The organism is Pedobacter sp. L105 (assembly GCF_009765875.1).
Taxonomy (GTDB): domain Bacteria; phylum Bacteroidota; class Bacteroidia; order Sphingobacteriales; family Sphingobacteriaceae; genus Pedobacter.
In genome coordinates, this window is the sequence record NZ_LMUP01000001.1 from 1 (window position 1) to 230686 (window position 230686).

The window sequence follows — 230686 nt, forward strand, 5'->3', positions numbered from 1 at the left end:
ATGGTACTGCGGTAACACGTGGGAGAGTAGGTCGGTGCCAAATCTTAAAGAAAGCCTTTCAGGAAACTGAGAGGCTTTTCTGGTTTACAGTCTTTTTTTATTTACGATGAAATCAGTCGGGTCAGTTGATGTTTTGGGTGATAAAAGTTAGAGGAAGTAATTTAATGAACATACATGGGGCTATATCCTCTTCTTCAGTTTAAGAAGGGTAACATAATTCTTGTCTTTTCTCTTTACTTCTATGATCACCTGTTTTCCATCCTCATCACTAAACATTTCTGTAAGCTCTGTTAGGGTATAAGTCTGTGTTTTCTGGAAATTTAAACTAATAATTTCATCATCTGTTTCCAATCCGGCCTGCTCTGCCGGTGAATCCGGTTCTATTCTGCTAATAAAAAAGTGCTCTTGTTTATCCTGCTTAGCATAGATCTCTATACCAGACATATCATGATTAAACTTATTCTTATAATTACTTGTTTTCTTTAAGTAGAGGGCGTTATGGCTATAATCGAATGTAACTAAAAAATGTTTGAGTACGTCAGCACCTAAACTTCCATTTCTTGTTTCTCCTTCCAATTCCGACCGTTGTGAATTAAATATTGGGAAGCCTGAAAGAATGTTTTCAAATGGAAAATTTCCAATTTGCATTGTGCTGATCCTGCCCATTTTACCTCGAATTTGACCATTGATGCCAACGCCTAAATTCGCTGATATAGTAGTATCTGGTAAAGGAAAAGGTTGGTTGTTGATGGATTCCATCATTAAAGGATGACTCGAACCATTGTCTATCAGTAATTCAACGCTCGATTTTCCCTGTGTAGGGATATTCATTTCTGCCATGAAATAGGGTTTAGCATTAATGATCTCAATAGGTATTTTTGTACCTTTTCTTTTCACTTTTGTATCAGGGTTGTAAATTGTGATCTTACAGGCGGTATAATTGACCTTCACCAGAAAGCTACTAAAGAAGTAATAACCAAGTATACCATGAATTTTCATTCCCAGGTAAGAAGACAAATCAAAAATATCAGTTTTAAAGATCGCTGTCGGCATATTTTTTATCGTAGATTTTCCAACTTTTACGGTGATATTCCTAGTTAAAACAGCTTCTATTTCATCAGACATGCTATAACCCTGTACTTTTATAGTTTTGCATTTTCCGCAGTTAAGCGCACTTAAAAAGGTAGTGTCTGTAATGATCATCTGGGCTACACCAGTATCCAAAAGGAAATTATAAGGACCTTTATTATTGATAAAAACAGGTATTACGATTAAATTCCTGATTTTAATAAAATCAATCGACTGCTTTTGGCACCTGCCATCAAATTCAAATTTTTGGGCATACAACGGACTGGAAAGACAGATGATTGAGATCCATAGTCCCGAAACGATTAATGTTAAATTTAATCGTATGCTTTCCCCAATTGGCCAGCGAATGCTCATGATCAGAAGTATATACTCAGTTACTCTTATGGCTGCGATAAGGCAGTTAATTGTAATTAAGACTGGAAGAATATTTGGTTAGGTTTCTTGTATGAAGATACGAAAATTGCAGCATAAGAGGCGAATTTGGTATATATAATTTATGTAGTAATGATATCGTTTTTTTTACTATCTTTGGGCATCAATAAGACATTAAGTGTTTTATACAATTGTATAAACATTCAAAATATTTAGGTGTCTATATCGGTGGTGTCCACCTCTTCCCATTCCGAACAGAGAAGTTAAGCCCACCAGAGCCGATGGTACTGCGGTAACACGTGGGAGAGTAGGTCGGTGCCAAATCTTAAAGAAAGCCTGTAGTGAAAACTGCAGGCTTTTCTTGTATTTGCGCGTAACTTGTGCAGCGACTGTCAATAAAACAAACATCTTAACCTGATCCATTATTACGCGGTGATAGATCAATAATATTGTCTTATTTAAAAAAAATAGTTCTTTTATATTTAATTAAATATTTTCATATTGCGTCAGTTCATAAACGACTTGAAGTAAAATATATATCTCTTAAAACTATAAACTCAATTAGAATAACTTTTCAATTTTATTAATAAAATGAAAATTGGATTGTTAAATGCATATTTTAGATTTCGAATTTTTGATGCAAAAATCTGGTCGATGGCATTTAAATAACTTATTTTAAAGGGTTAAGATATTGTATTCATCATAAGAAATGAAAGAAAAAAGACAGTAATTCATGTTCAAGGAACCGAGATAACAGTTTTTAGACATCAGGAGAAGGATTTTATTTCTCTAACGGATATGGTTAAACGCTTTGATGGTGGCAGTGCTTTAATAAACATATAATTTTATGGTGACCCGATCAATGTCCGGCTTTCTTTAAGGTCGAATTTGGCGACCTTAAAATTGTTTTTCTTTTTGTAAGAATAAAGATACTGTGTTTTGAAAAACGTCCATATTTTTTTATCTGTTCCTGAAGTACTAATTTTTAATACTATATAGTTCAATCAGATCATAGGATCCACCATTCGGGGGTATTTGGTTATTTGTTGAATATGACCTATATGTAAACAATTATAATTTGGCTGTATACTAAAAAGAATATCGCTAATTTTGCACCCTGAAATTGATAAAATGAAATTAGCCATCAATGGTTTTGGTAGGATAGGACGCATATTTTTGCGTGCGGCGCTGGAAAAGAACATCAATGTTGTCGCAATAAATGATTTAGGTGATCCGGCTACACTGGCGCACCTGTTCAAGTATGATACGGTACACAGAGGGTTTAAGGGAGAGGTGAGTTCCGATAAAGATGCACTGATCATTAACGGTAAGAGAATCTTAATTTTTAATGAAGCTCAGCCACAGCTTTTACCATGGGCAAAACTGGGGATCGACCTGGTTTTAGAATCTACAGGTAAATTTACTACCAGAAAAGGTGCAGGTTTACATCTGGAAGCAGGCGCAAAACAGGTACTGATCTCTGCTCCGGCAGATAAGGATATCCCTATGTTTATTCTAGGCGTGAATGATGATAGCATAGATTTAAATGCAACCATTCTTTCCAACGCTTCCTGTACCACCAATAATGTGGCACCAATGGTAAAGATACTGGACGATCACTGGGGAATTCTGGATGGATATATCACTACCGTACATTCCATGACGGGTGATCAGAATTTGCATGATGCACCGCATAAAGATCTGCGCAGGGCAAGAGCTGCTTCGGCATCAATTATTCCTACCAGCACAGGAGCAGCCAAGGCAATTACCAATATTTTTCCTCACCTGCAAGGTAAACTGGGGGGGGCTGGTATTCGGGTACCTGTGCTAAACGGTTCCTTAACTGATTTTACCTGTATTCTGAAAAAGCCTGCTACTATAGCAGAAATTAATGAAGCTTTTAAATCTGCTGCTGCCAATGAGATGAAAGCCGTATTGGAATATACTGAAGATCCAATCGTTTCCGTTGATATCCTGGATAACCCGCATTCCTGTATTTTCGACTCGCAGCTTACTTCAATTGTAGGTGATCTGGTTAAAGTAGTAGGATGGTATGATAACGAATCCGGATACTCAGCAAGACTGGTTGATCTGGTGATAAAATTGCAGGAAAGAAATGATTAGAAGAATCTCTCAGCAGGAGACGTTCCCATTAAGAAGTGCGGAACTCAGAAACAATAAACCTTTTGACCAGTGTGTGCTGCCTACAGATAATACAGAAGGTATTTATCACCTCGGATATTTTCTGGATGATCAGCTGGTTTGCATCGGAACTTTTTTTCCTGAAGATTATCCGGAACAGGGAACCGGAGGTTTTAGATTAAGAGGAATGGCCACGCTTTCCGCTTTTGCCGGAAAAGGTTATGGGGCAGCCCTGATAAATTTTGCAATTGATGAGCTTACATCGGTTCAGGCTTCTTATATTTGGTGCAACGCAAGAAAGGCTGCTGTTGGATTTTACAGCAAATTGGGGTTTGACATTATTTCCGGAGAGTTTGACGTTCCCGGAATAGGACCACATTTTGATATGCGCCGCCAAATAGTAAAAAATAATTAACCTATATAAACAGCGAATCCTTATCAATCCAGTTGGATGTTAATGGGGAAATGCTGTCTGTTTAAATTAAAATAATAGATAAGATGAAAACAATTGACCAGTGTGATTTTAAAGACAAAAAAGCTTTAGTCAGGGTAGATTTTAATGTGCCTCTTGACAAAGATTTCAACATCACAGATGATAAAAGGATGCGTGCAGCATTGCCTACAATCACTAAAATTTTAAATGATGGCGGATCTGTGATTTTAATGTCCCATTTAGGTCGACCTAAAGGTGGTCCGGAAGATAAATTCTCCCTGAAACACATTTTAGGTGATTTATCAAGAATGCTTGATCTGGAAGTGAAATTCGCAGATGACTGCATTGGTGCTGATGCTGCTGAAAAAGCAAAAAACCTGGAGCCAGGACAAGTATTGTTGCTTGAAAATCTTCGTTTTTACAAAGAAGAAGAAAAAGGCGATAAAGACTTTGCTGAAAAACTGTCTAAATTGGGTGATGTTTATGTAAACGATGCTTTTGGTACTGCTCACCGTGCACATGCTTCAACTTCTATTATTGCACAGTTCTTCCCGACTGAAAAATATTTCGGTTACCTGATGGCTGAAGAATTGAAAAATGCAGAGAAAATAAACCACCACGCTGAAAAACCTTTTACAGCAATTATGGGCGGTGCTAAAGTATCTGACAAGATCCTGTTGATTGAAAGCTTATTGGAAAAAGTAGATAACCTGATTATTGGTGGCGGTATGGCTTATACTTTCGCTAAAGCACAAGGTGGCGAAATAGGTACTTCTTTGCTGGAAGCAGACAGAATGGAACTTTGCCTTCAGTTATTGGAAAAAGCAAAAGCTAAAGGTGTAAATATCTTATTACCAGTTGATACAGTAATCGCTGATAAATTTGATAATGATGCACAAAAGAAAAATGTAGATTCAGGACAAATTCCGGCCGACTGGATGGGATTGGATATCGGCCCTAAATCTATTGCTCTTTTTGCTGAGGTGATCAAAACATCAAAAACCTTATTATGGAATGGTCCGATGGGCGTTTTTGAAATGGCTAATTTTGAGCAGGGAACACGTGCAATCGCTGATGCGGTAGTTGCTGCGACCAAAGAAAATGGTGCTTTTTCATTGATCGGTGGTGGTGATTCTGCGGCTGCAATCGCTAAATTTGGTCTGGAAGATGAAGTAAGTTACGTATCTACAGGCGGTGGTGCATTGTTAGAGTACATGGAAGGTAAAGAATTACCTGGTGTAAAAGCAATTAATGACTAGTTCTATTTTTAGCTGTTCTTTAACCCAGATTATCAGGTAGTTGATGAATAGTATATCATAAAGGCGGATTTCCGCCAATTGAAGAGGCCGCTTTTTTAGCGGCCTTTTTGCGTCTGGGGTGGGGAGAAATGGGGAATTTATTATGTTGAAAACTTTTTTGTGGTAGAATGTGGTAAAAAGTGGTAGAAGTATCTATTTTTACACTACATAAAAAGTGTAGATACTAAAATGGTTCAACTGTTAGGAGAATTTGATTGTAAATTGGATACGAAAGGCCGCATGATGGTCCCGTCGAATCTTAAGAAACAATTGCCAAACGTTGAGCAAGAGGGACTTGTGATAAACAGGGGTTTTGAAAAACACCTGGTGATCTACCCTAAAAAAGTATGGGAAGGAATAGTAGAGGAGCTCAGTAAGCTGAACCAGTACGAGAAAAAAACGAGAGAATTTATCAGATTTTTTACCCGTGGTGCAACAGAACTGACGCTTGATGCTTCCGGCCGGGTGAATTTACCTAAATCTTTACTGGAATTTGCCGGTATCGAAGGGGATGTAGTATTGGCTTGTCAGTTTGATAAAATTGAACTCTGGTCTAAAGCTGCATATGATAGTTTATTGGACAGCGAGCCTGAAGATTTTGCAAATCTCGCTGAAGAAGTGATGGGAAATAAAAACAGGGGGGAAGATGGAAAGTAATTATCATATACCAGTACTTTTAAAAGAATGTATCGACGGGTTGAATATCAAACCCGATGGGGTATATGTTGATGTTACTTTTGGTGGTGGCGGACATTCCAGGGAAATTCTTTCTAAACTGGGAAAAGATGGCGTTTTAATCGCTTTTGATCAGGATCCTGATGCACAAAGAAATAAGATCGATGATCCCCGCTTTTTATTTGTCGACCAGAATTTTACTTTCCTTAAAAACAACCTTCGTTTGTTAGGTTATAGACAGGTAGATGGGATACTGGCAGATCTGGGTGTCTCTTCACATCAGTTCAATGAGCCTGAAAGAGGTTTTTCTACAAGATTTGAATCTTCTTTGGATATGCGTATGGATAAACAGGGTAAGCTAACTGCTGCCGATGTTTTAAATACTTATACCGAAGATAAACTGCATAAAATATTCGGGATATATGGCGAGGTAAAAAATGCAAAGTCGCTGGCCAGGGCAGTAGTAACCTACCGTACCGGAAACCCTATTTTAACACTGGCCGATTTTAAAGCGGCAGCAGGTGCACATATTCCTAAAGGAAAAGAGAATAAATACATGGCCCAGGTTTTTCAGGCCCTGCGCATTGAAGTGAACGCAGAAATTGATGTGCTGGAAAGTTTCCTGCTGCAATCTGCGGAAGTGCTGCACACGGGCGGAAGACTGGTAGTAATGTCTTACCATTCGCTGGAAGACAGGCCGGTAAAGAATTTTATTGCCAAAGGCAAGATCAGGGGCGAAGCTGATAAAGATTTCTTCGGGAATACGGAAACACCTTTTAAAGTGATCACCCGCAAGGCTGTAATAGCCGATGAAGAAGAGCTGGAAAGAAACAGCAGGGCAAGAAGTGCAAAATTAAGGATTGGGGAGAAGTTATGAGTAACCAGTTCAGAGAAGAAATAGAAGAAGAAGAGGAGTTTCCTGAAGAGGAAATCCAGCTGAAAAAGCCTAAAAAGGAAAAAGTGTCTGTTAATGACAATCATTTTTTTAAAAAGCTTTTTACAGAAGGGGTAGTTTCCAAGGAAGCCGCTACGGCAATGATGCCTTTTCTTATTTTTTTATCGCTGTTGACGATGTTATACATCGGGAACAGCCATATGGCTGTGAAAAATATCAGGGATATTGATAAGCTGAATAAAGAAGTAAAAGAATTAAGCTGGGAATATAAGTCGCTCAAAGCCGACCTGATGTTCAAAAGCAAGTTAACGGAAGTAGCAAAAAAAGTAGATACACTGGGTATAAAGGAACTGACAGAACCCCCTAAAAAAATTGTCGTGAGCAATAATGAATATTAGAGCTAACATATTATTACGTGTTTATCTGTCCTTCGGACTGATCGTACTGCTTGCCGTGGCGGTATTGGTCAGGTTATGCGATGTACAATTTGTAGAGGGACATAAGTGGCGTGCCATGGCCGATAGTCTCTCTACAAAGTATATCAATGTGGAAGCAGCCCGTGGTAATATTTACTCTGATGATGGTAGTCTGCTGGCTACTTCGATACCGGAATATGAACTGCGTATGGATATGTATGCAGGAGGAATTAGTGACAACAAACTTTTTTACAACAAGGTAGATTCACTGGGAATGAAGCTTTCCCAATTCTTTGGTGATAAAACGCCAAAGGAATATTCGCGTATGCTGCGTACAGCCCGGGAAGATAGTGTAAGGTATTTATTGATCAAACGTAAAGTGAATTACCAGGATTTAAAAATGATCCGCACTTTTCCGCTGTATAATATTGGAAAATATACCGGTGGCCTGATGGCTATCCAGCAAAATAAAAGAATACATCCTTTTAAATCATTGGCCGCAAGGACTATTGGTTATAAAAATGAAAATGTCTCCAATGGCGTAGGCCTTGAAGGTGCCTTTGGAAATTATATCAATGGCGAAAGCGGCAAAAGGCTGGTGCAGCGTATTGCCGGTGGTGTTTGGATGCCTATTATGGAAGCTGATGAAATTGCACCGAAAGAAGGAGCAGATATTATTTCTACCATCGATATTAATATGCAGGATCTGGCGCAGAGCGCATTAGAGAGACAGTTGATTGCCAGTGATGCAGATCATGGTACAGTAATCCTGATGGAAGTGGCTACAGGTGAAGTGAGGGCTGTAGCGAATTATACCCGCGAAAGTGAAGGCGTATACGAGGAGAAATTCAACTACGCTATCGGCGGTAGCCAGGATCCGGGGTCAACCTTTAAGCTGGCTTCTTATATGGCAATGCTGGAAGATAATAAAGTAGATACCAATACGATGGTGGCTACCGGAGACGGGACATTCAAAGTATACAATAAGATCATTAAAGATTCTCATGGTGGCATAGGAACTGTAACCGTAAAAAAAGCATTTGAAGAGTCTTCCAATACAGCAGTAGCTAAATTGGTATATGGCAGTTATAAAGATAATCCTTCAGAGTTCACAGACCATTTGTACCATATGCATTTGAACGAGAGGTTAGACCTGCAGATTCCCGGAGAAACAAAGCCGGTGATTAAAAATCCTTCTTTTAAATCATGGAGCGGATTAACACTGCCTCAGATGGCTTATGGGTATGAAATGCAAATTACCCCTTTGCAGATCCTTGCACTGTATAATGCAGTGGCGAATAACGGAAAATATATCGCGCCGCTCTTCGTGAAAGAGATCAGACGTCTTGGAAATCCGATCGAACAGTTTCATGCCCGGGTTATAGATGAACATATCTGCTCGGATAAAACATTAAGAAAATTACAGGCCATGCTGGAAGGTGTGGTTACTGAAGGTACCGGAAAACTGATGGGTTCCCGTTTTTACAGAGTAGCCGGTAAAACAGGTACAGCACAGGTAGCTGATGGCAATAAAGGATATAAGGCAAAGAAAAGTTACCAGGCCTCTTTCTGCGGGTATTTTCCGGCTGATAAACCTAAGTACTCAATTATGGTTTCTATCAATGGACCAAAAAACGGGTATTATGGTGCTACAGTAGCAGGGCCGGTATTTAAAGAGATTGCCGACCGTATTTATGCCAGTGATATCCAGATGTATAACAATGTAGCCAGCGAACACCTGGTAGGAAATACAAAAGGTCCGGAGGCGAAAGCAGGACAAAGTAAGGCAGTGAAAGAAGTATATAGCGTGCTGGGTATTAAAGCCCTTTATGCTGCTAAATCTGACTATTTTAACAGTATCGATACCAGCAATGGGATTGTATACGAAGAATATAATTCTGTGAAAGGCATGATGCCAAATGTAGTGGGAATGGGGCTGAAAGATGCTTTATACCTGCTGGGCAATGCCGGTTTAAAAACACAGATTGATGGAAGTGGAAAAGTGGCAAGTCAGTCTATTCCCTCCGGAACAAAAATTGGAAAAGGTCTATTGGTACAATTAGCTTTAAGATAAGATGCAGCTGCAGGATGTTTTATATGGAGTAGCGATAACAAATCTGGTGGGTTCTACCAACAGGGAAATTAGTGTGCTAACGTTTGACTCCCGTGCGGTGCAGCAGGATGCTGTATTTTTTGCGGTAAAAGGAACTTTATCTGATGGACATCAGTTTATCGGACAAACGATAACTGCCGGCGCTTCGGTAATCATTTGTGAAGATCTGCCCGAAGAAAGGGATGCTGCTGTAACCTATATAGAAGTCGAAAATACCAATATAGCCCTGGGGATCATGGCTGCCAATTATTATGGAAATCCTTCTGCTTCGCTGAAGTTGGTAGGAATTACAGGTACTAATGGCAAAACTACAATCGCAACGATCTTGTTTAAGTTATTCAGAAGCCTGGGTTTTGATGCCGGTATGATTTCTACCGTGCAGAACCAGATCAATGAAAAAATTATTCCTGCTACACACACTACACCAAATCCACTGGCCTTAAACCTGTTGTTAAGACAAATGGTTGAAGCAGGGTGCGGCTATTGTTTTATGGAAGTGAGTTCCCACTCCATCGTACAGCACAGGATTGAAGGTTTAACTTTTGTTGGCGGTGTGTTTTCTAACATCACCCACGATCACCTGGATTTTCACAAAACATTTGACAATTATATCAAGGCAAAAAAAGCCTTTTTTGATGATTTGCCGAAAACTGCCTTTGCCTTAACCAATGCCGACGATAAGAATGGTATGGTGATGCTTCAGAATACGAAAGCAAACAAAAAAACTTATGCTTTAAAACAGCTGGCCGATTTTAAAGGAAGGATCATAGAGAACCGGTTTAGCGGGCTTAACCTGGAAGTCGATGAAGTAGATGTGTTTTTTAAACTGGTAGGTTCGTTTAATGCATACAACCTGCTGGCTGTATATGGCACTGCTATGCTGCTCGAGCAGGATAAGCTGACTGTACTGACACTATTAAGTAATCTGAGCGGTGCCGAAGGCAGGTTTGACTATGTTAGCAATTCAAAACAGATCATCGGTATAGTAGATTATGCGCATACGCCGGATGCGGTACAGAATGTGCTGAGCACGATTCATGATATCAGGAAAGGGACAGAACAGGTCATTACGGTTTTGGGATGCGGAGGAGACAGGGATAAAACCAAACGCCCTGTGATGGCACAGGTGGCCTGCGACTGGAGCGATAAGGTAATCCTCACCTCTGATAACCCGAGAACGGAAGACCCGAATGAGATCCTGAAAGAGATGGAAGCCGGTGTTTCACCAACCAATAAACGTAAAACATTAACCATAGCCGACCGCAGGGAGGCCATAAAAACAGCTTGTCATTTAGCCAGGCCGGGAGATATTATCCTGATCGCAGGTAAGGGACATGAAAAGTACCAGGAGATCAATGGCATCAGACATCATTTTGATGATAAAGAAGTGTTAACCGAACAATTAAACTTACTCAGCTAATGCTATATTATCTATTTGAATATTTAAATGCGCATTACGAATTTCCTGGGTTAAGGTTGTTCTCTTATATCACTTTCCGGACGGCACTGGCGATCATCATTTCACTGATCATCACTACTGTTTATGGAAACCGGCTGATAAAGGTATTACAAAACCTGCAGGTTGGTGAAACGGTAAGAAATTTGGGCCTGGAAGGACAAATGCAGAAACAAGGTACCCCAACGATGGGCGGTATTATTATTTTGCTGGGTATTCTGATTCCAACATTGCTTCTGGCAAACCTGAGCAATGTGTACGTACAGTTAATGATTGTGACTACCATATGGATGGGTGCTGTAGGGTTTCTGGATGATTATATCAAAGTATTTAAAAAAAATAAGGAAGGACTGGCCGGCAGGTTTAAAATTGTTGGACAGGTAGGACTGGCTTTAATTGTGGGCTGGACGATGTACTTCAATCCGAATATTGTAGTAAGGCAAACTGTTGATGAAACGGGCATACACAAAAGCAATGCACCAATGGTGCTGAGGCAAAAGGGAGAAAAGTATTATTATACCCAGGATGTAAAGTCTACGATTACCAATATTCCTTTTTGGAAGAACAATCAGTTCGACTACGCGAAGGTGATCAAGTTTGGTGATGGTTATGCTAAATATGCAGTTTTTGTCTTCATATTTTTTGTGGTGTTTATCATTACCGCCGTATCCAATAGTGCCAATATTACTGATGGAATTGATGGACTGGCAACAGGGACTTCTGCGATTATAGGAATTACGCTCGGTCTGCTTGCCTATGTTTCCGGTAATACGGTCATGGCAGATTACCTGAACATTTTATATATCCCCAATTCTGGCGAACTGGTGGTATTCTCTGGTGCTTTTGTAGGGGCTTGTGTTGGCTTTTTATGGTACAATTCCTATCCCGCTCAGGTTTTTATGGGTGATACGGGAAGTCTGGCCATAGGTGGTATCATCGCGGCTTTTGCGATCATGATCAGAAAGGAATTATTGATTCCGATATTATGCGGGGTATTCCTGATTGAAATCGTATCAGTGATGATCCAGGTATCTTTTTTTAAATATACAAAAAAACGTTTTGGAGAAGGCAGAAGGGTTTTCCTGATGTCTCCTTTACATCACCATTATCAGAAGAAAGGATACCATGAAGCGAAGATCGTTACCCGCTTCTGGATCATTAGTATTTTATTGGCAATTATTACCATCATCACTTTAAAACTGCGGTAATGGAAAAACAAAGGATCGTTATACTAGGTGCCGGTGAAAGCGGTGTAGGCGCAGCAATGCTGGCGCAAAAACAGGGTTTTGAAGTTTTTGTATCAGATTTTGGTGCTATCGCAGACCGTTACAAGGAGATGCTGGTGGAATTGAATATTGTTTTTGAAGAAAAACAGCATACCGAAGCCCTGATCCTGAATGCAACCGAGGTGATCAAAAGCCCGGGTATTGCCGGGACCGTAGCGATTATCGTTGCACTGAAGAAAAAGAAGATTCCTGTGATTTCAGAAATTGAATTTGCAAAAAGATATACTACAGCAAAAACGATCTGTATTACCGGGTCGAACGGTAAGACCACTACCACTACGCTAACCTATCATATCCTTAAAAAGGCGGGGTTGAATGTTGGCCTGGCCGGTAATATAGGACATAGTTTTGCCGCACAGGTAGCTACGGAAAATTTCGACTGGTATGTGCTGGAGATATCCAGCTTTATGCTGGATGACATGTTTGAGTTCAGGGCAGATGTTGCTGTACTGCTCAACATCACTCCCGATCACCTGGACCGTTACGATTACAAAATGGCAAATTATGCGGCCTCGAAGATGCGCATTACACAAAATCAGACAGCAGCAGATCAGTTTATCTATTGCGCTGATGATGAAGAAACACTGAAGGCATTAAAAGGTGCTAAGATAAACGCTATGCGATATCCATTCTCTATCCGTAAAAAAGTAGAAGAAGGAGCTTATTTAGAAGGCAATACGATACATATCAATATTAATTCAAAAGATCAACTAACCATGTCAATTTCAGAGTTAGCCCTGCAGGGCAAGCATAATATCTACAACTCTATGGCTTCGGGCATAGTCGCTAAAGTATTGGACATCCGCAATGCGACTATCCGCGAGAGTATGGGGGATATTAAAAATATTGAACACCGGTTAGAGCACGTAGCCAAAATTTCTGGCGTAGATTATATTAATGACTCTAAAGCCACTAATGTAAATTCTACCTGGTACGCACTGGAAAGTGTAAACAGTGACGTGATCCTGATTATGGGTGGCGTAGATAAGGGGAATGATTATGATATGCTGAAAGACCTGGTTAAACAGAAAGTGAAAGCTATCGTTTGTCTGGGTAAAAATAATAAACGCATTCATGAAGCATTTGAAAATGATGTAGACATTATTGTCAACACTTTTTCTGCACATGAGGCGGTACAGGTGGCTTACCACCTGGCAACCAAAGGAAATACCGTTTTGTTATCTCCTGCCTGTGCCAGTTTTGACCTGTTTAAAAATTATGAAGACCGTGGTAACCAATTTAAGATGGCTGTAAAAGAATTATAAATATGGGTGCGATACAGACGCTTTTAGAGAAAACAAAAGGAGACCGCTGGATATGGCTGATCATTATCCTGCTTTCTTTAATTTCTATTCTTGCGGTTTATAGTGCAACAGGTACGCTGGCATTTAAACAGGGCAAGACCGTAGAGAAACTATTGCTGACAAAACATTTGATTTTTGTGGTGATGGGGATTGGTATGATCTATATTGCGCATTTACTGGATTACAAATATTACGCGGGGATCTCAAAGATCCTGATGATTATTACCATCCCGCTATTGTTTTATACACTGATATTCGGGGCCAGTTTGAATGATGCGTCGCGCTGGGTGAAGATCCCGATCATTGGTTTAACGTTTCAGACCTCAGATTTAGCCAAGCTTTCGCTCATTACTTTCCTGGCAAGGATGCTGACTAAAAAACAGGAGAATATAAAGGACGTGAAAACTTCATTTATCCCCATAATGGGTTCTGTTTGTATCGTGTTTGTACTGATTGCGCTGGCGAATTTATCTACTGCACTCATGCTTTTTGGCGTGAGTATTTTGCTTTTAATTATCGGCAGGATTAGTATTAAGCAGATCATGATTGTTTGTGCAGGGGGATTTGTATTGCTGATGTTCGTGTTTTTCCTCGGCCCGAGGAGAGAGACCTATAAATCGCGTATTGCTTCCTTTATGCACCCGGAATTGCAGCATTCGGATAAAACCTTTCAGGCAGATCAGTCGAAGATTGCCCTGGCATCAGGCGGTTTTTTTGGGAAAGGCCCGGGAAATAGTACACAACGTAATTTCCTGCCTCACCCTTATTCCGATTTTATCTTTGCGATCATCGTTGAAGAGTACGGCTTGTTCGGGGCTATGATCATTATTGTATTATATCTGGTATTACTTTACCGATGCGTAAGAATTGTCACGCAGGCCCCCAAGGCATTTGGGGCGTTGCTTGCAGCAGGGTTAAGTTTTAGTTTAACCATACAGGCTTTTGCCAACATGGCTGTAGCCGTTGGTTTAGGGCCTGTAACAGGTGTTCCTTTGCCACTGGTGAGCATGGGAGGTACATCAATGATATTTACCAGCATCGCTTTTGGGATCATCCTGAGTGTAAGCAGGGATGTAGAAGAAAATGGGAAGAAACTAACTGGAGATGGCATCAATAAACCAGATAATGTAAATAATAAAGTGATTGTTGGTGAGTTGCCGGCAATGGCATAAACAAAATAAAATGAGCGCAACAAGAGTAATCATTTCAGGAGGCGGGACTGGCGGGCATATTTTTCCGGCCATAGCGATAGCTAATGCGCTTAAGCGTATGGAACCCGGCTGCGAAATATTATTCGTTGGGGCGGCAGGCAGAATGGAAATGGAAAAGGTTCCGGCTGCAGGATATAAAATTGTAGGGTTAAATATCAGTGGCATTCAGCGCGGTTCGATTTTGAAAAACCTGGTGTTGCCTTTTAAACTGGTGGATAGTGTAAGAAAGGCTTTGAAGCTGATCTCAGATTTTAAACCTGATGTAGTAGTTGGTGTGGGTGGTTATGCATCCGGACCGATATTATTTGCTGCTTCATGGAAAAATGTGCCTTACCTAATACAGGAACAAAATTCTTACGCAGGGATCACCAATAAACGACTGGGTAAAAATGCATCAAAGATCTGTGTGGCTTTTGATGGCATGGACGCTTTCTTTCCTGCGGATAAGATCCTGAAAACAGGGAATCCCGTGCGCAAGGAGGTAGTGGATATTTACAATAAACATTTCCATGGTTCAGAACTGTTGAAGCTGGACCCATTGAAGAAGATCATCCTGGTAACGGGAGGTAGTTTAGGCGCCGGAACACTGAATAAAAGTATAGAGAAACATCTGCAGGATTTTATTGATCAGGATGTTCAATTAATTTGGCAGACAGGTAAGTATTATTATAAAGGAATTATAGAACGTTTAGGCAAGGATTTTCATCCGAATATCAGGGTGCTGGAATTTTTAAACCAGATGGACCTGGCCTATGCGGCGGCTGATGTAATTATTTCAAGAGCTGGTGCGGGTACCATTGCAGAGCTTTGCCTGATTAAAAAGCCGGTTATCCTAGTGCCTTCCCCAAATGTTGCGGAAGATCATCAGACAAAAAATGCATTGGCACTGGTGAAAAGGGATGCGGCGATCATGATCAATGACCGGTCTGCGGAGGATACATTGGTAAAAGAAGCATTAAACTTATTAAATGATAAGGTACGCTGTGAAAAGCTGTCCGAAAATATAGGAAAGATGGCATTGCCTGAGGCGGATGACCTGATTGCCAATGAGGTTTTTAAATTAGCTGGAAAAAGAATCATTTAACATGGAACTGGAATTAATCAAACGCGTTTATTTTGTTGGTGCCGGTGGCATCGGGATGAGTGCGCTTGCGCGTTATTTTAAAAAACGCGGTTGCCAGGTTAGCGGTTATGATAAAACCCGGACGATATTAACTACTGCTTTGGAGCAGGAAGGAATTGAGATTACTTATACTGATGATGTAGCTTCTTTAAGTGAGGAGTTCCTGGTAAAAGGAAATGAATCACTGATTGTTTATACGCCTGCGATCCCTAAAAATTCAGCTTTGCTAAATTATTTCAGGGATAATGGATTTGATCTGCAAAAGCGCTCGCAGGTATTGGGCATCATCAGTAAAGGACAGTTTTGTATTGCTGTGGCAGGTACACATGGTAAAACTACAACTTCCTCGATTATTGCACATATTTTAACCGATAGCGGTTTTGGATGTACTGCCTTTTTAGGTGGTATTGCTACGAATTACCAGAGTAATTTTTTGCTGGGCGATAATCATGTGGTGGTGGTAGAAGCGGATGAATATGATCGTTCCTTTTTAACGCTGCACCCGGATATTGCAGTGATCACTTCTATGGATGCAGACCACCTGGATATCTATGGCGATGCTTCCGCATTGGAAGAGTCGTTCCATTTGTTTGCCGAACAGCTGAAAGAAAACGGCACCTTGTTTATCAAACAGGGTTTATCTGTAAAAGGAGGGATTACCTATGGCTCTGGAGCAGGTGCAACAGTGCAGGCGGTAAATATCAGGGTTGAAAATGGTGATTTCGTTTTCGATTATACAGACGGTGATTTTGCCATACAGGGATTGAGACTGACGTTGCCGGGCAAACATAATGTTGAAAATGCTACCGTTGCAATAGCAGCAGCTTTTCAGCTGGGCATAACTCCTGAAAAAGTAAAATCCGCAATTGCCAGTTTTAAAGGCGTAAAGAGGCGTTTTGAATATATCGTTCGTAATGAACAGCATATTTATATTGATGATTATGCGCATCATCCGGAAGAATTGCGTGCCTGCTTTGATGCGGTAAGACAATTGTATCCTGAAAAGAAAATGACGGTTATTTTTCAGCCGCATTTATTTAGCCGCACGCGCGATTTTGCAGATGATTTTGCAGCCGTATTGAGCAGTGTGGATGAATTACTGCTGCTGGATATTTATCCGGCGAGGGAATTACCGATGGAGGGAATTACCTCTGAATTTTTATTAAACAAGATTACCCTGTCTGAAAGCAGGGTATACACTAAGGAAGAAGCCCTGGTTTATATAGCAGGAGAACAACCGGAACTACTGGTTACTGTAGGAGCCGGTGATATAGATACTTTAATTCAACCGTTAAAAAATATATTGGACAATGCTTAAGAGGATCAACTGGAAATCAGTTTTTAAGTGTTTTGCCTGGCTGTTTTGCCTGGGCGGAATAGTTACCCTCATGAGCTTTGTGAATATAAAAAAACGCACAGTTAATTGTACCAATATTAAGATCATGATCCCCGGGGCTGATAATTTTATTGAAAGGGAAGAAATTGATGCGATTCTGAAACAAAATGAAGGCCAGCTGATTGGAAGAAAACTGGAAGGGATTAACCTGCATGGGATAGAAGATAAAATTAAAACCAATCCTTATATCGCCATGGCTACAATTTATGCCGATATGGATGGGGTGATCCACATAGATATTAGTCAGCGCCAGCCATTGATGAGAATTATTAATGTGACCGGACAGGATTTTTATATTGACCGTAACGGGTTGAAAATGCCTGTTTCACCAAATTTCACCGCGAATGTACTGGTGGCCAATGGCAAGATTCCAGAGCACTTTAATGGCAAGGTTGATACACTGACCACTAAGATGGCGGCCGATTTATATAAGACTGCAAAGTTTTTGAAAAAAGATAGCTTATGGGACGCACAAATTGAACAGTTGTTTGTTAATGATAAAGATGATATAGAATTGATCCCCAGGGTAGGCAACCAGCGTATCATTTTGGGGAATGCAGATTCATTGGAAGTAAAAATGGGAAATCTTCGTATTTTCTACAAGCAGGCTATGCCTCAAGTTGGCTGGGATACCTATAAAACAATTAACATAAAATATACCAATCAGGTGATTTGTGAGCGAAGCAAGCCTGATTCCTTACATCATACTTCTGTTGCAGGACATGCGGCCTTTAAACCGACTGTGGCTACGGAGAAAAAGGTGATGGATTCAATTGTGAAAGCTGAAATAGCCTCTGAATTGAAGAATAATCCTCAGGAAGATACAGAAATAGAAACAGTACCGGAGAACAAAACCAGTTCTCCGGTGGTAAAACCTGTGCATAAAGATGTAGTTGTTCCGGTACACAAACCGGAGATTAAAGTTGTACATAAGCCGGACGTTAAAATTGTACATCAACCTGAAATTAAAACCGTGCACAAGCCAGAGGTGAAAGCTACACATTTGCCTGAAGTGAAGTTGGTACATCAACCTGCAGCAAAACCCGCACATCAGCCGGAGGCAAAAAAAGAGGTAAATAAGCCGGTCGTGAAACCCTGGCATAAGCCGGCTGAAAAGAAAACGGCTGCTGTAGAAGAAAAGAAAGAAATACCGGAGAAGAAGAAAAGGCCATTAGAAAAAAGATCCGCGTTAGGTGATGAAGTGCCGGTGAAGAAACCGGAGAATAAGGCTCCGTTGAACAAACCGGAAAATAAGGCCCCTGTGAACAAACCCGGAGTTAAGGCAACGGTAAAGAAACCTGAAATCAAAACAACGGAAAAGAAAACAGACGTTAAAACGACGGCGAAAAAGACAGAAAGTAAAACACCTGGTAAGAAAACAACGAAGTTCCCGGAAATCAGATGGCTGAAGCCGGAACCCAAAAAAGTGGTTAAGCCAAAGGCGGTTAAACCAAAAGCAGCGCAGCCAAAGATGGTGAACCTGCATGATGATAATTGAGATACCAAGAAAAACAAATAGTATATAATTCGACAAAAAGATATAGTTATGGGCAAAGAAAAATCTACCGTTCAATCACCAATAGTAGTTGGGTTAGATATCGGTACCACTAAAATCTGTGTGATAGTTGGTCGCAGAACACAGCATGGAAAAATAGAGGTGTTAGGTATTGGTAAGGCCGAATCTGCGGGCGTAACCCGTGGCGTGGTATCTAACATTCAAAAAACAGTACAGGGTATTTCTCAGGCGGTGGAATTGGCAAGCGGCCAGTCTAATGTAGAGGTGCGTGTAGTAAATGTTGGTATTGCCGGTCAGCATATCAAAAGTTTGCAGCACCGTGGAATCCTGACCAGAAGGGAGCTGAACAACGAGATCAGCAAAAAAGACCTGGATAAGTTAATTGATGATATGTTCAAACTGGTTATGCCCCCGGGAGAAGAGATCATCCATGTACTGCCGCAGGAATTTACAGTAGATAACGAGCCAGGCGTAAAAGACCCTATAGGTATGGCTGGTGTTCGTCTGGAAGCGAATTTTCATATTATTTCAGGACAGGTAACTGCTGTGAAAAACATCATGAGATGCGTAACCAATGCTGGTTTACAGACTCAGGAACTAATTTTGGAGCCATTGGCTTCTTCAGAATCTGTTTTAAGTGAAGAGGAAAAAGAAGCAGGTATCGCTTTGGTAGATATAGGTGGTGGTACTACTGATATCGCTATTTTTCATGAAGGAATTATCCGTCATACAGCGGTGATCCCATTTGGTGGAAATAGTGTAACTGAAGATATCCGTGAGGGTTGTTCAGTGATGAGAAACCAGGCGGAACTGTTAAAAACACGTTTCGGCTCTGCCTTAGCGGAAGAGAATAAAGAAAATGAGATTATTTGTGTTCCGGGCCTTCGCGGCAGGGAGCCTAAGGAGATTTCTGTTAAAAACTTAGCTTATGTGATCCAGGCCCGTATGGAAGAAATCATTGAGCATGTTTATTACGAGATCAAATCTTCAGGTTATGAGAAAAAACTGATCGGTGGTGTAGTAATTACTGGTGGTGGAGCGTTATTAAAACATCTCTCTCAGCTGGTAGAGTATGTAACAGGTTTAGATTGTCGTGTAGGGTACCCAAACGAGCATTTATCTAAATATGAAGATATGCCTAAGACCATTTACGACGATTTGAAAAGTCCGATGTATGCAACCAGTGTAGGCCTGCTGATCAAAGGGATTCAAAAAGCCGAAGAATTGATTGAAGAACTGAAACAGCCGGGAATCTTTGTCGAAAAACCCGCTGCTGTTAAAGATAAAGCGAAAAGAAGCGGTGGTGGATTATTTGATAAATTATTGGCAAAGACCAAAGATTTTATCAAGGATGACATGAACGTGAGTGATGAGGATTATATTAAGCCGTAATATTTTTCCACAAAACACGACTTTTCCACATTATAAACAGTTGTGGATAACTAGTGTGGAAAAAGTGTTAATATTACAAGGAGTGATGAACAGGTAAAACCAATTTTTAAGTAACTGATTCATAAATATATGTATTTTGAAATGTTAAAAGATAAGTCATCAATCATCAAGGTAATTGGTGTTGGTGGCGGTGGTGGTAATGCGGTTAACCATATGTACCGTCAGGGAATAGCAGGTGTGGACTTTATAATTTGTAACACTGATGCGCAGGCATTGGAGTTTAGTCCTATCCCTAATAAAGTGCAGTTAGGCGCAAGTTTAACCGAAGGAATGGGTGCAGGCTCAATTCCTGAAGTTGGAAAAAATTCGGCTATAGAAAATATAGACGATATCAAAGCGATGCTGGGCAGTACCACAAAAATGCTGTTTATTACTGCCGGAATGGGTGGTGGTACCGGTACAGGTGCGAGTCCGATCATTGCCCAGGCAGCGAAAGAACTTGACATTTTAACGGTAGCCATTATCACAACGCCTTTCTCTTTTGAAGGAAAGAGACGTAAGATGCAGGCTGAAGATGGGCTGGATGAGCTGAAAAAATATGTTGATTCATACCTGGTTATTTCTAATGACAGGTTACGTGAGATATTTGGTAACCTTACTTTAGGTTCTGCTTTTGCACAGGCCGATGATATTTTGACCACTGCCGCAAAAGGCATTGCAGAGATCATCACTGTACCTGGTTATATCAACGTGGATTTTAAGGATGTGCGTACGGTAATGAAAGACAGCGGTGTATCTATCATGGGTAGTTTTGCCTGTGAAGGGGAGAACAGGGCTTTGAATGCTGTTGAAGGTGCATTGGCTTCTCCACTGCTGAAAGATAATGAAATTGAAGGTGCAAGATATATATTGCTGAACATCAGTTCTGGTTTACGTGAAGTAACAATGGATGAGGTTGCTATCATTACTGATTATATTCAGGACAAAGCAGGTTTATCTGCAGATCTGATCTGGGGAAACTGTATTGATGAAAACCTGGGTGATAAATTATCGGTAACGATTATTGCAACAGGCTTCCAGACTACAGAGCAGCGTGCACAGGATAAAAAGAACGTAAAGAAAATTTCTTTGCTTACTCCTGAAGAAGCACCGCTGATCAAACCTGTTGAACCTGTAAATTCTTTTATCGAGCCAAAAGCAACCAGCTATTCTGCTGAGCCAACGATGAAGCTGAAAGAGGATATCAAACAATCCGACCTTTTTGGCGACCTGTACGGTAACAATAAAGGCCGTAAGACTGAAGAGCCGGAGAACGGCGTGATCAGACATACTTTGGTAGAAGAAGAAACTCCTTCTGTTGAAAGTAAACAGGAAGCAGCTATAGATTTTGAATTAAAGGTATCTGAAACTGATTTTGTTTTTGAAACACCTAAATCTAATTATAATGAGCCTCCGGTACAGGCTTACCAGGAAGAAGTGGCAGAACCGGGACTGGATGACGATAAAAGCGACGAATCTATTGAAGATCAGTTGAAGAAATCGAAAGAAAGGATCATGAGGTTAAAAGATCTGAGCATGAAGTTGCGTACTACCAATGGATTACAAGAGCTGGAAAATGAGCCTGCTTACAAACGTAAGCAAATGCAATTGCAGCAGGTACCGCATTCTTCTGAGTCGCAGGTGTCGAGATTTACCCTGAGTAATGATGAAGATGGTACAACTGAAATCAGACCTAACAATTCATTTCTACACGATAACGTTGATTAACTGTCAATATATTTGCAAAAAAAGCCTTAGCGAAATATTTGCTAAGGCTTTTTTTGCAAAAAATACGTTTTAAGAATGATTACGGTCAGTTATTTGACCTTGTATTTGAGCCTTAGAAAGCTTAAATTTGCCCGGATAATAAAAAACTAAATACGAATAAATTGGATATTTTTGAAAAGATAGCAAAACATATGGGGCCGTTGGGCCAGCACCAAAAATGGTCTCATGGATATTTTTCTTTCCCAAAATTGGAAGGATCTATTGCTCCGCATATGAATTTTCGGGGTAAAGAGCATTTGGTTTGGAGTTTGAATAATTATTTAGGTTTGGCTAATCACCCGGAAGTAAGGAAAGCAGATGAGCAGGGAGCTGCAGATTTTGGAATGGCCTATCCAATGGGAGCCAGAATGATGTCTGGAAATTCCAAATACCATGAGCAACTGGAACAGGAACTGGCAGAATTTGTGGGAAAGCCGGATGCGTTTCTGCTGAATTTTGGTTATCAGGGTATGGTTTCTATCATAGACTGCCTGGTAGACAGAAATGATGTAGTGGTATATGACGGTGAATCTCATGCCTGCATTATCGATGGACTGCGTTTGCATTTAGGCAAACGTTTTGTTTATAAACACAATGATATAGAAAGTGCACGCAAGCAGCTCGAACGAGCTACTAATCTGGTGAAACAAACCGGTGGCGGGATTCTGGTAATTACTGAAGGTGTTTTTGGTATGTCTGGTGCACAGGGAAAAATAAAAGAGATCATCGATCTGAAAAAAGAATTTAATTTCCGCTTGTTAATCGATGATGCACATGGATTTGGTACAATGGGTAAAACCGGTGCCGGAACACATGAGGAACAGGATAGCATTGAGGGGGTAGATATCTATTTTGCAACCTTTGCAAAGTCGATGGCGGGTATAGGTGCTTTTGTTGCTTCAACAAAAGAAATAACGAACTTCTTCCGCTATAACATGCGTTCTCAGACTTTTGCCAAGGCGTTGCCAATGCCAATGGTGATTGGATTGCTAAAGCGCTTAGAGCTGCTTAAAAACAATCCTGAATTAAGAGAGAAATTATGGAACATTGCTATGATCCTTCAAAAAGGATTAAGGGCACGCGGGTTTGATTTGGGCATAACCAATACGATGGTTACGCCGGTATTCCTGAAAGGGGAGTTACAGCAGGCAACAGCGTTGACGATGGACCTTCGTGAAAACTATGGTATATTTTGTTCAATTGTACTTTATCCGGTTATTCCGAAAGGCTTAATCGAACTGAGGCTGATCCCAACTGCATTACATACTGTTGAAGATGTGGAGCGTACACTGGAAGCTTTTAGCGAAGTGGCAGAAAAATTGAAAAGCGGTTATTATGATGACAACAAATTTACTCCTCAATAGGTAAACCTCTTACCCAATTAAAAAGGCCGTTTAAACATCTTTAAACGGCCTTTTTAATTTTTTATGTATTTTTATCTTTCTTAAAATCAAGAAGATAGCTTTATTTTTGGCCATAATTTGTGAATAACCTTCGTTTTTGTGGAAAAAAACAATGTTTTATCATTTTTAATTCTTATACGAAATTTTCATTTATTAGATTAAAGCACTTACATTAGTAATAGAGTATTAATTTAACCCTAACAATTAACCAAAGGTAAATTTGAGATGAAAAAATTTGATGACTTAAAGAAGCTTGTAACTTCATTAGAAGCTGATGTAGACAAGTTTTACAACAAGGCCAACAGTGCTGCCGGAACGCGGGTCCGTAAAGGAATGCAGGATCTTAAAAACATAGCTCAGTCTATTCGTTTAGAAGTCCAGGAAGCCAAGAACAAAGTTTAAACTACGTTCCTGGCTTACGTGTGTAAAGCGCCCCGGTTAATACCCAGGGCGCTTATTTTATTTAATGATCTGCTCTATCTGGGCAATGATTTGCTGGCTTAAACCTGCTGATGCAGGTACCAGAGGTAAACGAACCTGGTCGCCACAAACTCCAAAATACTTTAGCGCTGCTTTTACGCCTGCGGGATTGCCTTCGGCAAAGATCAGGCGGGTAAATTCGATCAGCTGTAAGTGAATCTTTTGAGCGGCTTTAAAATCACCTTTTAAGCATAACCTGATCATATCAGAGAATTGCAGGGGTAAAGCATTTCCTACTACAGATATAATACCCACAGCTCCCAATGAGATCATAGGCAAGGCTACAGGGTCATCACCTGAGATCAGCATAAAATCTTCTGGTTTATCTCTCATGATCTGGTTAAACTGATCAAAACTCCCCGAAGCTTCTTTCGTTCCGATGATGTTTTTGAAATCCGTTGCCAATCGGCAGGTGGTTTCTGCACTTACATTACTGGCCGTACGGCCAGGTACATTATACAACAATACAGACAAATCTGTAGACTCACTGATTGCTTTGTAATGCTGATATATCCCTTCCTGGGTAGGTTTATTATAATAAGGGCTGGCAGAAAGGATGGCATCATAACCTTCACTTTCAAAACCTTTGATATGTTCTATTACTTCTGCTGTATTGTTACTGGCGATACCAGCAACGAGTGGCAACCTGCCGTTATTTATTTCTGCTGTATAGGCCCAGATCTTCTTCTTTTCTTCCTTGTTTAGTGTTGCCGACTCTCCTGTGGTACCCAATGATACCAGGTATTCTACTTTTCCGTCGATCTGGTAGTTGATCAGTTTTTTTAAACTGTCGTAATCTACCGATCCATCTGCGTTAAATGGTGTAACCAGCGCTACACCTGTTCCATGGAATTTGTTCATTTCTTTTTTTTATTTCAACATCACTAATAAGTCTTCCGCCGAGATCAGCGGAATATCTAATTTTTGGGCTTTCTCTAATTTTGATGGACCCATATTATCGCCGGCAAGGAGATAATTCAGTTTAGCGGAGATACTGCTTATAATTTTTCCGCCATTGTTTTCTATCATTTCTTTCAGTTCTTCCCTGCTATAGTTTTCAAAAACTCCCGAAATTACGAATGTTTTTCCAGTTAATTTGTCACTTTCCAGTGTAATCACTGTATCCTCTGCTTCAAATTGTAATCCATAGGATTTCAGCAGGTTAATTTGATCTAAATGTGCAGGGTGACCGAAGTATTCTATAATGCTTTCTGCGATACGGCCGCCGATCTCATCTATAACCGTTAATTCCTCAGCGGTAGCCTCCATTAACCGATCTATATTTTTGGTTCCTATAGCTAATTTTCTAGCTACGGTTTCCCCTACATAACGAATACCTAATCCAAAGAGTACCTTTTCAAAGGGCATCTGTTTTGACAATTCAATGCCTTTAAGCATGTTTTCAATAGAACGCTCACCAAAGCGGTCTATATTTTTCAGCTCTTCGGCATTATCTTTCAGGGTGTATAGATCACTGATGTGTTTCACCAGGCCTTTCTGGTAAAAAGATTCGATGGTTTCGTCTCCCAATCCGTCAATATTCATCGCCTTGCGGGAGATGAAATGCTGGATCTTACCTACGATCTGCGGGGGGCAAGCCTCATCATTAGGGCAGTAAAAAGCCACTTCGCCCTCTTTGCGGATTAAAGTGGTTCCGCATTCAGGGCAGGTTGTAGGATAGATCACGCGTTCTGCATCTGGTTTTCTCTTTTCCACATTGACATTGATGATCTTTGGAATGATCTCTCCGCCTTTTTCCACAAACACACTATCGCCCACATGGAGGTCCAGCCGCTCAATTTCATTCGCATTATGCAGTGTAGCCCGTTTAACTGTAGTTCCGGCCAGCTGTACTGGTTTTAAGTTTGCAACAGGAGTAACCGCACCGGTACGGCCAACCTGGTAGCTTACCCTTTCCAGGATCGTTTCTACTTCTTCCGCTTTGTATTTGTAGGAGATTGCCCAGCGCGGTGATTTAGCTGTAAAGCCCAATTCCTGCTGCTGGCTGATACTGTTTACTTTGATCACGATCCCATCGATGTCATAACTGAGCTTAAAGCGCTGCTGCTCCCAGTGGTGGATAAAATCCAGCACTTCATCTATGCTATTGCTCAGTTTGGTATGTTCAGAAGTATGAAATCCCCAGGATTTTAATGCCTGCAGGCTTTCATAGTGTGTTTTAAAATATTCTTTTTCTGTATTCAAAGAGTAGAAAAAAGCATCCAATGGTCTTTTTGCCACTTCTTTTGGATCCTGCATTTTTATGGTACCCGAAGCAAAATTGCGGGGGTTGGCATAAGCCACTTCACCTATATCTTCTTTTTCTTTGTTCAGTTTTTCAAAAGCGGCCCTGTGCATAAAGATCTCGCCCCTGATTTCAAAAAGAGGAGGGGTATTAGCCTTTTTAAGATGGTGAGGGATATTGCTGATGGTTTTCACATTGGAAGTCACGTCATCACCTTTAGTGCCGTCCCCGCGGGTAACAGCCCTTGCCAGCTGGTTGTTCTCATAACTCAGGCTGATAGATAAACCATCAAATTTTAATTCACATACATATTCAAAATTATCGCCAATAGACTTTTTGATCCGTTCATCAAAATCACGGAGGTCTTGTTCATTATAGGTATTGCCCAAAGAAAGCATTGGCCATCTGTGCTTAACAGTGACAAAATTCTTTGTGATGTCGCCTCCAACTTTAAGCGTAGGCGAATCCGGATCGGCAAAGTCAGGATGTTCTTTCTCAAGTTTGCTTAATTCTTCGAGTTTTTTGTCAAACTCATAATCGGCAATGGTAGGCATGGCCAGCACGTAATAGTTATAACTGTGCTGGTTGAGTTCGGCAACCAATGCATCCATAGTGTCCTTAACAGATAATTGTGACATAAAGCGAAGGTAATAAATCGGCTGATCTTAGAAGTTATTTTTATTGAGTTCCCTGTTGATCTGATCAAAGATGTGCAGGTAATTGTGCTGCAGCTGCTTCTTAAATTGTTCCAGTTGTTCGTTCAGCAGTTCCTTTTGCGATTCAGTGAAGGGTTCCGACCATAAACGCATACAGATCCTGTTCAGCGAATAGGTAATATTCTCCATCTTTTCATAACTGAAAACATAACGACTGGAGATGAAACTACCCAGGAATAGGTCAAACCGGGGCTGATCAGGCAGTTTTGCCAGTCTCAAAAATCCACTGAGCGAAGGCGAATTTGCCTGGCCCAGCTGGTGGTAAAAATGATCTGCGTTAACCTCGTCTTGGGTTAACAGTAAATGATCAAGTACCAGCTCTAATGCAATATGTGCTAAAAAGAAGGGTTTTACCGGGCCAATATGCAGGACAGGCAGAATGAGCTGTTTTAAAATAGCTGTCTGCTCCTTGAAAAAATCGGAGTTGTGGAACAGGCGGTCTACTTCCAAATGCCTTTTCCAGCCGGTCAATATCGAGTCGTACTCAGGTACATCGCGGTACAGGTACTCATCTTTTTGCGGATTAAGGTTCCATTCCTTGTTCGCATTTTTAATGAGATCGGGCAATACTACGCCCATTACGATATAGTCGTTAGGGTTTTGGCGCTCGAAATAAAAATGGGAAAGGAAGTTCATCGCTCTAAAAGTAGAAATTTTTTAACAAGGCTTTTCTTATCTTTGCCAAAATTATAGAATAATGACCAATTTTGTTGATGAATTAAGATGGAGAGGCATGTTACACGATATCATGCCCAATGCAGAGGATAAATTAAATGAAGGCATGTGCTCCGGATATATTGGCTTTGATCCTACCGCAGACTCTCTACATGTTGGTCACCTTACTCAGATCATGACGTTAATCCACTTTCAGCGTGCAGGGCATAAGCCTTTTGCATTGGTGGGCGGTGCTACCGGAATGGTTGGCGATCCTTCGGGGAAATCTGCCGAACGGAATTTATTGAATGATGAAACGCTGGCGGTTAACCTGACAGGCATAGAAAAACAGTTAAGGCAGTTCTTAAATTTCAGTAATGAAGGGAATGGAGCCGTGATGGTGAATAACTTCGACTGGTTTAAAAATTTCAGCTTTCTGGATTTCATCAGGGATGTAGGTAAACACATCACGGTGAATTATATGATGGCAAAAGACAGTGTCAAAAAACGCCTTGAAGGCGAAACGGGCATGTCCTTTACCGAATTTAGCTATCAGCTGGTGCAGGGATATGATTTCTACTATTTGTGGAAAAACCATAATTGCAGCATACAGATGGGCGGATCAGATCAGTGGGGAAATATTGTTACCGGAACAGAACTGATCAGGAGAAAAGATGCCGGAACAGCTTATGGCATGACTACGCAGCTAATCAAAAAATCTGATGGTACTAAGTTTGGAAAAACAGAAAGCGGTGCGATCTGGCTGAACCCTGAAAAAACATCTCCCTATAAGTTTTACCAATTCTGGCTGAATGCTACAGATGCTGATGCCAAAATATGGATACGCATTTTTACTTTACTGGGTAAGGAAGAACTGGAGAAACTGGAAGAAGAGCATGATGCAGCACCACATTTAAGAATTTTACAGAAAGCACTGGCTACAGATATCACCATCAGAACACACTCTGAAGAAGCATTGGAAACTGCTTTGAAAACCTCTGAGTTTTTATTTGGCAACGGCGCACTGTCCTTTCTGGAAACTTTAAGCCATGAGCATGTGCTGGAAATTTTTGAAGGCGTTGGACAGTTTCCTGTAAGCCGTGCGGAATTGGGCGAAGGCATTGATATTGCTACTTTACTGGCAGAAAAAACCACCGTATTTCCTTCTAAAGGAGAGGTGAAGAAAACAATTCAGGGCGGCGGATTAAGCATTAACAAAGAGAAGGTGACTGAAATTGGTACAATTTATAACACTAGTAACCTGATCAGTGATAAATATATTATTGTACAAAAAGGTAAAAAGAACTATTTCCTGCTGATTGCAGAATAAGATATTTTGATTCGGCTGTTCCTGATGCAGGGACAGCCGGGTTTGAATTTTTCTACCTGCTCCGGATTTATTGTACGAGAAGATTACATCCCCTGATATCGGCATTGTCGAACCTTCCCAGTACTTCAAAAGATCCGCCCGGTAATAAGCGTCCAAGATCCTGTGTAGCGATGAATGAACAGGAATTGATATTGGCCAGATCAATTACATTGATTCCTCCTGTTTGATGAGAATTGAGTAAGGTTAACGGATCGTTTGTATCTCTTAACACGATCTTCATCCAGTTTGGACAATCAAAAACGCCTTCCCCTAAAGAATAAGCCTGTGAGAGCAGTTCTGTCATTCCATATTCGCTATGAATGGCATCTACGCCAAAGCCGCTTTTCAGTACCTGATGAAGTTCCTCTCTTACCATTTCTTTTCTTTTCCCTTTCATGCCGCCTGTTTCCATGACAATAAGTTCGGGGAAATTTAGCTGGTGTTTTTCCAGGAAATCGAGCAGTGCATAAGTCACGCCGATCAGTATTGTTTTCTGCCCTGCTTTTTTCAGGGCCATCAATTTATGATATAACTCTTCATGGTTATGCAGGAAATAACCGCTGTCCGGGTGTTTACTCTGTTTTAACAATGCATCTACCATGTAAATGAGTGATGAACCATCCCTTTCCAGGTAAGATGGCAGTAATGCCAGCAGGCAGGTGTCTTCTATTTTGCCGTAGAAATGTTCAAAAGCAAGATTAAAACTGTCGTCATACACTTTCAGATCGGTTACAAAATGGCGGCTTTGCACCATTCCTGTAGTGCCGGAACTGCTAAAGATGATTTCTTCTGTATCCGTATTGCTTACAATACGATGGGTTTTGAAAAAGCTAATCGGCAGATAAGGAATTTTATCTACTTCATTTATCCCCGCAGAATCTATATTCAGATGATTGATAAACTGCTGATAGGGCTCGCAATTTGCTGCCTGATGTTTAAATATAGCCAGTGCAGTTTCATTGAACTGCTCTTCGTTGCGGATAGAAAAAATGGAAGGAATTGAAATTTTCACACTGCAAAAATACAAATTAATGTTTAGGCATTGGTTTATTTAACAGCACTGCTTTTCTAAATTGATAACCGCAATAGCCACAAATGGCTGCGGTGAGACCACCCAGTATGCTGGAAATAACCAGGATTAACCACCATATATTTAAGCCAAACATTACTGCAATACGTGAAACAAGGATATTGTGGTTGGGCAGGCTTTTGAATAAGGCCATAGTTGTCCATAATACAACGATGGCAAAGAAAGGATGCCAGAAAGAGACTTTTCCGGTTTTCCCCACCAGGCCACAGGTGACAAATGAAATGATCACGATCACCCACCAGGGTAAAACCAGCTGCAATACAAAAGATGCGAACAGTATAATAAGAAAAACCATAGGTTACTTTTCTGAAATTGTTAGGTTAGAAATGACTTTAGCTCTTGTATCGGCAGGAGAGGACATCAGGTAGAGATCATATAATTTACCGCTAGCCCAGGTATCGATCATATTATCATAAAAAGGGCTTCCCGGGTTACCCGATTCACCACCGGGAAATACACCGTGACCTTTTGGTTTTTTACCCAGTTCAATCACCATTCTCCATGAGGGGCCATTGGCTTCACTTAGCGCATCAATTGTTCCTTTTGCACCACCTATCATTAAGGTTTTGGAACCCATTCCCGGGATATTGGCCAGGTGCGGGACATGTGTTTGTTTCACATTTGCCCATTGCCAGTCTTTACCAATAGGGCCATATTTTTTTTCCAGGCTGTCGCAGGTATATTTCAGCGATTCATTTACCAGATCATTCAGTGTTTCTTTTGCAGGCGTATTCACGTTGTCAAACCATTTGGAATCTGGGTCTTTTAAGATCAGCTCAACAGTACGGTCTTGTGACGGATAACGCATAGGGACAGCTGCAATGGTAAAATCATCATTCCATATGTCATAAAACAGGCGTTTGGTCCACAGGTCAAAAATACTGGCGCCAATAGCCTTGGCAAAGAAAGATTTGTTCCATTTGGTAACCAGGCGCAATGCTTCTCTTTGTGTAGCATTTAACTGACCGGTATTTACCCTGGAAATCAGTGCTGGCAGTACATCCTGTGCTAAAATGCTGTATGAATCACTTTGCATGAGCCTGATGCTGTCTGCCGTAGCATTTTTCATCACCTTCAATTTGTCGTTGATCCTTTTGCCCCTGGTGTAGGTGCCGAACTCCCAGTTGATGTAATAAGGATAAGTTTGGTCGGTAGATGATTGGTTGGCCGAGCTGACGAAGTTACGCGGCGGATTTTTTACTGTAGGGTTTTGTGATGGAGGTATCCATCCCTGCCAGTCATTTTTTGGATCTGCACCATCCAGAATGAATTTCCCCTGGTCTTTCCATTTTAGCGGAAACTTTCCATTTGCTGTAATGGCGATATCATTATCCGCCGAAGCGAAAATAAAATTCTGTGCCGGAGCGGTATAGTAAACCAGTGCTTTCCGGTAATCGTTATAATTTTTTCCCCTGTTAAGGTAGTAAAAGGTCATCAGTTCATTGGAACGTTCATGGGCTATCCATCGCAGGGCATCGCCTGTTGGCACATTTGCTGCCATGGACAGTTTTTTGGGCTTTTGGAAGTAGACTACAGGGCCATGGTGGGTATAAATTACCGTATCCGATTCATCGCGTGAGCCTCTTATTTTGATCGTTTCCAGTCGGGCGGAAGTATTTTTCCACTGGTTGTTATACCAATACTGCTTGTGGGTACTGTCCTTGAACCTGATCTGGTAAAAATCCAGCACATCTGCAGCGACATTGGTTACACCCCAGGCAATATGTTCATTGAAGCCTATGATGATACCCGGTGCACCGGGCAGGGAAACTCCATAAGCGTTTAATCCAGGGGCATTTAGTTGTATCTGGTACCAGATAGACGGCAGTGTCAAATTCAAATGCGGGTCGTTGGCCAGAATAGGATAACCGGATAAAGTTTTAGCACCGGATATGGCCCAGTTGTTACTGCCTATTCCATCTTCCAGTTGTTTAGGCTGCACTTTGCCTGTTGTCATTTCGGTAAAAGAAACAGGTGTTTGAGGTATGGGCAGTGGTTTGAAATTCCATTGGGTGCCAACAGGGATGATAGGTTCTTCCCTGAAAGGATAATCAGGAAACAGGTTACTGGTAATTTCGGGACCAAATTTCTTCAGGATATTGGTCATGTAAAATTCATCAGATCCCATGGCCAATACAGCAGACATCTGCTTCAATAACAGGGCACATTTAATGGGCGTCCATTCTTCAGGGCTAAAATCAAGCAATTTATATTCTAAAGGAAATTCTGATCTGGAGAGAGAATGAATGTAAGCATTGATACCGTCAGTATAAGCCATGATCATTTCTCTCGATTTTGGATCTGCCATCATTCCTTTGAGAGAGTTTTCTGCACCATAGACCATACCCATCCGGCGCTGGTACCTATCCAGTTCGACGGCTTTAGCGCCAACTACTTCAGAAAGCCTTCCTGCAGCATATAGTGTCTGAAAGTCCATTTGCCACAGGCGATGCATGGCGGTAACATAACCCTGCGCATAATATACATCATGATCATTTTTAGCAAATACATGCGGTATCATCCGGTCGTCAAAAACTACCTCTACCTTTTCATGCGTTCCTTTTAACACCAGGTTTCTGTTTTTTTGAATACTAACCTTTTCGGCATTTTGCCAAAATCCTGTAAATGGATTTAAGAATTTGAGGAGTGGAGGCAGGTTGCCAAATTTTGTATTTAACGCATATGCCAGTAATACAGGTATGATGACGCATATAAACGCTTTGAATTTGTTCCTCATGTGATAGTATTGTCTTTTTTCAGCGCTGGTACTTGTTTTTTTATTCTACGGCAATTTAAGATAAAAAGAAAAGATTACGAATCTTTGTCTGGATTTTAACAATCATTAACCAGCTTAATATAGCTAAAACTCTGCTCTTCATCAAATCTAATCACCAAAATGGGGGATTTAAAAATCTGAACGGAAAGGGCTGAAAGGGAGTTTTATAGCTAATCACATTATGCGTTAATGGAATTATAATCTGCATAAACCTTGTCATTTGGTATAATATTTAACACTTTAGATCTATCAATCAGATGATCTTAGTATATATCGACATTACAGCACCATTTTTATGGAAGAACAAGGGAACGAAATAAAGGACAACGAAAATATTAAAGAGATAGTAGAAGAAACTATTCAGCATTTAAACAACCCGGTACTTGATTTAAAACCGATTGTTAAAAAATATCTTACACAAGTACAAAGCGTAAAACAGGAGGGTAACCGGTTTTTCTTTTCGGATGGGGAAGCCCGGGTTGAAGTGAGGGTGGTGAGCGATGAAATTATCCGGGTCAGACTGGCACCACACGGTGTTTTTCTGGATGATTTTTCTTATGCTGTTCCGGTAGTGGATCAGAAAGTGAGTATCTTTCACATGGTAGAACTCGAGGATTTTTATACCATCGCTACGAATACGATCACCTGCAGAATCAGGAAAAGTGATTTCCAAGTATCTTTTACGGAAAACCTGACAGAAATAGTGATGAGCGAAGATGCATCTCCGATGCACTGGGAGGAAAATGCAGAATTTGGGGGTTATTATGTTTTTGCGACCAAAAAATGTTTCCCTGAGGAGAACTTCTTCGGATTGGGAGATAAGTCGGGCAATATGAACCTGCGCGGTCGTCATTTCCAGAACTGGAATACCGATGCTTATTCTTTTGCCTGGGATCAGGACCCTTTATACCGGACCATTCCTTTTTATACCGGCGTTCATCAGTCATCCGCTTACGGTATTTTCTTTGATAATACCTTTCGCTCTTATTTTGATTTTGGAAAGGAAGATAACGACAAAACCAGCTTCTGGGCAGATGGTGGTGAACTGCAATATTATTACATCCACGGCCCGCATATGATGGATGTAGTGAAACGTTACCAGTCGCTCACGGGTACACATCCTATGCCGCCTAAATGGGCCATAGGTTATCACCAATGCCGATGGAGTTATTATCCTGAAACCAAAGTAAAAGAGGTGGCCCATGGTTTCCGCTCTAACCAGATCCCTTGTGATGCGATCTATTTTGACATCGATTACATGGACGGTTACCGCTGTTTCACCTGGAACAAGAAGCATTTTCCTGATCCGCGTAAGATGATCAAAGAACTGGCCGATGACGGATTTAAAACGGTAGTAATGATTGATCCGGGAATTAAGGTAGATGATAATTACTGGGTATTCAAAGAAGGTAAAGAAAACAATTACTTCTGCAGAAGAAGTGATGATTATTTTATGGAGGGCCATGTTTGGCCTGGCCGGTGCCAGTTTCCGGATTTTACCAATCCTACAGTTCGTGAATGGTGGGGCGGTTTGTATAAAGAACTGGTAGATATGGGCGTTGCCGGTGTATGGAATGATATGAATGAGCCGGCAGTTTTTGGTGCAGGAACTTTCCCGAACGATGTACGTCATAATTATGATGGTTTTAGGGGTTCGCACCGTAAGGCGCATAATGTTTATGGGATGCAGATGGTGCGTTCTACTTATGACGGACTGAAAAAATTGATGCGCAACAAACGTCCATTTACCATCACCCGCGCCGGGTATGCCGGGATGCAGCGTTATGGCTGTGTATGGACGGGTGACAATGTAGCGAGCTGGGAACATTTAAAAATAGGAAATATACAATGCCAGCGGATGTCTGTTTCGGGTGTTCCATTCTGTGGAACTGATATTGGCGGTTTTAGCGGAGAGCCCGATGGAGAATTGTTTACGCGATGGATTCAGCTGGGAACATTTTCTCCGTTTATGCGTGCACACTCTGCCGGAGATACCATTGAAAGGGAGCCATGGAGTTTTGGAGAACCTTTTACCACTATCAACCGTAAGTTTATTGAGCTGAGGTACAGGCTGATGCCTTACCTGTATTCTGTATTCTGGGAACATCACCGTTATGGTTTTCCTATCCTCAGGCCGTTAGTAATGCTGGAACAGGAAAATGTAGCGAATCACTTCAGACAGGATGAATTTGCTTTCGGAGACAAGATATTGGTGTGTCCGATACTGGAACAGGGAGCTGTTTCGAGGACGGTTTATCTGCCCAAAGGACAATGGTATAATTTCTGGACACATGAATTGCTGGCCGGCGAAGCAGAACATTTGATTGATGCCCCACTGGAAGATATGCCAATATTTATCAGGGCAGGCTCTGTGATCCCGGAATATCCCGTGATGCAATATGTTGGGGAGAAAAATATAGATGAAGTTTTGTTAAATATCTATTACGCTAACTATGAGGTGAATTCGTTTTTATTTGAAGATCACGGAGATACTTTTGCTTACGAGCAGGATATCTATTCTGAGAAAAAGTTCATTGTAAAAGGAACAGATCAGCAGCTGCTGATACAGCAAAAACTGGAAGGCTTATATACACCAAACTACGAATGGTATAATTACCGATTAATTGGCATTCCTTTTGGAGTGAAGAAGGTTACCGTAGATGGTATGGAAATTAAAGACTATACGATAGATGACCATCATTCTTTACGTTTTAAATCCAACAAGAATTTTTCTGAAATACAAATACAGGGTGTCTGATGATCAGACCCTGTTTGCCTCTAGAAATTAAACAATAAATAACCCTTTAATAATGGCCAAATCAAAACAGGGCACTCCCGTTAAGAATAGTATTGCTGAGCGTACAGATGCCCCGGTATGGATCTACAGTCTGTTGACAGACTTTGATATAGCCTTATTTATTTCAGGCAAGCACTTTCGTTTGTATGAAAAAATGGGTGCGCATTTAATAGAATTGAACCAAACGGCCGGAACCTATTTTTCTGTCTGGGCACCCAATGCACAGGATTTATATGTGACGGGTGATTTTAACCAGTGGCATAAGACCAGCCACCGTTTATATAAAAGACTGGATGAATCTGGTATCTGGGAAGGGTTTATCCCTGCTGTAGGAAAAGGAACTGTCTATAAATATTTTATCATCGGATTTGACGGTGCTGTGATTGAGAAAGGAGATCCTTTTGCTACACGTTGGGAACATCCGCCGCAGACGGCCTCTATCGTTTGGGATACCGATTACTCGTGGAAAGATAAGAGCTGGATAAAGAAACGCCCGCAGTTAACGGCACTGAATCAGCCGATGTCAGTTTATGAAGTACACCTGGGTTCCTGGCAGAGAGATCCTTCAGAGCCCGACCGTATCCTTACGTATAAAGAAATTGCCAATAGTCTGGTGCCATATGTTGTGGAAATGGGTTTTACCCATGTAGAGCTGATGCCGATCATGGAATATCCATATTTTCCATCCTGGGGTTATCAGATCACGGGATATTTTGCTGCCAGTTCCAGACATGGCACACCTCAGGAATTGATGTACCTGGTAGAACAGTTTCATCAGCATGATATTGCGGTGATCCTGGATTGGGTACCCTCTCATTTTCCGGGCGATGCACATGGCTTATATAAATTTGATGGAACACATTTGTATGAACATGCGGATATGCGGAAGGGGTTCCATCCCGACTGGAAGTCTTATATTTTTAACTATGACAGGAATGAAGTAAGATCTTTCCTGATTAGTAATGCGATGTACTGGCTGGATCAGTTCCATGCAGATGGCTTGCGGGTGGATGCGGTAGCTTCTATGTTATACTATGATTTCTCCAGAAAAGCAGGGGATGCAGCTACCAATGAATATGGAGGGTCTGAAAACCTGGGGGCTATACAATTCCTGAAAGACCTGAACGATTCGATCTATACCAATTTCAAAGGCGTACAAACTATTGCGGAAGAAAGCAGTACCTATCCGGGGGTTACTCATCCGGTAGCCGATGGCGGCCTGGGTTTTGGAATGAAATGGATGATGGGCTGGATGAACGATACGTTAAAGTATTTCAAGACCGATCCTATAGGCCGTAAGTTTATTCACCACCAGCTTACTTTTAGTATTACCTACGCTTTTACGGAAAATTTCATGCTTCCTTTTTCTCATGACGAGGTAGTGCATGGCAAATCGTCCATGATCTATAAAATGCCGGGAGATGAGTGGCGCAAACATGCTAACCTGCGTTTATTATATGCTTATATGTTTACGCAGCCGGGAACAAAACTCCTTTTTATGGGTAATGAGTTTGCGCAAAACGGGGAATGGAACTTTACAAGATCGCTCGATTGGGACTTGCTGCAATATCCTTCACATAAAGGAATGCAGAGATATGTGAAAGCACTGAATACATTATACCGTACGGAACCTGCTTTATATGATTTTAGCTTTTCTCCGGAAGGATTTGAATGGCTAAGTGCAGATGATACCGATCATTCCATCTTTGCCTATATCCGTAAGGGTCATAAAGCCAGCGATACACTGATTGTGATCTTAAACATGACACCGGTATACCGGGAAAATTACAGGATGGGCCTGCCTATCAAAAGCAACTGGAAAGAAATCTTTAACAGTGATGCGAGTGAGTTCTTTGGCAGCGGCATCTTAAATCCACAGGTTTTCTCACCAGAGAAAATAGGGGCGAATGGCAGGGAATATTCGATAACTATTAATATCGTACCCCTGGGCGCGATTGTCTTAAAACAAGTATAAAAATTTGGTCAAAAAGAAAGGGATGTTCCATCCAGACACATCCCTATTCTAACCAAATATAAACCTGTATGAACGGGTTTTACTTTAAGTTTCCGTAGTATTCAACGAATTTAGCTAAAGCTGAAGAATAGCCCCACTCGTTATCATACCATGAAACCACTTTTACGAAGTTATCATTCAATGCAATACCTGCATTGGCATCAAAAATAGATGCGTGGTCATCACCGATAAAGTCAGAAGAAACAACTTCATCTTCAGTGTAACCTAAAACACCTTTTAATTCACCTTCAGAAGCAGCTTTCATTGCGTCTTTGATCTGTTGGTAAGTAGCAGGTCTTTCTAAACGTACAGTTAAATCAACAACTGATACATCAGAAACCGGTACGCGGAAAGCCATACCTGTTAATTTGCCTTTAAGGGCAGGGATAACTTTAGTTACCGCTTTAGCAGCACCAGTAGCAGAAGGGATGATGTTAGAGAAACCACCACGGCCACCTCTCCAGTCTTTATGAGAAGGACCATCAACAGTTTTCTGCGTAGCAGTAACCGCGTGTACAGTACTCATTAAACCTTCAGCAATACCCCAGTTATCATTTAATACCTTTGCAATCGGTGCAAGGCAGTTCGTAGTACAAGATGCATTGGAAACAACAGTTTGATCTGCTGTTAATTGATCATGATTTACACCCATTACATAAGTAGGGATAGAATCATCTTTAGCCGGAGCAGAAAGAACTACTCTTTTAGCACCTGCTGTAATATGTTTTTCAGCGTCTGCCTGAGTAAGGAATAAACCAGTTGACTCAATTACAGTTTCTACACCTACTTCATTCCATTTTAAATTTGCCGGATCTCTTTCAGCAGTGATGCGGATAGTTTTTCCGTTAACAACAAGATGTCCGTCAACTACTTCGATCGTTCCATCAAAACGACCATGAGTAGAGTCATATTTTAACATATAAGCCATGTAATCCGGCTCAACAAGGTCATTGATAGCAACGATATCTAAACCTCTTTTTAAAGCAGCTCTAAAAACTAATCTGCCGATACGGCCGAAACCGTTTATTCCAATTTTTGTCATTATATTATTATTAATTTGAATAGTAATTAAGTAAATTATATATTGGTTCTTTGGTAATCGTATTTATTTCAAAACCATTTCTTTGTGCCACCAGGCGTAAACGTTCCTGAAAGTTCCCTGCCACAATACCTACAAAATGAACTTCCTTTTCAGGGTGCAATTTAATAGTTGGCAGCATGTAAATATCGACATAACGTTGAAAAGCATTGTCAACCAATTGTTGAATATACTCATGATCTTTGTTTTCAATGTAGAATTCAAGAAAAGAACTCAGAAACTGCTGGGCCATTGTTTTTTTATATACCCTTTCCAGTATTTCCGATCTGTCCAGATCATATTTTGTAGCGAATTTTTTGATCAGATTGGAAGGTAACTTTTCCTGAAGAAAATGTTTCAGGATCAGCTTGCCCAGGTAATTTGCAGAACCTTCATCACCCAGGATATAACCCAGGCCAAAGTTGTTTCTTTCTGCATTGTTGCCGTTAAAATAAGCACAATTGGCGCCGCTGCCTAAAATGCCTACAATGCCGCTTTTGTTATAACAGGCAGCTATGGCTGCACCATGGAGATCATCCTGAACGGTGATCTTACTAAACTTAAAGAACAGGGACAAGGATTGCGCCAGTTCTTCTCTTCTTTCTGCTGAAGTAGCACCTGCAGCAAAAACATGTATTTTCTTAATCTGCTCTGCATGATTGATTAAGATGTTTTTTTTGTTTAATTGCTGTAGTAATGTTTTTTGATCAACAAAGCAGGGGTTGATACCGGGCATACTGCATTCAGCTATAGTTTTACCATCTTTAGCTATTTTCCAAAGTGCTGTTTTCGTACCGCTGTATACTACCGCTATCATATTATATGGATAAAACGTGTGTCATTTCTAAGAGATCACTCTCTAATTTAAAAGTATGCTGACTTAAGGCTTCATCCAGGCTGGTTAGCTGGATCTCATTTCCTCTTAGCCCAACCATTTGTTTAGTGCTGCCTTTCAGCAATTCATTTACCGCTGCGTAACCTAAACGGCTACCCAGGATCCTGTCGAAACTACTGGGGCTTCCTCCGCGTTGTAAGTGCCCTAAAATAGTCACCTTGGTATCGTAGTGGTCAAATTTCTCCTTAACGCTTTTAGCAATGTCATAAGCGCCGCCTTGTTTGTGGCCTTCGGAAACAATTACTATGCTCGAGGATTTTTTTGTTGATGCCCCTGCTTCCAGCTGTTTGATCAGTTCATCAATGCTGGTTGGTTTTTCAGGGAGCAGTACGGCTTCGGCACCACATGCAATTGCGCTTCTTAAGGCAATACATCCCGAATCACGGCCCATCACTTCAACAAAGAATAACCTGTCATGTGAATCTGCTGTATCCCTGATCTTATCTATGGCTTCAATAACGGTATTGATTGCCGTATCATAACCTAAAGTGAAATCAGAACCGTATAAGTCATTGTCAATTGTACCTGGAACGCCAATTACGCTGATCTGGTGTCTTTCTGCAAAACGGCGTGCACCTGTAAAAGTTCCATCTCCTCCAATTACCACCAGGGCATCGATATGGTGCAACTTCAGGTTTTCAAAGGCAAGATCCATACCTTCGTCTGTCTTAAACTCTAAACAACGTGCCGTTTTAAGTATAGTTCCACCCAAGTGGATAATATTGCTCACCGAACGCGCGGTCATAGGAATAATATTATTTGTTATTAAGCCCTGATAACCTTGCAAAACTCCAAACATATTTATACCATTGTATATGCCGGTACGTACAACTGCTCTTATGCATGCGTTCATTCCTGGAGCATCGCCACCAGATGTTAACACAGCTATATTTTTGATATTTGGTCTCATCTTTAAATTGAACGAATATAACGTGTAAAAGTTACACTAAGTAATTTATTTTGATTTTTTTTATGTAAATAGCAAACAAGTATATTAATTTGCTTTTGTTTTTAATAATTTAATGTTGTGATAGAAGTCTTACCGCAGTTCAATTCTACCTTTTCCATTGATTGTATTTTGTTCGGATTTGATGAAGGAGAGCTTAAAGTTCTGCTAATTGAAAGGAACGAAGAACCCTTTAAAGATTGGTGGGCGCTCCCTGGAAATCTGGTGATCGAAAATGAAAGTCTGGATCAGTCAGCCTCGCGCATTTTGCACGAACTGACGGGGCTTGACAATGTTTATATGGAACAATTTCACACTTTTGGTGATATTGGGCGCCACCCTCAGGGACGGATCATATCCGTTGCTTATTACGCTATGCTGAGGCTGGGGGGCGATAAAGCCTTAAAACCTGTGAGCACTTATGCCAAACAGGCCTACTGGATTAACGTAAAAGAATTACCAAAACTGGCCTTTGACCACCAGAAGATTTTTAGTCAGGGATTGGAGAAAATCAAGAGGAGGATCAAGCATCAGCCCATTGCTTTTGAACTGCTGCCGGAAAAATTTACGCTCACTCAATTACAGAATGTGTACGAAGTGATCCTAGGTAAAAAACTGGACAAAAGAAATTTCAGAAAAAAAATGTTAAGCTTTAATGTGCTGAAAGATTTGAACGAAAAACAAAAAGGAGTTTCATTCAGGGCGGCTACGCTATACCGATTTGACAAACGGAAATACGGTAAATTATTTGGGAAAGAGATTACCTTTTAAGGGGCTCTTTCTTTTTGCTTTTAAATAGAAAAATCCCGGACCTTTATCAGGTTCCGGGATTTTTTATAGGATGATTTTTAGCTAATCTTTTTTGTAGCCTGCATATGGTAGTCAACCAGGTCGTCTATAGGTGAGCGGATGATCTTTCCTACACCCATTTCATATCTGTCTGCTACGATGCTTAAAATGTCCCTGAAGCTATATCCTACAGAACCTACACAGTTCAGTGTATATTCTTTATAGTTCGGATAGTGGATCACCAGGTTTTCAAAGAATGCTGTGAATGCATATTCTACAACGGAGAAAGTATAATCTTCATAGGTGTCTTTGAAATCGTATAAGAATTTACTAAAGCCTGCACAAAAACGATTTGGCAGTGGTTTGTTGTAAATGTTATCAAAAATATCTTCGTTAGTCAATGCGAAATTATCATAAAAACTCTCTCTGAGTCCTTTTGGCATATAACCTTTCATGTAGTCGCTCAGGATGCGTTTGCCAATAAAACAACCGCTACCCTCGTCACCCAGAAAATAACCCAAAGAGTCAATATTTAAAGAGATATCGCTTCCGTCATACAGACAAGAGTTTGTACCTGTTCCTAATATAGCAGCAAATCCGGGCTCATCGCCTAAAAGCGCCCTGCAGGAAGCCAGTAAATCGTGACCAATATGGATCTCTGCATTAACGAAAACCTGTGCCATTGCATCTGCTACGATTTTTTTCTTAGCATCTGTAGAACATCCGGCGCCATAATAATACACTCCTGTTAGTTTATCAGCCTCTAAATGATCTGGTAATGATTTCTTTAAAGATCCAACGATATAGTCTGTATCTGAAAAATACGGATTGTAACCTTCGGTGTTAAAATGAATTTTTCTTCCAGCTTCATTAATTAAACACCAATTGGTTTTGGTTGAACCACCATCTGCAATAACTATCATCTTAATTTGTTTTTATTTGGGTAAAAGTAAATATTCCTGAGACTTTCAAATTGTTTTTTTTCATTCGTTTATAATTTGATTTTCTTTTTTATCATTATGAATAACAGGCAATCAAGTTGATTTTTTTTTCATCATTGACTACTCGTTCTTATCTGGTTTTTTTCTTTTTAATTGTTCAGCCGGGTAATTATTTACTGTTTTGGGCTAAAATACGGCTGGTGTTAAATTCGTATTTTAATGCTAAATGACAGGTTTTTAGTTGTTTAAGTGGTTTTATTTGGCATATTGTCAAACTAACACTAAGCTAAAATTACATTAGTTATTTTAAATTCCAAATTTTTATATTTTGACAGAATGGCTAAATGTCATTATATTCTTTAGTATTACCAAACAGTTGGCTTTTAAAATGCTCATATCTAGGTATTAAAGAATATAATATGGCAATTGTAATAATTTCGCCTCTTATCGAAAAAGAATAGAGAAAAATGTAATATTTGTATTCTTTCGTTATAACGCATATGCAAGTAAAAACAGATTTTAGAAGTGATACCGTAACCCTGCCTACGGAAGGAATGCTGACCGCCATGATGGCCGCAAAAGTTGGCGACGATGTATATGGAGAAGATGAAACCGTAACCGCACTGGAAACCAAGCTTTCCGGTCTGTTTAATATGGAGGCTGGCTTGTTCTGCCCTTCGGGAACGATGACCAATCAGATTGCCATCAAATGTTTTACCCAGCCGATGGATGAAGTGATCTGTGACCAAACAGCACATGTTTACCGTTATGAGGGCGGCGGAATTGCCTTTCATTCACAGGCATCTGTAAGGCTGCTTAACGGCCCCAGAGGAATACTGAGGCCGGAGCTCATCGCACCCGAGATCAATGAAGATAATATCCATTATCCCAACTCAAGTCTGGTGGTACTGGAAAATACAGTTAACAAGGGTGGGGGTGCCTGTTATACGCTGGAACAAATAGCACCTATTTATGAATTGTGTAAAAGCAAAGGATTAAAATTACACCTTGACGGCGCAAGAATATTTAATGCATTAACTGCTACCGGCGATCTTCCCGGAAACTACGGCCAGTATTTTGATGGCATCTCAGTGTGTCTTTCTAAAGGACTGGGTGCTCCTGTTGGATCTGTTTTATTAGGTTCTAGTGAAACGATTCATAAAGCAAGGAAAATCCGTAAGGCTTTTGGCGGTGGGATGAGGCAGGCTGGATTTCTTGCTGCTGCGGGAATTTATGCCCTGGACCATCACGTAGTAAGACTTTCAGAAGATCATGCACATGCACAACAACTGGCCGCGGCACTTGAGGAAGTGGCGTATGTAACATCGGTTATGCCGGTGGAAACAAATATAGTAATCTTTAAAGTTGCAGCGGGTTTTACAGCAGCGTCAATAGTTCACAGCCTTAACGAACAAGGGATTTTGTGCGGTACTACCGGGCCGGATACCGTTAGGTTTGTTACCCATTTGAATATTACAGATGAAATGATTCAGCAGGCACTGACTACAATCAGGGAATTGAAACCGGTAAAAAATTCCTAATTTCATCAAATGAACAAAATCTTAGTTGCAAACAGAGGGGAAATCGCCTTGCGGATCATGCGTTCGGCAAAGGAGATGGGAATATTGACGGTAGCTGTATTTTCGGAGGCCGACAGAGAGGCGCTTCATGTACGTTATGCAGATGAGGCTATCTTTATCGGTCCTGCACCGGCTAATCAGTCTTATCTGGTGGGAGAGAAAATCATCGAAGCCTGTCGCGCTACCGGCGCAGATGCTATTCATCCTGGTTATGGCTTCCTGTCAGAAAACCCGGTTTTTGCTCAGCTGGTAAAAGATGCTGGTCTGATCCTGATTGGTCCTACACCAGAAGCAATGGCAATTATGGGCAATAAATTGTCTGCAAAGGCAGCGGCTTTGAAATATCAGATTCCTATGGTACCCGGAACGGAAGAAGCAATTACCGATATTTCTGAAGCAAAACGCAGGGCTGCAGAAGTCGGCTTCCCGATCCTGATTAAAGCCGCGGCAGGCGGTGGTGGCAAGGGAATGCGGGTGGTAGACGATATTTCGGTCTTTGAAGAACAGATGCAACTGGCGGTAAGTGAAGCCCTGTCTGCATTTGGCGATGGTGCCGTATTTATTGAACGTTATGTTTCTTCTCCAAGGCACATTGAAATACAGGTGCTGGGTGATAATCATGGAAATATTGTTCATCTTTTTGAACGTGAATGTTCCATACAGCGGAGGCATCAAAAAGTAATTGAGGAAGCCCCTTCCAGCATTTTAAGTCCTGAGATCAGGGAAAAAATGGGTAAATGTGCTGTTGATGTAGCCAGGTCTGTAAACTACACAGGAGCTGGTACCGTAGAATTTATTTTGGATGAAAACCTGGATTTCTTTTTCCTGGAGATGAATACCCGTTTACAGGTTGAACATCCGGTAACGGAACTGATCACCGGTCTTGACCTGGTAAAAGAACAAATTAAAATTGCCAGTGGCGAAGCATTGAGCTTTAGCCAGGAAGATTTGAAAATTAACGGGCACGCGATAGAATTAAGGGTGTATGCAGAAGATCCGCAGCATAACTTTCTTCCTGACATAGGCGTTTTAAAAACTTACCGCACACCAAAAGGAAACGGGGTAAGGGTAGATGACGGTTTTGAAGAGGGGATGGAGATCCCTGTTTATTATGATCCGATGATTGCCAAGCTGATTACTTATGGTGCCAGCCGTACAGAAGCAATTGCTAGAATGCTGCGTGCCATTGCAGAATATGACATTACAGGCATTCAAACTACCTTGAACTTTGGTAAGTTTGTGATGGAACATGAGGCCTTTATCTCGGGAAATTTCAATACTCATTTTGTGAGTAAATACTTTAATCCGGAAGAACGGGAGAATGGAAATGAAGAAGAGGCGCTGATTGCGGCAATTGTTGCTTTAAATCACCTGAAGAAAAAAAATAACGCTGTCCTGGCAGTTCCGCCAGCAGAAGAATCCAATAACTGGCTTAAAAACCGGAAAAATTATCATTAGAATTATGTTTACAGGAATTATAGAAACATTTGGAACGGTTAAGAGTGTAATAGAAGAAGGCACCAATCTTCATTTCACTATTGAATCTTCTTTAAGTAATGAATTAAAAATTGATCAGAGTGTGGCGCATAACGGCGTTTGTTTAACCGTAGTAGCCCTAACTGATACTACACATACTGTAACGGCTATCCAGGAGACATTGGAGAAATCTAATCTGCAGCATTTAGGAGAAGGTAAATTGGTTAATCTGGAGCGTTGTATGCAGATGAATGGCAGACTTGACGGGCATATCGTGCAGGGCCATGTAGACCAGACAGCGGTATGTGTGAAAAGAGAGGAACTGGATGGTAGCTGGGAATACCGCTTTAAATACGATGGCAGTAAAGGGAATGTAACCGTTGAAAAAGGTTCTGCCTGTGTAAATGGAATCAGCCTTACCGTAGTAAATTCTGCTGAGGATGAATTTTCAGTTTTTATTATTCCTTATACTTTTGAACATACTAATCTTCAGGAAGTGAATGTTGGGGATATGGTAAATCTTGAATTTGATATTATTGGTAAATATGTAGCAAGGTTACTTCAGAAATAACCAAATGGTTATTTCTGAAGGGAAATAATCCTGTCTTTGACATAGACAATAACTTCTTTGTATTTTCCTGTGTCAGGCTTGCTTTGCAGAAACTTTTTGTAATACAAAGTCGCGGTTTTTTTATGGTTCAGCTTAAATTCATTGAGCAGGCCCAGGTTATAGTACACCTCTCCGTTATTTTCAAATTCCAGGCTTTTTTGGTAGGAGCGATCAGCATTGGCTATCTGTGTGGTCTTTTCATATATTTCTCCAAGATCTTTATAATACTTAGACACATAAGGAGAAATAGCTTCCTTTATTGATTGTTTGAAATAATCTGCAGCATTTGGATAATCCTTTAATTCACGATAGCATACTGCTGTATAATAAAGTGTGGATTCATTCTGATCTCCCATTCCCTCAATGATTTTAAAAAACCGGAGTGACTTTTCATATTGTTTGGTGGCCAGATAAGCTTTGCCCATATTGTTTAAAACATAAGTGGAACTGTCGCCTGCAGCTAATAATTTTTCGCCCGTAACCAGCGCCTCGTCTAATTTTTGCAAAGCGATACAAATAGGAAGTTTAGCTTTCAGCAGCAGGATATTTGTGCTGTCGGCTGTTAGGGCCGGCTGTAATACCACATAGGCAGAATCATTTTTCTTGGACAAATTAAGACCGTTTGCCAGGTCAAAGGCAATATCTGGATTTGTGGGGTTGATACTATTGGCCTTTTTCAGGTAAAATATTTTTTCAGGATCAGCAGGATTTGGTACCATGGAAGCGAGCTGTTTATAGACATTAAAATTCATGCTGTCTGTTTTAATGATCTCCTGATAATAGGATTTGGCCTTGTCGTCATCACCTCGGCGGTGACTAATGCCGGCAAGGCTAAATAATACTGATAAGCTGTTTGGCTGTGCCTGGTAAAGTTTAAGATAATAGCTTTCAGCAAGGGGCAGATTTCCTGCCATCATATTGGTATAAGCCAGCTGGGCCATTTCTTTTGGATTTGTCGTTTCACTGCTGTAAATTGTTTGCAAATAGGCCGCTGCTTCTGTGTAGTGCTGGGTTTGATAGAATTCCAGCAACTTTTCCTGATCGGGAATAACATTGGATTGGGCAAGTGCTGTAAGGCTGCAGCTTAGAATGAGAAGAAGATAAATTAGCTTTTTCATAAAGGATTAATCGGATATAACTAAGGTATTAGTTATATCCGATTAATCCTAATTTTTATTTTTTTTCTTGAGGTGAGCCGTCTCTGATTCTTAAGATAAAAAATACTGGCAGGGTAATTGGTTGCTTTGACCTATACACTAACGAGGAATTTAAAAAATAACGATATGGATACTTTAAAGAAGTTTGAACTGATGGAGAAGATTGTAAGGGAATTAGAAGACTTACAACACTCACAAACGGCAATTATTCAAAAAATAGGAAAAATTGAAGTTGATAATATTGAATTGAGCGATAAAAGACTGGAAAAAGATTTACCTGACATGCACCAGAGGGTAGCAGATAACCTGGATACTATTGTGGGTATTCTGGAATACTTTGCTGACAAAACCAGCAATTTCGGTAATAAAAATAATGTTGATGCGCTTAAAGAGCAACAGATCATTAACGAAGCAACTGGTCACTAGTTGTTGTTAAAAAGATAAGAATGAAAGCCCCTTTTGGGGCTTTTTTTATATAGAATGACGGGGTATTTTCAGGTTAAACAGCGTGCCCTTGCCTTCTTCACTTTTTATGGTAATAACACCATCGTTTCTTGCCATAAAATCCCAGCACACCATCAGGCCAATGCCGGTTCCTTTTTCATTCTGTGTTCCCCTGCTGGAAACGTTTTCGCCGTTAAATATTCTTTGTATATTTTTCTGAGCGATGCCTACACCATTATCTCTGATGCTCACACCTACATAATCTTTATCTATATAGGAAGCGGTGATTTTAATGAAACAATCGATATGACAAAATTTGATGGCATTGGAGATCAGGTTCCGGATTACCATTTGCATCATCAGCAGATCTGCGAAAGCTATGATCTCTACGGAAATATCCTCGATGATTTCTATTTTTTTGCTGTTGGCGGATTTTAAATGATAGTTTATCTCCGACAGGATCAATTTTTCCAGGTCAAAGTAATCCCTGTTTATGCCATAACCTTTTAGCTGGCTTCGCGACCAATGTAAGATGTTTTCCAGCAGATCTGTAGTATAGGAGATATCTTTTGTGAGGTTCGGGGATAGAATTTTAAATTCTTCAGCGCTGATGGTGTCATCTGAGGTCATTTTCAATACCTCGGCAAGATTGAGCAGGGGACCTCTCAGGTCATGTGCCATAATGGAAAATATCCTGTCTTTAAGCTGGTTCAGCTTTTGCAGTTCTTCCGCCTGTTGTTTTGATTTTAAAGCCTCTTGCCTTAGGTTGGTCAAATCCTGAAATTTAATGATGGTTACATTTCGGTTCAGCTTATTTTCATTCAAAATGCTAACGTCTGCCTCCAGATCAAACGTTCCATCTGTTGTTTCAACGATCAGCTCAATTTTACCAGATTGGTGCAGGTCGAGGAATTGGATCAATTCATGTTGTCCTGGTAGTATTTCTTTGATGTTTTTCCCAACAATCTCGCCCGACTGGCGTGCACAGGTATATTTTTTAAATGCCGGATTGTAATCAATGATTTTATTTTGATGGTCGAGTACAATGAACCCGTCCTGCATCAGCTCCAGCACTTTTTCCCTCGCTATGGGTAATGTGTCAAAAAGCTCAAACCTGTAAATGGCAATGAATACCAGGGTGGAAGAGATCAGGAAAGCAAAAGGGGTGGCATCTACATTAGCTATTGGCCTTAATCCCAGTAAATAACAGAAGTTAGCTACCCATGGAAGGAGTGCGCCGGTAATGATGATCCTGTTTTGTTTACGGTAAACCGCATCAGATTTGCTGAATTTTTTGATCAGCAGAAAGTTTCCAATGCAAAGCAGGATATAGAAATAAGTAGTAAAAAGGTAGTAAGAGACACCACGAACTATCTTAAGGACAGGGAAGTTTCCACTGGTATCAACACTGAGGCTGTGGTAATGCAAATGATGAAGGTCATTGGTCCATACCAATAAAAGTGTGATGACTGGTACTATAGAAATCAGCAGTTTATTTCCTGTATTCTTAATCCACTTTTCCTTTCCTGCCAGATTGATACAAAATATAAACCAGTTTACAGGTAGGGAAACTATACCCACATATTCAATATTGATCAGAAATTTCATCTGTTCAAGCGTAGTACTGCCCAGTTCAAGTCCGTAGGCTACAGCCCAGATAGAATTGGATAATAACATGACACCTACCCATTTTACTGTGCCGGTTTCATTGTTTAAAATGTAGAGAGAAAGTAAGAGTGTAATGCTTCCGAAAAATATTAAAGTAAGCGCGTAGACGTTAAAGGAGAAATCCATTTGACAATTTGGTACCTGCAGGTTATTGAGCAATTCAAACAAATCTATGAATTATGGGTTAATAAATATTAAGGCATGTAATTTAGTTTGCAATAAAAATAATCCTAATTTTACACGACACGAATAAAACCAAAAATCAATCAATCATGAAAAAAGTAATACTATCAGCTTTATTTATTTGCTTAAATGTAGCCGCCTTTAGTCAGGTGCTACCGAGCTTTCAGTTTGGTATTAAGGGAGGAACAAACCTTTCTAAATTAACCAGCGACAATACGTTAAGCAGTGATAACCGTTCGGGTTACTACGGCGGTTTATATGCAAGGGTAGGAGCAGCCGGAATATATTTTCAGCCGGAGGTTTACCTTGCAGGTAAAAACACAACATTAGAGAGTAATGACGGAGTAAAGGACAAAGTGAAATTTACAAGTCTGGATGTGCCTTTACTGATTGGTACAAAGATCGGTGCGGCAGGAGTAGGTATTAGATTTAATACTGGTCCTGTAGTATCTTTTGTCCTGGATAATAAACAATCTTTTGGCAATGCTACTTCTGAAGTTTTTCACGGTGATTTCAAAAACCAGGCAATTGCATGGCAATTTGGAACAGGTCTGGACATTGGCAGATTGGGAATTGATTTAAGATATGAAGCCGGAATTTCCAAAATTGGTAAAGATGGTTATGATGACAGAAGGTTAGACCTGTTTACCTTAGGTTTGGCCTACAGGATTTTCTAAACATCCTGAACCCTAAAGATCCCCGGTACTTTTAGCGAAGAACCGGGGATTTTTTTTTGCCAGATTTTCCTTTTTTGCTTTTTGCGCATTTTGTAATGACGTTATTACAGTAAGCTTAAAGTCAGGAAATTGTCAGATTAAAATCACTATATTTTAGGTTTAAGGATTTAGCAATAGCGTATGAATTTGTGAATGATCAAGGTATTGAAATGATGCATTTTTCAGAAGTATTTGGCTCTGGATTTGCTGGCATAATTGTCCTTACTAAACCCCTAACCATTATGAGTATTAAAGAATTATTATTAAACGGAAATAGCTTTATCGCATTAATGAGACAATATGCTATTGATATTGCTGACATTAAAATTAAGGACGAAGATGTGCTGACTGACCAATTTTTACAACACCCCCAGTTGTCTAAAGAAAGCATTTGCATCGAAGCTAAAAACAACGAAGGTATTATCAACTTTTTTGGTACACTTCACTATAACCTGCTGAATAAGCTGGCTGTATTTGAAATGCATGGGTTTGAACGAACTTCCCTGCAGGATTTAAGTTAATTGTTTTTTAGAACCTCTTTGATTTCATAATTGAATGCTCCTTTAATGGGGCGTATAGGAGTTTCTTTGGCATCGCTCAGCACTTTTATAAAGCAGGATCCAAAATAAAATATAAAAGAAGAGTAAAATACAAACAGCATGATCAGTACAATTGATCCGGATGCGCCGTAAATATTACCAATATTACTCAAAGGCAACGCGATACGAAGAATGTATTTACCAAGGGTAAAGAGCATACCTGTTAACAAACCACCTCTCATAGAAGATTTCCAGGTTGGCCTTCCACTGGTCAGGTACTTGAATAGTGCGCTAAACCAAATGGTAACAATAGTAATAAACAAGACCTGATTCAGGATCATCAGGAACACCCTGCCGATGGTGGGTGAAGCATTGTTTATAAACGTGCCAATATATGCCTGTATGCTGTCAGTAAGCAAACCTACAGCGAACAGGATACCCGCCAGTAAAATAATTACCATTGCCCTTGCCCTTACCTTTAATTTAAACATAAAAGTGGCATCTTCTTTCATTCCAATAGACCAGATCTGGTCCATAGAGTTTTTAACCACACTAAATAAGGTAGTCGCCACAAAAAGGAAAAAGATAAAACTGAGGATGGTAGCGTACCATTTGTGATCGATTCCCCTGATATTCCTTAGTGTTTGCCTGATCTGTTTGGTACTGCTCTCATCCAGTACGCTGGAGAGCCGTTCAAATATTCTGTTGACCAACATTTTCCGGTCGATAAAAAAACCAAATAACCTGATCAGGATCAATAATATAGGAGGTAAAGCGAAATTGGCGAAAAATGCAGTTGCGCCGGCCAGACGCAGCGGGTCGTTCTTTTGAAACAATGTAAATGCAGCCCGGAGATGCGTTGCAAATAACTTGATTCTTCTGGTGAAATTACTGGACATGCCTCTCTGATTGCCGTTGATCACCGAAAGTACTCAAATTTTTTCATTGTTCATCACCTTGTAAGCTGTCGCAGGTTCCGTTTGCAGGCTGAAGAATAAAAAAAGCCAGCCTTTTAGGGGCTGGCTGATTCATGTTGTTATCAGTTATAAATTACCTCTTAGCTCCTGTTCACGTTCCAACGATTCAAACAAGGCTTTGAAATTTCCTGCACCAAATGACTGTGCACCTTTACGCTGGATGATCTCAAAAAATAAAGTAGGGCGATCCTGAACTGGCTTGGTGAAGATTTGTAGCAAGTAGCCTTCTTCATCATAATCTACCAAAATTCCAAGTTCCTGCAACGGTGCAATATCTTCATCTATTTTTCCTACCCGTTCCAGTAATGTTTCATAATAGGCTCTGGGAGGAGGGCTCAGAAATTCTACACCCCTGGCTTTCATATCCCTTACGGTTGTAATAATATCATGGGTAGCTACCGCGATGTGCTGTACGCCTTCGCCTTCATAAAATTCCAGGTATTCTTCTATCTGTGATTTCTTTTTGCCTTCTGCCGGTTCGTTAATAGGGAATTTAACATATCCGTTTTTATTGCTCATCACTTTACTCATTAAAGCTGAGTATTCTGTGTTGATTTGTTTATCATCAAAAGAAAGGATGTTTTTGAAGCCCATTACTTCTTCATACCAGTTTACGGCATCATCCATTCTGTTCCATCCTACATTTCCCACGCAGTGGTCGATATATAACAGGCCTGTACTTGCCGGCTGATAACCTCCTTCAACAGCTGCATAACCTGGCATAAATGCCCCGGTGTAGTTCTTGCGCTCTACAAATAAATGTATGGTCTCTCCGTAAGTATAGATGCCTGCTGTGCGGACTTCTCCAAATTCATCCGTTAATGTTTTAGGTTCCTGATAAGATTTTGCACCGCGTTTAATCGTCTCTTCATATGATTTATAGGCATCATCAACCCATAATGCCAATATTTTAACACCGTCACCATGTTTTTTGATATGATCCATGATAGGGCTTTCCGATTTCAGGGGAGTAGTTAATACGAGCCTGATCTTACCCTGCTGCAACACATAAGAAGCTCTGTCCCTTAAACCGGTTTCTGGTCCTGCGTAGGCTACTGTGTTGAAGCCAAAAGCGGTTTTATAAAAATGTGCCGATTGTTTGGCATTTCCTACGTATAATTCAACGTGGTCTGTTCCGTTTAATGGAAGAAAGTCAAATACTGGAGTTTCCTGTTCTACGAATTGTGTTTGCATGTTTTGTTTTTTTATTAATATTTTTATAATAGATAGTTATATTATTCAAGGTCGATTTGCCAGCTTTTATGGTAGTTTTCGTCCTCAATTCTGACTGCATCTTCTGTGAGCATCAGCGGGCGAAAAGGATCTATCATCACAGCCAGTTCTTCTGTTTTTTCTTTACCGATTGATTTTTCTACCATCCCGGGATGCGGGCCATGAGGGATTCCTCCCGGATGGAGGGTAATCTGGCCTTTAACTACATTTTTGCGGCTCATAAAGTCGCCGTCTACGTAATACAAAACTTCATCACTGTCTACATTACTGTGGTTGTAGGGAGCCGGAATGGCTAAGGGGTGATAGTCAAATTTTCTGGGTACAAATGAGCAGATCACAAAGTTGTGTCCTTCAAATGTCTGGTGTACAGGGGGTGGCTGATGAAGCCTGCCGGTAATCGGCTCAAAATCATGGATAGAAAAAGCCCATGGATAATGGAAACCATCCCAACCTACAAAATCAAAAGGATGTGTACCATAGGTATAAGGATAGATCAATCCTTGTTTTTTAATGAGTATTTTAAAATCTCCTGCCTGGTCTATCGTTTCCAGATCGGCAGGCCTTCTGATATCCCGCTCACAATAGGGAGAATGTTCCATGAGCTGGCCATACTCGTTTCTGTAGCGTTTTGGGGAACGGATAGGGCTAAAGCTTTCTACAATAAACAGGCGGTTCTGCTCATCGTCAAATTCCAGCTGGTAAATGGTTCCCCGGGGCACTACCAGGTAATCGCCGTAGGCAAAACGAATCTTGCCAAATCCTGTTTTTAACGTGCCGGAGCCCTGATGGACAAAGATAACTTCATCTGCCTGGCTGTTTTTGTAAAAGTAATCCGTCATGGATTTCCTTGGTGCGGCAAGGGAAATGTGCAGGTCGCTGTTCACTAAAACAGGCTTTCTGCTTTTCAGATAATCATCTTCGGGGGCAATGTTAAACCCAATAAGGGAAGTATGCTTGAGATGTTTTTCCCTGGCGATCTTTGGTTCTACCGAGTAAGGTTCGCCAAGCGATTTGACAATGGTTGGGGGGTGACAGTGATAAACAAGCGAATACAAGCTTGAGAATCCTTCTGTAGATACCAATTCCTCTGCGTACAATTCTCCGTTTGGTTTTCGGAAAACAGTGTGCCTTTTAGGCGGAATGGTACCCAAGGTATGATAAATAGGCATATCTATAGGTGTTATTGGTTAGAAAAGGAATGTTCGATAGAAAACGTGAGAACGTTTAATCTACGGTTGCTTTAGAGAAAGCTTAAATGGAATATTGTGCAAAGATGAGCTTGGAAAGCATAGCATACCTGAACGAAGCCAAAACTTGGCTTGCAATACGGTCCTGATATTTTAATATGCTCTTTGTCATTTTCGCTAAAGCAAAATTAAGAATTAAATAACCACAATTCAAAATTATGCCCTACATTCCACTGTGGTTTTATTAAATCATTTTAATTTCTAGCTTTGACAGCTTTAACAGAACTTATATCACCAAATATAATTGACATATGAAACTAGTATCCTACAAAACAGAAGACAGGGAACACCTGGGGGTTTTCGTCAACGGACATATTTACAATTTAAATTCCTGCGACAAGCTGCTGCCGAATGAGATGAATGCTTTTTTACAAGATTCAGAAGTACTGATGGAGCGTGCTTTAGTTATAGATGCCCAGATCAAATCGGGTGCTATTGAACCTAAGGAAGAAGCGTTTTATGAAGTTATTGCTCCTGTACCACACCCTGCTTCCTGTCGCGATGGATATGCCTTTCGTCAGCATGTTGCTTCTGCACGTAAAAACCGAAAGCTGGAAATGATAGCTGAATTTGATCAGTATCCTATTTTTTATTTTACCAATCATAATGCTATCCAGGGTCCCGGAGAAATTGAATGTATGCCAGATCATTTCCAGAAGCTTGATTTTGAGTTGGAAGTGGCAATTGTGATCGGTAAAAAAGGAAGGAATATTACTGCTGCCGAGGCCGACAGTTATATTGCCGGATATATGATCATGAACGATATGAGTGCCAGGACCCTTCAAATGGAGGAAATGTTATTGAATCTTGGGCCTGCTAAAGGAAAAGATTTTTCTACGGTGATAGGCCCGTGGCTGGTTACTCCTGATGAACTGGAAGAATATAAAATCCCTGCAAAAGAGGGGCATATCGGTAATTCTTATCGCCTGACTATGAGTTGTTCTGTAAATGGAAAGCAGGTTTCGGCAGGAAATATGGCTGATATGGACTGGACCTTTGCAGAAATTGTAGAGCGTTGTGCCTATGGGGCTGATATATTACCCGGTGATGTGATCGGCTCCGGAACAGTAGGCACAGGATGTTTCCTGGAGCTCAACGGAACGGGATTGTTGAATGATCCGGCTTTCCAGCCACAATGGTTACAGGATGGGGATGTGATAGAAATGGATATTACAGGCCTTGGTCGCTTAAGTAACACGATAAAAAAAGCCGATACTGATTTTTCAATATTAGCGCTTAAAAAATAATGCTGACGATCAACGTTTCAGATTTGAGCCCAGCGCAATTGCAAAATTATCTGCATTATGCAATTGCGCCCCGGCCTATCTGTCTGGCTACTACCATCGACCAGGCAGGGAATGTAAATTTAAGCCCTTTCAGCTTTTTCAACCTGTTTAGTACCAACCCTCCGGTATGTGTTTTTTCTCCTTCCAGGAGGGTGCGCGATAATACAAGTAAACACACGATAGAGAACATTCTGGAAGTAAAGGAGTGTGTCATCAATATCGTGAACTATGATATGGTGCAGCAGGTGAGCCTGAGCAGTACAGATTATGCAAAGGGGATCAATGAATTTGAAAAGGCGGGTTTTACCATGCTCCCTTCAGAATTGGTGAAGCCGCCCCGGGTTGCGGAAGCACCAGTACAAATGGAATGTGTGGTTACCCAGGTAATCCACATGGGCGACAAGCCTGGTGCCGGGAACCTGGTGCTGGCAGAAATTAAGCGGATCCATATCAACGAAGCTATTCTGGATGAGGAAGGAAAGATTGACCAGGTAAAAATAGACCTGGTAGCCCGTTTGGGTGGCGACTGGTATTGCAGGGTGACTCCTGAAAATTTGTTTAAGGTAGCCAAACCGCTAACTACACTGGGCATAGGGGTAGATGCACTTCCACGGGGAGTAAGAAACTCTTATGTGTTGACTGGTAATGATTTGGGGATGCTTGGGAATATTGAAAAAATCCCTGCAGAAGAAGAAATTGATCTGGTGCGACACCTGCCTTCTGTAAAAGAAGTAATGGATGCAACGATAGGTGATGCGATAAACAGACAGCGGGAACTACATGAACTGGCGAAGGAAATGCTCAGACAGGGCGATTGTATGAATGCTTTAAAGGTTGTATTGCTGGAAAGTTAGATGATACTTACCGTCCGCATTAAGCGGCTGCGGTAATAGTCGTTGAGCGTGGTTATGGTAACGCCATGTTCTTTGCCAGAGGTAGAATGGATAAATTGAATCGTATCTCCGTCAATATTGGTAATAATACCCACATGGCCTACTACCCGTTTCCTTGGATTGGTGCCGGTAAAGATCAGTATATCACCAATTTTTGCATTTTCTAATTTTACAGGCGTACCTGTTTCATTAAATTCGGTGGATGAGCGCGGAACCTTAAATCCGAAATTATGAAATACATAACTTACAAATCCTGAACAATCGAAGCCGACTGAAGGATTGTTACAGGCATAATGATAGGGAATACCGATCAGTGTTTTGGCAAAAGTGATCAACTGTCCGGCCGGGTTTTGAGGGGCCAGATTTGCACTTAACTTTTGCAGTAATTCCTGATATTTGACAGCATTCGTTTGCGATTTGCCTGTACTGGCAAAAAGGGTAATGAAGCAAAATATCAGCAGGCCTTTTTTCATCTAGTGGCCTAAGATATCAAAATATTATTCAACGGGACAAATGTCCCGTTAATATTTTTGTCTATTATTATTCTTTTAGGGAGTAGTTACAGCTACGGGAATGATCTTACCATTAAAAAATTTATGTCCCGTGCGTGCGAAGTCGGCGATATATTTTCCCATTTCAAAAGCCATTACAGGTGATTGATATCCGGGAAATGCTTTTTCCAGCATTTCTGTTTGTGCAGATCCTAAAGCCAGGCAGTTCACTTTAATTCCTGTTTCTGCCAATTCAAAGGCCAGACATTCTGTTAAGGTATGCAATGCGCCTTTACTTGCAGAATAAGCGGCGAGGCCAGGAAATTTGACGCTACCCTGAAAGCCGCCCATACTGCCGATGTTAACGATGTGGCTTCCGCTGTGCATCAATGGCAATAGATTTTTAATCATATTGAAATGTCCTGTTACATTACTTTGAAACATCTCATTCAGATCTGCTGCAGAGGTTTCTGCAATGGATTTATTGATCAGTGTACCTGCATTATTGATCAAGATATCGACGGTTCCCAACCGTTGCTCTAAAAAAGGAACCAGGGCGTTGTAGTCGTCATTTACAATATCAAATTCAACAGGGAGTAATGTACAATCCGGGTTGATTCCTTTGGCAATTTCCAGCAGCTTCCTTAATTTATCCGCTGATCTGGCGATGCACACAACTTTATTTTCAGTTTGGAGTGTAAATTCCAAGGCGGCCTCAAAACCTACGCCGCTGCTGGCTCCTGTTAATACGATGTTCATGTTTAATCTTCTTCTGTGATCAGCTGCGTAACAGGATTGGCAATTACATGCATTCCGTCGCTGATCAATTTTTTATGTTCAGGTTCATTGGAGGCCTTCATCTCCAGATAAATTCTTACTTCTTTTTCCAGCTCGGGATAAGTAGCGGTATAGTGTAATATCTCCAGAATTTCCAGTGCGCAGAGCCAGTCCTGGCGGAAGCTGGTTTTTAAGCTTTCAAATAAAACAGGAAGCTGATCGTGGCTATGATGGCCTTCCCTGATGACCCTTACACTGTTATAGATCTTGTGTAATTTCTCAGTTGCTGCGTCGTAAACTATTTTTTCAGTCTGTTTTTCACTGACATGGGTAATTTCTTCGTAAGCATCTTTATCAGCAGCCCCATTAAATACAGAGACGATCTTTTCCCCGACAGCCATATCATAAGTACCCCATTCAGGCTGAAAAAGTATATTCCCATTGTTTTCTTTAACGGTACAATTCTCAAATACGATCAGGATAATTTTATGATTGTGTTTGAGAATTTTCTTTACCAGGCCTTTTACCTGTATACCGCTCTCAAAAATCAATTCGGCAGTTTTTTCTACTTTAAGAGCATTCGCCTGCAATTCTTCATTGCTGAAATCTTCCAGTGGAACAGGATTGTTTTTTAGTTTACCTACCGGAGATGAAAAACCGTCTTTATGATAAAACTTACCATGTCCTTCCAGCTGCTGACCAGTTATAGCCAAAGCCGAAGGGCCACTTGTTTTAATAAAGGTCAATACATCAGACTGATCAAGACCCATATCACTGAATACACCTGTTACCTGCAAGCCTGAGCTGTAAACAGCAGTTGCCGGATTGTGGGAATTGATTGCTTTGATCACACTTTCAGCTCCTCCTTTTCTAAAGGCCATGGTGTCTGCATATTGTTCCAGTACGTCGATCAGGTTTTGAAAGGTCTCTGTTACAAAAAGCTGTGGTTGGGTTTTTGTGATATCATAAGGCGTATTGATCGTATCAATGGTATAGGGGATCTTTTTTACATGATCCATCATACAGGAAGAACTTTCGCCTATAGAAGAAAGGAGCCCTGCGCCATAAATCTTAGGATCATCGAGGCTTCCAATCAAGCCATATTCTACGGTCCACCAATGCAGACGGCTCAATAAAGCCATTTCTGATGGATCACCCATATTATCTGAGATCTGTTTCAGGGTTTCTTCGGCTTTGGCTATTTCATATTCAGGAACTTCTACGGCCTCTTTTAAAATAGATAGGGCCCGGATAGCTTCGTACAATTCAAAATCTTTAGCAGAAAACATCGCTTTAGCGCCAATTGAACCAATATAACTCAGGTAACTGTTATAGTCAGGATCAGCAATAATAGGTGCGTGCCCTGCAGATTCATGAATAATATCAGGAGCTGGAGTATATTCGATATGATTGATCTGACGGATATCTGCAGCAATAACCAATACGCGGTAGGCCTGGTATTCCATAAAAGCTGCGGGAGGAATAAATCCGTCTACAGTAACGGCACCCCAACCCAGTTTGCCCAGGTTATCGTTCATCGTTTGCAGATCTGGTATATATTCAATGCTTAAACCCGCGCGCTGTAATCCTTTGATGTAGGGGTAATAAGCAACATCTTTCAGGTAGCTGTAATTCTGGCGCATTACATAACGCCATACCGCCTGGTCTACAGGAGTATATTTACTATAGTTCTGATCTACAATAAACTGTCTTAGATGCTTGGGTAACTTAGCTACCTCCGGGTTGTTAAAGTCATTAAAATCGCTCATTTGATCGTTATTTAATATTAGTCTAAGGTAAGACTGTCTTCATCATTTATCAAGGATATAGGTTCCCTTTTACTTTCGGGTGATTTACTTTTTTATCTTGAAAGAGAAGTGCGTCTGGATAAAATAACTGGCTAAGGCCAGCATAATGGTCGTAATGAATTTAGAGATGGTAGGATAAAAATTGAAGGTTTCTACCATGAGTTTAATCAATGCATAGTTCAGAAAAAGATTGGTGGCTACTACGATACCATAACGGAACATCTGAATCCTTCCTTTTAATTCTGATTTTGTAAATACAAGGTATTTATTGAGGGTAAAACCTATAATAAAGGTGAGCGGGGCTTCAATGACCAGCGTAGCTACCGGGGCGGTGATCATTCCCGGGCGGAAAGGTAAGATCATGTCGTGCTGGTGCAAAACATAATTGTAAATTAAAAAATACAGTACAATGCCGCTAACAGTATTTGTTCCGCCGGAAACAATGTACCTGAAGGTATGAAGTGACACCCATTTAGAAAATGGAGGGTAGAAAAAATCTATAAATTGGAGTAAAGCCTTACGCATATAAAATTAGGGTGTACAATAATGGCGGCAATTTAGGGATAGATAATCGTTTCCCGAAATTACGGGTTTTGATTAACGTGCGGCTGGGGCAGGGCCTGAGATGAAATCGATCACCGCACAATATCTGTATCCCGGATGGGTCATAATATTCACACCAACTCTGCTCAGGTTATATCCCGTACCCAGGATAGTTTTCCGATGTCCGAGGTCGGGCACGCCTTTATCCAGTAATAACATACATACATTGGCCAATCCTGTAGAAAAACCAAAGGCCAGGTTTTCTGCCATTGCCCTTCTGGGATAATATTTTGAGATCCTGTCTTTTACTGTTCTGCCATCACTGGAATTATGACCGGCAATATTGTGTCTGCTTAAGTCCTTTGCATGTTGCTGCGCTACAAAAGTGAGTGTTTCATCAGGACTAAAAAGAGGAAGCCGGTTGATATTTCTAAGGTCTTGTTCCAGCCCCCGGTAGTACTTGTCCTTACGGTTTACTTTTAACTCATCGTAATTACTATATTTCTGCATATCTACATTATAGCTGTTTACAAAGTCCTGGAAATAGGTATTGAAAAACCGGGTTCCATCGGTACGGGCGATATTCATGTAAAAGACAATTTCCTTTTCTTCATTGCTTAAATAAGGAACATCTTTAGCCGTATTCGCATTGTTTAGTTCTTCCTGTGTCCAGGCATTATCAGAGGACGAGGATTGAGCATTTGCGGAATGGGCGGTAAAAAAAAACAGCAGAATTGCCAGCGGGATGAATTTCATAGTAGGATTGACATCTTGATCAGGTCTTAATACCTGATCATTTTTAACGATGATAGGACTGCCTGATGATTGAATAGTTTAACGTATCAATTGTTAATAAATTGGCTGATAAACAAAAAAAGACCTGCTAGTTATCTAACAGGTCTCAGTAGTCCTATTTTTTATAATTATTTTAATAGATTTCTCCAGCTTACCCTGCTTGCAATCAGTGACTCCAGGTCGATGATGTCAATTCTCTGCTGCTCCATGCTGTCGCGATGGCGGATAGTTACCGTATTATCTTCTAATGTCTGATGATCAACAGTGATACAGAACGGAGTACCTATTGCATCCTGTCTGCGGTAGCGTTTTCCTATAGAGTCTTTCTCCTCATAAGCAATGTTGTAATCCAGTTTCAGATTATTTACAATTTCCATTGCTTTTTCAGGCAGGCCATCTTTTTTAGTCAGGGGTAAAATTGCCGCTTTGATAGGTGCCAGGCATGGGTGTAAATGAAGTACAGTACGGCTATCTGTTTTTTCGCCCTCACTCAGGTCCTGCTCTTCAAAAGCATTGATCATGGTGAGTAAGAACATACGGTCTAAACCAATTGAAGTTTCAATCACATATGGGATGTAATTACCATAAGGTTTACCCTCTTCATTCAGATCGTTATCAAAATATTGCATTTTCTTACCAGAAAACTCCTGGTGCTGTTTTAAATCAAAATCGGTACGGCTATGTATACCTTCTACTTCTTTAAATCCAAAAGGAAATTCAAATTCGATATCTACAGCAGCGTTGGCATAATGTGCCAGTTTAGCATGGTCATGGAATTTGTATTTTGCAGGATCAGTACCTAAAGCAGTATGCCATTTCAAACGTGCTTCTTTCCAGTAAGCATACCATTTCATTTCTTCACCGGGGCGTACAAAGAACTGCATTTCCATTTGTTCAAATTCACGCATACGCATGATGAACTGACGTGCAATCACCTCATTTCTGAAAGCTTTACCAATCTGTGCAATACCGAAAGGGATTTTCATTCTTCCCGATTTCTGTACGTTCAGGAAATTTACAAAAATACCCTGTGCAGTTTCCGGACGCAGGTATACTTCTTCGGCACCTTCGGCCATAGCACCAAACTGGGTACTGAACATCAGGTTAAACTGACGTACATCTGTCCAGTTTCTTGTTCCACTTACCGGGCAGGCAATTTCATGTTCTTCAATCAGCACTTTTAACTGCGGAAGGTTTTCTGTTTTAAGCGCTTCATCCATATCGGCCTGAAGTTTTGCTGCTTTATCTGTTTTTCCGTCTTTTTCATAACGGGCAATCTTGTCTTCTAATAACTGGTCGGCACGGTAACGTTTCTTCGAATCTTTATTATCGATCATGGGATCGCTGAACCCGTCTACGTGTCCGCTGGCTTTCCATACTTTAGGGTGCATAAAAATCGCAGAGTCGATCCCTACAATGTTATCATGCATTTGAACCATAGACTTCCACCAGTAAGTTTTGATGTTGTTTTTTAATTCTGCACCCAGCTGACCGTAATCGTATACGGCACTTAATCCATCATATATTTCACTGCTTTGAAATACAAAACCATATTCCTTGGCATGAGAGATCACATTTTTAAATAATTCGTCGCTATTCGTTTTGGCCATAATACTGCAAATATAGAAAGTTGGGGTAAATAAGTAAGGACTAATTATTACTTTTGAAAGTGATGTCTCTTAGGGCATTAGAATCGGGTATATAAATGAGTATAGAAGTAGAAGGTTTATCTAAGACGTATGGTCAGCAAAAAGCGGTAGACAATATCAGTTTTAAGGCCGTTCCGGGTAAGATACTTGGGTTTTTAGGGCCCAATGGTGCGGGTAAGTCTACCACTATGCGTATGCTGACAGGTTATCTGCAGCCTACTGCAGGCAAAGCTAGCCTGGGCAAGTTTGATACCCAGCTCCAGAGTTTGGAAATGAGGCGTATTCTTGGATATTTACCCGAGAATACACCTTTATATACAGACATGTATGTGAAAGAATTTCTGAACTTCGTAGCGAATACCTACCAGTTATCACAGGTGGAGAGTAAAGTTAAGGATGTGATTGCCAGGGTAGGTTTGGGAGCAGAGCAGCACAAAAAGATCGTTATGTTGAGTAAAGGATATAAACAGCGGGTGGGATTGGCGCAGGCCATTATCCATGATCCAGAGATACTGATCTTTGATGAGCCCACCACAGGTTTAGATCCGAATCAGCTGACTGATATCCGTGAGCTGATCAAAAGCCTCGGGAAAAACAAGACTATCGTGCTCTCTACACATATTATGCAGGAAGTAGAGGCGCTGTGCGATCAGGTGGTGATCATCAATAAAGGTAAAATCGTAGCTGATTCTTCTTTGGGAGGATTAAAAGAAAAACATCAAACAGATTCACTGGAAGATATATTCAGGTCTTTAACGAATTAGCAGGATATGACATTCCTATATACCCCTGATCTTAAGCTGGTGTATTTTCACCGGGTTAAATTCCCGTTATTTATCTAACTTCGGCTTCATTATCATTTTTCATGTACGCAGTATTTAAACGCGAATTATTCAGTTTATTGAATTCACTAATGGCTTATATCACCATTGGTGTATTCCTATTGGTTTCAGGTTTGCTGTTATGGTTTTTTCCGGATACATCTATTCTGGAATACGGCTATGCCGAATTGAATGGTTTTTTTAGCCTCACTCCATTTTTATTTATGTTTTTAATTCCTGCTATAACGATGCGTTCCTTCGCAGAAGAACGCCGGGAAGGAACTTATATCTTATTAGCCAGCCGTCCGTTAACAGAATGGCAAATCATTTTGGGTAAATACTTCGCCTGTCTTACATTAATTCTATTTGCTTTACTTCCTACCTTATTATATTATTACGCTATTACACAACTGGGAATGCCTAAGGGGAATATAGATGGGGGAGCTGTAGCTGGTTCTTACATCGGTTTACTTTTACTGGGCAGCGCTTTTGCCGCTATCGGCATATTTGCCTCGTCAATTACAAAAAACCAGGTGATTGCTTTTGCAGTGGCGGTTTTTCTATCTTTTATCGCTTACAGTGGTTTTGATGCCCTCAGCAAAATTTTTGCTTTTGATAAACTGGAAGATGTTTTTGCCTGGCTGAGTATTAATGAACATTTTCTATCCATGAGCAGGGGCGTACTCGACACACGCGATCTGGTTTATTTTAGCACATTTATTTTATTATTTCTGGGCAGCACCAGGCTGGTGATAGGAGGTAGGAAATGGTAGCTGTTAAGAGATCCAGGTGGATGGGGCCCTTATTATTTGTTATCCTCCTGGTTATATTTAATGTGGCCGCTCAGTATGCCTACACGCGTTTCGATTTTACCTCAGACAAAAGGTTTACCCTGCATCCAAAATCTAAGGCTGTTTTAGCACATACCAATCAGGAAGTTACTGTTACGGTATTTTTGGAGGGTAATCTGCCTGCTGCTTTCAAACGGCTTCAGCATGCTACCGCAGATCTGCTGAATGATTATAAGGCCAGTTCATCTGCTAAAATTAAAGTAGTATTTACCGATCCTATTGCAGGCCTGGACCAGCAGGCGCAGGATACCGTTTTACGTAACCTCTATGCTATTGGTGTAGAACCAACCAATCTGAATATAAAAAGTGATGCAGGTTTTACGCAAAAAACTGTTTTCCCGATGGCTATCGTACAATCCGGAAATAAACAGATAGCGGTTAAACTGTTGCAGAACCTGGATGCGGGAGGTAACTATGAGCAGAATATCAATAACTCTATTCAGAACCTGGAATATGTATTTACTTCTGCCATTAAAAAAGTAACTACGGGAGAGAACCCCCGGATAGGATTTACCGAAGGTAATGGAGAACCTGCTGATGCCTACCTGAGCGACGCGATAAAGTCGCTTTCTGATAGTTATGAGGTAGGCCGTGTAGATCTTAACCTGATCAGTAAAGTAGGGCTGGATAAACTTAAAGTCCTTTTTATCACCAAACCGCAAAAGGAGTTTTCTGAAGCTGTAAAATACAAGATCAATTACTTTGTGATGAATGGCGGCAGGGTAGTATGGAGCCTAGACCAGGTAAGTGCAGATCTGGATAGCCTTCAGGGTAAGGGCGAGCAGCTGGCTTTTAACAATAAACTGAACCTGGATGATATGCTGTTCATGTATGGCGCAAGGGTAAATTATAACCTGGTAGCAGATTTGAACTGTGCTGAAATTCCCATAGCGATGGGCGGTGGCGGCGGACAGCAGCGGGATATACAAATGGCGCCCTGGATCTATTTCCCGGTATTGGTTCCTGATAATTCCAGTAACCTGGTAAAAAATATTGATGGTATACGTACCGAATTTTTGAGTACAGTAGATACCATAGGTGTGAAGGGAGTTAAAAAAACTACTATCCTGCATACCTCTTCTTATAATATGGTATACAGCACGCCTAAGTTGCTTTCCCTGCAAAGCGTAGCAGAAACACCAGATCAGCGGTCTTTTACCAATCCTCCTAAAAATGCTGCGGTATTACTGGAAGGTTCCTTTCCTTCTGTCTTTTTAAACAGAGGTATTCCGGAGGGCATCACCGAGAAATATACGCTGCCGGAAAGAAGCAAACCTACCAAAATGATTGTGATCGGGGATGGTGATATCTTCAGAAATCAGGTGAGCAGCCGTGATGGATCTGTTTTTCCACTTGGATTTGACCGCTATACACAAAGGAATTTTGGAAATAAAGCCTTGTTATTAAACATTGCAGATTACCTGTCTTCAGATGATAACCTGATCGAATTGCGGAATAAAGAGGTCAAGGTCAGGCTACTGGATAAACAGCTGTTGCGGGCGGAAAAAACAAAATGGCAGTTTATCAATCTGATACTTCCATTGTTACTGTTAGTATCCTTCGCAATTTTTCAACATTATTACCGTAAGTATAAGTATACAAGGTAATTTTTATATTTTTGAGAATTGACAAGATCATATTATGAGATTTATTGTATCCACATCAACACTTTTAAAACATTTACAAACGGTTAATGGTGCATCAAGCAGCAGTACTGTTTTGCCGATACTGGAAAATTTCCTTTTCGAGATCAAAGACGGAAGTTTGACTATATCTGCAACAGATCTGCAGACCAGTATGACTACTTCTTTACCTGTTGAATCTAAAGAAGGCGGAAAAGTAGCTGTACCGGCAAGAATTTTATTAGATACTTTGAAAACACTTCCTGATCAGCCAATTTCTTTTAATATTGATGATTCTTCATTTTCTATTGAGATCAGCGCTGGTGACGGAAAGTATAAACTGAGTGGTGAAAATGGAGATGATTTCCCTAAGATCCCTACCGTTGAAAATGCTTCTTCAGTAAATCTTCCTGCTTCTGTATTAACTGAAGCGATTACCAAAACGATCTTCGCCGTAAGTAACGACGAACTTCGCCCGGCTATGACAGGCGTATATTGTCAGTTATCTGATCAGTATATTACTTTTGTGGCTACAGACGCACATAAACTGGTAAGATACAGACGTATGGATAGCAAAGCAGATAAAACTGCTTCTTTCATTCTGCCTAAAAAAGCACTTACACTATTGAAAGCTGCTTTACCTTCTACTGATATTAACGTATCTGTTGATTATAATGCTACCAGTGCTTTTTTTAAATTTGAAAACATCAACCTGGTTTGCCGTTTGATCGATGAACGCTATCCAGACTATGAGGCCGTTATTCCTGCGAATAACCCTAATAAATTAATTATCGACAGGGCTTTATTCCTGAATACTTTACGCCGTGTGGTTATTTTTGCTAATAAGACTACCCATCAGGTAAGACTTAAGATCAATGGAAGTGAATTGAACATTTCTTCAGAAGATCTTGACTTTGCCAATGAGGCACACGAGCGTTTGAGCTGCCAGTATGAAGGAGAAGATCTTGAAATTGGTTTCAACGCCCGTTTCCTGATTGAGATGTTAAGTAACCTGAGCGGTGAAGAAGTGACTTTAGAGTTATCTACACCAAACCGTGCCGGTTTACTGATCCCTCAAACTAACGACGAGAACGAAGATGTACTGATGCTGGTTATGCCGGTTATGCTGAACAACTACAATTAAAAATAAAATATTTACGATGAACGTCATTATGTACGACTGCACCTGTCTATCATAATGACGTTTTTTTATACCGACCTATGGACATCATCAATCAGATCATACAGTTTATATTACATACCGATGTAGAATTGGTTAAACTGGTGAGCAATTACCAGACCTGGACCTACCTCATTTTGTTCATTGTTATTTTCGCTGAAACAGGATTTGTGGTGACTCCTTTTTTACCCGGAGATTCAATGTTATTTGCTGTTGGTGCCCTGGTTGCAAAAGGAGATACAGGTTTAGATATCTGGCTGATGTTTCTGTTGTTATCTGCAGCTGCGATATTAGGAAATACGTTAAACTATAAACTGGGTGGCTTTTTAGGAGTTAAGGTATTTAAAGAGGGAAATAGAATCCTTAAGCTGGATTATTATAACCAGGCACATGTGTTTTTTGAGAAACACGGTGGGAAAGCTATTATTTTCAGCCGTTATATCCCTATTATACGGACTATAGCACCTTTTGTAGCAGGTGTATCTAAAATGTCATTCGGCAAGTTTACTTTATTTAACGTAATAGGAGGGGTAACCTGGATTGCTATTTTATTGTTCTTAGGATTTTCACTGGGACAGATCCCGGTAGTAAAGAATAATTTTTCGCTGGTGATCATTTTCATTATTGCCGTGACTATTGCACCGGTAATCTTTGCGGCGATTAAATCCAGGTTTGTAAAACCAAAAGACGTTTTATAACTAGTTTTCCCTGCCAATAATTTTTCCTTCTTTATATTTTTTGTCTATTTCTGAACGGAAGTGACGTTCGGAAGTATCTGCTGGTATTTTAACCAACTTTTCCAAAGTTGGTTGTCCTGCATCAACCCAGGCAGAAAACCAGTAAGAGCCAATGGCTAAAATAGCTGCACGCATTTGTCGTTCTACCATATGGTTCAGCAGGACATGGTAATCCCTTGAATATTCAAAGGAATACTGTTTCGTGACCTGCTTGTTCCTTTTGGAATAACTGTACTTTCTGTAGGCTGGGAAATTTTTATTCAATTCCGCTTCCAGTTCCAATACACTATCTGTGAGGGCATGCGTATGGGTAACGATCTTCCAGGCTTCTTGTAGCGGGTCATTTACATAAGTTGCCCTGCCTACCAGGAAATTATACCGATCGGCAAATAACTCAGGAAGACGACTTTCCCAGAAAGCGTGGATACCTTCCTGATGGGTAAGCTGCCCATTGTGATTTTCGGTGGTATGGAGAGGAACATGGGCATCAGCCAGATAATGCCCCAGGTAAGCTGAATGGCGCAAAATGTGAATTGAATCCCGTTGTTTAAAAGCATTCACCAGCTGGTAATAACTGCGCTGGATCTGCCAGGGGAGAATCCCGTTTTTATTTAGTTTTTTGAGTCCGTATTTTTTTAGGGCATCATCCCATTTTCGGGGTATACTATCAATCTCCGGTTCATAACTTTCCACATCAAGATAGTGTCGTGGTGCTTCTGCAGTATCTGCATAACGACGCTTATCGGGTTCGGTTGCATGGTCGGTCAGATAAGAAATATTTGATTTGTAGAACCTGGCCATGCCGGAAGGCAGGGTAAATACTGCCAGATGGTTGATCCGCATATGTGCATAAAACCCCCAGGAGCTGGTTAACAGGGCGAGGGAAACAAAAATGAAAGCTCTTTTCATTTTTGTAAATGTAATACGATTCGCTGTAAGTTGGTAGTTAATCTATTTTTTTCCCCTTCATGGATTGTGAAACGGCCATATCCATCAGGCGTTCGGCGAAAGGACGGGTGAACTCATTTAATTCGTCGGCTTTTTTCAGAATGATATCTTTATTCCCACCATTTAAGGCATCCTTCAGTGCAGTGATATGAAGTTTAGTATGGGTGAGTTCTTCCGGAGTTAATATATTGCCATTCCTCTCTATAAAACGGTCCGCTGTATAAACCAGCTGTTCCCCTTCGCCTTTGGCTTCAATAAACATTCGCTGTTCTACATCGGTTTTGGCATGGGTAATACTGTCTGTCAGCATTTTTTCTACGGTATCATCCGTCAGGCCATAACTTGGTTTAACGGCTATTTCCTGTTTTACACCAGAGCGGAGTTCAATTGCCTGTACGGTTAAGATTCCATCCGCATTCAGGATAAAGTTGATATCCACTTTGGGCAATCCGGCAGGCATGGAAGGAATACCTCTTAATTCAAATTCAGCTAATTTCCTGTTTTCCTGTACCAGATCACGTTCTCCCTGGTAAACAGAGATCTTCATATTTACCTGTCCGTCTATAGAGGTGGTATACTGGCGGCCGGCTTTGGTTGGTACTTTGGCATTCCTGGGAATGATCACATCCATTAATCCGCCCATCGTCTCTATACCAAGGGAAAGCGGGGTTATGTCCAGTAACAGGACGTCTGAGCGGTTTCCTGCCAGAATATCTGCCTGAATGGCTGCTCCTAAAGCTACTACCTCATCCGGATTGATCTGATCATGCGGCTGGCGGCCAAAGAATTGGGCTACTTTTGCTTTTACATAAGGGCTGCGTGTAGATCCGCCCACCAGGATTACTTCATCAATTTCAGCAACCGATAGTTTTGCATCTGCCATGGCCTGTTTACAGGAGTTCAGTGTTTCTGTCACTTTAGCTTCAATCAGCAGTTCAAAAGTTTGTTTGTCCAGTGTGCACCAGATCTCACCTAATTTTTCATTGAAGAGATTTTGGCTGCTTAGCGCTTTCTTGGCTTCTTCGGCTTTTAAACGAAGCTGTTGCATCAATACAGGATCGGCTTTTGCCGCTACACTATCCAGCTTGTTTTTTTCTATCCAATAATGTACAATGGCGCGGTCGAAATCATCACCTCCAAGAAAAGTATTTCCATTGGTAGACAATACTTCGAATATGCCATTTTGAATAGACAGAATAGAAACATCAAATGTTCCACCTCCCAAATCGTATACGGCTATGGTTTTTTCTTCTGTTGGGTCCAGTCCGATACCATAGGCTAAACTGGCGGCTGTAGGTTCGTTCAGTATTCTTAATACATTCAGTCCGGCGAGCCTTCCTGCATCCCTTGTAGCCTGGCGCTGACTATCATTGAAATAGGCCGGGACAGTAATTACCGCTCTGTTTACCGGTGTTTTTAAGGCATGTTCTGCCCTTGCTTTTAATTCTTTCAGAATTTCAGCAGACAGTTCGATAGGGGTGTAGAATTTATTGCCGGCCCGTATTTTGACCAGCGAATCATCATCATCATCAATCAGTTGATAGGAGAAGGTGTCCAGATGTTCAGCTACATCTTTATAAGAACGGCCTAATAACCGCTTTACAGAAAATATTGTATTGGCAGGGTCGCTGATCAGAAATTCCCTCGCTTCATTACCCACTACGATCTCGCCTGCAGTATTAAAATGTATTATAGAAGGGACTAAAATGCCTTTTCCTGTATCGTTGATCACCTTTGGTTTTTTATCGGGGTCGATAAATGCGATCAGGCTATTTGTAGTGCCTAAATCTATGCCTACAATGATCTCTTCTTTCTGTAAAGAACCTGTTGCCAGGTTGATGGATATCTTTGCCATAATCAAAGCAAATTTAGGAATGTTTTAATGCTTTTTTTGTTTTGAAGATTACTATTTTATCCTGCATCAATTATTAACGGAATTTGTGCCAGAGCCTGTTGCATAAATTCAAATTGTGTATTAAGGGATGATTTTAATTTGAATCAAGAGGGATCAGTGGAGAACGTTGCAACTGCTTTTTGCCGGGTACCATTTCGATCTCAAAGCGGTGGAGGTTAAATACCCATAACACAATATCCTGGTAACTGTCTGTTCCTTTTTTCTGGTTATTGATCTTCAGGAATTTATCCAGTGCAGTGTTCATATAAGCCGACATATCGCCGTTATATTTTGCCCAGAAGTCCTGCTCGGCCTGGAAATCTGCCAGTGTAGCCGGGTTGATTTTTTTTATCAGCCTTGCGAAGTCTTCAGGGGATTTGATCCTGATCTCGAAAAGCACATTTCTGAGAATGTTGTAATATCCGGAATAGCGGAAATACAAATCAGGACTGTTAATGCTTACCAGGTATCCGTATAGATTGGCTTCATCTTCACGTGCTATACCCAGTTCATGTGAAATTTCATGGCAGGTAACAAATGGCAGCTCTGTAGATGGAAGACGCATGTTTACGTTGGCTTCGCCTGATGGAGGTGCGTAATAACCTTCAATTCCTATTTTAGTGACCAGCCATTCTGATAATACAGGTTTCACTGCAGGGTTATGGTACCGGAAGAATGGATTGATCAGCGCCAGTTTATCGTATGAAAATTTAGCCCTGCTTTCCAGTTCTTTTATCGTAAATGTTTTTTGCGCATGGTGTGTTGTTACTTGTTCTCCTGCCTTATTTATCTTTTTGATCAGGAAATCGCCCAGCAGGATCAATTCTTCGGTTGTGTATTTTTTATTGCTGATCCCCAGTTGTCTGGAAACAGAGGGGCGGGAGTAATTTAAACCCCATATCAATTTAAACACGATATATACCCATAACAGAAAGCTGGATAGGCGAAAGATGATCAGTTGTTTATTTATCTGCTTGCGGTAAGCTTTTTGGATGACGCTGAAGATTGACCACAGACAATATAGAATGAGGAGTGCATAGAGCAGGTCTCCCAGTCCGAATGGCACTTTGGAACTGATGAAGCGCTGTGCGACAGAAGTATACTGGTAGAGCCCTTCCGAATAAACAGATTCCACTGCCGTACTGCTCAGTCCAAAAAGGAAGATCAGTACAGCTATACTGAACAGGATGCCCAGACGGCGGGTTTTATTACGGGTGAGCGGGCTCATTTAATGGTTAAAAGCTAATCTTTTTCCTGTTTCGTTGGTCATGAATTTACCTTTCTGGTAAGCCAGATTGCCTGATATAAAAGTGTGGGTAATATCTGCTTTGAAAGTTTGTCCTTCAAATGGCGACCAGCCGCATTTATATAAAATATTGGCTTTGGTTACTTTAACCGGATCATTCAGCGCAATCAGTACCAGGTCTGCCCAGTAACCTTCCCTGATAAAACCTCTTCTGTCGATCTGGAAGCAGGTAGCTACGTTATGCGCAGTTTTTTCTACGATCCTTTCCAGAGAGATCTTGCCCTGATGATACATTTCCAGCAGTGCAGGTAGTGCATGCTGCACTAGCGGGCCGCCTGAAGGTGCCTGTAAGTAGGGTTGTGCTTTTTCCTCTATCGTATGTGGTGCGTGATCTGTGGCGATCACGTCAATATGGTTATCCAGTACTCCTTTAAGGATCGCTTCTTTATCTGCTGCTGTTTTAACTGCAGGGTTCCACTTGATCAGGTTTCCTTTTTCAGCATAATCATGATCATCAAACCAAAGGTGATGAACACAGGCTTCGGCAGTGATCCTTTTATCTTTTAATGGCGTAATGGCATCAAACAGGCCTACTTCCTTAGCTGTAGAGATATGTAAGATATGCAGACGCGTATTATATTTTTTTGCCAGGGATACGGCTAATGAAGAGGAGATATAACAGGCTTCGGCCGAGCGGATCAGCGGATGCATGTCTATCGTTATGTTTTCTCCGTATTTTTCTTTGTAGGCCGCCATGTTATTCCGAATGGTCAATTCATCTTCGCAATGTGTAGCTACCAGCATTGGCGCCTGACTGAAGATATTTTCCAGTACCTGTTGATTATCTACCAGCATGTTTCCGGTAGAAGAACCCATGAATACTTTGATACCGCAAACATTTGCCGGATCTGTTTTTAGTACTTCTTCTATATTATCATTGGAGGCCCCCATAAAAAAGGAGTAATTGGCCAGTGACATTTCTGAGGCAATAGCGTATTTGTCGGCCAGCAGCTCCTGTGTTAACGTATTGGGAACAGTATTGGGCATTTCCATAAAAGAGGTGATGCCACCTGCTACAGCAGCCATACTTTCCGTAAAGATGTCTGCTTTGTGGGTTAAACCGGGTTCTCTGAAATGGACCTGATCGTCAATCATACCAGGAAACAAGTGTAATCCTTCTGCATTGATCACCTGATCTGCTGTTTTGCTAATGTTTGGGCTTATTTCGTCAATAAATCCGTCTTTGATAAAAACATCCGCAACGTAAGTTTTGCCTTCATTAACTAAAGTTGCGGCTTTAATGAGAATAGTTTTCATATCTGCAAATCTATAAACTTTTTAATCAAATCGTTTGAAACACACCTTTAATGCAATCTGGAAGATCATTGATGCTCAAAAGGTCTATTTTTTATGCATACAAAATATTGGACTATAATTAAATTTATAGTAATTTAATATTAATCATTTATTTTTTATTGTTCTAAATAATTACAATATTTGCTCTTGTAAATAATTAACGAAGAATGAACAATGAGAGATATCAACATATTACTTCGTCACCTGATAAATCTGAATTCAAATTTATTAGTGAAGGCAAAAATGGAGCGATTAAGAAACTAATACAATACAAGAAAGTTCATGCTGAACTGCCGGATATATATAATTTGTGTTTTGGTAATCTATCTGAAAATGGTAAATCGGTAGATGATAGTGTGAGATCTAATAATGGTGATATGATGAAAATCTTAACAACTGGGGCATTTACAGTGAATGAATTTATTAGCTGTTATCCGGATAAAATTATTTATATCAGAGGAAGCGATCCTGCAAGAACGAGGCTCTATCAAATTGCAATTAATAAATACTTCGATGAAATTATTAAAAATTATGAACTGTACGGGCACGTTTTTAAACCAGCAACAGAGACTTCGGAAGAAGAAGATTATGATGAACCCTTCCAGAAAAACAAAAACTATTACGGCTTTTTAGTGATTAGAAAAATTTAAATTTATAATGATATGAAAACAAATAAAGTTACCCTTGGTCAAAAGACAGTTGTCAAAATTGATCATAGCTTAGACAAATTTAAAGACATGAATTTATTTGAAAAGAAAACAGCAGAGTCTGCTGCGGTTTTGCTAAGAGCGAAACTTACTTTTAGATAGTTATGGTAAGCTTAAGCGTATAATTTCAAGGTTTATGCGCTTAAGCTTTAATTAATTGCAAAAGCTTAAAATGTGTTTTCCCCAATAGCTAATCCAGATTATACTATATTTGCAAAATGTCGAAAACATTCGAAGAGTTTAACCTTAACAGACAGATTTTAAATGCTGTTGCTGATGCAGGGTTTACAGTTGCTACTCCAATACAAGAAAAAGCAATTGCACCGGTTTTATCCGGACAGGATATTTTTGGCATTGCTGAAACCGGTACCGGTAAAACAGCAGCCTATGTGTTGCCTATATTAATGCAGTTAAAATATGCCCAGGGAGATGCTGCGCGTGCTTTAATTCTTGCGCCAACGCGCGAGTTAGCTATGCAGATCGCTGAACATGTAAAAATATTTTCAAAATATACTGACCTGCGTTCTGTAGTGGTATTTGGGGGGATTGGACCGAAAACACAGATTGAGCAGATCAAAGCAGGGGTAGATATTATTATTGCTACACCAGGACGTTTCCTTGATATATATTTATCAGGACACATCAATACCCAATACCTGAAATTCCTGGTGTTGGATGAAGCTGATAAAATGATGGATATGGGCTTTATAGGTTCTATTCACCGTATTTTGGAAGTGGTGCCGCGCAGAAGACAGAATTTGCTTTTCTCTGCCACCATGAGTGAGCTGGTGCATAAAATTGCCGGGGATTTCCTGAAAAACCCTACCATTATTGAGGTGGGAGAGCAGGCTACGCCTGCGCAGACCGTAACCCAGGTTTTATATCAGGTGCCGAACTTTAAAACCAAGATCAATTTGCTCCAGCATTTGCTGAAAAATGATGTTGATTTTAAAAGGCTGATCATTTTTTGCAAAACCAAAACTGTTGCCGATAACATACACAGCTTTATTGTACGCCGTTTTGGCGAAGAAGCCGTTAGGGTAATTCATGCCAATAAAGGGCAAAATACAAGGATCAATTCCATCAATGCTTTTAAAGAAGGAAATTTACGTGTGCTCGTGGCTACAGATGTAGCCTCCAGAGGGATCGATGTTGCTGAGGTAAGCCATGTAATAAACTTTGATGTGCCGATCATCATTGAAGATTATGTTCACCGTATCGGCCGTACGGGCAGGGCATATGCTAAAGGAGATGCATTGACCTTCTGTACCGAAGCAGAAACCTACTACGTCAGGAAGATTGAAAAACTGATGCGTCAAAACATTCCTGTAATTCCTATACCAGAGGAAGTTTTTATTGAAGAAACGCCCTTTGAGGAAAAACAATTCATTGCCAGGGAGATTGACAATCAGAAGAAAAAAGATGATCCTGACTTTAAAGGTGCCTTCCATGAGAAGAAACACGCCGCTGCCATTGCTACGGCGGCTGCCGCTGCTGCAAAGAAAAAAGCGGATAAAACCCCGGCCTGGAAAAAGAGAAAATTCAAAAAAACTTAGTCTTGAAATTAACGCCATTAAATATAGCCACTTCGGCTTGCCTGGTACTGGGAGGGTTTCTTCTGATTAGCCCTGCGCAGCAAATGCCGGTTCAAAAGGGAATTAACGGAATGGTGATTGGCCTTTGTTTTTTAGCTGCAATTATTGCATTCATTTCAGATCTAATTTTCCGGAAGTTTATACCTTTGCTCCGAAATCTATGGGTAGTAGAATGTGCATTTATTGTATTTACCCTGGTTTTAATGGTCATTATGAAGATGACCATTGCTTAATAAATTAAACAAACATATTCTTTAATGAAACCTGCACAAGCTAACAGCTTGCGAAAATGAATAAGCCGATGCAAGCTTCATAACCTTTAAAAAAAAACAATTATTTACTGATGAAAACAGCAGAAATTAAAATAACGGTAGAGTTAGACGATAATAATGTCCCTGAGAATTTATTATGGGAATCTACAGATGCAGAAAAACAGGAAAAAGTACCTGTTAAGTCTATGATGCTTGCTTTGTGGGATCACAATTATAAAAACTCAATGCGTATTGATCTCTGGACTAAAGATATGCCTGTTGATGAGATGAAAAGATTCTTTTATGAAACCCTGCAAACTATGGGCGATAGCTTTTTAAAAGCTACAGGAGAGAAATTAATTGTTGAAGATCTGCGTGACTATTGTGCACATTTTGCAGATAAGATGGGAATAGACCAGGGTAAATAATTTCCTATAATTCATAACCTGATGAGAACGCAAGGTGTAATTGGAGCCGTAGTTATGGCTGTAGGCGGCATGTGTCCTTTGGTACATGTTCCTATCATAGGAAACTGGAACTATTTTGGGATAGATATTTCTTTAGGATCAGTCTATTATGTCATTGTAGTTTTAGCTTTATTGGGTGCTTTTTTAAATAAAACAGATTTGATGCGCGGTTCGGGCTGGACAGCCATCGTTTGGGTGATACTCACTTTAGCTGCGGTATGGTTTAAATCTCACGACTATTTTAGTTTCATTCATTTCAGGAACCTGATCAATCTCGCTTCGCGGGTAGTAAAATATAAATGGGGATGGATGGTCATCATTGCCGGTGCCCTGGCTTTGATTACCGTTAAAAAACCAGCTGTAAAGTCTGAGTTTTCCAGCTTACCCAACTAATCTTCTAGTGCTGCCGGATAATCCGGCGGCATTAAATAGCCATTTATCAGGGGAGTACAATAATATTGGGATTTCAGCTGCAAATTGCTGCTGGTTTCAAAAATAACCAACGATAAAATTATCTTTGTTACGAAATGCAATTAGTAAAAGAAGTCAAATTTTTAATTGGAAAAGAATTGTTGCTCGAGTGGCGTTCAAAGTATGCATTGAATGGGGTAATACTTTATGTAGTATCTACAGTATTTGTCTGTTTTTTATCGTTTAGATCCCTTAAGGGGGTTACCTGGAATGCCCTTTTCTGGATCATCATGTTATTCGCTTCGATCAATACGGTTTCAAAAAGCTTTCTTCAGGAAAGTAAGGGCAGGCAGTTATACATTTACACGATAGCAAGCCCATTGGCACTGATCATTTCAAAGACCATTTACAATATCTTTTTAATGCTGTTGGTTACATTCATCGCATTAGGATTTTATCTGCTGGTATTTGACTATACACCTCAGGATATGGGCTTATATCTGCTGGCTGTGGTGCTGGGAAGTATAAGTTTTTCTACCATTTTTACCATGATCTCTGCTATCGCTTCTAAAGCAGGTAACGGAGGGATGCTGATGGCAATTTTAAGCTTTCCGGTAGTTATCCCGGTAATCATCATGCTGATCAAGCTGTCAAAAAATGCGGTAGACGGACTGGATAGGAGTGTGAGCCTGGATGAAATAGCTACGCTGGTGATTATCAATGTACTGGTGGCTGTATTTTCTCTCTTGTTATTTCCCTATTTATGGCGTGATTAACCTGATTTACAATAATTAACCGAAATATATAAAGCTTTATTACCTTTGAATTCTCAAATTTCAGACTGATCAGCACTACAGATGATCCGTTTAAAAGGCGATCTTAAATCTAAAATAATGTATAAATCCTGGTGGAAAATTTTAGGGTCAGTACTGGTAGTTTACTCTACTATAGCAGGCTTCCTGTTTACAGTACCTCCTTTACCTATTCTGCATCAAAGCATTAGAAATTTATATTTCCATGTGCCGATGTGGTTCAGTATGATCACACTTTTCAGTATTTCCGTATACCACAGCGTTAAATATCTGCGCACCAACAATGAAGAAGATGATTTGAAGTCGGTTCAAAGTATCAACGCCGGGATTGTGTTTGGTATACTAGGCCTGGTTACCGGTTCTGTATGGGCGCGTTTCACCTGGGGACAAGCATGGAGTTTTGATGTAAAGCAGAATTTTGCGGCCATTGCCATGTTATTGTATTTTGCTTACCTGGTATTGAGAAATGCGATTGATGAAGAGCAAAAACGTGCAAAGATCTCTGCTATCTACAATATTTTTGCTTTTCCAATGATGGTCGTGTTACTTTTTGTACTGCCAAGGTTATCAGACTCACTTCATCCGGGTAACGGGGGGAACCCGGGATTTAATGCCTATGACCTGGATAGCCATATGAGAATGGTATTTTACCCTGCATGTGCAGGCTGGATCATGATTGGCGGATGGATCTACAGCATATTATTTAGAGTTGCCTCTTTAGAAAAAAAGAAATTAGTATAAATCAATTTAAGGAATTATGAAAAAAATATTAACCACCCTGTTGCTGCTCCTTGTTAGTGTACAAATATTCGCTCAGGGTGAAGGATCTGCCGTTGCAGATACTTTAGCAGGATCTGATAAAATCTACGTTGTTGTTACCTGTGTCACCCTAATTTTATTAGGATTACTCATTTTCCTGTTCTCTGTAGAGCGAAGAATAAAAAAATTAGAAAAAAAATCTTAATACAAAATCTATTTTTAAAGCCTTTAACAGAGGTTTTTGATCGATTTTATCAAATTGTTGGAGTTACACTAAGTTATTATTTATTTGTATTAATCATTTTTTTTAGTGCAATTTTGCACCCGTAAAAGAATAAATACTCTAACCAAATAAATAATGGCTACTACAGCAAACGAGACAACTTTCTTTACAGATGTCTGTAAGAATTTTGATAACGCAGCACAATTCACTGGGCACCCGGATGGATTACTCTCCCAAATTAAAGCTTGTAACAGTGTGTATCGCTTCCAGTTTCCTATCCGCAGGGGTAATGGATTCGAAGTTATAGATGCATGGCGTGTGGAGCACTCTCACCATATGAGTCCTACAAAAGGAGGGATTCGTTACAGTGAGATGGTAAATGAGGATGAGGTAATGGCACTGGCAGCACTGATGACTTACAAGTGCGCAATTGTAAATGTTCCTTTTGGCGGTGCTAAAGGGGGAATTAAAATCACTCCAAAAAACTACACCGTAGCAGAATTGGAGAACATCACCCGCCGTTACACAACGGAATTAATCAAAAAGAATTTTATTGGCCCTGGTATTGACGTTCCTGCTCCCGATTATGGATCTGGCGAGCGTGAAATGAGCTGGATTGCCGATACGTATATGACCATGAACCCAGGTCAGCTGGATGCCCTTGGTTGTGTTACCGGTAAACCTATTGCCCTGCATGGTATCCGCGGACGTAAGGAAGCTACCGGGCGTGGTGTTGCCTATGCCGTAAGGGAATGTGTGCGGATTACGGAAGATATGGAGAAAATTGGCCTTAAGGCTGGTTTAGGTGATAAAAGGGTTATCGTTCAGGGATTAGGAAATGTGGGTTACCACTCCGCAAAATTCCTGGCTGAATTTGGTGCTACTATTGTTGGTCTTTGTGAATACGAAGGTGCCATTTACAATGAGAACGGGCTGAATGTTGACGAGGTTTTTGCGCACCGCAAGCTAACAGGTTCAATTTTAGGTTTCCCGGGAGCTAAAGAATTTAAAAATCCGATGGAAGGTTTGGAGCAGCCATGTGACATATTGGTTCCTGCAGCACTAGAAAATCAGATCACTGTTCACAACATCAAAAACATCAAGGCGAAAATCATCGCTGAAGGTGCTAATGGTCCTTGTACGCCAGAGGCGGAAGAGATCTTTACAGAAATGGGCGGTATCATCATTCCTGATATGTATTGTAACGCCGGTGGGGTAACGGTATCTTATTTTGAATGGTTAAAAAACCTTTCTCACGTAGCTTTTGGCCGCATGGAAAAACGTTATGCAGAAAACTCTAACGCTAACCTGATCAATACACTGGAAAGCTTAACCGGACAAAGCATACCATCAGAACACAGGTTGATGATCGTTAAAGGTGCTTCTGAACTGGAACTGGTAAACTCCGGACTGGAAGATACGATGATTCATTCTTATCATGAGATCAGGGAAACTTTAGTCACCAAGCCTGGTATACAGACGTTAAGAACGGCTGCATTTGTCGGGTCGATCGATAAAATTGCAGTTTCTTATATGAACTTAGGTATTTGGCCATAGGTCAGATTTTTTGAATATGTTTAAAAGGGGGATCCGTAACGTGAGAACGTTGCGGATTTTTTTTGTAAAAAAAAGGAGCTTCAATATGACATTCAGGTTGAAATGCCGGGCATGCAAATTCCGTATATTGGTTGTCACAGGATGGAATTATCCAAAATCAAGATACCGATGAAAGCAGGTTTTTTTTTATTGTCAGTAGCCCTATTCTTAAATGCATGTTCAGGGAGTCAGAAAATAGCGAGTAACAATGGTTTTGCCGTGCTGCCCAAACCAACTTCTTCAGAAGCTGTTGCTACCTTTGCCGGCGGTTGTTTCTGGGCAATGCAGGAAAGCCTGTTTCAGCTAAAAGGGGTAAACACAGTAATCAGTGGATATGCCGGGGGAAGCACTGTTGATCCAACCTATGCAGAAGTATCGATGCAAAATACAGGGCATGCAGAATCTGTACAGGTATATTATAATCCACAGGTGATTTCCTATGAAGAGCTGCTGCGTGCATTTTTCTTTGCCCATAATCCTACAGAACTGAACAGGCAAGGACCAGATGTAGGGCCTGAATACAGGTCAATTGCTTTTTACCGTAATCCGCAGGAATTGAAATCAATTTATAAAGTAATGTCAAAAATGCAGGCAGAAAAGGATTACAACGGACAATTTGTAACAGAAGCAGAACAATTCGGCGTTTTTTATCCGGCAGAAAGCTCACATCAGGATTATTATGAGCGGAATCCCTGGGATCCCTATATCAGAAGTGTTTCCAGGCCTAAAGTTTTGCATGTAAGGGCAGAAATGCCACAATTGATTAAAGCAGAATACCTTAAATAGTATATGTCCCTGCATTTATGGCAGGTGCCCTGATTTTGTGTAGTTTTTTTGTCAGCCAACTATCAATATTTTGTCATCTAAAGCATTAGGTACCTCCGACTAGGTATAAGGTACTTATATTTTTTATCTTTGCGTATTGTTTTATTTTGTGATGCAGTGCGGCTGCAGCAAAACGAAGCCGCCGCTCAAGGCTATTGAATAGATAAAAAAACAAAATAATATACCGATGAAGAAAAGTGCAATTATTGGCTTGATTACAATTGCGATCTGTGTTTGTTTCCTGGTGAGCTTAAATGCTAAAACCAGTAATTATTCAACCTTTACCGAAGCGGCTAAAGATGCTGGTGAATTTCATGTAATGGGGCACTGGGCAAAAGACAAAGGTACTTTTTATGACGCTTTTAAAGACGCAAACCATTTCTCTTTTTATATGAAAGATGAAAAAGGTGATGTTAAAAAAGTAGTCTACAGTGGAACTAAGCCACAGGATTTTGAGCGTTCAGAAAAACTGGTACTGGTTGGCAGTATGAATGGCGGTACGTTTTATGCATCAAAGATTTTAATGAAATGCCCTTCAAAATACAATAACGACCTGGTAGAGATCAACCAGAACGGACAGGCTCAAAAATACAAATAATCTTAATGGACATTCAATTTACAGGAGAGACCCTCCTCCCCGGCAAAGTTGGGCAGTTTTTTATTGTTTTAGCATTTGCAGCTTCACTGCTTTCAGCTATTTCCTATTACTTCGCCACACAAAATAAAGACCTGTCAGATAAATCCTGGCTTCGGATCGGGCGGATTGCATTCCTGATTAACTTTGCAAGTGTAATTGCTATTGGTTCTACACTGTTCTATTTGATCCTTAATCATTATAACGAATACTATTACGTTTATTCCCACTCTTCCAAATCGCTTCCTGTATATTATATTGTTTCTGCTTTTTGGGAAGGCCAGGAGGGAAGTTTCTGGTTATGGGCTTTTTGGCAGTCACTGCTGGGAACCATACTGATGTGGAAAGCTAAGTCGTGGGAAACCGGTATCTTAACCGTAATTGCTTCTTCACAGGTGTTTCTGACCTCTATGTTACTGGGGATTGAAATTTTCCATTACCGTGTTGGCAGTTCTCCTTTTATCCTGCTAAGGGATGCCGTAAACCTGAAAGAAATGGGGCCGGTAGTATTTGCCGATGCTGCAAATTATAGAAATTACCTCAAATTTATTACCGACGGAAGAGGGTTAAACCCACTGTTACAGAATTACTGGATGGTGATCCACCCGCCAACATTGTTCCTTGGTTTTGCGAGTATGGTTGTACCATTCTCTTATGTAATTACTGCGCTTTGGCAAAAAAGATATAAAGAATGGATTAAACCTGCCCTGCCATGGGTACTGTTTGCGGTAATGGTATTGGGTACAGGGATTATTATGGGTTCCTTCTGGGCCTATGAAGCACTGAACTTTGGTGGTTTCTGGGCTTGGGACCCTGTAGAAAATGCATCATTTATTCCATGGCTAACTTTAATCGGAGCACTGCACGTGATGATCGCTTTCAAAAATACAGGTCATGCTTATTTTACTTCCATTGCCCTGGTACTGATTAGTTTTATCCTGGTATTGTATGCTTCTTTCTTAACCAGAAGTGGTATCCTTGGAGATACATCTGTACATGCTTTTACAGATCTGGGCATGTCTGGTCAGCTGGTGATCTTTAATGTGGTGTTTTTAATCCTTCCGGTAGTCCTGATTATTTTAAGATGGAAAGAATTACCTATTACCAATAAAGACGAAGAAACTTATTCAAGAGAATTCTGGATGTTCATTGGGGCACTGGTAGTTACTGTTTCCTGTATTCAGGTGATCTTTTCAACTTCTGTTCCGGTATTTAATAAATTATTCAGTACCAACTTTGCACCTCCAATTGACCCGGTGAAATATTATAACCAGTGGCAGGCACCGTTTGCTATTCTGGTAACCCTAATATCGGGCTTCTCCCAGTTCCTGAAATATAAACGTACAGATCTTCGTAAGTTTTACAGTGGATTGGTTGCCACTCTGGTTTTCGCGGTGATCCTGACTGCCGCCTTTGTGTATATAACCGATGTATACCATAACCTGATCTATATCCTGCTGTCGTTCAGCTGTATATTTGCGATTATGTCTAATGCCAGGGTACTTTCCCAGGGACTTACAGGTAAACGCAAACTGGTCGGAGCGGCTGTTGCCCACATCGGATTTGCCTTATTACTGATTGGCGCTTTGGTTGCTGCGGCAACGAGTAAGCCTGTTTCCATCAATGCCTCCAACTTTATTCCTGTAAAGGATTTTGAAAAGGCAGATAAACCGGGTGAAAATATAGTGCTTTACAAGAACGAACCTAAAAAGATGGGTAGTTATACGGTCACTTATACCAGTGATACAACCATTGCCCCAAATACATACTACAAGCTGAACTTTAAAGTTTACGACCCTGCAACGGGTAAACTTAAAGAAGATTTCGATTTAAATCCCCGTATTCAGATCAATGAAAAAATGGGACTGATCGCTTCTCCTGATACAAAACATTACCTGACCCATGATATCTATACACACATCACCAGTGCTCCCGACAAAAGGGAATCACATGGAGAGATGGATGCAGAGAGTGACGAAACGAATTACAAAAAACCACGTGTAGTTACCGTAAGTGAAGGTGATACTTTACATACCAGCAGTGGTATCCTTACTGTAAAAGGCCTTAACTTTAAACCTACGGCGAAAAGTTTGGCACTTGCTCCTGGTGATCTTGCTGTTGGGCTTCCACTGGAAGTAGATTTGAATGGTAAGATTTATAAAACAGAACCTATCTTCCTGGTAAAGGGTAACAATACATTTGATTTTGCCCGTAACATTACTGATTTGGGATTGAGACTGAGGTTCACTAAAATATTGCCTGATCAAAAGAAAGTAGAATTGCAGGTGTTTGAAAAACCTCAGCAAGCTAAAGACTGGGTGGTATTTAAATCTATTGAATTTCCATATATCAATATCTACTGGTCTGGTTTAATTGTTATGGTGATCGGCTTCCTGATCTCTATTTTCAGAAGACAAAAAGAAATTAAAGCGGCCTAAATGAACATTGTTTGTATAGGATCAGGAAATGTGGCAACACACCTCGCCATCGCTTTTAAAGCGATGGGGGCTGAAATCGTACAAGTATGGAGTCATGACAGCCGAAATGCGGAGATCCTTGCAGCGCTAACTAAGGCGAAACCTTTTCATCGCTGGGAAGATCTTGACCAATCTGCCGATTGTTATGTAATTGCTGTTAAAGACGATGTTATTGCTTCAGTTGCTTCGCATCTAAAAGATGTAAGAGGTATTGTAGTTCATACATCAGGAGCAACTGCCATGGATGTTCTGGCCGGTACAGGAACTGGTTATGGTGTACTTTATCCCCTCCAAACATTCTCCAGAACAAAGTCTTTAGATTTAACCAGCGTGCCTTTTTGTATTGAAGGTAATAACGAGGGAACGCTGGAGAAAATAGCTGCTATTGCACAATTACTCAGTTCGCATGTTTCTGTGGTGAGTACAGATCAGCGTAAAATCCTGCACCTTGCCGCGGTTTTTGCCTGTAACTTCAGCAATCACCTTTATGAACTTAGCAGCAAACTTCTGGAAGAGCATCAGCTAAAATTTGATCTGCTGAAACCATTGATTATGGAGACCGCAGAAAAAATCAGATATGCTAAGCCGTTTGAAGTGCAAACTGGACCTGCAGTGCGGAACGACCAGCAAACCATCAACAACCATTTAGATTTGTTAAAAGATTCTCCCGAATTACAGCAAATCTATCAAACACTAAGTAACAGCATAAAAAAAACACATCTATTGTAGTTTTTGTGCTTATTTTTGTGAGCAATTATGAATATTTTCCAGCTAAAAGTCAGTTTTGAAGAGAAGGATAAGGAACCGGTAATATTGCCTATTGCAGGCGGAGAATCTGTTCTTGAAATCTGCCTCGATAATGGAATTGATTTGCAGCATAACTGCGGTGGTGTTTGCGGCTGTAGTACCTGCCACATATATGTCACTAAAGGAATGGATAACATTCAGGAAATATCAGATAAAGAAGAAGACTTTATCGACAGGGCTGTTCGCCCGAGGATCATTTCGAGGCTAGGCTGTCAGTGTGTGGCAGAAAGTGGTGATATTGAAGTATTGATTCCCGATCAGTCAGAATTTTTAGGTCACTAATTAACCCGAGTAAATAATACTATGCTGGATAAATTTGCTTTACCCGTTCACTGGCAGGATCATGAAGATATTGCACAGGAGTTATATGAAAAATTTGGTAATGAGTTTAATGAAGCTAAAATCTATCGCATCAGGTTTACTGAATTGGTAGAATGGGTGCTGGCCTTGCCAAACTTTAAAGGTACAAGAGAAGAAAGTAATGAAGGTCACCTGGAACAGATCCAGTCTGCCTGGGTTTACGAATGGAGGGATAATCAGGACTAATGTTACTGCAAAAACTAAAAGATATAACCACCTTCGTCTTTGATGTAGATGGGGTATTAACCAGCGGTGATGTACTTGCAGCTGAATCGGGAGAGCTGTTGCGTACTTTTAATATTAAAGATGGTTATGCCTTACAGCTGGCCGTTAAAAAAGGGTACCATGTCTGCATCATTTCTGGCGGCAGTGGTCAGGCTATGCAGAAACGCTTTGCGGGATTAGGTATACCTGAAGTTTTTTTAGGGGTTTCTGACAAAGTAGTTGTCTTTAATGATTACCTGGAGCGTAACCATCTCAGTGCTGCTGAAGTATTGTATATGGGAGATGACCTGCCCGATTTTAACGTGATGAAGCTGGTAGGAATCCCTACCTGTCCTGCTGATGCTTCCCCCGAAATTAAAGCCATCAGTCAGTATGTTTCTCCTTTTAACGGGGGCAAAACTGCTGTAAGGGACGTGATAGAAAAAGTACTTAAAGTGCAGGGCAGATGGTTTGATCCCAACCCTTCTGCAGCCGATTCCAGCAAATAAGTTACAAAAGACATTTAAACCTTTTGTCTCTTTTTCTCTCTATCTTGTTAAAAAAACAATAGCTATGAAAAAATTATTTGTTATCTGTGGATTGTTATTTAGTGTAATGACATTTGCACACGCACAAGGTGGTGGCCGTATGGCTGGCACTCCAGAAGAAAGAGCAACAAAAATGACTGCTACGCTGACTGATAAATTGACACTGACAGCAGATCAGCAAACTAAGGTTAAAGCAATTCTTTTAGATCAAAATACTCAAATGGCCAAAGCGCGTGAAGCGGCGGGTGATGATAGGTCGGCGATGCGGACTAAAATGATGTCTTTGATGGATGAGAATAATGCAAAGATTAATGCATTGCTTACTGACGATCAGAAAAAAGCATTTTCTGCTTACCAGGATGAAAGAAAAGCAGCCATGCAGAATAGGGGCAATGGCGGAGGCCAGCCCGCAGGAGGCTCTAACTAAAATAATATCAAATAACAGAAGCGGCTTTTGGCCGCTTTTGTTATTTTAGCGCAAAATTAAATACATGTACCAGCAAACCGTTCCGCTTATCCTCGCTTCAAAATCACCCCGCAGACAAGAATTAATGCAATTAATGGAGCTCGACTTTAAAGTTGTACTGAAGGAGGTTGATGAAAGTTATCCTGATCATCTTTCCCCATCTGATATTGCCTGTTATATTGCTGAAAAGAAAGCGAAGGCATTTGTTGAAGAACGATTAAACAGCCTGGTAATCACTGCTGATACCATTGTAGCCTATAATGGGGAAATTTTAGGAAAACCTGGTGATGCAGCGCATGCCAGGGAAATGCTGACTAAACTATCGGGAACCACGCATCAGGTATATACAGGTGTGAGCCTGGCCTACCGGGATAAACTGGAGACTTTTTATGACGTGACAGAGGTTTGTTTCAGAAAGCTGAGTAGTGAAGAGATTGAACATTACATCAATAAATACAATCCATTTGACAAAGCGGGTTCTTACGGCATACAAGACTGGCTTGGATATATAGCTGTAGAAAAAATCACCGGTTCCTATACCAATGTAATGGGCCTGCCTACAGAAAAGCTTTATCATGCATTATCTAACTTCTGATCTTCCCAAATCGTATACAATACACCCATTTTCAGATCATAGGTAGAAAGGCTAATGGCTTTGAGACCCAGATGTTCGATCACGTAATTGGTGATCATAGCAGCAATAACGATCATATCCACCCTAAGGGAAATGAGGTCTGGCATAACTGCTCTTTCTGCATGAGTGGAACTGATCAGCTTTGCCGAAAGTGATCGGTAAGCAGTGAAATCCAATACCGCTGAACTGATATTTTTAATATCAATCCCTTTAAGCAGCATCACTGCAAAAGTTTCAAATGCACCTGCTGAACCAATTAATACTTCTGGTTGAAGATCAAGGCATGCCTGTTTTAAATCGGCCAGTTCTTCATCCAAACGGCCAATAATTGCAGACTGATCATCTTTACTTATAGGATCTGAATGAAAATAAGCCTGCATTAATCTTGCCGCACCAATGTTATAACTTTTCTTCCAGAGCTGGCCTTCAGGATTACAGATGATAAATTCTGTACTGCCGCCGCCAATATCCATGATCAGCGATGGAGCGGTGATGCTGCCTGTTGCTTTTACGCCATTAAAAATATAGGCAGCTTCATCTTCGCCGCTGATCACTTCAATCTTGATTCCGGCCCTGCTGAACGCAGCAGCAACAAAATCAGCACCATTAGTTGCACTGCGTACAGCAGAGGTAGCAATCGCTCTAACGAGCGTCACCCCCTGACGGTCTATTTCCTTCTTAAAATCATTTAAGGTCTTTATACCGCGTTCAAAGGCTTCAGGAATGATCAGGTTCTCATTGATCCTTCCTTCGCCCAATCTTACGGGAATATTGGTTTTGTAGATCACTTCCACGCCATCAGCGGTGATATCTGCTATAATCAAGTGAAAGGTATTTGTACCCAGATCTATAACCGCTGCTTTCATAGAAGGTGTTTATCTTTTGATAAAGATAATTAATTCCTGTAAGCAAACCATTTGATCATTTCCTTAAAACTTGTTTTTTTGCCGTACATCAATATACCAACCCTGTAAATGCGGGAAGCTACCCATACTGTGCCAATAAATCCAAAGATCAGTAAAACCATAGATAAGGCCAGTTGCCAGTCGGGCACACCATAGGGAAGTCTTACCATCATGGCAATAGGGGAGGTAAAAGGAATCATGGATAGCCAAAAAGCAATGCTGCCATAAGGATCATTGGTGATTACACTTAACGACAGTGCATAACCCACCAGGAGCGGCATCATGACCGGCATCATAAACTGCTGCGTTTCTGTTTCACTATCTACCGCTGAACCAATGGCCGCATATAAGGCACTGTAGAAGAAATATCCTCCGATGAAGAAAAATAAAAATACAGAAATGATTTTGGTGAGGTTAAGGTTGGATAAACTTTTTTGTACATAAGCTATCGGGTTACTGCTTTCCTGGTTCATTTTAGTACCCGCTTTTAGCTGAGCGGTAATCATTGTCTTTTGCTGCACAGGCGCCTTATCCACAAACATTTTTGCGGCTATAGTGGAGATAGCTGTGGTTAATACGATCCATAGAATAAATTGGGTAAGGCCAACCAGGGCGATCCCAATGATCTTACCCATCATCAGCTGAAAAGGTTTTACAGAAGAAATCATGACTTCGATAATCCTGCTGGTTTTTTCTTCAATCACACCGCGCATTACCTGAATGCCGTAGATTAAAATGAACATAAACATCAGGATGCCTGAAGCCGTGCCAATGATCATGGTGGCACCGGCACTTGAGTCTTCATCTTTTCCGTTTTCATCGATTTTTTTATTGTCAATGCTGACAGAAGACTTGAGCTTGTCCAGCTTTTCCTGTGCTATACCGCTTTCTTTCAGTTTTTGTGTCCGGATGATATTTTCTATATCCTCCTCAACCCTGTTGTTTAAGGTAAGACCTGCCTGTTTTGCGCCTAAAAGCTGTATTCCGGCTGGTTTATCCAGGCTAAACTCGGGCAGGTACAATATGTAGTCGAAACCACTCTTTCTGATTGAAGGTTTTAAAGTTTCCAGTGTTTCGTTCACATATACATAGGACGTGTTATTGCCGGAAGTCAATTTTTCTGTTAGTGTTTTATTGTTGCTCACTACAGCAATTTTATTGAAGGTGCCTTTTGCACCCTGAATAGAAAAATAAATGATCAATCCGTAGAAGCCGGCAATGATCAGAGGTGTTAAGAGCGTCATCAATATGAATGACTTTTTCTTTACCCTGGAAAGATATTCTCTTTGTATGATGAGTAAGATTTTGCGCATAATGATTAGATTTTTGTTTTCACCTGGTCAATAAATATGTCATTCATGGTTGGAATGACTTCGTCTAAACGATGGATGTTAACTGTGGGCAGCAATGCATATAAAAGCTGGTTTATTGTTTTTCCTGCTCTTAATTTCACTTTTAATACTATTTTTTCTGCCTGTATGTCTCTGTACAATACTTCAAATAATTCCGTAGAAACATCGGTGTCATAAACTCCTTCATATTCTACCCAGTAAGTATTGTTTCTATACTTGTTTTTTATATCCAGTACGGAGCCATCCATTATTTTTTTTGACCGATGGATCAAAGCAATGCTATCGCATAATTCCTCTACAGATTCCATACGGTGCGTGGAGAAAATAAAAGTAGCACCCTGTTTGTTGAGTTCAAGGATCTCGTTTTTGATGACTTCTGCATTTACGGGGTCAAAACCGGAGAAAGGTTCATCCAGGATAATCAGCTCAGGCTGATGCAGAACGGTAGCAACAAATTGAACTTTTTGTTGCATTCCTTTACTCAGATCTTCCACTTTTTTACTCCACCAGCTTCCCATTTCCAGTTTTTCAAACCAGAACTTTACTCTTTTGGTAGCTTCAGGAGTACTCAGACCTTTCAGCTTAGCGAGGTAAAGTACCTGTTCGCCGATTTCCATTTTCTTGTACAGACCACGTTCTTCAGGAAGATATCCGATTTGATTGATGTGCTCTGCGCTTAAACGTTTTCCATTAAAGAGCACTTCTCCGCTGTCTGGTGCGGTGATTTGAGTAATTATTCTGATCAGGGATGTTTTTCCTGCACCGTTAGGCCCCAGCAGGCCAAAAATTTTGCCTTGTTCCACCTCCAGGCTCACATCATCCAGTGCACGGTGCGTGGCATATTGTTTAACAATATTCTTTACGCTTAGCATATTTAGTTGTTTAGTCTTTAGTTAGATGCAAAAAAGAAAAAATGTTACAAAAAAATGAAATGCTTTTTTGTAATCGGCGCAATTATTTGATGTGCATTGGTTAATGCGGCTTTTACGGTGGGTTTTTGGTTATGCTTACCGTGCAGGATGTGTTATCAGAAAATTTGGAACATAAAAAAAGGTCACCTTTGGAGTGACCTTTTAAATTTTATATCGGTTGTTATTCGAAATATTCCTTCATTTTTTCGAAGAAGCTTTTATCGTTCTTACCTGGCTGAGGTTTGAAGTTTGGAGAGTCCCTTAGTTTTTCAAGGATAGCACGTTCTTCGCTGTTCAGTACTTTAGGTGTCCAGATATTCACATGGATGATCTGGTCTCCGCGATGATATGAATTTACCTCTGGTATCCCTTTAGCTTTTAAGCGTAATAGTTTTCCGCTTTGTGTACCCGGCTCAATTTTAATCTTGGCTTTACCATCAATGGTAGGAACTTCAGCACTATAACCTAAAGCAGCATCAACGATGCTCAGGTGCAAATCATAAACCACGTTATTACCTTCGCGTTTCAATGATTCATGAGGGATTTCCTCGATCAATATGATCAGGTCGCCAGGAATGCCGCCATTAGGTGCTGCATTACCTTTTCCGCTCATGCTCAGCTGCATACCATCACTTACTCCTGCCGGAATATTGATCGTAATGGTTTCTTCGCCGCGTACAGTTCCTTCGCCATGACATGAGGTACATTTTGAAGTGATCTGTGAGCCGGAACCATTACAGGTAGGGCAGGTAGAGGTAGTCTGCATCTGGCCCAATATCGTATTGGTTACCCTGCGAACAGAACCGCTTCCACCACATGTTTTACAGGTGCTGATAGATGATTTATCTTTCGCGCCCGAACCATCACAGGTTTTACAAACTACCTGTTTATTTACTTTTATTTTTTTCTCTGCGCCATGAGCGATTTCCTCCAGCGTCAGTTTAACCTTGATACGAAGGTTGGATCCTTTAGCTACACGTCTGCCGCTGCTGCCGCCACGTGACTGCCCGCCGAAAAAGCTTTCGAAAGGACTTCCGCCACCGCCGCCGCCACCAAAAATATCCCCAAACTGGCTGAAGATATCTTCCATGTTCATGCCGCCGCCGCCATATCCGCCACCGCCTCCAGAGGCACCGCCAACACCGGCATGACCATAATGATCATAACGTTGTTTTTTCTCCGGATTGCTCAGGATTTCGTAAGCTTCAGCAGCTTCCTTAAATTTATCCTCCGCAGTGTGATCATCCGGGTTTTTATCCGGATGGTATTTGATGGCCAGTTTTCTATAGGCTTTTTTGATCTCTTCCGGGGAAGAAGTCTTGCCTACGCCAAGGATATCGTAATAATCTCTCTTGCTCATAATTAACTACCTACAACAACTTTTGCAAAGCGTATAACTTTGTCGTTTAAAGTGTATCCTTTCTCTAATTCATCTATCACCTTTCCTTTCAGATCTTCTGTAGGGGCAGGTATTTTAGTGATTGCTTCATGAAGGTCGGTATCAAAAGGAGTGTTGATACTTTCCATTTCTTTTAAGCCTTTTTGGTTCAGAATGCTTTTTAATTTAGTGTGTACCAGCGCAATTCCTTCACGAATGGCTTTAACGTCAGTAGCATTTTCTGTAGCCTTATTTGCACGGTCAAAATCATCAAGGACAGCAAGCATAGAAACAATAACATCTTTACCGGCAGTCTGTAACAGTTCAACACGTTCCTTTTGCGTGCGTCTTTTGAAATTATCAAATTCAGCAAAAAGGCGTAAATATTTATCATTAACAGCAGCATTGTCCAGTCTTAACTGCTCTTCAACAGTAATTTCAGGAACTGGTTCCAGTAATGCTTCTTCAGTTGAAGCAGCTGCGTCATTAGTCTGATCTTTGTTTAACTGCTCTTCAGCAGTATTTTCCGTAGTAGGATTTTCGGTATCGTTCGGTTTCTTCTTGCTAAACATGGGATAGTAGAATTTTTAGGGATAAACTCAAAAGTTTTGCCAATGAAATAATTCAGCCATGCTGTCAGTATTGTTTAAACAACACTGCACAGAATGGCTGAAAAGTAAAATTTTGTCAGGATGATCTAATTTATTGTAGCATCTTCATGTACCACACCGGCTTCGCATTTTATGATGCGGGAAGGCAGGGTACGTATAATATGATAATCGTGGGTAGCCATTAAAACGGCAGTACCATTCTGGCTGATTTGTTTTAGCAACAGCACGATTTCTTCAGAAGTATCGGGATCTAAATTACCTGTAGGTTCATCCGCTAGGATAATATCAGGGTTGTTTAACAGGGAACGGGCAATCACCACGCGCTGCTGTTCGCCTCCGGAAAGTTCATGCGGCATTTTCCTGATCTTAGAACGAAGACCTACTTTTTCCAGCACATCCTTAACGCGTTCCTGGATCAGGTTTTTGTCTTTCCATCCGGTAGCTTTTAACACGAAATCGAGGTTTTTCTCTATTGTACGGTCGGTAAGCAGCTGGAAATCCTGAAAAACAATACCCAGTTTCCTGCGCAGGAAAGGCACATCCCTGTCGGCCAGTTTCTTAAGGTCGAAACCAGCAATTTGTCCCTCGCCATTACCGATATGAAGATCTCCGTATATGATTTTCAGTAAACTGCTTTTTCCCGAGCCGGTCTGGCCGATTAAAAATACAAACTCACCTTTATCAATGTTGAGGTTTACATTGGATAATACCAGGTGTTTCTGTTGAAATACATCTACATTCTTTAAATTTATAACTGCGTTTCCTGTCATGTCTTAAATATCTAATTTTGCAATCTGCCCAAATGGTAGGTCTTTTACCAGGTTCATGATATAAGGCAGCTGATCGCCTAAACCTAATTTATCCAATGATTTATCAGGTCGGTCTACCCTGAAATAAGCCAGCAAAGTAAATTTATCATCTCTTAACTGGACATAATCCGGGATTTTAGCAATGCCTTTTACTTTGATTACATACATTTCGTTCAAAAATAGTGTTTCAAATTGAGAAATAAGAAAGGTTGGTCATTTGTAGGAAAGATTCATTAAACAGGGAACTCTTTTCCTTTTTTATTTTGTAATGGATTTGAGTTTAGTTTGTTTAATTCCACTCGTCATCAACTAATAGTCCACTTATCGTCCACTGAATTGGCCACTGAATTGGCCATTTTAGTGGATGATGAGTGGACGATGAGTGGACCATGCGTGGAGGATAACAAATTAATTACAAAGCGAACTCAAAATAAATTCTCTCTCATCGAGCCTTGTCCAACAGATTTTTACAGATTATTCAAAAAACTGATCGTGTTCACATTGTCCGCATAGTCCCATAACTGAGGATGCTGGCTTTGACCGAAATTAACAATACCTGTATCCAGTTTCAGTGAAGTATGTGTAACCACGCATTGAATGTCATCCTGCATAGCTATCAGTTTCTCATTTAATTCTTCCAGGCTGGTATAAAATTCATAATACAATACGGCAAGAGGAGAGGATAGGCCTTCATCTTCTTTTAACAGCAGAAAACCATTGTCAAAATGTTTGGCTGCATTAACCAGGTATATTGACTTATTGTAGTCGTAATTATTATTGTATTTGAAGTGATTTGCGATCAGCTGGTGTTGCTCTAAGGGTTCAAAAAAGTTTTTAATCTCATAACCTTCCGGAAGGTATACCTTCGAAACATTACGGCATCCCAGACCAAAATAATCGAAAATATCATGACCGAGCAACTGGATTTCTTTTGCACTTTCTTTACCATCTAAAACGGCAATGCTGTTTCTGTTTTTCCTGATAATATTAGGCACTTTGCCAAAGTAATAATCAAAATACCTGGATGAATTATTACTTCCTGTAGCAATGATTGCTTCAAAATCTTTTAGTCTTTCTGTATAAATAATTTTGTCGGCCAGTAAAGGTTCAAACTCAATCAGCTGTTTGGTCAGTGCAGGGAGCAGCTGGGCATCGGAAGAAGAAAGTTTGATCAGCGCACGGTTACCGGTGGCTAAAACACAAATTAAATCATGAAAACCCACCAAGGGGATGTTCCCGGCAAGAATAAGTCCTACAATCTTTGGCGTCTCGCTCACCCTGATCTGTTCAAACCACTGTTCCAAAGCGTTGCGGTTTAGCATTTCCTGCAAAGAAGACAGCGACCTTTTTACTTCCTCCGGCTGGAACCAGGCGTTGTGATTGGGTGCTGATTCGATTAAGTTATTAAATTCATCGTCAGGGTGATTTAAGAAATCACTTAGTTTGTGAAATGCAATAATTAACTTTTCAGCGGTAAGGATTGACATGTTTGGAGTAATTTTAAAGTATAAATGTTATATTTGCGTTGCAAAGGTAACTTTAGCAAATAGATTTATACGAAGAGATGGCTATTAAAATAACAGACGAATGTATTAATTGCGGAGCATGTGAGCCTGAATGCCCGAATAATGCAATTTATGATGCAGGCACAGCCTGGAGATTTTCAGACGGTACTAACCTGAACGGGATCATTGATTTTGGTGACAAAGAAATTGATGCCGGTGCGTCTCAGGAAGCAGTTTCTGATGAGGTATATTATATCGTCTCAGATAAATGTACAGAATGTAAAGGTTTTCATGATGAGCCACAGTGTGCTGCGGTTTGCCCTGTAGATTGCTGCGTGGATGATGAAGATATCCGTGAAACTGAAGAAGAATTATTGAAGAAAAAAGCCTGGTTACATCAGGAAGGTTAGTCCTTAAATTATAAGATAACAAAAAAGGACGCATTTGCGTCCTTTTTTGTTATGTGGTATTTCCTATCAGATTTCAGCTTTATTAGGAATAATCAATACAGGACAGGCAGATTTTCTGGCTACATGTTCGGCTACACTTCCCATTAAGAAGTGATATAAACCACCTCTGCCATAAGTACCGATCACTATCAGATCAGATCCCCATTCATCCGACTGGTCGATTATTCCATGTGCAGCATTGTCCACTACGCTCAGGTAGGTAGTTTTGATGCCATTGCCATGTCTTTTCTCAATTTCTTTCAGCAATATGTGACTGTTTGCATCGCTGTTATCATAAGTCTCCAGGAAAACAGGCGCTAAGGTAAGATCCTGATTCATGGTAGCTGGTACAGGTTCTATGATATTTACCAGTGCCACCTCTGCACCAAAAGTTTTTGCCAGTTCATAACCTGCCTGCGCTGCTTTTTCGGCACAGGTACTGTTGTCTACTGCGATTAAAATCTTACTGAAGTTCATAATTTGTAACCTTAATATATGTTATACCATATTAACAATTTTAGCCGTTAAATGTTTATCATGCGGGTTATTAGTTCGGGATCATTATTTTTACCTACCGATTTTTTACTATGGAACAGAAATTTTCAATTTGCAGGGTAGCTGTGGCCCCTTTAAGGGCAGCTGCATCAGATAAGGCAGAAATTACTACGCAGTTGCTGTTTGGTGATGCTGTTGAAGTACTTGAAAAAGCAGAACCCTGGTGGCGTATCCGAAATGTTTATGACGGTTACGAAGGCTGGATGGATTTTAAGCAATTAATAGACATTACGGAAGAGGAATACCTGAATAATCAGAACTATAGCATTTTAGTACCTGCCCAGTTAAACAATACGGTTACAGGAGCTGATGACAGCCAGTTTTATTTAATGCCTTCCAGTACCCTTCCAAATTATGCTAACGGAATTTGTGAATTGGGAAAAGAAAAATTCCAGGTAAATTTCGACCCATATCATGTATCAGCTATTGCCGGACAAACGGCTGCTGAAACCGCAGAAAAAATCGATAAACTAGCCCGGTTTTTTCTGAATGCACCTTATTTATGGGGTGGAAGGACATTGTTCGGGATCGACTGTTCCGGATTTTCACAGGCTGTTTTTAAACTTGCAGGTATTCGGATCAAAAGAGATGCTGCGCAGCAGGCCGAGCAGGGTGAAACAGTTAATTTTTTACCGGAAGTTCAAACCGGTGACCTCGCCTTTTTTGACAATGCCGAAGGAAGGATTATCCATGTGGGGATCATGCTGAATAATCAGCAGATTATCCATGCTTCCGGAAGGGTAAGGATAGATCCTATCGATGACCAGGGGATTTATAATCCTGAACTGGTAAGGTATTCTCATCGTTTAAGGATTATAAAGAGGTTTTTTTAATAAGTTTAACCGAAAGGCGTATCCTTACAAATAGGTAACTAAATATTTTTTAAAGAAAAATATAAACATCCAAATAATGTATTTATATTTGTGTGGTATAAAGGAGTTGTAATTATGAAAAATATATCGAAAAAAGGAATTAAAGAAATTGGTAAATCATTAGGTGTGAATCTAACTTTTGATCAAACACTTGATAAATATTCTAAGATAGTTCCAGAGAAAATTGAAGAAAACAACAAACTCTTTGCAAATGCAAAGTTTGATTTTTAAATTTCCAATTTTTATGATGGTTTCTTCCTTTTAAACAAGAAACCATCATAATTTATCCCTTTTTCAAATTTAACGGGTAATAATTTTGGTCAACTATTTTGAGACCTTTAATAATAAAGGTTTGACTGATGTCATGGTAAGCATTATTGATTGCCATTTGATATAGTCTTGTCTTTGCATCAGTGTCACCAGTTAAGAAGATCATTTATCCGGGTAGGCTTCGCTGAATATATGTGCTGCAGTACCAATGGTTGCTAAAATTTTGTCTCTATCACCATTTTTCGATGGTGTATTAAAACCTACCTTTTCATTTTCTCCTATTGTACCTAAGGCTAGATTATAAATTTCTTCATTGTTTGGAATAGAATTGAACTTAATCTTTTATTAAGCTGTCCTTTTGTTCCAGAACTGATAAACTTATAATCAAGAGAGTCTAGAGAAATCGAAATATCATCATATTTTTCGTAATTCATAAAGCTAAATTAAGAAAAATAAAATCTATAAAGGAAAATAAATATCTATGTACGATATTGCATCACTGTTGTTATTCCGGAAAATCATGAACTAGGGTTTTCGATAAACGATATGATATTCTAACCAAATAAAAATTATGAGGTAATTTTTAGTGTAAAATTTTTAATAGCTTTATACTACTTTTAAATTTTATTGCTTTTTTTGTTTAGTAATTTATATGTTATGAATAAGATCGGGGCATCCTATGTTTTAATTTGCTGCATTTTACTATCATCCTGTGTGTCAATTACCTATTTTGGGGACAAACTTACACCAACATCTTCTGTTGATATCTTTTATGCTGCGCATGATGTTAAGAAAAATTATAAGGTTATAGGGCATTTGACTGCCGGGAATAATGCAGAACAGGAGCAAGTAAAATCTAAATTATCAGATTATGCTAAAAAGATTGGTGCAGATGCAATTATTATTACAGGGACGGATGCGGCAAGAAATAGTCAGGATGCTGTGGTTAATGCCGATGCATTAAAGTATGAATGATAAATCTGAATAATAAGAATAAAATACAGCATTATTGGGGAGTAAAAACGCACAGGGAGTATTTTAAGCATAAGACTTCCATCTTCTGCAGCAGACTTAAAGTTGGAAAATACATTTTTGAAATAGAATTGATGCCAAGATATTCGGGAAGTTATTCATTGAATCCAGCTAAAGCAGAACTGATGTATTTTCCAGTATTTTATGGAAGGGAAGGAATGAAAAGGATGGGGATCAATTAAATCTCCCAATCCCAAACGATAACCAGCTTGTCGTCTCCGGTAGAGATCAGGTATTCGCCATCACGTGTCCATATGATCTTATTAATAGAGTGGGTATGGCCTTGCGTACCTTTCTCGATACTGACGATCTTGTGCAGTTTCAGATCCTCTGTTCCCCATATTTTAATGCTTTTATCCTGGCTGGCCGTAGCAAAGTAAGGTCTTACGGGATTAAATGCAATACCGTAAATGCTAAACATATGTGCAGGGATGGTATGTTTTAATTGATAATCCGGCATAGACCAGAAATTTAACTGTGCATCCCTTCCTCCGGTGACCAGATATTTGCCACTAGGCTCATACTGAACGGAAGTAACGGGCAATGTATGTTTTTGCAGGGTATGTAGTAAGCCATAATCCTTGAGATTATAGATTTTTACAGTAGTATCTTTACAGGCAAAAGCGACCTGTTGTCCATCCGGACTGATGGCAATAGACCTTACCGTATCTGCCGAAACGGGGATACGGTAAAGTAATGAATGATCTACGAGCGACCAAACGCCTACAGTGCCATCCTCGCTGGCTGTCAGAAATTCCTGTTTGCCGGGGACAGCAACAACATCAAAAACAGGTTTTTCGTGTGCCTGGAAATTTGCGGTTACTAATTGTTTATCAAGATCGAATATACTGATCTCACCACTTCGCAAACCAACAAAAAGCTGGTTGTTGTAGTGTTCAAGACTATAAACAGAAGTTTTTACAGGCATCAATACCTTTACGTAGTTCATCTTATCCAGCGACCACTCTACTACGCCTTTGTCATTACCGGCGGTAAAGAAAATTCCAGGTTTGCCGGAATTGGTTAAGGCATACACAGGATTTTGATGGCCGCTAAGAGATTTTACGTGTTCCAGCATAATGAATATTAACGGTGTCTGCCTTCCAGGTTTATTCCTATGTCCGACAATGTTTTGCCTTTCTCGCGTAATAGCACCAACAGGTGAAAAATCAAGTCGGAACTTTCATTGACAAAATCAAAATCTGTTTCATTCAGGGCGGCAATAACCGTTTCTACACCTTCTTCTCCAACTTTTTGCGCAATCTTATTGATCCCTTTTTTACGCAATTTATTCACGTAAGAATCTTCACTTGGGTTCTCATACCTGTCGTTAATGATTTTTTCCAGTTCAAATATAAAGTTCTGCTTGAAATTGGTATTAAAACAGCTTCTGCTGCCTGTATGGCAGGTTGGGCCAACCGGGCTGGCTTTAATCAGGATGGTATCCTGATCGCAGTCAATATGTGTTTCTTTCACAAACAGGAAGTTGCCGCTTTCTTCCCCTTTAGTCCATAAACGTTTTTTGGAACGTGAATAGAAGGTTACTTTTCCTTCTGTTTGTGTTTTAGTCCATGCTTCCTGGTTCATGTAACCCAGCATCAGCACTTCCAATGTTTGTACATCCTGAATAATTACAGGAACCAAACCATCGGTTTTTTCAAAATCTATATTCATAACCTTACTGGTATGTTGTGTTTTTTTAATTCATTTTTGAGGTGCGGAATAGGAATTTCACCGAAGTGAAAGACCGATGCAGCGAGTGCCGCATCCACACCTGTTGTGGTGAAAACTTCAGTGAAGTGTTCTATTTTTCCAGCTCCTCCGGAAGCAATGACAGGGATATTGATCAGCTGGCTGATCGTTTGCAGTAAATTGCAGTCAAAGCCCTGTTTTGTTCCATCGTGGTCCATTGAAGTCAGCAGAATCTCTCCGGCGCCTAAATCTTCGGCACGTTTGATCCAGTCTTCCGTTTCCAGTTCTGTAATTAAGCGGCCACCATTTAAGTGGACCATGTTTTTGCCTCCCACCAGTTTGGTATCTACAGCTACAACAACAAACTGTCTGCCGAATACCTTAGCAAGATCTGCGATCAGTTCAGGCCTCTTTACAGCTGCGGAATTGATGCTGATCTTATCGGCCCCTGCATTTAACAATGCTTCTGCATCGGCGATCTCAGTGATACCGCCGCCTATGGTAAAAGGGATGTTGAGTTGTCTCGCTACCGACTTTACCATTTCGATCATCGTTTTACGACGCTCATGGGTAGCTGTAATATCCAGGAATACCAGTTCATCGGCACCCTGCTGCGCATATTGCCAGGCCAGTTCTACAGGATCGCCTGCATCTTTCAGGTCTACGAAATTTACACCTTTTACGGTTCGTCCGTCCTTAACGTCCAGACATGGAATGATACGTTTGCTCAGCATGATCTACAGGGAGGTCATTGCTTTTAGGTTCCATTCTTTGATCTCTTCGATGGTGATATGGTTCTCGTAGATTGCTTTTCCAACAACCACTGATCTTACATCTAATTTTGCCAGTTCTTCGATATCTGCCATAGAGCTTACACCGCCTGAAGCGATCAGCTTAATGAAAGGAGAGTGTTCCAGTAATTTCTTGTACAGGTCTATGGCAGCGCCGCCCAGTTTTCCGTCTTTGTTGATATCTGTACACAGGAACCTGAAAAAGCCCAGTTGCAGACATTTATCAACATAGTCCATCAACTTGATTGGCGAGCTTTCCATCCATCCCGAATATTTGATCACTTCATCGAGTACATCAATAGCAATGACGATACGGTTGGCATAATCATATTTTTTACCTACTTCTTTACTCAACTCGGCAAGGAAGTCGGGGTTAGTGATCGCCTGTGTACCTACAATTACACGGTGGATACCTGCGTCAAGCAATTTTGTTACCTGCTCAATGGTACGGATACCTCCTCCATATTGTACACGCATATCCGTTTTATGGATGATCTCAAAAAGTTCAGCCTGATTGCTGAAATCTCCTTTAGCGCCGTTAAGGTCAATAATATGTATGAACTCTGTACCGTTCGACCGATAAGTTTCGATCATGTCAGCGATCGATACTTCATATACTGTTTTCTGGTTGTAGTCGCCTTCTCTTAAGCGAACAACTTTACCATCTAAAATATCTATAGCGGGAATAATGTACATTGTATTATTTTAAGTTTGAAAAATTCAATAAAAGGCGTTCGCCGGCTGCACCTGATTTCTCAGGGTGAAACTGTACACCATAAAAGTTGTCTTTTTGTACCGCTGCCGAATAGGGTAAACCATAGTCGGCAGTTGCGATTCCAAAAGTAGCGTTATATTCAATAAAGTACGAATGCACAAAGTAAAATTGTGTCTGATTTTCAACACCTTCGAATAGGGAATTGTTTTTGATCTCTATATTGTTCCATCCCATGTGCGGGATTTTGATACCCAATTCCTTATCAAATAATTTGGTGTCCAGCGGAATGATATTCGTTAATGCCACATCTCCTTCTTCAGAATGCGCTGTGAGCAGTTGCATACCTACACAAATGCCTAAAATAGGTTTTTTTAAAGCCCTGATGGCTTCTACTAAACCGCTCTGGTTCAGTTTTTCCATCGCCGCACCCGCATGTCCCACACCGGGAATAATAATGTGCGAATACAGCTCAAACTCTTCTTCCGCATTGATCATTCCGTAAGTAATTCCCAGCCTTGATAAGGCAGAGGTAAGGGAAAAGATGTTTCCTGCTCCGTAATTAACGATTCCGACCATGATTATAACAATCCTTTAGTACTAGGTAAAACTAACTTTTCTGCATCTCTTTTTATAGACATTTTGACCGCTTTTGCAAAAGCTTTAAAAATAGCTTCTATCTTATGATGCTCATTGTCGCCTTCAGCTTCGATATTCAGGTTACATTTTGCCGCATCACTAAAAGATTTAAAAAAATGATAGAACATTTCTGTAGGTACATCACCCACTCGTTCTCTTTTAAATTCAGCATCCCAAACAATCCAGTTACGTCCGCCGAAATCAATAGCCACTTGCGCCAGGCAATCGTCCATTGGCAGGCAGAAGCCATACCGCTCGATGCCTAATTTATTGCCCAGGGCTTTGGCAAAAGCTTCGCCCAATGCAATTCCTGTATCTTCAACGGTGTGGTGTTCATCAATATGCAGGTCGCCTTTAGCAAATACTTTCAGGTCTATCCCCCCATGGCGGGCAATCTGATCCAGCATATGGTTAAAGAAATTCAACCCTGTTTCTATTTCGCCTTTTCCGGTACCATCCAGATCAATAGTGATCTCGATATCCGTTTCGTTGGTTTTTCTGATATGGTGAAATTGTCTGCTTCCTGCTTTAAGGAAAGTATAAATATCTACCCAGTTCTGTGTCTGCAGAGCGATAAACTCTGTTAGGGTATCTGCTTTAGCCATCGCTTCATTGGCACCCAGCTGATCGTTGTTTCTTAACCAAATGGCTTTTGCCCCTAAATTTTTAGCCAGCACAACATCATTGAGGCGGTCGCCGATTACAAAAGAATTAGCCAGGTCATATTCCCCGGTTAGGAAATGCTGCAATAAACCTGTATTTGGTTTACGCGTAGGTGCATTTTCATGTGCAAAAGTTTTATCAATAATCACCTCACTAAAAACCACGCCTTCACTGGCAAAAGTGTCCAGTACAAAATTATGCACGGGCCAGAAATTCAGTTCAGGATGCGAGTCTGTTCCCAGTCCGTCCTGATTGGTTACCATCACGAGTTCAAAATCAAGTTCTGCTGCTATTTTGGCCAGGTAGTACAAAGATTTCGGATAGAATTTAAGTTTCGCAAACGAATCTATTTGTTCATCTTCGGGTTCAGTGATCAATGTACCATCGCGGTCTATAAAAAGGATCTTCTTCATTTTAGTTTTTTAACGATTTTAAAGCGGATAATAGTATCTCATTTTCTGCAGGTGTGCCAACGGTAATTCGAAGGCAGCCTTCACATAAGGTAACTTTTGAGCGATCGCGGATAATGATTCCCTGATCTACTAAAGCATTATAAGTTCCAAGGGCATCTTCCACTTCTATTAAAATAAAGTTCGCATCCGACGGATATACCTTTTTGACCATATCAAGCGTCAATAGTTTAGTGCTCAGTAATTCTCTTTCTGCCACAGTAACTTTGATCCACTCATTTACCTGTGTTACATTCTGCAATGCAGCAAGTGCCAGGTCTTGTGTAGACTGACTGATGTTGTAAGGAGCTTTTACCTTATTCATGATATCGATCACGATACTGGAAGCGAAAGCCATTCCTAAACGCAGTCCTGCCAATCCCCATGCTTTAGAGAAAGTCTGCAGGATCACCAGGTGAGGATATTCCGTTAATTCCTGAATGAAAGTACGTTGTTTGGCGAAGTTGATATAAGCCTCGTCAATTACCACCAGACCTTTAAAGTTAGCCAAAACAGTTTCAATATCCGTGCGGACAATGGAATTACCAGTAGGGTTATTTGGCGAACAGATAAAGATCAGTTTAGTGTTTTCATCTATGGCTTCTGCAATTCCTTCCAGGTCCAGCTGGAAGTTGGGTAGCAGGTTTACCTTGCGTACCTCTACATCATTGATATTGGCAGAAACCTCATACATGCCATAAGTTGGCGGCAGAATGATCACGTTGTCTTTTCCCGGGTTACAAAAAGCACGGAAAAGCAAGTCTATTGCTTCATCACTGCCATTGCCTAAAAAGGTATTTTCAATAGGCACCCCTTTAATTTTACTCAGCGCATCTTTCAGGTCCAGTTGTAAAGGATCAGGATAGCGGTTAAAGTTTTCCGGCAGGGGAGAGCCGAAACTATTTTCATTGGCATCTAAATATACGCTCGCCTGACCTTTATATTCATCCCTTGCGGTAGAATAGGGGCGAAGGTTCTTAATATTTTCGCGTTGTAAGTTCTTAATATCCATCTGATGATTTTAAACGAATAGTGATAGCATTCTTGTGGGCCTGCAAACCTTCGGCTGCGGCCAGTATTTCTACAGTTGGTCCAATGGCAGTTAAACCTGCAGGACTGATATGTTGAAAAGTGATCTTTTTGATAAAGGAATCGATAGAAACGCCTGAATAAGCTTTGGCAAATCCACTGGTAGGCAGGGTATGGTTGGTACCTGAAGCATAATCTCCGGCACTTTCCGGAGTAAGATTACCCAGGAATACAGATCCTGCATTACTGATTAGTGGGGTAAGCTCTTCGAACCGGTCTGTTGCAAGGATTAGATGTTCCGGGGCGTAAATATTGCTAAAGTCCATTGCCTGTTCTTTGTTTTCTACCAGTACAGCATAAGAATTGGCAATTGCCTGTGCCGCGATGACTTCTCTTGGCAAAGCTTTCAGCTGGATATCTACTTGTTCTAACGTTTCTGTAATGATCTCCGCGGAAGTAGAAACGAGTATGGCCTGGCTGTCCACTCCATGTTCTGACTGCGCCAGAAGATCTGAAGCAACAAAAGCAGGATTAGCAGTTTCATCAGCAAACACCAACACCTCTGAAGGGCCTGCGGGCATATCAATGGCTGTCATCCCTGAAGCGAGCACCAGTTGTTTAGCCTGTGTTACGTAACGGTTTCCAGGGCCAAAGATCTTGTAGACCTTGGGGAGGCTTTCCGTACCAAAAGCCATAGCGGCAATAGCCTGTGCACCTCCAACCAGGTAGATCTTTTCTATACCCAGTAACAATGCGCAATAAGCCAGGTAACAATTGGTTTTACCATCCTTTTGAGGGGGAGAGCAAACTACAATTTCTTTACATCCTGCCAAAATAGCAGGGATGCCCAGCATCAAAAAAGTGCTCGGCAGAACAGCTGTTCCGCCTGGAATATATAAGCCCACACGTTCTATTGGTCTGGATTCCCGCCAGCAGGAAACGCCTGGCATGGTTTCTACTTTTGCTTCTTTGTACAGTTGTGCGGCATGGAACTTTTTAATATTGGCGTATGCGGTATCTATTGCTTTTTTAGCGTCATCAGGAATCTCCGAGGCTATTGCTTGAATTTCCTGCTGTCCAATAAACAGCTGCTCCAGGTTTACCTTGTCGAAAGCCAGCGCATAGTCGATCAGCGCCTTGTCGCCTTCTTCTTTTACACGGGTGATGATATCTTTTACACGTTCTGTGATCGCAGCGTCATCAGCCAGTTGTCTTAAGCAGAGCTCTTCGATCTGCAATGGAGATAAATCTGTATAACTATAGGTCTTCATCTGTTTACAATTTTATAGGCTTTAAAAATCCACCATAAGCCTTCATTTCTTAAAAGCTCATCATAGTTTTTTTTGCTTTATGATAAAGAGAGGTTAAGAAATGATTTTTTCAATCGGCATCACCACAATTCCTTCTGCACCTGCAGCTTTAAGGCTGTTGATCTTTTCCCAGAAGTCCTGTTCTGCAATAACTGAGTGCACAGCTACCCATCCTTCTTCAAAAAGAGGTACGATGGTAGGGCTTTTAACACCCGGCAGTAAGCTTACCACTTTTTCCAAATTGGTTTTAGCAACATTCAGTACTACGTATTTTGTTGCTTTTGCATGGAGTACCGAACGGATTCTTTGCAGCAGTTCTATCACATCTTCATTCAGTTCTATGCCTTTGCTGCCAATTAATACCGCTTCAGATTTCATCACTTCAGCAAATGGTTTTAATCCATTGCTTTTTAATGTTCCGCCTGTAGAGACAATGTCGCAGATTGCGTCACTTAATCCCAGTCCCGGGCCAATTTCAACTGATCCTGAAATGGTACGTACTACAGCATTTACGTTATTATCTTTCAGGTATTTTTCAAGGATAACGGGGTAAGAAGTTGCGATAGCTTTACCTTCCAGTCCGCTGATGTCAGCTATCTCACTATCGTTAGGAATAGCAATTTTTAAAGTACATTTTCCGAATCCCAGTTTCTGAAGGTAGTTTACATCTGCACTCACTTCAGTGATTACATTTTCGCCTACAATACCCAGATCGGCAATGCCATCCTGAACATATTCAGGAATATCATCATCTCTTAAGAATAAAATTTCTAAAGGAAAGTTTGTTACAGTCGATATCAGGGAGCTTTTGTAGTTTTCGAATGATAAACCACAGTTTTTAAGTATTTCTACAGATTTTTCGTTTAGCCTTCCAGATTTCTGGATAGCAATTTTAAGTGTTTTCAATTGATTGAAATTATTGAATAAAACATGAAAATAATTTGGAAACAAGTTTTGAAGTACAAAACATTACATATCTATCGCCATAACTGGCGATGGTGCAAATGTAAGTGATGGTTCAAGTGTTTGTTCATTATAATTTTTTTTGTCTCTATTCAATAATGCTATGCACACTGAGGTGTGCAAATATATAGATAGAATTCAAAAATCAAAAAATATATGGCATTTTTTTTGAGTAGCCCAGCGAAGATCATATCGCTCACACCACAGATTGTTTAAATTAACACAAGTTTTGAAAAAAGTACTTTGCCTCGTAATACCCCTTTGCCTCTTCCTATCTGCCTGTAACTGGTTTAAAACCACTCCAAAGGTAGGTCAGATTTTATCCGAACATTTTAAAGATAAGTTATATAAGGATTTTGATACTGCCGAATACAATGTAGTTTTTACCCGCCATTTTGACTCACTGCAGGCTTCACTGAGTAATTCTAAAGTAATTGGAATTTATTATGCCAACAAAGACCACAGAACAGATTTAGTTACCCGTTTTTTTATCAATGGGCAATTGGATACACTAAAAGGCTATCTGAGCAGGAGTGCCGAACATGGATTTAACTCCCGGCAATTCGGTACAGCAGCGCTTGAAGAACTGCTGACAAAACTGTCAGCTAATAAATTTCACTCCATTGCAGAGGTTTATCCGGTCATTGCCGACCTGGAGTTGACCAGTGCATCTTCATTGCTCAAATACGATACGTTTATCGGTTATGGAAGTGTGAATCCTAAAAAGATATTGAGCAGATATTATGTCAGTACCACCAGACCTGATAATACCAGCATGGACAAGGTGCTGGAAACGAAAGATCTTGCCCAATTGCTGAACGATATCCAGCCGAAGTCTGAAAATTATAAGGCTTTACAGCATACGCTGGCTACGCTGCAAAAAGACCCTTCGAGAAATGCGGATACCATTAAAACTATTGAAGCTAACCTGGAAAGGTTAAGATGGCAGATTCCTGGGATAAGCCAGGAGTACGTAGAAGTAAATATCCCCGATTTCTCCCTCACCTGGTTTAATAAACAGGATACGGTGATCCACATGAAAGTTTGTGTAGGCGGAAGACGTGAGGAAGGTTATGAAGATAAAATGAAAGTTTACCAGGCAAGCCAGGACCTGGATGACAAGCCTAAAAATCACCAGACACCAATCCTGTTAAGTACGTTTAATGCTATACAGGCCAACCCGGTATGGAATATTCCAGTGAGTATTGCGCAGAGTGAAATTTATAATCAGGCCAGCCGCGATCCCTATTATTTATCCAACAGCAATATGAAGGTATATTATAAGGGACAGCTGATCACAGAGCCGGATACCATCCAGTGGAAAAAATATTCCCGTGCACATTTGCCTTTCCAGTTTAAACAAGGCTCAGGAGCAGGAAATGCACTGGGTAAATTCAAATTTATATTTGATAATGGTTCCAGCATCTACCTGCATGATACCAATAATAAATCGGCTTTTAACCTTTCCAACCGCGCCATCAGCCATGGCTGTGTAAGGGTAGAGAAACCTTTGGAATTTGCAGAAAAGCTGGTAAATGATAAGTATGAATTTGATCAGCTGCGGATGGAAGTAGGCCTTCCTCCTTTAGATACCACCAGAATGGATGTGTTCAAAAAGAAACTGGCCAAAAAAGCAGATACCGTAAATGTATTTCAGCTGAAACCAAAGTGGTTTAACACCAGGAAAAATATATCGGTATTTATCAATTACAGGACAGCGTGGCTGCAAAACGGAGCGATACAATACCGCAGCGATATCTATGGTTTGGATGAAACGTTATATGATGCGATGAAAAAATTCAGATAATATTTCTACCTTTGGTTTTTAATGAATTTCCTCTACCCAGGTTTTCTTTTTTCACTGCTGGCGGTAGCCATTCCTATCCTTATTCATCTATTTAATTTCCGGAAATTCAAGAAGGTATATTTCAGTAATGTATCTTTTTTAAAGGCTGTGCAGGAGCAGCAATCTTCAAGGGAAGAGTTGCGTAACCTGCTGATCCTCTTTAGCCGGATACTGGCAATTGTATTTCTTGTATTCGCTTTTGCAAAACCTTATTTGTCTTCTGGTGCTGAAGGAAATCCTGAATCCGGAAACCTGGTGAATATCTATATCGATAATTCTTATAGTATGGAAGGGGTCAATAAAGATGGAACCCTGTTGGATGAAGCCAAAAGGAAAGCAAAAGAAATTACCAGGGGTTTTTCTCCGAATGACAGGTTTCAGCTAACGACCAATGATTTTGAAGGCCGTCACCAGCGTCTGGCCGACAGGGAAGAGTTATCTGCATTGATAGACGAAGTGAAAATCTCTCCCGTTCAGCGCAGTTTACAGCAGGTCATCAACCGGCAGCACTTAGCAGCACCTGGAAAAAGAAACCTTTATACGTATATCCTTTCCGATTTTCAGCGCCAGTTTACAGGAAGAACAGCTTTGGTTACTGATCCCAATGCCCATCTTTCCCTGATCCGGTTAAGTGCAAATGCACTGCCTAATATTGCTGTGGACAGTATCTGGTCTTTGTCTCCTGTTCATCAGCCCGACGGGCAGGAAAAATTTGTGGTTCAGTTACATAATTATGGAGAAGAAGGAGGAAAAGGTGTTCCCTTAAAATTGCTGATCAACAACCAGCAGAAAGCTTTGTCCAGCCTGGATATACCCGCAGGTAAATCGATCAATGATACACTCAGCTTTAGCGGCCTTTCTGCGGGCTGGCAGAAAGGAATAGTCACCATAAAAGATTTTCCTGTCACTTTTGATAATGTATTAAATTTCACTTTTAAAGTGGGCACGGGAATGAATATCCTGCATATCAGCGGAGATCCTTCAGAAAAACATATCAGTTCACTGTTTGCAGCAGACCACTATTTTAAGCTGCATACGATGCCGGAGTTAAACATCGTTTATTCTGATTTTCCCGCTTACCAGCTCATTATCCTTTCTGGATTAAAATCGCCATCCAGCGGTCTGGCCCAGCAGCTGAAAACCTATATCAAAAATGGAGGCACAGCAGTGATCTTTCCGGATCTGGATGTAAACCCTGTTTTATTTTCTTCTTTTCTCAGGGAACTGTCCCTCCCCTCTGTTCAATCGCTCAACAGGGACACGGTTACAGTGAAAAGTATCGACCTGAAGAGTAACCTTTTTAACGATGTATTTGAAGAAATTCCTTCTAAACTGGACCTGCCCAAAGTAAATCGCTATTTCGTTTACGAAAAAAGCAATAATAGGGAAGATTTGATGGAACTACCAGCAGACAGGCCGTTTTTCAGCCGCTATCGCTCCGGCGCCGGACAGCTTTATTTATCGGCCACTTCACTGAAAGCAGACGACAGTAACCTGCCGCAGCATCCTGTTTTTGTACCTTTATTGTATAAGATCGCTTTTACCAGCGGACAGGAGCAGCCTTTATATTATACGGTGGGGAAAGATAACCTGTTGTCCACCGCACAGCTAAGCCTAAGTCCCAGTCAATCACTGCGACTGGTTTCAGGCAGTCAGGAAGTTATTCCGGAAATCAGACAGGTGCCGGGGAAGACATTACTTTATATTGCCGACCAGATCAGGGCCGCTGGTTTCTATAATTTATTAAAAACAGATTCTTTGCTGGGCGTTGATGCTTTTAATGAAAGCCGGGTTGAATCTGACCGGCATTATACTACTGATAAAGAACTTAAGCAGGTACTGAACAGTAAAAATTTAGCGATTAGCAGTCCACAAGGCAATTTATCACCGCTAACTGTGGAAAATAACCACACGGAGTTATGGAAACTTTGTCTAGTTTTGTGTGCTGTTTTTTTAGCTACAGAAGTCCTATTGATTCGATTTTTTAACAAAAAAAATATATAAAACATGAACCTTCTCCTCACAGGTGTTACCATTGCCGATCCGAACAGCGAGTTTAATCATCAAATATGCGATGTTCGTGTGGCACAGGGAAAGATCGTTGAAATTGGCAGCGCATTAAAACCCATGAAAGATGAAGAACAGGCAGATGGCACAGGTGCTTTTTTAGCGCCCGGGTTTTTCGATCTGAACTGTTCTATCGGCGATCCCGGATTTGAGACCAAAGAAGATATCACAACAGCTACTGCTGCGGCACAGGCAGGTGGGTTTACCGGACTGGCCGTATTGCCGAATACCAAACCGGTAGTACATTCTAAGGCACAGGTAGAATATATTATCAATAAAGCTAAAAATAACCTGGTTGATGTACACCCGGTAGGGGCTATCAGCCATGATCTGGAAGGAAAAGAAATGGCAGAGCTTTTTGATATGCAAAGTGCCGGCGCCGTTGCTTTCTCTGACGGAACGAAGCCCATCACAGACGATGGTTTTATGAGCCGTGCCCTGCAATATGCCAAAGGCATCAACGGTTTGCTGATGGTTTATCCTGAAAACAAATCTATCGCAGGCAAATCGCAGATCAATGAAAGTAAAACCAGTGTGCTTTTAGGGATGAAAGGAATGCCGGGACTGGCAGAAGAAATGCATATCTCCAGGGATATCTTTCTGGCTACTTATCACGAGGCACCTGTACATATCAGTAATATATCTACTGCCGGATCCGTAGCACTGATCAAAAAGGCGAAAAGGGATGGTGTAAAGATCTCTTGTGACGTGGCTGCGCATCACCTCGTTTTAACAGAGGAGTTGCTGAACGATTTCGACAGTAACTATAAAGTGAAACCTCCTTTACGCGGTAAAGCCGATAACAGGGCTTTGCTGGCCGGATTGAAAGACGGAACCATCGATGCAGTATCTTCACAGCACCGTCCGCATGAACCTGAGTTTAAGGATGTAGAATTTGAGATCGCTGCTTATGGCATTATTGCCCTGCAGACCGTTCTTCCTTTATTGGTAAGGGCTGGGCTGGATGCTTCACAAATTGCCGAAAAGCTTTCTGTTAATCCAAGAAAATTGCTTAATTTAAAAGTACCTGTTGTTAAAGTAGGAGAGGCAGCTAATTTTACGCTGTTCAACCTGACTGAAAAATGGGAGTATAACCATAAAAATAACTACTCTAAGTCGCGGAATACCCCTTTGTTAAACAAAACCATGACGGGCAGAGTTAAACTAGTGTATAACAATAATCAATTTCAAGTATATGGATAGTAAAGTAGAAAGCGCTCTGATCGCCTCCTTAGATAAATTCGCAGCAATTTCGGGTAATGATTCCGTTAAACTGGAGCAAGACCTGACTGATGTTTTTAATAAAGACCTGGGTTTCCTGGAAAAAGTAGAAGAGTTTGATGAGGTATTTAATGAATATCCTGCATTTGATGAATTGAGAGAAGTATTCTTTGATTTGCTGATGATCAATTTTTTCGCCAGCGATATCAAAAAACTGGAAGAAGATTACCTGGATACCGATGAGTGGGCAGATATCGAAGAAGATACTATCGACCGCGGTACAGAACTCTTAAACCTGCTGTTGTACATCAACGAATGTCATGATGAGCAGATTAAACCTGAACTGGGAGATTTCTTAAGGGAATTCCTGCTGGTAGAAGAAGATGAGTTCCAGGATGAGTTCCATATCTATGAAGACCTGATCAGTAATCAGCAGTTGGCTGATAGCAGTATCGAAGATATCTGCAGCCATAAAGGTATGATTGACCTGGGAGAAGAAATGGAAGAGCTGTTTGTGCCTTTCATGAGTTTCTTTAACCAGCCCAAAGCTAATGAGCAGGCTTTTAAAGATCTGGAAGAATTTAGTGCCAATAAAGAATTCGACACTGCTGTATATGCATTGATCGCTGTTTTCAACGAGAAGAACTAAGCATTTCATGGAACAACAACTTAAAGAATTAGAGCTTAGACCCAATAAACTGGCTTTTCAGGTTGCAATTGTTTTCTCTATTTATACCCTGGCATTAATTTATTTGTTTAAGGTATTGGGTATTGATGTACAAGTAGAAAATGTAAAACCGTTAACCAAATTTATCAGTTCGCTATTGTCTTACGGGCCATTTGTGATGGCCGTAATTTATGCACAGATGCGGCATAGGGAAGAGTTGGGTGGATATATGAGTTTTGGAAGGGCCTTTTCTACCGGTTTCAGGGTAGGGGCTACGTCGGGTTTATTTATTGGTATACTGATGGTTTTGTATTATAAAGTGCTCGACCGTCCCGCATTGGACCATCTGATTGATGTTTCTGTTAGTGCAGCCGAGAAAATGGATAACCCTGAGCAGGCAGTCAAAGGTGTTCACATGATGGGCCCTTACATGGGGATCTTTATTGCTGGTGCCGCCGCTATCTCTTATACAATTTACGGACTGATCATTAGTCTTATTGGTGCCTTTGTCTTCAAGAAAGTACCGCCCTTAAATTTGGAAGATTAAATATTCCCTGTTAAGATAAATTATACAACGTGCAGGTTTTATCATTTTAATTGATAAAATTTGCACGTTATTGTTAAGCCCATTATACCTGCATGGATATTTCTGTTGTCGTTCCCTTATATAATGAAGAAGAATCACTGCCTGAACTGACCACCTGGATAGCCAGGGTGATGTCGGAACACCGCTTTACGTATGAAATCCTCTTCGTAGATGATGGTAGTACAGACACCTCATGGAGAGTGATCGAGGAGTTAAAAATGGTTTATCCGGCAGTAAAAGGAATTAAATTCAGACGTAATTACGGAAAATCTGCTGCGCTGAATGTAGCTTTTGAGGCGTCGCAGGGCGATGTGATCATCACAATGGATGCCGATCTGCAGGATAGCCCTGATGAAATACCAGAATTGTTCCGCAGGTTGAATGAGGAAAAGCTGGATATTATTTCTGGATGGAAGAAAAAACGCTACGATCCAATTACCAAAACTATCCCTACCAAATTGTTTAATGCAGCTACCCGCAGGATGTCGGGCATTCAGCTGAACGATTTCAATTGTGGTTTAAAAGCTTACCGTAGTGATGTGGTGAAAACCATAGAAGTTTACGGAGAGATGCACCGTTATATTCCGGTAATCGCAAAATGGGCAGGCTTTAAACAAATAGGGGAGCAGGTGGTAGAACACCGTGCCCGGAAGTATGGGGTTACCAAGTTTGGTTTCAGCCGTTTTATCAATGGATTTTTAGATCTGCTTTCTATCTTTTTTGTTGGAAAGTTTGGAAAAAGGCCTATGCACTTTTTTGGTTCTATGGGCGTGCTGAGTTTCCTTTTCGGAACTATTATGGCTTTATGGATCATTGGAGAAAAGCTGTACCATATTTCCATAAACCTGCCTATCAAAAGAGAAATTACGGCACAGCCAGGTTTTTATATTGCCCTGGTAGCTATTATATTGGGTTCACAGCTGTTTCTTACAGGTTTTGTGGCCGAACTGGTTACCAGAAATGCATCAGAACGTAATCAATACCTGATCGAAAAAGAAATACTTTAATCCATGTTCTTCTCTATCATTATTCCTTTATATAACAGACCGCAGGAAATAGACGAACTGCTGGCCACACTGGCCCTGCAAACTTATACCCAGTTTGAAGTATTGGTGATAGAGGACGGATCTGCACAGTCGGCAGAGGAGATTGTAAAAGGATATGCGGAGCAGCTGGATATCAAGTACTTTTATAAGGAGAACGCGGGACAGGGCTTTGCCAGGAATTATGGCTTTGAAAGGGCCAGGGGTAATTATTTCGTTATTTTTGATTCAGATTGCCTCATTCCTGAAGATTACCTGGAGATCGTAAAAGATTATCTGTATGAGCACCACCTTGATGCTTACGGAGGACCGGATGCTGCGCACGATAGTTTTACCCCGGTGCAGAAAGCAATCAGTTATGGCATGACTTCGGTATTTACCACAGGCGGAATCAGGGGAAACAAAAACCATGTGGGTCAGTTTCATCCACGAAGCTTTAATATGGGTGTTTCCCGGGAAGTGTGGGAAAAGGCTGGCGGTTTTAAGATCACCAGGTTGGGCGAAGATATTGAATACAGCATCCGCATTCACGAACATGGTTTTAAGATCGGGCTGATTCCCGGAGCCAGGGTTTTTCATAAAAGAAGGACAAGCCTGATCCAGTTTTATAAACAGATCCACTTTTTTGGACGCGCAAGAATTAATATTTATAAACATTTTCCAGCTGAACTTAAACTGGTACATTTCTTTCCTGCGGTCTTCACCCTGGGCATTATCAGCGTCATCCTGCTGAATATTTTTCATTCAGCACTCGCTGTTGTGGGTAACGTATTCCTTTTGGTATACTTTATGTTGATATTTTTCCATTCCCTAATCCTTAATAAATCATTAAAAGTTGCATTTTTGAGCATTATATCCTCATTTATTCAATTAACGGCCTATGGCTTAGGGTTTATTCAGGATTTTTTCAAAAGAATAGTACTTAAATGACAATGATAAACTTTTTAAAAGAGAGCACTTTTGTAGTAAATGAAGTGATAGGTAAGGCCTGGGAAGTAACCAAACGGAATTATTTTTCCATTGCTACCCTTTGCTTTCTGATGTTCATTACTTCCAATGCTTCAGGGTTGATGGCATTTTTCCTGAAAGATGTCAATAAGGCGCTCAGTGCATTGATGGCTTTCTTTTTTGTACTGCTGTATTTTACCATCAATTTATCCATGCTGAAATATATCTTTCATTTGCTGGATGATGAGGAACACGAGGTGAGCATTGTAAGTACCCTGCCCACACGTCAGCAGATCATCCGCTTTATAGTAGGCTGTTTGTATTTTATGCTGGCCATTGTTGGTGTATATGCAGTGGTGATCCTGGTTGCTTTTCCTTTTATTTATACCGGTATCCGTATGCCTGTGATCACTAACATCGCTATCTCGGTAGGTGTAGTAGCGATCTTTATTACCTGGGTACGGATCTCTTTCTTCCCCTTTTTTATCATCGATAAAAATCAGCCCCCTTTTGGCTCTTTAAAGTTTAGTCTGGCTATTACCAAAGGGAATTTCACTAAAATATTATTGCTGCTGCTGGTGCTGGGAGGTTTTCATGTACTGTACCTTTTCCTCAGTTACCTGCAATGGCCTGTTATTGCATTTTTTGTTAATATCATGAGTTCGTTTCTTATCGTGCCCCTGTCAAGTGTAGCGCTAACCATCGCCTACCGTAAAATGATGAGCGAATATGATGGAGACGCAGAACCGGATATTATTCACAATATAGTTTAAACCAGTTTATGGGATTAAAAGCGGCATTAAGTAAACCCTTTGCTGCCTTTGTTGTAAAAGGAGCAGAGCGATGGAAAAAAAATGCAGTGGCGGCACAACAGGAAACTCTTGAACAGCTGATCCATGCGGCAAAGGATACACTTTTTGGGAAAGACCATCATTTTTCGGAAATCAGGAATTATGAAGATTTTAAGCGGCTGGTTCCGGTAAGAGATTACGAGGAGCTGAGGCCTTATATCGATAAGGTAGTTGCCGGCGAAGAAAATGTGCTATGGAAGGGCAAACCTGCCTATTTTGCTAAAACTTCCGGAACTACATCGGGTGCCAAGTATATTCCAATTTCAAAAGAATCTATGCCTGAACATATCAAGGCAGCACGTAATGCACTGCTCACCTATGTGCATGAAACAGGCAATGCCGACTTTGTGAACGGGAAAATGATCTTTCTGCAGGGAAGTCCTGTGATGACAGAAAAACATGGGATTAAAACAGGCCGTTTATCCGGTATTGTAGCTAACCTGGTTCCTGCTTATCTGCAAAAAAACAGGATGCCTTCTTATGCCACCAATTGTATTGAAGATTGGGAACAAAAGGTAGATGCTATTGTTGAAGAAACGTATCACGAGGATATGACGGTGATTTCTGGTATCCCACCCTGGGTACAGATGTATTTTGATCGCCTGACAGAAAAATCCGGAGGGAAACAGATCAAAGATATCTTTAAAAATTTCCAGCTTTTTGTGTATGGCGGGGTGAATTACGAACCCTACCGGGCGAAGATTGAAGCCAGCATAGGCAGGAAAGTTGATACCATAGAAACCTATCCTGCATCGGAGGGGTTCATCGCTTATCAGGATAGCCAGCAGGATAAAAGTTTGTTGCTGCTGGCCAAAGCAGGTATGTTCTATGAATTTATTCCTGCCGACGAGTACTATAACGAACGTCCTACGCGTTTGAGTTTGGAAGACATAGAACTCGATAAAAATTACGCCTTGATTTTAAATACCAATGCCGGGCTGTGGGGATATAGCATCGGTGATACCGTCAAATTTGTTTCTAAAGATCCATATAAGATTTATGTAACAGGGCGTATCAAACATTTTATCTCGGCTTTTGGAGAACACGTGATCGGCGAAGAAGTAGAGCAGTCGCTTTTATCTGTTGCCAATGAAGAAGGCGTTGGGATCACAGAGTTTACCGTAGCGCCACAGGTTAACCCTGCTGCGGGAGAATTACCTTATCATGAATGGCTGATTGAGTTTTCTAATCCGCCCAAAGACATGGAAGCCTTCAGTAAAAAAGTAGATAAGGCTTTGCAAAAGAAAAATATTTATTACTTTGACCTTATAGAAGGTAAAATTTTGCAGCCGCTGATCATAAAGGCATTGCCGAAAGATGCATTTGTTACGTATATGCGTTCTGAAGGTAAGCTGGGAGGACAGAATAAAGTCCCCCGTTTGTCAAACGACAGAAAGATTGCAGATGGCCTGATTAATTTGACCCATAAGATTTGAAAAATATAACGATACTCGGGTCCACAGGCTCTATTGGTACCCAGGCGCTGGAGGTAATCAGGGCAAATCCTGAATTATACTCCATCATCGCATTAACGGCTCAGTCTAATGCTGCTTTATTGATAAAGCAGGCACTGGAGTTTAAACCTCAGCTGGTTGTGATTGGTGATGAGGCGCAATATCCGGCAGTGAAAGCTGCGCTTGCCGGCAAACCGATAAAAGTGCTGAGTGGTGAAGCTGCTTTATGTGAAGCTGCGGCTTTGCCTGATGCAGATATGGTACTCACTGCGCTAATGGGTTCCGTAGGTTTACAGCCTACCATTGCCGCTATTGAAGCCAAAAAAACTATCGCCCTTGCTAATAAAGAAACACTTGTTGTAGCCGGAGAGCTGGTTACCCGCTTGGCAGCGGCCAATGGTGTGAAAATTATTCCTGTAGATTCAGAACATTCTGCTATCTATCAATGTCTGGTAGGTGAAGAGCTGGATAACATAGAAAAGATATATATCACTGCTTCAGGCGGTCCTTTCAGAGGAAAAGACCGTGATTTTTTGAAGCAGGTAAAAAAGGAGCAGGCGCTGAAACATCCTAACTGGGTAATGGGTGCCAAGATCACAATAGACTCTGCATCCCTGATGAATAAGGGGCTGGAGGTCATTGAGGCCAAATGGCTGTTTAACCTGGATATCAGCCAGATTGATGTAATTGTACACCCGCAATCCATTATTCATTCCATGGTACAGTTTAACGATGGTTCTATGAAAGCCCAAATGGGTTTGCCTGATATGAAATTGCCGATTCATTATGCGATGGCTTTTCCTCAGCGTATAGAAAGCAAGTTTCCACGGTTTAACTTTCTGGATTATCCTGAACTTACTTTTGCCAAGGCAGATATGGAGACTTTCCGCAACCTCGGACTTGCTTATTCAGCTTTGAAAAGTGGTGGGAATATGCCTTGTATCATCAATGCAGCCAATGAAGTGGTGGTTAATGCCTTCCTTAATGATCAGATTGGATTTCTGGAAATGAGTGATGTGATTGAGCAGTGTATGTCTGATCTGACCTTCATTCCCGAGCCAAGTCTCAATAATTATTTAGAAACCGACCTTCATACGCGTATATTTGCTCGTGAACTGGTAACTAAAAAACATTTAACTATCTAATTTTAAAGTAAAACACTTAAATAATATATGAACGGATTGATTATGGTTACCCAGTTATTACTGGGATTATCAATATTAGTAATCTTACACGAATTAGGACATTTTCTGGCAGCACGTGCCTTTGGGATTAAAGTAGAGAAGTTTTATTTATTCTTTGATGCCTGGGGAGTAAAGTTATTTAGTATCAAAAGGGGAGATGTAGAGTATGGTGTAGGATGGCTGCCCCTTGGTGGTTATGTGAAAATTGCAGGAATGATTGATGAGTCGATGGATAAAGAGCAGATGGCTTTGCCTCCTCAGCCATGGGAATTCAGGTCGAAACCAGCATGGCAGCGTTTAATTGTGATGCTTGCCGGTGTATTTGTCAATATTGTTGTGGGTATTTTTATCTTCTGGATGCTGACTTTCAGATTCGGGGAAAGTTATATCGCAAACAGTTCTGTGAAGAATGGAATTAATCCCGGTGTAATCGGAAAACAGATCGGTTTAAAACAAGGCGACCGTGTGATTGCGGTTAACGGGAAAAAGATTATCCGTTTTGAAGAGCTACTGAGCTCTAAAGTATTGTTGGGCAATACTAACCTGACGGTGGTACGTGATGGAAAAACACTCTATGTGAAGGTTCCTGATAACTTGTTAAACAAGGTGGCCGATTTAGGTATAGAAGAGTTTATCAGCCGTGCGCCCTTACTCACTTCTACCATTGATACAGTAGTTAAAGGAAAGAGTGCATTTAAGGTAGGTTTGCAAAAAGGCGACCGAATTGTTGCTGTGAATAATGTTCCTGTGAAATATAATGTTGATGTATCCAAAGAGCTGAAGTCATTGAAAAGCAGAAATTTTATTCTCGATGCCTATCGTGGTGCAGAATTAAAACATTTTCAAGTATCTACAGATAGTGCAGGTACGATAGGAATTGGCTTTAATCCTGATGAGATTAAAGAAGAAACCATCAATTACGGCTTTTTCCAGGCTTTGCCTATCGGTGTGAATCAGGCATGGACTTCTTTTTCTGATAATGGAAAAGGTATCTGGAAAGTGTTGAGCGGAAAGATTAAAGCGGATAAGGCATTTTCAGGACCGGTAGCTATTGCACAGAAGGTTTATGGCGGTGTATGGATCTGGCCGCATTTCTGGGCTTCTACGGCATTGATTTCTATTGCGCTGGCATTTATGAATCTCTTGCCTATTCCTGCACTGGACGGCGGCCACGTAGTGTTCCTTTGTGTGGAGATGGTCAAAGGAAAACCACTGGGAGATAAGTTTATGGAAGTAGCGCAGATTGTAGGCTTTGTGATGCTGCTGAGTTTGATGGTATTTGTATTGGGGAATGATATCTTCAAGGCCTTTATCAAATAGATGAACCATTTCGAATTCTATAATCTTCCGGTATCTTTTACGCCTGATGCAAAGCTGGTAAAACAGCAATTTTATGCACTGAGTAAAAAGTATCATCCTGATTTTTATATCAATGAGCCGGAGGAAAAGCAGGAGGAGGTTTTAGCGTTATCAACTTTAAATAATAAGGCTTACCAGGTATTGAGTGACCCTCAGCTACGGTTGCCTTATATCCTTGAGTTAAAAGGTTTACTAACGGAAGGGGAGGGCTATTCTTTACCGCAGGATTTCCTGATGGAAATGATGGAGCTGAGCGAAGCGCTGATGGAATTACAGTTTGAGCCTGATGTGATCCAGCTGGAATCGATAAAGAAAGATGTTGCTTTGATAGAGGAAGGGATGCAGCAGCACCTGCACAAGCTGACCACTGATTATGATCGGCAGAATGAAGACGAACAAGGGCTTATTTTAGCTTCTATTAAGGATTTGTATTACCGGAAGAAATACCTGTGCAGAATCAATGATAGCGTAGTTAAACTGGAAAGTAACCCTGGTACTTAGGCTTCAGGTGTTTATACAATGTAAAATATAAAGAGAACCGGGCATTACGCTCCGGTTTTTTCTATTTTTGGGCAAAAATAATTTATGAGCACCTTATCCCTTTTTAAAAAAGTAGCTGTTGCAGAAAGTATCTCTTACCTTGCCCTTTTATTTATAGCTGTGCCCCTTAAACATTTTGCCGGCATGCCACTGGCTGTAAGGTATACCGGCTGGGTACACGGAATGTTGTTTGTGTTATACGTGGCCATGGTAATCATGTGCTGGTCGGAGTATAAATGGAAAGTTGGAAAAGCCGCAACGGTGTTTTTCGCCTCGTTATTGCCTTTTGCCCCCTTTATTGTAGAGAAAAGATTAAAGGAAGAGCCTGAAGATCAGGTCAAAGTATCATAAATGTTGTTTTCTTAAAATAAGGTTTGGATATATAGGACCGAATATATAGATTTGCATCCCGCTGAATAAGCAATGCCCGGTTGGCGGAATTGGTAGACGCGCTGGTCTCAAACACCTGTGGGAAACCGTGCCGGTTCGACTCCGGCACCGGGTACGACTCAAAAGCCTTCGATGAAAATCGGAGGCTTTTTTGGTTCTTAGTTATTTGTGTTGATCAGATTTACGATTACTTTGACCATCATTTCTTTTTCTTCTGATTTACTCTCGGCGATCATTTGGGTTAGTGCAACCAGTGCATTGTCTGCCAGGCGTTTTGAGCCGTTGACTCTAACCATTTATCAGATAGTCTTTTAAAATATTATTTGCCCAAATCCGAAATGCTGTTCCTTGTTTTGAATTGACTCTATACCCAACAGATATAATCGCATCGAGATTATAATATTCAATTATTCTTTCAACTTTTCTGTTGTTCTCCATTTTAACTTTTGCATTTTTTGCAACAGTTGCTTTTTTTTGTTAATTCTTCTTCTTCATAATGTTGTTCAAATGCCTTGAAATAGTGGACTTGTTTTTACCAAACAAATCTGATATTTGGTTTAACGTTAGCCAAATTGTGTTAGAATCAATTTTTACATCAATTACTGTTTCACTGTTTTCTGTTTTATAAATAACAATTTGATCATTCTGCATATTGTTCATGTTTAGTAAGTGAAGACAAAATTATATTTATTGTTTATAAAGTAGTAAAATTTGTTTTTTGGTAAATCATGAAATGTTGTTCAATTATCTCAAATAGGCAATCAACATTAAATTTTGTTTGAAGCGGTTTGACTCTAAGCTCAGGGAATAAGGCTCAACAATTTGAATCTGATCATCAATTTCTTAAGTTGATATTCTTTAAAAAGTTTTAATTTAATTCGGATTCGTTTACCCATAAAAATGCCCCAAATAGTTTCAAACTTTTGCACTGCCCCTAGAAAGTTTAGGAAATCTGTTGCGTATTTATTCGACCCTGTTTCAATCGGTACCTTAAAAGTTAAAACAGATAAGACCTACAAACCTATTTGTTTATCATAGTGATAACAGCTGCTTCGTCAAGAGAAGGGTCGGCATCACTTGCAGCTTTAAACCACAATGTTGCAGCTTTTCCTAATGGAACCGGACTTTGAACACTTTCAGCAAGTTTTAAACCATAGATTGCGTCTTTATGCCTTAAGGATGTAGTAAATAAAGGGTCTTTGGAAAAAGTAAGTTCCGCCATCTTTCGAGTGTACCTGATCACCTGCGGACTGGCGGCCGCACTGCTTTCAATTGCTTGTATAACAGTATCTCTATCCATGCCAAGCCTATCCGACAGGGCAAGACCTTCTGCTAAAGCGGCAATCTGTACTGCTCCCATCAAGTTAATAATAAGCTTATAGGCTGTGCCAGTACCTACTGCTCCAAAATATCGGATATTTTCTGATAAATCCTTAAGCACCGGTTTAACAATTTCTAAATGATCGACGTCGGCTCCAACTAATAGAGTTAATTTACCATTAGCAGCCGCATCCGGTAGTCCGGTTACCGGGCAGTCTATGTAGCGAAAACCCTTTTCTTTTGCAATAGTAGAAATACTAGCTACATGCTCAGCAGATAACGTTGAACACTCAATTACGAATGATTCAGGGCGTAACGTTTCAAAAGCCCCAAACTCACCCATCCATACTGCAGACGATGCTTCATCATCTGCTACCATAGAAACTATAAAAGAAGCTTCAGATGCGGCTAATGCTGGAGTTTCCGCCCATATAGCTCCTCTGCTAATTAATTCTTCAGCTTTTGAATAACTACGATTCCAAACTAATACGGTATATCCACATTGTAGTAAACGAGAAGCAATTCCATATCCCATTTTTCCCAAACCTAAAACAGCAATTTTTTTCATGTGCATCTTTATTTGGCTGCAAGTTATAATTAATAACCGGGAGATTCAGCTACAAGCAAATGGACTGACAATCTATGAATCATGATGCGATCTTATTTCCTGAAGTAAGGATTTGCAGGCCCAAATGTGGTGATGAATAACAAGGGGGAACGGGGATTAACTGCCGGCTTTATTTGGGCAAAGGCAGCTGATACCCTTCCTATTGTCTGTAATACGATAAAGTAGTAATATTAATATAAGTATCACCCTCGCAAAGTCAGATTCAGCAGTAGGCGGGGATAACAATTTTGGGATGTCGGTCTCAAAAGCTGAACACGACGATGTTCAGTTGCTTAAAGTAAGACTTAAATCATTAGCTTCTTAGTTAGATCAGATCTGCGGCATAAATATGTATTTCCCATAAAAAAGCCCTCAAAAAGTTAGAAACTTTTTGAGGGCTTTTTTATTACGAGTTCTTTAATCAGATTTTAATTAACGCGGGTTTCATTATAAACCTCAAATTCTGCAATAGAAGGAGGGGTATCATAAGTTTGTATATCAATACGTATTTTACCTCCCGTCAATCTCTTAAACCGATGTAGTTTAATTTTACTCAGATTTTCTCCTTCAAATATTGTTTTCCAGGTATTTCCATCGTTATATTCCAGCTTGTACTTTTTTATATTATGCTTACTTTCCGCAATAACAATGGTATTAAAGCTTTGTGGTGTTCTAAAGTCGATTTCATACCATGGTGATTTAACTTCAGGATTAGATTGCCATGAACTCTGGAAATCATCATCATTGGCAAAATCCATAATATTCATATCATCGCTCCAGCTGGAATTTGCAGGCTGATTTTTAGCCAGGTTTGTGGAAATGATAGGTGCACCTGTAGGATTTAATTTACCCACTGTTCCTTCATTTTTCCATAGTTTACCTACTTCTTTAAGAGCAGCAAGTGCATTGTCGTCAATCAGGCCGTCACGGTTAGGGGCGGCATTCAAGATGAAATTGCATTTTGCATTATTTAAAGGGATCAGGAGGTCGTTAACAATCTTACCAGGTTCTCTTACCGGAGTAGTTGGGAAATTAGTTTTCCAGAACCAGGCAGTGTTAATTGGAATACATGCTAAAGCAGGCATTGTATTGGTCTCTTTTGAAATTCGCTGACCAGCACCCATTTCATAGGTTTTTATGTCTGTATAATACAAACCTTCCCCTGGATATTTGGCTCCATTCAGATCCATCAGGATACAGTTTGGCTGAATTGATTTAACCAGTTTATAAATCTCTTCAAACGGTACCTGGTCATAAGAGATCCTTGACCATGGCGCGTCCCATCCATCAATGATCAATGCCTCGATAGGACCATAGTTTGACAGCAATTCTGTTAGCTGTTGTTTAACCATTGCTATATGTTTTGGCTGGATCTCATTTGGACGTAATTTGTGGTGTGTATCCAGTATAGAATAGTAGAGCATCACTTTTAATCCATTTGCTCGGAATGCGTCAGTGAATTCTTTCACTACGTCGCGTTTTAAAGGGCTGTGCATCACATTGTAATCTGTACTTTTTGTATCCCATATACAAAAACCACTATGGTGTTTTGTAGTTAGACAGCCATAGGTCATATTTGCCGACTTAGCAGCTTTTGCCCATTGGTTACAATCCAGCTTTGTTGGATTAAATGCCGAAGCAGGAGCTTCCGGATCAGGCCAGTCCTGGTTAAAATAAGTAGCGATACCGAAATGAATAAACATGCCGAATCTTAAATCGACAAACGATTGCTGTAACTGGGATAAGGGAAGCTGATTTTTGGAAATGCTTTGAGCATTGATATGGAGGCTTTGTAGTAAACACAAAACAATCGCATAAGTAGTGAGTTTTCTTTTCATTTTTCTAAAATTACTGATTTCGTTTTAATTGGCTGACTGAAATTTATTTCCATAAGGGGTTTTGTGTTAAAATACCTTTTGACGCATCTACGGCCGACTGAGGAATTGGCCATACATAAAATTTAGGATTATTAAAATAACGGGTTTCAATAACAGACTTAGGATATTTGTTGGTATGCCCGTTAGCGGTACTGATGGAAGTGATTCCGGCAGAAGCATCTACCGTGTAGATAGGGCCCTGCATCACCTGCTTACCAATTTTCCATCTCAGTACATCAAAATACCTAAGCCCTTCGCCAGCAAGTTCAATCCTTCTTTCATGTCTGATAAATGTTCGCAGGCTAGCCTGGTCCATAGACAATCCATTTACGGCAAATGTATTAGCTACTGATGGCATATGTGCCCTGGTTCTTATCAGATCCAATGCGGCAATGACATCACCCGTAGGGCCACCTACTTCATTCTGTGCTTCAGCAAAATTTAACAACACTTCGCCGTAACGGAAGCTTTTCCAGTTATTGGTTCCGGATCTTACGTAGTCATAATGGTCTACATTTTTAGCCCATGAAAATCCAGACCTTGAACCCAGGTCGCCTCCGATCCTGTCACCGGCATTGTTAAACGGATCATATTGATTGATATCCGGAAACTGTGGGTAGGCAAAAATGTCTCCGGGACACAATATGCTTTCTCTCAATCTTGGATCTCGGTTATTAAAAGGGTCTGTAGGCACATAACCCGGATCTTTTGTATATGGGTAATACCCGTTTTTACTTTCATAATCGGCTACCAGTTCTGCCGTTGGATCCATGATATTTCTTCCGTTCATGAGTGCCTGTGAACCCAAAATATCTCTTAAACTATTCTGATGAACAGATAGTGTGTAGCCGAAGGATAAAATATCTTCAGATGAATAATCGCCGTCTTTCTGGAAAAACGCGTAGTAATCCGGATACAACTGATACAGGTTCATATCCATTACAACTTTTGCTGCGGCTGCTGCTTCAGCATACTGACCGTTGTATAAATAAACGCGGGCTTTAAGCGCTAGGGCGGCCCCTTTAGTCGCACGTCCCAGGTCTGCACCCGTATAGGCTACAGGTAAAACGGCAGCGGCCTCATCCAGCCATTGTGTTACGCTTTTTAAAATATCTGCTTTCGCGGTTTTAGGGATATCCGCAGCGTTGGGATCAGTGATCAGGCTGTTCACAAAAGGTACATCCCCGTAGAGTGCGGTCATGATAAAATACCGGTATGCCAATACAAATTTTACTTCCCCGCTAAGCCTGGCTTTTAAAGCAGGGTCTAAACCTGGAACTTTGTCAACATTTGTAAAAAAACTGAAAGCCTGCCGCATGGGTTCATAACTCCACTCTTTACTGCTGATCGTTGCATCCTGGGTGCTGTTGCCAAAGCGTCTTGTAGTAGGATCATTGCTAATTCCATTATCGCTCATTCCTTCATAATAGACAAAATTGTCTTGCGGCAGATAGGTATACATCCGTGTAGCAAACATTACCGCATCATCAGGAGTTTGCCAGTAGGTTTCGTCTGTAATCTGGTTTAAGGGAGTCTGGTCAAGAAAGTTCTTCTTGCAGCCGGAGCCGAATAAAACTAATACGGCGCAGAAAACAAAGGTTATTTTTTTTATATGATAGTTCATTTTATCTCTTTTTAAAGGTGAATTACAATCCCGTCTGCAATAGTTAAAATCCGACATTTAATCCTATACTGATGTTCCGCACCTGCGGATAATTAGATCCGTCTCCATAATTGGCTATTTCCGGATCGAGTGATTTAGGGAAGTTTTTACTGGTGATCACAAACAGGTTATCCGCAGCTACAAAAACCCTGCACGAAGAAATACCTATCCTTTTGACCATCAGGTCGCGGAAAGTATAACCTATCTGCACATTTTTAAATCTCATGTAAGATGCTTTAAATAACCACCAGCTTGAAAGCTCTGCATTATTGATAGATTGATCGGTTCTTAAAATAGGATACCTCGCATTTGGATTGGTCGGCGACCAGTAATCCAGTTGCGACTGAAGAATATTACCATCACCATTAAAGAAAAATGGAACCTGTGCGCCTCCCTGTACCCGAAGCAGATTACTCAGTACGCCCTGCATTAGCAACGATATATCAAAACCCTTGTAGGATGCGCCCAAATTAATGCCGTACCTGTAATGTGGTGTAGCCTGGCCTAACAGCACCCTGTCATCCGGTGTGATCTTACCATCTCCATTCACATCTTTAAATTTGATATCCCCGGGCTGATCCCTGGGATCTTGTGTGGCATGACTGGCAATGTCAGCTGCCGACTGGAACAGGCCTTCTGCCTTTAAGCCATACCATACCCATTGCGACTGCCCTACGATCAGTGGATTATCTCCATAAGTTGGACCGGTTCCACCCAGATCCAATATTTTGTTTCTCGCATCGGATAAATTAACCGAGGCGTGGTAACTCACATTGCCGATATGATTTTTGTAGCCCAGGCTAATCTCAAATCCCTGATTTTGCATTTTACCTACATTCTGCTGAGGTGCGCTAATCCCATAAGTGCTGGGAACATTTGGAGAACGCAGGATACCCGTTGTCCTGTCCCTGAAAACATCAATTGTTACATCAAGGTTTTTTAAAACGGTAAAATCAAGTCCGAAATTGGCTGTTGTTTTCACTTCCCAGGTCAAATCAGGATTAGGGGAATTGTTATAATAAGTGGTGGTTGAGCTTGCCTTGTTCAGCACATATTTATCCTGAGCGATAGTATTTGCCCATGGATAAAGTCCGCTCGCATTCTGATTTCCGACCTGCCCATAGGAACCCCTGAACTTTAGAAAATTAACCACATCGGTTAAAGGCTTAAAAAAATCTTCCTGGGAAGCTATCCAGCCGGCAGAAACAGAAGGGAAAAAGCCGTATTTCTGATTTAAAAATACTGATGTTCCATCGTAACGGGCATTGGCTTCAATTAAGTACCTGCCCTTGAAGCTGTAATTCAGGCGGCCAAAGAACGAACGAATAGAATAAGCAGTCGCATTTCCCGAAACATTAGTCAGGGTTGGATCGGATGATCCTGCATCAACCTGATCAAGTGAATTGTTTAAGAATCCATACCGGGTAATACTATTATAATCATAACGGTTTTCTTCCTGTGAATATCCCAGAAGCATCTTCAAATTGTGCTGGCCTAATTTTTTTTCATAATTAAGTGTGAGCAGGGTGGTTGGATGACTCGTTGCGGAGTTTGCTTTAGAAACACTGTTTGGGTTATTGTTATAAACCACAATTTGTTCATCATCATTGTATAAAGGATATTTATTGTTAAAGGCTGACACAAAACTGTTATTGTAATTATAGCCGTATGTTCCATTGATGAACAGGTCGTCTATAATTTTAAACTGGGCAGTGAAATTAGTGTTGATCGTATTGTCCGTTTCGTTCTGAATCCCTCCCTTAGTCATAATGTCATTGGGCTGAGAACCTCCTCTATAACTTCTGTCGTTACCTGCTGCGGTGTAGGGATATTCTGTTACGGGAACAATGTACGACCACTGCAGGGCATTGCCTATCCCATAAGATGGCTGTTCTTTGTCTTCTTTGGTGAGTAAAGAATTAATACCCAGTTTTAGCCTTTTGCTGACCTGAAAATTAATGTTCACTTTGGTGCTGTAACGTTTGTAATCAACATTTTTTATTAATCCTCCCTGATCCAGATAACCTCCTGAAACATAATAATCAATCTTGTCTGTTCCACCTGAAACGCTTAAATTTTGCTGGGTCTGAATAGCCTGGTTATTTAAAATGTAGGGAAGCCAGTTTGTACTTGGCAGTGCTCCTGATTTGTATTTCTGAACGAGATCCGGTGTGTATTTTACCTGGGCACCAGGATTGTCATTTAACTGGGCCTGGTTGTATAAATCAACAAATTGCGGCGCATCTACAAACTTTGGCAACCTTGCGGCTTTCTGAAATCCCACCATTGAACTGTATTGCAGGGTCGGTTTTGTATTCTGACTTCCTTTTTTAGTGGTTACCAACAATACACCACCAGAAGCCCGTGCACCATAAATGGCTGTTGCAGAAGCATCTTTAAGTACGCTGATAGAGGCAATATCTGCAGGGTTCAGGTAATCGATGCTATTGACTGCCATACCATCCACAATATAAAGAACAGGGTTGTTGGATAAAGTACTGTTGCCCCTGATGTCAACAGACGTTGAACCATATCCCGGGTTTGCATCTGTTTGCTGAATATTCAGTCCGCCTGCTTCCCCCTGCAGGATATTCAGTACGGAAGGAACCGCTCTGTTTTCAATATCCTTACTGGAAATTGTTTCAACAGAACTGGTTACACTTGCTTTTTTTTGCGTACCATAACCTACAACAACAACTTCATCCAGCGCGTTATTAACACTTGGAATAAGCTGAACGGTTAAAGTTTTATTATTGCCCACTTTAACCGATTTGGTTTCATAACCGATAAAAGCGACGGAAAGACTATCGTTTTCATTATTAATTTCCAAACTAAACAGACCGTCTTTATCTGTAACGGCACCTTTTCCAGATCCTTTAACACGGACAGTGGCTCCGGGTAAAGGATGGGCATGTTCATCAATCACTGTTCCACGCAAAATCCAGTTAAAAGAAGACCTGAGTTCTTCTTTATTGTTTTCCGATCTCTTAATTACAATCGTATTGGCATTGATCACATAATTCAAATGCTGCCCCTCCAGACATTTTTTCAGTACATCATCAATAGAAGCATTTTGGAATTCCACATTTATATTCTTTGTGTTTTCCAGTGTTTTGGTAACAAATAGAAAATTGTAGCCGGTTTGTTTTTTAATATCTAAAAAAATCTTTTCCAGAGGGACGTTCTTCCCCGATAGCGTGACTTTCTGTGCAAGAGTCTTTGCGCTTAATTGTAAAAGGGCCGCTAATAAAAAGACAAAGGTGAGTTTCACTTTAAGCAATAAATTAGTTTTCAGGCACCATTGTCTAATGCCTGTACTAGGACGGTAAAAATTCATACATTTGATGAGTTTGGTTTAAATACTTGTTAGGATCGCGAATTTTAATGGTGGTAAACCAAACGTCTGCTTCTGCAGATTTGCCGGGAGCGCTGAGAACGCTTCCGGTTTTGTTTTATCACCTAAAGGAGTAAGTTTTAGGTCATAACGATGATCCTCCTTCCCACAACTTTAAAGTGTACGGCGTCTGTTAACTGTAATAGTTTTAATACTTCGTTTATGTTTTTAAACCGCGAAATTTCCCCTCTGAACTGGAGATCTTTGAAATTACCTTTGTATTCTATTTCTACATCGTACCAACGTGATATCTGGCGCATTACGGTATAGATATCTTCGTTCACAAACATAAAATCACCATTTTTCCAGGCAATAGCACCTTCACCTCCGTCAGACGCTGCTGAAACGGCCAGCTTGCCTGTTTGCTGGTTCAGCAGCCCCTGTTGTCCTGGTTTTAGCAATGCCTGCCCATGTGCTGAGGATAGCGATACTGAACCTTGTAGCAATGTAGTACTGCTTTGCTGCTCATCATCGTAAGCCTTAATGTTAAAATGTGTACCCAATACTTTAACTTTCATCTGGTTAGAAGAAACGATAAAAGGAACCTCCGGATTTTTGGCTACTTCAAAGTAAGCTTCTCCTGTTAATTCGACCTGCCTGGTTTTACCACCTTTAAAGGATGAGGGGAATTTTAAGGTAGACTTTGCATTTAGCCATACTTTTGTTCCATCTGAAAGATCAACCTGATACTGGCCTCCATTGGGTGTGCTGACTATATTTTTGCTTAATAAATCTGCTGAATTAGTTTCTTTTTCCTCGTCAACAGACTGGAAAGTCAATTCTCCGTTTCTGGATTTACTAATTAAAATATTTTTTTCATTCGCCAGTTTACCATTTTCTATATGATCTAAAATGATCTGTTTTCCATTAGCCAGGGTTAATGTAGCTTTATTGCTGCCTGGTACGATTGCTTTCTTCGATAAAATAGTCTGATGAGGTATATCGGGCCTGTTATTATATGTAAGAAATATAGCAAACACAATCAGGATAGACGCTGCCAATCCTATTAACTGTAAATGCGATGGATTTTTTTTAATTTTTTGTACAGGAAGATCCTTAAGCTGATCAACTCTTTCCTTGAGTTCATCATTAATCAGCTGAGGGTTACCCATGGTATCTTCATGCCAGCCTTGCTCTTCATTTTGTATCTGATTGAGGTAGGTGTTGTAGATCAATATATCCTCGTCAGTAGGATTACCTTCTGCAATTTTGCCGGCTAAAATTAGAAAATCTTCTTTTTTCATAATATATACACCAAAGGCACTTCATCAGGTGTGATCCCCCAAGGCTTGATGTGTTATTTTGAAAAAAAAATGATTTTATATAAAGAAGAGGAATATATATAAGCGGCCTAAAGATATTTTTAGTTTTTTTAGCGCTAATGTGATCTGATTTTCGACAGTTTTTTCGGAAATAGACATTCTGGAAGCAATTTCTTTATTGCTTAGTTCTTCAAAGCGGCTCATTTGAAATATTTGCCCGCATCTGTCTGGTAATCCTTTGGCAAATTCCTGGATCATCTGTCTTAACTCTTTAACTTCCAGTACATCATTCTCCGTTGGCTCCAGTTTTCCCGAATTAGCAATTTTTATAAAGAAATTTTCTTTGACTTTACCATGCCGGATGAAATTTGCTGCCTTATACTTTACCGCGGTTTTTAGATAAGCGCGAATATTTTGTATCTGGAGATTGCCCCTGGACTGCCAGATCCATACCAATATATCCTGACACAGGTCCATAGCCGCATCATGATCTTTTGTAATATAAAACGCTCCTGTGTAAAGATCTTTCCAGTGTCGGTTGTATATCTCATCAAAAGCAGATTGATCATCATGGTTTAATCTGTCGACCAACTCCATGTCGGAGAAATTCATGTAATCCATTGATATTGGTTAGTAGATTAGCTGCCTGGTTATCTGGCCGTCTAATATAATACTATAAAACCTTTTAGCAATATAATGGAGAGGGAAATATGTCAGTATGTTGTATTGGCAGGGGATAATCAGCTATTAATGATGACAATGATTTTTGTTAATTACATACACAATGGTTGCTAAATGAATTAAACCAAATTATGATCATCCAGTCCAAACAATAATTATTCAATCAATCAAATAGAACGAATTATGAAAAGTTTAAAAGTATTATTATTTGTTATGCTGGCAACGTTTAGCTATACAGCCGTAAATGCACAATATGTACACCACCGCAGACATCACAAACGGCATCATATTGTAAGACACCATATTCATCATTAATCTTTTAAAGATTTGTGATGATTATTGTAAGGGCCGGTTTTTCCGGCCCTTTTAATTTTCTGCAAAATGCTAACAGGCACATTTTGTTTTCAGATCGTTACATCGTAGGAGATTGCTGGTAAATGCTCCAGTATTGAAGTTTATCGTTTGTTTTTTTTGCCAGTATGATTTGCGAATTTGTACTTCCTTCTTTATCTGAAGGCGTAATATACAAGTCGGTTCCCTTCAACCTGATCATGAATATATCTTTACTCACCGTCTCAAATTGGTACTGCTGAATGGCATCACCAGTTTTATAGGGCTGCTCTTCTAGGGATATGCCGCTTCCGGGAGCCGATTTAGCCTGAAAGGTTTTATTTGTCAACAGATTCTGCAGCTGATACGTATTTCCTTCGATATGTTTGAAATCCCAGGTCATACATTTCCAGTTCTCAGGATGATAAAGCACTAAAGGAGTCCCATTTTTATTATTTGCATCCTTTACGCGTAAATACATACCTGTCTTTACATTTTTAACAGCATAAGTACCATTGATTTCCTGAGCAGAAGCTAGCTGATGAGTAGTGAAAATCAGGAGGAAAAAGAGTATATCATATAATTTTCTCATGTTATCAATTGATGTAAATGTATTGTAAATCAAAAATTAAATTTAATTCATTGTTTTTATTTTTGCTAATTTCTGTTCAGAATCCGGTAGGAAATGTGAAAACAACTATATTATTGTTACAGGATTCTAAGAGTTAAATTCTAATTTTGAATGTTCTGAATTAACGAAGCTCATTAAGCTGAATGTTTTATTTCCTGCGGAAGAAATTCATGGCTAATCAGACAAAGAAATTTAAAACTGATTATGGATAGTAAGGCTAAACAGCCCCGGGAACTCAACGTAGAATTGTTAAGGATCATTTTAATGATCATGATTGTGTGCCACCATTTTTTAATGCGTGGGAGAGGACTTCATTTATTGTATACTTCAGGTAGCACGCATATCGATAATCATGCTTTACACGGGCTTTTTATAGATAGTTTCCTGATCATGACAGTCAACTGTTTTATATTTATTTCAGGGTATTACGGGATCAAGTTTCGTGTAAAAACCATTCTCAGTTTATTCATCCAGGCAATTACTTATAGTATTGCAATTGATCTGATCTACGATTTATGTACAGACGGGGATATTTCTATGGAACCCATTTGGAATGGAATTTTATCTATTCCCAACGGGCAATGGTGGTTTATAACAGCTTATTTTTTCCTTTACTTACTCAGTCCGTTTTTGAACCTCCCCAAAAAATACCTGACAAAATTCCAGTTTTTATATATCCTGGGGGTACTTACACTGGTGAATTTTATTGTTGGTTTTACGCTTGATCCTTCTTCGCTAGGTGTGTTGAACGGATATTCGCTATTCAGTTTTATCTGCCTTTATTTTTATGGGCAGGCATTTAATGGATATCTTGATTTTAAAAAAGGAAGACTGTTTTATTTTAGTGTCTATCTGATCTGTTCCCTATTGATCTTCACCTTTTTCTTTGTGGGTTTGAAATATTTCAGCGTAGATCTTGCCTGGACTGCATTTTCCTATAATAACCCGCTGGTTCTCATCTCTGCTATTTCGTTCTTTTTCTTTTTTAAGAGCCTTAAGATTTCCTATACTAAAATTTCTTTTTTTTCCTCTTCTGTGCTGGCAGTATATTTAATACATGAACATCCGGTTTCAGCCGAACTGCTTACCCAAAATTTGAATAGAATTGCGTTAAAATATGAGATTGGCAATGTCTATTTTACGCTATTTTTAATTGCTTTGTTATTGTTCTTATGCTGTACGCTCGTAGAAAAGATTCGGTCGGCCGTAACAGAACCACTTTTGACTTACGTAATCAGCAAGTGCAAATTAGACAGATTGGATCAAAAGGTAAACCTGTAAACGGTTAAGCGATAACCCTCATTTTTTGCTTGTAATATATCAGGATGGCTAAAATAAAACCAATAAACACCATACACATACTAAAAGGAAAGATATAAAGTATACCGAAATGGCTGGCTACTCCTCCAACCAATGGTCCGGTAAGGCCAAGGGAAATGTCAATAAATAGTCCGTAACCACCAAGGGCAGCTCCTTTATTAGAAGCGGGAACTAATTTTACAGCTTCAACACCCAGTGCAGGGAAAACCAGAGAAAAGCCAAGGCCTGCAATTCCAGCACCTACCAATGCGATAGAAGGCGCGTGGGCAAGCCAAAGGATCATTAAGCCCAAAGTTTCCAGGGCCAGGCAAGCTATAGAAGTTCTCATACCTCCATATTGATCTATGGAACGGGCAAAGAATACACGGCCGAGAATAAAGAGAAGGCTAAAAGCCGATAAACATAATACTGCGCCCGACCAGTTTAAGTAAGAATAATATAAAGTAATGAAAGTAGAGATGGTACCAAATCCTAATCCACCCATAGCCAGACAAATTCCATAAGGGGATACCGTTTTGAGTACCTGTAAAAATGGTTGTCTTGGTGCTTTGCTGTTTCCTTTTAGGGCAGTTTTACTTTTTGCATAAAAGAGTCCTATTGCTCCTGCAATTACAATTAAGATGCCGATACTGCCCATACCATAGCTATTATGCAGAATAACACCCAATGGCGCACCCAGGGCTAACGCGCCGTAACTGGCGATTCCGTTAAAAGAAATCGCTTTAGCGGTATGCTGGTCACCAACGGCAAAAATAGCCCAGTTGATTGGACTGGCACCTACCAACCCTTCAGCAAAGCCGGTCATCAGACGGGTTAATATCAATGCCCCTAAGCTTAAGGCCGGATTATCTCTTAGCATAAAAGCGATGATCAACAGCACACCGCTTAACGAAAAACCTATCATACTCATTAATACCGCTGGTTTAGGGCCTTTTTTATCGACAATACTCCCTGCGTATCCGCGTAAAAGAAATGTAGTGATATACTGTACGCTGATCACAATTCCTGCAATCATGGTACTGAAACCTAAATCCTGGTGGATAAAAATAGGTAATACGGCCAGTGGTAAACCTATGGTGAAGTATCCAATAAATGTAAATGTGACGAATCCTATAATTGACAGACGAACCTTTGATGAAGAAGATTCGGTACTTGTTTCTGCTAGCATAACCTTTAAAACCCTATGATGACAGGGCAAAGGTAAAGACATTCAAAGACTTGTAAGATTTAAAAAGAACACTTTACTTTCATCTAACACTAATCGGTGTTTAACCATCAAATTAAATATTTACGCGCTTTGGTTATTTTCTATTTCGGAATTTATCTAATGTATTAGATTGCTGGCGTTTAATTTTGTCCGTATCCTTTTTGCAAATTTCAGGGGAACGCCGGCATAATCAGCAATCTGCTGATCTGAAAAACCAAGTATTGTAATCAATCTGTATACTTCATCTTCCTTAGCTTTCTTTTCGCCTTTTGCTTCTCCTCTTGCTTGTCCTTCTTTTTTTCCTTCCTTTTTTCCTTTTTGAAATCCGGCTATTTCGTAGTATTCAAAAAGAGCATCCTCAATTGTTATCATATTTTTACTATTCTTATTTATTAATAAATTAACTTCATGATCAAATTTAATTCTTATTTCTGAAAAATCAAAGTCTGCATAATAAAAAAGGAACTTCATGATTACCCTTTCTTTGGAAGCAGGTAATTTTTTTTCCAATATTAATTTGACCATTTTTAATTTGTAAGCCAGTAATAGTTCATCACCAGCAAGTCTATTTTTGATTTTCTTTTTTAAAAATGCGGCTTTAGCTATAAGTACAATCAACGCAAAACAATTGGAGTGTTTTAGCAGATCGTCTTCTTTCAGAAGGGCAATTTTACAAATGTTGAACTGATAGTTCATGATCGTTCCCATGAAATCAATATCGAATGTGTTTGCCCGGTTAATTTCATTCTGCTCAGTAAAAATAGCGTAGGCTGTGATTGGTATTTTATATCGCCTATAAAGCCTGTTAAAATAGCCGTACATCCTTTCGCCGAAATCCTTACTATATTTTTCCTGTACCTCCAGATGAAGCAGGATTTGACTTCCGTCCTGCAGATGCAGCCTTACTAATTTGTCCACTATTTTTTGTTCAAATTTCCCATTATCTGAGGGAAACTCCTGGTTGAGTTCTTTATTTAAGAACTCAAAACCTTTGGTCATATCTACAGCCCCGGCTAAATCCGGATTGATAAAGAGCAGGAAATCTTCGAAAAGCTGTTCAAGTGCACCCTTCCATAAAATGTCTTTTTGTTTTCTCATCAGATAAAGTTAATTCTAATAAATTAATAGCTGGTAATTCAATGTTAGATTAATAGCATAATGTGTTCGTCTGACTGGACTATTTTTCGGTCTTTTTTGGTTATTTTAATCCTTTTATATAAAGGACATTTGAATTGTAATTTAAAACCTATAAAAATGAAGAACATTCCATCTCTTACTACAGTCGGTCCACAGGAAGGCCAGGTGCTTTCAGTAGTTGGCGATTCCTATCGCGTAATTATCTCAGGTAAACAAACTAATGGTGCATATGCGGTTATTGATATGCTGGTGCCACCGGGTGCAGGACCAGGGCCTCATTCCCATGCCGGTATCCAGGAATCTTTTTATGTACTGGAAGGGGAAATAGAGGTCAAAACAGAAACAAAAACTTATATAGCAAAAAAAGGTGCCTTTGTAAATATTCCTATGGGTGGAATGGTTCATTGTTTTAAGAACAAAACGGATCAGGTAGCTCAGCTGTTATGTACAGTGGTTCCTTCAGGTTTGGAAGAATTTTTTCAGGAGATTGGGAAACCTATACCAGCAGGTACTTTTCTTCCGCCGCCCGAACTGACCCATGAAGATATAGAACAGCTGAAGAAAATTGCAGAGAAGTATGGACAGAAGTTGTTTCCACCAGACTATCTCGGTTAAAAGTTAAATCAATTTTAAAAAAGAAGCTGATATGTAAATGTAGTACCTGGACCCAGGCAAATCATAGGTTCTTTTCTTAACAATCTCTTTTCAAAAAAGAAGTACAAAATACTGCTGGTAAAACCTACACCATTTTGCCTGGAAAATTTGGCGGACTATGCTGCGGGCGGAATGGATATTGTAATAGATCGTACTTACCCGACGACTCTTTTAAAGAGGCTTATACACAAGTTCCTAAGGGAGGGGTTTTAGGAAAAGCAGTGTTCACCGTACCCGGCTAACAGTGGTAAGCTACTAAAAATGAATGGTAATAAAAAGGGGCTTAACCGCTTTTCTCAATTAGTTAACAACACATGTTAATAACTCGTGTTTATCCACATTGTAGTCAAAAATAAGTCTATATATGATTTATTATTAGCCACTTAACACTAAGTATAAGTTTGTGGTTTTTTGTTTATTGTTTTCTTGATCTTCGCAATCCCAAAAAGGCACACCGCTTTTTTAATGACTAATAATATCAAAATAACTATGCAGAATACTTGTACTACAGTGTGGAATAACTCACTCCAAACTATTAAAGCTAATATCCCGAATCAAAGTTACAGAACTTGGTTTGAACCGATCTCGGCATTAAAATTGGAAGGAAATGTTTTGACTGTACAGGTACCCAGTTTGTTTTTTTATGAATGGCTGGAAGAGCATTATGTGGGCCTTTTACGCAAAACTGTAAAACAGGAACTTGGAGAAGAAGGACGTCTGGAATACAATATTGTTGTGGATAATAAATCTTCTAACAGCGGTTCCCCATACACAACTAAAATGCCTTCCATTGGTAACGCCGGTGCATCGAAAGCATCTCCATCGCCAATGGCTTCAACCATTAATAAGGATCTGAGAAACCCTTTTGTTATACCAGGACTTAAGAAGCTGAATGTTGACCCGCAGCTGAACTCGAATTATACCTTAGAGAATTATGTAGAGGGAGATTGTAACCGTTTGGCACGCTCTGCGGGCTTTGCTGTTGCTGCAAAACCTGGTGCTACATCATTTAATCCTTTAATGATATATGGTGCAGTAGGACTGGGTAAAACGCATTTGGCACAAGCTATAGGAAATGAGATCAGACGTACCCATCCTGAAAAACTCGTGATTTTTGTATCCTGTGAAAAGTTCTGCCAGCAATTTGTTGAATCCCTGAAAAATAATACGATCAATGATTTTGTGAATTTCTATCAGGCAATGGATGTGATCATCATGGATGATATCCACAATTTTGCAGGAAAAGAAAAAACACAGGATATCTTCTTCCATATTTTTAATCATTTACATCAGTCGGGTAAACAAATCATCATCACTTCAGATAAAGCACCGAAAGACCTTTCCGGTTTGGAAGAACGCCTGCTGAGCCGTTTTAAATGGGGCTTATCAGCAGACCTTCAGATTCCGGAACTGGAAACCAGAATCGCGATCCTGAGAAAGAAAATGTATGCCGATGGGATTGAATTACCTGCTGAAGTTGTAGAGTATGTAGCGCATCACATTGATAATAACATCCGTGAACTGGAAGGCGCTATGGTTTCCCTGCTGGCCCAGTCTACCCTAAATAAAAAAGATATTGATCTTGCCCTGGCTAAATCAATGTTGAAAAACTTTATTAAAAATACAACCAGAGAAGTTTCAATGGATTTTATCCAGAAATTGGTTTGTGAATATTTTGATGTTCCTGTAAACCTGGTCAACTCCCCAACACGTAAACGTGAGGTGGTGCAGGCCAGACAAATCTCTATGTATCTGTCTAAAAGCCTTACCAAGTCTTCATTGAAAAGTATTGGTGCTTTTCATGGCGGCAGAGACCACTCCACTGTAATTTATGCTTGTCAGACTGTAGACGACCTGATGGGAACGGATAAAAAGTTTAAAACTTACGTCACAGATATTCAGAAAAAATTAAAGATGAACTAATCCTGAGCATCAATTTATTGGCAATTATTAAACGATGTGTTGTTTAATAATCTATAATCTGCTGGAAAAAGGTTGTTAAGGTTCCTGCAAGGTTAATAAAAACCGATTTAATGAATAAAACATCCCGTTAGTTAAGGCTTTAATGGTAAATAATGTTAAAATTTCATTAAAATTGTTTTTGTTCAATGCAAATTGATTTTTACCTATTACATTTGCTATAGATGATTAAGATAAAATACATATTGCTGATAGTTTGTTTAGCGGGATGCTTTGCAGCTTGTAAGAAAACTGAGAACACTAATGATGGAGCCTCTCAGGCAGCACAGTTAACTGCGGATACAACCGCGATACGTAAATTTATAGTAGCCAATAACATACCTGCTATTAAAGATAAATCCGGTGTTTTTTACCAGATCATCGCACCAGGAACAGGTTCAGTGGTTTATACGGCAAATACTACAATTACAGCAAATTATGCTGGCCGGTTACTTAATGGAACAGTTTTCGATACCAATTTAAGTTCTACAGGTGCGGTCGTAACACCATTTTCATTTACGCTTCCGAATGTAATTGTAGGCTGGCAGGTTGGTATACCTTATATTCAAAATGGTGGGCAGATCCGTCTGATCATACCGTCACTTTACGGTTATGGATCTACAGCAGTAGGTACGATCCCTGCAAATTCAATTCTGGATTTCACAATTACACTGACCAACGTGCAGAATTAATATTCATTACATAGAAAAAAAGGCCGCTCATTGAGTGGCCTTTTTTTGTGGAATAAACTATGGTATCGTTGCATTTGGTTATTTTGCTGTTCATTATAAGCTGGCCTGCGCTTTTATTGAAACAGTTGCTGTATAGTATCAAAAGATAATCCTGTATAGTCGTTCACATATAAGCTGCATGGAGGTAACTCTGCTATGGTATGTGAAGTAAGTACACCTACAACCCGCATTCCTGCATTCAGTGCCGCAGAAATTCCGGAGTAAGAATCTTCAAATACAATACATTGTTCTGGAGCTATACCGAGGTTAATGGCGGAAGTGAGGTATACTTCAGGATCTGGTTTGTGTTTTTTCACGTCTTCACTTGCCAGTATTGAACCCATCTGTTCACGAATAGGAACTTTACCCAGAATCAGGTCCAGATTTGCACGCGGAGCTGAAGTGGCAACGCCTAATTTTACGGCATTGTTTTTTAAGTTTTCTATAAATTCAACAACACCAGTAATAGGTTCAATATTTGGTGCATACAGTTTACGGAAAAGACCTTCTTTTTCTTCTTCCATTTGAAGGAGTTCTTCTCCGGATACCGGCCTGTTTAAAAAGTGGCTGAGAATATAACTGTTACTTTTGCCGAACATATGCTCAGCAAATTCTTCGTCTGTAGGGGAGAGATTACGGACTGAAAAAAATTCGCGGAAAGCTAATGAATGATAAGGATTAGTATGGCATATTACGCCGTCCATGTCAAATATGACTGCAATTTCTTTATTCATCCGGTAAAGTTAATAGGATTTTTACCATCATCACAAGTAAAGCAAGGGTATCTTCTTTATTAAAATTTTATTGTTTTTTAATTAGTTATAAAGTTTTTCTAATTTTAGAACTAATTAGAATAAAGTGTCTATTTGTGATGCCTGAATCAAAATAGTCATATGCTTAAAACCGATCAGCAGGCATTGGTGGAAAATAGGTTAGAAAGTGTAAGCAGCCTTTGTGAAAAATATGGAGGAATGTTGTTTGGTTATCTTTTAGAGGTGTTGAAAGATCGTAAACGTGCTGAGGAGGTTTTGGTAAAGCTTTTTTGCGATTTTTATCAGCAGTTCAATTAGAATGAATGGCAGGGAACAGGCAACTGGTGCCGCCTTCAAAGATTTGCCAGGGAAAAATTAGCAGATTTTGGCAGGGACGTTTAGCCCGGTAAAATCCATGTTGCGGCAGGTCTCGTATGGTATAGTTTAGGCAGTAAGTGTGTTGAACAGTTAACTGATGATCAGAAAAAGGTATTCTATGACGTGTATTATCGTGGAAGAACAATCGCTGTGATTTCAGCAGAATTAAATGAAACGGAAGATTTGATTAGGAAGACTTTAAAAGAGGCTTTCACTATAATGAAAAAAAATGGTGAAAATTAAAGAATACATAGAAAGTGGTATATTGGAATTATATGTATTAGGATTTACTTCTGAAGAGGAAACAAAAGAGTTGTTAACACTTAAAAAGAAGTATTCTGAAATTCAGGAGGCCCTGTGGGATCTGGAAACAGATCTGGAGAATATCTCACAACAGATGTCCATCACCCCGCCTCCCGGCACTTTTGAGAAAATCGAAGCGGGTATCAATTCGCTTGTTAAATCTCCCGGTGCTGAAGATATGCTTATTGCCGAGACCATTATTAATCATAAAACTGTCCCTGAAGACAGACCGATGTTTGAGGTAGAATCCTCATCCAGTCATATGCGTATCCTTAAGATATGGGGCTGGGTATTTGGGGCCGTTTTTCTCCTGGGCGCAATATTTCTGGCTTGTGCTATTTATTTTTATCATAAAAGTAATCAAACAGAACAGCAGATTGAAAGAATGAAGACCAGGCTTAATAATGAGCGTAAGCGCTAAGATCTTTTCTTTCGTTTTCCATCTGATGAGCATAACAATATGTGCAGATGATAATATTAAATTCATTGTAAGCTAATAGCTAATCAAGTGTTTTGTGATGATAAATAAAACGTTTTAATAACAGACGTTTTTATTTAAACATCGTAAAAATGAAAAAAACGTTTACTGCCTTACTGGCACTGTCTACCCTGATATCCGCTTTTACCCAAGAGAAAGTTGATCAAAAATCAACGCGTACAATAACAATTGATTCATTGGGCGCATGCCAGGGTATATCCTGGCAAAAAGGCCGTATATTTTTATATGGCGACAGAGAAGTAGGGATGATCAGGGAATACAGAATGAATAAGGACAGCCTCACCTATCAGTATAGAGAATACTTACTGACAAAAGACGGTAAAGATGTGATCAACCACCCAACAGGCATTGCATACAATGGTTTGAGCCCTACTTTTATCGGTAATTCAATCCGTTTAAGTAAAGAAGGAAATCAGTGGAAAGCCGTCATCTATTGCATTAACTGGAAGGGCCTGTTGAAAACAGGAACGCTTGATGGCAATATGATCAATACAATTGATGATGATGCCTGTATCCAAGGTACCCGGCCGGAGTATGTAAAATATAATGGGAAGTGGTATGTTGCGACAGCCGATTATGGAAATAAGAATAATGAAGTAAGACTTTATGATCCTGAAGCTTTGAGTAAGGCTAAAAAAACAAGTGAGAAAGGAGTGCTGTTTAAAAAATTCAGTTGTACAGCCTGGGTACAAAACCTGCATTGGATAGCAGATAAAGGAATACTGGTATTGATTCAAAATCAGGAAGAAGGGCGTAAATGGAAATTTACGTATGTCGATTTAAAGAAATCCATAACTTCAGGAAAACAGGAAGTGATCAGGGAAATCAACATCGACAAATCGGATGAATTGGAAGGCTTCTCATTCCTCGGTAATTCAACTGATGGCATTGCTGTAACCTCGTCAAGAACAAATAATGTAACCTTTACCAGAACTAGCTGGTAAAGGTCGCGCATCTATTTATTGATATTTAGCCAGCCATTTTGCTTTAATGCCAGCCCTGGCACTGATGAATTCTAAATCAGATTTTTCTGTCAAAACATCAATTTTGACATGGACTTATAAAGTCTATCACTATTTTCAAACACTTGTTTATATGATATTCCCAATTAAAGCGTTGTTAAAGCACCTTTAATTAGTTCCTTTGACACATCATCTGAAATCAAAATTAAATGGATAAATTGCAGCCATGACTACGAAGTTAGATTTAAAAAGAGTGGAAAGAATATCAAAAGCATTAGGTGATCCCTATCGTTTGAAGATTGTAGAGGTGATCAGAAAAGAGCAGGACTGGGTGCAATGTACTGCAATTGTTGAGATGATAGACCTCGCACAGTCAACCGTTTCCCACCATTTAAAACAACTGGTAGATGCTGAGTTGCTGATTGCTGTAAAGGAAGGACGTAATGCAAAATACAAAGTAAATAAAGAAGTGTTTGCAGGTTATATTAATTATTTAAGCCATTTTGAAGCATAAAAGGAGCGCTTTGATTTATTAACATACCTTTATCTTAGTGCCTTTTCCTTTAGAAATTTTATAAGTGCTGCAGGATGATCTGTCTGCAGGCCTTTTAAGCCGGTGGCCAATGCTTTATTCCAGTCGGCAGGGCCTTCACCCTCACTTTGGATATCCGGCCAAACCGGCAGGTGATTCCTTTCGGCAAAGATTACCATTTCCGGGTTGTACTGTTGATATGAACCATCCAGTATATCAGGATGATAATGTGTGAGGAAGTCCTTCATTCCATCTAAATTATGAACTTCATCAGGTAAACTTAACATCAGCGGCATCGCCGGAGCAACTTTTCGCCAGCCAGTATATTGTTCCGGGCTATTGATGTATACCAGCACTTGTTTTTGCATTCCATATTTTTCTATCATTTTATAAGCTGCCAGTGGATCTGCTTCCTTAAAATCAAGATAAATGTGAATGCGGTTTTTACAAAGTTTTAGGATCTGTTCAAAAGAAGGGATACGATAAGTGGTATGGTCAAGGCTATCCCGGCTTTTAACAGAGAGTTTTTCAAGCTGTTCAAAAGTAAGATCTTTAATAGCGCCATCACCGTTGGTCATCCGGTTTACAGTTGAATTGTGCATACTGATCAACTGACCGTCTTTGGTGGTACGAAGATCTATTTCAACATAATCAGCATCATGATCGATAGCCTCCTGGTAAGCTTTTAAGGTATTCTCCGGGTAGATAACATGATCTCCACGATGCGCGATAATAATGAATTTATGCTTTAATGCAGGTGCTGGATTAGGTTTATAACTGCTCCCGAATACCAAAATAAGTGCTGCGGTTACCGGAAACAGTACAAAGGCAGAAACTGAAAATAAACGCATCTATGGTTTTGTTTTTTCTTCCGGTTTAACCCACTTGTTTACCATATTGTATTTGCCTTCAATACTTACTTTGTAAAAAGCAGAAGGCATATCTTTCACTGAAACCAGTGCATGTTCTGCACCTGCGGGTACTTCTGCCAGTAATTGATAATGATCAGGTTTTCCTTCTTTTATCATATTGGTGGAGGCCACATAAATTTTTACTCTTCCTTCTTTATCCATAGCTTTCCAGCTTACATCAATCATGCCCTGAACATAGTTTGCATGAGGTTCGGCTACAGATAACGGGCCCATCATAGAAATACCATCAATCTCCCTTTGCCGGTTCACAGGGATGTCAATATGCATGAAATGTGCGATTGTAGGCATAATATCAACAATACCCGGATAATAATACTGTTCATAAGTATTTAGTTTAGCGGCATTGGTTACCATCCATGTTGAACGCTGCCTAACTGACTGGCCGCCGTGGTTACGTCCTGTTTGTTCATTCCTGCCATGATCGGTTGTGATAAATATCAGCCACTCTTCATTAAAATGCTGTTGACGATATTGGATAGCGGCCCATATTTTACCTACCTGCCCGTCCATCATTTCTATAGCTTTATAGTATTCAGGGCTATCTCCATGCATATGTCCCATATCGTCTGTATACTCCAGATAAACCCACGACAGATCCGGAGCATTTTTTCTGATCCCTGCAGCAGCTTCATCTGCAACTTTTTCATCGATGCGATGCATGAAATCGCGCTGTTTATCATGTTTAAAATTAATAGTATCCAGCTCGTAACCATCAGCATGCTCATCAACATGCAGTTTATTTGTTGCGGCTAAGCCATCACCTACCAGTTTGGTACGGTTGTCCAGCCAGCTGGAATAGACAGCTATCTTTTTATCAGGATACTGATCTTTAAATAATCTGAATAGTGTTGGATAGTTATAATTTGGGTCTTTTATATCATTGTCCCAGACGTTGTGTTTGTTTACCCATGTACCGGTTAACAGGCTATTGTAACCAACAGCAGAAATGGTTGGAGTTTGTGTATAGGTATCTTCATCTCCGCCAACATGCGCCCTCAAATAAGTACCCTGTTTAATGATTATATTGATATTTGGCGTATTTAATTTTTCCAATACATCGGCAGGTATACCATCGGCGATAATAAATAGTGCTTTTTTCGTTTTATTTTGTGCATTAACGATTGAGCTGGCTAATAAAAGCAGGAGCAGCAGTGTACTGGTCTTAAAACAATATTTCATCTGGATTGGAATAGGTAGTGCTAAGCTAAGGTCTAAACCATTTATTGGTGTTAAATAACTGTTATCAATTTATCATTAATTTCTGAAAACCTAACTACCAGCTATTGGGTGTTTATGTATATTTAGATCATCCAATCAATTGAAATGAGAATCATCATCTGCCTTAGTTTTTTCTTTACACTTTTCATAACCGGCCAATGCCAGGGACAGGACATTTTCATTAAGAGTAAGGATAGCCACATTCACTATATGGGACGTGTTGATAAACAGGACAATACTGCCCAGTTATCGTGGCCGGGAACAAACTTAACTATCAATTTTAAGGGTACAGGGGTTAAAGCCCTGTTAAGAGATGAAAGAGGGGATAATTTTTATACTGTTATCGTTGATGGTCAGGTAACCGGTACCATTCATCTCGAGAAAGAGAAAAAATCTTATCATCTTGCTTCAGGACTTTCTGCGGGTGAACATCATTTGCAATTGTTTAAACGTACAGAATGGGACAAAGGGAAGACCTGGTTTTATGGATTTCAGCTGGCACAGGGATCGGTTCTTTTACCTGCACCTATAGAAAAAAAGCATAAAATAGAGTTTTTTGGCAACTCTATCACTTGCGGATATGCAGTGGAAGACAGCTCTGGTAAAGACCGTGGCACCGCCCCTTATGAAAATAATTATATCAGTTATGCAGCCATCACAGCCAGACACTTTGATGCCGAATATTATTGTATTGCCAAAAGTGGAATCGGCGTAATGGTCAGCTGGTTTCCGCTGATCATGCCGGAAATGTATAACCGGCTGGATGCCACAGATGAACATAGCAGATGGAATTTTAAAAATTATACGCCTGATGTAGTGGTGATCAATCTTTTCCAGAATGACTCGTGGATTGTTAAAATTCCCGACAATGAGCAGTTTAAAGCCCGTTTTGGAACAGCCGCCCCAAAACCTGCTTTTATTATCAAAGCTTACCAGAACATGGTGGTGAAGATCAGAAGTGCCTATCCAAAAGCAGAAATTATTTGCGCACTCGGTAGTATGGACGCTACGGCATTGGGGGCACCCTGGATGGGATATATTGAGCAGGCCGTTAAAAATATAGGTGACGATAAAATCCATACCCTTTGTTTCCCTTACAAAAACAGGCCGGGCCATCCAAATGTAAAAGAACAGCAGGATATGGCTGATCTGCTAATTCCTTATATTGAAAAACTAACCGGCTGGAACTAAAATCGACATATGATTAAATAGCTGGCTGATCATTGGGCTTTCTGAAAAATGCTGTATAGCGATCTATAAACCAGTCGGCCGCCAAATTCTGCTGCGATCGATGTGCCAGTATCACTTCTGTAGACACAGGTATACTGACAAGGTCGATATATTTCAATTTCAAATCCGGAAAGTGATCTCTAACAGTTTGTGGTAAGATGGAAACACCCGCACCATTTTCTACCAGTCTTAAAATAGAATGCACATTATTTGCTTCATGTGTAATCTCAGGGACAAATCCCAGCCGCTGGCAGATCTCAATTAGTTTCTCATAATATACAGGTGCATATTCCCGGTTAAAAAAGATAAATGGTTGTTTTGACAGATAATTACTCAAATCTTTCAACTCAATCGAAGGATCTTCACCATCGGGAATAACCAGTAGAAATGGATCATGAAATAAAGTGATCATTTCCAGTTTCTCTGAATTAATAGGCGCTCTCATAATGCCTATATCCAGTTTTCCTTCTTCCAGCGCTTTTACTTGTTTTACGGTAGGGGTTTCAAAAAGTTTAACCGACAAAAAGGGAAAGACCTCACGCATTTCTTTGAGGGTATCCATCAAATGTACATGATAGGTAGAGCTGATATAGCCAATCCTCAATTCACCACTCAGGTTTTCGTGCAGCTGCCTGACCAGCTGTTTGCTTTCATTCAAATGGGAAAATAATTCATCTACCCGCTTTTTGAAATACAACCCGGCAGGGGTAAGGGATACACGTTTATTGTTGCGTTCAAATAACTTTGCCCCCAGTTCCTCTTCCAGTTCACGGATCTGTCTGCTTAATGGTGGTTGTGAAATAAAAAGCTTTAAAGCTGCATTTCTAAAATGCAGTTCCTCAGCTACGGTCTTAAAATAAAGCAAGTGTCTTAATTCCATGATACTTTACAGCTATCAATAATTGATAAAATTGGTATTTTTCAAATATCATGATTATCTATAGCTTTGAAATAATAAATATGTTATTTATGGAAAAGAAAGATCTCAGGAGAAAATCTACGTTAGAAGAAATACGGCAGCGTTTTGATAAAGATGTTGAACGTTTTTCAAATTTGGATACAGGACAGCAAACAACTATTGATGCGCCATTGACTTTGGAGCTGACTACCAGCGCGGCTTTTTGCGTAAAACCGGATGCCGTTAACCTGCTGGATATCGGCTGCGGCGCGGGGAACTATACGTTGAAAATGCTGGAAAAAGTGCCTAACCTCAATTGTACGCTAATTGATTTGAGTTTGCCAATGCTGGAAAAAGCAAAAGAACGCGTTTCTGCGGTTACTACTGGGAAAGTGGAAACTATACAAATGGATATTCTGCAGGCTGACCTGCCGGAAAACCAGTATGATATTGTGCTTGCTGCTGCCGTTTTGCATCATTTAAGAGAGGATCAGGATTGGGAAACAGTATTTCACAAAATATACCGGTCATTAAAACCAGGGGGCAGTTTCTGGATATCGGATTTGATCAGTCATCAGCCAGAAGCACTGGACCAGCTTTTTACAGAACGGTATGGACACTATCTGGAAGGGTTGGGAGGAGTGGAGTACCGGCAACATGTATTAACTTATATTGAAGCTGAAGATTCGCCCCGCTCTGTAACTTATCAGCTGGAACTGATGAAAAAAGCAGGTTTCCGATATACCGATGTTTTACATAAAAATGCCTGTTTTGCGGCTTTTGGAGGAATTAAGTAAGACTCAATGATTTATTGATCCGGGTGAAACAGTATTTGCTGTCAATTGTTTAAGGGGAAATGTGGATTGAATTTCCCCTTAAAATCGAGAAATATGGCAACAAATTCATTAAAAGGCAAATCAGTGGGCACTGCTAAAAAAAAGTGGTCTGCTGAGGTTACGGAGCATAGTGATGCACTGGATCTGAAAGAAAATGTTTTTGAATCTAAAGACCCCAAAAAGATTGCTGAATCTTTAAAAGAATCAGCAGAGAAAAGTACGAGGAAAAAATCCTCACCTTTCCGTTCTGCCATGTCCATGCTTACTTTTTATGTGAACAGGGCGGGGAAAAACCTGGATGCCGATCAAAAGAAAGTACTGGAAGAAGCAAAAGATAAATTGCGTGAAGCTTTTGGCCGCGCGCCTAAAGCTTAAGAAGAGGGAATTGTTTTGATCAGCTTTGCAAGTATTTCTATTGCCTTTTCCAGTTCATTGGTACTGGAAGAGGCAAAACCAAGTCGTGTTGCGTTCAATAATTTGTCGCTCTTTTGATGCAGCAATCCATTAGAAAAATAAAGGTCCTTTTTTAATGCCCTTTGGGCAAGGTCGGGCAGGTTGATTTTAGGATCAAACCTTGTCCACACGGCCATTCCGCCATCGGGTATTTCAAAATCGACGCTATTGCCCAGCTGATCTTTTAACAAGTTGCAGCATACGTCCCGTCGTTGACGGTATACCCGTAAAGATTTCCGCAGGTGCCGCTGGATAACCCCGTTCTGCAGTAGTTCTGCGATAGCGTTTTCAAGCATGATATCGCCCTGTCGGTCGATGATCCTACGTAATCTGGTCAGGTTCTGTATTACATTTGCTGAAGCTACCAGATAGCCTACCCTAAATGCCGGTGAGATAGTTTTGGTGAAAGAGCCGCAGTACAAGACCATGCCAGCAGGGTCGGCACTGGCCAATGGTAAAAGAGGTTTGTTCTGATAATGAAAATCATAGTCATAATCATCTTCGAAAATGATGAAGCCATATTTTTCAGCCAGCCGGAGCAGATGAATGCGGCGATCTGCCCTAAGGGCTACCGTAGTAGGGTAATGATGATGAGAAGTGACATAGACTAATCTTATAGCCTGTTTGAGGCAAATTTTTTCCAGTTCATCCACTTGGATGCCATATTCATCTACAGGAATACGGCTGATGATGGCTCCTGCCTGGACGAAATTTGTGTCTGCTCCTCTCCAGCTTGTTTCCCCTGTTACTACATGATCCCCGGTTTTGAGCAATCCTGTGCAGGTAAGGTATAAACCCATGACTGTACCACGGGTGATCAGGATGTTCTCTGATGTGATCTTTAGTCCTCTCGTTTCACTCAGATACGCGGCCAGTTCTTCTCTTAACCAGGAAGATCCCTGCGGATCATGATAACCTAATTTCACATAAGAATTTCCTGTCAGCAGTTGCGATCGGTAAGCTCTGGTTAATTCTGCTAAGGGGGCTAGCCGTGCATCGGGGAAACCATCATCAAGGTGAAAACCATCATTCAATTTGATCACTTCCAGGTTAAGGTGTGGTGCCGTTTCTATCGTAAAACCGGCAGTTTTCGACACGTTTGATGGGTTCTTCAGTAGATTCTGAGCTTTGATCTCGGGCAGGTGTTTAGCGACAAAAGTTCCACTTCCGGAATGGCTTTCCAGCCAGCCTTGTGCCAATAGTTCATCATAAGCCCTGATCACTGTTTTTCGGTGAAGGCTCAGGTGTTCTGCCAGCTTCCTTGTGCTTGGCAGCTGATGACCTGCCTGCAAAGTTCCGTTTTTAATCAGTTCCATTAATTTACCCGCCATTTGTAAATACACTGGCTCACTGTCAGATTTATCGATAGAAAGTAAAGAGGCTAATAGCTGCATTTATATTGGACTACTGGTTTTATATAAATTGGATGATTATAGTGATCCAATAAAGATACAAATTTGTAAAAAAGAAATGCTATGAAAACATCTTCGCCATTGATTCCAAGTCGTGCTGCTCAACGTGCACATTTGGATGCTGAAACTATTTATCCAATCCTGGATGAAGCTATTGTTTGCACTGTTAGTTTTGTAGCAGACAACAAGCCTTTTTCTATTCCTACTTCCTTTGTCCGTTATGAAAACAAGCTGTATATCCATGGATCGGTGGGCAGTCATTTTATCCGTGAACTGGAAAAAGGTATTCCTGTTTGTATCACTGTAATGCTGATCGATGCCCTGGTTATTGCCAAATCGGCATTTTCCCATTCTGTTAACTACCGTTCTGTAGTGTTGTTTGCTACAGCTGAAAAGATTGAGGGGCAGGAAGAAAAGATGAAAGCATTTGAATGGCTTACCAATAAGATTGTGCCTGAAAGCTGGGATTATCTTCGTCCCGTTACCTTGAGTGAAATTAAAAAAACTACTGTGCTGGCTTTTAAGATAGAAGAAGCATCGGCAAAGGTGCGCACGGGAATGCCTAATGATGGGCCAGAAGATAAGGTATTACCTATCTGGTCTGGCATTATTCCCATACAAATAAAAAATATGGCACCCATAGCAGATGAGGTAAGCCATGATATTCCGCTTCCTAAGCACCTGGGTGGGTTGTAAATTAATAAAGAATAGGTAGATGATGATTACAGTTTTTTCTCATAAAGGTTATTTAGTGCATGTGGCATCTGTTTCTGACCTGTTTTGATAAATCCCTGTTGTTCATAATAAGAACATAACCATCTGTTGTCTGCATTGCAATCCAGCCTTAATAAGTTGATACCGCTTTTCAGCAGGTTATCCTCTACCTGGAGAATGATCTTTTTTCCTAAATCCTGGCCGGAAAATTCTTTAGTTACTACTAATGAATGTATATAAGCAGCCTGCTCGGTTTGTTCGCCCCAGTATAAGATATCTTTATCTGATAGCCTGAACATACCTGCCGTTCTGCCTTCTTCATCATAAACGATTTGAAATTCATCGTGTTCAAATCCATCTTTTACCCATTGAATTTGTTTTTCCGTAGGGTCTAACCAAATGTTCCATTGAGTTAGACCCTTATCACGGATTTTTTTTGCGGCATATTGAAGAAGGGATAAAGCCAGATCAATATCGGCAGCGGAAGCTTGCTTAAATACTAATTTCATAAATCTAAAACGTTTAGTCAAAAGTATGAAATTGATCGTTTAATGCAATCTTTCGCCAGCGCATTCAATTACTTTAATACTGAGCCAAGACCCAGATACTCGCTGTTAGAAGAGCTTTTTCCATCAGGAGAGACAAAAAATAACCATGCATGCATGATATCTCCTTCTTTATGATGAAGTCCCGTATTAATGATCTGCTTTAACTGATCTCTTGTTATACCTACAGGCCAGCATATGGTCTTTTCTTTGGTGCTGTTATAGATCACAACATAAGAAGTGTCTTTGGCTACCAATTTAATTGAAACTGTTTCGGGTATTTCCCAGCTGATTTCGATCATGCCTCCTTCTTTCATGGTGAGGGTGCCAGACCAGACGGGTTCCAGTTTGCCTTTGCTAATAATAATTTTGCGATAATTAATTTCAAAATCTGGAGACTCTCCCGTAACTGCATGTTTTAGGTTATGCTTTACCGCCTGGTTAAATGCGGAAAGTTTGCTTTTCTGATTTTTAAATCCTGTGTTGATCATATCTGTAAAGCGGGATAAAAAGTCTGTTATTAACGGCAATCTGAAATTTTGCGGCGTAATTTTCAGTGTCGATTTTTTACGTTTTCCAGGCTTGCTTCTTATTACATTTTTACCACCTGTTTTAGTCCCCACTATCAGTCCAACCGATCCGGAGAAGCCACCTAACGGCCCGGGATCAAATGTTGCCATAACCTGCTGAATTTTTGTTCCACATAATTTGTCCTACGTAGATACTGTTAGAAATACTATTTCTGTCATCTGAAACAAATGATAGATAGGTTTCTATGATTGTTTCTTCTGTCCATGTAGGTAAATTGATTTTGTGCTGCTCTAGTGGTCTTTGGTTTCCGCTAAGTACCGTCAGGGTTTTAAGTTTTTCCGGAAAGTAAGCCAATAGCATAATCTGATCGGTGTCATTTGCATTTTCGTTTTCCAGATCGGCCTCCCAGCTAAAGGTGAGTACATTGTTTACCAATTGAACCTGTGGGTTTTTCGGTACAGGAAGGTTGCCCATAGAAAACAAGAGTTTTGAATAGTCCACTTTCAGATCCGGGAAGCTGCCTATAATCGCACTGGGGTTGTTTTCGGAGGTAGCTTTATTATTAATGCTCCAGGTTTGCAGTCTCGGAGTTGTTTTAAAGCCCGCATCAATGTACTTTTTTGTGGCTATTAAAATGGGGGAGATTAATTCTGTCCTCATTTGTACTGCCTGCTGCTCCTCGCTCCAATGCGTAACTATTCCTATTGTTCGGCAAACAATCTGCCCGTTTAACGGATAACATACCATGTTTCCTATCCTTCCAATAAAATCACCAAAAGGACTCTTTTTTTTCTTTCTCATACTATTTTTGTTAAGTTAAAAATTAATTTAATACAAGTTAACAACTGATTCGGTGAAAAGCAAGTGAAAAGTTATGGAAAAATTACAGCAAAACATCCACTGTTAAGAGTCTATGGTACAGTTGGTAAGGGGTTGGTAAGGGCATCTGGTCATTTATCCTTAACAGCCTCTTACCAACCCCTTACCAACCCGACCCCAGATGACCTTTTACAAGCCTTTTACGGCAACTGATATTACCTTGCAGGCCGAACCAGGTCATATCAGTTTATTTTTCAATTTATCTTTTAAGCGGTAAAATCAGGGATGGTTAAGTGAGGATTTCTATATATAAGATTAAGATGGTTTTAAACGGATCGAAAATTGCTTTCTGCCTTCCTGACCTATATTTTTTTAATGAATTACCCGTTATTTTAACATAATCCATCACCTATGCGTATTGTAACTTTAGAAGAACATTTAACATTTCCTGAACTGACCGCTTTAATCCCAAAGGAAGCTATGGCTGTTCACACCATTGATCAGTCGCCCATGATTAAAGTGGTGGCGCCTAAACTGGCAGATATCACCGGGGAGCGCCTAAGCTCCATGGATGCCAGCGGGATTACTGTACAGGTACTTTCTGTAGCCGGACCGGGTGCAGATCTGCTCAGTAAAGAGGAGGGACCAGCTTTTGCAAAACAGTATAACGATACAATTGCCGAAAGGATAGCTGTCCATCCGAACCGTTTTACCGCTTTTGCACATTTACCTATGACCGCGCCCGAGGCTGCAGCTGATGAACTGGAAAGAACGGTGAATGCTTATCAATTCCAGGGTGCTTTAATTAATGGAATGACTGATGGAGAGTTTCTGGACCATCCAAAATTTGCGCCAGTCTTACAGCGTGCAGAGCGTTTGGGTGTTCCCATTTATTTACATCCGGGTTTACCGCCTAAAGCCGTTGTAGAAGCCTATTATGAGGGTTTGCCAAAACATGCTGGTCAGCTGTTATCGATAGCCGGCTGGGGTTGGCACTCAGAAACCGCAGTTCATTTACTGCGTTTGATCGTTTCGGGTACTTTAGACCGCTATCCTAAATTAAAAGTGATCATTGGCCATATGGGAGAGATGCTGCCCATGATGATTGGAAGGCTTGATGATAAATTTAAGGTAGCCCAGACAGGAGTTAACGAACGTTATATTAGTGAAACCTTGAAACAACAGGTATTTATTACCACCAGCGGTATATTTACTTTACCCCCTTTAAACGCTGCTATAGATACTTTTGGCATTGACAATATCATGTTTTCAGTTGATTATCCTTTTAGCACGAATGAAGAGGGGAAGGCGTTTCTTGACAGTATTCCTTTGCAGGAAGATCAGGTTGAAAAAATTGCACATGGAAATGCGGATCGTTTATTGAGCCTAAATTTTTAATTCGTAAAGAATAGAATATTCTTATAAGTGATTTAAAGACACGTTAACCTGGTAAACCCAAACTTAAACTTTGGATTTACCAGGTTGACGTGTCTCTGTTTAATTCTAAAGTACCGTCTGTTGGAATAACGGCTTTAATAAACCTATTATATTCATGAAAACTGAAAATTTGTCGATTCCTTCGCTTACAGATAAGTCATGTGAATAAATTGCCCATTGTAATGCCATCTATTGAATCTTTGCAAGATAAATTCATAATTCTGTTAAATAGTTAAAAATTATATATTAATTAAATATTAATTATTTTATTGTATTTTAAGTAAATTAAAAAGAAATAATTGTACTTTGGTGATCGATGAAAACGATAACACTAACTGTAGTCTAAGATGAACTTAGAACATTACTCTTGTTTTTCCGATAATAATTTTTATACCTATGAGTTTTTTAATGAGGGACCAAAAGGGAGAATAAAAAAGGTAATTCGATATACGAAGATCGGGAATAATCCTGTGATATATAACTTAGGGTTTGGAGATGAAGATAACATCACGGGCAAAATTGATGACGAGGCAATTAGTAATAATAATGATAGGAGTATTGTTTTGGCAACAGTAGCCGATACAATTAATGATTTTATCAATCGTCATCCTATTGACTTTCTTTTTGCTAAAGGAAACTCACCTGTAAAAACGAGGCTTTACCAGATATACATCTCATCTATGATAGATGAGATTAAGAGAGATTTTAAGCTCTATGGATTTAGGAACAGGAACTGGAGTAAATTTACAAAAAAATGTTAACTACGATGCCTTCTTGATAGAACCTAAATAAATAGTTAAATTTGATAATAAGAATAAGAAAGGAGAAATTATGTCTGTAATAAAAAAAACTTCTACAAAGATCGGTCATAACCCGGTAACTGTTGTTCCGTATATTAAGAGTTATGCCGATGATCCTTACTTTGTGAAAAAGGCAAATGAGGCAAGAGAAATCATCGCTAAATACGGATTGCCAGGTGAAAAGAAAAATAAATAATAGCTTGGAAAGGAGAAATTATGTCCGAATTTAAAAGAGCCGGGACTATTATAGGCCCCGGAAAGGCAATTATTGTTCCTTATTTTAAGAACTATATTGACGATCCGTATTTTGTGCATAAAGCAGATAAGATGAGAGAACTTGTCGATAAATATGGATTACCAAACGAAGAGGAAACTAACTCATAAAAGACAGGGCGGAGTTGATCCGGTCTTTTTACTGAAAGGCGGTCTGCCCGATTATGCAATGTGCATCGTTATCCCGTTACGCTTATCCCCAAAACCACCCGTTCCTGTATTTTATCTTTTAGCTTTGAGATAGATTGTGTTGCTTTGATCTGTCAAATAGCTGGATTTAAAATGAAAAAGAAACCATCCCTCTCGCTTTACTGGAAATGCCAGCTCATAGGATGGTCTATAGCCTCTCTATATTGGGGTTTTGCTGGTTATGCTCAGGGAGGATTTAATTTTAGGATAGGAATATTGCAGTTTGTATCTGACGTGGCACTTTATATGCTGCTGACACATCTGTACCGGAATTTTGCTTTACGGCATAACTGGCAGCAGTTAAATCTGAATGAACTGCTAAAAAGGATTATTCCTTCAGTTTTTATCTTGGGATTAAGTTATACGGCAGTTACTATAGCTAAAATTTACTTTTTCCGCTCTTATTTATTAAATGGTTTCCATGTACCTTTTTCAATGATCTATAGAATGTTGATCATGGAGATTTTTATTGCGGGAATAAGGCTGATGTCTATTTGGTTGCTGGCCTATCACTTGTACCAATATGCCCGGCGGGAGATCAGGCTAACCAAAGAAAATGCGCAGCTCGTTATCTTAACTAAAGATGCCCAGCTAAGCAATCTTTCTGCACAGCTTAATCCTCATTTCCTTTTCAACTCGCTAAACAATATCAAAGCGCTGGTGATTGAAAATCCCGTATCTTCCAGAAGGGCAATAGACCTGCTATCGGAACTCTTACGCACCTCGCTGTATGGCAGAAAGGATTTGCTCGCTACTGTAAAAGAAGAACTCGATCTGGTAGAAGATTATCTTGAACTGGAAAAACTACGTCTGGAAGAGCGTTTACAGTATAGGATTGAAGCTAACCAAACAATTAAAGGGTTAATGATCCTGCGGCTAAGCATTCAAACACTGGTTGAAAATGCAATTAAACATGGTATCGATCAGCAGAAAGAAGGTGGACTGATTGCTGTAGAATTAACGCAATCGGCTGATCATATACGAATAACAGTGCAGAATCCCGGGCAATTATCTGCTATGATGTTAGGGCAGGGCCTGGGGCTAAAAAATCTAAAAGAAAGACTGGAAATCCAGTTTACAGGAAAGGCTAATTTTGAAATTGTTAATCAGTCAGGAACTACCGTTTTGGCAACTATATTGATTCCGATACAATGAAAAGGATAAAAACATTGATCATTGATGATGAGCGTAATGCACGGGAGGAAATTAAAAGAATGTTAGTTAATTATCCCGACTTTGAGCTGATTGGAGAAGCAAAAAATGCAGATGAAGCAAAAGTGCTGATTGAATTGAGACAGCCAGATCTCTTGTTTCTTGATATACAGATGCCTGTAACCTCCGGTTTTGAACTTTTGGAATCCCTCGAAAAAGTTCCCCAGGTTATTTTTACTACGGCTTTTGATCAGTATGCGGTAAAGGCATTTGAATTTAATGCACTGGATTACTTGATGAAACCTATACGGGAAGAGCGTTTCATGAAGGCAATAGAGCAGTTAAAGGTACAGTTGCCCGATACGATAACTGATCCCCGGATCTTTGTAAAAGATGGCCTCCATTATCATTTTATTACCTGGAAAAAGATTCACCTGATTGAATCGATGGACAATTATGCAAGGCTATTTATAGATCATAAAAAAATATTCATCAAAACATCACTGAATCAGCTGGAAAAGAAATTGGATGAAAACACTTTTTTCAGGATCAACAGAACGCAGATCATCAACCTTGAATATGTTGATCAGATAAAAACCGTCAATGGCAGCAGATTAAAAATAAGCCTGTTAACTGGCGATCTGCTGGATGTATCAGACCGCCAGTCGGCAAGGTTCAGGAAATTAATCCAGCAATAAATAGTATCTAAAGGCAATAAATTATGAACAGAAAACTCTGTATGGCATTCCTATGCCTCATTTTATCTTGTGCTGCAGTCGCACAACAAGTATCAATCAAGCCTCTAATGAAAGAAGAGGGCAATAGCCAATATATTATTCAGGACAGCGTGCTGATAAAAACCTCAGACGGGGCAACGCTGTCAGCTGTAGTGATGCGTAAAAAAGGAATACTTACACCGCAGCCTGTGGCACTTTTATTTTTTATTTATTCCAATTTGGAAAGGAGCCTCACAGAAGCGAAATATGCGGTGGAGCATGGTTATGTAAGCGTTGTTGCAGATACGAGGGGCAAACGCCTGAGTCCTGATGCTGTACTGCCTTATGAACATGAAACTACAGACGTTAATGCAGTGATAGACTGGATTATTAGGCAGCCATGGAGTAATGGTAAGGTGGGCATGTATGGCGGCAGTTATTCTGGTTTTGCGCAATGGGCGGCAACCAAACGCCTGCACCCGGCATTAAAAACCATAGTACCTTATGTAGCCGCGATACCCGGTCTTGGTTTGCCAATGGAAAACAATATCTTTTTAAATGCCAATTACCAGTGGGCTTTTTATGTGACCGATAATAAATATGTGGATGATGTAGTGAACAACGACACCCGGCGATGGGAAACGATGCGTAACCGCTGGTATGAAAGCGGGGCAGCTTACAACAGGATTGATAGTATCGATGGAAAACCCAATCCATTATTACAGCGCTGGCTGCAGCATCCGGATTATGATCGATACTGGCAGGATATGGTACCCTATCAAAAGGAATATGCGCGTATTAATATCCCGGTTTTAACCATTACCGGTTATTATGATGATGGGCAGATATCTGCTATGCATTATTTTAAAGAGCATTTAAAGTATAACCCAAAAGCAGAACACTATCTTATTATTGGCCCTTATGATCATTTTGGAGCACAAAGAGGAGGTAGCGCTGAATTACGAGGTTACAAGGTAGATTCAGTAGCTATTATTCATACCCGTGAAATTACTTTTAAATGGCTGGATTATATCTTAAAAGGGGGGAAGAAACCTGATATCTTAAAAGATAAAGTTAATTACGAAGTGATGGGTGCCAATAAATGGAAACATTCGCCTTCGCTGGAAAAGATGAGCAACCAGACGTTAAAATTATACCTGACCGATAAAAAAATGGGAAAGGATTTTTTACTATCTGCATCCAAGCCTGTAAAAAAAGGAAGAATAGAGCAGACTGTAGATCTTGCCGACAGAAAGACTTTTAACAATGATTATTATCCTGAGCCGATCATCAGGAAAGAACTGGACCGAAGTAATGGTCTCTTTTTTATCAGTAAACCATTTGATCATCCTGTTTCAGTAAATGGTTTATTTGAAGGTGAGCTTAAAGCAACGATCAATAAAAAGGATATGGATATAGGTGTTGTATTATATGAGGTTATGCCTGATGGCGAATATTTTGAGCTGAGCTATTTCCTGGGCCGTGCCAGTTATGCCAGGGATATGAGCATAAGGCAACTGCTGCATCCTGGTATTCCTGAAACCATTCCTTTTTCCAGAAGCCGTCTGGTTAGCCGGCAGCTAAGTAAAGGCAGCCGGCTGATGGTGGTGTTAAATATTAATAAAAACGATTTTGCTCAGATCAACTATGGTACGGGTAAAAGAGTGAGCGAAGAAACAATCAGCGATGCAAAGATCCCCTTAAAGATAGAATGGTCGAATGACAGTTTTGTGAAAATTCCCGTTTGGCAATAGGTTCAAAAAATTTGATAGCTTTTGTGCAAATATTGATGAAAATAAATTAATATCGGCTTATTAGTGAGTGTATTTTTAGGTAAATTCTAGTCTGTATCTAAATAAAGCCTCCATAGATGAAAAACATGATCAAGCCACTTACTTCATTAAGATTTGTCTTTGCGTTATTTGTTTTTTTTAGTCATACGGGGAGTTATTTGCATACTGATAAAGCATATCGCTCTTTTTATGAGCGATATCTTTATGAAGGTTATTTAGGGGTAAGTTTCTTTTTTATACTGAGCGGATTCGTTCTGGCCTATAGCTATAAAGAGAAATTTGTTAGGAAAGAAATCACAAAGAAAGATTTCTGGATAGCCAGAGTTGCCAGGGTTTACCCCTTACATTTGATTACTTTTCCATTATCTATACCCTTGTCGCTTGGCTTTTTACTGAAGGCGAAAACCTCTACTATTATTGCCGTTTCTATAGCACATCTTTTTATGCTGCAATCTTATATGCCTTACCGGGTTTTTTATTTTGATTTTAACGGGGTTGCATGGAGTATCTCGGATGAAATGTTTTTTTATTTGCTCTTCCCGTTCCTGGTCAGTATATTTTATATTTCCAGGCAAAAAAAGCTGATTATTCCATACGTTATGTTATTGGGTGTAGTTCTGATTCTCTGTCCTAAAGATCTTTATTACTCATTGATCTATATCAGTCCTTTTTTTCGTTTGATAGATTTTATATGGGGTATGCTGCTCTTCGGTTTATATACCAAACTAAAGGATCAAAAATGGTCGGGCCTGAAGGCAACCCTGATTGAGATTTCTTCAATCCTGCTATTCATATTATTTTATATCAATCACAACCAAATTGATCAGTTGTACCGGTATTCTGTTTATTACTGGTTACCGATGTTAAACGTAATTGTGGTTTTTTCTTTGAATAAAGGATGGATATCCAGGATATTGTCAAATAGGATTTTTGTTTTATTGGGCGAAATTAGTTTTTCATTTTACATGATCCATGCGCTCACGCTCGGTTATCTCAAACTGATTATAGGTGAAGATGGAATTCAACATCATATCCTGTTATTTATTTTATCCTCATTTTTAACCACTATGGTATTCAGTATTTTATCTTTTTTCTATGTAGAAAGACCATTAAACAAACTGATCAAAAGGCGTTTGGGCAGTAATTTCCCGGCTGCTCCTGCTTAGGATCATGAATTGCTGTCTTCCATGAACCGAATGATACGGTAAAAAGTTTCGTTAACAGGAGTGGGAATGCAGTATGTTTTACCCATTTCTATCACAGTACCTGCAAAGGTATCTACTTCTGTTTTTCGTCCTGCTTCTATGTCTTGTAACATTGATGTTTTCCCAATTGGGGAGAGGGTTTCGACTATTTTAAGGCAGTCGTTAATGTCATTCTCTGTTAAGTCGATTCCGCATTGCTGTGAGATTTGTACAACTTCCCGTGCAGCCATAACCAGCAGTTCTCTTGCGGGGGATGGACTTTGAAATGCCTGATAAGAACTGCGGAGAATGGCAGATGCCTGGTTAATCCCCACGTTAAGCATGAATTTGCTCCACATTGCGCGCTCTATATTAGCAGGATTCATATAGGGTATACCGGTACGGTCAAACAGTTCTTTTAATGCGGTTACATTTACAGAGGATGCGCCGTTGGTTTTTTCTCCGAATACGATCCGTCCCATATTTGCATAAGTAAGGATGGTGCCTTCACGAACGGCATCCATGCCTACGGCATAAGCATGGATCAGGTGTTCCATGCCAATAGTTTTACCAATTAATTCTTCACTGCCAATACCATTTAAAAGGGAAATAATTATCGTATCAGGCCCTACAAAAGATTGTAAATCCTGAATAGCCTGTTGAAGGACAGTGTATTTCACGGTAACAATGATCAGGTCGGCATAAGGGACCTGGCTTCCCGGACTTACATATTGGAAATTATGTTTTTTGCTATTGATAATTAATTCAGTTTTGCCGTAGGCTTCAATCCGTTTGGTATCAGCAATGATCTTTACGTTATCGGGATTAACTTCCTGGAGCTTTGAAGCGTACATGCCTCCCAAAGCTCCAAGACCAAGTATATAAATGTTGTTTATTGTTTTTGCGGACATGTAAAATACTATAATGAATTTCCGCTAAGGTATAACTTAGAGTGAAACACTATTGTTGTTTCCGTGTCTTTTTATTGTTGCTGTTGTTGCTGGATTTGCTGCATCAGTTCCAGGTTACGGCGGTAACTATTGCCCTGTACAATTGGTGCGGCCGGTTGTTCAGGTTCAATTTCCACAATCGGGTCAAGCTGTTCGGTAACGCCATTATCGTAACTTACAATAACCTGCACAGTTAGTTTATGACTGGAAGGGCCTTTGTATACACCTTTTACCGGGGAGCAATCATTAAAACTTCTGCCAAAGGCAAGCCTTACATAAGTTTCATTTGCGATACAGTTATTGGTAGGGTCGAGGCCCAGCCATCCATAAGAAGGAATGTAGGCTTCAACCCAGGCATGTGTAGCTCCTTCACCTCTCATGCCGTTTTTATTTGGGCAGATGTAACCACTTACATATTTCGCGGGAATGTTTGCCATGCGCAGCATTTGTGATAAAATATGCGCAAAATCCTGGCATACGCCCGCTTTTAGCTGCCATATTTCATCTAATTTAGTTTGTACCGTGGTTACTCCCTGGATATAATTAAACTGTTCATAAACATAGTTGCAGTAATTCAGTGCTGTTTGGTAGGGGGTAGATTCCTTTTTCAGCAAACCGTCCATGATGCCTTGCAGTTCAGGTAAACTATTAAAGGCTTCCCACTTTAAATAATCTATGTAAGGAACATGAAAGCGCAGGTTCTGTAAATCTGTCCATTCCAGTTCACTAAAAATCGTGTCTATGGGTAGTGCTTTTGGTGTAGTGGATACCGTCAGTTCAGAATAGATCTCGAGTTCCCTGTGGCGCTCGCTATAAGTGAAAAAACCTACTTTATTACCGTAATAATCAATAAAAGTATCTACTCTGGGGTGTCCGGAAATCTTGAGGTCGTGTTTAAGTACTTTCTGGTATTCATCCTCCTTGGGATATAAAATAATATGGTTTACACTGTCCTTTACTAAGGCTTCATAAGTGTATCTGGTGATATGTTTGATGTTAAATTCAGGCATGACAATGAAAATTAGGACAAAGAAAAACAGTTATGGTTAAAGGCATTCCCAATGCCAAACAGCTCTGATTTGATCTCAGCAAGATAGAGATGGAGGTCGCCCTGTTTCAAACCTTTTATAGAACTGTATTTTACCTTACTCTGCAGGCGTCCGATTAAAAAGGACAGGTTGCCCGCGTTAATATGTCCTCCGCTTTTTAACAGGTCAAAGTACTTGATCAGCTGGTTTAGCGAATAGATTACAGACCTGGGGAACTGGTTGTTCAGTACTACCTGGGCCAATACATTTTCGGCTTCAAAGCCCTGTCGGTATGTGCGGAGATATAATTCATACCCTCCGATAGACAGCAGCAGATGTTTCCAGTAACTGGTATTGGTGAGCAGATCAGGATTATGATCTACCGATCCGAATTTAACATCCAGGATGTTTACCGACTGGATACCGCGTTCCAGGTATTTCCCCAAACGCATAAAGCTGGTTCCCTCATTGCGGGCCATCGTAATTTCGGTAGTGCCATAAAAAAGCATCCCCTGTTTGATCAGGATATCCAATACTGAAATCGGGTCGTCCTTTTTTAGCATGTTGTTCAATTTTGGATCTTTGATGGTATGGTAGTACTCGTTCAGGCACTGCCATACATCTTTGGTAATGTGATCCTGTACGCTTCTGGCATTCTCCCGCACCTGGGTGATCATATTAATTATAGAATGCGGATTGTTTTTGTCCGTTACCATATACTGCAGCACTGTACGGCTGTTGTATTCAATTTTTTCCAGGTGTTCATTGTCTGATCCGCAATAGATACGGATTACCGGGCTCCATGAAAACTCTGCTACGGCATCCTGTGAGGAAGCGTAATTTATTTTAAGCATGCGCAGCATACCGTCCGTTCTTTCAATATAACGGCTTATCCAATATAAACTTTCAGCTACTCTGCTTAACATATTATTCTATCATTTAATTTAAGAAAGTACCCATGTATCTTTACTGCCACCACCCTGTGAGCTATTTACTACTAATGAACCTTCTTTGAGGGCTACGCGGGTTAATCCACCAGGCACAATAGTAATCCCATTAGGGCCACATAGTGCAAATGGCCTGAAATCAACCCTTCGGGGCTGCAAAACGCCCTGCATATAACAAGGTGCCGAGGAAAGACTGATGGTGGGTTGGGCGATAAACTGCCGCGGATCTTTAATGATCTCTAATTTATACTCCTCAATTTCTTCCGGTGTAGCGGCATGTCCCATCAGCATTCCGTAACCTCCGCTGCCATTGGTTTGTTTCACCACCATATTGGTGATGTTGGCGAATACATATTCTCTTTCGTCTTTGTTTTTTAACTGGTAGGTAGGTACGTTTTTCAATATGGGCTCTTCGTTTAAGTAGTATTTGATCATGTCTGGCACATAGACATAAACTGCTTTATCATCGGCTACGCCATTACCTACTGCGTTTACGATCGTTACATTTCCTTTCCGGTAAGCATTCATTAAACCGGCTACTCCCAGCAGACTATTAGGGTTAAATACCAGCGGATCGAGATACTCGTCATCTACCCTGCGGTAAATAACATCTACCTGTTGTAATCCGGCGGTTGTTTTCATAAATACTTTATGGTCTTCAACGATCAGATCGGGACCTTCTACCAGTTCAATGCCCATGAGGCGGGCCAGGGTAGTATGTTCGAAATAGGCGGAGTTAAAACTGCCTGGACTTAGCAGCACAATTGTAGGGTCGGCCACCTGTCTTGGCGATAAGGCCCTCAAATTATTATACAATATATTGGGATATTCCGTTACGCTCCTCACCCTGCACTGCGGCAAAAGATCGGGAAACAAACGTTTGGTGATTTCCCTGTTTTCGAGCATATAACTTACGCCCGATGGGGTGCGTACATTATCTTCAAGGATATAATAGGTCCCATCATTGTCCCTGATCAGGTCTATTCCTGCAATATGGATATAGATATCGTGGGGCACTTTAACATTGACCATTTCACGAAGAAAATGCGGGCAGGAATAAATAATGTCGATGGGGACTATGCCATCCTTGATAATGAACTGGTCGCTATAAACGTCTTTTAAAAAGAGGTTGAGTGCCGTTACCCTTTGTTTAATTCCTTTTTCAATAAATTCCCATTCGGCGGCATTAATAATCCTGGGGATAATATCAAAAGGGAATATCTTTTCAATGCCTTCTCCGCTGTTATAAACAGTAAATGTGATCCCCTGGCTCATAAAAAGAACTTTGGAAAGTTCCTCCTTTTTGTTTAATTCTTCTGTTGATTCCAGGTCCAGGTGGTCCATCACCTTTTTATACTCAATCCTGACCTGTTTTGACTGATCAAACATCTCATCCCAGGTGTTATTTGGCAAGTTATATGATTCTGTGTGTTTGTTTTTAGTCATTGTAGCCAGATAAAGTAAAAATTCATTGAAATATAGTGAAATGCAATCTAAATAAATATGGTTTTTGAATAAAATACAAAGGTTTTTTATCGATTTGAGGTGGATTAATAATTGTTAAATTATAAATGATGAATAATGTAATTAAAATAAAATTTTTATATAGATTGATCAATATATTTGGTTCGATTTTTTTAGTAAAACCGTTAGAATGACATATTGTTTAGGGATAAAAGTTAAAGAAGGATTAGTTGCGATAGCCGATACAAGAATTACTTCAGGCACAGAGACCACGGAGAAAAAGAAAATATATATAGAGCAAAAGGATAAATACTCTTTGTTTATCATGACCAGCGGATTGAGGTCGGTTAGGGATAAAGCAGTCTTATATTTCAAGGAGCGGATAGATGAAGGTATAGAACACAATAAATTGTACAAAGCTGTGAATGATTTCGGCGAACAGGTAAAGCGGGTAGCGAGGGAAGATAGGGAGTCACTGGAGAAAGCAGGTTTTAAGTTTAACCTGAATACGATTATCGGCGGGCAGCTGAAGGATGATGATGAGCACAAGCTGTTTTTATTGTATCCTGAAGGAAACTGGGTAGAGTTAGGTCAGGGTGCTCCCTTTGTGATCATTGGTAATTCTGGGCATGGAAAGGCGATCTTAAACAGGACGCTGACCAACGATTCGAGTATGCACCTGGCCTTAAAAAGCGGTTTTCTTTCTTTTGACTCTACCCGTGCAAGTGCCAATGATGTGGATTTCCCTATAGATGTGGCCCTATACCGCAATAATAGTTTTGATATGGTAGAACACAGGTATACTAAAAAAGACCTGGAGAGTATTTCGGAACAGTGGGCCGAAGAGTTAAAAGCAGCGTTGAATCATATTCCTAATGAATGGATGGAAGCTGCTTTTAGTCAAATTAAAACACCTAATGATGAAGAATTATGAAATTTGAAGTTTCTGCCACTGTAGTTTATGAAGCGCTATCGCCTTCAACACTGATTTTAAATTTACAGCCTTTTAAATCCGATAAGCAAATAGTGATCAGCGAAACGCTGTTTTCCCATCCGGAATTGAAGATGAAGGAGCTGAATGCCATATCCCGGGAGAAAAGGTTTAAGATCATTGAGTTTCCAAATACAGGGGTAGTAACGCTGACTTATAAAGCTACGGTAGAAAACGAGGTGAAGGTGATCCCTGCAGAACAACTTGAAGACGTGCCTATCAGTTTGATGCCTGCGGAAGCACTGTTTTATCTGAACCCAAGCAGATACTGCCAGTCGGACCGCCTATACCGTTTCGCCTTTAATAAATTTGGTAATATTGAACATGCTTATCAGAAAGTGATGGCCATCCGCGATTGGATCTACACCAATGTACAATATGGCGGATATACCACGCCTCAAACTTCAGCTTACGATACAATTACTGAGCAGGTAGGGGTATGCCGCGATTTTGCACATCTGGGTATCGCTTTATGCCGGGCATTAACTATTCCTGCACGGTATTTTACCTGTTATGCTTATTTGCTTAACCCACCAGATTTTCATGCTTGTTTTGAAGCTTATCTGGGCGGGCACTGGGTGGTTGTAGATGCTACAAAGCTGGCACCGATTAACGGTCTGGTTAAGATTGCCTCAGGCGCAGACGCTACAGATACTGCGTTTGCCGGTATTTTTGGTAACTTACAGTTCAGAAGTTTGGTTGTAAATTCCGTTTTATTAGAAGGTGATTTTCAAAGCGTAGACGCTAATACTACTAAACAGGGGTATTCTTACGTTTAAATCTCGTTTTCATTATGGTAATTCCTGTTGCGGCTTTGGTTTTATAAATTTTCTGCTGTTAATGCTGATTGTTAGTGCGGTTATTTTCCGTGATTTTAAATTTATTTAGATTTTTATTAGATTTAGTTAGTCTGATCGACCTAATTATGTGTCTTTATGGTGAATTGACCGAAAAATGAATTAATTTGATTCTTTGTTGAGTGAAATTGCCGCTGGCAGGTTAGTCAGAGTTATGTATTGTCCATTTATTATTTATTTATAACATGAAAAGAAGAGAACTTGTAAAAGGTTTAGCAGCTCTGCCCCTTGCAGGGGGATTAATCGGCAGCGGATTGTCTGTATTTGCAGCAGATAAACCAGCGGCAAAATCAAAATCTTTGGAGCCAACGGAGCCGAAACGTGATTTTTTTAAGGAGCTGGGTGTAACCCCCGTTATTAATGCAGCAGCAACAATGACGTTTTTATCAGGTTCTTTGATGCTGCCAGAAGTAATGGATGCCATTAACTCTACCAGTCATCACTTTGCAAATATGTATGAACTGCAGGATAAAGTAGGCGCAAAGATCGCTGAGATGCTGCATGTTGAAGCGGCTATGGTTACTTCGGGTGCGGCTTGTGCTTTATTGCTTGGAACTGCAGCTTGTATAACCGGTACAGATAAAGAAAAGATCAAAACGATTCCTAATCTTCCTGGTGAGCGTAAAGAAGTGATCATACAGAAATCCCACCGTTACCTATTTGACCAGGCAATCACCACTACAGGAGCTAAACTGATTGAGGTTACAGGTAAAGCAGAAATGGACGCGGCCTTTAACTCTAATACAGTGATGGCTTTATTTTACAATGCCGGTGATGTTAGTTCTGATCCGATAAGTCATGAAGATTTTATAGCGATTGCTAAAAAACATAATGTTCCTTCTTTCATAGACGCAGCAGCAGATGTGCCGCCGGTAGAAAACCTGTTTAAGTTCCAAAAATTAGGCTTTGATCTGGTTACTTTTTCTGGTGGAAAAATGATCAGGGGCCCTCAAAGTGCGGGATTGTTATTTGGACGTAAAGACCTGATCGAGGCAGCTAAGTTAAACCATAGTCCTAATGAGGCGCCAATCGGCAGACCGATGAAGGTGAATAAAGAGGAGATGTTTGGTATGTATGCCGCATTAAAAGCTTACCTGGAAAGGGATCATAAAAAAGAATGGCAGGATTGGCTGGACCGTGCCGCGCATATGTCTAAAATATTTGAAACAGTAGCTTCTGTTAAGGCTGTAACTACCATTAGTAAAGGACCGGCAAACGCATTTCCGGGAATTTCTGTGACCTGGGATGAAACTAAAGTTAAAGTAAGCCCTCCGCAGGTGATAAAAGCACTGAAAGATGGAACGCCAAGTATTGTAGTCAATGGAAATAATAAAGGGTTAAACGTAGGGATTGTATTGTTGCGTCCTGAAGAAGTTGACCTGGTAGCTAACCGGATCAAAGAAGAGCTGAAAAAAGCCGTATAAAAATATAATAAAACCAAATATACTGTGAACAAAATTAATCTTTACAAGATAGCTATGGGTTTAGCTGCCTTATGTCTGGCAGCAACTTTAATCATTGCTTTAACATCCGGTCTTGCTTCTGCAGGACCGGTGTTGATTGCTTTTTTCATCCTGCTGGCCCTGGGATTCAGAGGCTTTGATACTTTAAAAGGCTTCGCTTATACTACCGTGATTTTTGCTGCAGTAACCACAGCCTTGTATTATCCAACTCATTTTGTTGAATTTAACGGATTTAAGTTTGCGGTACTGATCACGCCGCTCATTCAGGTGATCATGTTTGGCATGGGAACTTCCATGAGTATCCGCGATTTTGCTGGTGTAGTTAAAATGCCTAAAGGTGTATTCATCGGTGTTTTCAGCCATTTTTTGATTATGCCATTGCTGGGCTTTACCCTGGCAAGCATCAGCGGCTTTAAACCTGAAATTGCAGCGGGAATTATCCTGATTGGTTGTTCTCCAAATGGAATGGCATCCAATGTAATTTCTTACCTGGCAAAAGCTAACCTGGCTTTATCCATTACTATCACCGCTGTTTCTACGATGCTGGCGCCTTTGCTTACCCCTTTGTTAATGAAAACACTGGCGGGTGCGTTTATACAGATCAATGTAGGCAGTATGATGCTGGATATCACTAAAATGGTAATTATTCCTATTGCAGCAGGATTGCTGGTGAATAAATTGTTACACGGAAAAGCCAAATGGCTGGATACGGTTATGCCATTGGTGTCGATGTGCGGCATTGCTTTTATCATTGTGATCATTACTGCTGCGGGAAGGGACAGTCTGCTGGATATTGGCGTAAAGCTGATCCTGCTGGTACTGGTACATAACCTGCTGGGTTATACCTTTGGATATTGGTCGGGCAGGTTATTTAAAATGCAGGAACGCGATTGCCGAACCATGGCTATTGAAGTGGGCATGCAAAACGGAGGTCTTGCTTCCGGATTGGCAAAGGCAATGGGGAAGATGGCTACTGTGGGACTTGCGCCGGCAGTTTTTGGGCCGCTGATGAATGTCACCGGATCGATCCTTGCTTCTTACTGGCACCGTAAACCGATCAAAGATGAACAGGTGATAACCGATCAGGCGCTCGTTGCTGATTAAAAAAAATAATTATATTCCATTAAAAAGGTCTCCGGTCAAATCGGGGGCCTTTTTGTTTAGCGCACATTTGGTTTTTTTTGGTGATGAAGCTTACATGGGCTGATGGTAATTCGTGATGTGAACGGTAAGCCCATGAAGATTTAGTAAAGCATTCGTATTTCAATCGTTAGGAAACTATCATTTCGTTGTGCGGTCTGAATGATTCTGATTTGTTACAGGCAAATATGTTAATGGCAAAACAATCCCTAAAAAGGGCTGTTAACAACACATGTCCCAAGGTTCCCATGTTATTTCTATTTTTAATCCTCAGTCTGCTGAGGCATGGAAACTTTCTCCTTTAAACAATTACCTGATCATTGCCTGCTCTTTTATTATGATTGTGGTAGTTGGCCTTCTGATCTATGTAACTATCAAATTCAGGGCGAAAGCTGGTGATGCGGAACCTAAGCAGATTTATAACAACAGGACGGTGGAGGCTTTCATGATCGGCATTCCATTTTTAATGGTTTCCTTCTTTTTCTATCAGACGGTAAAGGTGATGAATGAAACAGAGCCAACGGTTCAGGGGCAGGTGCCTACAGTAGTCATTACGGGAAGACAGTGGTGGTGGCAGGCTGTTTATCCCGGAACAACGGTTGTTACTGCCAATGAGATCCATCTTCCTGCAGGCAAGAAAGTTTTGCTGCAACTGGAGTCGCAGGATGTGATCCATGATTGGTGGATTCCTTCTTTCGGGCCTAAGATGGATATGATTCCCGGTGTGAAAAACTACCTGTGGGTCACTATTGGAAAACCGGGTGTATATGAAGGGGCATGCAGTGAGTTCTGCGGAAAACAACATGCCTGGATGCGGATTAAAGTTATTGCAGACAGCCCTGCAGATTATCAGCAATGGCTGCTGAACAAATCGAAGGCCGCACTGCCTCCGGCAGATACTTTAGCACTGGCAGGAGCGGTTATTTTTAATAAAAAAAGTTGTGCGGATTGCCATAGTATCCGGGGTACACCAGCACAGGGGAAATCCGGGCCTGATCTCACCCATCTGGCCAGTCGTACTACCTTGCTTGCGGGTATGATGACCAACACAAAGGAACATATAAAAAGATTTATCAATAATCCAGAGGGGGTAAAACCTGGTGTACGCATGCCCAGGTTTATCTTTAAAAAAGATACGGTTAATGCACTGGTAGCTTATCTCTCTAATTTAAAATAATGGAAGGAACCTACATACCCGAACCTGAAGAAGAACTTCCCGGCCTGAACGTAAGCAATAGCCAGGGACTGCTGCAGTGGATCTCTTCTGTAGATCACAAGCAGATCGGTATTCTATATCTTTTTCTTGCGGTGCTCTTCCTGTTGCTTGGCGGGGCAGCGGCTTTATTGATGCGGATCCAGCTGGCCCTTCCCGGAAGTACATTTTTAAGTCCTGAAATGTACAATCAGCTGTTTACCATGCACGGTACCACCATGATCTTTCTGGTACTCACCCCGGCCATTCTGGGTTTTTCCGTCTATATTATACCACTCATGATCGGGGCAAATGATCTTGCTTTTCCCCGGATGAATGCCTTTGGTTTATGGATTACTTTTTTTGGTGGCCTGCTGTTGTATTTTAGTTTTCTTGCCGGCGGCGCACCAGATGCAGGCTGGTTTAATTATGCCCCGCTCAATCAGCGGCAATACTCACCGGGGCCGGGAATAGATTATTACTGTGCTGGTTTGTTATTGGTAGGTGCAGGAACTGTAGGAACTTCCATCAACCTGGTGGTGACCATCATTTATTTCAGGGTGGAAGGTATGACTCTAGGAAAAATGCCTGTGTTTGTGTGGATGGTACTGATCAATTCTTGTTTGGTGGTAGGTGCATTTCCACCGCTAAATGCAGCTCTAAGTATGCTGCTGCTTGATCGTCAGCTGCAATCTCACTTTTTTAACCTGATGGGTGGCGGATCACCGATCGTGTGGCAGCACCTGTTCTGGAGTTTCGGCCATCCGGAAGTTTATATCCTGATCCTGCCTCCTTTTGGAATGCTTTCTGAAGTGTTCCAGGTGTATTCGCGCAAGCCAATTTTCGGTTATGGTTTTGTAGTGGGCTCTGGGATAGCCATCGCGCTGCTGGCCTTTGGGGTGTGGGTGCATCACATGTTTGTAACCGGACTAGGGAATACGGTCTATAATTTTTTTGCTGCCAGCAGTATGCTGATCGGCGTTCCTACGGGTATCAAGATTTTTAACTGGATTGGAACCATGTGGGGAGGCTCACTCCGCTTTACCACGTCAATGCTGTTTGCCATAGCTTTCTTAGTGGAATTTACCATAGGCGGTTTAAGTGGTGTTGCTTTTGCGGTAGTGCCGGTAGACTGGCAGTTAACCGACAGCTATTTTGTGGTGGCCCATCTGCATTATGTATTTGTAGGCGGCAGCCTGTTTGGCATCTTAGCGGGACTTTTTTACTGGTTCCCAAAGATGAGCGGACATATGATCAGTGAGAAACTGGGCAAATGGTTCTTCTGGCTGTTTACTATCGGTTTTAACCTTACTTTTTTTGTCCACCATATTTTAGGAATTAAAGGGATGCCAAGAAGGGTGTATACCTATCCTGATATTTCGGGTTATAGCCTTTTAAATTTAACATCAACCATAGGTGCATTCCTGATGGGTTTTTCCGTGTTGTTCTTGCTTTATATCCTTCGTAAAAGTGTAAAAACGGGAGAGAAAGCACCTAATGATCCATGGGATGCTTACACTTTGGAGTGGATCACTTCTTCGCCTCCGGCATTGAAAAACTTTGATCGGCTGCCACCGGTATATTCTTTAAGGCCATTACGCGATTTAAAACAGTCTTCACAACTTCAAAACCATACTGATGGAATCAACACCAATATACTCCCTTCAAAAAGTGATCGTGGTGGTTCCTTTGAAAAAAACGATAACTGATGGAAAATAAACTGATGATGAAAATGGTGATTGGAACGGAAGCTATATTTTTTATAGCGTTGATGATCACTTATGTGTATTTCTCGGTGACGCCTGGTTTTAACAGTGCATCCCTTCGCCTGCTGGATATCAAAACGACAGGATTGTTCTCCGTTTTACTCTTCCTGAGTAGTTTTACTTTTTGGCGGGCGGAAGTAAACTTTAGACAAGGAAATATACAGCGGCTTAAATTATGGATGGGCTTAACCATCCTGCTGGGAATGGTATTTCTTTTTGGTCAGGGGCAGGAATACTGGCGTTTGCTGCATGAAAATTTTTCTATTAGTAAAGATATGTTTGGAACCAACTTCTTTACGCTCACCGGCTTTCATAGCCTGCATGTGTTTATGGGGTTAATTCTGCTTACCGTTATCCTGATTCTTATTTTACTGGGTGATTTTGATGATCCTGGTTCAACAGTGATCAGTACAGCGGGTATTTACTGGCACTTTGTAGATATTGTATGGATGCTGGTGTTTTTATTGGTTTATGTTTTACCGGTTTTAAAATAAGGAGAGGATGGAACCGCTATTCACCTATTGGCATTTTGATTTGGGTACCGTAATCCTGTTCCTTCTTTTTAGCTGGGGTTATGGATACTTGTCGGGATTTAAACTGCAAAAAGGTGCAGGATTATATTTTGGCGGATTATCCCTGATGCTTTTGATGGAGCTGTCGCCATTGCATTTTTTAGGTATGCATTATCTGTTAAGTGCTTATATGATTGTACATATTGTATTGCTGCTGATCTGCGGCCCGCTAATGCTGATAGGCCTGCCGCGTAGTTCAGATCACCGGTTGATCTGGCAGGTTTCGAGGTTTTTTAATTACTGGCCGTGGATGGGATGGCTTTCCGCCATTGGCGTGATGTGGTTCTGGCATATTCCTGCTGTTTTCGAATCTGTGTTCCCTGCCGATCATACAGTGTTTAGTTTCCATTGGATAGCCTTTCTGCACTCAGGAAGTTTATTGCTGGCCGGAATATGTTTCAGCTGGCCTATACTTAGTCCGGTGAGAGAATTGCAGGTTAACCCTTTGTTGGGGATAGTTTATTTGTTTACGGCATGTATTGGCTGTTCTATATTGGGTTTACTGCTCACTTTTGCGCCGCCAACTTTGTACAAACATTATTTTATGACGGATGAGTTTGGGTTTGCTGAGTTGATTAAAACCTCCTGGGGAATCAGCAGGGCCAAGGATCAGCAGTTAGCAGGATTAATGATGTGGGTGCCCTGCTGTTTTATCTACTTGAGTGGGGCGATGGTGATGGTTTATAAAATGTTAGTTAAGGATGAACGGGTATGATAGAGAAAGATAATTTTTCAAGGATTGGATGGAAAACAAAAGCCAAGCCGGCAGAGCTGCCAAAACCTTCCTACTGGCCATTTTTTACGGCTCTGGGTTTTGCCTTTCTGTTATGGGGAATGGTAGCCGGATGGATACTTTCGGTAACCGGGCTCCTGATTATTATTGTGGGTTTAAGCGGATGGATTAATAATTTAAGAGATGAAACCAGAGGAAACAGAAATCAGTAAAGGAAGAAGGGATTTTTTGATGAAGCTGAGCATTGGCCTGGGTAGCCTGGCTGCCGTAGCGGCTTCTATTCCTGTGCTGGGTGCTCTATTTGAACCACTACTCAGGCAGCATCAATACGCCTGGCGCAATGTGGGGAAAGCAGCAGATTATAAAGTGGGCGACGCTAAACTGGTGAAATTTCAAAATGCGGATGCCAAAAGTTGGTCGGGCCCCACGGCTTATACAGCAGCCTGGCTGAGGAGGGATCAGGGAGATACTTTTATTGCTTTTTCTGCTAATTGTACCCATCTGGGATGCCCTGTAAGATGGGAGCAGGATGCAGAATTATTTATGTGCCCCTGCCATGGCGGGGTGTATTATAAAGATGGAACGGTAGCTGCCGGCCCGCCGCCCAAAAGCTTAACGCAATATCAGGTAAGGGTGAAAAATGGGACCATACAGGTGAAAACTGCTCCTGTGCCGATAACAGATATTACTGCATAAAGATTGATCAAATAAAGAATCTCTGAAAATAAGCGCAATTGATATGAATAAACTAAGGCAAATATGGAATTGGATAGATGACAGAAGCGGAATCTCCGAAACTTTTATGCCATTAATTAAACATCCTGTGCCACCGGGCAGTAAGTGGAGTTATGTTTTTGGCAGTGCTACCTTATTTTGCCTGATCCTCCAGGTAGTGACGGGAATAGGATTAAGTCTTTTGTATCAGCCGTCATCAGAAAACGCTTATCAGTCGCTCCAGTTTATTACCCATCAGGCACCTTTGGGTAGAATTTTACGGGGTATCCATTATTTTGGTGCTTCAGGAATGATTTTGTTTGCAGGTATACATATGATCAGGGTATATATCACGGCTTCCTATAAATATCCAAGGGAAATGAGCTGGATCAGTGGGGTGTTACTGTTGTTTTTAACCATTGGGATGGGCTTTACCGGGCAGTTATTACGCTGGGATTCGAATGGCGTATGGTCATCTGTGGTAGCGGCAGAACAGATGGGCAGGGTTCCTTTGGTAGGAAAATACCTGGCAAGGATTTTACTGGGGGGAGATACGATTGGCGGACAAACATTAAGCCGTTTCTTTTCTTACCACGTGTTTATTATCCCTGCAATGCTGTTCGTATTTGTAGGTTTCCATCTGTTCCTGGTTTTCAGAAATGGTATTTCCGAACCTCCTGAGGCCGACCGGCCGGTAGATCCTAAAACATACCGGAAGTGGTATCAGGATATGCTTAAACGTGAAGGGGTTCCGTTTTGGCCAAATGCGGCGTGGCGGGATGCTTTGTTTGGTTCTCTGGTAATCATTTGTATCATTGGATTGGCTATTGTTTTTGGTCCGCCGGAGCTTACCCAGCAACCAGATCCTTCTATTATAACCACCAATCCTAGTCCGGACTGGTACATGCTGCCCATATTTTCCCTGTTTGCCTTAATGCCCCCAAAGATAGAATCCTATGTGATATTTATAGGCCCGGTATTGTCGGTGATCGGTTTATTATCCTTACCGTTTATCTCTAATTATGGCGAACGAAGTCCTGTTCGCAGGCCATGGGCTGTTTTTGGGGTGGTATGTGTGGTTATCTTTGTGGGAAGCCTGCTGTATCTTGGGTTAAAATCACCATGGTCGCCCGATTTTAAAACAAAAGCTGTTTACGCAGTTTCGCCTGCTAAAAATCCCGTTATTCAAAAAGGAGCAATTTTATTTTATAAAAAAGGGTGCCAGTATTGTCACCGGATCAATGGAAGCGGAGGGGTTAAAGGACCAGATCTGTCAGTTATCGGGCGCTCATGGGATGAACAGCAGCTCAGTCTGCAAATTGTGAATGGTGGTACCGATATGCCTGCCTATGGGGGTATGCTGAGCAAGGAAGACTTAAACGCACTGGTTCAATATCTGAGATCGAAAAAGTGATTTGGGGTTAAATTCTGTCAGTTATAAAATGATTATCGCTTTCTAGAGCAAGGGGAATATAAATGCGTTCCCACTGATCACCATCCAGGATCTCCCAGGTATGACCGGCACCGGTTGTATCTTCAGCAATCAGGATGATACCAGGTTCCAGGATGAAGGTTGTTCCGTCACTTACTTTGAATCTCAGTTTACCTTTTAAAGTAATTACATATTGTCTGCGCGGAGCGGGGTGTGCTACTTCTTCATAAGGATCAACCTTGGTTTGGCAAAAGAAATAGTCAACAGCGATTTTGATTTGTGTAGTTATTTTTCCGGTTTCAAATGCGCATTCAGTTTCATTGATATTAAATAGTCTGACTGCTCTTAAAAACGATTTTTCTTTGTCGTTGTGATCCATTCCTGTATAATTTTTACAAAAATACCGAATTGGATGATCAATAGGTCAATTCATGTTAAACTGATTCACCTAAAGGTTCAAGGTCTTTTAATTCATCTTCTGTAAACAATCTTGAATCTATAAAAAAGCCTACATCGAGTACAGATTCCAGTGAAAAACTAGCCGCTCTGCCTTCCATGGCGTCGAGTGTGATCTGTGTATGTTTCCAATATTCAAACTGGTCTCCTGCCATATAAAATTTACAATCTTCAATTTCTCCGATGCAGACATCATTAGAGCCTACCAAAAATCCGCCTTTCTCAAAGCAATGGGGATAGGAGCCTTCGCAGCAGCCACCGCTTTGGTGGAACATCAGTTCTCCGTATTCCTCTTTTAACCTTGCGATCACTTGTTTTGCTTTTTCTGTAGCGAGTATTCTTTTGGTTGCCATAATAGACCAGTTTAGTGATTAAACTTAATATCAATTAAAAAGGGCACCATTTTACATGATGCCCCAAAGAGATTAAAAGAATCCTAATTTATTTTTATCATAGGATATCAGCATGTTTTTGGTGCTGCGGTAATGATCAAGCATCATTTTATGGTTTTCCCTGCCGAAACCTGATTTTTTGTATCCGCCGAATGGCGCATGTGCCGGATAGCTATGATACTGGTTTACCCAAACACGTCCTGCCTGTATAGCTCTTGGTACCTGATATAATTCATGGGCATCACGTGTCCAGACACCGGCTCCTAGTCCATATAAAGTATCATTTGCAATTTCTATAGCCTCTTCAACGGTTTTGAAGGTGGTTACACACACTACCGGTCCAAAGATCTCTTCCTGGAAAATGCGCATTTTATTGTGCCCTTTTAAAATGGTAGGCTCAATGTAATATCCTGTCCCCAGTTCGCCTGCGAGATGATTCGCTTCTCCGCCGGCAAGGACTTCAGCTCCTTCTTCTTTTCCTATTTTTAAGTAAGAAAGAATTTTCTGGTATTGTTCATTGGAAGTCTGGGCACCCATCATACTGGTTTTATCTAAAGGATCCAGTGTTTTTATGGCGTTGGTACGTTCAATGACTTTGGCGATGAATTTATCATAAATACTTTCCTGAATCAATAACCTGGAAGGGCAGGTACAAACCTCTCCCTGATTTAAGGCGAACATCACAGCGCCTTCTACAGCTTTGTCAAAGAATTCGTCATCGTGATCGGCTACGGAAGCAAAGAATATATTCGGAGATTTGCCACCCAGCTCCATCGTAGAAGGAATGATATTTTCTGCGGCATACTGCATGATCAGGCGGCCAGAGGTAGTGCTTCCGGTAAAGGCAACTTTGGAAATGCGGGAAGAGGTTGCCAGTGGTTTTCCTACCTCAATTCCAAATCCGTTCACTATATTTAATACGCCCGGAGGCAGCAGATCGCCAATCAATTCCATCAGGATGATAATGGAAACAGGAGTTTGTTCGGCAGGTTTAACTACAGTGCAGCATCCGGCAGCCAGTGCGGGGGCTATTTTCCAGGTGGCCATTAGTAAAGGGAAATTCCAGGGAATGATCTGTGCCACAACACCGATCGGTTCATGCAAAACAATGCTTACTGTATGTTCATCGTGTTCGGCAATTGCACCTTCGTCGCCCCTGATTACTCCGGCGAAATATCTGAAGTGGTCTACCACCAATGGTAGGTCGGCGGCCAGGCATTCCCTGATTGCTTTACCATTATCTATGGTTTCTACAGCAGCGAGATATTCCAGGTTGTCTTCTATTCTCTGGGCAATTTTTAACAGGATATTACTTCTGTAAGTGGGAGAGCTTTTGTTCCAGGTTTTAAAAGCTTCGTGTGCTGCGTCAAGGGCAAGTTCTACATCTTCTTTGCCAGACCTTGCAGCTTTGGTAAATACTTTTCCATCTATTGGGGAGATGTTATCAAAATATACCCCTTTTACAGGAGGGACAAACTTACCGCCAATAAAGTTGTCGTATTGTGCTTTAAATACAGGTCTTTCAACTAAATTTTCCATGTTTTTACTATTTGGTTTATACAAACCTAATCGTAATGGCAGGTATGGAGATAGCATAATTGTTTCATTTAATAGTATTATTGTTGCAGTTGCTCATACTTAGAGAAATACCTTATATTTGAATAAGACGTTATATTCTAACCAAATTATATTCCGGATATGCAGCACACCTTAGATGCCCTGAGCCTGAGTAAACCCGAGTGTTTACAAACGTTGGTAGAAAACAGGACCTTTTATACTCTTAAAAGCTGTGAATTGAATGTTTTTGAAACCTATTCACAATCTTATAAAGTTCCGCTGAAGTTTAATGATTTTGTGATCACCAGTATGCTGAGGGGTAAGAAGGTGATGCATCTGTTTGATAAAGATGGATTCGATTATTTTCCGGGACAAACAGTAATTGTTCCTCCTGCGCTTACCATGAAAATAGATTTTCCGGAAGCTACCGCAGAAAATCCTACACAATGTATTGCGCTGGCCATAGATCACGATCAGATCAATAAAACCATCAGTTACCTGAATGAATTTTTTCCGAAGGAAGACACAACAAATCAATGGCGTTTAACTTTTGATGATTACCATTTTTATAACAACGAGGAAGTAGCTCATCTGATGGATAAGGTGATAAGAATCTGTTCCGGGGATTCAAAAATGAAAGATATATTTGCCGACCTTACCCTAAAGGAGTTACTGGTGCGGATAATGCAAAAGCAGAATTTAAAATCCCTGACAAGTGATAGCAGCACCAATCATAACCCCCTGGCCTTTGTTCTTAATTATATCCGGGAAAATTTAAGTGAAAAGATCAGCGTTGATCTATTGAGCGGTAAGGCCTGTATGAGTAAGGCAACCTTTTACCGCTTGTTTAAAAGGGAATTGGGAATTAGCCCTAATGATTTTATTTTATCGGAGAAGATTACTAAGGCTAAGCAGTTGCTCAGTAACCCGGCAGCAAAAATTGCTGCGGTAAGTTATGAACTGGGCTTTAGTGATGTCAATTATTTTATTAAAGTTTTTAAAAAGATAGCTGGTAAAACTCCCGGAAACTATCAGCTGCAAACTCAATATTCTACTATTCATTAGGTGTTAATGGATATGGATTAAAGATCTTTTAGATTGAATATCATTTGATTAGCAAACTTAAACCAGAAGTATATGACACAAATTAATGTTTATCTCATTTTTGATGGCAATTGCGCTGAAGCAATGAACTTTTATCAAGACTGTCTTGGCGGTGAATTGATCCTGAATAAAGTAGAAGGTTCTCCTTTGGAGGCAGAATGTGCTGCGGGGATGGAAGACAAAATTATGCATGCCCATTTAGCCAGTAATTCAATTATTATTATGGCCTCAGATAGGCTAATGCCGGGTGATTTTATTAGGGGCAACGGATATTCTCTTGCTTTACAATGCAGCAGTGAGGAAGAGATCAATACTTTTTTCACAAAGTTATCCGCAGGCGGAACGATAGGGCATCCACTAAAGGAACAGTTTTGGGGAGCGATATTTGGTATGTTTACCGACAAATTTGGTGTGGAGTGGATGCTTAATTTTGATAAGGCTTCTACCTAGTTTTTAGAAGTGATTTTTTATAGAGATTGTTTAAATCTAATTTTTTATTGGATAAGCCAGTATTGCAGCTTTGTTTTTGCTGGCTTATTGTTATTATTTGCTGTCTTATTATAGCTGTTCTGGCTAAAAATATCTCCTTTTAAAAACTGAGCACTCAAATCTGGAATATTGCTGTTCATTTTTTTGTTAAAGTGCTGGGATTTGTTCAGTCTCTTTAATATAAGGAGGTTATGAACGATATATCATTCCTTTTTTTATCTATTTCTGATATTTTATTTGAAAAACTGCTTTTATATACCGTAAATGACATTTAATTGTAAAATTCGTTATTTATGGAAAAGTGAACAATTTCATCGCCTGATGAATGTTCTGTTTAATGGTTTGAGTTTAATCTAAGGTTAATGTTAACATTTTATTAAATAATTGGGTTTAAAAACCCCGTTTATTATTAAATTATTAATTTGTTCTTTTTGTTCATTATTTAAATCATGCTTTGTTCAGTGTTTTAAATAATATTTTTGCTAAAAAGAAATTATAACCTCATTTAACCATCTGATTTGATTTGTAGTATTTAATCATTAATTTATATATTTATGTATAATTATCATTTTATTATAAAATAATTGCTAGTTGTAACATTTATCTATTGTTTTTATATAATACTATGGCCTATTTAATTTGAAATAACTAAAAGTTGAACCCAGATTATCTCTCAACACCATGAAAACTCCTTTAATTTTCGGAATTACTCCGTTTGAAAAGCCAGATGCGAATCTTGTGCTCAGTTTATCCAGTGCGAAAGCCTTTCCTGTACTCCATCTGGGAAGAGATAAAGCTGCCGCTGCTGATGCCCTTCAGCTGTTATCTCAGAAAAACATTCAGGAATTTGGTATTTGCCTGGTATCAGATCATTGTGCAGATATTCTTTTACCAGAGCAGGTAACGCTGGTTATTCTGCCATTTGGTATGCAGCTGATCAAAAAAGAACACGTAAAAGTTTTTTATCAGGTACATCACCTGGATGAAGCTATTAAAGCCAGGGATGAGGGGGCTGATGGTATTATTATAAAAGGTAATGAAGGAGCCGGGAAAGTTGGATATGAGTCTTCTTATGTACTATTTCAGCGTATTCTTAAAGAGGTAAAAGGAATTGATGTTTATGTACAGGGAGGGGTAGGTTTACATACTGCAGCAGCACTGGTAGCATTAGGAGCAAAGGGGGTGGTGCTAGATAGTCAGTTGGTATTGTTTCCTGAATGCAATGCGCCTCTACCTATTAAACAGATATGTGAAAAGCTAAGCGGCAATGAAACCAGATTATTTAGCAACAACCGTGTGCTGGTGAGGCCAAATTCTCCTGTATTGCCAGACCAGATCACTGAAAAGGAACTGGAAAACTATTATATAGACTTTGACCTGGAAAAAAGTTATCTACCATTGGGACAGGATATTGCCCTATCAACAGACCTGGTTATCAGGTTTAAAAAGTTGGGTCAGCTTATCTTTGGTATGCATGAGGCTATTTACGGTCATCTTAAACAAGCCAAACATTTAAATATCATCAGTTCGGGAAATGCGCTGGCGAAAGATCTGAACATTACTTATCCGATTGCGCAGGGACCGATGACAAGGGTAAGTGACGTTGCCCCATTTGCAAATGCTGTTGCTGAAGCAGGTGCTTTGCCTTTTATTGCACTGTCTTTATTAAAAGGCGAGCGTGCGCAGGAATTAATCAGGGAAACCAAAGAACTGACAGGCAATAAAACCTGGGGTATTGGCATACTGGGTTTTGCCCCTCAGGAGTTGCGCGATGAGCAGCTGGAATATATTAAAGCGGCAAAACCTCCTGTGGTTTTAATTGCAGGTGGCAGGCCTTCACAGGCTAAACCTCTGGAAAAACTGGGCATTAAGACTTTTCTTCATGTGCCATCGGTTTCTTTACTGGATATGTTTTTAAAAGAAGGAGCCAGAAGGTTTGTGTTTGAAGGCAGGGAATGCGGCGGTCACGTGGGTCCCTTGTCCAGTATGGTACTTTGGGAGAAGCAAATTGAACGTTTGCTACTGGAAGATCATCCTGGGGAGATCAGTGTGTTTTTTGCCGGTGGTATTCACGATGCTTTGTCGGCTTCATTTATTGCAGTAATGGCTGCTCCACTGGCAGCCAAAGGAGTGAAAATAGGTGTATTGATGGGCACTTCATATCTGTATACCAAAGAGGCAGTAGTCACGGGGGCTATTCAGGCAGGGTTCCAGGAGCAGGCCATTTCTTCTCAGGATACAGTTTTACTGGAAACGGCACCAGGCCACGAAACGCGGTGTCTGAATTCGCCTTTTGCAGCATTCTTTAACGCAGAAAAAAAGAAGCTGCAGGAAAAAGGAATGGAGAAGAAAGCGATCTGGGCGGAATTGGAAACGCTGAACGTAGGGCGGCTTCGCATTGCGGCAAAAGGTATTGAACGCAGGGGAGATCAGCTGATCAGCATAGATGAACAGGAGCAGTTGCATTTGGGGATGTATATGATCGGCCAGGTTGCATCCCTGTGTGATAAAGTGGTGTCCATGGCTGATCTGCACCATAATGTATCCGTTGAGAATTACACTCACATTCAGGAAGCGATATTATCTGCGCCTCCTGAGGGAATGGAAAAATCGCTTGACGTAGCTATTGTAGGCATGGCCTGTGTTTTTCCGGGAGCAAAAAATATAGAAGAATACTGGCGTAATATCGTTCTGGGAAAGGATGCTGTTACGGAGGTTCCTGATGAACGCTGGAATAAAGATCTGTATTACGATCCCGCATCCACCGCAGGAGATATGTCTCATTCCAAGTGGGGAGGTTTTATCCCTAAAATTGATTTTGACCCGCTTGAATATGGGATTCCGCCACAATCCCTGGCGGCCATTGAGCCAACACAGCTGCTAAGCTTAATGGTAGCCAAGCAGGCTTTGGGAAATGCTGGTTACCAGGATGGGAATTTTAATGCAGAGAACGTTTCAGTTATTATTGGGGCAGAAGGAGGAAACGATCTGGCCAACAGTTATGGTTTCAGGTGCTTTTTTAAACAGGTATTTGGCGAGATGCCTGCCGAGCTTGATGAAGCCCTGCCTAAAATGACAGAGGATTCTTTCCCGGGGATTTTGGCAAATGTAACCTCCGGACGTATCACTAACCGGTTAAACCTGGGCGGAAGAAATTATACTGTAGATGCAGCCTGTGCATCATCTTTGGCTGCGGTGGACCTGGCCTGTCAGGAATTATTTTTAGAAAAATCAGATATGGTGATTGCCGGAGGGGCAGATCTGCACAATGGCATCAACGATTACCTGATGTTTTCCAGCACGCATGCATTGTCCCGTAAAGGAAGGTGTGCCACTTTTGATGCTGAAGCTGATGGCATCGCTTTAGGTGAAGGTGTTGCCATGATCGTATTGAAAAGACACGAAGATGCGATAAGGGATGGGGATACTGTTTATGCTGTTATCCAGGGGATTGGCGGTTCCAGTGATGGCAAAAGTTTGGGTTTAACCGCTCCGCGGAAGTCGGGCCAGGTAAAAGCCCTTGAACGTGCCTATGAGCAGGCGGGTATGTCCCCATCTGTATTAGGTCTTGTGGAAGCGCATGGTACCGGTACGGTAGTGGGCGACAGAACCGAACTGAGTGCTTTAACTGATATGCTAAATCAATCCGGTGCTATTGTGAACCAAACGCATTTAGGTTCGGTAAAAACGCAGATCGGACATACGAAATGTGCAGCTGGTCTGGCAGGTTTGATCAAAGCGGCTTTAGCTGTTTATCATGGTGTAAAACCTCCAACCATCAATCTGAAAACCCCTAATAGTTATTATGAACCAGAGAAAAGTCCTTTTGCTTTTAATACAGAAGCAGGCTTATGGATGGATGAAAAACGACGCGCTGGAGTAAGCGCTTTTGGTTTTGGCGGAACAAATTTCCACGCCGTAATTGAAAGTGGCCATGCTGTTGCCAGTCAGGATACTGTACTGAAATCATGGCCCTCAGAGTTGTTCGTTTTTAGAGGCAATTCTTATGAGGATGCTAAAACAAAGTTAGGCAGGGTAAAGACACTGCTGGAAGAGAATGATCAGGTAGACCTGAAAGATATTGCTTTCAGTTTGGCTACAGGCACTACAGAGTCTGTACAGCTAAGCATTGTGGCGGATAGCGCTGAAGATCTCAGTATGAAAATTGATCTGGCACTGTCTGGTGTGGAAAGTAAGGATACTTATCTGACCAAAAAAAGAGATGGTAAAGTTGCGTTTATGTTTCCCGGACAGGGCAGTCAGCGGATTAATATGGGCAGGGATCTTTTTGTGATCTTCCCCGCCATGCGTAAGTTATTAAAGGAAAACAGGGCCTATGAACAGATCCTTTTTCCAAATGCAGCATTTGATGAAGTTACCTTAAAAGCCCAGAAAGAAAGGATCAAAGATACGCGTGTTGCGCAGCCTGTTTTGGGAATGGTAGACCTGGCAATGGCCAGCTTTCTAAAAGATTTAGGGATTGAGCCCGATATGGTGGCAGGGCATAGTTATGGAGAGCTGCCCGCTTTGTGTTTTGCTGGTGCTTTTAAAGATGATCAGCTGGTTTCTTTAAGTGAAAGAAGGGCAAAGGCTATATTAGATTCCGTAGAAGGAGGAGATACAGGCGCTATGATCGCTGTGAATGCTCAGGAAGAAGATATTGTTAATCTGATAGCCGGATGGGATGATATTTACCTGGTTAACCATAATTCTCCTGCTCAGCAGGTGCTTGCAGGTACTAGTCCTGCTATTAAACAGTTTAGCGAGCTACTTAAAACGGCTAAGGTTTCCTTCAGGCCGCTGGAAGTAGCCTGTGCTTTTCATAGCCCGCTGGTAGCCAAATCAAAAGCGCTTTATCAATCCGTGCTGAATGAGGTTACCTTTAACGATTTGAAACTGCCGGTTTGGTCGAATACCACGGCTTCGGTTTATCCCATTGCAGCGGCATCAGTAAAAGAAAGATTAGCAGATCATCTGGTTAAACCGGTGAAATTTGCCCAGCAGGTGCAGCAGATGTATGCAGATGGTGCCAGGATTTTTATAGAGGTTGGCCCGGGTAAAGTATTAACAACACTCACCAAGGCCAGCATTGGGCAGGATGAGCTGCTGCTGCATATAGAAGATAACGGGCGTAGTAAGATTACACATTTGCTCTGTACCATTGCAGGATATATGGCTACAGGCCGTGATGTGAAGCTGGAAAAGCTTTTTGAAGGCCGTAGTTGCAAATTATTAAATCTGGATGAACCGGGGCTGTACCAGAAAAGTCCTGCTGTCTGGATTGTAAACGGACAGCATGCCGTTCCATTTAAAGGAAAACTGCCCGCATATGGGGCATTGCCTATTGTGCAGCCTTTACAGATGAAACACAGACAAGTATCTTCTGTTGCTGTTCATCAATCGGGCAATCAGGCAGAACTACTGATGCAGGAGTATCTGAGTACGATGAAGCTGATGATCCAGTCACAAAAAGAAGTGATGCTGCGGTTTTTGGGAGATATCCTTCCGCTTCAAAACGCTGTGGCTTTTCAGCCATCTCCCGTAGTGGAGGTCTATCGTTCTCCTAAAACTGAACCAGCCATACTTGTAAGTGCCGTTAGCCAGCAGGCAGTGGTTAAACCCGCAGCAACCCAGCTAGATGTTAAGTTAGTATTGATGCAGATTGTAAGTGATAAAACCGGTTATCCGAAGGAAATGCTGGGTATGGAAATGGATCTGGAAGCTGATTTGAGCATCGACTCGATTAAGCGGATGGAAATTATCGGGACCTTACGTACAGAGCTTGGCGGTTTTGGGCAGGCTGAACAAAATGAAGATACATTTATGGAACAGCTTGCCGGTATTAAAACGTTAAGTGGCCTGGTAGGCTGGATCAGTGAACATACAGGATCAGGCAGCACTGTTGTTGCCACCCCTGCCGAAGTTGCTGTAAATAAAACTGAAATAAAGATCACTCTGTCGGTGATCAAATCAGCCCTACTGCACGTAGTGAGTGAAAAAACCGGCTACCCACAGGAGATGCTGGGAATGGATTTGGATCTGGAAGCCGACCTCAGTATTGATTCTATTAAACGGATGGAGATCATCGGGGATTTGAAGATGAAGATAGGATTTGGTCAGCAGGAAGACAGAGGGGATGACCTGATGGAAAAACTGGCCGCTATTAAAACACTGAATGGCCTGGTCAACCTGATTTGCGAAATAGAATCTGAAAGTTTTGAACCGGTTACCGAAGCAAAAAAGATCATTGAAGAGAGTGCTTTACATGCCAATGAGAATGATAAATTATCGAGACTTCGTTTTGAACTTATTCCTTCAGCTTTGCTGCATAAAGGAACTACGGAACTCAAGGGTTTGCGTTTCGCCGTGACTGATGATGGTGGATTACAGTCTGCTGCGGTTAAATGTTTGCTGGAGGAACATGGTGCAATTGTAGATCTGGTAACTGCCGGTGACCATCTTAAAGGATATCAGGGGTTGATCATTCTCAACATGTTTAACTCTGCTGTTAAGAGTACGATCATAGATTATATCGCTATGATCAAACAGCTGGATTTTGAAGAGATGAAATGGGTTTATTTTATCTCGGATACGAAAGGGCATGTAGGCGAGGAGGCAGATATTACCCTGCTGAGACATTTTCAGGGTTATTCGGGATTATTTAAAAGCCTGGATAAAGAATATGAAAACACAAAATGCAGGATAGTAAGCCTGACAACAAAGTTACCGGAGGAAGATATCGCTGCTATCACCTTAAGTGAGCTATTAAATCCTGATCGGCCCTCTGAAGTGATTTATCATGAAAAGATGCGTCATACGGTGGAACTCGTTCCTTCTCCATTGGACGATACTTCAGGGGATTCCCATATTCAGCTGGATAAAGAAGCAGTAGTACTGGTATTGGGTGGTGCACAGGGTATTACGGCAAACCTTATGGTTCATTTTGCCAAAGATTATCCCTGCAGGTATATCCTGGTGGGACGTTCTTCTGATCCAAGGACCAATGGACTTGATCAGTATGCATCCCTGAAAACAAAAGAGGAGATCAGGACTTTCCTGATTAAACAGCAAATTCTGAAGAAACCCCTGGAAATAGAACAGGAAACATCAAGGATCTATAAAAATAACCAGGTGCTGGAAACCATCAATTTATTGGAGGAGAGCGGATCTGTTGTTTCTTATAATTCTCTTGATCTGCGTGATGAAGAGGCGCTCAGCGGTTTTATTCATCATGTTTATACAGCCTATGGAAGGATAGATGGTGTAGTACATGGAGCGGGTTTACTGGAAGATAAACTGTTTCATGATAAAAGTTTAGAGTCTTTTAAAAGGGTTTTTGACACTAAAGTAACTCCTTTGAGGGTGCTGGCGGAGCAGCTGAGACCAGAAACACAGTTTGTGATCTTCTTTTCGAGTATTGCTTCGGTTTATGGCAACCGCGGACAAACAGATTATGCTGCTGCAAACAGTGTGATGGACAGGTATGCATGGGCTTTAAAGCAAAAGATCAAGGGAAAGGTTATGGCAATTAACTGGGGACCATGGAAAGGAGCCGGAATGGTGTCTGCAACTTTAGAAAAGGAATATGAACGGAGGGGAATTTCTCTGATCCCGCTGAAGGATGGGATGGAGATTTTTCTGAATGAGCTGAAATACGGAACTGAAAGCCAGATTCTGATCATGGCAGGAAAAAACTGGTAGCCATGAAAAGAGGAGATGTAGCTATCATCGGGATGTCGTGCACATTCCCGGGGGCAATAGATGTGGAAACATTCTGGCAAAATATCATTAACAAAGTAGATTCTACGCAGAGGGTTCCCGAGAACAGAATTGACCCGGTTCATTTTGACCAGGGATCATCCGGTGTAGACCGTTTTTACTGTAACCGCGGTGGATTTATTCCTGATTTTGAATTTAAAGCATCTGATTTTGGGATACTGCCGGTGGCGGTTGAAGGAACTGAACCAGACCATTTGCTAACGCTGAGCCTGGTACATCGGGCACTGGAAGATGCCGGGGTGTTTGAAAAAAAGAGATCACTCGAAAAAACGGGTATCATTATAGGTAAGGGTAATTATGCCGGTCCGGGTGCTACGCGTGCCATTGAAATTGTCAGGACCGGTGAGCAGATTGTAAATGTGCTGAAAGACTTACTGCCACACCTGGGAGACGAAGAAATTGAAAAAGTAAAAAAGGAATTTCAGCTGCGTAAGGGCCGCTTTGGGCCTGATACGGCCATGGGCCTGATCCCTAATCTGGTTGCTTCACTGGTAGCCAACCGGCTTAACCTGGGCGGAGTAGCTTATACACTTGATGCAGCCTGTGCAAGTTCGCTGATTGCGGTTGACCATGCCATGCAGGAGCTTAACAGTAACCGCTGTGATATGGTGATTGCCGGAGGAGTACATGTAGGGCAGAACGCAGCTTTCTGGAGTATTTTTACCCAGCTGGGAGCACTATCTAAAAAAGGGAAGATCAGTCCTTTTGACGAAGGAGCTGATGGGCTGCTGATAGGGGAAGGCTGCGGATTTGTGGTGTTAAAACGACTGGAAGATGCAATTGCAGGCGGTGATAAGATTTATGCAGTACTGAAAGGTATTGGTGTGAGCAGTGATGGCAGTGGTACCAGTGTGATGAGCCCTTCTGTAAAAGGACAGCTTAAAGCTATGGGCCAGGCATGGGAAAATGCAGGTGTAGCCTTTAAAGACATTGGTTATATTGAAGCACACGGGACGGGAACCCCATTAGGTGATCAGACGGAGATAGAGACGTTAAAACAGTTTTTTGGTCATGATGAAACCCTTCCGGATGCAGGTATAGGAACCGTAAAATCCAATATCGGGCATGCGATGCCGGCATCGGGAATTGCAGGTCTGATTAAAACAGCATTGGCATTGTATCATGGTATCATCCCGCCGACATTACATTGCGATTCGCCTTTAGCTCAATTGAAATATACCCGGTTTACGGCCGTTCAGGAAGCCCGCGACTGGGAGGCTTCCGGCTTACCCAGGCTTGCCGGCGTAAATGCTTTTGGATTTGGAGGTATCAATGCCCATGTGGTGTTGGAAGGCTATGCTGCCGGAAAGGCCGAACCTGCGGTGGTGAAAAGAGATAAAGTGTTGCTGCTGGCAAGGGACAGTCATGAAGCCCTGCTGCATGCACTGGAAGAAAATGACAATCAACCCGGAGCTGGTCAGTTTCGTATTGCTGTATTTGATCCAACACCGGAAAGAATAAAAAAGGCGCTTAAAATTGCAACCAGGAACATGCCCTGGCGAAATAAGCAAGACATCTGGTATACCAATGACCCGTTGCTCAGCAAGGGCGGTAAAATAGCTTTTGTGTTTCCTGGTTTTGACGGACTGGCCGGGGGCGAGGTAAGCAGCGTAGCTTCACATTTTAACATCCCACAGGGAAATACAGTTAAAGCAGAAGGTTTACTGAACGAGGCGCTGAAAATATTAAATAAGAGCAGCGTGCTGGATACTGCCCTTAAACAATTGGGCATTTTGCCGGATATGAATGCCGGGCATAGTCTGGGGGAATGGCTTGCAGCAAGGTCTTCCGGCCTCGCTGAAGAGTCATCTGTAATGGAACTGCTCCATTATCTGAACCCGGAAACTTTTGAACTAAAGGATTCCAGGTTTATCGCTATAGGCTGCGGTATTGATTTGCTGCAACCTATAATGGCAACTATAGAAGAGCTTTATCTTTCCAACGATAATTGCCCGCAGCAGGTGATCCTCTGTGGAAGCAATGCAGCATTGGATAAACTGGTGCCCCTTTTGAAAGCTAAACAGATCTTTCATCAGATACTGCCTTTTCAGTCGGGTTTTCATTCTCCTTTTGTAGCAGATAAACTGGATGTTATGCTGGAAGGAATGCAGCATATGCAATTTAAGAGAACGGCTTTCCCTTTATGGTCGGCGACTACTCTGGAGCACTATCCCGAAGGTTTTGAAGCGATCAGGCAGTTAAGTGTAGAACACCTGATCCAGCCTGTGCGGTTTCGTGAATTAACCGAGCGACTGTATGCGGAAGGTGCAAGAGTGTTTATTCAGGTTGGATCTGGTGGTTTAACAGGTTTTATTGATGACACTTTACGCGGGAAAAGTTTTAGTACAGTATCTTCCAATGTTTCCCTGCGTTCTGGTATTTCACAGCTGCAGCGTGTAGCAGCAGCTTTGTTTGCAGAAGGCAAAAACATTGATCTGAAATTTATGGGATATGGAAAAATTGGTACAGCCGGCAAAGCTATACCGCTGCAGCTGGGCCTTCCATTAATCAGCGATTTCCCGAACCTAAGAAAGCTTGCAGTTAAACAGCCGGTTTATGCTAAAGAAGCAGTGCTGCAGGATATGGTGCATCCCTTGATGCAGGCCTTTACTGACAACGTAGAAGTAATGATCGATATACAATCGGAATTACTGGAGCTGTTTCAAAACAGGATGGAGCGAAGCGCTTCGCCGCCTGCTTTTTCTCCTGTAAGGATTCCCTTTGTCAAAAAACTTGATATTTCACTGGAAAATTCACCTTATCTGATTGACCATTCTTTACTCAGACAGCCCAAAGGATGGCCCTGTGTAGATGATATGGACCCGGTAATTCCAATGACCATGATATTTGAGCTGTTTGGAGAAATTGCTGCTGAACAGGCACCCGGGGAACATGTGCAGAAGATCATGAACATTAAAGTTTTCCAATGGATGAATGTTGCCCGGCCGTTCAGGGAAACTGTTGTGGGAGAATGGAAGGAGCAGCAGCTGGCGGCGCTTAAACTTGATCGTTTTGCAGAAGCAGAAGTACTCTTGTCAAAAGAAAAAATAATAGCATCGGTACCACATTTTGATATAGGCCATCTTCTTCCGATAGACAGGACTACGGCACAGATCTATGAAGGACACATGTTTCATGGCCCGGGATATCAGGGGATAAAAAAACTGGTTACCGTAGGCGAAAAAGGGATCACAGGGATTATTGAAGGCGGTGCAGGTAAAGGTTCTTTATTAGATAACGCAGGGCAGTTATTTGGTTTATGGTTACAGCTTACCTTAACAAAGGACCGTATTGCTTTTCCTGTAAAAATACAGGAGATTGAGTTTTTTAACGGATTAACCGACCAGAAAGGAAGTTTTGAATGCACCTGTGTGCTAACTGAGCTGAATGAAGAATTTGCTACTGCAGATTTTATTCTAAGGCGTGGGGAGGAAGTTTGGGCTATAGTGAAAGGCTGGCAAAACAGGCGGCTTGAAATTGATGAACCCTTATGGAAAGTATCCATGTCGCCTTTGCATAACCGCTTGTCGGAAGAAATCGCCCCTGGTGTTTTTCTATTTCATAATGCTTATAACCGAATGGTTTCATGGGATTTTATCCTGAAACGTTACTTCAACCAGGACGAGAAACAATACTGCCAGTCGTTATTGCCCAATAAAAGAAAAGAATGGATGATTAGCCGGGTGGCAGTTAAAGATGCGGTGAGGAATCTGCTGGTTAATACGAAACAGGAGGCTTATTATCCGATTTCTTTTGAAATCAGATCGGATGAAGTTCACAGACCCTATCTGTTTGGCAGTATGACCAATGGAATAGAGATTTCTATTGCGCATAAGGGAACAGATGCAGTAGGTATTGCTCAATATGATCAACCTGTAGGTATTGATATTGAGTGTATAGAAGACAGGAGTGAAGGGTTTTACGACCTGGTTTTTTCTGCAGGCGAACTGGTTTTGCTGGCCGATAAGGAGAAAGCCGAATGGGCAACCCGGTTCTGGGTGGCAAAAGAAGCTTATGGCAAATACCTGGGCAAAGGATTACAGGGAAATCCAAAGGCTTACGTCATCAACGAAATCAAAGGTGAAGACCTGAAGATCAATGACATTTTTATCAAAACAATTAAACATAAAAATTATATAATAGGATGGACACAGTAGTATCTGCAGCAAAACTGAACAGCAACGAGATCTTTGATCTGATGAAACAATTTATTACGGAAGTGATAGGTGAAGAATTTGTGGAAGAAATGGATATTACGCTGGAAAGCTCTTTCACCAAAGACCTGGAAATGGATAGCATTGAGATCGTTTCCTTTTCAGAAAAAATAAAAATACATTTTGGGGAAAAGATAGATTTTACGGGGTGGCTGTCTGGTATGGACATCGATCAGCTGATCAGTCTTAACCTGGGTATGATCGTCAATTTCATTGAGGAATGCCAGTAGTTGAGGTGAACAACAGAAACGTTCATATTCAGCAGATGAATATGGATGCACCAGAAACGGTTCTGTTGGTTCATGGTATGTTCAGCAACCTTTCAGTTTACTATTTCCATATCGCGCCAATTTTAGCCAGACATTTTCATGTGGTTATGTATGATCTGAAAAGTCACGGCAGAAGTGAAAGGATAGCCAGCGGTTACGATCTGAATAGTATGACTGATGACCTTTCAGGACTGCTGGATCACCTTGATCTTTCTGCTGTACATCTTGCGGGTTATAGTTTCGGAGGGCTGATCTCTTTAAAGATGGCGGCGCGTTTTCCTGAGAAAATTAAAAAGCTTGCTGTTATTGAAGCGCCTGATCCCAACGACGATAAAACAAGGGACATCATAGATGACTACAGCAGGGAATTTCTGGAGCACTACGTAGAGAACTTTACTGATACTACTAAAATGAAAATGGGTAAACGGCAGATGGAACGTAACCACCGTATGTATGAGTACCTTTTTCATGAAACCAGTATAAAAAATGATATGCTGCTGGAAAGGGATTTTTTCAACACCCCTGAAATTGATCAGATCCCCAGGGATACCTTGCTTTTGTACGGCAAGGATTCAAACTGTCTTTCTGCTGGAAAAAAACTAAAAGACAGAATAGAGAGGGCAGAGATGATAGCAATTAACGGAGATCATAACATCCCGATACAGGAGCCTGCCAGCATTGCGAACAGGCTGGAAACATTTTTTAGAAATTAAAATTGATGATCAATGGCAAAATTTGCATTTATTGTTCCACCCCTAACGGGACATGTTAATCCTACACTGAGCATTGGTGCTGTGTTATTACAGCAGGGGCATGAGGTTGCATGGATTAGTCTGGATAGTTCTTTAGCTGAAAGACTTCCGCAAGGGGGACAGTTGCTGCTGATCCAGTATGCAGCAAACGATCTGGAAAAACAGGAAAGTGAGTTATACCTTGATATAATTACCAAAAAGATAGTTTATGGTATAGACAGCATCAAGTTTTTGTATGAAGATGTATTGATCCCGCTGAACAGGCACAGCTATAAAGGTATTGTCTGGTGGCTGGATCAATTTAAGCCCGACCTGATCATTACGGATCATCAGCTGGTAGCTGGTGCCATTGCAGCGGTTCACCAGAATATTCCTTATGCAACTTCGGTTACGGCACCTGCTGCAATTAAGGTAATGGATGAACTGCCAAAGGTTCATGAGTGGGAGCAGAACCAAATTGTGGCACTGCAGCAGGAGCTGGGCATTATTAGTGGAAAATCCATTGCCTGTTCAGAGCTGCTTACTTTGGTGCTTACATCCGGAGCATTTTTTGGAGAGATGGAACTGCCGGATCAATACCGCTTTGTTGGGCCGGTGGTCCACAAAAGGAAAGGTAACTCTTCCTTTGACTGGGACAGATTTGAACATATGAAGGGAAAGCACAAATTATTGGTAAGTATAGGCACCACCTTTAACCATGAGCATAAAAAAAGTTTTTTTACCAGAGTTATAGAAGCCTTTGGCGACGGACCTTATACTGTAGTTGTTGTCTCCGATCCTTTACTGTTTGATCATTGGCCTGCCAATTTTATTGTACAGCAGAATGTACCGCAATTAGATTTACTACCTCATTTAGATGCTGTGATATGCCATGGGGGACATAACACCGTAAGTGAAACCCTAAGTAACGGACTGCCTCTGGTTGTTATTCCCATTGCATATGATCAGTCGCACGTAGCCGGAAGGGTTGTACGTACAGGTGCCGGGCTCCGGCTAAATTTCAATCGTTTTAAAGCTAAACATTTAAAAGAAGCTGTTGACGAAGTTTTAGTTAATCCCGCTTTTAAACAAGCTGCAGAGCAGTTAAAAGTGTCTTTTGTAGCTGCTGGGGGAACAGCTGCTGCTGCTGATCTATTGGTACAATTAACGTTAAATCAACCCGCTGTAATATTCAATACTTAATTACTATGTCAAAATTTTTATTTGTCGTGCCTCCTTTTTTTGGGCATATCAGCCCTACTTTAAGTATCGGAGCCAGTTTAATAAGCAGGGGACATGAAGTGAAATGGCTGGGAGTTACACCTCTCGCGGCACATCATATTCCCCCGGGAGGAGAATTTATCTATCCGGAGGAAGACCTGGTCGAACACCAGGAAGAGTTGCAGCGTATACTGAAACGCCAGGATGATGGCCCCGCCTGTTCCGGACCTGAAGTGATGAAACTAGCCCTGGAAGAAACTTATGTTCCTATAGCCAGGATCATGATGGAAGGATTGGGCAAGTTTGTGGATTACTGGAAACCCGATGTGATTGTTAATGATTGTATTTCATTTGCCGGGGCTTTATGTGCCCATATCAAAGGGATACCCTGTGTAACGACTACGCCTGTACCTCCTGATGTAATGGGTGATACCGCTAACAGTGCCCCTAAAATATTTGAGTGGCAGGAAAAACTGATCAAAGGACTGCAACAGGAATTTGGCGTATATACCGATGATATCGTTATTCACTCCCATCAACTGAATCTTGTTTTTACTTCTCAGGAGTTTGCAGGTATTAAAGCGCCTCTGCCACATATGAAATTTGTTGGCCCGGTTAAAGGCAGGCCCAATCAGGCAGCTTTCGACTGGGAAAGGTTAGAAAGATCGGAATTTCCTAAAGTTTTTGTTTCACTGGGCACATTGCTGGTAGATATCAGGGCTGCTTTTTTTCAAAAATTAGTGGAAGCATTTGCAAATGCACCCTTAACTATTATCGCTGCTACATCACCTGATATTTTTGAACAATGGCCGGATAATTTCATCGTGAGCAGCTTTGTTCCACAAGCAGAGTTAATGCCAAAAATGGATGTGGTGATTTGCCATGGAGGTTTTAATACCGTTAACGATACGTTTATCAATGGTTTGCCGATGCTGATTACGCCTATAGCCTATGATCATTTTCATACTGCGAAATTAATTGAAGATGCAGGCTGCGGTATCAAAATACGCTATAAGAGATTACGGATTGAAGACCTGAAAAAAGCGGTCTTTGAACTGTTAGAAAATCCGTCGTACAGATCTGCGGCTTTAAGGATAAAAGAAACATTTATCCATGCAGGGGGAAATGAAAAGGCGGTGCAATTGCTGGAAGAATTTATAGCTATGGAATCTATTCCAACTGATTTCTAAAAACAATGAACAAGCTCATGCAAGCTTCATCACAGCTAAAAATCAATTATATTGGAATGAAAAGAAAACTACTCTTTGCAGAAAGAATGCTTTATGGTAATGGGGAAACTCCTTTTAATGTAGTCATCCCCGTTAAGATCAATGGAAGTTTTCCTGCGGAAAACCTGTATTATGCATTGGATAAAATACAGGAAAAATATCCCCTGCTTAATGCGGGTATTGAAAATGATGAAGAGGGCAGGCCCTGGTTTGTTGTGCATCCGAAAACCTTCAGTTATATCCCGGTTAGAATCATCATCAGAGAGGGTAATGACGACTGGGAGCGGGAATCGGTAAAAGAGTGGTACATTTTATTTAATAGTAGTAAAGGGCCTTTGGTCAGGCTGGTATGGATCAAGGGGGACAGTTTTTCAGAATTGCTGCTGGTTTCACATCACTGTTTGTGTGACGGGGGAGTGTTAATGTCCATACTGGCTGATTTATTGGTTCTTTTGGATAACGGTCAGGTTGATATTGGAAAAGAAAATCCAATTCTTAAGATAGAGGATATTATACCTCCATCTATTCTAAAGAACAAAAAGAAGCTGGTAAAAGCAAAATTAATCGGCAGCTTCGCGACGCTGGTTTTGTGGTTAATTCCCCTTCAGAAAAGACTAATAGATAGAAAAAAGGATTACCTGATCCATTGGAAACTAGACAAAGAGTTGAGCGGACAGTTGATCGCGACTTGCAAATCTGAAGGGATCACCGTAAATACAGCGTTATGCGTGGCTGTTTTAAATGCTTTTAAAAAAGTCAGAAAAGAAAAGTTTCACAACAAGATCTCTTGTCCGGTAGACATCCGGAAGTTCACGCCGGAAATTAAAAAAGATAACATTTTTGCCTTTGGTTTAATGCTGGTGGTATCTGCTGATGAAAAGCTGGACCTGCTGAACGATGCCCGGAAAATGCAGGAAGATATTTCCAAAAAAACAGCAAAGCTGAACCCATATGAAACCATTATGGTAATGGAAAAATCTCATGCATCCCTTACTGATTTTAACAACTTTTTGAAATATGGAAAATCAAGTAATGACTGTATGTTTTCCAATCTGGGTAAAATAGATATCCCTTATCAATACCATTCTTTTGAAGTAGAAACCCTGTATAGCCCATCCGTGATTGGCCCCTTAGGTAACACTACTACTTTACTGACTTCAACTTACCGCGGGCAGCTTGATTTTACTTTTATAGGAAGCGAGGGATTTCTTCCTTATCAGGAAGCGCTGGCTATTCAAAAAGAATTGATACACATCATCACCATATTCACTAAATCCTAACCTATATCCATATGAAGAGAAAAATGATTATTGGAGAACGACTCATGTATATTGATTCTTCAACTCCTCTGAATTGTGTGTTTACGGTTAAACTAAAGGGCGATCTGTCAGCGGAAAGACTGGGGAATGCATTAGCGAAAATACAGCAAAAACATCCTCTACTGCGTACATCAATTAAGGAGGATGAAAAGGGAATACCTTTTTTTGTTTCCGGTAATGCAATTTCAGAAATTCCGGTTCGTGTAGTGGAAAGGTATGGTGATGAGGATTGGAAAGTACATTCCAAAATGGAATGGGTAAAATTATTCGACCAAAAGCATCAGCCGCTGGCCAGAGTAGTTTGGCTAAAAGGGAAAGGTGTTTCAGAATTACTGCTCATCTGTCCGCATTGTGTTTGTGACGGAACAACAATGGTAGCTTTAATGAGCGAGCTGCTGCTTTTACTGGATCATCCTGAAAAAGAACTGATGGCTTATCCACCTTTTAATTCTATAGATGAACTGATATCACAGACCTATTCAGGTAACCTGAAAAAGATTGTTAAAGCCAGGTTATTCTCTGTTTTTGCCAGGCTGTTTTTTCTGTTGAAATCAACAAAGAATGATTTTCCGCCAGGAAATAGTTATCTCCTCCAATGGAAACTGGACGCTGAAAAAACAGCCGGACTCGTGGCTGCCAGCAAGGCATCAGGCGCTACGGTGCATACCGTTTTATGTGCCGTATTTCTGGAGGCTTTTCAATATGTGAAGGGTGAGAAAGCACATGGCAAGGTGATTTGTCCGGTAGACATCAGAAAATTTGTGCCTGAGATAAAAGATGATATGATGTTTGCTTTTGCCCCTATTGCTGAACTGTCTGTGGGTAAGGATAAAAATGTGAGTTATTTGAAAAAAGCAGTAAAACTAAAAGAAGAACTTCATACTAAGATAGCAGCCATCAATGCGCAAGAATTGCTGCTGATGGGTGAATATTTCCATTCTTCAGTGGACAGCATGATAAAACATTTAAGATCTACCAATGGAAGCCACGATGTTACACTTTCCAATATGGGTAAAATGTGCATTGCAGAACAGTATGATTCTTTTGAAGTGGAAACCATTTATAGCCCAACAGTAGCTTTTCCCTGGAGAAATCCAACTACTTTGATTGTCAGCACTTTTAAAGGGGAGATGGATTTTGCGTTTTGTTCCAATAGCGCTTTCCTGGATAGCCAGGAGGCCTGTGCCATAAAAGATAAAGCACTCGAATTGTTATGGAAGAACTAGAGGGGGGAGATGATTGTTATCATCACCAGATCTGGAAACGGTTTATCCGGAAGAATTTACTGTCTTACTGTGTTCCCAATGTATTCTTCAATACCTGTATTCCCTATTTTAGTTTTAAAGATCCGAATGCAGTTCATTTGTTTAAGGGGGAGTACTGCCTTGCGCGCTTCTTATTGCCCATGGCTTTATTGTTGCCCTTTATCATTACTTTTGATATTTTAAAAAAGACGATCGCCCTTTCTGAACAGGGCGGGATAAACTTTATGCTGCCGGATCATTTTACAAAAAACAAGTTCATCTTCAAAATGGCAACTATAAACGGGTTAAGTACTTTGCTGGTTATACTGTCAACGATGCTCTGCCTTCATCTCAGTTTACCTGAAAATTATAGTTTTAACGGAAAAGTAGTGGCTGCACTGTCAGGTACACTAGCGGCCTTAATGTCTGTAATTTTTACGTTTTGGCCTATTAAAAAGATAAGGAGTATACAATAACCTGTAATCGCTATTAGGGTTGCTTCGGTGATTACAGGTTATTTTTTTAGCTGATCTTTTCTGTTTTATAGATGACGATGGAACCATCCAGTATTTCAGAAGAATCCTGGATAAAGGATGTAATGTTTGGTCCGTGATTGTGGGTGTTTAATCCTTCCTCATCTTTCCAGGTTTCATGGAAAATAAAAGTGTTTTCATCTTCTGTAGAGTGATAAAGCTCGTATTGCAAACAAGCTTCTTCTGTTAAGGAACCACTTACTAGTTTTAATAACAGTGGTTTCATCATTTGTGCAGTGCCTGGTTTAGATTTTACTAAGGCTGTTAAGTGAATGCTCATGCTGGTCTTAATTAAGGATAAATACCTGATTTAAATGTTCTTGGTAACGTTTCAGGTCGCGCACAATGTCAGCATTTTTTTCTACATCATGGAAATGCATGCCTTCTATTTGTTTCATGCCTGTAAAAGTATTCATACGATGGAACCCAAACATAGGACCATCATCTACACTTTTTTCATTGAAGAACTCGCCTGGTAAGGTAAACGCTTCTTCAGGTGCATTCCATGAGGTGGTCAGCATATATTTTTTACCTTGTAGGGTGCCTCCTGTTCCATAGTTGATAGCGGGATTGGCTGATGAACGACCGTCACTGTTATAAATTCCGTTCTGATGCCCTTCGGTAAAGACCACATCAATATATTTTTTAAATCCATGTGGCAATTGAAACCACCATACAGGTGTATGATAGATGATCACATCGGCCCATTTATAATTTTCTACTTCTTCTTTGGGATCGTAATTGGTATTGATATTTGTGGAGCGGACTTCAAATTCCGGGTTGTTTTCAAAAAAACTGACTGTAGCTGCGGTGATAGATTGATTAAACCTTCCGCCTGAATGGCCAAAGGTTTGTCCGCCGTTGATGACAAAAATATGTTTCATTGTTATATAATTTATAACCAAAGGTACCAGTATCCTATACCTCATTAAAATAACATAAATCATTGTTAAGTATCAGAATTGTGATAGTAGTAGGGCTGGCAATCTTAATGAAATATGATTAATATTACACATGACAAAAAAAGGCCTTTCAATTTTAGGTTTAGCCATGCTGATGAGCTGGGCTGCGGCAGCACAATCGCTTCTATCGGGGATTGATGTACAGCATTATACCTTTAATATTCAGTTAAACGATCAGAACAATAGCATTAGCGGCCAAGCCGAAGTTGCCGTTAAATTTTTAACAGCCGAAGATCATTTTCAGCTTAATCTGGTCAAAAAGAATGTTGCTGGAAAGGGTATGACGGTATTAGCAGTAACAGAAGAACACCAGCCTGTACATTTTACACAGGACAGCGCCGGAGTCAATATTTTCACTAAGACCAATATCAATAGTATTCATCATTACCTAATCAGGTATGAGGGTATCCCTGCCGATGGCTTGATCATATCTACCAATAAATTTGGTAAGCGAACCTTTTTTGGCGATAACTGGCCAAACCGTGCGCAAAACTGGCTGCCTTGTCATGATCATCCATCAGATAAAGCGTCGGTTGACTTTGTGGTTACAGCGCCAGATCATTACCAGGTAGTAGCGAACGGGTTAAAGTTAGAAGAGAAAGCTCTGGCTGGTCATTTGAAATTAACACACTGGCAGGAAACTGTTAACCTGCCTACAAAGGTAATGGTGATCGGGGTAGCAGATTTTGCCATCAGCCAGTCGGGAACAGTTAGCGGCACTCCAGTATATAGTTATGTGTATCCTCAAAATGAAACACAGGGATTTAAGGATTATGCCTTTGCAGATAAAATCCTACCTTTTTATATTCAGCATATTGGGGCTTACCCATATAAAAAGTTAGCCAATGTTCAGTCTACCACTATTTTTGGCGGTATGGAGAATGCCAGTGCTATTTTTTACTTTGAAAATTCTGTTGGTGATAGAGGGGTAGAATCATTGATTGCGCATGAAATTGCCCATCAATGGTTTGGTGATGCGGTGACAGAGGTAGGATGGCAGCACCTCTGGCTGAGCGAAGGTTTTGCTACCTACATGACCAATTGTTACCTGGAACATACTTATGGTGTTGATTCCCTGAAACACATTCTGCAGCAGCAGCGTCAAAAAGTACTTGGATTTGAAAAGAAGCGCCTTACGCCAGTTATAGATACTGCGGTAACCAGCAATTACATGCAGTTGCTGAATGCCAACAGTTATGAAAAAGGGGCCTGGATATTACATATGCTGCGCCGTAAAATAGGAGATGCTGCTTTTTGGGAGGGCATCCATAATTATTTTGCAAAATACAGCGGCCACAATGCCAGTTCTGATAACTTCAAACTGGTGATGGAGCAGGCAGGCAAACAAAATTTGGGGCAATTTTTTGACCAATGGCTGCGCAAACCGGGGCATCCTAAATTAGCTGTTAACTGGTCTTATGACGTTCTTAAAAAGACACTAAACATACAGGTTAATCAGCAGCAGGCAAATTTATATACTTTGCCCCTTGAATACAGCGTTAATGGTAAAGTATATAGCATGTTGGTTACAGACAAGGTAACCACTTTGCAATTACCTTTGGCTGCAAAACCAGCGGCTGTTGAAATTGACCCTCATACTAATCTACTCGCTGAGTATGAGGTTAAACAATTAACAAACCCATAACCTTAAATTCTTTATCAATGAAATTATTCTTTTTAGTATCCCTGGTGAGCCTAACCGGCTTACTGGCATCATGCAGCCAGAAACCAGAAACACCCCGTCCGGACCATATTATCGTAATCATGGAAGAGAACCATGGTTATGATGAACTGATTGGATCGTCTAACGCTCCTTTCATTAATCAACTGGCTCAGGAAAGTGCAATTTTTACAGATTCACATGGGGTAACACATCCAAGTCAGCCTAATTATCTTGCCCTTTACTCTGGCAGTACCCAGGGAGTTACCGGTGACGACTGTCTGGATAAAGTTTCGCCCTATACTACACCGAATCTTGGAGCATCATTAATTAAAAAGGGTTTTACTTTTAAGGGATATGGACAAACGATGCCTTCAGCAGGTTTCCTGGGCTGTGAATATATAAAAAGCACATTAACAGATTTATTCCTGTATGCCCGCAAACATGCACCATGGGTAAACTGGATAGGAAAAGGAGAAAATAACATACCTGCATCAGTGAGTTTACCGCTGACTGAATTTCCAAAAGATTTTAGTAAACTACCTACAGTTGCTTTTGTGATTCCGGATATGGATAATGATATGCACAACATAGGAAAACCAGGAGATGCAGCAGCTATCCAAAGAGGTGATCAATGGCTAAAAGATAACATGGGAGCTTATGTAAAATGGGCTAAAACACATAACAGTTTGCTGATCGTTACTTTTGATGAAGATGATTTCAAGCCTATTAACCATATCCCTACGATTTTTTCGGGCGCTAATGTTAAAACAGGGCAATATGATCAAAAGATCAATCATTATAATGTTTTGCATACAATTGAAGCGATGTACGATCTTCCTGTTCAGGATAGTACCAAAGCTGAAATTATAACCGGCATCTGGAAGAAGTAACTAAAGAATTACATAAAACAAAAGACCAGTTCATTATCTATGGCTGGTCTTTTGTTTTTTTTAGTAGTTTTATTGCTTAGCTATTGAACCAATATAAATCCTGAGTTAATGAAAGCGAATCCTATTCAATTTCTGAAAAACAGCCTGCTTCTTGCCATCTTACTTTTTGGCTACACTGTGCAGGCTAAAGTGAAATTACCATCTGTATTTAGTAATAATATGGTCTTGCAGCAAAAGACAAATGCTGCGATCTGGGGTAAAACAGATGCAGGTAAAACCGTTACTATCGTTGCCAGCTGGAACAATAAAAAACATTATGCTGCGAAAGCAGATGGGAATGGAAACTGGAAGTTATTTGTTGCTACCCCTTCTTATGGCGGGCCATATGTAATTACGATTTCTGATGGTGACGCATCGACTTTAGAGAATGTGCTGATTGGTGATGTTTGGGTTTGCTCAGGACAATCCAATATGGAATTTCCATTGGCGGGCTGGGGAAAGGTTAATCATTATCAGGATGAAATTGCCGAAGCGCAGTATCCTAATATCAGGTTATTACAGGCAGAACATGTACCAAGCAATGTTCCTTTGGAAGATGCTAAAGTAACCGGCGGTGGCTGGCAGCCCTGCAGTCCGCAAAGTATATCAGAGTTTTCTGCTGTGGCCTATTTTTTTGCCAGAGAGGTTTATAAAAGGACAGGTATACCCATCGGGCTGATCCATACTTCATGGGGTGGAACGATTGCTGAAGCCTGGACAAGCGGAAAAACATTACAGAATATGCCCGATTTTGCGCAGGCAGCCGCTCAGATAAAAAATACTGATCAGGTTAAAAGTGCGCAGGATTTCAAACAAAATATGGAAGCCTGGCAGAAGATGATACCAGCGAAAGATGCAGGGTATGATCATGGAAATCCACTGTGGGCGGCAAATAGTTTTGATGCTTCTTCGTGGAAAAGTATGTCCCTTCCGGCTTTCTTTGATCAGACCGCTCTTCCCGGTTTTGATGGAGTGGTATGGTTTCGTAGAAAAGTGATGATCCCGGAATCATGGGCTGGAAAAGCACTAAAAATTAACCTGGGTACAATCGATGATAATGATATAACGTGGTTTAACGGCGAGAAAATTGGCGAAACGGAAGGTGTTGAAAAAAAACGTTCTTATACTGTTCCTGGTGATAAAGTAAAAGCAGGAGAGTTTGTACTTTGTGTAAGGGTTTTTGACTTAATTGGTAGCGGTGGTATCTATGGCGAAAAAAATAACCTGTCTGTTCAATCTGCGGGCGGCGAAAGTATTTCATTGGATGGCGACTGGCAATATAAAGCGGGGTTAAACTTGAAAGATGTCCCTGCGATGCCTGTACAAAGTGACGGGCCAAACAGGCCAACGGTTTTATTCAATGCAATGATCAATCCTTTTATTCAGTTTTCTATCCGTGGAGCAATTTGGTACCAGGGAGAAAGTAATGCCGACAGGGCACATCAGTACAGGGAGCTTTTTCCTGCAATGATCACCGACTGGAGGCAGCAATGGAAAATAGGTGATTTTCCTTTTTACTTTGTTCAGCTGGCAAATTATATGAAAACGGATGAGCAGCCACAAGCTTCTGCATGGGCAGAGTTAAGAGATGCACAGCTACAAACGCTTTCCCTGCCACATACAGGGATGTCGGTAACGATTGATATTGGGGATGGTGAAAATATCCATCCCAAGAATAAACAGGAAGTGGGCCGCAGGCTGGCACTGATTGCACTGGCAAATACTTATGGTAAACAGGTTGTTTATTCAGGGCCTGCGCTGGTGTCACATCAGATCACTGGAAATAGCATTAATCTGGATTTCAAATTCACAGACGGTGGCCTGGTAGCTAAAGATGCGTCATTTGTAAAGGGCTTTGCAATTGCGGGTGCCGATCATCAATTCCATTGGGCCAATGCTGTAATTCGTGGAAACGAGATATTGGTTAGCAGTCCGGATGTTCCATCTCCTGTTGCTGTGAGGTATGCATGGGGTAATAACCCTGTTTGTAATTTATATAATGGTTCGGGCCTTCCTGCTTCGCCTTTTCGTACAGATGACTGGCAGGACAGTACTTTTGGCAAGCACTAATGAAGATGTTTTATAAGAGGGTAAAAGACAGGGCAGTTTGAGGGTAACCACTTAAAAAGAGCAGAGAAGCAATGGAGGTTTATTTTTCAGAACCTCCATTGTTGATTAACTATTGCGCGTCGTAGATGACTACTTTTTCGAACAGGCCGCGGAATTCTTCCAGGAAGGCCTTGTGCAATTCATGCACCTGGTAAACATCGTGTCCGGCCATATCTTCAAAAAACAGAACCAGGGAAAAAGTATAAGAGGTATCTACTACCGCACGTTCGATAGGTGATGGTGTGCCTACGTGGAAAGTAACAACACTTTCTATTTTTTCTAAGGTTTCGAGACTTTTTTTGAAAGCAACTTTTTGATCTTCTGTTGTATCGGCTTTTAACCAAAATAAAACGTGGTGTGATATCATATAATATGTGTTTTTCCGGCGAATTTATAGATTAAAATTGTAAACTGAATTGCCTTGGCTGGTAAAGAATAAATGATGAACTTAAACTTCCTAACCATTTAAAAATAATACATCATGATGAAGCGAATATGTTTTATATTTTGCCTGCTTTTTATAGCTTACACCAGTAAAGCACAACAAATGGAATGGAATAAAAACTGCGTTATTGCCCATCGGGGTGCCTGGAAGAAAAATAATCTTCCGGAAAATTCTATTGCTTCGCTTAAAGAAGCTATCCGTTTAAAATGTTACGGTTCTGAATTTGATGTACATTTTACCAAAGACAGCGTGATTGTGGTAAATCATGATGACGTTTATAAAGGATTGACAATAGCTGAGTCTACCTATGCAGAATTAAGTAAAGAATTACAAAGCAATGGGGAGCAGATTCCTACGCTGGAAAGTTATCTGCTTGAAGGAATGCGACAGAAGGGAACCAAACTGATCCTGGAGATCAAAATCGCCAAAACACCTGAAGGTACTATCGCCCTTACTGATGCAGTTGTTCAATTGGTGAAAAAATTGAAGGCATCGGCATGGGTAGAATATATAAGCTTTAGCTATCCTGCAGTATTAAGATTGTTGCAGTTAGATCCTGCTGCAAAAACAGCTTTCCTGGCAGAGGGAAAAGAGTATGTTCCCGTAGAAAAGTTAAAAGAAGATCATATTGGTCAGGCTGATTATCATTATGCTATATATAAGGAAGGCGACTGGTTTAAAAAAGCTAGACAACAGGGAGTTACTATTAATGCCTGGACAGTAAATAAGGAAGAAGATATGCGATGGCTGATTGTCCAAAAAGCAGATTATATTACTACCAATGAACCAGAGTTGCTTTTTAAGGTACTTGAAAAGAAGAATGATTTTTAAGATGCGTTTTTTTGTAATTAATGATAAACCAAAACATAAGGTATAATATTTTACCTTGTCCCTGAATCCTTTAAATCCATTTATATATACCTCATGACGATTAAAAACGCCTCTGTTTTATTCATTTTACTGATTATCTTAAATTTTCCTGGCATTGCCCAGGTCAAGGTGATAAAAGTAGCCAGTCCAGATAAGTCCATAATTTTTTCTTTGGCAATGCATGGCAACCAGCCTGAATATTCCATTATGAGAAATGGAAAAAAAATCATTGATCCTTCTGGTTTAGGCTTAACCATAAATGACAAAAACATCGGGCCGGGAGATTCATTTGGTTTGCCCAGTAAAAAAAGTGCAAGTAGTGTTTATAAAACCCGTGGCATACATAGTATTGCGGTGAATAAATATAATGGGATCAGGTTTAAACTGAATGGCGCAAATCCTTATGAAATTGAAGTGAGGGTATTTAATGACGGTGCTGCGTTCCGTTATATCGTACCAAATAAGGGGGCTGCAATAGTGAATGCAGACCTTACTTCGTTTGTTATTCCTACAGGCAGTACCATCTGGAGCCAGGGAGATATCCGTAGTTATGAAGGAAATTATACTGAGCAAAAGATAGGGGATGTAGCCAAAGGACAGCCTGCGGGACCTCCGTTAACGATACATCTTCCCGGTGTGACAGGTTATGCTGCAATTACTGAAAGCGGCCTTAATGATTTTGCAGGAATGTCTTTATTGGCAGCAGGCAGCCAGACTTTTGTAGCTAATTTAACTGGTTTAACCCATAAAAGCGGAATAATAGAAACGCCTTGGCGTGTTATTTTAATCGGGGGAACTTTGAATAAACTGGTGAATAGTGATGTGATCAGTAATGTTTCTCCACAGCCTAATGCGGCGTTATTTCCGAAAGGATATGCTACAGACTGGATCAAGCCGGGTAAGAGTGCCTGGTCATGGCTGGCTGGAAATGGAGATGTGACTTTTGAAAACATGAAAAGGTTTTCCGACTGGGCCGGTGAACTGGGTTTCAGTTACAATTTAGTTGATGAGGGCTGGGCGAAATGGCAGGAGGATGGAAAAGATAAGTGGGCAATGATGAAGGAACTGGTAGATTACTCCCGAAAAAAAGGAGTGAAAATTTGGGCCTGGAAGGCTTATCCTGATAGGGCCGGGGATCCTGGAATTAAAGATGCAGCTGCAAGAATAGCCTTTTTTAAGCATTGTAAAGCCGTAGGTATTGCAGGATTGAAAATCGATTTTTTCGATACAGAATCACAGGAAGTCATAGATTTTTATCAGGCAGCGCTAAAGGATGCAGCATCACTTCATTTAATGCTTGATTTCCATGGTGCAGATAAACCTGCCGGTCAAAGCCGTACCTGGCCCAATGAGATGAGCCGTGAAGGAATAAGGGGGCTGGAAAATACCACCAGCTGGCCAAAACATAATACCACGCTTATCTTTACACGTTATCTGGCAGGGCATGGAGACTATACGCCGCTAAGCTTTCGAGATATTGTTAAAGGCACTACCTTAACCCATCAGGTAGCTACTGTAGCAGCGTTTACTTCTCCGTTTATGTGTCTGGGTGTTGACCCTGAGATGCTACTGAAAAGTGACGTTAAAACCATGGTTAAACAAATTCCTGTAGTTTGGGATGAAACAATTATTCTGCCTCCGAGTAGAATCGGGGAACTGGCTGTAATGGCCAGGAGAAGCGGCAGTGTTTGGTTTTTAGTGGCCTTGAATGGTGAAAGCGCTCAATCAGTAAAGATAAATCTTGGGTTTTTAAGTAAGGGAAATTATCATGCTGATATTCTTCAGGACAATGAAAATGATCCTTCACAATCAGTGGTAAAAACGGGGAGTTTTAATCAAAAAAGCAATATAACCTTAAAACTTTCGGCTGGTGGCGGGTATATAGGCAGACTTTATAAATAATTGGCTGTTTAGTAGATGTAGTGCATTTAAAGGGGCTGTTCTGCTTCAAAATCTGTCTGCTAACATAAAAGGGATGTCAAATGCTGTTAGATTTGTTGAAGAGTAATCTAAATCGAATCTTATGTTAACAGCTTTTAAAATTAACCAAACTTTTGTCGGGCTGCTTTTTTGCAGTCTGCTTTGTTTGTCTTTTGTGGATGTTCAGGCGCAAAAGGCAGGTTCCCCATTTAAAGTGATCGCTTTTTATACGGCAAGAAATGACCAGGCGCATATCAGCTTTGTACATGAAGCCAATCAATGGTTTCCAAAAATGGGGCTTAAGTATAATTTCACCTATGATTCTACCAGTAACTGGAATAACCTCAACGCAGAATTTCTTTCACATTACCAGGTGGTACTTTTCCTGGATACACGTATTGAGGACCCTGCACAGCGGCTGGCTTTTCAGCAATATATGGAAAATGGCGGGGGCTGGATGGGTTTTCATTTCGCGGCATTTGCTTTAACACCATCTGATTTTCCGCAAAACTGGGACTGGTACCATAATCAATTCCTGGGATCCGGAAGTTATGTAAGCAATACCTGGAAGCCTGTGCCTGCTGTTTTAAGGGTAGAGGATAAAACAAATGTTACTACGAAACACTTACCTGTAACTTTTAAGTCTGCACCTAACGAGTGGTATAGATGGTCTAATGACTTGCGTAAAAATCCAGATATTAAAATCTTACTGGCTATCGATTCCACGAGTTTTCCCTTGGGAACAGGACCTAAGCAGAGTGAAATCTGGCATAGCGGCTATTATCCTGTGGCATGGACAAATCAAAAGTATAAAATGGTTTACCTAAACATGGGACATAATGATATGGACTATTCCAATCATATGGTAAAGGACCTGTCATCTACTTTCCAGAGCGAAAGCCAGGATCAGTTTATCCTAAATTCTTTATTTTATGTGGCAGGGCGCTCGGGAAAATAAAGATTTTGTAGACTCACTGGCATAGTTAACTATGCCAGTGATATATTGTTATACAGCTATTAAAAAAAATAGACCTGTGAATATTATATATTAGTAATTCAGGTAAGAAATTACTCCTGTGCTTAAAGCATAAAGTAACGTAGCTGCTATTGCGATTGAACCAATAGTGATCATCCATTTTCTGGCTGAAGGACTGAAAGGGCTATAGTGTTGTTGTTGGTGTGAGTTCATAACAATTAATTTAGATTTCTGTAATGAACTATACCAATACTATGCCGATTACCCGGATCATGGGTCAAATGTCACATCAATTGCGTGGTGGCATTATTTTTATAATTTTTGCCGCTTTTGTCTGTTTTTGAATATTTAAATAAGAGGTTTTTATTCTCGTATTGGGGAATTAGTTACCCTTTTTGCTGTTGAATACCAGAAGTGCTATTCATGCTTTTTTGTAGCGCTAGTCTGCTTTTTCAACAAAAATCGGGGTTTCTGTAAGACGCAATTTAATGTGTCCGGCATTTGCTGTCGCTGTTTCTGTTTTCATTTGTATTGCGCCCGGATTAAGCAGATGAATGACAGCAGATTTCGATCCCTGAAGATCAAGGTCGCAGATCATTTTTTTTCCGGTTTGACTTGGGATGTAAAGTACATACATTTTCTTACTACCATTTTGATAAACATCAATAATAGGATTATTCCTAATAGTTTTAAGGTAAATATAAGAGCCTATTAACTGTTTCGTCTGCCTGAAGTAATCGGCAACAGGTCGTGGTTTGTTATCTTGTTGAAAACCAGAGGAGGCATATTGGGTAGCATCGTTTACATTAACGTCTTCCAGCATATAAAAAAAAGCTTTTTTAAGTCCGTGTCTGGCATATAGAAAGGACGAGCGGAGCATCCAGTCTGCCTGGGTAATCAGTGCTGATTTTGAGCCTATCGCAAAGGCCCTCTGGGGACTTTTGGGGTTTATATCATAACCAGCTTCAGTAATCCAAACATCAGTGTTATTCGCATATTTTTTGGACATTGCTATAAATTCATCAGCTACTCTTCCGCCTGAAGATAATTCAGGTGCTCTTCCACTGGTCCGGTTATCATGCTCAGGAGTAGCGTCGTCATTGTAATAATGATAGTTGATGATATCAAAACATAAATTTACAGATCCATCAGGACGATATCCTCTGTGTTTTTTACACCAATTAATCATTTTTACCACGTAGTCGGGATTTGGAAATGCCAGTCCAGCCATTACAACTTTCATTGTAGGGTCGGCATTTTTTACACCTACGTTCTTACCCATTTTTCCTTTATTTCCATCATAAAAGGCTGAGAGATTTGCAGCATATTCTTCAGGGCTTTGGTGTCCTTTAGGACCTTTCCATGTTTTATCCCTTTCGTTATCACACTCTAAATAATGCACATAGCCCAAACCAATTTTTATATTATTTGGCACATCCCCATTCCATCTTTCCGATTCATCTACCTTTATTAAAGCCGTATCTATTTTTTTGTTATTGCCATACCTGGCGGCAAATTGAAAGGCTGCTATGGCTTGATCTATGTAAGAATTTGGGTCGGAACGGCTTAAGCCATAGGTAGCTGGTACATTATCTACATCTCTTTGATCCTTTGGATAGGTATTCATCAACCATGGCGGGCAGTTTTTCATACAGGTAAGTATATCTATGTTGTTCTGTACACAAAGCTGATAAACCAGATCATAATTAAAACCGCCAGAGTGTGTATAATTAAAAGTGAATTTTCCTTTTTCAGATTCTATGCGTTCCCAATCCATGTAATGCCGAAAACCACCAAATGACTGCATAATTTTCATCTTTTTTGGATCGGATTCTGCATTATCCTGTGTCAGAAAATCCCATTCAAATGCATTTATACCAAGAAAATTATTAAAACCAGGATTATTTTTTATTGCTGCACTGGAAGGTGAAGATTTTACTGGATTTACTGGTTTATTTTGTGTTAATAAACAGAACAATAAAGAAACAGCAACTGTAGTTTGTGTTATGGTTTTAATCATATTTATAAGATTTTTCCTGATCGATCTAATATATTAATATCTTTCATGGGAATAAAAAAATATTCCTTAAAACCACTTTTATGTTTGTTACGTATTTAATAAAATGATTCAAAAATGTAATTTTATTGATATATCTTTGAGAAGTAAACATCGATTAATTGTGTTTTTGTTATAAAAAATAAGTATTTTGTATTAAGCCTTCACCCCTTAAATTACCCGTCTGAAAATGGATAACGTCTCATTTCAAAAAAAACAAATTTTAATCGTTGATGATGAGCCAAGCATTTTAAAACTGCTTCAATTCATTTTATCTAAGGATTATAGTATACACGCCGTAGAAAGTGGTTATAAAGCACATTTATGGCTGGAAGAAGGTAATTTTCCTGATATTGTTATCCTGGATCTGCATATGCCACATTTTGATGGCACATCATTTTTGAAAAGCATAAAAATTAGTGGCTATTACAGAGAGATACCAGTAATCATTTTGTCTGCCGCGGATGATCTTGATAAAATTGTCTTAAATATACCTTTCAAAGTGGAAGGATATTTTCCAAAGCCGTTTAATCCTGATGTTTTGAAAAATAAGATTTTGAGTGTTTTAACTGAAACTGCAAACACATACGCCAAATAAATAATGGATTATAATTACAAAGGACTAAGATTAGTTTATTCTGGCAGTGAACTTACTGAAGAATCTTCCAACCAGTTAGCTCAGGAATACAATGTGGTGAATGCTGGTGATATATCTGAGTTAGAAGCTTATTTGAATACGCAGTCGCTTTTTTCTACGCCTGATGTGATCATGATTGAAGTGAAAGACGAAGAGCGTGTATTCTCAGTTGTACAGAAGATCAAAAGCAATCCCCTTACTAGTGGACTGATTATTGTGTTATTGGGTCAGATGCCGGATGCCAGATTAAGAAAGCGTGCTATTAGTGCTAAAATACATGATTTGTATTTTTATCCTTATAATATGGAGGACTTAAAAGACAGATTGAACTTTTTGATTAAGTTTAAACTGATCAGGCCTAATATTGAACAGCTTTCTGTGATTAAAAAACCAAAGGATGAATATAAAATCCCAACTCCTAAAAGGGTGTTTGACGTAATTTCATCCGGAGGCATTCTTTTAGTACTTTCCCCAGTATTACTGATCGTTGCTATTTTAATTCGTTTAGATTCGAAAGGAGCGGTGATTTATAAAAGCAAGCGGGTTGGGACAGGTTATAAGGTATTTAATTTTTATAAATTCAGGTCAATGAAAGTTGGTGCAGACAAGGAATTGAAAAATTTGTCGGCACTGAATCAGTATGCGGATGATGGCAGCGGATCTAATGCATTTGTTAAAATTAAAAATGATCCAAGGGTAACTAAATTGGGTAATTTTTTAAGAAACTCTAGTTTAGATGAACTTCCGCAGTTATTTAACGTATTAAAAGGCGATATGTCTTTAGTGGGAAACCGGCCATTACCTTTGTACGAAGCTGAGTTGTTAACCTCTAATGAATGGTCGATGCGTTTCCTTGGCCCGTCGGGATTAACAGGTTTGTGGCAGATCAGTAAACGCGGCAAGGCAGATATGTCTGACACGGAGCGCAAAAAACTTGATAATTTTTATGCGAGAAATTATTCTATATGGTTTGATATTAAAATAATTTTGGGGACATTTCCTGCTTTATTTCAAAAAGAAAAAGTATAACTTAAAAAACATAATCTATAAAAATGAAAAAACTTTCCTCTATCTTTTTATTACTTTTAACACTTGTGGTTTTTAAGGCTTCCGCACAGGAGTCGATCATTGGTGAAATTAATTACAATACTTTACAGAAGTACATTCAATCTGCACAGGAAAACTTTCCCAGGAAAAAAATATTTGAGCAAAGAGCGATTAGTGCACAGACAGCTATTCCGATAAATGCAATGTCTTATCTTGATATTCTCAACGCGTCTTATAATTACAGGCCTAATCAGCCAGCATCCGGAGTTTCTTCACTACCCGGCCTCAATGGAACCTACATCACAAGTGTAAACGGTTTTCAATTTGGAGCAACGATCAACATCGGTAATTATCTGCAAAAACCTTATATGGGTAAAAAAGCAAGAGCTGATTATAAAATTACCCAACTGGAAGCTCAGGAGTACAATACAACCTTAGCTATAGAAGTTAAGAAAAGATATTATTCCTACATCCAGCAAATCGCTCTGTTGAAAATTAATACAGAAAGCGTGCAGGAGAATAAAAATGTTGCTGAAAATTTGAAGCACAAATTTGAAAAAGGCGAAATTGCCCTGGATTCTTACAACCAATCAAGAATTAACCTTGCTTCTTCAAACACAGCAAAAGTTCAATCTGAAGTTAGTCTATTAGAGGCAAAAGATGCATTGGAAGAGATTATAGGGAAGCCGTTATCGGAGATTAAATAACTAAGTAAATAACTTTTTTTACCAAATGGATTTTAAGGCATTTTTAAAGCATATCGGCCGGTACAAGTGGCTAATTATTATTGTTCCGCTGGTTACTATGGGCATCACTACTTTTATGGTGAAAAATCTGCCTAAGCAATACAGTTCTGAAGCGCAAATATCTACAGGTTTGGTAGACCAGTCTAAACAGCTGTCTGCTGCCGAACAAAACATGGATTATTTCAAAACCAGCACACAGTTTGCCAATATCATTGAAAAGATGAAGATGAAAAAGGTGATGAGTATTCTTTCTTATCATCTTATCCTGCATGACCTTGAAGACCCTAAAAATTCATTTAAAAAATATAGTGAGAAACTTGATTCATTAACCGGCGTAAAAAAGAGTGCTGTGATCGCTGCATTTAAGGATAAGCTGCTCAAGAAGGAAATTCTTACGTTGTCTGATAAAGGTAATAACGAGTTGTACGACTATGTAGCTTCCATGGGCTATGATGAGAAATCGATAAGTAAAAATTTATCGATCAGCCGTTCTGACGGCAGCGATTATGTTACTGTAGCTTATGTCTCAGCAAATCCTGCATTGTCTGCTTATTTAGTGAATACACTGACCACCGAATTCATTGAGAATTACACGGAGGACATCAACTTCAATCAGAACAACTCTCTTTCATTACTTGATTCTTTATTGAAGAAAAAAGAAGCGGTAATGAATGCAAAAAATGCTGCACTTAAAAACTTCAAGCAGGCCAACGGGGTGCTGAATGTAGATAAACAGTCTGAAATTACATCTGGCCAGATCTCTGCCAATGAAGACCGGAAAGCCCAGGCGTTAAGGGATATTCAGGCCAATCAGGGTGCCATCTCCGCTATTGAATCCAAGTTGCGTGGCAGGGATGCTTATACGGGTGGAAATACAATCTCAGATAATAGCAATATTATTACTGCTAAAAATCAGCTTAAAGTAGCAAATGACCGTTACATTGATGGTGGTTTTAAGGCTGCCGACAAGAGGAAAGTAGACTCATTGTCAAACGTAGTGTCAGTGTTATCTTTAAGAAGTTCTGATAACAACATTGTTGATCCTACAGCATCAAAGCAAAACCTTATTCAGCAGCGTTCAGCATTGACGATAGCTATGGATCAGGCTAAAAGTAGTATTGCTTCTCTTGATAGGGAGCACGCTCAGCTAAAATCTAAGTATAATACAATGGTGCCATTTGATGCAGGTATACAAAACTTCGAAAGAGATGCTGATCTGGCCACTAAAGACTATATGGATGCCTTGAACCGTTATAATCAAACGCGGACAGAACAAAATATAGGGTTGAAACTGAATATAGCACAGGTAGGACTAATTGGTACCCCTGAGCCTTCTAAAAGGGTAATTTATATTGCACTTTCATTCATAGCCAGCTTCTTTATCTGCTTTGTAGCTGTAGTGGTGCTTTTCTTTTTAGACCACACGATCAATAATTCCAAACAGCTGTTTAACGCCACAAAATTACCCGTAATTGGTAATTTAAGTTATGTGAATAATTATAACAAATCTATACCTAGTATTTGGAATGATAGTGAAACGCCAAATTACATTACGTACAGAAATCTATTGCGATCGCTCCGATTGGAAATTAACAATAAGATGGAAGAAAGCTCAAGTCAGATTTTAGGCATTACCAGTCTTGGAAATGGTGAAGGAAAATCTTTTGTGGCTTCGAGTCTGGCACATGCTTTTGCCATGACAGGAAAGAAAGTTTTATTGATTGGTGGCGAAACTGCCCGGGTTGAAAGTGCTACCACCAAAGAATTAGCCGTAGTCAGTAACTTTGAAACCTTTCTGATTAAAAGAGAAATTCATACTGAAGATCTGGTTACGGTGCTGAACAAAAGTAATGAGAACTCTTCGCTTCTTGAAATTCAAAGTTCAAGGAATCTTAAAATGGGATTTGAAGTACTTAGAAGGGAGTTCGAGTTAATCATTGTGGATATAAATAGTTTACAGGAAATCAATGTTGCCAAGGAATGGTTTTTGTTTACCGAAAAAAACATAGCAGTTTTTGAAGTTGGTAAAGAGCTATCTGAAACTGATAAGGACCTGTTGGTTTACCTTAAAGAGCAACCTGGATTTATGGGGTGGGTATTAAACAAAATAAAGGTTACTAAGGGTAAGTAATTTTTATTCTGTTCTCTGCTACTAAATTATTTTATATAAACTGCGAATGGATAAAGCGACATCGTTTTATAAAAAAAACAAGCTTAGCATAGTCATATTATCGCTAGTCATATTAATCTGTTTATGCACAGGTTTGTTTATCGTTAATGTCGGTATTTTAATACCTGTTGCGGTCATTGGCATTTCATGTTTGATTGCTCTTCAGATTTCATATATAGAAAATCCAAAACTCATTATCTGGACAATGGTATTCTATTGTTTTACTTTTGGGATTCTGGGGAGGGAAATTGGTAATTTTCCATTTGGTATTTTGCAGGAGGGGATTATGCTGCTTGGCTGGCTAACCCTGATTTTTGCTGCTAACAAATATGATTGGGATTTAATCAATAATGATATCTGTATCCTGATGTTGATTTGGTTTATCATCAGCATTCTGGAAATTGGAAATCCTGCGGGAGCTAGTATACAAGGGTGGTTACAGGAAATACGTGCCGCAGCGATGTACCCGTGTCTTGTTGTTCCCATGGCATTCCTGTTAATGAAAAATAGCAAGGATCTGAATACTTTTTTATACCTGATACTCGGATTATCGCTGCTTGCATCCTTAAATGGTTTAAAGCAGTTGTATATAGGTCCTTCGCCAGGAGAGCAACGTTTTCTGGATGAAGGCGGAGCGATTACCCATATTTTGTGGGGAAGACTAAGGGTATTTTCATTTTACAGTGATGCAGGACAGTTTGGTGCTTCACAGGCCCATATTGGTTTAATGGCATTGATACTATGTCTGGGACCATTCAAATTTTGGAAAAAGCTGGTATTGTTTATCATTTCGATGATAATGATTTATGGAATGCTGATCTCTGGAACAAGGGGCGCATTGTTTGCTCTGGTAGTGGGTGTATTTACAGCTATTTTACTAAGTAAAAAATTTAAGGTTATTATTATCGGAGGAATTATTGCCCTATCACTTTTATTTGTATTGAAATACACAAATATTGGGAGCGGTAATTATCAGATTCTTAGACTCCGGTCTGCTTTGGACCCGAAAGAGGCATCTTTCAATGTGAGATTAAATAGTCAGCGGATTTTAAGAGAATATCTGAGCAGTATGCCATTTGGTGGGGGCTTGGGTGTAATTGGCGTTTGGGGCGAGGCTTACAATAAAGATAAGTTTCTCTCCACGATTCAGCCCGATAGTTATTGGGTAAAGGTTTGGGCCATGTATGGAATAGTTGGTTTCACTATTTGGTTCGGAATCATGATGTACATACTCGGGCGATGTTGTGGTATAGTCTGGAATATTAAGGATGACAAACTGAAAGTAAAAGCAATGGCCTTAACGGCCGGTTATGCGGGGATTTTATTTTGTAGTTATGGAAACGAGGTAATTAATACGGCCCCATCTTCATTTGTTGTTTATTTTTCATGGGTTTTTGTATTGATGTGCCCAATGCTGGAAAAACAGCTGGAGGAACAAAAAAATAAAGATTTAAACTTATCTTAACATGCCATTTGAAATATTTGTTCTTCCTGCTCTGATATGTTTTTTAATAGGATTCTTTAAAGGATTTAAAATAAAGAAATAACGCTAATTATCTACTATGTCTTTTATTTCTACCATCAAATCTAACCCTAAATTAAAGCAACTGGCGCACTGGATGTTAATTCCGACCAATGAACACCGGCCCAGGCTGTGGGTAAGGTGGTTTGTTAACCCTTTTATTCATCAAAGGGGCAGGCACTCTATTATACGAAGCCGCACCAGAATGGATGTTTTTCCCTATAATAAGTTTAATCTGGGCCTGCGATCTGTTATAGAAGATTTTGCTACCATTAACAATGGTGTAGGCGATGTATTGATAGGGGATTTAACAATTGTTGGTTTAGGTAACGTGATCATTGGACCAGTGCAGATAGGAAACCAGGTTATGCTGGCGCAAAATATTGTTATATCGGGATTAAATCATGGTTATGAAGATGTTACGCTATCTCCGCGTGAACAAAAGGAGGTTTGTAAACAAATCATTATTGCCGATGATGTATGGATAGGATCAAATTGTGTGATCACAGCAGGAGTGACTTTAGGAAAGCACTGTATTATTGGTGCCGGAAGTGTTGTCACTAAGGATATCCCGGAATTTTCAGTAGCTGTAGGGAATCCTGCAAAAGTGATTAAAAAGTATAATTCCTTAACGCTTTCCTGGGAAAGAGTTTAGTCAATTAATAACTAATATTAAAGATTTAAATAGAATTCATGACAGCTCTTAACGCGCATTTTGAAAAGGTAACGTTATTAATTACCCATTACAACAGAAGTAAGTCTTTAGAAAGGTTATTGGAAGCCTTCTCCGGATTAGGTTGCTCGTTTGAGGAGATAGTAGTATCTGATGACGGGAGTAAGCCGGAGCATCTGGACTATATCAAAGAACTTAAATTAAAATATGATTTTACTTTGGTTACGGTTCCTAAAAACAAAGGATTGGGGAACAATATTAATAAAGGGCAGGATGCGGTAAAAACGGAGTACACCTTTTATGTCCAGGAAGATTTTGTTCCTTTAAAAGACTTTTTAGTGAATTTCCAGAATGGGGTAAAAATCATAGAAGAAGACAAAGAAGTTGATACTATTAGGTATTATTCTTATATTAATTATCCGGATCTGGTACCTTTCAGAGATGGGTTTTCATTGATGGTGTTTGATCCTTGGTCTTTAAACATAGATAAAATTACGATGTACAGTGATCATCCACACTTAAGAAGGAGTAATTTCCTGACTAAGTTTGGCCGTTATCCGGAGATGAAAAATCCTGAGAAAACTGAATATGATATGATGGTTTCTTTTATTAAACGTAAAGGGAAAGCTTATTTTTTTGATAATTATAAATTATTGATGGAGCCCATCAACTCATCTACTGAGCCAAGTACAATGGAAAGGAATTTCTGGAGAAACAATGATGGTGTTTTTCTTAAATCAGCAAGGTTTGTTTACAGACAAATGAAATTCCATTATTTTTATTTTTTTAGATCATAGTAGTATAAAATTGAATAGTGGGCAATTGAATAATACGCTGGCAAATAAAGATATGATAAACATGGAGTCCCAAGTAAACAGAGACATTATTATCATTGGGCAGCAGCCCTGGGATACGGAAATAGGAAGTAATTGTAAAAATATAGCCCTGGAATTTAGTAAAACCCATCGTGTTATTTATGTTAACTCACCTCTTGACAGGATTACCCTTTACCGGAAAAAAAATGATCCGGGAACACAAAAGCGTCTGAATGTAATACAAAAGAAAGAAACGGGATTGGTAAAGATCCAGGATAACCTCTGGAATTATTATCCTGATTGTATGGTTGAGTCTATCAATTGGATTGGGAATACTTTTCTGTTTGACCTGGCCAATCAATACAATAACGCCAAATTTGCTAAATCTGTGAAGAAAGCTATTGACATCCTGGGTTTTAGTCAATTTATACTTTTTAACGATAATGAGATGTTTAAGGGATTTTACCTTAAAAAATATCTTAAACCCAGTTTGAGTATATATTATTCAAGAGACTATATGGTTGCGGTAGATTACTGGAAAAAACATGGTGAAACACTGGAACCTAAACTAATTGCAGATAGTGATATCTGTGTAGCCAATTCTAATTTTCTAGCCGCTTACTGCAGGAAGTTTAATCCCAATTCATTTTATGTAGGACAGGGCTGTGACCTGGATATCTTTGTTGAAGATAAGAGTAAGGCTGTTCCTGCAGACCTGGCTTTGGTAAAAAGACCTCTTATTGGTTATGTTGGCGCATTACAAAGTATCCGGCTCGATAAAGATATTATTGCGCATATCGCTATTTCCAGACCAGACTGGTCGGTAGTATTGGTTGGGCCTGAAGATGATTTATTTAAGGCCAGTGATCTGCACCAGTTTAAAAATGTAATATTTACAGGGATTAAGGCCATTAGTGACCTGCCGGATTATATCAATGCTTTTGATGTATGTATTAACCCGCAATTGGTCAATGAAGTAACAATAGGAAATTATCCGCGTAAGATTGATGAATATCTGGCTATTGGTAAACCCGTGGTGGCTACTGCAACTACGGCGATGGAAACATTTAGTGATTTCGTTTATCTCGCCCAGACCAAAGAAGATTACGTATTATTAATTGAAAAGGCCCTGAATGAAAATTCATTAAAGCAGCAGGGGCAGCGCAGGGAGTTTGCCCTTGAACATACATGGGAAAATAGCGTAGCTGAGATATATAAAGCTATTGAGCTGGTTGAACATTAATTTTTTTCAGATTTATACTATGGAAGTGTCGCGTGTGTTATGGATTGTGTTTCAGGTACTGGTAGGGTTTAATCTTGTTCTCCCATTGATACTGTACCTGTTTAAGTTTTTTATCGGTACTAAAATATCTGGTGCCTTAGTTACCGCTGATTATGATTATGCGGTGATTGTTACCGCTTATGAACAAACTACATTGCTGCCATCAGTAGTAGATTCAATCCTGAAGTTAAACTACAGTAATTACATGGTTTATGTGGTAGCTGATAAATGTGATATTTCCTCACTTCATTTTAAGGATGAACGGGTAGTTTTACTAAGACCAGAAGATACTTTGGCCAGCAATACCAAATCCCATTTTTATGCGATCAATCATTTTAAGCGGGCGCATGATTTCCTTACCATTATTGATAGTGATAATTTAGTTGATCCGGAGTATCTGAATGAATTGAATCAATTTTTTGCCAATCAGTTTATTGCTGTACAGGGTGTAAGAAGTGCTAAGAACTTAAATACGAGTTATGCTTGTCTGGATGAGGCTGGTGATATGTATTATCGTTTTATAGACAGGAAGTTATTATTTGATGTAGGGTCATCTGCATCACTGGCAGGTTCAGGCATGGCCTTTAGTACTGCTTTTTATAAAGAGTGCCTGGAATTTCTTGATATTGAAGGAGCCGGGTTTGATAAGGTACTACAGATGGAAATTCTGAACCGTGGAAAGCGTATTGCTTTTGCTGAGAAAGCGATTGTATATGACGAAAAGACCTCCAAATCTGATCAATTGGTTAACCAGCGTGCCCGCTGGATCAACACATGGTTTAAATACGCTGGTAAAGGATTGAAGCTGGTGGGTACAGGACTATTTTCTTTTAACAGAAACCAGTTCTTGTGCGGCCTGGTATTTTCAAGGCCTCCCTTGTTTATTGTTGTAGGTTTATCAGGTCTATGTATGCTGCTCGACCTGTTTCTTTTTCCACAGCAATTACTGTATTGGTTATTTGCAGTTCTTGCATTTTTCTTTGTGTTTTTTGCCGCATTAAACTATTTTAAAGCACCAAAAATTATTTACAGTTCATTGGTAAGAACCCCAATGTTTATTTTCTTCCAGATCATCTCTCTGTTTAAAGCTAAAAAAGCCAATAAGATTTCTACGGCTACACAGCATTATTTCGAGAGCAGTATCGATGATGTAGATCACCAGACCGATAAGTAATTATATTTTGTACCTTAATACTCAGATTTGTTAGCATGGCCCCGATAAAAAAAATAAAGATTTTACAAACGATCAGACAAGGTAAAGTAGGCGGAGGAGAAACCCATGTGCTGGATCTGGTAAAGGAATTGGATAAAGATCAGTTTGAGTCTGTTATTTTATCTTTTACTGAAGGGCCAATGGTAGAGAAATTAAAAGCAGATGGTTTTAAAACTTATGTTGTTCCAACAGAAAAGCCTTTTAATTATAAAGTTTGGGATGCTGTAAAGCAGATACTGAAAGATGAAAAGATCGATCTGGTACATGCGCATGGTACGAGGGCTAATTCAAATACTTATAATCCGGCAAAAAAATTAAATATCCCATCCATCTATACTGTACATGGCTGGTCATTTCATCCTGATCAGCATCCCCTTGTAAAGCTGGTTCGTACATTGAGCGAAAGGTTTCTGGTAAAAGTTGCCCGTAAAACAATTTGTGTTTCGGAAAGTAACCTGAGAGAAGGGGCAAGTAAATTTCCTATGCCCCGTGCAGAGGTAATTGTAAACGGCATTAATCAGGTGAAGTTTAATCCTGACCAGCAGTACAAAGACATTAGAGCAGAGTTTGGGGTAGCTAAGGATCAAATACTGGTAGGTTATATTGCAAGGATCACTGCACAAAAGGAGCCGCTAACTTATTTGCAGGCTATTGCAAAGATACCTGCAGAGTTAAATCTAAAGTTTCTTATTGTAGGAGATGGAGACTTGAAAGCTGAAATGCTGCAGCTGGCAAAAACTTTAAATCTGGAATCCCGGATTATTTTTGAAAATTTTAGGGACGATATTCCCGCTATACTTCATGGGATAGATATTTTCTGCCTTCCATCATTGTGGGAGGGATTACCTATCGCTTTATTGGAAGCTATGGCTATGCGTAAAGCAATTATTGCTACTGCAATTGATGGCACCAAAGATTTGGTAACCGATAAGGTAAACGGGCTGCTTATTTCTACATCTAACCCTGATCAGTTGGCTGAGGCAATTATTTCACTTGCTAAAGATGAAAAACTGCGGGCCGATATGGGGAAAGCAGCGGGGGAATTAATCAAATCAAATTTCAATATTGAAACGATGACAAGAAAAGTGGAAGCTGTTTACAGGAATGTATTAGCTTCCAAAGCGTAATCTTTGACTTATTTCTTTAAGTGATCGAAACTGATATTTTTTTTCAGTCTGTCATAGGTTGCTTTAAAAAGCCCTCCGTCAATCTGAATTCTCCTGTCTGTTGTCCATACAATACTTCTGGTAAGGGTTACCCAATGGAATTTGCCATATCCTTTTTCTCTTAATTTAATAGCCAGCCATCCGTCTTCGTTGGTTCCAGGAGGGTGATTAAAGCCATCTACACTTAAACATTGTTCCCTGCGGCATGCGGAATTGAAACCATATACATTCAACGCTTCTTCTTTATATAATTTGCAGATTGTTCTGTTGACGTCTGAAATATATTCATAAAAAAAATAAACTAACCTTGGCGTTTTAGCAATAGACACAAAAGAGAATTTACCATAGGTAAGACAGATCGACTGATCTTCAATTAAGGGGGTTACCATGTCGTCTATCCAGCTGGGCGGATAAATAGTATCTGCATCTGCATTGATAACGATTTCTCCTTTAGCTATGGCTAATCCTCCATTTCTGGCGTTGGTAATTCCCTGTTTTTTTTCTGTAATACAGGTTACACCACAGTCAATAGCCAGTTTTTCGGTATCATCAACAGAATTGTTATTTACTACGATAACCTCCAATGTATGTTTTGTCAGCGTTTGCGAGAGTGAATATAATGTTTTCAGAATATTTTCCTCTTCATTATAAGCGGGTATAATAATGGATATTAACGGTTTGTTACTCTTCAGTTTTTCGAAACTTTTTGCAATACCAGGAATTTCTCCAGCCAGAGCTGCTCTTCCTTTGTTATACTTTAATATGTTTTTTGGTATGGCTATTGGTCTCATCGCTGTATTCGCTTTTGAAAATGTTAATATTTCATTAAATATAATAAAAGCTATAAGATTGGCGAATTATTTTGATGAATGATCAAAGATATACCTTCAATTGAAGTCAATTTTTTTTGAGGAGATTAATGCAATCTGTTAAAATGTCGAATATAGGGATATTTAAAGTAGTTATAATTAATATATAGAAATATTTAATTAATTTAAATTCATTATTTGAACAGTTTTAAAATATGTTTGCATTTAGTATTTGAAAATTATGTTTTTGATTATATTTACATAAATAGACGTTTAGAAGGATTATCAGATGGATAGAAGGACTACAATAAAAAGCATTATTGTTGTTGCATATGTAGGGTTGTCATCGTTTTCATTTTATAAATGGATTGCTTTGAATTCGGCTATTGATATCCAATCGCTCGATCAAAAAAAATCCCTGATAGCAGAGTTGGGAGAAGTAATCATTCCACGAACGGACACGCCTGGTGCTAAAGATGCCAAAGTAGAGGAATATACGATCCGAATGATTAAATATTGTACTGAACGTATCTCACAGCACAATTTCTTAAACGGCTTAAATGACCTGGAGGTCTACGTACAAAAAAATTATAAACGTGATTTTGCTGCCTGTACAGAAAAAGAAAAAATAGCTGTACTCCAGCATTTTGAAGATAAATCGGTGTTTAAAGTGAAAGTGCTGAATAAAATTAATAACAAGTTTTTTGGTATTCCTTTTTTTGTAAGGCTTAAACAGTTGACTACAGAAGGCTATTGTATTTCAGAACTTGGCGCTACAAAAGGGTTAGCGTATGATTATATTCCCCACATGTATCAACCATGTATCCCATTGACCAAAGACCAGAAATCCTGGGCAACAAAATAAAATTACATGTATATAGCTGGTAATTCAAAAGTAGATTCTTCCTTTGATGCAATTGTCATAGGTTCTGGTATCAGCGGTGGCTGGGCAGCAATGGAGTTATGTAAAAAAGGTATGAAGACATTATTGCTGGAACGGGGCAGGGATGTAAAACATATTGTGGATTACAAGACGGCCAATTTAAATCCATGGGATTTCGAATTTGGACCTAATTTTACTACGAAACATATTCAGCAAAACCCAATGATATCGCAAAATACTTCTCCAGGCGATCAGGATTTCTTTGCAAGCGATGTGGATCATCCTTATCATGCTGAGAAGCCCTTTAGCTGGTTAAGAGGTTATCAGGTTGGAGGAAGGTCTTTGACTTGGGGGCGGCAGTGTTATCGCTGGAGTGACCTCGATTTTGAGGCTAATTTGAAAGATAAAATTGCGGTTGACTGGCCGATACGTTATCAGCATATTGCGCCATGGTATGATTATGTTGAACAGTTTATTGGTGTAAGCGGTAAGGCCGAAAACCTTTCGCAGTTGCCCGATGGTAAATTCCTTCCGCCGATGCAATTAAATTGTATTGAAAATCATTTGGCAGAATCTATCCTTAAGGGAGATCAGCACAGGTTACTCACCATAGCGAGGGTGGCGAACCTGACTAAAGGCTGGGATAGCCGGGGGCCATGTCAAAACCGGAATTTATGTTCGAGGGGTTGTCCTTTCGGTGGTTATTTTAGCAGCAACAGTTCTACTATTCCTGCTGCTTTTCAAACGGGTAATCTTACTTTAAGACCTTATTCTATTGTTGCAGAGTTATTATATGACGAACATCATGATAAAGCAAAAGGTGTACGCGTTATTGATACGCTAACCAATGAAAGCTTTGAATATTTTGCTAAAGTGGTTTTTGTAAATGCTTCTACCATTCCTACAGCAGGTATTCTGCTGAACTCCAAATCCCACAGGTTTCCTGATGGATTTGGTAATGACAGCGGCGAGGTGGGCCATAATTTAATGGATCATCACTCTTCTGCCGGTGCTTATGGCGAGTATGATGGATTTCAGGATCAATATTATAAAGGAAGACGGCCTTGTGGCTTTTTGATTCCAAGATATAGAAATCTCAAACCTCAGCCCGAACTGGGATTTTTGCGCGGGTATAATATACAGGGCGACGGAGAACGTGCAGAATGGGAAGATCGCCAGAATGAACCTGGTTTTGGTGCAGATTTTAAGAAAAGACTGACTACGCCTGGTAAATGGAGTATCTGGATGGCGGGCTGGGGCGAGTGTTTGCCTTATCATGAAAATAAGGTAAGCCTGCATGCCAGTAAAGTCGATAAATGGGGGCTTCCTCAAATGGATATTGATTTTTCATTTAAAGAGAATGAGGCTAAAATGATGGAGGACATAATGAAAACATCTGCTGAAATGTTGTCGGCTGCTGGTTTTAATAATGTAAGTTCATTTAATTATCATAAGCCAGGTGGTTCTACCGTTCATGAAATGGGTACTGCGAGAATGGGCAGAGATCCCAAGACATCTGTAGTAAATGGTAATAATCAAATGCATGCGGCCAAGAATGTGTTTATTACTGATGGAAGTTGTATGACTTCTTCCGCCTGTCAAAACCCGTCATTAACTTATATGGCATTAACTGCACGTGCTTGTGAATTTGCTGCAAGAGAGATGAAAGCCGGAAATATTTGATCATCTTTAATTTAAAGGATATAAAAAAGTAACTGTCATTTCTGATTTTTCTACAGGAGAATTTTCGTCTTTTTAAAGAAACTAATAATTCATCTAATTGCTGCTAAAACCCTCTCTATTAGTATTAAAAGGTGATTAAAATCGGCTTGTGTGACATGTTTGTTACATAAGAAGCTTTATCTTAGATTGATAATACAGTCTAATGACTTCGCCAGATAAATTTGTCCAATAACTTATGCGAATAGCCCATATCATTGCTGCCCATAAAAATCCTCTGCAGATAGAGCGCCTGATCACGGCTATGCATCATCCTAACTTTGATTTTTATATTCATTTAGATAAAAAAGTAGCTATTGCTCCTTTTCAATATCTTGAAGAACTTGGACAGGTGTATTTTATCAAAGATAGAACCTTATGTAATTGGGGTGGATTTAGCTTTGTAGAAGCTCAATTGCGATCAATTGATGAAATTCAGGCAACCGGGTTAGATTATAACTTTATAAATTTAATTAGTGCACAGGATTACCCTATCGTATCAGCTGATAAGCTTTATGAGTTTTTTTTGGTAAATAATGGATCGTCGTTTATATCTTATGATCGTTCGAGGAATTCGGATTGGTGGAAAGAAGCTGAAAATCGCTACAAATCGTTTCATTTTACAGATATGAACTTTAAGATGAAATATCTGATTCAAAAAATTGCAAACAAATTGATTAGTGAACGCAAGTTTCCACTGCCTATAAAATTATATGGGGGTAACAGATCTTGCTGGTGGACCATTACATCAGAAGCTGCAGCTTATCTATCGGCTTATTTTAAGGCAAACCCTAAAATGATGCGTTTTTTAAGATTAACCTGGGGTTCGGATGAATTTATTATGGCCAGTATATTAATGAATTCTCCTTACAAAGATAAGTTGGTCAACGAAAATTACCGGTACATTGATTGGTCTGGCGGCAAAGCTCATCCAGAAATCTTAAAGGTCAAAGATGCTGAAGCGATCATTCATTCAGGAATGTTATTCGCGAGAAAATTCGATCTGGAAACTGATTCCGATATATTACATCTTTTAGATCAAAATATACTGTCTCAAAAACTTACTTAATAGTTTTAAGTATTTAATCTGTCTTTCAGGTTTAATCCGGCGAGCTGTTCATCCATTATTTTGTTTGATAAATCATCGCAATCCTGATCTTATATTGAATAATTATGGTTAAATTGATGCAGGAGTAGATTTTAGATTGTTTACTTCTTTTTGAAATAAAACTTCTGGTTTTATTTAAATGTAATGCCAAAAGACCTTTTTTACTAAATTTTATCGGATATTCACGAGTCTTAAAATACGCAGTAGTCAGAACACATTATGTCTTTAATAAAAACGGTACTTTCCACATTTAAAAATATACATTTTCAATCTTTATTGGGGAATGGAGTGATGGCTACTTTTGGAATGGTGACCATGGCTATTTTATATAGGGCAATGTCAGTTAATGATATCGGAGTTTATGTATTCTTTATGACGATATGGGGATTGATTGATACGTTAAGGTCGGGATTTTTAACCAATGCATTTATTAAATTTTATTCGGGTACAGAGCAAAATAGGGCAGAAGTGGTAGCGGGCTCTGCATGGGTATTGTCTCTATGTATAACTGCTGTATTAATTTTGATTAATATTCCCACATACCTTCTTTCTTCTCATCTGCAGAATGAAGGGATGATTTTATTTCTTAAATATTTTTCACTAATATCTATATCAACCCTGCCATCATTTATGGCGAATATTATTGTACAAGGGGATAAAAGATTTGATCGGTTATTATGGTTAAGGCTGATTAACCAAGTTCTTTTTACCGGGATTGTAATCGCAATGACGATGATGAAAATCTCTACCCTGACAAATGTTATACTGGCTTATATTTTCTCTAATATGGTGGCCAGTCTGGCTGTTATGTTTATGGGCTGGACAATGATTGGCTCAATAGTGAAGTGGTCCAGAGAAGCTTTTCTCGAGCTTTTTCATTTTGGTAAATATAGTGTGGGTACGAATGTGGGATCTAACCTTTTCAAAGTAACAGATACTTTCTTTATCAATTTCTTTTTGGGCCCTGCGGCTCTGGCCGTTTATAATTTGGGTGGGAGATTAATCCAGATCATTGAAATGCTTTTACTTAGTTTTGCCGCATCAGGACTGCCAAGTCTGTCCGTCTACTATAATCATGGCCAAAAGGCAGAAATGATGCATGTAATGAAAAAGCTGGTTGGAATGCTTTCGATAGTTATTTTTGGCATCGCTATACTCTCAATTATTTTTGCTGAACCACTTATTCACTTGATTGGCGGGGAACGATATGTTCATACTGAGGCACCTAATTTGTTCCGGATATTTATGAGTATGGCTGTTCTTTATCCTACAGATCGCTTTTTCGCATTAACATTAGAGGTGATCCATAAACCTAAAATAAATTTTTATAAAATACTAATTATGCTTTTGGCCAATTTAGCAGGCGATTATATAGGCGTAACTATTTTCAAATCGATATACTCTATTGTAATCGCGAATATCTTTCCTTTGCTGATGGCCATAGTTATTACTTATATACCATTGAATAAATATTCTAAGTTTAAATTCTGGGAAATGTACATTATTGGGTATAAGGAAGTCATCATATTCATTAAACAAATTTATTCCACTTTATTTATTAAAAGTAAGGTAGAAAATAATTAGTGGTTATCTATAGTTAGTTTACCTATATCAGTCCGGATACCTAAAAAGTCATCTTGTTTTTCATATATTTAGAGCTTTTAATGTCTGATTAATTTCTCTAATACATGCTGAAAGCTCAATTCCAATATTTTAAGAATCTTGACGGCCTAAGATTTTTATGCTTCTTATCAGTATATTCGGTTCATACTTTTCATGTATCCAATCCCGAAATAAAATCAAATTTCTTTTACAGGATAATTGTTGATGGTCTGTTTACAAATGGAGGTTTAGGCGTTAATTTTTTCTTCGTATTAAGTGGATTTTTAATCACTTACTTATTGATCCTTGAAAAACAATCAAGTGGTAGTATTAATATATATCACTTTTGGTTCAAAAGGGTAATAAGAATATGGCCTTTGTATTTTGCCTGTGTTTTTTTTGGTTTTATTATATTCCCCTATATCAAAAATCATTTAGGTCAAACTGTGAGCGAATCTGCTGACCCAAAACTTTATATGCTCTTTCTGGGGAACTTTGATATATTAAAAAACGGCTGGCCTGATTCTACAGAACTTGGAGTATTGTGGAGTGTTTCTATTGAGGAGCAGTTTTACCTGGTTTGGCCTATACTATTATATCTTATTCCAATTAAGAAGTACTGGATGATTTTTATAGTTGTAATTGTAGTGAGTCTTATTTTCAGATCCCTGAATGACACTAAGCTTGATTATTATTATCATACACTTTCATGTATTTCAGACATGGCTGTTGGAGGGTTTGGAGCGTGGTTAATTCATGTTCATAAAGTAAAAAAACTAATAACCGATCTGAGTAAATCCAGGATAGTTTTTATCTACCTATTTTTTATCGCCTTATTCATCTTTAGGGAGCAAATATTAAATCAGTTCTATTTTACGAGAATTATAGAAAGACTGATTATTTCTATTTTTATCATACTCATCATACTTGAACAGAATTATAGTGCTAACTCTTTTTATAAGATGGGAAATTTCAAATGGATTTCAAAATTGGGTTTAACAACTTATGGTATGTATATGCTGCATATTATTGCATTTCTTATTATCACTACAGTGCTTAAAATGCTCAAAGTTTATGATAATACTTATGTTCTGGTATTTGTAGGACCTGCTTTAGGATTGGTTTTAACAATAATTATGAGCAAAATCAGTTTTGAATTTTTTGAAAAACCATTTCTCAAACTAAGGAAGTATATTAAGAATTAAATGCTTTGCAGGTTCTTAATCTAAGCAAAATAGGCATAGGTAGAACGCATTTGATTTAGGGAAGGACTGGCCTTTACATTTGTGATGAGAAGGTTTGATGCTAAGGGTTTTGAGCCAATCACGTAGGAGTGATACATTTCAATTTGCAATTCAGCATGTCATAAGCTGTTCAGGATATGCCAATGACTTGAAAATAAAAGAGCTGATCTTATTAGGGTCAGCTCTTTTTGAAAGGTATTAGAAAGGATTTAAAATATTATTGTTGTATAGCTAATGCATTTACATTAATGCCGGCAGCAGCTGCGCTAGCATAGTAAGTGTTATTGGTAACAACAGGAACTAGACTAGCTTCCGGGTTTACAAAATAACTATTGATAAAAGGAGCATCAAAGTTGAAACCGGTATTGCTGTATACCTGGCAAGTTCCGCCAAATAAGCTATAAACATCCACTATAACACCAATCCAGTCTTTGCTTGTATTTAAGGTTCCACAGATGTTGCTGTATACTTTACAATCGGCATATGTAGTTTTACCAGCAACCATTTGGTCTGCAAATCCCTGACATTCAAATGCGGAATATTTTCTCGAGTTAACTACCGTGTTATTGTAGATCAGTACTTGTTTAGGCGTTGTGCCTAAACTTCTTGCCCAAGCCCTTAGTGCATTACCCTGGTGATTAGTTACGAGGTTGTGGTGAAATTGACCATTTCCCTGCATAGTAAAAATACCATTATGATTATTGTTGGTAGTGTTAATGTTGTTGATGGTGTTGTGGTGAACGTTATAATCATCTGCCAGCCCTACATTTACAACATCACCACAGTTTGAGGCAGAGAAGTTTAAATAGGCAATTTCTAATCCTTTTAGTACTCCGGTTACTGAACCATTATTTACGCCTCCTGGAACCTGTAAAAAGGATTGAGTATTTACACAGTCTATATTTAAGAATTTAAGGTTGCTGGAATAAGTAGAAGTTGAACTGGCATTATATACAATTGAAGAGTTGTCCATGTATACAGTGTAATCACCGCCATTTTTAAAGGAGAAGTTTTGTACTGTAAGGTCATGTACCACACCGCTGATTATAATTGATCTGTGCGCCGTATTATCCCTTAAGAGAAAGCCTCTTGTGATGCCAGCTGTTCCTGCTCCTGATATAGTAAGGTTACCAACATTTTTTAAGACCATTTGATCATTGCTTCCTGCGATTTGAACCTGACCATTATTTTGAACAGTGATAGGACAGCCTGAGTTGATGTTTGATATATTGATACTGGTATATGTACCTGCCTTTACCTGAATTACATCATTACATTTGACACCGATTACAGCGCCATCAATAACAAGGTCTCCTGTTCCTGTACCTACAGCAACAGATCTGCCTGCAGCGGCAGTAGTAGCCGGAGTTTTTACCACCGTGTCTACAACAACTGGTTTTGCAGCCGAAGGATTTGATGTAACACCATCCATTTTTGAACAAGAAGTAATTACGAATAATATGAATGCTGAGAGTGCTAATAATCCTGATGTCTTTTTCATAATAAGAGTTGTGATGTTAGTTTCGTAATTAGATAATGCTCGCTTTACGGTAAAGCCTGTATTGTTGATTTTTTATGTTCGTTTCTCTATTCCAATGATAAAGAAAATAAATGGCATGCAAGAACTTTTTGGGAAATGAAGTGGGATAAATTCTTTAAACGAGTAAAATTGGGGATTAAAATACCCGCATTAGATTGTTGTCTATTTTGATTCTGTGAGATGACAAGGGCTTTAAATTCGAAAAAAAGTACATTCTCATACTCGGAGTGAAGATTTCTTTACTGATCAAGCGTCTGTTCCATCTTTTAGGAGCCGAAATCACAATTGTTTTTTTTATTTTAAATTTTAATGTGATTTTAACGCCAGATTGTAATTTTTATATGGAAAACGTTAAAAAAATGAACAATAACTGGGAGGTTGAGGGGTTTAAATTCCCCAAAAATTCCTAAAAGTACCCAATGTGCCGTGGTTTTTTTTTAAAAAGTTGAAATCAAAACCTTTCATTTGTTTATACTGTAACGAAAATGAGACTATTGATTTTTGAATCTTAAATTAGAATTTCCTAATGAATTGCGCCGGATTTATTAAGATAAGTACCGTTTTCCCTGGGAATAGTAGAAATAAAAGTATAAGAAGTTCTTGAGACAAGCCACACGTAGAAAAATCCACTTGAATTTTTATTGGATGGTATTAATCATGATTGTAGTGGATGTTTTTTCTACGGTTTGTCAAGTTGCATTAAAATGATTAGTGATGATGCTTTTTTTACCTGAAAAAATTCAGTAGAAAAATTTATAATTAATAAATGCCTGCATAAGTTCGTGTCATTGCTTTATTCTTTTTTTGAGTAGAGAGCATCTTCCTTAAAAAAGAATGATTCTTATTGATAATATATTTTGTTATGTTATATTAGCCTGTATATTTTATAAAACTGCATGAAAATAGCCTCTCTGCCCAATTGTTTAATAGCCTTACTTGTATGTTGCTCTTTATTTAGCTGTCAACACGATGAACAGCATACTGTAAGTGTCAATAAATTAAGGTATAAAAATATAAAAATGAAAGACCTGTTTGGGGTAAATGCCTTTGAATGGGATTTTTTACAGGATCCGCATAACCCGAATGATGGCAGCAAGGTTTATGAACCAAAAATGCAGCTGATGAAATCATTTTCTGCGGTCCGTCATTATATGGATTGGGAAAAGCTGGAAGATACACAGGGAACTTATTCTTTTAATCCTACTAAAAGAGGTGGATGGAATTATGATGCTGTTTATGCAAGATGTAAGCAAGAGGGAATAACAGTATTGGTTTGTATGAAAAATACTCCCGACTGGCTATATAAAACTTATCCGGCAGGAAAGCAGGATGCGGATGATATTCCGGTAAAATATGGTTCCAATAGGGAAGACCCAAAATCCTATATCGCTCAGGCCCGTGCAATTTATCAGTTTGCCGCCAGATATGGATCTAACAAAAATATTGATACTACAGGTATCCATTTAAATCACCAGCCGCGCTGGTCTGGTGATCAGATAAATAAAATAAAGGTTGGATTGAACCTGGTTAAATATGTAGAATGTAATAATGAACCTGATAAATGGTGGAAAGGTAAAAGGGCCCAGCAGACAGGCAGGGAGTATGCGGCTAATCTTTCAGCTTTTTATGATGGCAATAAAGGTAAACTGGGTAAAAATGTAGGGGTTAAAGCGGCCGACCCGAATATGAAGGTTGTGATGGGTGGACTGGCCAAAGCCGACGTAAAGTTTGTGCATGAAATGATTGACTGGTGTAAAGAAAACCGGGGGTTGAAACCAGATGGAAGTGTAG

General features: G+C 40.1%; 215 protein-coding genes, 1 tRNA gene, 1 rRNA gene and 1 pseudogene (1 of these 218 cut by a window edge). 138 read left to right on the forward strand and 80 right to left on the reverse strand.

The features are described 5' to 3' along the window. Positions 1-180: 180 nt before the first annotated feature. On the reverse strand, positions 181-1443 hold the full coding sequence (locus GSQ84_RS00005; protein WP_158795198.1) for an aspartyl protease family protein: 1263 nt from the start codon (positions 1441-1443) through the stop codon (positions 181-183). A gap of 230 nt (positions 1444-1673) precedes the next feature. On the opposite strand from GSQ84_RS00005, the gene rrf reads away from it, so the two are divergent. The 19 genes from rrf to GSQ84_RS00100 all read left to right on the forward strand — a co-directional run bounded on the left by rrf (position 1674) and on the right by GSQ84_RS00100 (position 23728). Continuing rightward, positions 1674-1785, forward strand: a 5S ribosomal RNA gene (rrf, locus tag GSQ84_RS00010). Between the two features lie 807 nt (positions 1786-2592). After that, entirely contained in the window at positions 2593-3585 is a 993-nt protein-coding gene (gene gap / locus GSQ84_RS00015) for a type I glyceraldehyde-3-phosphate dehydrogenase (RefSeq protein ID WP_158795199.1), read from the forward strand. Then, positions 3578-4018, forward strand: a complete 441-nt coding sequence (locus GSQ84_RS00020; RefSeq protein WP_158795200.1) for a GNAT family N-acetyltransferase — start codon at positions 3578-3580, stop codon at positions 4016-4018. Before gap (GSQ84_RS00015) ends, GSQ84_RS00020 begins: the two co-directional genes overlap by 8 nt. 83 nt (positions 4019-4101) lie before the next feature. Beyond that, positions 4102-5295, forward strand: coding sequence for a phosphoglycerate kinase (gene pgk / locus GSQ84_RS00025; protein ID WP_158795201.1), 1194 nt, complete (start codon positions 4102-4104; stop codon positions 5293-5295). A gap of 228 nt (positions 5296-5523) precedes the next feature. Next, positions 5524-5991 carry a division/cell wall cluster transcriptional repressor MraZ gene (gene mraZ / locus GSQ84_RS00030; protein ID WP_158795202.1) on the forward strand — a complete coding sequence of 156 codons (468 nt, stop codon included), beginning with the start codon at positions 5524-5526 and terminating at the stop codon, positions 5989-5991. Next, entirely contained in the window at positions 5981-6886 is a 906-nt protein-coding gene (gene rsmH, locus GSQ84_RS00035) for a 16S rRNA (cytosine(1402)-N(4))-methyltransferase RsmH (RefSeq protein ID WP_158795203.1), read from the forward strand. The genes mraZ and rsmH overlap by 11 nt, the downstream gene beginning before the upstream one ends. After that, positions 6883-7302, forward strand: a complete 420-nt coding sequence (locus GSQ84_RS00040) for an FtsL-like putative cell division protein (protein WP_158795204.1) — start codon at positions 6883-6885, stop codon at positions 7300-7302. The genes rsmH and GSQ84_RS00040 overlap by 4 nt, the downstream gene beginning before the upstream one ends. After that, a complete protein-coding gene (locus GSQ84_RS00045; RefSeq protein ID WP_158795205.1) occupies positions 7292-9394 on the forward strand; it encodes a penicillin-binding protein in 2103 nt (700 codons plus the stop codon). Before GSQ84_RS00040 ends, GSQ84_RS00045 begins: the two co-directional genes overlap by 11 nt. 1 nt (position 9395) lies before the next feature. Further along, a complete protein-coding gene (locus GSQ84_RS00050) occupies positions 9396-10853 on the forward strand; it encodes a UDP-N-acetylmuramoyl-L-alanyl-D-glutamate--2,6-diaminopimelate ligase (RefSeq protein WP_158795206.1) in 1458 nt (485 codons plus the stop codon). Further along, complete coding sequence (gene mraY / locus GSQ84_RS00055) at positions 10853-12097, forward strand: phospho-N-acetylmuramoyl-pentapeptide-transferase (protein ID WP_158795207.1); 1245 nt, start codon at positions 10853-10855, stop codon at positions 12095-12097. Before GSQ84_RS00050 ends, mraY begins: the two co-directional genes overlap by 1 nt. After that, entirely contained in the window at positions 12097-13440 is a 1344-nt protein-coding gene (murD, locus tag GSQ84_RS00060; RefSeq protein WP_158795208.1) for a UDP-N-acetylmuramoyl-L-alanine--D-glutamate ligase, read from the forward strand. Before mraY ends, murD begins: the two co-directional genes overlap by 1 nt. 2 nt (positions 13441-13442) lie before the next feature. Next, the gene (locus GSQ84_RS00065) at positions 13443-14651 is read left to right on the forward strand and encodes an FtsW/RodA/SpoVE family cell cycle protein (protein WP_174238618.1); all 1209 of its coding nucleotides are present in this window, start codon (positions 13443-13445) and stop codon (positions 14649-14651) included. Between the two features lie 10 nt (positions 14652-14661). Continuing rightward, positions 14662-15774 carry an undecaprenyldiphospho-muramoylpentapeptide beta-N-acetylglucosaminyltransferase gene (gene murG / locus GSQ84_RS00070; protein WP_158795209.1) on the forward strand — a complete coding sequence of 371 codons (1113 nt, stop codon included), beginning with the start codon at positions 14662-14664 and terminating at the stop codon, positions 15772-15774. Between the two features lies 1 nt (position 15775). Beyond that, positions 15776-17131 (forward strand): UDP-N-acetylmuramate--L-alanine ligase, encoded by a 1356-nt coding sequence (gene murC / locus GSQ84_RS00075; protein WP_158795210.1) that lies wholly within the window; start codon positions 15776-15778, stop codon positions 17129-17131. Further along, positions 17124-18707 (forward strand): cell division protein FtsQ/DivIB, encoded by a 1584-nt coding sequence (locus GSQ84_RS27985; protein ID WP_254070750.1) that lies wholly within the window; start codon positions 17124-17126, stop codon positions 18705-18707. The genes murC and GSQ84_RS27985 overlap by 8 nt, the downstream gene beginning before the upstream one ends. A 48-nt stretch (positions 18708-18755) precedes the next feature. Continuing rightward, positions 18756-20117 (forward strand): cell division protein FtsA, encoded by a 1362-nt coding sequence (ftsA, locus tag GSQ84_RS00085; RefSeq protein WP_158795211.1) that lies wholly within the window; start codon positions 18756-18758, stop codon positions 20115-20117. Between the two features lie 129 nt (positions 20118-20246). Beyond that, positions 20247-21884: a cell division protein FtsZ gene (ftsZ, locus tag GSQ84_RS00090; protein WP_158795212.1), complete on the forward strand. Its 1638-nt coding sequence runs from the start codon at positions 20247-20249 to the stop codon at positions 21882-21884. A gap of 161 nt (positions 21885-22045) precedes the next feature. Next, the gene (locus GSQ84_RS00095) at positions 22046-23287 is read left to right on the forward strand and encodes an aminotransferase class I/II-fold pyridoxal phosphate-dependent enzyme (protein ID WP_158795213.1); all 1242 of its coding nucleotides are present in this window, start codon (positions 22046-22048) and stop codon (positions 23285-23287) included. Between the two features lie 264 nt (positions 23288-23551). Beyond that, the gene (locus tag GSQ84_RS00100) at positions 23552-23728 is read left to right on the forward strand and encodes a histone H1 (RefSeq protein WP_158795214.1); all 177 of its coding nucleotides are present in this window, start codon (positions 23552-23554) and stop codon (positions 23726-23728) included. A gap of 57 nt (positions 23729-23785) precedes the next feature. On the opposite strand, the gene dapA is transcribed toward GSQ84_RS00100, so the two are convergent. The 3 genes from dapA to GSQ84_RS00115 are packed head-to-tail and all read right to left on the reverse strand — an operon-like array spanning position 23786 to position 27403. Further along, on the reverse strand, positions 23786-24667 hold the full coding sequence (dapA, locus tag GSQ84_RS00105) for a 4-hydroxy-tetrahydrodipicolinate synthase (RefSeq protein WP_158795215.1): 882 nt from the start codon (positions 24665-24667) through the stop codon (positions 23786-23788). Between the two features lie 9 nt (positions 24668-24676). Next, the gene (ligA, locus tag GSQ84_RS00110) at positions 24677-26689 is read right to left on the reverse strand and encodes an NAD-dependent DNA ligase LigA (RefSeq protein ID WP_158795216.1); all 2013 of its coding nucleotides are present in this window, start codon (positions 26687-26689) and stop codon (positions 24677-24679) included. A gap of 27 nt (positions 26690-26716) precedes the next feature. Then, entirely contained in the window at positions 26717-27403 is a 687-nt protein-coding gene (locus GSQ84_RS00115; protein ID WP_158795217.1) for a hypothetical protein, read from the reverse strand. A 61-nt stretch (positions 27404-27464) separates the two neighbouring features. Here GSQ84_RS00115 and tyrS point away from each other — a divergent pair, with 61 nt between their 5' ends. Continuing rightward, the gene (gene tyrS, locus GSQ84_RS00120) at positions 27465-28751 is read left to right on the forward strand and encodes a tyrosine--tRNA ligase (RefSeq protein ID WP_158795218.1); all 1287 of its coding nucleotides are present in this window, start codon (positions 27465-27467) and stop codon (positions 28749-28751) included. 67 nt (positions 28752-28818) lie between these two features. Here the strand turns inward: tyrS and GSQ84_RS00125 are convergent, their stop codons facing one another. From GSQ84_RS00125 to GSQ84_RS00135, 3 genes are read right to left on the reverse strand one after another with little or no spacing between them, the layout of a single operon-like run. Beyond that, positions 28819-29802: an acyl transferase gene (locus GSQ84_RS00125; RefSeq protein ID WP_216848831.1), complete on the reverse strand. Its 984-nt coding sequence runs from the start codon at positions 29800-29802 to the stop codon at positions 28819-28821. Between the two features lie 16 nt (positions 29803-29818). Next, a complete protein-coding gene (locus GSQ84_RS00130; protein WP_158795219.1) occupies positions 29819-30175 on the reverse strand; it encodes a hypothetical protein in 357 nt (118 codons plus the stop codon). 3 nt (positions 30176-30178) lie between these two features. Then, on the reverse strand, positions 30179-32617 hold the full coding sequence (locus tag GSQ84_RS00135; protein ID WP_158795220.1) for a penicillin acylase family protein: 2439 nt from the start codon (positions 32615-32617) through the stop codon (positions 30179-30181). 334 nt (positions 32618-32951) lie between these two features. On the opposite strand from GSQ84_RS00135, the gene GSQ84_RS00140 reads away from it, so the two are divergent. Together GSQ84_RS00140 and glgB are read left to right on the forward strand one after the other, a co-directional pair. Continuing rightward, positions 32952-35414 carry a glycoside hydrolase family 31 protein gene (locus tag GSQ84_RS00140; RefSeq protein WP_158795221.1) on the forward strand — a complete coding sequence of 821 codons (2463 nt, stop codon included), beginning with the start codon at positions 32952-32954 and terminating at the stop codon, positions 35412-35414. A 52-nt stretch (positions 35415-35466) separates the two neighbouring features. After that, entirely contained in the window at positions 35467-37428 is a 1962-nt protein-coding gene (glgB, locus tag GSQ84_RS00145; RefSeq protein WP_158795222.1) for a 1,4-alpha-glucan branching protein GlgB, read from the forward strand. Between the two features lie 79 nt (positions 37429-37507). Here the strand turns inward: glgB and gap (GSQ84_RS00150) are convergent, their stop codons facing one another. From gap (GSQ84_RS00150) to pfkA, 3 genes are read right to left on the reverse strand one after another with little or no spacing between them, the layout of a single operon-like run. Further along, on the reverse strand, positions 37508-38509 hold the full coding sequence (gene gap / locus GSQ84_RS00150; protein ID WP_158795223.1) for a type I glyceraldehyde-3-phosphate dehydrogenase: 1002 nt from the start codon (positions 38507-38509) through the stop codon (positions 37508-37510). Between the two features lie 10 nt (positions 38510-38519). Continuing rightward, on the reverse strand, positions 38520-39362 hold the full coding sequence (locus GSQ84_RS00155; protein WP_158795224.1) for a hypothetical protein: 843 nt from the start codon (positions 39360-39362) through the stop codon (positions 38520-38522). 1 nt (position 39363) lies between these two features. After that, entirely contained in the window at positions 39364-40350 is a 987-nt protein-coding gene (pfkA, locus tag GSQ84_RS00160; protein WP_158795225.1) for a 6-phosphofructokinase, read from the reverse strand. Between the two features lie 117 nt (positions 40351-40467). On the opposite strand from pfkA, the gene GSQ84_RS00165 reads away from it, so the two are divergent. Continuing rightward, positions 40468-41157, forward strand: coding sequence for an NUDIX domain-containing protein (locus GSQ84_RS00165; RefSeq protein WP_158795226.1), 690 nt, complete (start codon positions 40468-40470; stop codon positions 41155-41157). Positions 41158-41234: 77 nt separating this feature from the next. On the opposite strand, the gene GSQ84_RS00170 is transcribed toward GSQ84_RS00165, so the two are convergent. Beyond that, complete coding sequence (locus GSQ84_RS00170) at positions 41235-42098, reverse strand: N-acetylglucosamine kinase (protein WP_158795227.1); 864 nt, start codon at positions 42096-42098, stop codon at positions 41235-41237. A gap of 518 nt (positions 42099-42616) precedes the next feature. Between GSQ84_RS00170 and GSQ84_RS00175 the strand changes: the two genes are divergently transcribed. Genes GSQ84_RS00175 through GSQ84_RS00185 form a run of 3 tightly spaced genes read left to right on the forward strand, consistent with a single transcriptional unit; the run spans position 42617 to position 45743 of the window. Further along, the gene (locus GSQ84_RS00175; RefSeq protein ID WP_158795228.1) at positions 42617-43657 is read left to right on the forward strand and encodes a low specificity L-threonine aldolase; all 1041 of its coding nucleotides are present in this window, start codon (positions 42617-42619) and stop codon (positions 43655-43657) included. 9 nt (positions 43658-43666) lie between these two features. After that, positions 43667-45154 (forward strand): acetyl-CoA carboxylase biotin carboxylase subunit, encoded by a 1488-nt coding sequence (gene accC / locus GSQ84_RS00180; protein ID WP_158795229.1) that lies wholly within the window; start codon positions 43667-43669, stop codon positions 45152-45154. Between the two features lie 4 nt (positions 45155-45158). Then, positions 45159-45743 carry a riboflavin synthase gene (locus GSQ84_RS00185; RefSeq protein ID WP_158795230.1) on the forward strand — a complete coding sequence of 195 codons (585 nt, stop codon included), beginning with the start codon at positions 45159-45161 and terminating at the stop codon, positions 45741-45743. A gap of 8 nt (positions 45744-45751) precedes the next feature. On the opposite strand, the gene GSQ84_RS00190 is transcribed toward GSQ84_RS00185, so the two are convergent. Beyond that, positions 45752-46900 (reverse strand): tetratricopeptide repeat protein, encoded by a 1149-nt coding sequence (locus GSQ84_RS00190; protein ID WP_158795231.1) that lies wholly within the window; start codon positions 46898-46900, stop codon positions 45752-45754. Between the two features lie 165 nt (positions 46901-47065). On the opposite strand from GSQ84_RS00190, the gene GSQ84_RS00195 reads away from it, so the two are divergent. Then, positions 47066-47365, forward strand: coding sequence for a hypothetical protein (locus GSQ84_RS00195; RefSeq protein WP_158795232.1), 300 nt, complete (start codon positions 47066-47068; stop codon positions 47363-47365). A gap of 45 nt (positions 47366-47410) precedes the next feature. Here GSQ84_RS00195 and GSQ84_RS00200 read toward each other — a convergent pair whose 3' ends face one another. After that, on the reverse strand, positions 47411-49177 hold the full coding sequence (locus GSQ84_RS00200; RefSeq protein ID WP_158795233.1) for a histidine kinase N-terminal 7TM domain-containing protein: 1767 nt from the start codon (positions 49175-49177) through the stop codon (positions 47411-47413). A gap of 146 nt (positions 49178-49323) precedes the next feature. Between GSQ84_RS00200 and GSQ84_RS00205 the strand changes: the two genes are divergently transcribed. Together GSQ84_RS00205 and GSQ84_RS00210 are read left to right on the forward strand one after the other, a co-directional pair. Then, positions 49324-49911, forward strand: coding sequence for a porin family protein (locus GSQ84_RS00205; protein ID WP_158795234.1), 588 nt, complete (start codon positions 49324-49326; stop codon positions 49909-49911). Between the two features lie 188 nt (positions 49912-50099). After that, positions 50100-50471, forward strand: coding sequence for a hypothetical protein (locus tag GSQ84_RS00210; RefSeq protein WP_254070751.1), 372 nt, complete (start codon positions 50100-50102; stop codon positions 50469-50471). On the opposite strand, the gene GSQ84_RS00215 is transcribed toward GSQ84_RS00210, so the two are convergent. The 3 genes from GSQ84_RS00215 to GSQ84_RS00225 all read right to left on the reverse strand — a co-directional run bounded on the left by GSQ84_RS00215 (position 50468) and on the right by GSQ84_RS00225 (position 53868). Then, positions 50468-51388, reverse strand: a complete 921-nt coding sequence (locus GSQ84_RS00215) for a YihY/virulence factor BrkB family protein (protein ID WP_158795235.1) — start codon at positions 51386-51388, stop codon at positions 50468-50470. The two genes, GSQ84_RS00210 and GSQ84_RS00215, sit on opposite strands and share 4 nt — an antisense overlap. A 144-nt stretch (positions 51389-51532) precedes the next feature. Further along, complete coding sequence (gene hppD / locus GSQ84_RS00220) at positions 51533-52660, reverse strand: 4-hydroxyphenylpyruvate dioxygenase (RefSeq protein ID WP_158795236.1); 1128 nt, start codon at positions 52658-52660, stop codon at positions 51533-51535. A gap of 41 nt (positions 52661-52701) precedes the next feature. Further along, positions 52702-53868, reverse strand: a complete 1167-nt coding sequence (locus GSQ84_RS00225; protein WP_158795237.1) for a homogentisate 1,2-dioxygenase — start codon at positions 53866-53868, stop codon at positions 52702-52704. Between the two features lie 329 nt (positions 53869-54197). Here GSQ84_RS00225 and GSQ84_RS00230 point away from each other — a divergent pair, with 329 nt between their 5' ends. Both GSQ84_RS00230 and GSQ84_RS00235 read left to right on the forward strand, forming a co-directional pair. Beyond that, positions 54198-55193, forward strand: a complete 996-nt coding sequence (locus tag GSQ84_RS00230; protein WP_158795238.1) for a fumarylacetoacetate hydrolase family protein — start codon at positions 54198-54200, stop codon at positions 55191-55193. Then, positions 55193-56086 carry a flavin reductase family protein gene (locus tag GSQ84_RS00235; RefSeq protein ID WP_158795239.1) on the forward strand — a complete coding sequence of 298 codons (894 nt, stop codon included), beginning with the start codon at positions 55193-55195 and terminating at the stop codon, positions 56084-56086. The genes GSQ84_RS00230 and GSQ84_RS00235 overlap by 1 nt, the downstream gene beginning before the upstream one ends. Here GSQ84_RS00235 and GSQ84_RS00240 read toward each other — a convergent pair. The 6 genes from GSQ84_RS00240 to GSQ84_RS00265 form a co-directional block, all read right to left on the reverse strand. Further along, the gene (locus tag GSQ84_RS00240; RefSeq protein WP_158795240.1) at positions 56083-56598 is read right to left on the reverse strand and encodes a C40 family peptidase; all 516 of its coding nucleotides are present in this window, start codon (positions 56596-56598) and stop codon (positions 56083-56085) included. The two genes, GSQ84_RS00235 and GSQ84_RS00240, sit on opposite strands and share 4 nt — an antisense overlap. Before the next feature lie 75 nt (positions 56599-56673). Further along, positions 56674-57375 (reverse strand): SDR family oxidoreductase, encoded by a 702-nt coding sequence (locus tag GSQ84_RS00245; protein WP_158795241.1) that lies wholly within the window; start codon positions 57373-57375, stop codon positions 56674-56676. 2 nt (positions 57376-57377) lie between these two features. Beyond that, positions 57378-59162 (reverse strand): aromatic amino acid hydroxylase, encoded by a 1785-nt coding sequence (locus GSQ84_RS00250; protein ID WP_158795242.1) that lies wholly within the window; start codon positions 59160-59162, stop codon positions 57378-57380. Positions 59163-59246: 84 nt separating this feature from the next. Further along, entirely contained in the window at positions 59247-59726 is a 480-nt protein-coding gene (locus tag GSQ84_RS00255) for a GtrA family protein (RefSeq protein ID WP_158795243.1), read from the reverse strand. Positions 59727-59798: 72 nt separating this feature from the next. Next, positions 59799-60500, reverse strand: coding sequence for a CAP domain-containing protein (locus GSQ84_RS00260; RefSeq protein ID WP_158795244.1), 702 nt, complete (start codon positions 60498-60500; stop codon positions 59799-59801). Between the two features lie 167 nt (positions 60501-60667). Next, on the reverse strand, positions 60668-62149 hold the full coding sequence (locus GSQ84_RS00265; RefSeq protein WP_158795245.1) for a glycine--tRNA ligase: 1482 nt from the start codon (positions 62147-62149) through the stop codon (positions 60668-60670). 95 nt (positions 62150-62244) lie between these two features. Between GSQ84_RS00265 and GSQ84_RS00270 the strand changes: the two genes are divergently transcribed. The 5 genes from GSQ84_RS00270 (at position 62245) to GSQ84_RS00290 (ending at position 67360) form a co-directional block, all read left to right on the forward strand. After that, a complete protein-coding gene (locus tag GSQ84_RS00270; protein WP_158795246.1) occupies positions 62245-62952 on the forward strand; it encodes an ATP-binding cassette domain-containing protein in 708 nt (235 codons plus the stop codon). 101 nt (positions 62953-63053) lie between these two features. Continuing rightward, positions 63054-63782: a gliding motility-associated ABC transporter permease subunit GldF gene (gldF, locus tag GSQ84_RS00275; protein WP_158795247.1), complete on the forward strand. Its 729-nt coding sequence runs from the start codon at positions 63054-63056 to the stop codon at positions 63780-63782. Positions 63783-63802: 20 nt separating this feature from the next. After that, positions 63803-65467, forward strand: a complete 1665-nt coding sequence (gene gldG, locus GSQ84_RS00280) for a gliding motility-associated ABC transporter substrate-binding protein GldG (protein ID WP_254070752.1) — start codon at positions 63803-63805, stop codon at positions 65465-65467. Positions 65468-65501: 34 nt separating this feature from the next. Then, positions 65502-66626 carry a DNA polymerase III subunit beta gene (dnaN, locus tag GSQ84_RS00285; RefSeq protein ID WP_158795249.1) on the forward strand — a complete coding sequence of 375 codons (1125 nt, stop codon included), beginning with the start codon at positions 65502-65504 and terminating at the stop codon, positions 66624-66626. A 77-nt stretch (positions 66627-66703) separates the two neighbouring features. Then, a complete protein-coding gene (locus GSQ84_RS00290; protein WP_158795250.1) occupies positions 66704-67360 on the forward strand; it encodes a VTT domain-containing protein in 657 nt (218 codons plus the stop codon). Here GSQ84_RS00290 and GSQ84_RS00295 read toward each other — a convergent pair whose 3' ends face one another. The 4 genes from GSQ84_RS00295 to GSQ84_RS00310 all read right to left on the reverse strand — a co-directional run bounded on the left by GSQ84_RS00295 (position 67361) and on the right by GSQ84_RS00310 (position 72804). Next, entirely contained in the window at positions 67361-68308 is a 948-nt protein-coding gene (locus GSQ84_RS00295; RefSeq protein ID WP_158795251.1) for a zinc dependent phospholipase C family protein, read from the reverse strand. Between the two features lie 37 nt (positions 68309-68345). Beyond that, the gene (gene hscA / locus GSQ84_RS00300; protein ID WP_158795252.1) at positions 68346-70202 is read right to left on the reverse strand and encodes a Fe-S protein assembly chaperone HscA; all 1857 of its coding nucleotides are present in this window, start codon (positions 70200-70202) and stop codon (positions 68346-68348) included. 133 nt (positions 70203-70335) lie between these two features. Next, entirely contained in the window at positions 70336-71469 is a 1134-nt protein-coding gene (locus GSQ84_RS00305) for a DUF3810 domain-containing protein (RefSeq protein WP_158795253.1), read from the reverse strand. Then, positions 71470-72804: a dihydroorotase gene (locus tag GSQ84_RS00310; RefSeq protein WP_158795254.1), complete on the reverse strand. Its 1335-nt coding sequence runs from the start codon at positions 72802-72804 to the stop codon at positions 71470-71472. It abuts the gene before it with no gap. Between the two features lie 206 nt (positions 72805-73010). Between GSQ84_RS00310 and GSQ84_RS00315 the strand changes: the two genes are divergently transcribed. The 19 genes from GSQ84_RS00315 to GSQ84_RS00405 all read left to right on the forward strand — a co-directional run bounded on the left by GSQ84_RS00315 (position 73011) and on the right by GSQ84_RS00405 (position 86580). Then, positions 73011-73493: a hypothetical protein gene (locus GSQ84_RS00315; protein WP_158795255.1), complete on the forward strand. Its 483-nt coding sequence runs from the start codon at positions 73011-73013 to the stop codon at positions 73491-73493. A 12-nt stretch (positions 73494-73505) separates the two neighbouring features. Next, positions 73506-73652: a hypothetical protein gene (locus GSQ84_RS00320; protein WP_158795256.1), complete on the forward strand. Its 147-nt coding sequence runs from the start codon at positions 73506-73508 to the stop codon at positions 73650-73652. Positions 73653-73768: 116 nt separating this feature from the next. Next, positions 73769-75106 carry a DEAD/DEAH box helicase gene (locus tag GSQ84_RS00325; RefSeq protein ID WP_158795257.1) on the forward strand — a complete coding sequence of 446 codons (1338 nt, stop codon included), beginning with the start codon at positions 73769-73771 and terminating at the stop codon, positions 75104-75106. 2 nt (positions 75107-75108) lie between these two features. Then, on the forward strand, positions 75109-75378 hold the full coding sequence (locus GSQ84_RS00330) for a hypothetical protein (protein ID WP_158795258.1): 270 nt from the start codon (positions 75109-75111) through the stop codon (positions 75376-75378). Between the two features lie 110 nt (positions 75379-75488). Next, positions 75489-75824 carry a gliding motility protein GldC gene (gene gldC / locus GSQ84_RS00335; RefSeq protein ID WP_158795259.1) on the forward strand — a complete coding sequence of 112 codons (336 nt, stop codon included), beginning with the start codon at positions 75489-75491 and terminating at the stop codon, positions 75822-75824. Between the two features lie 21 nt (positions 75825-75845). Next, positions 75846-76256, forward strand: coding sequence for a hypothetical protein (locus GSQ84_RS00340; RefSeq protein WP_158795260.1), 411 nt, complete (start codon positions 75846-75848; stop codon positions 76254-76256). Between the two features lie 134 nt (positions 76257-76390). Next, on the forward strand, positions 76391-77050 hold the full coding sequence (locus GSQ84_RS00345; protein WP_158795261.1) for a heme exporter protein CcmB: 660 nt from the start codon (positions 76391-76393) through the stop codon (positions 77048-77050). Positions 77051-77167: 117 nt separating this feature from the next. Then, positions 77168-77827: a cytochrome c biogenesis protein CcsA gene (ccsA, locus tag GSQ84_RS00350; RefSeq protein WP_158795428.1), complete on the forward strand. Its 660-nt coding sequence runs from the start codon at positions 77168-77170 to the stop codon at positions 77825-77827. Between the two features lie 16 nt (positions 77828-77843). Beyond that, entirely contained in the window at positions 77844-78050 is a 207-nt protein-coding gene (locus tag GSQ84_RS00355) for a CcmD family protein (protein ID WP_158795262.1), read from the forward strand. 153 nt (positions 78051-78203) lie between these two features. Further along, a complete protein-coding gene (locus tag GSQ84_RS00360) occupies positions 78204-79625 on the forward strand; it encodes a Glu/Leu/Phe/Val dehydrogenase (RefSeq protein ID WP_158795263.1) in 1422 nt (473 codons plus the stop codon). 168 nt (positions 79626-79793) lie between these two features. Further along, positions 79794-80450, forward strand: coding sequence for a peptide-methionine (S)-S-oxide reductase MsrA (gene msrA / locus GSQ84_RS00365; protein ID WP_158795264.1), 657 nt, complete (start codon positions 79794-79796; stop codon positions 80448-80450). A 226-nt stretch (positions 80451-80676) separates the two neighbouring features. Continuing rightward, positions 80677-81087 (forward strand): cytochrome c maturation protein CcmE, encoded by a 411-nt coding sequence (locus tag GSQ84_RS00370; protein WP_158795265.1) that lies wholly within the window; start codon positions 80677-80679, stop codon positions 81085-81087. Between the two features lie 5 nt (positions 81088-81092). Beyond that, entirely contained in the window at positions 81093-83561 is a 2469-nt protein-coding gene (locus GSQ84_RS00375; protein ID WP_158795266.1) for a heme lyase CcmF/NrfE family subunit, read from the forward strand. Then, positions 83562-84329, forward strand: coding sequence for a Rossmann-like and DUF2520 domain-containing protein (locus tag GSQ84_RS00380; protein WP_158795267.1), 768 nt, complete (start codon positions 83562-83564; stop codon positions 84327-84329). Between the two features lie 27 nt (positions 84330-84356). Then, positions 84357-84689 (forward strand): 2Fe-2S iron-sulfur cluster-binding protein, encoded by a 333-nt coding sequence (locus GSQ84_RS00385; protein WP_158795268.1) that lies wholly within the window; start codon positions 84357-84359, stop codon positions 84687-84689. 21 nt (positions 84690-84710) lie between these two features. Further along, positions 84711-84953: a Fe-S cluster assembly protein IscX gene (iscX, locus tag GSQ84_RS00390; protein WP_174238619.1), complete on the forward strand. Its 243-nt coding sequence runs from the start codon at positions 84711-84713 to the stop codon at positions 84951-84953. Beyond that, positions 84953-85480 carry an HAD family hydrolase gene (locus GSQ84_RS00395; protein WP_158795269.1) on the forward strand — a complete coding sequence of 176 codons (528 nt, stop codon included), beginning with the start codon at positions 84953-84955 and terminating at the stop codon, positions 85478-85480. The genes iscX and GSQ84_RS00395 overlap by 1 nt, the downstream gene beginning before the upstream one ends. A gap of 64 nt (positions 85481-85544) precedes the next feature. After that, complete coding sequence (locus GSQ84_RS00400; protein ID WP_158795270.1) at positions 85545-85946, forward strand: hypothetical protein; 402 nt, start codon at positions 85545-85547, stop codon at positions 85944-85946. Between the two features lie 64 nt (positions 85947-86010). Further along, positions 86011-86580 (forward strand): nucleoside triphosphate pyrophosphatase, encoded by a 570-nt coding sequence (locus GSQ84_RS00405; RefSeq protein WP_158795271.1) that lies wholly within the window; start codon positions 86011-86013, stop codon positions 86578-86580. Here the strand turns inward: GSQ84_RS00405 and GSQ84_RS00410 are convergent. From GSQ84_RS00410 to GSQ84_RS00445, 8 genes are all read right to left on the reverse strand, one after another. Beyond that, positions 86559-87485: an exopolyphosphatase gene (locus GSQ84_RS00410; RefSeq protein ID WP_158795272.1), complete on the reverse strand. Its 927-nt coding sequence runs from the start codon at positions 87483-87485 to the stop codon at positions 86559-86561. The genes GSQ84_RS00405 and GSQ84_RS00410 overlap by 22 nt on opposite strands. A gap of 29 nt (positions 87486-87514) precedes the next feature. Beyond that, positions 87515-88837, reverse strand: coding sequence for an ABC transporter permease (locus GSQ84_RS00415; protein ID WP_158795273.1), 1323 nt, complete (start codon positions 88835-88837; stop codon positions 87515-87517). 5 nt (positions 88838-88842) lie between these two features. Next, positions 88843-89748, reverse strand: a complete 906-nt coding sequence (locus GSQ84_RS00420) for an ABC transporter ATP-binding protein (RefSeq protein ID WP_158795274.1) — start codon at positions 89746-89748, stop codon at positions 88843-88845. A 220-nt stretch (positions 89749-89968) separates the two neighbouring features. Continuing rightward, on the reverse strand, positions 89969-91147 hold the full coding sequence (dnaJ, locus tag GSQ84_RS00425) for a molecular chaperone DnaJ (RefSeq protein ID WP_158795275.1): 1179 nt from the start codon (positions 91145-91147) through the stop codon (positions 89969-89971). A 2-nt stretch (positions 91148-91149) separates the two neighbouring features. Continuing rightward, complete coding sequence (locus GSQ84_RS00430) at positions 91150-91737, reverse strand: nucleotide exchange factor GrpE (protein ID WP_158795276.1); 588 nt, start codon at positions 91735-91737, stop codon at positions 91150-91152. A gap of 125 nt (positions 91738-91862) precedes the next feature. Next, positions 91863-92546, reverse strand: a complete 684-nt coding sequence (locus GSQ84_RS00435; protein ID WP_158795277.1) for a cell division ATP-binding protein FtsE — start codon at positions 92544-92546, stop codon at positions 91863-91865. 3 nt (positions 92547-92549) lie between these two features. Then, positions 92550-92753, reverse strand: coding sequence for a fructose-6-phosphate aldolase (locus GSQ84_RS00440; protein ID WP_158795430.1), 204 nt, complete (start codon positions 92751-92753; stop codon positions 92550-92552). 299 nt (positions 92754-93052) lie between these two features. Then, positions 93053-94072, reverse strand: coding sequence for an acyl-CoA reductase (locus GSQ84_RS00445; protein WP_158795278.1), 1020 nt, complete (start codon positions 94070-94072; stop codon positions 93053-93055). A gap of 77 nt (positions 94073-94149) precedes the next feature. On the opposite strand from GSQ84_RS00445, the gene GSQ84_RS00450 reads away from it, so the two are divergent. After that, on the forward strand, positions 94150-94500 hold the full coding sequence (locus GSQ84_RS00450; protein ID WP_158795279.1) for a 4Fe-4S dicluster domain-containing protein: 351 nt from the start codon (positions 94150-94152) through the stop codon (positions 94498-94500). 66 nt (positions 94501-94566) lie between these two features. On the opposite strand, the gene GSQ84_RS00455 is transcribed toward GSQ84_RS00450, so the two are convergent. Next, positions 94567-95016, reverse strand: a complete 450-nt coding sequence (locus tag GSQ84_RS00455; RefSeq protein WP_158795280.1) for a universal stress protein — start codon at positions 95014-95016, stop codon at positions 94567-94569. A 110-nt stretch (positions 95017-95126) separates the two neighbouring features. On the opposite strand from GSQ84_RS00455, the gene GSQ84_RS00460 reads away from it, so the two are divergent. Together GSQ84_RS00460 and GSQ84_RS00465 are read left to right on the forward strand one after the other, a co-directional pair. Next, the gene (locus GSQ84_RS00460; protein WP_158795281.1) at positions 95127-95927 is read left to right on the forward strand and encodes a C40 family peptidase; all 801 of its coding nucleotides are present in this window, start codon (positions 95127-95129) and stop codon (positions 95925-95927) included. Between the two features lie 114 nt (positions 95928-96041). Further along, entirely contained in the window at positions 96042-96197 is a 156-nt protein-coding gene (locus GSQ84_RS00465) for a hypothetical protein (protein WP_158795282.1), read from the forward strand. Between the two features lie 52 nt (positions 96198-96249). Here the strand turns inward: GSQ84_RS00465 and GSQ84_RS28295 are convergent. Beyond that, positions 96250-96575, reverse strand: a pseudogene (locus tag GSQ84_RS28295) (hypothetical protein). A gap of 318 nt (positions 96576-96893) precedes the next feature. Between GSQ84_RS28295 and GSQ84_RS00470 the strand changes: the two are divergent. After that, entirely contained in the window at positions 96894-97211 is a 318-nt protein-coding gene (locus GSQ84_RS00470) for a hypothetical protein (RefSeq protein WP_158795283.1), read from the forward strand. After that, on the forward strand, positions 97208-97450 hold the full coding sequence (locus GSQ84_RS00475) for a hypothetical protein (protein ID WP_158795284.1): 243 nt from the start codon (positions 97208-97210) through the stop codon (positions 97448-97450). Before GSQ84_RS00470 ends, GSQ84_RS00475 begins: the two co-directional genes overlap by 4 nt. Here the strand turns inward: GSQ84_RS00475 and GSQ84_RS00480 are convergent. From GSQ84_RS00480 to hisG, 9 genes are all read right to left on the reverse strand, one after another. Then, a complete protein-coding gene (locus GSQ84_RS00480) occupies positions 97447-98346 on the reverse strand; it encodes a WD40 repeat domain-containing protein (RefSeq protein ID WP_158795285.1) in 900 nt (299 codons plus the stop codon). The two genes, GSQ84_RS00475 and GSQ84_RS00480, sit on opposite strands and share 4 nt — an antisense overlap. 8 nt (positions 98347-98354) lie before the next feature. After that, positions 98355-98942, reverse strand: coding sequence for a bifunctional phosphoribosyl-AMP cyclohydrolase/phosphoribosyl-ATP diphosphatase HisIE (gene hisIE / locus GSQ84_RS00485; RefSeq protein WP_158795286.1), 588 nt, complete (start codon positions 98940-98942; stop codon positions 98355-98357). Beyond that, positions 98939-99694 (reverse strand): imidazole glycerol phosphate synthase subunit HisF, encoded by a 756-nt coding sequence (gene hisF / locus GSQ84_RS00490; RefSeq protein WP_158795287.1) that lies wholly within the window; start codon positions 99692-99694, stop codon positions 98939-98941. The genes hisIE and hisF overlap by 4 nt, the downstream gene beginning before the upstream one ends. 3 nt (positions 99695-99697) lie before the next feature. Further along, a complete protein-coding gene (hisA, locus tag GSQ84_RS00495; RefSeq protein WP_158795288.1) occupies positions 99698-100447 on the reverse strand; it encodes a 1-(5-phosphoribosyl)-5-[(5-phosphoribosylamino)methylideneamino]imidazole-4-carboxamide isomerase in 750 nt (249 codons plus the stop codon). Positions 100448-100451: 4 nt separating this feature from the next. Next, entirely contained in the window at positions 100452-101042 is a 591-nt protein-coding gene (gene hisH, locus GSQ84_RS00500) for an imidazole glycerol phosphate synthase subunit HisH (RefSeq protein ID WP_158795289.1), read from the reverse strand. Positions 101043-101044: 2 nt separating this feature from the next. Further along, complete coding sequence (hisB, locus tag GSQ84_RS00505) at positions 101045-102178, reverse strand: bifunctional histidinol-phosphatase/imidazoleglycerol-phosphate dehydratase HisB (protein WP_158795290.1); 1134 nt, start codon at positions 102176-102178, stop codon at positions 101045-101047. A 1-nt stretch (position 102179) separates the two neighbouring features. Beyond that, the gene (gene hisC, locus GSQ84_RS00510; protein ID WP_158795291.1) at positions 102180-103226 is read right to left on the reverse strand and encodes a histidinol-phosphate transaminase; all 1047 of its coding nucleotides are present in this window, start codon (positions 103224-103226) and stop codon (positions 102180-102182) included. After that, the gene (gene hisD / locus GSQ84_RS00515) at positions 103216-104514 is read right to left on the reverse strand and encodes a histidinol dehydrogenase (RefSeq protein WP_158795292.1); all 1299 of its coding nucleotides are present in this window, start codon (positions 104512-104514) and stop codon (positions 103216-103218) included. The genes hisC and hisD overlap by 11 nt, the downstream gene beginning before the upstream one ends. A gap of 93 nt (positions 104515-104607) precedes the next feature. Then, a complete protein-coding gene (gene hisG / locus GSQ84_RS00520) occupies positions 104608-105459 on the reverse strand; it encodes an ATP phosphoribosyltransferase (protein ID WP_158795293.1) in 852 nt (283 codons plus the stop codon). A 286-nt stretch (positions 105460-105745) separates the two neighbouring features. Here hisG and GSQ84_RS00525 point away from each other — a divergent pair, with 286 nt between their 5' ends. The 14 genes from GSQ84_RS00525 (at position 105746) to GSQ84_RS00590 (ending at position 119787) form a co-directional block, all read left to right on the forward strand. Continuing rightward, positions 105746-107323 carry a L,D-transpeptidase family protein gene (locus tag GSQ84_RS00525; RefSeq protein ID WP_158795294.1) on the forward strand — a complete coding sequence of 526 codons (1578 nt, stop codon included), beginning with the start codon at positions 105746-105748 and terminating at the stop codon, positions 107321-107323. 21 nt (positions 107324-107344) lie between these two features. Then, positions 107345-109366 (forward strand): BatA domain-containing protein, encoded by a 2022-nt coding sequence (locus GSQ84_RS00530; RefSeq protein ID WP_158795295.1) that lies wholly within the window; start codon positions 107345-107347, stop codon positions 109364-109366. Positions 109367-109369: 3 nt separating this feature from the next. Beyond that, positions 109370-110632, forward strand: coding sequence for a dihydroorotase family protein (locus GSQ84_RS00535; protein WP_158795296.1), 1263 nt, complete (start codon positions 109370-109372; stop codon positions 110630-110632). Next, positions 110625-111299, forward strand: a complete 675-nt coding sequence (locus GSQ84_RS00540) for a hypothetical protein (protein WP_158795297.1) — start codon at positions 110625-110627, stop codon at positions 111297-111299. The genes GSQ84_RS00535 and GSQ84_RS00540 overlap by 8 nt, the downstream gene beginning before the upstream one ends. 7 nt (positions 111300-111306) lie before the next feature. Beyond that, a complete protein-coding gene (locus tag GSQ84_RS00545) occupies positions 111307-111864 on the forward strand; it encodes a DUF4199 domain-containing protein (protein WP_158795298.1) in 558 nt (185 codons plus the stop codon). 92 nt (positions 111865-111956) lie between these two features. After that, positions 111957-112910 (forward strand): glycosyltransferase family 2 protein, encoded by a 954-nt coding sequence (locus tag GSQ84_RS00550; protein ID WP_158795299.1) that lies wholly within the window; start codon positions 111957-111959, stop codon positions 112908-112910. Positions 112911-112913: 3 nt separating this feature from the next. Beyond that, positions 112914-113876, forward strand: a complete 963-nt coding sequence (locus GSQ84_RS00555; RefSeq protein WP_158795300.1) for a glycosyltransferase family 2 protein — start codon at positions 112914-112916, stop codon at positions 113874-113876. A gap of 2 nt (positions 113877-113878) precedes the next feature. After that, the gene (locus tag GSQ84_RS00560; RefSeq protein WP_158795301.1) at positions 113879-114667 is read left to right on the forward strand and encodes a hypothetical protein; all 789 of its coding nucleotides are present in this window, start codon (positions 113879-113881) and stop codon (positions 114665-114667) included. Positions 114668-114675: 8 nt separating this feature from the next. Continuing rightward, positions 114676-116181, forward strand: a complete 1506-nt coding sequence (locus GSQ84_RS00565; protein WP_158795302.1) for a GH3 auxin-responsive promoter family protein — start codon at positions 114676-114678, stop codon at positions 116179-116181. After that, on the forward strand, positions 116178-117344 hold the full coding sequence (locus tag GSQ84_RS00570; protein WP_158795303.1) for a 1-deoxy-D-xylulose-5-phosphate reductoisomerase: 1167 nt from the start codon (positions 116178-116180) through the stop codon (positions 117342-117344). The genes GSQ84_RS00565 and GSQ84_RS00570 overlap by 4 nt, the downstream gene beginning before the upstream one ends. Before the next feature lie 27 nt (positions 117345-117371). Then, complete coding sequence (gene rseP / locus GSQ84_RS00575) at positions 117372-118703, forward strand: RIP metalloprotease RseP (RefSeq protein ID WP_158795304.1); 1332 nt, start codon at positions 117372-117374, stop codon at positions 118701-118703. Further along, positions 118704-119243: a Fe-S protein assembly co-chaperone HscB gene (gene hscB / locus GSQ84_RS00580; RefSeq protein ID WP_158795305.1), complete on the forward strand. Its 540-nt coding sequence runs from the start codon at positions 118704-118706 to the stop codon at positions 119241-119243. Between the two features lie 84 nt (positions 119244-119327). Next, complete coding sequence (locus tag GSQ84_RS00585) at positions 119328-119633, forward strand: DUF3817 domain-containing protein (protein ID WP_158795306.1); 306 nt, start codon at positions 119328-119330, stop codon at positions 119631-119633. 74 nt (positions 119634-119707) lie between these two features. Beyond that, a tRNA-Leu gene (locus tag GSQ84_RS00590) sits at positions 119708-119787 on the forward strand. A 43-nt stretch (positions 119788-119830) separates the two neighbouring features. Here GSQ84_RS00590 and GSQ84_RS00595 read toward each other — a convergent pair. The 10 genes from GSQ84_RS00595 to GSQ84_RS00635 all read right to left on the reverse strand — a co-directional run bounded on the left by GSQ84_RS00595 (position 119831) and on the right by GSQ84_RS00635 (position 131398). Next, positions 119831-119968, reverse strand: coding sequence for a hypothetical protein (locus GSQ84_RS00595; protein WP_158795307.1), 138 nt, complete (start codon positions 119966-119968; stop codon positions 119831-119833). Continuing rightward, positions 119961-120110, reverse strand: coding sequence for a RhuM family protein (rhuM, locus tag GSQ84_RS28300; protein ID WP_216848833.1), 150 nt, complete (start codon positions 120108-120110; stop codon positions 119961-119963). The genes GSQ84_RS00595 and rhuM overlap by 8 nt, the downstream gene beginning before the upstream one ends. Positions 120111-120149: 39 nt before the next feature. After that, positions 120150-120332: an ArsR family transcriptional regulator gene (locus GSQ84_RS28305; RefSeq protein ID WP_371416342.1), complete on the reverse strand. Its 183-nt coding sequence runs from the start codon at positions 120330-120332 to the stop codon at positions 120150-120152. Positions 120333-120693: 361 nt separating this feature from the next. Further along, positions 120694-121560, reverse strand: a complete 867-nt coding sequence (locus GSQ84_RS00605; protein ID WP_216848835.1) for an NAD(P)-dependent oxidoreductase — start codon at positions 121558-121560, stop codon at positions 120694-120696. A gap of 467 nt (positions 121561-122027) precedes the next feature. After that, positions 122028-123437, reverse strand: coding sequence for an alpha-L-fucosidase (locus tag GSQ84_RS00610; RefSeq protein WP_158795309.1), 1410 nt, complete (start codon positions 123435-123437; stop codon positions 122028-122030). A gap of 43 nt (positions 123438-123480) precedes the next feature. Next, positions 123481-125100: a RagB/SusD family nutrient uptake outer membrane protein gene (locus GSQ84_RS00615; RefSeq protein ID WP_158795310.1), complete on the reverse strand. Its 1620-nt coding sequence runs from the start codon at positions 125098-125100 to the stop codon at positions 123481-123483. A gap of 43 nt (positions 125101-125143) precedes the next feature. Next, entirely contained in the window at positions 125144-128476 is a 3333-nt protein-coding gene (locus tag GSQ84_RS00620; RefSeq protein WP_158795311.1) for a TonB-dependent receptor, read from the reverse strand. Positions 128477-128613: 137 nt separating this feature from the next. Then, positions 128614-129777 carry a FecR family protein gene (locus tag GSQ84_RS00625; protein WP_158795312.1) on the reverse strand — a complete coding sequence of 388 codons (1164 nt, stop codon included), beginning with the start codon at positions 129775-129777 and terminating at the stop codon, positions 128614-128616. Between the two features lie 75 nt (positions 129778-129852). Then, positions 129853-130407 (reverse strand): RNA polymerase sigma-70 factor, encoded by a 555-nt coding sequence (locus GSQ84_RS00630; RefSeq protein ID WP_158795313.1) that lies wholly within the window; start codon positions 130405-130407, stop codon positions 129853-129855. A 481-nt stretch (positions 130408-130888) separates the two neighbouring features. Further along, positions 130889-131398, reverse strand: coding sequence for an RICIN domain-containing protein (locus GSQ84_RS00635; RefSeq protein ID WP_158795314.1), 510 nt, complete (start codon positions 131396-131398; stop codon positions 130889-130891). Between the two features lie 243 nt (positions 131399-131641). On the opposite strand from GSQ84_RS00635, the gene GSQ84_RS00640 reads away from it, so the two are divergent. Further along, positions 131642-132718 (forward strand): acyltransferase, encoded by a 1077-nt coding sequence (locus GSQ84_RS00640; RefSeq protein WP_158795315.1) that lies wholly within the window; start codon positions 131642-131644, stop codon positions 132716-132718. A gap of 4 nt (positions 132719-132722) precedes the next feature. On the opposite strand, the gene GSQ84_RS00645 is transcribed toward GSQ84_RS00640, so the two are convergent. Further along, positions 132723-133925 carry an MFS transporter gene (locus tag GSQ84_RS00645; RefSeq protein WP_158795316.1) on the reverse strand — a complete coding sequence of 401 codons (1203 nt, stop codon included), beginning with the start codon at positions 133923-133925 and terminating at the stop codon, positions 132723-132725. Positions 133926-134081: 156 nt separating this feature from the next. Next, positions 134082-135062, reverse strand: a complete 981-nt coding sequence (locus tag GSQ84_RS00650) for a hypothetical protein (protein ID WP_158795317.1) — start codon at positions 135060-135062, stop codon at positions 134082-134084. 156 nt (positions 135063-135218) lie between these two features. Here GSQ84_RS00650 and GSQ84_RS00655 point away from each other — a divergent pair, with 156 nt between their 5' ends. The 3 genes from GSQ84_RS00655 to GSQ84_RS00665 all read left to right on the forward strand — a co-directional run bounded on the left by GSQ84_RS00655 (position 135219) and on the right by GSQ84_RS00665 (position 138406). Then, on the forward strand, positions 135219-135716 hold the full coding sequence (locus GSQ84_RS00655) for a cupin domain-containing protein (protein WP_158795318.1): 498 nt from the start codon (positions 135219-135221) through the stop codon (positions 135714-135716). A 528-nt stretch (positions 135717-136244) separates the two neighbouring features. Then, entirely contained in the window at positions 136245-137678 is a 1434-nt protein-coding gene (gene dnaA / locus GSQ84_RS00660) for a chromosomal replication initiator protein DnaA (RefSeq protein WP_158795319.1), read from the forward strand. 221 nt (positions 137679-137899) lie between these two features. Then, complete coding sequence (locus GSQ84_RS00665) at positions 137900-138406, forward strand: FKBP-type peptidyl-prolyl cis-trans isomerase (RefSeq protein WP_158795320.1); 507 nt, start codon at positions 137900-137902, stop codon at positions 138404-138406. A gap of 113 nt (positions 138407-138519) precedes the next feature. On the opposite strand, the gene GSQ84_RS00670 is transcribed toward GSQ84_RS00665, so the two are convergent. After that, a complete protein-coding gene (locus GSQ84_RS00670) occupies positions 138520-139179 on the reverse strand; it encodes an HAD family phosphatase (RefSeq protein ID WP_158795321.1) in 660 nt (219 codons plus the stop codon). A 159-nt stretch (positions 139180-139338) separates the two neighbouring features. Here GSQ84_RS00670 and GSQ84_RS00675 point away from each other — a divergent pair, with 159 nt between their 5' ends. The 5 genes from GSQ84_RS00675 to GSQ84_RS00695 all read left to right on the forward strand — a co-directional run bounded on the left by GSQ84_RS00675 (position 139339) and on the right by GSQ84_RS00695 (position 141853). Then, positions 139339-139515 (forward strand): hypothetical protein, encoded by a 177-nt coding sequence (locus tag GSQ84_RS00675; RefSeq protein ID WP_158795322.1) that lies wholly within the window; start codon positions 139339-139341, stop codon positions 139513-139515. Between the two features lie 93 nt (positions 139516-139608). Further along, positions 139609-139818 carry a sigma factor-like helix-turn-helix DNA-binding protein gene (locus tag GSQ84_RS28310; protein ID WP_371416343.1) on the forward strand — a complete coding sequence of 70 codons (210 nt, stop codon included), beginning with the start codon at positions 139609-139611 and terminating at the stop codon, positions 139816-139818. Beyond that, positions 139805-140299, forward strand: a complete 495-nt coding sequence (locus tag GSQ84_RS00685) for a hypothetical protein (protein WP_158795324.1) — start codon at positions 139805-139807, stop codon at positions 140297-140299. Before GSQ84_RS28310 ends, GSQ84_RS00685 begins: the two co-directional genes overlap by 14 nt. A 149-nt stretch (positions 140300-140448) precedes the next feature. Continuing rightward, a complete protein-coding gene (locus tag GSQ84_RS00690) occupies positions 140449-141321 on the forward strand; it encodes a hypothetical protein (protein ID WP_216848836.1) in 873 nt (290 codons plus the stop codon). 244 nt (positions 141322-141565) lie between these two features. Next, on the forward strand, positions 141566-141853 hold the full coding sequence (locus GSQ84_RS00695) for a helix-turn-helix transcriptional regulator (protein WP_158795325.1): 288 nt from the start codon (positions 141566-141568) through the stop codon (positions 141851-141853). Positions 141854-141882: 29 nt separating this feature from the next. On the opposite strand, the gene GSQ84_RS00700 is transcribed toward GSQ84_RS00695, so the two are convergent. After that, positions 141883-142722 (reverse strand): glycerophosphodiester phosphodiesterase family protein, encoded by an 840-nt coding sequence (locus GSQ84_RS00700; RefSeq protein ID WP_158795326.1) that lies wholly within the window; start codon positions 142720-142722, stop codon positions 141883-141885. Beyond that, a complete protein-coding gene (locus GSQ84_RS00705; RefSeq protein ID WP_158795327.1) occupies positions 142723-143982 on the reverse strand; it encodes an alkaline phosphatase family protein in 1260 nt (419 codons plus the stop codon). 144 nt (positions 143983-144126) lie between these two features. Here GSQ84_RS00705 and GSQ84_RS00710 point away from each other — a divergent pair, with 144 nt between their 5' ends. Further along, entirely contained in the window at positions 144127-145212 is a 1086-nt protein-coding gene (locus tag GSQ84_RS00710) for an SGNH/GDSL hydrolase family protein (protein ID WP_158795328.1), read from the forward strand. Positions 145213-145225: 13 nt separating this feature from the next. Here the strand turns inward: GSQ84_RS00710 and GSQ84_RS00715 are convergent, their stop codons facing one another. Then, a complete protein-coding gene (locus tag GSQ84_RS00715; RefSeq protein ID WP_158795329.1) occupies positions 145226-146131 on the reverse strand; it encodes a LysR family transcriptional regulator in 906 nt (301 codons plus the stop codon). Positions 146132-146220: 89 nt separating this feature from the next. Here GSQ84_RS00715 and GSQ84_RS00720 point away from each other — a divergent pair, with 89 nt between their 5' ends. After that, positions 146221-146946 carry a class I SAM-dependent methyltransferase gene (locus GSQ84_RS00720; RefSeq protein ID WP_158795330.1) on the forward strand — a complete coding sequence of 242 codons (726 nt, stop codon included), beginning with the start codon at positions 146221-146223 and terminating at the stop codon, positions 146944-146946. Between the two features lie 93 nt (positions 146947-147039). Then, entirely contained in the window at positions 147040-147360 is a 321-nt protein-coding gene (locus tag GSQ84_RS00725) for a DUF3175 domain-containing protein (RefSeq protein ID WP_216848837.1), read from the forward strand. On the opposite strand, the gene GSQ84_RS00730 is transcribed toward GSQ84_RS00725, so the two are convergent. Continuing rightward, a complete protein-coding gene (locus tag GSQ84_RS00730) occupies positions 147357-148832 on the reverse strand; it encodes a PLP-dependent aminotransferase family protein (protein ID WP_158795331.1) in 1476 nt (491 codons plus the stop codon). The genes GSQ84_RS00725 and GSQ84_RS00730 overlap by 4 nt on opposite strands. 81 nt (positions 148833-148913) lie before the next feature. Between GSQ84_RS00730 and GSQ84_RS00735 the strand changes: the two genes are divergently transcribed. Beyond that, the gene (locus GSQ84_RS00735; RefSeq protein WP_158795332.1) at positions 148914-149546 is read left to right on the forward strand and encodes a pyridoxamine 5'-phosphate oxidase family protein; all 633 of its coding nucleotides are present in this window, start codon (positions 148914-148916) and stop codon (positions 149544-149546) included. Between the two features lie 26 nt (positions 149547-149572). On the opposite strand, the gene GSQ84_RS00740 is transcribed toward GSQ84_RS00735, so the two are convergent. The 3 genes from GSQ84_RS00740 to GSQ84_RS00750 all read right to left on the reverse strand — a co-directional run bounded on the left by GSQ84_RS00740 (position 149573) and on the right by GSQ84_RS00750 (position 151441). After that, on the reverse strand, positions 149573-150073 hold the full coding sequence (locus GSQ84_RS00740) for an N-acetyltransferase (RefSeq protein WP_158795333.1): 501 nt from the start codon (positions 150071-150073) through the stop codon (positions 149573-149575). 68 nt (positions 150074-150141) lie between these two features. Then, positions 150142-150789: a DUF6266 family protein gene (locus GSQ84_RS00745; protein WP_158795334.1), complete on the reverse strand. Its 648-nt coding sequence runs from the start codon at positions 150787-150789 to the stop codon at positions 150142-150144. Beyond that, a complete protein-coding gene (locus GSQ84_RS00750) occupies positions 150776-151441 on the reverse strand; it encodes a DUF6266 family protein (RefSeq protein WP_158795335.1) in 666 nt (221 codons plus the stop codon). The genes GSQ84_RS00745 and GSQ84_RS00750 overlap by 14 nt, the downstream gene beginning before the upstream one ends. A 429-nt stretch (positions 151442-151870) precedes the next feature. Between GSQ84_RS00750 and GSQ84_RS00755 the strand changes: the two genes are divergently transcribed. The 7 genes from GSQ84_RS00755 to GSQ84_RS00780 all read left to right on the forward strand — a co-directional run bounded on the left by GSQ84_RS00755 (position 151871) and on the right by GSQ84_RS00780 (position 158985). Beyond that, positions 151871-152857 carry an amidohydrolase family protein gene (locus tag GSQ84_RS00755; RefSeq protein ID WP_158795336.1) on the forward strand — a complete coding sequence of 329 codons (987 nt, stop codon included), beginning with the start codon at positions 151871-151873 and terminating at the stop codon, positions 152855-152857. A 386-nt stretch (positions 152858-153243) separates the two neighbouring features. After that, positions 153244-153657 carry a hypothetical protein gene (locus GSQ84_RS00760; protein ID WP_254070753.1) on the forward strand — a complete coding sequence of 138 codons (414 nt, stop codon included), beginning with the start codon at positions 153244-153246 and terminating at the stop codon, positions 153655-153657. A 70-nt stretch (positions 153658-153727) separates the two neighbouring features. Beyond that, positions 153728-153892: a hypothetical protein gene (locus GSQ84_RS27795; protein WP_174238620.1), complete on the forward strand. Its 165-nt coding sequence runs from the start codon at positions 153728-153730 to the stop codon at positions 153890-153892. Between the two features lie 359 nt (positions 153893-154251). After that, complete coding sequence (locus GSQ84_RS00765; protein WP_158795337.1) at positions 154252-155313, forward strand: sensor histidine kinase; 1062 nt, start codon at positions 154252-154254, stop codon at positions 155311-155313. After that, entirely contained in the window at positions 155310-156008 is a 699-nt protein-coding gene (locus GSQ84_RS00770) for a LytTR family DNA-binding domain-containing protein (RefSeq protein ID WP_216848838.1), read from the forward strand. The genes GSQ84_RS00765 and GSQ84_RS00770 overlap by 4 nt, the downstream gene beginning before the upstream one ends. Positions 156009-156115: 107 nt before the next feature. Continuing rightward, positions 156116-157780, forward strand: a complete 1665-nt coding sequence (locus tag GSQ84_RS00775) for a CocE/NonD family hydrolase (RefSeq protein WP_216848839.1) — start codon at positions 156116-156118, stop codon at positions 157778-157780. A 116-nt stretch (positions 157781-157896) separates the two neighbouring features. Further along, entirely contained in the window at positions 157897-158985 is a 1089-nt protein-coding gene (locus GSQ84_RS00780; RefSeq protein WP_158795339.1) for an acyltransferase, read from the forward strand. Positions 158986-158987: 2 nt separating this feature from the next. Here the strand turns inward: GSQ84_RS00780 and GSQ84_RS00785 are convergent, their stop codons facing one another. The 4 genes from GSQ84_RS00785 to GSQ84_RS00800 form a co-directional block, all read right to left on the reverse strand. Beyond that, the gene (locus GSQ84_RS00785) at positions 158988-159914 is read right to left on the reverse strand and encodes a ketopantoate reductase family protein (protein WP_158795340.1); all 927 of its coding nucleotides are present in this window, start codon (positions 159912-159914) and stop codon (positions 158988-158990) included. A 71-nt stretch (positions 159915-159985) separates the two neighbouring features. Then, positions 159986-160963, reverse strand: a complete 978-nt coding sequence (locus GSQ84_RS00790; protein WP_158795341.1) for a transglutaminase family protein — start codon at positions 160961-160963, stop codon at positions 159986-159988. Between the two features lie 11 nt (positions 160964-160974). Further along, positions 160975-161907, reverse strand: coding sequence for an alpha-E domain-containing protein (locus tag GSQ84_RS00795; protein ID WP_158795342.1), 933 nt, complete (start codon positions 161905-161907; stop codon positions 160975-160977). An 18-nt stretch (positions 161908-161925) separates the two neighbouring features. Then, on the reverse strand, positions 161926-163374 hold the full coding sequence (locus GSQ84_RS00800; protein ID WP_158795343.1) for a circularly permuted type 2 ATP-grasp protein: 1449 nt from the start codon (positions 163372-163374) through the stop codon (positions 161926-161928). Between the two features lie 208 nt (positions 163375-163582). Here GSQ84_RS00800 and GSQ84_RS00805 point away from each other — a divergent pair, with 208 nt between their 5' ends. From GSQ84_RS00805 to GSQ84_RS00855, 11 genes are all read left to right on the forward strand, one after another. After that, positions 163583-164326, forward strand: a complete 744-nt coding sequence (locus GSQ84_RS00805; RefSeq protein WP_158795344.1) for a peptidase — start codon at positions 163583-163585, stop codon at positions 164324-164326. Continuing rightward, a complete protein-coding gene (locus GSQ84_RS00810) occupies positions 164323-165162 on the forward strand; it encodes a transglutaminase family protein (protein WP_158795345.1) in 840 nt (279 codons plus the stop codon). The genes GSQ84_RS00805 and GSQ84_RS00810 overlap by 4 nt, the downstream gene beginning before the upstream one ends. Positions 165163-165425: 263 nt before the next feature. Continuing rightward, a complete protein-coding gene (locus GSQ84_RS00815; protein ID WP_158795346.1) occupies positions 165426-166664 on the forward strand; it encodes an aminotransferase class V-fold PLP-dependent enzyme in 1239 nt (412 codons plus the stop codon). A gap of 24 nt (positions 166665-166688) precedes the next feature. After that, positions 166689-167807, forward strand: coding sequence for a bile acid:sodium symporter family protein (locus GSQ84_RS00820; protein ID WP_254070754.1), 1119 nt, complete (start codon positions 166689-166691; stop codon positions 167805-167807). Between the two features lie 268 nt (positions 167808-168075). Continuing rightward, positions 168076-169020, forward strand: coding sequence for a cytochrome c oxidase subunit II (coxB, locus tag GSQ84_RS00825; protein WP_158795347.1), 945 nt, complete (start codon positions 168076-168078; stop codon positions 169018-169020). Beyond that, complete coding sequence (ctaD, locus tag GSQ84_RS00830; protein WP_158795348.1) at positions 169020-170744, forward strand: cytochrome c oxidase subunit I; 1725 nt, start codon at positions 169020-169022, stop codon at positions 170742-170744. Before coxB ends, ctaD begins: the two co-directional genes overlap by 1 nt. After that, positions 170744-171295: a heme-copper oxidase subunit III gene (locus GSQ84_RS00835; RefSeq protein WP_158795349.1), complete on the forward strand. Its 552-nt coding sequence runs from the start codon at positions 170744-170746 to the stop codon at positions 171293-171295. Before ctaD ends, GSQ84_RS00835 begins: the two co-directional genes overlap by 1 nt. A gap of 7 nt (positions 171296-171302) precedes the next feature. Next, entirely contained in the window at positions 171303-172088 is a 786-nt protein-coding gene (locus GSQ84_RS00840; protein ID WP_158795350.1) for a cytochrome c oxidase assembly protein, read from the forward strand. Continuing rightward, a complete protein-coding gene (locus GSQ84_RS00845; protein WP_158795351.1) occupies positions 172085-172318 on the forward strand; it encodes a cytochrome c oxidase subunit 4 in 234 nt (77 codons plus the stop codon). Before GSQ84_RS00840 ends, GSQ84_RS00845 begins: the two co-directional genes overlap by 4 nt. Then, the gene (locus GSQ84_RS00850; RefSeq protein WP_158795352.1) at positions 172290-172802 is read left to right on the forward strand and encodes a ubiquinol-cytochrome c reductase iron-sulfur subunit; all 513 of its coding nucleotides are present in this window, start codon (positions 172290-172292) and stop codon (positions 172800-172802) included. Before GSQ84_RS00845 ends, GSQ84_RS00850 begins: the two co-directional genes overlap by 29 nt. Positions 172803-172845: 43 nt before the next feature. Then, positions 172846-174234, forward strand: coding sequence for a cytochrome b N-terminal domain-containing protein (locus tag GSQ84_RS00855; RefSeq protein WP_158795353.1), 1389 nt, complete (start codon positions 172846-172848; stop codon positions 174232-174234). 7 nt (positions 174235-174241) lie between these two features. Here GSQ84_RS00855 and GSQ84_RS00860 read toward each other — a convergent pair whose 3' ends face one another. The 3 genes from GSQ84_RS00860 to GSQ84_RS00870 form a co-directional block, all read right to left on the reverse strand. Continuing rightward, positions 174242-174631, reverse strand: coding sequence for a hypothetical protein (locus tag GSQ84_RS00860; protein ID WP_158795354.1), 390 nt, complete (start codon positions 174629-174631; stop codon positions 174242-174244). Between the two features lie 55 nt (positions 174632-174686). Then, positions 174687-175061 carry a DUF779 domain-containing protein gene (locus tag GSQ84_RS00865; RefSeq protein ID WP_158795355.1) on the reverse strand — a complete coding sequence of 125 codons (375 nt, stop codon included), beginning with the start codon at positions 175059-175061 and terminating at the stop codon, positions 174687-174689. Positions 175062-175133: 72 nt separating this feature from the next. Continuing rightward, positions 175134-176639: an aldehyde dehydrogenase family protein gene (locus GSQ84_RS00870; protein ID WP_158795356.1), complete on the reverse strand. Its 1506-nt coding sequence runs from the start codon at positions 176637-176639 to the stop codon at positions 175134-175136. A gap of 159 nt (positions 176640-176798) precedes the next feature. On the opposite strand from GSQ84_RS00870, the gene GSQ84_RS00875 reads away from it, so the two are divergent. Together GSQ84_RS00875 and GSQ84_RS00880 are read left to right on the forward strand one after the other, a co-directional pair. Next, positions 176799-177722, forward strand: coding sequence for an AraC family transcriptional regulator (locus tag GSQ84_RS00875; protein WP_158795357.1), 924 nt, complete (start codon positions 176799-176801; stop codon positions 177720-177722). Positions 177723-177794: 72 nt separating this feature from the next. Beyond that, positions 177795-178211 carry a VOC family protein gene (locus GSQ84_RS00880; RefSeq protein ID WP_158795358.1) on the forward strand — a complete coding sequence of 139 codons (417 nt, stop codon included), beginning with the start codon at positions 177795-177797 and terminating at the stop codon, positions 178209-178211. 44 nt (positions 178212-178255) lie between these two features. Here the strand turns inward: GSQ84_RS00880 and GSQ84_RS28175 are convergent, their stop codons facing one another. Then, positions 178256-178390: a hypothetical protein gene (locus tag GSQ84_RS28175; protein ID WP_256377518.1), complete on the reverse strand. Its 135-nt coding sequence runs from the start codon at positions 178388-178390 to the stop codon at positions 178256-178258. A 541-nt stretch (positions 178391-178931) separates the two neighbouring features. Between GSQ84_RS28175 and GSQ84_RS00885 the strand changes: the two genes are divergently transcribed. The 9 genes from GSQ84_RS00885 to GSQ84_RS00925 are packed head-to-tail and all read left to right on the forward strand — an operon-like array spanning position 178932 to position 196732. Continuing rightward, entirely contained in the window at positions 178932-185951 is a 7020-nt protein-coding gene (locus GSQ84_RS00885; protein WP_158795359.1) for a type I polyketide synthase, read from the forward strand. A 2-nt stretch (positions 185952-185953) separates the two neighbouring features. Further along, the gene (locus tag GSQ84_RS00890; protein ID WP_158795360.1) at positions 185954-190186 is read left to right on the forward strand and encodes a type I polyketide synthase; all 4233 of its coding nucleotides are present in this window, start codon (positions 185954-185956) and stop codon (positions 190184-190186) included. Continuing rightward, positions 190174-190473 carry an acyl carrier protein gene (locus GSQ84_RS00895; RefSeq protein ID WP_158795361.1) on the forward strand — a complete coding sequence of 100 codons (300 nt, stop codon included), beginning with the start codon at positions 190174-190176 and terminating at the stop codon, positions 190471-190473. The genes GSQ84_RS00890 and GSQ84_RS00895 overlap by 13 nt, the downstream gene beginning before the upstream one ends. Then, positions 190464-191225, forward strand: coding sequence for an alpha/beta fold hydrolase (locus GSQ84_RS00900; RefSeq protein WP_158795362.1), 762 nt, complete (start codon positions 190464-190466; stop codon positions 191223-191225). The genes GSQ84_RS00895 and GSQ84_RS00900 overlap by 10 nt, the downstream gene beginning before the upstream one ends. Positions 191226-191237: 12 nt before the next feature. Further along, positions 191238-192446, forward strand: a complete 1209-nt coding sequence (locus GSQ84_RS00905; protein WP_158795363.1) for a glycosyltransferase — start codon at positions 191238-191240, stop codon at positions 192444-192446. Positions 192447-192451: 5 nt separating this feature from the next. Continuing rightward, the gene (locus GSQ84_RS00910; RefSeq protein ID WP_158795364.1) at positions 192452-193654 is read left to right on the forward strand and encodes a glycosyltransferase; all 1203 of its coding nucleotides are present in this window, start codon (positions 192452-192454) and stop codon (positions 193652-193654) included. Positions 193655-193710: 56 nt separating this feature from the next. After that, positions 193711-194973, forward strand: coding sequence for a hypothetical protein (locus tag GSQ84_RS00915; protein WP_158795365.1), 1263 nt, complete (start codon positions 193711-193713; stop codon positions 194971-194973). A gap of 11 nt (positions 194974-194984) precedes the next feature. Further along, a complete protein-coding gene (locus GSQ84_RS00920; RefSeq protein ID WP_158795366.1) occupies positions 194985-196238 on the forward strand; it encodes a condensation domain-containing protein in 1254 nt (417 codons plus the stop codon). Next, positions 196226-196732: a hypothetical protein gene (locus GSQ84_RS00925; RefSeq protein WP_158795367.1), complete on the forward strand. Its 507-nt coding sequence runs from the start codon at positions 196226-196228 to the stop codon at positions 196730-196732. Before GSQ84_RS00920 ends, GSQ84_RS00925 begins: the two co-directional genes overlap by 13 nt. Positions 196733-196778: 46 nt before the next feature. Here the strand turns inward: GSQ84_RS00925 and GSQ84_RS00930 are convergent, their stop codons facing one another. Next, positions 196779-197069 (reverse strand): putative quinol monooxygenase, encoded by a 291-nt coding sequence (locus tag GSQ84_RS00930; RefSeq protein WP_158795368.1) that lies wholly within the window; start codon positions 197067-197069, stop codon positions 196779-196781. 7 nt (positions 197070-197076) lie between these two features. Next, positions 197077-197673, reverse strand: a complete 597-nt coding sequence (locus GSQ84_RS00935; protein WP_158795369.1) for an NAD(P)H-dependent oxidoreductase — start codon at positions 197671-197673, stop codon at positions 197077-197079. Between the two features lie 130 nt (positions 197674-197803). On the opposite strand from GSQ84_RS00935, the gene GSQ84_RS00940 reads away from it, so the two are divergent. From GSQ84_RS00940 to GSQ84_RS00950, 3 genes are all read left to right on the forward strand, one after another. Continuing rightward, on the forward strand, positions 197804-199396 hold the full coding sequence (locus GSQ84_RS00940; protein WP_158795370.1) for a M1 family metallopeptidase: 1593 nt from the start codon (positions 197804-197806) through the stop codon (positions 199394-199396). 17 nt (positions 199397-199413) lie between these two features. Then, positions 199414-200304 (forward strand): alkaline phosphatase family protein, encoded by an 891-nt coding sequence (locus tag GSQ84_RS00945; RefSeq protein WP_158795371.1) that lies wholly within the window; start codon positions 199414-199416, stop codon positions 200302-200304. Between the two features lie 108 nt (positions 200305-200412). Next, a complete protein-coding gene (locus GSQ84_RS00950) occupies positions 200413-202413 on the forward strand; it encodes a sialate O-acetylesterase (RefSeq protein ID WP_216848840.1) in 2001 nt (666 codons plus the stop codon). 109 nt (positions 202414-202522) lie between these two features. Here the strand turns inward: GSQ84_RS00950 and GSQ84_RS00955 are convergent, their stop codons facing one another. After that, positions 202523-202819, reverse strand: coding sequence for a Dabb family protein (locus GSQ84_RS00955; protein ID WP_158795372.1), 297 nt, complete (start codon positions 202817-202819; stop codon positions 202523-202525). 114 nt (positions 202820-202933) lie between these two features. On the opposite strand from GSQ84_RS00955, the gene GSQ84_RS00960 reads away from it, so the two are divergent. From GSQ84_RS00960 to GSQ84_RS00970, 3 genes are all read left to right on the forward strand, one after another. Continuing rightward, positions 202934-203728, forward strand: a complete 795-nt coding sequence (locus GSQ84_RS00960; RefSeq protein ID WP_158795373.1) for a glycerophosphodiester phosphodiesterase family protein — start codon at positions 202934-202936, stop codon at positions 203726-203728. A 93-nt stretch (positions 203729-203821) separates the two neighbouring features. Continuing rightward, on the forward strand, positions 203822-205669 hold the full coding sequence (locus tag GSQ84_RS00965) for a glycoside hydrolase family 97 protein (RefSeq protein ID WP_158795374.1): 1848 nt from the start codon (positions 203822-203824) through the stop codon (positions 205667-205669). A 121-nt stretch (positions 205670-205790) separates the two neighbouring features. Continuing rightward, complete coding sequence (locus tag GSQ84_RS00970) at positions 205791-206645, forward strand: ThuA domain-containing protein (protein ID WP_158795375.1); 855 nt, start codon at positions 205791-205793, stop codon at positions 206643-206645. Between the two features lie 90 nt (positions 206646-206735). On the opposite strand, the gene GSQ84_RS00975 is transcribed toward GSQ84_RS00970, so the two are convergent. Continuing rightward, complete coding sequence (locus tag GSQ84_RS00975) at positions 206736-206876, reverse strand: hypothetical protein (protein WP_158795376.1); 141 nt, start codon at positions 206874-206876, stop codon at positions 206736-206738. Positions 206877-207102: 226 nt separating this feature from the next. Further along, on the reverse strand, positions 207103-208683 hold the full coding sequence (locus tag GSQ84_RS00980) for a hypothetical protein (protein WP_158795377.1): 1581 nt from the start codon (positions 208681-208683) through the stop codon (positions 207103-207105). Positions 208684-208909: 226 nt separating this feature from the next. Here GSQ84_RS00980 and GSQ84_RS00985 point away from each other — a divergent pair, with 226 nt between their 5' ends. From GSQ84_RS00985 to GSQ84_RS01030, 10 genes are all read left to right on the forward strand, one after another. Continuing rightward, positions 208910-209317 carry a response regulator transcription factor gene (locus tag GSQ84_RS00985; protein ID WP_158795378.1) on the forward strand — a complete coding sequence of 136 codons (408 nt, stop codon included), beginning with the start codon at positions 208910-208912 and terminating at the stop codon, positions 209315-209317. A 3-nt stretch (positions 209318-209320) separates the two neighbouring features. Beyond that, positions 209321-210385 (forward strand): sugar transferase, encoded by a 1065-nt coding sequence (locus tag GSQ84_RS00990; protein ID WP_158795379.1) that lies wholly within the window; start codon positions 209321-209323, stop codon positions 210383-210385. Positions 210386-210408: 23 nt separating this feature from the next. Beyond that, on the forward strand, positions 210409-211110 hold the full coding sequence (locus GSQ84_RS00995; RefSeq protein WP_158795380.1) for a TolC family protein: 702 nt from the start codon (positions 210409-210411) through the stop codon (positions 211108-211110). Positions 211111-211135: 25 nt separating this feature from the next. Beyond that, on the forward strand, positions 211136-213280 hold the full coding sequence (locus tag GSQ84_RS01000) for a Wzz/FepE/Etk N-terminal domain-containing protein (protein ID WP_158795381.1): 2145 nt from the start codon (positions 211136-211138) through the stop codon (positions 213278-213280). A gap of 244 nt (positions 213281-213524) precedes the next feature. After that, positions 213525-214784: an O-antigen ligase gene (locus GSQ84_RS01005; protein WP_254070755.1), complete on the forward strand. Its 1260-nt coding sequence runs from the start codon at positions 213525-213527 to the stop codon at positions 214782-214784. A 97-nt stretch (positions 214785-214881) separates the two neighbouring features. After that, positions 214882-215496 carry a DapH/DapD/GlmU-related protein gene (locus tag GSQ84_RS01010; protein ID WP_158795383.1) on the forward strand — a complete coding sequence of 205 codons (615 nt, stop codon included), beginning with the start codon at positions 214882-214884 and terminating at the stop codon, positions 215494-215496. 38 nt (positions 215497-215534) lie between these two features. Further along, the gene (locus GSQ84_RS01015; RefSeq protein ID WP_158795384.1) at positions 215535-216311 is read left to right on the forward strand and encodes a glycosyltransferase family 2 protein; all 777 of its coding nucleotides are present in this window, start codon (positions 215535-215537) and stop codon (positions 216309-216311) included. 61 nt (positions 216312-216372) lie between these two features. Then, positions 216373-217572 (forward strand): glycosyltransferase, encoded by a 1200-nt coding sequence (locus tag GSQ84_RS01020; protein WP_158795385.1) that lies wholly within the window; start codon positions 216373-216375, stop codon positions 217570-217572. 19 nt (positions 217573-217591) lie between these two features. Further along, complete coding sequence (locus GSQ84_RS01025; protein ID WP_158795386.1) at positions 217592-218785, forward strand: glycosyltransferase; 1194 nt, start codon at positions 217592-217594, stop codon at positions 218783-218785. 35 nt (positions 218786-218820) lie between these two features. Next, complete coding sequence (locus GSQ84_RS01030) at positions 218821-219951, forward strand: glycosyltransferase family 4 protein (RefSeq protein WP_158795387.1); 1131 nt, start codon at positions 218821-218823, stop codon at positions 219949-219951. An 8-nt stretch (positions 219952-219959) separates the two neighbouring features. Here the strand turns inward: GSQ84_RS01030 and GSQ84_RS01035 are convergent, their stop codons facing one another. After that, positions 219960-220781 (reverse strand): glycosyltransferase family 2 protein, encoded by an 822-nt coding sequence (locus GSQ84_RS01035; protein WP_158795388.1) that lies wholly within the window; start codon positions 220779-220781, stop codon positions 219960-219962. Positions 220782-221088: 307 nt separating this feature from the next. On the opposite strand from GSQ84_RS01035, the gene GSQ84_RS01040 reads away from it, so the two are divergent. From GSQ84_RS01040 to GSQ84_RS01060, 5 genes are all read left to right on the forward strand, one after another. Continuing rightward, positions 221089-221664, forward strand: coding sequence for a gluconate 2-dehydrogenase subunit 3 family protein (locus tag GSQ84_RS01040; RefSeq protein ID WP_158795389.1), 576 nt, complete (start codon positions 221089-221091; stop codon positions 221662-221664). A gap of 6 nt (positions 221665-221670) precedes the next feature. Further along, positions 221671-223365, forward strand: coding sequence for a GMC oxidoreductase (locus tag GSQ84_RS01045; RefSeq protein ID WP_158795390.1), 1695 nt, complete (start codon positions 221671-221673; stop codon positions 223363-223365). 235 nt (positions 223366-223600) lie between these two features. Continuing rightward, positions 223601-224470 carry a beta-1,6-N-acetylglucosaminyltransferase gene (locus GSQ84_RS01050; RefSeq protein WP_158795391.1) on the forward strand — a complete coding sequence of 290 codons (870 nt, stop codon included), beginning with the start codon at positions 223601-223603 and terminating at the stop codon, positions 224468-224470. Positions 224471-224728: 258 nt separating this feature from the next. After that, positions 224729-226093: a lipopolysaccharide biosynthesis protein gene (locus GSQ84_RS01055; RefSeq protein WP_158795392.1), complete on the forward strand. Its 1365-nt coding sequence runs from the start codon at positions 224729-224731 to the stop codon at positions 226091-226093. Between the two features lie 104 nt (positions 226094-226197). After that, the gene (locus GSQ84_RS01060) at positions 226198-227316 is read left to right on the forward strand and encodes an acyltransferase (RefSeq protein ID WP_158795393.1); all 1119 of its coding nucleotides are present in this window, start codon (positions 226198-226200) and stop codon (positions 227314-227316) included. A gap of 256 nt (positions 227317-227572) precedes the next feature. Here GSQ84_RS01060 and GSQ84_RS01065 read toward each other — a convergent pair whose 3' ends face one another. Beyond that, a complete protein-coding gene (locus tag GSQ84_RS01065) occupies positions 227573-228856 on the reverse strand; it encodes a hypothetical protein (protein ID WP_158795394.1) in 1284 nt (427 codons plus the stop codon). Between the two features lie 1058 nt (positions 228857-229914). On the opposite strand from GSQ84_RS01065, the gene GSQ84_RS01070 reads away from it, so the two are divergent. Beyond that, positions 229915-230686 carry the 5' portion of a hypothetical protein gene (locus GSQ84_RS01070; RefSeq protein ID WP_158795395.1) on the forward strand. 725 nt of this gene lie beyond the right edge of the window, so only the first 772 of its 1497 coding nucleotides appear in the window; the start codon lies at positions 229915-229917; its stop codon lies beyond the right edge, outside the window.

Coding starts and splice junctions, on each gene's coding strand:
- GSQ84_RS00005 (WP_158795198.1), bottom strand. CDS start 1,443: ATGAGCATTCGCTGGCCAATTGGGGAAAGCATACGATTAAATTTAACA.
- gap (WP_158795199.1), top strand. CDS start 2,593: ATGAAATTAGCCATCAATGGTTTTGGTAGGATAGGACGCATATTTTTG.
- GSQ84_RS00020 (WP_158795200.1), top strand. CDS start 3,578: ATGATTAGAAGAATCTCTCAGCAGGAGACGTTCCCATTAAGAAGTGCG.
- pgk (WP_158795201.1), top strand. CDS start 4,102: ATGAAAACAATTGACCAGTGTGATTTTAAAGACAAAAAAGCTTTAGTC.
- mraZ (WP_158795202.1), top strand. CDS start 5,524: ATGGTTCAACTGTTAGGAGAATTTGATTGTAAATTGGATACGAAAGGC.
- rsmH (WP_158795203.1), top strand. CDS start 5,981: ATGGAAAGTAATTATCATATACCAGTACTTTTAAAAGAATGTATCGAC.
- GSQ84_RS00040 (WP_158795204.1), top strand. CDS start 6,883: ATGAGTAACCAGTTCAGAGAAGAAATAGAAGAAGAAGAGGAGTTTCCT.
- GSQ84_RS00045 (WP_158795205.1), top strand. CDS start 7,292: ATGAATATTAGAGCTAACATATTATTACGTGTTTATCTGTCCTTCGGA.
- GSQ84_RS00050 (WP_158795206.1), top strand. CDS start 9,396: ATGCAGCTGCAGGATGTTTTATATGGAGTAGCGATAACAAATCTGGTG.
- mraY (WP_158795207.1), top strand. CDS start 10,853: ATGCTATATTATCTATTTGAATATTTAAATGCGCATTACGAATTTCCT.
- murD (WP_158795208.1), top strand. CDS start 12,097: ATGGAAAAACAAAGGATCGTTATACTAGGTGCCGGTGAAAGCGGTGTA.
- GSQ84_RS00065 (WP_174238618.1), top strand. CDS start 13,443: ATGGGTGCGATACAGACGCTTTTAGAGAAAACAAAAGGAGACCGCTGG.
- murG (WP_158795209.1), top strand. CDS start 14,662: ATGAGCGCAACAAGAGTAATCATTTCAGGAGGCGGGACTGGCGGGCAT.
- murC (WP_158795210.1), top strand. CDS start 15,776: ATGGAACTGGAATTAATCAAACGCGTTTATTTTGTTGGTGCCGGTGGC.
- GSQ84_RS27985 (WP_254070750.1), top strand. CDS start 17,124: ATGCTTAAGAGGATCAACTGGAAATCAGTTTTTAAGTGTTTTGCCTGG.
- ftsA (WP_158795211.1), top strand. CDS start 18,756: ATGGGCAAAGAAAAATCTACCGTTCAATCACCAATAGTAGTTGGGTTA.
- ftsZ (WP_158795212.1), top strand. CDS start 20,247: ATGTATTTTGAAATGTTAAAAGATAAGTCATCAATCATCAAGGTAATT.
- GSQ84_RS00100 (WP_158795214.1), top strand. CDS start 23,552: ATGAAAAAATTTGATGACTTAAAGAAGCTTGTAACTTCATTAGAAGCT.
- dapA (WP_158795215.1), bottom strand. CDS start 24,667: ATGAACAAATTCCATGGAACAGGTGTAGCGCTGGTTACACCATTTAAC.
- ligA (WP_158795216.1), bottom strand. CDS start 26,689: ATGTCACAATTATCTGTTAAGGACACTATGGATGCATTGGTTGCCGAA.
- GSQ84_RS00115 (WP_158795217.1), bottom strand. CDS start 27,403: ATGAACTTCCTTTCCCATTTTTATTTCGAGCGCCAAAACCCTAACGAC.
- tyrS (WP_158795218.1), top strand. CDS start 27,465: ATGACCAATTTTGTTGATGAATTAAGATGGAGAGGCATGTTACACGAT.
- GSQ84_RS00130 (WP_158795219.1), bottom strand. CDS start 30,175: ATGGTTTTTCTTATTATACTGTTCGCATCTTTTGTATTGCAGCTGGTT.
- GSQ84_RS00135 (WP_158795220.1), bottom strand. CDS start 32,617: ATGAGGAACAAATTCAAAGCGTTTATATGCGTCATCATACCTGTATTA.
- GSQ84_RS00140 (WP_158795221.1), top strand. CDS start 32,952: ATGGAAGAACAAGGGAACGAAATAAAGGACAACGAAAATATTAAAGAG.
- glgB (WP_158795222.1), top strand. CDS start 35,467: ATGGCCAAATCAAAACAGGGCACTCCCGTTAAGAATAGTATTGCTGAG.
- gap (WP_158795223.1), bottom strand. CDS start 38,509: ATGACAAAAATTGGAATAAACGGTTTCGGCCGTATCGGCAGATTAGTT.
- GSQ84_RS00155 (WP_158795224.1), bottom strand. CDS start 39,362: ATGATAGCGGTAGTATACAGCGGTACGAAAACAGCACTTTGGAAAATA.
- pfkA (WP_158795225.1), bottom strand. CDS start 40,350: ATGAGACCAAATATCAAAAATATAGCTGTGTTAACATCTGGTGGCGAT.
- GSQ84_RS00170 (WP_158795227.1), bottom strand. CDS start 42,098: ATGATAGTTATTGCAGATGGTGGTTCAACCAAAACCAATTGGTGTTTA.
- GSQ84_RS00175 (WP_158795228.1), top strand. CDS start 42,617: ATGCAAGTAAAAACAGATTTTAGAAGTGATACCGTAACCCTGCCTACG.
- accC (WP_158795229.1), top strand. CDS start 43,667: ATGAACAAAATCTTAGTTGCAAACAGAGGGGAAATCGCCTTGCGGATC.
- GSQ84_RS00185 (WP_158795230.1), top strand. CDS start 45,159: ATGTTTACAGGAATTATAGAAACATTTGGAACGGTTAAGAGTGTAATA.
- GSQ84_RS00190 (WP_158795231.1), bottom strand. CDS start 46,900: ATGAAAAAGCTAATTTATCTTCTTCTCATTCTAAGCTGCAGCCTTACA.
- GSQ84_RS00195 (WP_158795232.1), top strand. CDS start 47,066: ATGGATACTTTAAAGAAGTTTGAACTGATGGAGAAGATTGTAAGGGAA.
- GSQ84_RS00200 (WP_158795233.1), bottom strand. CDS start 49,177: ATGGATTTCTCCTTTAACGTCTACGCGCTTACTTTAATATTTTTCGGA.
- GSQ84_RS00205 (WP_158795234.1), top strand. CDS start 49,324: ATGAAAAAAGTAATACTATCAGCTTTATTTATTTGCTTAAATGTAGCC.
- GSQ84_RS00215 (WP_158795235.1), bottom strand. CDS start 51,388: ATGTCCAGTAATTTCACCAGAAGAATCAAGTTATTTGCAACGCATCTC.
- hppD (WP_158795236.1), bottom strand. CDS start 52,660: ATGCAAACACAATTCGTAGAACAGGAAACTCCAGTATTTGACTTTCTT.
- GSQ84_RS00225 (WP_158795237.1), bottom strand. CDS start 53,868: ATGCCTATTTATCATACCTTGGGTACCATTCCGCCTAAAAGGCACACT.
- GSQ84_RS00230 (WP_158795238.1), top strand. CDS start 54,198: ATGAAACTAGTATCCTACAAAACAGAAGACAGGGAACACCTGGGGGTT.
- GSQ84_RS00235 (WP_158795239.1), top strand. CDS start 55,193: ATGCTGACGATCAACGTTTCAGATTTGAGCCCAGCGCAATTGCAAAAT.
- GSQ84_RS00240 (WP_158795240.1), bottom strand. CDS start 56,598: ATGAAAAAAGGCCTGCTGATATTTTGCTTCATTACCCTTTTTGCCAGT.
- GSQ84_RS00245 (WP_158795241.1), bottom strand. CDS start 57,375: ATGAACATCGTATTAACAGGAGCCAGCAGCGGCGTAGGTTTTGAGGCC.
- GSQ84_RS00250 (WP_158795242.1), bottom strand. CDS start 59,162: ATGAGCGATTTTAATGACTTTAACAACCCGGAGGTAGCTAAGTTACCC.
- GSQ84_RS00255 (WP_158795243.1), bottom strand. CDS start 59,726: ATGCGTAAGGCTTTACTCCAATTTATAGATTTTTTCTACCCTCCATTT.
- GSQ84_RS00260 (WP_158795244.1), bottom strand. CDS start 60,500: ATGAAATTCATCCCGCTGGCAATTCTGCTGTTTTTTTTTACCGCCCAT.
- GSQ84_RS00265 (WP_158795245.1), bottom strand. CDS start 62,149: ATGGCCAAAACGAATAGCGACGAATTATTTAAAAATGTGATCTCTCAT.
- GSQ84_RS00270 (WP_158795246.1), top strand. CDS start 62,245: ATGAGTATAGAAGTAGAAGGTTTATCTAAGACGTATGGTCAGCAAAAA.
- gldF (WP_158795247.1), top strand. CDS start 63,054: ATGTACGCAGTATTTAAACGCGAATTATTCAGTTTATTGAATTCACTA.
- gldG (WP_254070752.1), top strand. CDS start 63,803: ATGGGGCCCTTATTATTTGTTATCCTCCTGGTTATATTTAATGTGGCC.
- dnaN (WP_158795249.1), top strand. CDS start 65,502: ATGAGATTTATTGTATCCACATCAACACTTTTAAAACATTTACAAACG.
- GSQ84_RS00290 (WP_158795250.1), top strand. CDS start 66,704: ATGGACATCATCAATCAGATCATACAGTTTATATTACATACCGATGTA.
- GSQ84_RS00295 (WP_158795251.1), bottom strand. CDS start 68,308: ATGAAAAGAGCTTTCATTTTTGTTTCCCTCGCCCTGTTAACCAGCTCC.
- hscA (WP_158795252.1), bottom strand. CDS start 70,202: ATGGCAAAGATATCCATCAACCTGGCAACAGGTTCTTTACAGAAAGAA.
- GSQ84_RS00305 (WP_158795253.1), bottom strand. CDS start 71,469: ATGAGCCCGCTCACCCGTAATAAAACCCGCCGTCTGGGCATCCTGTTC.
- GSQ84_RS00310 (WP_158795254.1), bottom strand. CDS start 72,804: ATGAAAACTATTCTCATTAAAGCCGCAACTTTAGTTAATGAAGGCAAA.
- GSQ84_RS00315 (WP_158795255.1), top strand. CDS start 73,011: ATGAACAATGAGAGATATCAACATATTACTTCGTCACCTGATAAATCT.
- GSQ84_RS00320 (WP_158795256.1), top strand. CDS start 73,506: ATGAAAACAAATAAAGTTACCCTTGGTCAAAAGACAGTTGTCAAAATT.
- GSQ84_RS00325 (WP_158795257.1), top strand. CDS start 73,769: ATGTCGAAAACATTCGAAGAGTTTAACCTTAACAGACAGATTTTAAAT.
- gldC (WP_158795259.1), top strand. CDS start 75,489: ATGAAAACAGCAGAAATTAAAATAACGGTAGAGTTAGACGATAATAAT.
- GSQ84_RS00340 (WP_158795260.1), top strand. CDS start 75,846: ATGAGAACGCAAGGTGTAATTGGAGCCGTAGTTATGGCTGTAGGCGGC.
- GSQ84_RS00345 (WP_158795261.1), top strand. CDS start 76,391: ATGCAATTAGTAAAAGAAGTCAAATTTTTAATTGGAAAAGAATTGTTG.
- ccsA (WP_158795428.1), top strand. CDS start 77,168: ATGTATAAATCCTGGTGGAAAATTTTAGGGTCAGTACTGGTAGTTTAC.
- GSQ84_RS00355 (WP_158795262.1), top strand. CDS start 77,844: ATGAAAAAAATATTAACCACCCTGTTGCTGCTCCTTGTTAGTGTACAA.
- GSQ84_RS00360 (WP_158795263.1), top strand. CDS start 78,204: ATGGCTACTACAGCAAACGAGACAACTTTCTTTACAGATGTCTGTAAG.
- msrA (WP_158795264.1), top strand. CDS start 79,794: ATGAAAGCAGGTTTTTTTTTATTGTCAGTAGCCCTATTCTTAAATGCA.
- GSQ84_RS00370 (WP_158795265.1), top strand. CDS start 80,677: ATGAAGAAAAGTGCAATTATTGGCTTGATTACAATTGCGATCTGTGTT.
- GSQ84_RS00375 (WP_158795266.1), top strand. CDS start 81,093: ATGGACATTCAATTTACAGGAGAGACCCTCCTCCCCGGCAAAGTTGGG.
- GSQ84_RS00380 (WP_158795267.1), top strand. CDS start 83,562: ATGAACATTGTTTGTATAGGATCAGGAAATGTGGCAACACACCTCGCC.
- GSQ84_RS00385 (WP_158795268.1), top strand. CDS start 84,357: ATGAATATTTTCCAGCTAAAAGTCAGTTTTGAAGAGAAGGATAAGGAA.
- iscX (WP_174238619.1), top strand. CDS start 84,711: ATGCTGGATAAATTTGCTTTACCCGTTCACTGGCAGGATCATGAAGAT.
- GSQ84_RS00395 (WP_158795269.1), top strand. CDS start 84,953: ATGTTACTGCAAAAACTAAAAGATATAACCACCTTCGTCTTTGATGTA.
- GSQ84_RS00400 (WP_158795270.1), top strand. CDS start 85,545: ATGAAAAAATTATTTGTTATCTGTGGATTGTTATTTAGTGTAATGACA.
- GSQ84_RS00405 (WP_158795271.1), top strand. CDS start 86,011: ATGTACCAGCAAACCGTTCCGCTTATCCTCGCTTCAAAATCACCCCGC.
- GSQ84_RS00410 (WP_158795272.1), bottom strand. CDS start 87,485: ATGAAAGCAGCGGTTATAGATCTGGGTACAAATACCTTTCACTTGATT.
- GSQ84_RS00415 (WP_158795273.1), bottom strand. CDS start 88,837: ATGCGCAAAATCTTACTCATCATACAAAGAGAATATCTTTCCAGGGTA.
- GSQ84_RS00420 (WP_158795274.1), bottom strand. CDS start 89,748: ATGCTAAGCGTAAAGAATATTGTTAAACAATATGCCACGCACCGTGCA.
- dnaJ (WP_158795275.1), bottom strand. CDS start 91,147: ATGAGCAAGAGAGATTATTACGATATCCTTGGCGTAGGCAAGACTTCT.
- GSQ84_RS00430 (WP_158795276.1), bottom strand. CDS start 91,737: ATGTTTAGCAAGAAGAAACCGAACGATACCGAAAATCCTACTACGGAA.
- GSQ84_RS00435 (WP_158795277.1), bottom strand. CDS start 92,546: ATGACAGGAAACGCAGTTATAAATTTAAAGAATGTAGATGTATTTCAA.
- GSQ84_RS00440 (WP_158795430.1), bottom strand. CDS start 92,753: ATGTATGTAATCAAAGTAAAAGGCATTGCTAAAATCCCGGATTATGTC.
- GSQ84_RS00445 (WP_158795278.1), bottom strand. CDS start 94,072: ATGTCAATCCTTACCGCTGAAAAGTTAATTATTGCATTTCACAAACTA.
- GSQ84_RS00450 (WP_158795279.1), top strand. CDS start 94,150: ATGGCTATTAAAATAACAGACGAATGTATTAATTGCGGAGCATGTGAG.
- GSQ84_RS00455 (WP_158795280.1), bottom strand. CDS start 95,016: ATGAACTTCAGTAAGATTTTAATCGCAGTAGACAACAGTACCTGTGCC.
- GSQ84_RS00460 (WP_158795281.1), top strand. CDS start 95,127: ATGGAACAGAAATTTTCAATTTGCAGGGTAGCTGTGGCCCCTTTAAGG.
- GSQ84_RS00465 (WP_158795282.1), top strand. CDS start 96,042: ATGAAAAATATATCGAAAAAAGGAATTAAAGAAATTGGTAAATCATTA.
- GSQ84_RS00470 (WP_158795283.1), top strand. CDS start 96,894: ATGAATAAGATCGGGGCATCCTATGTTTTAATTTGCTGCATTTTACTA.
- GSQ84_RS00475 (WP_158795284.1), top strand. CDS start 97,208: ATGATAAATCTGAATAATAAGAATAAAATACAGCATTATTGGGGAGTA.
- GSQ84_RS00480 (WP_158795285.1), bottom strand. CDS start 98,346: ATGCTGGAACACGTAAAATCTCTTAGCGGCCATCAAAATCCTGTGTAT.
- hisIE (WP_158795286.1), bottom strand. CDS start 98,942: ATGAATATAGATTTTGAAAAAACCGATGGTTTGGTTCCTGTAATTATT.
- hisF (WP_158795287.1), bottom strand. CDS start 99,694: ATGCTGAGCAAACGTATCATTCCATGTCTGGACGTTAAGGACGGACGA.
- hisA (WP_158795288.1), bottom strand. CDS start 100,447: ATGTACATTATTCCCGCTATAGATATTTTAGATGGTAAAGTTGTTCGC.
- hisH (WP_158795289.1), bottom strand. CDS start 101,042: ATGGTCGGAATCGTTAATTACGGAGCAGGAAACATCTTTTCCCTTACC.
- hisB (WP_158795290.1), bottom strand. CDS start 102,178: ATGAAGAAGATCCTTTTTATAGACCGCGATGGTACATTGATCACTGAA.
- hisC (WP_158795291.1), bottom strand. CDS start 103,226: ATGGATATTAAGAACTTACAACGCGAAAATATTAAGAACCTTCGCCCC.
- hisD (WP_158795292.1), bottom strand. CDS start 104,514: ATGAAGACCTATAGTTATACAGATTTATCTCCATTGCAGATCGAAGAG.
- GSQ84_RS00530 (WP_158795295.1), top strand. CDS start 107,345: ATGAATTTCCTCTACCCAGGTTTTCTTTTTTCACTGCTGGCGGTAGCC.
- GSQ84_RS00535 (WP_158795296.1), top strand. CDS start 109,370: ATGAACCTTCTCCTCACAGGTGTTACCATTGCCGATCCGAACAGCGAG.
- GSQ84_RS00540 (WP_158795297.1), top strand. CDS start 110,625: ATGGATAGTAAAGTAGAAAGCGCTCTGATCGCCTCCTTAGATAAATTC.
- GSQ84_RS00545 (WP_158795298.1), top strand. CDS start 111,307: ATGGAACAACAACTTAAAGAATTAGAGCTTAGACCCAATAAACTGGCT.
- GSQ84_RS00550 (WP_158795299.1), top strand. CDS start 111,957: ATGGATATTTCTGTTGTCGTTCCCTTATATAATGAAGAAGAATCACTG.
- GSQ84_RS00555 (WP_158795300.1), top strand. CDS start 112,914: ATGTTCTTCTCTATCATTATTCCTTTATATAACAGACCGCAGGAAATA.
- GSQ84_RS00560 (WP_158795301.1), top strand. CDS start 113,879: ATGATAAACTTTTTAAAAGAGAGCACTTTTGTAGTAAATGAAGTGATA.
- GSQ84_RS00565 (WP_158795302.1), top strand. CDS start 114,676: ATGGGATTAAAAGCGGCATTAAGTAAACCCTTTGCTGCCTTTGTTGTA.
- rseP (WP_158795304.1), top strand. CDS start 117,372: ATGAACGGATTGATTATGGTTACCCAGTTATTACTGGGATTATCAATA.
- hscB (WP_158795305.1), top strand. CDS start 118,704: ATGAACCATTTCGAATTCTATAATCTTCCGGTATCTTTTACGCCTGAT.
- GSQ84_RS00585 (WP_158795306.1), top strand. CDS start 119,328: ATGAGCACCTTATCCCTTTTTAAAAAAGTAGCTGTTGCAGAAAGTATC.
- GSQ84_RS00595 (WP_158795307.1), bottom strand. CDS start 119,968: ATGGTTAGAGTCAACGGCTCAAAACGCCTGGCAGACAATGCACTGGTT.
- rhuM (WP_216848833.1), bottom strand. CDS start 120,110: ATGGAGAACAACAGAAAAGTTGAAAGAATAATTGAATATTATAATCTC.
- GSQ84_RS28305 (WP_371416342.1), bottom strand. CDS start 120,332: ATGAACAATATGCAGAATGATCAAATTGTTATTTATAAAACAGAAAAC.
- GSQ84_RS00605 (WP_216848835.1), bottom strand. CDS start 121,560: ATGAAAAAAATTGCTGTTTTAGGTTTGGGAAAAATGGGATATGGAATT.
- GSQ84_RS00610 (WP_158795309.1), bottom strand. CDS start 123,437: ATGAAAAGAAAACTCACTACTTATGCGATTGTTTTGTGTTTACTACAA.
- GSQ84_RS00615 (WP_158795310.1), bottom strand. CDS start 125,100: ATGAACTATCATATAAAAAAAATAACCTTTGTTTTCTGCGCCGTATTA.
- GSQ84_RS00620 (WP_158795311.1), bottom strand. CDS start 128,476: ATGAATTTTTACCGTCCTAGTACAGGCATTAGACAATGGTGCCTGAAA.
- GSQ84_RS00625 (WP_158795312.1), bottom strand. CDS start 129,777: ATGAAAAAAGAAGATTTTCTAATTTTAGCCGGCAAAATTGCAGAAGGT.
- GSQ84_RS00630 (WP_158795313.1), bottom strand. CDS start 130,407: ATGAATTTCTCCGACATGGAGTTGGTCGACAGATTAAACCATGATGAT.
- GSQ84_RS00635 (WP_158795314.1), bottom strand. CDS start 131,398: ATGAGAAAATTATATGATATACTCTTTTTCCTCCTGATTTTCACTACT.
- GSQ84_RS00640 (WP_158795315.1), top strand. CDS start 131,642: ATGGATAGTAAGGCTAAACAGCCCCGGGAACTCAACGTAGAATTGTTA.
- GSQ84_RS00645 (WP_158795316.1), bottom strand. CDS start 133,925: ATGCTAGCAGAAACAAGTACCGAATCTTCTTCATCAAAGGTTCGTCTG.
- GSQ84_RS00650 (WP_158795317.1), bottom strand. CDS start 135,062: ATGAGAAAACAAAAAGACATTTTATGGAAGGGTGCACTTGAACAGCTT.
- GSQ84_RS00655 (WP_158795318.1), top strand. CDS start 135,219: ATGAAGAACATTCCATCTCTTACTACAGTCGGTCCACAGGAAGGCCAG.
- dnaA (WP_158795319.1), top strand. CDS start 136,245: ATGCAGAATACTTGTACTACAGTGTGGAATAACTCACTCCAAACTATT.
- GSQ84_RS00665 (WP_158795320.1), top strand. CDS start 137,900: ATGATTAAGATAAAATACATATTGCTGATAGTTTGTTTAGCGGGATGC.
- GSQ84_RS00670 (WP_158795321.1), bottom strand. CDS start 139,179: ATGAATAAAGAAATTGCAGTCATATTTGACATGGACGGCGTAATATGC.
- GSQ84_RS00675 (WP_158795322.1), top strand. CDS start 139,339: ATGCTTAAAACCGATCAGCAGGCATTGGTGGAAAATAGGTTAGAAAGT.
- GSQ84_RS00685 (WP_158795324.1), top strand. CDS start 139,805: ATGGTGAAAATTAAAGAATACATAGAAAGTGGTATATTGGAATTATAT.
- GSQ84_RS00690 (WP_216848836.1), top strand. CDS start 140,449: ATGAAAAAAACGTTTACTGCCTTACTGGCACTGTCTACCCTGATATCC.
- GSQ84_RS00695 (WP_158795325.1), top strand. CDS start 141,566: ATGACTACGAAGTTAGATTTAAAAAGAGTGGAAAGAATATCAAAAGCA.
- GSQ84_RS00700 (WP_158795326.1), bottom strand. CDS start 142,722: ATGCGTTTATTTTCAGTTTCTGCCTTTGTACTGTTTCCGGTAACCGCA.
- GSQ84_RS00705 (WP_158795327.1), bottom strand. CDS start 143,982: ATGAAATATTGTTTTAAGACCAGTACACTGCTGCTCCTGCTTTTATTA.
- GSQ84_RS00710 (WP_158795328.1), top strand. CDS start 144,127: ATGAGAATCATCATCTGCCTTAGTTTTTTCTTTACACTTTTCATAACC.
- GSQ84_RS00715 (WP_158795329.1), bottom strand. CDS start 146,131: ATGGAATTAAGACACTTGCTTTATTTTAAGACCGTAGCTGAGGAACTG.
- GSQ84_RS00720 (WP_158795330.1), top strand. CDS start 146,221: ATGGAAAAGAAAGATCTCAGGAGAAAATCTACGTTAGAAGAAATACGG.
- GSQ84_RS00725 (WP_216848837.1), top strand. CDS start 147,040: ATGGCAACAAATTCATTAAAAGGCAAATCAGTGGGCACTGCTAAAAAA.
- GSQ84_RS00730 (WP_158795331.1), bottom strand. CDS start 148,832: ATGCAGCTATTAGCCTCTTTACTTTCTATCGATAAATCTGACAGTGAG.
- GSQ84_RS00735 (WP_158795332.1), top strand. CDS start 148,914: ATGAAAACATCTTCGCCATTGATTCCAAGTCGTGCTGCTCAACGTGCA.
- GSQ84_RS00740 (WP_158795333.1), bottom strand. CDS start 150,073: ATGAAATTAGTATTTAAGCAAGCTTCCGCTGCCGATATTGATCTGGCT.
- GSQ84_RS00745 (WP_158795334.1), bottom strand. CDS start 150,789: ATGGCAACATTTGATCCCGGGCCGTTAGGTGGCTTCTCCGGATCGGTT.
- GSQ84_RS00750 (WP_158795335.1), bottom strand. CDS start 151,441: ATGAGAAAGAAAAAAAAGAGTCCTTTTGGTGATTTTATTGGAAGGATA.
- GSQ84_RS00755 (WP_158795336.1), top strand. CDS start 151,871: ATGCGTATTGTAACTTTAGAAGAACATTTAACATTTCCTGAACTGACC.
- GSQ84_RS00760 (WP_254070753.1), top strand. CDS start 153,244: ATGAACTTAGAACATTACTCTTGTTTTTCCGATAATAATTTTTATACC.
- GSQ84_RS27795 (WP_174238620.1), top strand. CDS start 153,728: ATGTCTGTAATAAAAAAAACTTCTACAAAGATCGGTCATAACCCGGTA.
- GSQ84_RS00765 (WP_158795337.1), top strand. CDS start 154,252: ATGAAAAAGAAACCATCCCTCTCGCTTTACTGGAAATGCCAGCTCATA.
- GSQ84_RS00770 (WP_216848838.1), top strand. CDS start 155,310: ATGAAAAGGATAAAAACATTGATCATTGATGATGAGCGTAATGCACGG.
- GSQ84_RS00775 (WP_216848839.1), top strand. CDS start 156,116: ATGAAAGAAGAGGGCAATAGCCAATATATTATTCAGGACAGCGTGCTG.
- GSQ84_RS00780 (WP_158795339.1), top strand. CDS start 157,897: ATGAAAAACATGATCAAGCCACTTACTTCATTAAGATTTGTCTTTGCG.
- GSQ84_RS00785 (WP_158795340.1), bottom strand. CDS start 159,914: ATGTCCGCAAAAACAATAAACAACATTTATATACTTGGTCTTGGAGCT.
- GSQ84_RS00790 (WP_158795341.1), bottom strand. CDS start 160,963: ATGCCTGAATTTAACATCAAACATATCACCAGATACACTTATGAAGCC.
- GSQ84_RS00795 (WP_158795342.1), bottom strand. CDS start 161,907: ATGTTAAGCAGAGTAGCTGAAAGTTTATATTGGATAAGCCGTTATATT.
- GSQ84_RS00800 (WP_158795343.1), bottom strand. CDS start 163,374: ATGACTAAAAACAAACACACAGAATCATATAACTTGCCAAATAACACC.
- GSQ84_RS00805 (WP_158795344.1), top strand. CDS start 163,583: ATGACATATTGTTTAGGGATAAAAGTTAAAGAAGGATTAGTTGCGATA.
- GSQ84_RS00810 (WP_158795345.1), top strand. CDS start 164,323: ATGAAATTTGAAGTTTCTGCCACTGTAGTTTATGAAGCGCTATCGCCT.
- GSQ84_RS00815 (WP_158795346.1), top strand. CDS start 165,426: ATGAAAAGAAGAGAACTTGTAAAAGGTTTAGCAGCTCTGCCCCTTGCA.
- coxB (WP_158795347.1), top strand. CDS start 168,076: ATGTCCCAAGGTTCCCATGTTATTTCTATTTTTAATCCTCAGTCTGCT.
- ctaD (WP_158795348.1), top strand. CDS start 169,020: ATGGAAGGAACCTACATACCCGAACCTGAAGAAGAACTTCCCGGCCTG.
- GSQ84_RS00835 (WP_158795349.1), top strand. CDS start 170,744: ATGGAAAATAAACTGATGATGAAAATGGTGATTGGAACGGAAGCTATA.
- GSQ84_RS00840 (WP_158795350.1), top strand. CDS start 171,303: ATGGAACCGCTATTCACCTATTGGCATTTTGATTTGGGTACCGTAATC.
- GSQ84_RS00845 (WP_158795351.1), top strand. CDS start 172,085: ATGATAGAGAAAGATAATTTTTCAAGGATTGGATGGAAAACAAAAGCC.
- GSQ84_RS00850 (WP_158795352.1), top strand. CDS start 172,290: ATGAAACCAGAGGAAACAGAAATCAGTAAAGGAAGAAGGGATTTTTTG.
- GSQ84_RS00855 (WP_158795353.1), top strand. CDS start 172,846: ATGAATAAACTAAGGCAAATATGGAATTGGATAGATGACAGAAGCGGA.
- GSQ84_RS00860 (WP_158795354.1), bottom strand. CDS start 174,631: ATGGATCACAACGACAAAGAAAAATCGTTTTTAAGAGCAGTCAGACTA.
- GSQ84_RS00865 (WP_158795355.1), bottom strand. CDS start 175,061: ATGGCAACCAAAAGAATACTCGCTACAGAAAAAGCAAAACAAGTGATC.
- GSQ84_RS00870 (WP_158795356.1), bottom strand. CDS start 176,639: ATGGAAAATTTAGTTGAAAGACCTGTATTTAAAGCACAATACGACAAC.
- GSQ84_RS00875 (WP_158795357.1), top strand. CDS start 176,799: ATGCAGCACACCTTAGATGCCCTGAGCCTGAGTAAACCCGAGTGTTTA.
- GSQ84_RS00880 (WP_158795358.1), top strand. CDS start 177,795: ATGACACAAATTAATGTTTATCTCATTTTTGATGGCAATTGCGCTGAA.
- GSQ84_RS28175 (WP_256377518.1), bottom strand. CDS start 178,390: ATGAACAGCAATATTCCAGATTTGAGTGCTCAGTTTTTAAAAGGAGAT.
- GSQ84_RS00885 (WP_158795359.1), top strand. CDS start 178,932: ATGAAAACTCCTTTAATTTTCGGAATTACTCCGTTTGAAAAGCCAGAT.
- GSQ84_RS00890 (WP_158795360.1), top strand. CDS start 185,954: ATGAAAAGAGGAGATGTAGCTATCATCGGGATGTCGTGCACATTCCCG.
- GSQ84_RS00895 (WP_158795361.1), top strand. CDS start 190,174: ATGGACACAGTAGTATCTGCAGCAAAACTGAACAGCAACGAGATCTTT.
- GSQ84_RS00900 (WP_158795362.1), top strand. CDS start 190,464: ATGCCAGTAGTTGAGGTGAACAACAGAAACGTTCATATTCAGCAGATG.
- GSQ84_RS00905 (WP_158795363.1), top strand. CDS start 191,238: ATGGCAAAATTTGCATTTATTGTTCCACCCCTAACGGGACATGTTAAT.
- GSQ84_RS00910 (WP_158795364.1), top strand. CDS start 192,452: ATGTCAAAATTTTTATTTGTCGTGCCTCCTTTTTTTGGGCATATCAGC.
- GSQ84_RS00915 (WP_158795365.1), top strand. CDS start 193,711: ATGAAAAGAAAACTACTCTTTGCAGAAAGAATGCTTTATGGTAATGGG.
- GSQ84_RS00920 (WP_158795366.1), top strand. CDS start 194,985: ATGAAGAGAAAAATGATTATTGGAGAACGACTCATGTATATTGATTCT.
- GSQ84_RS00925 (WP_158795367.1), top strand. CDS start 196,226: ATGGAAGAACTAGAGGGGGGAGATGATTGTTATCATCACCAGATCTGG.
- GSQ84_RS00930 (WP_158795368.1), bottom strand. CDS start 197,069: ATGAGCATTCACTTAACAGCCTTAGTAAAATCTAAACCAGGCACTGCA.
- GSQ84_RS00935 (WP_158795369.1), bottom strand. CDS start 197,673: ATGAAACATATTTTTGTCATCAACGGCGGACAAACCTTTGGCCATTCA.
- GSQ84_RS00940 (WP_158795370.1), top strand. CDS start 197,804: ATGACAAAAAAAGGCCTTTCAATTTTAGGTTTAGCCATGCTGATGAGC.
- GSQ84_RS00945 (WP_158795371.1), top strand. CDS start 199,414: ATGAAATTATTCTTTTTAGTATCCCTGGTGAGCCTAACCGGCTTACTG.
- GSQ84_RS00950 (WP_216848840.1), top strand. CDS start 200,413: ATGAAAGCGAATCCTATTCAATTTCTGAAAAACAGCCTGCTTCTTGCC.
- GSQ84_RS00955 (WP_158795372.1), bottom strand. CDS start 202,819: ATGATATCACACCACGTTTTATTTTGGTTAAAAGCCGATACAACAGAA.
- GSQ84_RS00960 (WP_158795373.1), top strand. CDS start 202,934: ATGATGAAGCGAATATGTTTTATATTTTGCCTGCTTTTTATAGCTTAC.
- GSQ84_RS00965 (WP_158795374.1), top strand. CDS start 203,822: ATGACGATTAAAAACGCCTCTGTTTTATTCATTTTACTGATTATCTTA.
- GSQ84_RS00970 (WP_158795375.1), top strand. CDS start 205,791: ATGTTAACAGCTTTTAAAATTAACCAAACTTTTGTCGGGCTGCTTTTT.
- GSQ84_RS00975 (WP_158795376.1), bottom strand. CDS start 206,876: ATGAACTCACACCAACAACAACACTATAGCCCTTTCAGTCCTTCAGCC.
- GSQ84_RS00980 (WP_158795377.1), bottom strand. CDS start 208,683: ATGATTAAAACCATAACACAAACTACAGTTGCTGTTTCTTTATTGTTC.
- GSQ84_RS00985 (WP_158795378.1), top strand. CDS start 208,910: ATGGATAACGTCTCATTTCAAAAAAAACAAATTTTAATCGTTGATGAT.
- GSQ84_RS00990 (WP_158795379.1), top strand. CDS start 209,321: ATGGATTATAATTACAAAGGACTAAGATTAGTTTATTCTGGCAGTGAA.
- GSQ84_RS00995 (WP_158795380.1), top strand. CDS start 210,409: ATGAAAAAACTTTCCTCTATCTTTTTATTACTTTTAACACTTGTGGTT.
- GSQ84_RS01000 (WP_158795381.1), top strand. CDS start 211,136: ATGGATTTTAAGGCATTTTTAAAGCATATCGGCCGGTACAAGTGGCTA.
- GSQ84_RS01005 (WP_254070755.1), top strand. CDS start 213,525: ATGGTATTCTATTGTTTTACTTTTGGGATTCTGGGGAGGGAAATTGGT.
- GSQ84_RS01010 (WP_158795383.1), top strand. CDS start 214,882: ATGTCTTTTATTTCTACCATCAAATCTAACCCTAAATTAAAGCAACTG.
- GSQ84_RS01015 (WP_158795384.1), top strand. CDS start 215,535: ATGACAGCTCTTAACGCGCATTTTGAAAAGGTAACGTTATTAATTACC.
- GSQ84_RS01020 (WP_158795385.1), top strand. CDS start 216,373: ATGGAGTCCCAAGTAAACAGAGACATTATTATCATTGGGCAGCAGCCC.
- GSQ84_RS01025 (WP_158795386.1), top strand. CDS start 217,592: ATGGAAGTGTCGCGTGTGTTATGGATTGTGTTTCAGGTACTGGTAGGG.
- GSQ84_RS01030 (WP_158795387.1), top strand. CDS start 218,821: ATGGCCCCGATAAAAAAAATAAAGATTTTACAAACGATCAGACAAGGT.
- GSQ84_RS01035 (WP_158795388.1), bottom strand. CDS start 220,781: ATGAGACCAATAGCCATACCAAAAAACATATTAAAGTATAACAAAGGA.
- GSQ84_RS01040 (WP_158795389.1), top strand. CDS start 221,089: ATGGATAGAAGGACTACAATAAAAAGCATTATTGTTGTTGCATATGTA.
- GSQ84_RS01045 (WP_158795390.1), top strand. CDS start 221,671: ATGTATATAGCTGGTAATTCAAAAGTAGATTCTTCCTTTGATGCAATT.
- GSQ84_RS01050 (WP_158795391.1), top strand. CDS start 223,601: ATGCGAATAGCCCATATCATTGCTGCCCATAAAAATCCTCTGCAGATA.
- GSQ84_RS01055 (WP_158795392.1), top strand. CDS start 224,729: ATGTCTTTAATAAAAACGGTACTTTCCACATTTAAAAATATACATTTT.
- GSQ84_RS01060 (WP_158795393.1), top strand. CDS start 226,198: ATGCTGAAAGCTCAATTCCAATATTTTAAGAATCTTGACGGCCTAAGA.
- GSQ84_RS01065 (WP_158795394.1), bottom strand. CDS start 228,856: ATGAAAAAGACATCAGGATTATTAGCACTCTCAGCATTCATATTATTC.